General features: G+C 65.3%; 214 protein-coding genes and 1 pseudogene (2 of these 215 only partly in view). 79 read left to right on the top strand and 136 right to left on the bottom strand.

Annotated features, from left to right (window positions below; translation table 11 throughout):
* The 5 genes from KXR83_RS18545 to KXR83_RS18525 form a co-directional block, all read left to right on the top strand.
* On the top strand, positions 1–1037 hold the 3' portion of the coding sequence (locus KXR83_RS18545) for a primary-amine oxidase (protein WP_437426057.1). The gene continues 958 nt to the left of window position 1, outside the view; 1037 of the gene's 1995 nt are visible here — the last part of the coding sequence; the start codon falls outside the window, past its left edge; it ends in the stop codon at positions 1035–1037.
* A complete protein-coding gene (locus KXR83_RS18540) occupies positions 1030–2547 on the top strand; it encodes an NAD-dependent succinate-semialdehyde dehydrogenase (protein WP_437426056.1) in 1518 nt (505 codons plus the stop codon). The genes KXR83_RS18545 and KXR83_RS18540 overlap by 8 nt, the downstream gene beginning before the upstream one ends.
* A 59-nt stretch (positions 2548–2606) precedes the next feature.
* Complete coding sequence (locus KXR83_RS18535) at positions 2607–3593, top strand: nitrilase-related carbon-nitrogen hydrolase (RefSeq protein ID WP_437426055.1); 987 nt, start codon at positions 2607–2609, stop codon at positions 3591–3593.
* The gene (locus tag KXR83_RS18530) at positions 3593–4612 is read left to right on the top strand and encodes an agmatine deiminase family protein (protein ID WP_437426054.1); all 1020 of its coding nucleotides are present in this window, start codon (positions 3593–3595) and stop codon (positions 4610–4612) included. Before KXR83_RS18535 ends, KXR83_RS18530 begins: the two co-directional genes overlap by 1 nt.
* Before the next feature lie 114 nt (positions 4613–4726).
* Positions 4727–6136, top strand: coding sequence for a purine-cytosine permease family protein (locus KXR83_RS18525; RefSeq protein WP_437426053.1), 1410 nt, complete (start codon positions 4727–4729; stop codon positions 6134–6136).
* On the opposite strand, the gene KXR83_RS18520 is transcribed toward KXR83_RS18525, so the two are convergent.
* Complete coding sequence (locus KXR83_RS18520) at positions 6124–7659, bottom strand: PucR family transcriptional regulator (RefSeq protein WP_437426052.1); 1536 nt, start codon at positions 7657–7659, stop codon at positions 6124–6126. The two genes, KXR83_RS18525 and KXR83_RS18520, sit on opposite strands and share 13 nt — an antisense overlap.
* 104 nt (positions 7660–7763) lie before the next feature.
* On the opposite strand from KXR83_RS18520, the gene KXR83_RS18515 reads away from it, so the two are divergent.
* From KXR83_RS18515 to KXR83_RS18505, 3 genes are all read left to right on the top strand, one after another.
* Positions 7764–8240 (top strand): nucleoside deaminase, encoded by a 477-nt coding sequence (locus KXR83_RS18515; protein WP_099383712.1) that lies wholly within the window; start codon positions 7764–7766, stop codon positions 8238–8240.
* Positions 8237–9208 (top strand): isopenicillin N synthase family dioxygenase, encoded by a 972-nt coding sequence (locus tag KXR83_RS18510; RefSeq protein ID WP_437426051.1) that lies wholly within the window; start codon positions 8237–8239, stop codon positions 9206–9208. Before KXR83_RS18515 ends, KXR83_RS18510 begins: the two co-directional genes overlap by 4 nt.
* A 79-nt stretch (positions 9209–9287) precedes the next feature.
* Positions 9288–11312 carry an acyl-CoA dehydrogenase family protein gene (locus KXR83_RS18505; RefSeq protein WP_437426050.1) on the top strand — a complete coding sequence of 675 codons (2025 nt, stop codon included), beginning with the start codon at positions 9288–9290 and terminating at the stop codon, positions 11310–11312.
* A gap of 8 nt (positions 11313–11320) precedes the next feature.
* Here the strand turns inward: KXR83_RS18505 and KXR83_RS18500 are convergent, their stop codons facing one another.
* The 9 genes from KXR83_RS18500 to KXR83_RS18460 form a co-directional block, all read right to left on the bottom strand.
* On the bottom strand, positions 11321–11914 hold the full coding sequence (locus KXR83_RS18500; RefSeq protein WP_437426049.1) for a hypothetical protein: 594 nt from the start codon (positions 11912–11914) through the stop codon (positions 11321–11323).
* Between the two features lie 12 nt (positions 11915–11926).
* Positions 11927–12313: a hypothetical protein gene (locus KXR83_RS18495; protein ID WP_437426048.1), complete on the bottom strand. Its 387-nt coding sequence runs from the start codon at positions 12311–12313 to the stop codon at positions 11927–11929.
* A complete protein-coding gene (locus tag KXR83_RS18490; protein WP_437426047.1) occupies positions 12310–13071 on the bottom strand; it encodes a hypothetical protein in 762 nt (253 codons plus the stop codon). Before KXR83_RS18490 ends, KXR83_RS18495 begins: the two co-directional genes overlap by 4 nt.
* 133 nt (positions 13072–13204) lie before the next feature.
* Positions 13205–14200 (bottom strand): porphobilinogen synthase, encoded by a 996-nt coding sequence (gene hemB, locus KXR83_RS18485; protein ID WP_437426046.1) that lies wholly within the window; start codon positions 14198–14200, stop codon positions 13205–13207.
* A 10-nt stretch (positions 14201–14210) separates the two neighbouring features.
* Positions 14211–15914 (bottom strand): uroporphyrinogen-III synthase, encoded by a 1704-nt coding sequence (locus tag KXR83_RS18480; protein WP_437426045.1) that lies wholly within the window; start codon positions 15912–15914, stop codon positions 14211–14213.
* 45 nt (positions 15915–15959) lie between these two features.
* Positions 15960–16895 (bottom strand): hydroxymethylbilane synthase, encoded by a 936-nt coding sequence (gene hemC / locus KXR83_RS18475; protein ID WP_437426044.1) that lies wholly within the window; start codon positions 16893–16895, stop codon positions 15960–15962.
* 3 nt (positions 16896–16898) lie between these two features.
* Positions 16899–18239, bottom strand: coding sequence for a glutamyl-tRNA reductase (locus KXR83_RS18470; RefSeq protein ID WP_437426043.1), 1341 nt, complete (start codon positions 18237–18239; stop codon positions 16899–16901).
* Complete coding sequence (locus KXR83_RS18465; RefSeq protein WP_245968922.1) at positions 18236–19066, bottom strand: redox-sensing transcriptional repressor Rex; 831 nt, start codon at positions 19064–19066, stop codon at positions 18236–18238. The genes KXR83_RS18470 and KXR83_RS18465 overlap by 4 nt, the downstream gene beginning before the upstream one ends.
* A 98-nt stretch (positions 19067–19164) precedes the next feature.
* Positions 19165–19422 (bottom strand): glutaredoxin family protein, encoded by a 258-nt coding sequence (locus KXR83_RS18460; RefSeq protein ID WP_437426042.1) that lies wholly within the window; start codon positions 19420–19422, stop codon positions 19165–19167.
* Between the two features lie 60 nt (positions 19423–19482).
* On the opposite strand from KXR83_RS18460, the gene KXR83_RS18455 reads away from it, so the two are divergent.
* Positions 19483–20715, top strand: a complete 1233-nt coding sequence (locus tag KXR83_RS18455) for an HAD family hydrolase (protein ID WP_437426041.1) — start codon at positions 19483–19485, stop codon at positions 20713–20715.
* A 92-nt stretch (positions 20716–20807) separates the two neighbouring features.
* Here the strand turns inward: KXR83_RS18455 and KXR83_RS18450 are convergent, their stop codons facing one another.
* The 9 genes from KXR83_RS18450 to KXR83_RS18410 form a co-directional block, all read right to left on the bottom strand.
* A complete protein-coding gene (locus KXR83_RS18450; RefSeq protein ID WP_062797641.1) occupies positions 20808–21953 on the bottom strand; it encodes a lysophospholipid acyltransferase family protein in 1146 nt (381 codons plus the stop codon).
* A 127-nt stretch (positions 21954–22080) separates the two neighbouring features.
* The gene (locus KXR83_RS18445) at positions 22081–23142 is read right to left on the bottom strand and encodes an NAD-dependent epimerase/dehydratase family protein (RefSeq protein WP_437426040.1); all 1062 of its coding nucleotides are present in this window, start codon (positions 23140–23142) and stop codon (positions 22081–22083) included.
* 143 nt (positions 23143–23285) lie between these two features.
* Complete coding sequence (locus KXR83_RS18440; protein WP_003402602.1) at positions 23286–23387, bottom strand: 30S ribosomal protein bS22; 102 nt, start codon at positions 23385–23387, stop codon at positions 23286–23288.
* A gap of 225 nt (positions 23388–23612) precedes the next feature.
* Positions 23613–23828 (bottom strand): helix-turn-helix domain-containing protein, encoded by a 216-nt coding sequence (locus KXR83_RS18435; RefSeq protein WP_023961329.1) that lies wholly within the window; start codon positions 23826–23828, stop codon positions 23613–23615.
* Positions 23829–24005: 177 nt separating this feature from the next.
* Positions 24006–24842, bottom strand: a complete 837-nt coding sequence (gene proC, locus KXR83_RS18430; protein ID WP_437426039.1) for a pyrroline-5-carboxylate reductase — start codon at positions 24840–24842, stop codon at positions 24006–24008.
* Between the two features lie 84 nt (positions 24843–24926).
* Positions 24927–25775, bottom strand: coding sequence for a thioesterase family protein (locus KXR83_RS18425; RefSeq protein ID WP_437426038.1), 849 nt, complete (start codon positions 25773–25775; stop codon positions 24927–24929).
* A gap of 82 nt (positions 25776–25857) precedes the next feature.
* Positions 25858–26706 (bottom strand): sugar phosphate isomerase/epimerase family protein, encoded by an 849-nt coding sequence (locus KXR83_RS18420; protein ID WP_437426122.1) that lies wholly within the window; start codon positions 26704–26706, stop codon positions 25858–25860.
* A gap of 50 nt (positions 26707–26756) precedes the next feature.
* The gene (locus KXR83_RS18415; RefSeq protein WP_437426037.1) at positions 26757–28331 is read right to left on the bottom strand and encodes a hypothetical protein; all 1575 of its coding nucleotides are present in this window, start codon (positions 28329–28331) and stop codon (positions 26757–26759) included.
* 17 nt (positions 28332–28348) lie between these two features.
* The gene (locus KXR83_RS18410) at positions 28349–29305 is read right to left on the bottom strand and encodes a Ppx/GppA phosphatase family protein (RefSeq protein WP_437426036.1); all 957 of its coding nucleotides are present in this window, start codon (positions 29303–29305) and stop codon (positions 28349–28351) included.
* Positions 29306–29357: 52 nt separating this feature from the next.
* On the opposite strand from KXR83_RS18410, the gene KXR83_RS18405 reads away from it, so the two are divergent.
* Complete coding sequence (locus KXR83_RS18405; RefSeq protein WP_437426121.1) at positions 29358–30224, top strand: hypothetical protein; 867 nt, start codon at positions 29358–29360, stop codon at positions 30222–30224.
* A 4-nt stretch (positions 30225–30228) separates the two neighbouring features.
* Here KXR83_RS18405 and KXR83_RS18400 read toward each other — a convergent pair whose 3' ends face one another.
* The 4 genes from KXR83_RS18400 to KXR83_RS18385 all read right to left on the bottom strand — a co-directional run bounded on the left by KXR83_RS18400 (position 30229) and on the right by KXR83_RS18385 (position 33591).
* Positions 30229–30918, bottom strand: coding sequence for a response regulator transcription factor (locus KXR83_RS18400; RefSeq protein ID WP_023961315.1), 690 nt, complete (start codon positions 30916–30918; stop codon positions 30229–30231).
* Entirely contained in the window at positions 30915–32234 is a 1320-nt protein-coding gene (locus KXR83_RS18395) for a sensor histidine kinase (RefSeq protein ID WP_437426035.1), read from the bottom strand. Before KXR83_RS18395 ends, KXR83_RS18400 begins: the two co-directional genes overlap by 4 nt.
* 167 nt (positions 32235–32401) lie before the next feature.
* Entirely contained in the window at positions 32402–32695 is a 294-nt protein-coding gene (locus KXR83_RS18390; protein WP_023961312.1) for a GNAT family N-acetyltransferase, read from the bottom strand.
* A gap of 149 nt (positions 32696–32844) precedes the next feature.
* Positions 32845–33591, bottom strand: coding sequence for a phosphoglyceromutase (locus KXR83_RS18385; RefSeq protein WP_437426034.1), 747 nt, complete (start codon positions 33589–33591; stop codon positions 32845–32847).
* A 109-nt stretch (positions 33592–33700) separates the two neighbouring features.
* On the opposite strand from KXR83_RS18385, the gene KXR83_RS18380 reads away from it, so the two are divergent.
* A complete protein-coding gene (locus tag KXR83_RS18380) occupies positions 33701–34444 on the top strand; it encodes a tyrosine-protein phosphatase (RefSeq protein WP_437426033.1) in 744 nt (247 codons plus the stop codon).
* 90 nt (positions 34445–34534) lie between these two features.
* Complete coding sequence (locus KXR83_RS18375; protein ID WP_437426032.1) at positions 34535–36007, top strand: MFS transporter; 1473 nt, start codon at positions 34535–34537, stop codon at positions 36005–36007.
* Between the two features lie 99 nt (positions 36008–36106).
* On the opposite strand, the gene KXR83_RS18370 is transcribed toward KXR83_RS18375, so the two are convergent.
* The 4 genes and pseudogenes from KXR83_RS18370 to KXR83_RS18355 form a co-directional block, all read right to left on the bottom strand.
* Complete coding sequence (locus KXR83_RS18370; protein WP_437426031.1) at positions 36107–37711, bottom strand: AMP-binding protein; 1605 nt, start codon at positions 37709–37711, stop codon at positions 36107–36109.
* Between the two features lie 237 nt (positions 37712–37948).
* A pseudogene (locus tag KXR83_RS18365) lies at positions 37949–38551 on the bottom strand (YbjN domain-containing protein); the annotation flags it as partial.
* Positions 38548–39978 carry a D-inositol-3-phosphate glycosyltransferase gene (mshA, locus tag KXR83_RS18360; protein WP_437426030.1) on the bottom strand — a complete coding sequence of 477 codons (1431 nt, stop codon included), beginning with the start codon at positions 39976–39978 and terminating at the stop codon, positions 38548–38550. The gene mshA and the pseudogene KXR83_RS18365, both read right to left, overlap by 4 nt.
* Positions 39975–40865 carry an alpha/beta fold hydrolase gene (locus KXR83_RS18355; RefSeq protein WP_437426029.1) on the bottom strand — a complete coding sequence of 297 codons (891 nt, stop codon included), beginning with the start codon at positions 40863–40865 and terminating at the stop codon, positions 39975–39977. Before KXR83_RS18355 ends, mshA begins: the two co-directional genes overlap by 4 nt.
* 119 nt (positions 40866–40984) lie before the next feature.
* Between KXR83_RS18355 and KXR83_RS18350 the strand changes: the two genes are divergently transcribed.
* From KXR83_RS18350 to KXR83_RS18315, 8 genes are all read left to right on the top strand, one after another.
* Positions 40985–41959 (top strand): pirin family protein, encoded by a 975-nt coding sequence (locus tag KXR83_RS18350; protein WP_400720381.1) that lies wholly within the window; start codon positions 40985–40987, stop codon positions 41957–41959.
* A gap of 52 nt (positions 41960–42011) precedes the next feature.
* Positions 42012–43250: a cytochrome P450 gene (locus KXR83_RS18345; RefSeq protein ID WP_437426028.1), complete on the top strand. Its 1239-nt coding sequence runs from the start codon at positions 42012–42014 to the stop codon at positions 43248–43250.
* A complete protein-coding gene (locus KXR83_RS18340; RefSeq protein ID WP_437426027.1) occupies positions 43247–43831 on the top strand; it encodes a TetR/AcrR family transcriptional regulator in 585 nt (194 codons plus the stop codon). The genes KXR83_RS18345 and KXR83_RS18340 overlap by 4 nt, the downstream gene beginning before the upstream one ends.
* 100 nt (positions 43832–43931) lie before the next feature.
* Positions 43932–44918 carry a metal ABC transporter solute-binding protein, Zn/Mn family gene (locus KXR83_RS18335; protein ID WP_437426026.1) on the top strand — a complete coding sequence of 329 codons (987 nt, stop codon included), beginning with the start codon at positions 43932–43934 and terminating at the stop codon, positions 44916–44918.
* A 47-nt stretch (positions 44919–44965) separates the two neighbouring features.
* Entirely contained in the window at positions 44966–45838 is an 873-nt protein-coding gene (locus tag KXR83_RS18330) for a metal ABC transporter ATP-binding protein (protein WP_437426025.1), read from the top strand.
* A complete protein-coding gene (locus KXR83_RS18325; RefSeq protein WP_247210159.1) occupies positions 45835–46734 on the top strand; it encodes a metal ABC transporter permease in 900 nt (299 codons plus the stop codon). The genes KXR83_RS18330 and KXR83_RS18325 overlap by 4 nt, the downstream gene beginning before the upstream one ends.
* 118 nt (positions 46735–46852) lie before the next feature.
* On the top strand, positions 46853–50314 hold the full coding sequence (locus KXR83_RS18320; RefSeq protein ID WP_437426024.1) for a BTAD domain-containing putative transcriptional regulator: 3462 nt from the start codon (positions 46853–46855) through the stop codon (positions 50312–50314).
* A gap of 140 nt (positions 50315–50454) precedes the next feature.
* Positions 50455–51852 (top strand): FAD-binding oxidoreductase, encoded by a 1398-nt coding sequence (locus KXR83_RS18315; protein WP_437426120.1) that lies wholly within the window; start codon positions 50455–50457, stop codon positions 51850–51852.
* On the opposite strand, the gene KXR83_RS18310 is transcribed toward KXR83_RS18315, so the two are convergent.
* The 3 genes from KXR83_RS18310 to KXR83_RS18300 are packed head-to-tail and all read right to left on the bottom strand — an operon-like array spanning position 51841 to position 54381.
* A complete protein-coding gene (locus KXR83_RS18310; RefSeq protein ID WP_437426023.1) occupies positions 51841–52284 on the bottom strand; it encodes a DUF2599 domain-containing protein in 444 nt (147 codons plus the stop codon). The two genes, KXR83_RS18315 and KXR83_RS18310, sit on opposite strands and share 12 nt — an antisense overlap.
* Before the next feature lie 35 nt (positions 52285–52319).
* A complete protein-coding gene (locus KXR83_RS18305; RefSeq protein WP_030172773.1) occupies positions 52320–52778 on the bottom strand; it encodes a MaoC family dehydratase in 459 nt (152 codons plus the stop codon).
* Between the two features lie 40 nt (positions 52779–52818).
* Positions 52819–54381: a carboxylesterase/lipase family protein gene (locus KXR83_RS18300; RefSeq protein WP_437426022.1), complete on the bottom strand. Its 1563-nt coding sequence runs from the start codon at positions 54379–54381 to the stop codon at positions 52819–52821.
* A 93-nt stretch (positions 54382–54474) separates the two neighbouring features.
* Between KXR83_RS18300 and KXR83_RS18295 the strand changes: the two genes are divergently transcribed.
* A complete protein-coding gene (locus KXR83_RS18295) occupies positions 54475–55245 on the top strand; it encodes an alpha/beta fold hydrolase (protein ID WP_437426021.1) in 771 nt (256 codons plus the stop codon).
* Positions 55246–55340: 95 nt separating this feature from the next.
* A complete protein-coding gene (locus KXR83_RS18290; RefSeq protein WP_437426020.1) occupies positions 55341–56192 on the top strand; it encodes a hypothetical protein in 852 nt (283 codons plus the stop codon).
* 99 nt (positions 56193–56291) lie between these two features.
* On the opposite strand, the gene rlmB is transcribed toward KXR83_RS18290, so the two are convergent.
* The 5 genes from rlmB to KXR83_RS18265 form a co-directional block, all read right to left on the bottom strand.
* The gene (gene rlmB / locus KXR83_RS18285; protein WP_437426019.1) at positions 56292–57251 is read right to left on the bottom strand and encodes a 23S rRNA (guanosine(2251)-2'-O)-methyltransferase RlmB; all 960 of its coding nucleotides are present in this window, start codon (positions 57249–57251) and stop codon (positions 56292–56294) included.
* Positions 57252–57348: 97 nt separating this feature from the next.
* Positions 57349–58737 (bottom strand): cysteine--tRNA ligase, encoded by a 1389-nt coding sequence (gene cysS / locus KXR83_RS18280; protein ID WP_437426018.1) that lies wholly within the window; start codon positions 58735–58737, stop codon positions 57349–57351.
* Positions 58738–58748: 11 nt separating this feature from the next.
* Entirely contained in the window at positions 58749–59213 is a 465-nt protein-coding gene (gene ispF, locus KXR83_RS18275) for a 2-C-methyl-D-erythritol 2,4-cyclodiphosphate synthase (RefSeq protein WP_437426017.1), read from the bottom strand.
* On the bottom strand, positions 59210–59878 hold the full coding sequence (gene ispD / locus KXR83_RS18270; protein WP_437426016.1) for a 2-C-methyl-D-erythritol 4-phosphate cytidylyltransferase: 669 nt from the start codon (positions 59876–59878) through the stop codon (positions 59210–59212). Before ispD ends, ispF begins: the two co-directional genes overlap by 4 nt.
* 18 nt (positions 59879–59896) lie before the next feature.
* Positions 59897–60385 carry a CarD family transcriptional regulator gene (locus KXR83_RS18265; RefSeq protein WP_020107769.1) on the bottom strand — a complete coding sequence of 163 codons (489 nt, stop codon included), beginning with the start codon at positions 60383–60385 and terminating at the stop codon, positions 59897–59899.
* Between the two features lie 358 nt (positions 60386–60743).
* Between KXR83_RS18265 and KXR83_RS18260 the strand changes: the two genes are divergently transcribed.
* On the top strand, positions 60744–61373 hold the full coding sequence (locus tag KXR83_RS18260; protein WP_437426015.1) for a hypothetical protein: 630 nt from the start codon (positions 60744–60746) through the stop codon (positions 61371–61373).
* Positions 61374–61419: 46 nt separating this feature from the next.
* Positions 61420–62817 carry a DNA repair protein RadA gene (gene radA, locus KXR83_RS18255; protein WP_437426014.1) on the top strand — a complete coding sequence of 466 codons (1398 nt, stop codon included), beginning with the start codon at positions 61420–61422 and terminating at the stop codon, positions 62815–62817.
* Here the strand turns inward: radA and KXR83_RS18250 are convergent.
* A complete protein-coding gene (locus KXR83_RS18250; protein ID WP_099383678.1) occupies positions 62814–63383 on the bottom strand; it encodes a PaaI family thioesterase in 570 nt (189 codons plus the stop codon). The two genes, radA and KXR83_RS18250, sit on opposite strands and share 4 nt — an antisense overlap.
* Before the next feature lie 47 nt (positions 63384–63430).
* Here KXR83_RS18250 and disA point away from each other — a divergent pair, with 47 nt between their 5' ends.
* Positions 63431–64513: a DNA integrity scanning diadenylate cyclase DisA gene (gene disA, locus KXR83_RS18245; protein WP_023961255.1), complete on the top strand. Its 1083-nt coding sequence runs from the start codon at positions 63431–63433 to the stop codon at positions 64511–64513.
* 258 nt (positions 64514–64771) lie between these two features.
* On the opposite strand, the gene KXR83_RS18240 is transcribed toward disA, so the two are convergent.
* Positions 64772–65539 carry a hypothetical protein gene (locus KXR83_RS18240; RefSeq protein WP_437426013.1) on the bottom strand — a complete coding sequence of 256 codons (768 nt, stop codon included), beginning with the start codon at positions 65537–65539 and terminating at the stop codon, positions 64772–64774.
* A gap of 94 nt (positions 65540–65633) precedes the next feature.
* The gene (locus KXR83_RS18235) at positions 65634–66278 is read right to left on the bottom strand and encodes a carbonic anhydrase (protein WP_062797235.1); all 645 of its coding nucleotides are present in this window, start codon (positions 66276–66278) and stop codon (positions 65634–65636) included.
* Between KXR83_RS18235 and KXR83_RS18230 the strand changes: the two genes are divergently transcribed.
* Complete coding sequence (locus KXR83_RS18230) at positions 66277–67170, top strand: A/G-specific adenine glycosylase (protein ID WP_437426012.1); 894 nt, start codon at positions 66277–66279, stop codon at positions 67168–67170. The genes KXR83_RS18235 and KXR83_RS18230 overlap by 2 nt on opposite strands.
* Positions 67171–67182: 12 nt before the next feature.
* On the opposite strand, the gene KXR83_RS18225 is transcribed toward KXR83_RS18230, so the two are convergent.
* On the bottom strand, positions 67183–67917 hold the full coding sequence (locus tag KXR83_RS18225) for an alpha/beta fold hydrolase (protein WP_437426119.1): 735 nt from the start codon (positions 67915–67917) through the stop codon (positions 67183–67185).
* Between the two features lie 161 nt (positions 67918–68078).
* Here KXR83_RS18225 and mhuD point away from each other — a divergent pair, with 161 nt between their 5' ends.
* Positions 68079–68384, top strand: a complete 306-nt coding sequence (gene mhuD, locus KXR83_RS18220; protein ID WP_062797229.1) for a mycobilin-forming heme oxygenase MhuD — start codon at positions 68079–68081, stop codon at positions 68382–68384.
* Here mhuD and KXR83_RS18215 read toward each other — a convergent pair.
* Entirely contained in the window at positions 68371–69153 is a 783-nt protein-coding gene (locus KXR83_RS18215; RefSeq protein WP_437426011.1) for a putative protein N(5)-glutamine methyltransferase, read from the bottom strand. The genes mhuD and KXR83_RS18215 overlap by 14 nt on opposite strands.
* 292 nt (positions 69154–69445) lie before the next feature.
* On the opposite strand from KXR83_RS18215, the gene KXR83_RS18210 reads away from it, so the two are divergent.
* The gene (locus tag KXR83_RS18210; protein ID WP_437426010.1) at positions 69446–70933 is read left to right on the top strand and encodes an aldehyde dehydrogenase; all 1488 of its coding nucleotides are present in this window, start codon (positions 69446–69448) and stop codon (positions 70931–70933) included.
* A gap of 266 nt (positions 70934–71199) precedes the next feature.
* On the opposite strand, the gene KXR83_RS18205 is transcribed toward KXR83_RS18210, so the two are convergent.
* From KXR83_RS18205 to KXR83_RS18150, 12 genes are all read right to left on the bottom strand, one after another.
* On the bottom strand, positions 71200–71829 hold the full coding sequence (locus tag KXR83_RS18205; protein ID WP_437426009.1) for a hypothetical protein: 630 nt from the start codon (positions 71827–71829) through the stop codon (positions 71200–71202).
* Positions 71830–72600 (bottom strand): hypothetical protein, encoded by a 771-nt coding sequence (locus tag KXR83_RS18200; protein ID WP_437426008.1) that lies wholly within the window; start codon positions 72598–72600, stop codon positions 71830–71832.
* A 290-nt stretch (positions 72601–72890) separates the two neighbouring features.
* Positions 72891–74363 carry an MCE family protein gene (locus tag KXR83_RS18195; RefSeq protein ID WP_437426007.1) on the bottom strand — a complete coding sequence of 491 codons (1473 nt, stop codon included), beginning with the start codon at positions 74361–74363 and terminating at the stop codon, positions 72891–72893.
* Positions 74360–75655 carry an MCE family protein gene (locus KXR83_RS18190; protein ID WP_437426006.1) on the bottom strand — a complete coding sequence of 432 codons (1296 nt, stop codon included), beginning with the start codon at positions 75653–75655 and terminating at the stop codon, positions 74360–74362. Before KXR83_RS18190 ends, KXR83_RS18195 begins: the two co-directional genes overlap by 4 nt.
* On the bottom strand, positions 75655–76920 hold the full coding sequence (locus KXR83_RS18185) for an MCE family protein (protein ID WP_437426005.1): 1266 nt from the start codon (positions 76918–76920) through the stop codon (positions 75655–75657). Before KXR83_RS18185 ends, KXR83_RS18190 begins: the two co-directional genes overlap by 1 nt.
* Positions 76920–78113 carry an MCE family protein gene (locus tag KXR83_RS18180; RefSeq protein ID WP_437426118.1) on the bottom strand — a complete coding sequence of 398 codons (1194 nt, stop codon included), beginning with the start codon at positions 78111–78113 and terminating at the stop codon, positions 76920–76922. Before KXR83_RS18180 ends, KXR83_RS18185 begins: the two co-directional genes overlap by 1 nt.
* Positions 78113–79174: an MCE family protein gene (locus KXR83_RS18175; RefSeq protein WP_437426004.1), complete on the bottom strand. Its 1062-nt coding sequence runs from the start codon at positions 79172–79174 to the stop codon at positions 78113–78115. Before KXR83_RS18175 ends, KXR83_RS18180 begins: the two co-directional genes overlap by 1 nt.
* A 47-nt stretch (positions 79175–79221) precedes the next feature.
* The gene (locus tag KXR83_RS18170) at positions 79222–80400 is read right to left on the bottom strand and encodes an MCE family protein (RefSeq protein WP_437426003.1); all 1179 of its coding nucleotides are present in this window, start codon (positions 80398–80400) and stop codon (positions 79222–79224) included.
* 2 nt (positions 80401–80402) lie between these two features.
* A complete protein-coding gene (locus tag KXR83_RS18165) occupies positions 80403–81254 on the bottom strand; it encodes an MlaE family ABC transporter permease (RefSeq protein WP_030172703.1) in 852 nt (283 codons plus the stop codon).
* Positions 81255–81259: 5 nt separating this feature from the next.
* On the bottom strand, positions 81260–82024 hold the full coding sequence (locus tag KXR83_RS18160) for an MlaE family ABC transporter permease (RefSeq protein WP_437426002.1): 765 nt from the start codon (positions 82022–82024) through the stop codon (positions 81260–81262).
* Positions 82025–82315: 291 nt separating this feature from the next.
* Entirely contained in the window at positions 82316–83206 is an 891-nt protein-coding gene (locus KXR83_RS18155; protein WP_437426001.1) for a 3-oxoacyl-ACP reductase, read from the bottom strand.
* A 160-nt stretch (positions 83207–83366) separates the two neighbouring features.
* Positions 83367–83558: a ferredoxin gene (locus tag KXR83_RS18150; protein ID WP_030172694.1), complete on the bottom strand. Its 192-nt coding sequence runs from the start codon at positions 83556–83558 to the stop codon at positions 83367–83369.
* Between the two features lie 141 nt (positions 83559–83699).
* Here KXR83_RS18150 and KXR83_RS18145 point away from each other — a divergent pair, with 141 nt between their 5' ends.
* The 3 genes from KXR83_RS18145 to KXR83_RS18135 all read left to right on the top strand — a co-directional run bounded on the left by KXR83_RS18145 (position 83700) and on the right by KXR83_RS18135 (position 87684).
* A complete protein-coding gene (locus KXR83_RS18145; protein WP_437426000.1) occupies positions 83700–84887 on the top strand; it encodes an acyl-CoA dehydrogenase family protein in 1188 nt (395 codons plus the stop codon).
* 84 nt (positions 84888–84971) lie between these two features.
* Positions 84972–86105 (top strand): acyl-CoA dehydrogenase family protein, encoded by a 1134-nt coding sequence (locus KXR83_RS18140; protein WP_437425999.1) that lies wholly within the window; start codon positions 84972–84974, stop codon positions 86103–86105.
* Between the two features lie 4 nt (positions 86106–86109).
* On the top strand, positions 86110–87684 hold the full coding sequence (locus KXR83_RS18135) for a long-chain-fatty-acid--CoA ligase (RefSeq protein ID WP_437425998.1): 1575 nt from the start codon (positions 86110–86112) through the stop codon (positions 87682–87684).
* A 58-nt stretch (positions 87685–87742) separates the two neighbouring features.
* Here the strand turns inward: KXR83_RS18135 and KXR83_RS18130 are convergent, their stop codons facing one another.
* From KXR83_RS18130 to KXR83_RS18110, 5 genes are all read right to left on the bottom strand, one after another.
* Positions 87743–88612 carry an SDR family oxidoreductase gene (locus KXR83_RS18130; protein ID WP_437425997.1) on the bottom strand — a complete coding sequence of 290 codons (870 nt, stop codon included), beginning with the start codon at positions 88610–88612 and terminating at the stop codon, positions 87743–87745.
* Positions 88613–88619: 7 nt separating this feature from the next.
* A complete protein-coding gene (locus KXR83_RS18125; protein WP_437425996.1) occupies positions 88620–89417 on the bottom strand; it encodes an enoyl-CoA hydratase in 798 nt (265 codons plus the stop codon).
* A 93-nt stretch (positions 89418–89510) separates the two neighbouring features.
* Positions 89511–89933 (bottom strand): DUF1810 domain-containing protein, encoded by a 423-nt coding sequence (locus KXR83_RS18120; protein ID WP_437425995.1) that lies wholly within the window; start codon positions 89931–89933, stop codon positions 89511–89513.
* Between the two features lie 91 nt (positions 89934–90024).
* Complete coding sequence (locus tag KXR83_RS18115; protein WP_437425994.1) at positions 90025–91155, bottom strand: NAD(P)H-dependent flavin oxidoreductase; 1131 nt, start codon at positions 91153–91155, stop codon at positions 90025–90027.
* A 3-nt stretch (positions 91156–91158) separates the two neighbouring features.
* Positions 91159–92796 (bottom strand): acyl-CoA synthetase, encoded by a 1638-nt coding sequence (locus KXR83_RS18110; RefSeq protein ID WP_437425993.1) that lies wholly within the window; start codon positions 92794–92796, stop codon positions 91159–91161.
* Positions 92797–92898: 102 nt separating this feature from the next.
* On the opposite strand from KXR83_RS18110, the gene KXR83_RS18105 reads away from it, so the two are divergent.
* Positions 92899–93693, top strand: a complete 795-nt coding sequence (locus KXR83_RS18105; protein WP_437425992.1) for a crotonase/enoyl-CoA hydratase family protein — start codon at positions 92899–92901, stop codon at positions 93691–93693.
* On the opposite strand, the gene KXR83_RS18100 is transcribed toward KXR83_RS18105, so the two are convergent.
* The 4 genes from KXR83_RS18100 to KXR83_RS18085 form a co-directional block, all read right to left on the bottom strand.
* Complete coding sequence (locus KXR83_RS18100; RefSeq protein ID WP_437425991.1) at positions 93680–94339, bottom strand: TetR/AcrR family transcriptional regulator; 660 nt, start codon at positions 94337–94339, stop codon at positions 93680–93682. The two genes, KXR83_RS18105 and KXR83_RS18100, sit on opposite strands and share 14 nt — an antisense overlap.
* 17 nt (positions 94340–94356) lie before the next feature.
* Complete coding sequence (locus KXR83_RS18095; protein WP_437425990.1) at positions 94357–95013, bottom strand: TetR/AcrR family transcriptional regulator; 657 nt, start codon at positions 95011–95013, stop codon at positions 94357–94359.
* A gap of 9 nt (positions 95014–95022) precedes the next feature.
* Entirely contained in the window at positions 95023–95397 is a 375-nt protein-coding gene (locus tag KXR83_RS18090) for a hypothetical protein (RefSeq protein WP_399509944.1), read from the bottom strand.
* 227 nt (positions 95398–95624) lie between these two features.
* Positions 95625–96254 (bottom strand): TetR/AcrR family transcriptional regulator, encoded by a 630-nt coding sequence (locus KXR83_RS18085; protein ID WP_437425989.1) that lies wholly within the window; start codon positions 96252–96254, stop codon positions 95625–95627.
* A gap of 77 nt (positions 96255–96331) precedes the next feature.
* Here KXR83_RS18085 and KXR83_RS18080 point away from each other — a divergent pair, with 77 nt between their 5' ends.
* Positions 96332–97759 (top strand): cytochrome P450, encoded by a 1428-nt coding sequence (locus tag KXR83_RS18080; RefSeq protein WP_437425988.1) that lies wholly within the window; start codon positions 96332–96334, stop codon positions 97757–97759.
* A 164-nt stretch (positions 97760–97923) separates the two neighbouring features.
* A complete protein-coding gene (locus KXR83_RS18075; RefSeq protein ID WP_437425987.1) occupies positions 97924–98844 on the top strand; it encodes a type IV toxin-antitoxin system AbiEi family antitoxin in 921 nt (306 codons plus the stop codon).
* A gap of 105 nt (positions 98845–98949) precedes the next feature.
* Here the strand turns inward: KXR83_RS18075 and KXR83_RS18070 are convergent, their stop codons facing one another.
* A complete protein-coding gene (locus KXR83_RS18070; RefSeq protein ID WP_437426117.1) occupies positions 98950–99987 on the bottom strand; it encodes an LLM class F420-dependent oxidoreductase in 1038 nt (345 codons plus the stop codon).
* A 64-nt stretch (positions 99988–100051) separates the two neighbouring features.
* Here KXR83_RS18070 and KXR83_RS18065 point away from each other — a divergent pair, with 64 nt between their 5' ends.
* From KXR83_RS18065 to KXR83_RS18045, 5 genes are all read left to right on the top strand, one after another.
* Positions 100052–101068, top strand: coding sequence for a Zn-ribbon domain-containing OB-fold protein (locus tag KXR83_RS18065; protein ID WP_116917145.1), 1017 nt, complete (start codon positions 100052–100054; stop codon positions 101066–101068).
* 17 nt (positions 101069–101085) lie between these two features.
* A complete protein-coding gene (locus KXR83_RS18060) occupies positions 101086–102108 on the top strand; it encodes a thiolase domain-containing protein (protein WP_437426116.1) in 1023 nt (340 codons plus the stop codon).
* Positions 102108–103283 (top strand): thiolase domain-containing protein, encoded by a 1176-nt coding sequence (locus KXR83_RS18055; RefSeq protein ID WP_062797183.1) that lies wholly within the window; start codon positions 102108–102110, stop codon positions 103281–103283. The genes KXR83_RS18060 and KXR83_RS18055 overlap by 1 nt, the downstream gene beginning before the upstream one ends.
* Before the next feature lie 35 nt (positions 103284–103318).
* On the top strand, positions 103319–103762 hold the full coding sequence (locus tag KXR83_RS18050) for a nuclear transport factor 2 family protein (protein WP_023961186.1): 444 nt from the start codon (positions 103319–103321) through the stop codon (positions 103760–103762).
* Between the two features lie 71 nt (positions 103763–103833).
* Positions 103834–104664: a TylF/MycF/NovP-related O-methyltransferase gene (locus KXR83_RS18045; protein WP_437425986.1), complete on the top strand. Its 831-nt coding sequence runs from the start codon at positions 103834–103836 to the stop codon at positions 104662–104664.
* Between the two features lie 69 nt (positions 104665–104733).
* Here the strand turns inward: KXR83_RS18045 and KXR83_RS18040 are convergent, their stop codons facing one another.
* Positions 104734–106005: a cytochrome P450 gene (locus tag KXR83_RS18040; protein WP_317712082.1), complete on the bottom strand. Its 1272-nt coding sequence runs from the start codon at positions 106003–106005 to the stop codon at positions 104734–104736.
* A 153-nt stretch (positions 106006–106158) separates the two neighbouring features.
* On the opposite strand from KXR83_RS18040, the gene KXR83_RS18035 reads away from it, so the two are divergent.
* The 5 genes from KXR83_RS18035 (at position 106159) to KXR83_RS18015 (ending at position 111474) form a co-directional block, all read left to right on the top strand.
* Positions 106159–107325, top strand: a complete 1167-nt coding sequence (locus KXR83_RS18035) for a steroid 3-ketoacyl-CoA thiolase (protein WP_437425985.1) — start codon at positions 106159–106161, stop codon at positions 107323–107325.
* Between the two features lie 6 nt (positions 107326–107331).
* Positions 107332–107811 carry a nitroreductase family deazaflavin-dependent oxidoreductase gene (locus KXR83_RS18030; protein WP_062797177.1) on the top strand — a complete coding sequence of 160 codons (480 nt, stop codon included), beginning with the start codon at positions 107332–107334 and terminating at the stop codon, positions 107809–107811.
* A 135-nt stretch (positions 107812–107946) separates the two neighbouring features.
* The gene (locus KXR83_RS18025; RefSeq protein ID WP_437425984.1) at positions 107947–109683 is read left to right on the top strand and encodes an alkaline phosphatase D family protein; all 1737 of its coding nucleotides are present in this window, start codon (positions 107947–107949) and stop codon (positions 109681–109683) included.
* Positions 109684–109708: 25 nt separating this feature from the next.
* The gene (locus KXR83_RS18020) at positions 109709–110788 is read left to right on the top strand and encodes a metallophosphoesterase (protein ID WP_437425983.1); all 1080 of its coding nucleotides are present in this window, start codon (positions 109709–109711) and stop codon (positions 110786–110788) included.
* A gap of 32 nt (positions 110789–110820) precedes the next feature.
* Positions 110821–111474: a GNAT family N-acetyltransferase gene (locus tag KXR83_RS18015; RefSeq protein WP_437425982.1), complete on the top strand. Its 654-nt coding sequence runs from the start codon at positions 110821–110823 to the stop codon at positions 111472–111474.
* A 71-nt stretch (positions 111475–111545) separates the two neighbouring features.
* Here the strand turns inward: KXR83_RS18015 and KXR83_RS18010 are convergent, their stop codons facing one another.
* The 3 genes from KXR83_RS18010 to KXR83_RS18000 are packed head-to-tail and all read right to left on the bottom strand — an operon-like array spanning position 111546 to position 113669.
* Positions 111546–111905 (bottom strand): nuclear transport factor 2 family protein, encoded by a 360-nt coding sequence (locus tag KXR83_RS18010; protein ID WP_437425981.1) that lies wholly within the window; start codon positions 111903–111905, stop codon positions 111546–111548.
* 16 nt (positions 111906–111921) lie between these two features.
* Positions 111922–112842 carry an SDR family oxidoreductase gene (locus KXR83_RS18005; RefSeq protein ID WP_437425980.1) on the bottom strand — a complete coding sequence of 307 codons (921 nt, stop codon included), beginning with the start codon at positions 112840–112842 and terminating at the stop codon, positions 111922–111924.
* A gap of 41 nt (positions 112843–112883) precedes the next feature.
* A complete protein-coding gene (locus tag KXR83_RS18000) occupies positions 112884–113669 on the bottom strand; it encodes an SDR family oxidoreductase (RefSeq protein ID WP_437425979.1) in 786 nt (261 codons plus the stop codon).
* Positions 113670–113760: 91 nt separating this feature from the next.
* On the opposite strand from KXR83_RS18000, the gene echA20 reads away from it, so the two are divergent.
* From echA20 to KXR83_RS17980, 4 genes are read left to right on the top strand one after another with little or no spacing between them, the layout of a single operon-like run.
* Positions 113761–114534, top strand: coding sequence for a (7aS)-7a-methyl-1,5-dioxo-2,3,5,6,7,7a-hexahydro-1H-indene-carboxyl-CoA hydrolase (gene echA20, locus KXR83_RS17995; protein ID WP_437425978.1), 774 nt, complete (start codon positions 113761–113763; stop codon positions 114532–114534).
* Positions 114535–114539: 5 nt separating this feature from the next.
* The gene (locus KXR83_RS17990; protein ID WP_247210207.1) at positions 114540–115430 is read left to right on the top strand and encodes a CoA transferase subunit A; all 891 of its coding nucleotides are present in this window, start codon (positions 114540–114542) and stop codon (positions 115428–115430) included.
* The gene (locus tag KXR83_RS17985; protein WP_437425977.1) at positions 115427–116215 is read left to right on the top strand and encodes a CoA-transferase; all 789 of its coding nucleotides are present in this window, start codon (positions 115427–115429) and stop codon (positions 116213–116215) included. Before KXR83_RS17990 ends, KXR83_RS17985 begins: the two co-directional genes overlap by 4 nt.
* Complete coding sequence (locus KXR83_RS17980; RefSeq protein WP_437425976.1) at positions 116212–117306, top strand: NAD(P)H-dependent flavin oxidoreductase; 1095 nt, start codon at positions 116212–116214, stop codon at positions 117304–117306. Before KXR83_RS17985 ends, KXR83_RS17980 begins: the two co-directional genes overlap by 4 nt.
* A gap of 141 nt (positions 117307–117447) precedes the next feature.
* Here the strand turns inward: KXR83_RS17980 and KXR83_RS17975 are convergent, their stop codons facing one another.
* A complete protein-coding gene (locus KXR83_RS17975) occupies positions 117448–118116 on the bottom strand; it encodes a hypothetical protein (RefSeq protein ID WP_437425975.1) in 669 nt (222 codons plus the stop codon).
* Positions 118117–118364: 248 nt separating this feature from the next.
* Here KXR83_RS17975 and KXR83_RS17970 point away from each other — a divergent pair, with 248 nt between their 5' ends.
* Complete coding sequence (locus KXR83_RS17970) at positions 118365–119720, top strand: DUF222 domain-containing protein (protein WP_437425974.1); 1356 nt, start codon at positions 118365–118367, stop codon at positions 119718–119720.
* Here KXR83_RS17970 and KXR83_RS17965 read toward each other — a convergent pair.
* From KXR83_RS17965 to KXR83_RS17940, 6 genes are all read right to left on the bottom strand, one after another.
* A complete protein-coding gene (locus KXR83_RS17965) occupies positions 119692–120672 on the bottom strand; it encodes a DUF389 domain-containing protein (RefSeq protein WP_437425973.1) in 981 nt (326 codons plus the stop codon). The two genes, KXR83_RS17970 and KXR83_RS17965, sit on opposite strands and share 29 nt — an antisense overlap.
* An 18-nt stretch (positions 120673–120690) precedes the next feature.
* Positions 120691–121323: a TetR/AcrR family transcriptional regulator gene (locus KXR83_RS17960; protein ID WP_437425972.1), complete on the bottom strand. Its 633-nt coding sequence runs from the start codon at positions 121321–121323 to the stop codon at positions 120691–120693.
* 94 nt (positions 121324–121417) lie between these two features.
* Positions 121418–122926 carry an aldehyde dehydrogenase family protein gene (locus tag KXR83_RS17955; RefSeq protein WP_437425971.1) on the bottom strand — a complete coding sequence of 503 codons (1509 nt, stop codon included), beginning with the start codon at positions 122924–122926 and terminating at the stop codon, positions 121418–121420.
* Positions 122927–123118: 192 nt separating this feature from the next.
* Complete coding sequence (locus KXR83_RS17950; protein ID WP_437425970.1) at positions 123119–124273, bottom strand: acetyl-CoA C-acetyltransferase; 1155 nt, start codon at positions 124271–124273, stop codon at positions 123119–123121.
* A gap of 45 nt (positions 124274–124318) precedes the next feature.
* A complete protein-coding gene (locus KXR83_RS17945; protein WP_023961152.1) occupies positions 124319–125131 on the bottom strand; it encodes an SDR family oxidoreductase in 813 nt (270 codons plus the stop codon).
* Complete coding sequence (locus KXR83_RS17940; protein WP_099383636.1) at positions 125128–126381, bottom strand: acyl-CoA dehydrogenase family protein; 1254 nt, start codon at positions 126379–126381, stop codon at positions 125128–125130. The genes KXR83_RS17945 and KXR83_RS17940 overlap by 4 nt, the downstream gene beginning before the upstream one ends.
* Positions 126382–126512: 131 nt before the next feature.
* Between KXR83_RS17940 and KXR83_RS17935 the strand changes: the two genes are divergently transcribed.
* Complete coding sequence (locus KXR83_RS17935; protein ID WP_437425969.1) at positions 126513–128117, top strand: FadD3 family acyl-CoA ligase; 1605 nt, start codon at positions 126513–126515, stop codon at positions 128115–128117.
* A gap of 257 nt (positions 128118–128374) precedes the next feature.
* Here KXR83_RS17935 and KXR83_RS17930 read toward each other — a convergent pair whose 3' ends face one another.
* From KXR83_RS17930 to hpt, 16 genes are all read right to left on the bottom strand, one after another.
* Positions 128375–128707: a histone-like nucleoid-structuring protein Lsr2 gene (locus KXR83_RS17930; protein WP_023961146.1), complete on the bottom strand. Its 333-nt coding sequence runs from the start codon at positions 128705–128707 to the stop codon at positions 128375–128377.
* Positions 128708–128856: 149 nt separating this feature from the next.
* A complete protein-coding gene (lysS, locus tag KXR83_RS17925) occupies positions 128857–130428 on the bottom strand; it encodes a lysine--tRNA ligase (RefSeq protein ID WP_437425968.1) in 1572 nt (523 codons plus the stop codon).
* A gap of 29 nt (positions 130429–130457) precedes the next feature.
* Positions 130458–130898 (bottom strand): hypothetical protein, encoded by a 441-nt coding sequence (locus tag KXR83_RS17920; RefSeq protein ID WP_437425967.1) that lies wholly within the window; start codon positions 130896–130898, stop codon positions 130458–130460.
* A 167-nt stretch (positions 130899–131065) separates the two neighbouring features.
* Positions 131066–131890 (bottom strand): type III pantothenate kinase, encoded by an 825-nt coding sequence (locus KXR83_RS17915; RefSeq protein WP_099383633.1) that lies wholly within the window; start codon positions 131888–131890, stop codon positions 131066–131068.
* Between the two features lies 1 nt (position 131891).
* Positions 131892–132323 (bottom strand): aspartate 1-decarboxylase, encoded by a 432-nt coding sequence (panD, locus tag KXR83_RS17910; protein ID WP_437425966.1) that lies wholly within the window; start codon positions 132321–132323, stop codon positions 131892–131894.
* Positions 132320–133237, bottom strand: coding sequence for a pantoate--beta-alanine ligase (panC, locus tag KXR83_RS17905; protein ID WP_437425965.1), 918 nt, complete (start codon positions 133235–133237; stop codon positions 132320–132322). Before panC ends, panD begins: the two co-directional genes overlap by 4 nt.
* A complete protein-coding gene (locus KXR83_RS17900) occupies positions 133234–134202 on the bottom strand; it encodes a Rossmann-like and DUF2520 domain-containing protein (protein ID WP_437425964.1) in 969 nt (322 codons plus the stop codon). Before KXR83_RS17900 ends, panC begins: the two co-directional genes overlap by 4 nt.
* Positions 134203–134372: 170 nt before the next feature.
* A complete protein-coding gene (locus KXR83_RS17895; protein ID WP_437425963.1) occupies positions 134373–135548 on the bottom strand; it encodes a DUF6779 domain-containing protein in 1176 nt (391 codons plus the stop codon).
* 113 nt (positions 135549–135661) lie between these two features.
* Entirely contained in the window at positions 135662–136129 is a 468-nt protein-coding gene (locus KXR83_RS17890) for a DUF3180 domain-containing protein (protein ID WP_437426115.1), read from the bottom strand.
* A 35-nt stretch (positions 136130–136164) separates the two neighbouring features.
* A complete protein-coding gene (folK, locus tag KXR83_RS17885; protein ID WP_437425962.1) occupies positions 136165–136707 on the bottom strand; it encodes a 2-amino-4-hydroxy-6-hydroxymethyldihydropteridine diphosphokinase in 543 nt (180 codons plus the stop codon).
* Entirely contained in the window at positions 136704–137078 is a 375-nt protein-coding gene (gene folB, locus KXR83_RS17880; protein ID WP_099383627.1) for a dihydroneopterin aldolase, read from the bottom strand. The genes folK and folB overlap by 4 nt, the downstream gene beginning before the upstream one ends.
* Positions 137071–137949: a dihydropteroate synthase gene (gene folP / locus KXR83_RS17875; RefSeq protein WP_437426114.1), complete on the bottom strand. Its 879-nt coding sequence runs from the start codon at positions 137947–137949 to the stop codon at positions 137071–137073. Before folP ends, folB begins: the two co-directional genes overlap by 8 nt.
* A gap of 108 nt (positions 137950–138057) precedes the next feature.
* Positions 138058–138669, bottom strand: a complete 612-nt coding sequence (gene folE, locus KXR83_RS17870; RefSeq protein WP_437425961.1) for a GTP cyclohydrolase I FolE — start codon at positions 138667–138669, stop codon at positions 138058–138060.
* A complete protein-coding gene (gene ftsH / locus KXR83_RS17865) occupies positions 138666–141080 on the bottom strand; it encodes an ATP-dependent zinc metalloprotease FtsH (protein ID WP_437425960.1) in 2415 nt (804 codons plus the stop codon). Before ftsH ends, folE begins: the two co-directional genes overlap by 4 nt.
* A 642-nt stretch (positions 141081–141722) precedes the next feature.
* On the bottom strand, positions 141723–143084 hold the full coding sequence (locus KXR83_RS17860; RefSeq protein WP_437425959.1) for an amidase: 1362 nt from the start codon (positions 143082–143084) through the stop codon (positions 141723–141725).
* Between the two features lie 12 nt (positions 143085–143096).
* Complete coding sequence (gene hpt / locus KXR83_RS17855; protein WP_030172532.1) at positions 143097–143669, bottom strand: hypoxanthine phosphoribosyltransferase; 573 nt, start codon at positions 143667–143669, stop codon at positions 143097–143099.
* A gap of 317 nt (positions 143670–143986) precedes the next feature.
* On the opposite strand from hpt, the gene KXR83_RS17850 reads away from it, so the two are divergent.
* The gene (locus KXR83_RS17850) at positions 143987–144643 is read left to right on the top strand and encodes a hypothetical protein (protein WP_437425958.1); all 657 of its coding nucleotides are present in this window, start codon (positions 143987–143989) and stop codon (positions 144641–144643) included.
* Between the two features lie 17 nt (positions 144644–144660).
* On the opposite strand, the gene tilS is transcribed toward KXR83_RS17850, so the two are convergent.
* Genes tilS through dacB form a run of 3 tightly spaced genes read right to left on the bottom strand, consistent with a single transcriptional unit; the run spans position 144661 to position 148006 of the window.
* On the bottom strand, positions 144661–145623 hold the full coding sequence (gene tilS / locus KXR83_RS17845; RefSeq protein ID WP_437425957.1) for a tRNA lysidine(34) synthetase TilS: 963 nt from the start codon (positions 145621–145623) through the stop codon (positions 144661–144663).
* Positions 145620–146636: a zinc-dependent metalloprotease gene (locus tag KXR83_RS17840; protein ID WP_437425956.1), complete on the bottom strand. Its 1017-nt coding sequence runs from the start codon at positions 146634–146636 to the stop codon at positions 145620–145622. The genes tilS and KXR83_RS17840 overlap by 4 nt, the downstream gene beginning before the upstream one ends.
* On the bottom strand, positions 146633–148006 hold the full coding sequence (gene dacB, locus KXR83_RS17835; RefSeq protein WP_437425955.1) for a D-alanyl-D-alanine carboxypeptidase/D-alanyl-D-alanine endopeptidase: 1374 nt from the start codon (positions 148004–148006) through the stop codon (positions 146633–146635). Before dacB ends, KXR83_RS17840 begins: the two co-directional genes overlap by 4 nt.
* A gap of 105 nt (positions 148007–148111) precedes the next feature.
* Here dacB and KXR83_RS17830 point away from each other — a divergent pair, with 105 nt between their 5' ends.
* A complete protein-coding gene (locus KXR83_RS17830; RefSeq protein ID WP_023955670.1) occupies positions 148112–148624 on the top strand; it encodes an inorganic diphosphatase in 513 nt (170 codons plus the stop codon).
* Between the two features lie 67 nt (positions 148625–148691).
* On the opposite strand, the gene KXR83_RS17825 is transcribed toward KXR83_RS17830, so the two are convergent.
* Positions 148692–150374, bottom strand: a complete 1683-nt coding sequence (locus tag KXR83_RS17825; RefSeq protein ID WP_437425954.1) for an MDR family MFS transporter — start codon at positions 150372–150374, stop codon at positions 148692–148694.
* Positions 150371–150841 carry a MarR family winged helix-turn-helix transcriptional regulator gene (locus KXR83_RS17820; RefSeq protein ID WP_437425953.1) on the bottom strand — a complete coding sequence of 157 codons (471 nt, stop codon included), beginning with the start codon at positions 150839–150841 and terminating at the stop codon, positions 150371–150373. Before KXR83_RS17820 ends, KXR83_RS17825 begins: the two co-directional genes overlap by 4 nt.
* A 168-nt stretch (positions 150842–151009) precedes the next feature.
* On the opposite strand from KXR83_RS17820, the gene alc reads away from it, so the two are divergent.
* A complete protein-coding gene (gene alc, locus KXR83_RS17815; RefSeq protein ID WP_437425952.1) occupies positions 151010–152035 on the top strand; it encodes an allantoicase in 1026 nt (341 codons plus the stop codon).
* Positions 152036–152072: 37 nt separating this feature from the next.
* On the opposite strand, the gene KXR83_RS17810 is transcribed toward alc, so the two are convergent.
* The 6 genes from KXR83_RS17810 to KXR83_RS17785 form a co-directional block, all read right to left on the bottom strand.
* Positions 152073–152591, bottom strand: a complete 519-nt coding sequence (locus tag KXR83_RS17810) for a hypothetical protein (RefSeq protein ID WP_437425951.1) — start codon at positions 152589–152591, stop codon at positions 152073–152075.
* On the bottom strand, positions 152588–153415 hold the full coding sequence (locus KXR83_RS17805; protein ID WP_437425950.1) for an aminotransferase class V-fold PLP-dependent enzyme: 828 nt from the start codon (positions 153413–153415) through the stop codon (positions 152588–152590). Before KXR83_RS17805 ends, KXR83_RS17810 begins: the two co-directional genes overlap by 4 nt.
* A gap of 122 nt (positions 153416–153537) precedes the next feature.
* Positions 153538–154161 (bottom strand): DedA family protein, encoded by a 624-nt coding sequence (locus tag KXR83_RS17800; RefSeq protein WP_437425949.1) that lies wholly within the window; start codon positions 154159–154161, stop codon positions 153538–153540.
* 68 nt (positions 154162–154229) lie between these two features.
* Positions 154230–155438: an O-succinylhomoserine sulfhydrylase gene (locus tag KXR83_RS17795; protein WP_062797121.1), complete on the bottom strand. Its 1209-nt coding sequence runs from the start codon at positions 155436–155438 to the stop codon at positions 154230–154232.
* Between the two features lie 34 nt (positions 155439–155472).
* Positions 155473–155886, bottom strand: coding sequence for a rhodanese-like domain-containing protein (locus tag KXR83_RS17790; RefSeq protein WP_437425948.1), 414 nt, complete (start codon positions 155884–155886; stop codon positions 155473–155475).
* Entirely contained in the window at positions 155883–156371 is a 489-nt protein-coding gene (locus KXR83_RS17785) for an Rv0361 family membrane protein (RefSeq protein WP_437425947.1), read from the bottom strand. Before KXR83_RS17785 ends, KXR83_RS17790 begins: the two co-directional genes overlap by 4 nt.
* 144 nt (positions 156372–156515) lie before the next feature.
* On the opposite strand from KXR83_RS17785, the gene KXR83_RS17780 reads away from it, so the two are divergent.
* Positions 156516–157547, top strand: a complete 1032-nt coding sequence (locus KXR83_RS17780) for an ABC transporter substrate-binding protein (protein WP_437425946.1) — start codon at positions 156516–156518, stop codon at positions 157545–157547.
* 216 nt (positions 157548–157763) lie between these two features.
* Positions 157764–159152 carry an FAD-dependent oxidoreductase gene (locus tag KXR83_RS17775; RefSeq protein ID WP_437425945.1) on the top strand — a complete coding sequence of 463 codons (1389 nt, stop codon included), beginning with the start codon at positions 157764–157766 and terminating at the stop codon, positions 159150–159152.
* A 477-nt stretch (positions 159153–159629) separates the two neighbouring features.
* Here the strand turns inward: KXR83_RS17775 and KXR83_RS17770 are convergent, their stop codons facing one another.
* Positions 159630–160373 carry a MerR family transcriptional regulator gene (locus tag KXR83_RS17770; protein WP_437425944.1) on the bottom strand — a complete coding sequence of 248 codons (744 nt, stop codon included), beginning with the start codon at positions 160371–160373 and terminating at the stop codon, positions 159630–159632.
* 178 nt (positions 160374–160551) lie between these two features.
* Positions 160552–160974, bottom strand: a complete 423-nt coding sequence (locus KXR83_RS17765) for a hypothetical protein (protein ID WP_030172470.1) — start codon at positions 160972–160974, stop codon at positions 160552–160554.
* 274 nt (positions 160975–161248) lie between these two features.
* Between KXR83_RS17765 and KXR83_RS17760 the strand changes: the two genes are divergently transcribed.
* Genes KXR83_RS17760 through KXR83_RS17750 form a run of 3 tightly spaced genes read left to right on the top strand, consistent with a single transcriptional unit; the run spans position 161249 to position 164185 of the window.
* The gene (locus KXR83_RS17760; RefSeq protein ID WP_437425943.1) at positions 161249–162256 is read left to right on the top strand and encodes a FecCD family ABC transporter permease; all 1008 of its coding nucleotides are present in this window, start codon (positions 161249–161251) and stop codon (positions 162254–162256) included.
* 19 nt (positions 162257–162275) lie between these two features.
* Positions 162276–163376: a FecCD family ABC transporter permease gene (locus KXR83_RS17755; protein ID WP_437425942.1), complete on the top strand. Its 1101-nt coding sequence runs from the start codon at positions 162276–162278 to the stop codon at positions 163374–163376.
* Positions 163373–164185: an ABC transporter ATP-binding protein gene (locus tag KXR83_RS17750; protein WP_437425941.1), complete on the top strand. Its 813-nt coding sequence runs from the start codon at positions 163373–163375 to the stop codon at positions 164183–164185. Before KXR83_RS17755 ends, KXR83_RS17750 begins: the two co-directional genes overlap by 4 nt.
* 16 nt (positions 164186–164201) lie before the next feature.
* On the opposite strand, the gene KXR83_RS17745 is transcribed toward KXR83_RS17750, so the two are convergent.
* From KXR83_RS17745 to KXR83_RS17735, 3 genes are all read right to left on the bottom strand, one after another.
* Entirely contained in the window at positions 164202–164681 is a 480-nt protein-coding gene (locus KXR83_RS17745; protein ID WP_437425940.1) for a DUF456 domain-containing protein, read from the bottom strand.
* Between the two features lie 12 nt (positions 164682–164693).
* Positions 164694–166073 carry a formate-dependent phosphoribosylglycinamide formyltransferase gene (gene purT, locus KXR83_RS17740; protein ID WP_437426113.1) on the bottom strand — a complete coding sequence of 460 codons (1380 nt, stop codon included), beginning with the start codon at positions 166071–166073 and terminating at the stop codon, positions 164694–164696.
* A 163-nt stretch (positions 166074–166236) separates the two neighbouring features.
* A complete protein-coding gene (locus KXR83_RS17735; protein ID WP_437426112.1) occupies positions 166237–166557 on the bottom strand; it encodes a UBP-type zinc finger domain-containing protein in 321 nt (106 codons plus the stop codon).
* Between the two features lie 164 nt (positions 166558–166721).
* Here KXR83_RS17735 and KXR83_RS17730 point away from each other — a divergent pair, with 164 nt between their 5' ends.
* The gene (locus tag KXR83_RS17730) at positions 166722–168317 is read left to right on the top strand and encodes a Na+/H+ antiporter (RefSeq protein WP_317712109.1); all 1596 of its coding nucleotides are present in this window, start codon (positions 166722–166724) and stop codon (positions 168315–168317) included.
* Between the two features lie 37 nt (positions 168318–168354).
* Here KXR83_RS17730 and KXR83_RS17725 read toward each other — a convergent pair whose 3' ends face one another.
* The 7 genes from KXR83_RS17725 to KXR83_RS17695 all read right to left on the bottom strand — a co-directional run bounded on the left by KXR83_RS17725 (position 168355) and on the right by KXR83_RS17695 (position 177984).
* Positions 168355–169908, bottom strand: coding sequence for an adenylate/guanylate cyclase domain-containing protein (locus tag KXR83_RS17725; RefSeq protein ID WP_437425939.1), 1554 nt, complete (start codon positions 169906–169908; stop codon positions 168355–168357).
* Positions 169909–169945: 37 nt separating this feature from the next.
* The gene (locus KXR83_RS17720) at positions 169946–170635 is read right to left on the bottom strand and encodes a response regulator (protein WP_437425938.1); all 690 of its coding nucleotides are present in this window, start codon (positions 170633–170635) and stop codon (positions 169946–169948) included.
* Positions 170632–172347, bottom strand: a complete 1716-nt coding sequence (locus KXR83_RS17715; RefSeq protein ID WP_437425937.1) for an ATP-binding protein — start codon at positions 172345–172347, stop codon at positions 170632–170634. Before KXR83_RS17715 ends, KXR83_RS17720 begins: the two co-directional genes overlap by 4 nt.
* 74 nt (positions 172348–172421) lie before the next feature.
* On the bottom strand, positions 172422–173900 hold the full coding sequence (locus KXR83_RS17710; protein ID WP_437425936.1) for a CitMHS family transporter: 1479 nt from the start codon (positions 173898–173900) through the stop codon (positions 172422–172424).
* A gap of 173 nt (positions 173901–174073) precedes the next feature.
* Positions 174074–174706, bottom strand: a complete 633-nt coding sequence (locus tag KXR83_RS17705; RefSeq protein ID WP_437425935.1) for a TetR/AcrR family transcriptional regulator — start codon at positions 174704–174706, stop codon at positions 174074–174076.
* A gap of 19 nt (positions 174707–174725) precedes the next feature.
* Positions 174726–176558 carry a hydroxysqualene dehydroxylase gene (locus KXR83_RS17700; protein ID WP_437425934.1) on the bottom strand — a complete coding sequence of 611 codons (1833 nt, stop codon included), beginning with the start codon at positions 176556–176558 and terminating at the stop codon, positions 174726–174728.
* A 139-nt stretch (positions 176559–176697) separates the two neighbouring features.
* A complete protein-coding gene (locus tag KXR83_RS17695; protein WP_099383603.1) occupies positions 176698–177984 on the bottom strand; it encodes an adenylosuccinate synthase in 1287 nt (428 codons plus the stop codon).
* 205 nt (positions 177985–178189) lie between these two features.
* Here KXR83_RS17695 and KXR83_RS17690 point away from each other — a divergent pair, with 205 nt between their 5' ends.
* The 3 genes from KXR83_RS17690 (at position 178190) to glgX (ending at position 181839) form a co-directional block, all read left to right on the top strand.
* Positions 178190–178864 carry a hypothetical protein gene (locus tag KXR83_RS17690; protein WP_437425933.1) on the top strand — a complete coding sequence of 225 codons (675 nt, stop codon included), beginning with the start codon at positions 178190–178192 and terminating at the stop codon, positions 178862–178864.
* Positions 178861–179646: a site-2 protease family protein gene (locus KXR83_RS17685; RefSeq protein WP_437425932.1), complete on the top strand. Its 786-nt coding sequence runs from the start codon at positions 178861–178863 to the stop codon at positions 179644–179646. Before KXR83_RS17690 ends, KXR83_RS17685 begins: the two co-directional genes overlap by 4 nt.
* Before the next feature lie 78 nt (positions 179647–179724).
* On the top strand, positions 179725–181839 hold the full coding sequence (gene glgX / locus KXR83_RS17680; RefSeq protein WP_437425931.1) for a glycogen debranching protein GlgX: 2115 nt from the start codon (positions 179725–179727) through the stop codon (positions 181837–181839).
* A 37-nt stretch (positions 181840–181876) separates the two neighbouring features.
* Here glgX and KXR83_RS17675 read toward each other — a convergent pair whose 3' ends face one another.
* From KXR83_RS17675 to KXR83_RS17665, 3 genes are all read right to left on the bottom strand, one after another.
* On the bottom strand, positions 181877–182797 hold the full coding sequence (locus KXR83_RS17675) for a cation diffusion facilitator family transporter (RefSeq protein WP_437425930.1): 921 nt from the start codon (positions 182795–182797) through the stop codon (positions 181877–181879).
* Between the two features lie 61 nt (positions 182798–182858).
* Positions 182859–183962, bottom strand: coding sequence for an FUSC family protein (locus KXR83_RS17670; protein WP_437426111.1), 1104 nt, complete (start codon positions 183960–183962; stop codon positions 182859–182861).
* 25 nt (positions 183963–183987) lie between these two features.
* Positions 183988–184404, bottom strand: a complete 417-nt coding sequence (locus tag KXR83_RS17665; RefSeq protein WP_023955555.1) for a DUF3151 domain-containing protein — start codon at positions 184402–184404, stop codon at positions 183988–183990.
* A gap of 360 nt (positions 184405–184764) precedes the next feature.
* Between KXR83_RS17665 and KXR83_RS17660 the strand changes: the two genes are divergently transcribed.
* Entirely contained in the window at positions 184765–186243 is a 1479-nt protein-coding gene (locus tag KXR83_RS17660) for an Rv0361 family membrane protein (RefSeq protein ID WP_437425929.1), read from the top strand.
* A gap of 292 nt (positions 186244–186535) precedes the next feature.
* Positions 186536–186700 (top strand): hypothetical protein, encoded by a 165-nt coding sequence (locus tag KXR83_RS17655; RefSeq protein ID WP_317712121.1) that lies wholly within the window; start codon positions 186536–186538, stop codon positions 186698–186700.
* A 37-nt stretch (positions 186701–186737) separates the two neighbouring features.
* Here KXR83_RS17655 and fbaA read toward each other — a convergent pair whose 3' ends face one another.
* Entirely contained in the window at positions 186738–187775 is a 1038-nt protein-coding gene (fbaA, locus tag KXR83_RS17650) for a class II fructose-bisphosphate aldolase (RefSeq protein WP_317712122.1), read from the bottom strand.
* 140 nt (positions 187776–187915) lie between these two features.
* Here fbaA and KXR83_RS17645 point away from each other — a divergent pair, with 140 nt between their 5' ends.
* The gene (locus KXR83_RS17645; RefSeq protein ID WP_437426110.1) at positions 187916–188635 is read left to right on the top strand and encodes a VTT domain-containing protein; all 720 of its coding nucleotides are present in this window, start codon (positions 187916–187918) and stop codon (positions 188633–188635) included.
* A gap of 84 nt (positions 188636–188719) precedes the next feature.
* Here KXR83_RS17645 and KXR83_RS17640 read toward each other — a convergent pair whose 3' ends face one another.
* The 6 genes from KXR83_RS17640 to KXR83_RS17615 form a co-directional block, all read right to left on the bottom strand.
* Positions 188720–189631, bottom strand: a complete 912-nt coding sequence (locus tag KXR83_RS17640; protein ID WP_437425928.1) for a type IV toxin-antitoxin system AbiEi family antitoxin domain-containing protein — start codon at positions 189629–189631, stop codon at positions 188720–188722.
* Between the two features lie 184 nt (positions 189632–189815).
* A complete protein-coding gene (locus KXR83_RS17635) occupies positions 189816–190490 on the bottom strand; it encodes a TrmH family RNA methyltransferase (protein ID WP_437425927.1) in 675 nt (224 codons plus the stop codon).
* On the bottom strand, positions 190491–191054 hold the full coding sequence (gene pyrE, locus KXR83_RS17630; RefSeq protein WP_223249282.1) for an orotate phosphoribosyltransferase: 564 nt from the start codon (positions 191052–191054) through the stop codon (positions 190491–190493). It abuts the gene before it with no gap.
* A gap of 2 nt (positions 191055–191056) precedes the next feature.
* A complete protein-coding gene (locus KXR83_RS17625; protein WP_437425926.1) occupies positions 191057–191980 on the bottom strand; it encodes a hypothetical protein in 924 nt (307 codons plus the stop codon).
* Between the two features lie 88 nt (positions 191981–192068).
* A complete protein-coding gene (locus tag KXR83_RS17620; protein WP_437425925.1) occupies positions 192069–192551 on the bottom strand; it encodes a hypothetical protein in 483 nt (160 codons plus the stop codon).
* 73 nt (positions 192552–192624) lie between these two features.
* Positions 192625–193617: a D-2-hydroxyacid dehydrogenase gene (locus tag KXR83_RS17615; RefSeq protein ID WP_437425924.1), complete on the bottom strand. Its 993-nt coding sequence runs from the start codon at positions 193615–193617 to the stop codon at positions 192625–192627.
* Between the two features lie 88 nt (positions 193618–193705).
* Here KXR83_RS17615 and KXR83_RS17610 point away from each other — a divergent pair, with 88 nt between their 5' ends.
* The 6 genes from KXR83_RS17610 to KXR83_RS17585 are packed head-to-tail and all read left to right on the top strand — an operon-like array spanning position 193706 to position 203127.
* The gene (locus tag KXR83_RS17610) at positions 193706–194968 is read left to right on the top strand and encodes an aspartate aminotransferase family protein (RefSeq protein WP_437425923.1); all 1263 of its coding nucleotides are present in this window, start codon (positions 193706–193708) and stop codon (positions 194966–194968) included.
* An 8-nt stretch (positions 194969–194976) separates the two neighbouring features.
* Positions 194977–197955 (top strand): FAD-binding and (Fe-S)-binding domain-containing protein, encoded by a 2979-nt coding sequence (locus tag KXR83_RS17605; protein WP_437425922.1) that lies wholly within the window; start codon positions 194977–194979, stop codon positions 197953–197955.
* Positions 197952–199457 (top strand): NAD-dependent succinate-semialdehyde dehydrogenase, encoded by a 1506-nt coding sequence (locus KXR83_RS17600; RefSeq protein ID WP_437425921.1) that lies wholly within the window; start codon positions 197952–197954, stop codon positions 199455–199457. Before KXR83_RS17605 ends, KXR83_RS17600 begins: the two co-directional genes overlap by 4 nt.
* Positions 199458–199505: 48 nt before the next feature.
* On the top strand, positions 199506–200699 hold the full coding sequence (locus KXR83_RS17595; protein ID WP_030172377.1) for a M24 family metallopeptidase: 1194 nt from the start codon (positions 199506–199508) through the stop codon (positions 200697–200699).
* 26 nt (positions 200700–200725) lie between these two features.
* Positions 200726–201955 (top strand): PLP-dependent aminotransferase family protein, encoded by a 1230-nt coding sequence (locus KXR83_RS17590; protein ID WP_030172374.1) that lies wholly within the window; start codon positions 200726–200728, stop codon positions 201953–201955.
* Complete coding sequence (locus KXR83_RS17585) at positions 201952–203127, top strand: M20 family metallopeptidase (RefSeq protein WP_437425920.1); 1176 nt, start codon at positions 201952–201954, stop codon at positions 203125–203127. Before KXR83_RS17590 ends, KXR83_RS17585 begins: the two co-directional genes overlap by 4 nt.
* Positions 203128–203213: 86 nt before the next feature.
* Here the strand turns inward: KXR83_RS17585 and KXR83_RS17580 are convergent, their stop codons facing one another.
* The 3 genes from KXR83_RS17580 to KXR83_RS17570 form a co-directional block, all read right to left on the bottom strand.
* Positions 203214–204602, bottom strand: coding sequence for an MFS transporter (locus KXR83_RS17580; RefSeq protein ID WP_437425919.1), 1389 nt, complete (start codon positions 204600–204602; stop codon positions 203214–203216).
* 151 nt (positions 204603–204753) lie between these two features.
* Positions 204754–205536, bottom strand: a complete 783-nt coding sequence (locus KXR83_RS17575; protein WP_023955585.1) for a GntR family transcriptional regulator — start codon at positions 205534–205536, stop codon at positions 204754–204756.
* A gap of 121 nt (positions 205537–205657) precedes the next feature.
* The gene (locus KXR83_RS17570; protein WP_437425918.1) at positions 205658–206044 is read right to left on the bottom strand and encodes a PPOX class F420-dependent oxidoreductase; all 387 of its coding nucleotides are present in this window, start codon (positions 206042–206044) and stop codon (positions 205658–205660) included.
* Positions 206045–206681: 637 nt separating this feature from the next.
* Between KXR83_RS17570 and KXR83_RS17565 the strand changes: the two genes are divergently transcribed.
* The 3 genes from KXR83_RS17565 to KXR83_RS17555 all read left to right on the top strand — a co-directional run bounded on the left by KXR83_RS17565 (position 206682) and on the right by KXR83_RS17555 (position 210553).
* Positions 206682–207941: a DUF222 domain-containing protein gene (locus KXR83_RS17565; protein WP_437425917.1), complete on the top strand. Its 1260-nt coding sequence runs from the start codon at positions 206682–206684 to the stop codon at positions 207939–207941.
* Positions 207942–208150: 209 nt separating this feature from the next.
* Positions 208151–209506 carry an amino acid permease gene (locus tag KXR83_RS17560; RefSeq protein WP_437426109.1) on the top strand — a complete coding sequence of 452 codons (1356 nt, stop codon included), beginning with the start codon at positions 208151–208153 and terminating at the stop codon, positions 209504–209506.
* Between the two features lie 66 nt (positions 209507–209572).
* The gene (locus KXR83_RS17555; protein WP_437425916.1) at positions 209573–210553 is read left to right on the top strand and encodes an ABC transporter substrate-binding protein; all 981 of its coding nucleotides are present in this window, start codon (positions 209573–209575) and stop codon (positions 210551–210553) included.
* Here the strand turns inward: KXR83_RS17555 and KXR83_RS17550 are convergent, their stop codons facing one another.
* The 6 genes from KXR83_RS17550 to KXR83_RS17525 are packed head-to-tail and all read right to left on the bottom strand — an operon-like array spanning position 210554 to position 218727.
* A complete protein-coding gene (locus KXR83_RS17550) occupies positions 210554–211726 on the bottom strand; it encodes a VWA domain-containing protein (protein ID WP_437425915.1) in 1173 nt (390 codons plus the stop codon).
* Positions 211716–214106 carry a DUF5682 family protein gene (locus KXR83_RS17545; protein WP_437425914.1) on the bottom strand — a complete coding sequence of 797 codons (2391 nt, stop codon included), beginning with the start codon at positions 214104–214106 and terminating at the stop codon, positions 211716–211718. The genes KXR83_RS17550 and KXR83_RS17545 overlap by 11 nt, the downstream gene beginning before the upstream one ends.
* Before the next feature lie 5 nt (positions 214107–214111).
* Positions 214112–215221, bottom strand: a complete 1110-nt coding sequence (locus tag KXR83_RS17540; RefSeq protein ID WP_437425913.1) for an ATP-binding protein — start codon at positions 215219–215221, stop codon at positions 214112–214114.
* Positions 215218–216705 carry a DUF5691 domain-containing protein gene (locus tag KXR83_RS17535; RefSeq protein ID WP_437425912.1) on the bottom strand — a complete coding sequence of 496 codons (1488 nt, stop codon included), beginning with the start codon at positions 216703–216705 and terminating at the stop codon, positions 215218–215220. The genes KXR83_RS17540 and KXR83_RS17535 overlap by 4 nt, the downstream gene beginning before the upstream one ends.
* On the bottom strand, positions 216702–218033 hold the full coding sequence (locus KXR83_RS17530; RefSeq protein WP_437425911.1) for an SWIM zinc finger family protein: 1332 nt from the start codon (positions 218031–218033) through the stop codon (positions 216702–216704). Before KXR83_RS17530 ends, KXR83_RS17535 begins: the two co-directional genes overlap by 4 nt.
* Before the next feature lie 46 nt (positions 218034–218079).
* Entirely contained in the window at positions 218080–218727 is a 648-nt protein-coding gene (locus tag KXR83_RS17525; protein ID WP_317712140.1) for a TetR family transcriptional regulator, read from the bottom strand.
* Between the two features lie 144 nt (positions 218728–218871).
* Here KXR83_RS17525 and KXR83_RS17520 point away from each other — a divergent pair, with 144 nt between their 5' ends.
* Together KXR83_RS17520 and KXR83_RS17515 are read left to right on the top strand one after the other, a co-directional pair.
* Positions 218872–220431 carry an MFS transporter gene (locus KXR83_RS17520; RefSeq protein WP_317712141.1) on the top strand — a complete coding sequence of 520 codons (1560 nt, stop codon included), beginning with the start codon at positions 218872–218874 and terminating at the stop codon, positions 220429–220431.
* Between the two features lie 200 nt (positions 220432–220631).
* Positions 220632–221447 (top strand): MerR family transcriptional regulator, encoded by an 816-nt coding sequence (locus tag KXR83_RS17515; protein ID WP_437425910.1) that lies wholly within the window; start codon positions 220632–220634, stop codon positions 221445–221447.
* Positions 221448–221525: 78 nt separating this feature from the next.
* Here the strand turns inward: KXR83_RS17515 and clpB are convergent, their stop codons facing one another.
* Positions 221526–224075, bottom strand: a complete 2550-nt coding sequence (clpB, locus tag KXR83_RS17510) for an ATP-dependent chaperone ClpB (protein WP_437425909.1) — start codon at positions 224073–224075, stop codon at positions 221526–221528.
* A 133-nt stretch (positions 224076–224208) separates the two neighbouring features.
* The gene (locus KXR83_RS17505; RefSeq protein ID WP_437425908.1) at positions 224209–224850 is read right to left on the bottom strand and encodes a maleylpyruvate isomerase family mycothiol-dependent enzyme; all 642 of its coding nucleotides are present in this window, start codon (positions 224848–224850) and stop codon (positions 224209–224211) included.
* Positions 224851–225473: 623 nt separating this feature from the next.
* Between KXR83_RS17505 and KXR83_RS17500 the strand changes: the two genes are divergently transcribed.
* On the top strand, positions 225474–226706 hold the full coding sequence (locus KXR83_RS17500) for an MFS transporter (protein WP_437425907.1): 1233 nt from the start codon (positions 225474–225476) through the stop codon (positions 226704–226706).
* On the opposite strand, the gene KXR83_RS17495 is transcribed toward KXR83_RS17500, so the two are convergent.
* The 3 genes from KXR83_RS17495 to KXR83_RS17485 all read right to left on the bottom strand — a co-directional run bounded on the left by KXR83_RS17495 (position 226703) and on the right by KXR83_RS17485 (position 229672).
* Positions 226703–227716, bottom strand: a complete 1014-nt coding sequence (locus KXR83_RS17495) for an ABC transporter substrate-binding protein (RefSeq protein WP_437425906.1) — start codon at positions 227714–227716, stop codon at positions 226703–226705. The genes KXR83_RS17500 and KXR83_RS17495 overlap by 4 nt on opposite strands.
* 73 nt (positions 227717–227789) lie before the next feature.
* A complete protein-coding gene (locus KXR83_RS17490) occupies positions 227790–228434 on the bottom strand; it encodes a response regulator transcription factor (RefSeq protein WP_062797047.1) in 645 nt (214 codons plus the stop codon).
* A complete protein-coding gene (locus KXR83_RS17485; protein WP_437425905.1) occupies positions 228422–229672 on the bottom strand; it encodes a sensor histidine kinase in 1251 nt (416 codons plus the stop codon). Before KXR83_RS17485 ends, KXR83_RS17490 begins: the two co-directional genes overlap by 13 nt.
* Before the next feature lie 109 nt (positions 229673–229781).
* Between KXR83_RS17485 and KXR83_RS17480 the strand changes: the two genes are divergently transcribed.
* Both KXR83_RS17480 and KXR83_RS17475 read left to right on the top strand, forming a co-directional pair.
* On the top strand, positions 229782–230552 hold the full coding sequence (locus KXR83_RS17480; protein WP_437425904.1) for an ABC transporter ATP-binding protein: 771 nt from the start codon (positions 229782–229784) through the stop codon (positions 230550–230552).
* A 17-nt stretch (positions 230553–230569) separates the two neighbouring features.
* Positions 230570–230686 carry the 5' end (the start) of an ABC transporter permease gene (locus KXR83_RS17475; protein WP_437425903.1) on the top strand. Its footprint extends 2370 nt past the window's final position, so only the first 117 of its 2487 coding nucleotides appear in the window; it begins with the start codon at positions 230570–230572; its stop codon lies off the right edge, out of view.

The following is a 230686-nucleotide window of genomic DNA, read 5'->3' as shown; positions in this document are numbered from 1 at the left end:
TCATGACGACCTCCCTGGAGCTCGGCTGCGACTGCCTCGGCGAGATCCGTTACCTGGATGCCGTGCTGCACAACAGCAAAGGTGAGCCGTACACGATCACCAATGCGATCTGCATCCACGAAGAGGACAATGCGGTTCTCTGGAAGCATGTCGATCACGACGCCGGCGCCGAGGTTCGCCGGATGCGCCGGCTCACGGTGTCGTTCCACGTGACCGTGGCCAACTACGAGTACCTCGTCTACTGGCGCTTCTACCAGGACGGCAACATCGAGTGCGAGGTGCGCGCCACCGGCATCATGGTGACCACGCCGATCGCACCCGGGGCCACGCACCCGCACGGCACCCTGGTGGACGAACGCACCTACGCACCGTTCCATCAGCATTTCCTGGTCGCCCGCCTCGACCTCGACGTGGACGGGACCCAGAACACCGTCTACGCCAGCGAAACCGAGATCGAGCCGATGGGACCGGCCAATCCGTACGGCCTGTCCCTGGTACAGCGCAACACCCCCCTGCGGACCGAAGAAGAGGGCAAGCAGGACATGAACTGGTCCACCCAGCGAGCGTGGAAGGTGGTGAACACCAACACCACCATCGGACTGGGCACCCATCCTGCCTACAAACTGGTCCCCGGCGACGCCATCCCTGCCATGTTCGATCCGGCCTCACCGGTGTTCGCGCGCGCCGAGGTCATCGGCCACACCGTGTGGGTCACCCCGAACAGTCCCGACGAACGTTGGCCGGCAGGTGAATTCGTGAATCAGTCGGCCACCGACAAGGGGCTGGGCGAATGGACGAAGGCCAACCGCAGCATCGACAACACCGACGTGGTGCTCTGGTACACCTTCGGCATCCACCACATCACCCGGCCCGAGGACTGGCCGATCATGCCGGCCGACACGGTCTCGTTCTGGCTCAAGCCATTCGGCTTCTTCGACCGCAACCCATCCCTCGATGTCGCACCGAGCCCGAGCGCGCATTGTCACCCCACATCATCCACATCGCCCGAATCATCTGGAGGACACTGTCATGACTGATTCCCCGGCCACTGATCCAATCGCCGACTTCCGCGAGCTCCTCGACCAGGTCCCCACGGGTCTGTGGATCGGAGGGGCCTCGGTGGACGCATCCGACGGTTCCACGTTCTCGGTGGACGACCCGGCCACCGGCACGTCCCTGGTCCACGTGGCCGACGCCACGCCCGACGACGCGAACACCGCACTCGAGAGCGCGCTCGCAGTGGCGGACGAGTGGGCTGCCACCGCGCCGCGCAAACGATCGGAGATCCTGCGCGCCACCTACGATCTGGTCCAGGACCACGCCGACGACATGGCCACGATCATGACCCTCGAGATGGGCAAAGCACTGCCCGATTCGAAGTCCGAGATCACCTACGGCGGCGAGTTCCTGCGGTGGTTCGCCGAAGAGGCCGTTCGGGTTTCGGGTCGGTTCACCCCGTCGCCAGGGGGCACCGGACGGATCATGGTGACCCACGCCCCCGTCGGGGTGGCACTGGCGATCACGCCGTGGAACTTCCCACTCGCCATGGGCACCAGGAAGATCGGTCCGGCGTTGGCCGCGGGCTGCACGATGATCGTCAAGCCCGCCCAGGAGACCCCGCTGACCGTGCTCTACCTCGCCAAGCTGCTCGGCGAGGCAGGACTGCCCGGCGGCGTGCTCTCGATTCTCCCGACCAGCAAGGCAGCCGACGTCACCGAGCCGTTGATCGCCGATCCCCGCGTACGCAAGATCAGCTTCACCGGGTCGACCCCGGTGGGCCGGAGCCTGCTCGGACAGGCAGCCGAGAACGTTCAGCGGACGTCCATGGAGCTCGGTGGCAACGCACCCTTCCTCGTGTTCGACGACGCCGATCTGGACAAGGCGGTGGAAGGTGCGTTCGCAGCGAAGACCCGCAACGGCGGCGAAGCCTGCACGGCAGCCAATCGTTTCCTCGTCCAGGAAGGTATCGCCGAACATTTCACCGCGGCGCTGACGGCAAAGATGGAGGCCATGGTTCTGGGGCCCGGCTACCACCCGAAGACCACACTGGGCCCGATGGTCAACACCAAGCAGCAGACGTCCATCGCGAAGGCTGTCGCCGCCGCGGTCGCCGATGGGGCCAGGGTGCGGCTGGGCGCCGACCCGGAGAACTTGCCGAGCTCCGTCAACGGCGATACGTCGACCGACGACGCGGGGTGCTACTACCCCGCAACGGTTCTCGACCAGGTGCCGGCAGACGCGGACATCGTGCGAAACGAGATCTTTGGCCCCGTCGCCGTCATCAGTACGTTCACCACCGAGGACGAAGCCATCGAGGCCGCGAACTCCACCGAATACGGTTTGGCGGCTTACCTTTACACCCAAGACCTCGACCGGGCACTGAGGGTGGCCGACAAGATCGAGTCGGGGATGGTCGGGGTCAACCGAGGCGTGATCTCCGATGTCGCTGCACCGTTCGGCGGCGTGAAGCAATCCGGGATCGGGCGCGAAGGTGGATCAGAGGGCATCTACGAATACCTGACCACCAAATACATCGCACTGACGTAGCCCGGCAAACACGCTTTGGCCACACACCGGATCGGCGACGCCGTCCGGGAAAGGACATCATGCAGCTCATCACTGCCCTGACGGCGCCGCCGTCACTGTGCCGGGACACCGAGTCAGGGCGCGCCCCGATTCGGGTGGGTCTCGTGCAGCATCGCTGGCAGCCCGACACCGATGCCCTGCTGGCCGATCTCGCCGAGGGCGTCGAGATGGCCGCCGGGGCCGGGGCGGGCCTGGTGTGCCTGCCCGAGATCACCCTGCTGCGGTATCCCGCGTTCGTTCGAGGTGGCGCGAACCCGGGCGAATCCGCCGAGGACCTCGACACCGGGCCCACGTTTGCCTTCGCCTCGGCAATGGCAAAGCAGCACAACATCTTCGTGCACGCGTCGCTGTACGAGAAGAACTCGGCGGAGAACGGCAGCACCTACGACGACGGCCTCGGCTTCAACACCGCCATCCTGGTCTCACCGAACGGCGAGCTGGTGGCCAAGACACGCAAGATCCACATCCCCATCACGGCCGGCTATTACGAGGACACCTACTTCCGGGCAGGACCCGCCGAACCCGACCCGTATCCCGTGCACTCGCCGGCCGGACTCGACGCCACCCTGGGGATGCCGACCTGCTGGGACGAATGGTTCCCCGAAGCCGCACGCGCATATTCGCTGGCCGGGGCCGAGATCATCGTCTACCCCACCGCCATCGGCTCCGAGCCCGACTTCCCCGACTTCGACACCCAGCCGCTGTGGCAACAGGTGATCGTCGGAAACGGGATCGCCAACGGCACCTTCATGGTGGTACCCAACCGCACCGGGAACGAAGGCGAGATCACCTTCTACGGTTCGTCTTTCATCTCCGACCCCTACGGCCGCATCCTTGTCCAGGCGCCGCGCGACGAACCTGCCGTGCTGGTCGCCGAACTCGACCTCGCCCAGCGTCGTGACTGGCTCACACTGTTCCCGTTCCTGAAGACCCGACGACCCGACACCTATGGTCGCCTTGTCGATCCGGTTGCCGCACACGGCCACTACGGCGCCGGAGACGTCTGATGTCGCAGTGGCGCATGCCCGCCGAAACAGCGCCGCAGGAAATGGTGTGGATGGCATTCCCGGCACCAGGCTATTCGCTCGGCGATACTGACGCCGCACGCGACGAAGCCCGCCGGACATGGGCCGCGGTGGCACACAGCATCTGTGAGTTCGAACCGGTCACGATGCTCGTCGACCCGGATGAGTTGCCCGCGGCCCGGAAATACCTCTCCCGCGACGTCGAGATCGTCGCAGCGCCGCTCAACGACGCCTGGGCGCGCGACATCGGGCCCACATTCGTGCTCGGCGAGGACGGCACCCTCGGAGCCGTCGACTGGGTGTTCAACGGATGGGGCGCTGCCTCGTGGGCGCGATGGGACAAAGACCAACACATCGGCGCGCTGATCGCTGAGCTGTCGGGGGCGCAGCGCATCGACTCGCCGATGGTCAACGAGGGCGGCGGAATCGCGGTCGACGGTGACGGCACGGTGCTGCTGACCGAATCGGTGCAGTTGGGCGAGGGCCGCAACGACACGTGGTCTCGTGAAGACGTCGAGGACGAGCTGCAGCGGACGATCGGCGCCGAGAAGGCGATCTGGTTGCCGTACGGCCTCACTCGCGACAACCAGAAGTTCGGCACCCGTGGACACGTCGACATCGTCGCGGCCATCCCGTCGCCGGGTGTGGTGCTGGTGCACGACCAGCAAAACCCCGACCACCCCGATCACGCGGTGAGTGCTCGGATCAGAGAGGTGATCGCCGCGGCGGAACCCGCGTGGCAGATCATCGACGTCCCCGCCCCCACGGTCCTGACCGACGACGAGGGACCGGTGGACTACAGCTACATCAACCACCTCGTCATCAACAACGCCGTGATCGCCTGCAGCTTTGACGACCCGAACGACGCACGGGCTGCGGCAATCCTGTCCGAGGTGTATCCGGGGCGTGAGATCCGGACGGTGGACGCGCGGCCATTGTTCGAGCGCGGCGGGGGCATCCACTGCATCACGCAGCACCAGCCAACCGACCGTCGGGCATGAACCAACGGTCGATGTGCCCCGCCCGGCGGGCCGACAGTTCGCCCGCCCTGGACACCACGCCAGCGGACGTTCTGTAGGTTGCCGCGGTACCCGCGGGTGAGGGACTGTGACGCAATGACATCGACCACTCCCCGAACAGAGCCCGTCGCCGACGCGGCGCCCAGCTCCTATGGCAGCAAAGTGCTTGCGGTCGAACCAGGCGGCAACGAGTTCATCCCGCTCGAGGCCCGGCACGGCAAACCGCGCAGCATGTTCTGGACGTGGACCGCGCCCAATCTCGAGTTCGCGACGATCTTCGTCGGGGTCCTGTCGGTGCTGTACTTCGGTCTCAGCTTCTGGCAGGCCCTCGCCGCAGTGGCGTTGGGCAACCTCCTCGGCGCCCTCGCCCACTACGCTCTCTCCGCTCGAGGCCCGCTCCACGGAGTGCCGCAGATGGTTCTGGGCCGCCTCGGCTTCGGCTACCGCGGCAACATCGTGCCCGCCGCGTTCATGACCGTCATGTGCGGCATCGGCTGGTTCGCGACCAACAGTGTCAGCGGCGCGCTGGCCCTCAACACGCTGTTCGGTCTCCCGTCCGTGCTGGCGCTCCTGATCGTCGTATTGGCGCAGACAGCTTTTGCGTTCTTCGGACACAACCTCGTCCAAGGGTTCGAACGGATTGCCGCACCTCTTCTCGCCATCGTGTTCGTGATCGCCGGCGTCATCATCTTCAGCAAGGCCGATCTCGGCGCACCCGCCAGCGACGGTGGCGCCGGCCTCGGCGGATTCCTGCTGACCGTGGGTACGGCGTTCGGATACACCGCCGGCTGGACCCCCTACGCGGCCGACTTCACCCGCTACCTTCCCGCGACCGTGTCCCGGTTCAAGACCGGATTCTTCGCCTCGTCAGGGCTGTTCGTGTCCACCACGGCCCTGATGGCCGTCGGCGCCGCGTCGGTGACGATCGGCTCGGATGCGGAGAGCCCCACCGACGCATTCACCGGGCACCTGCCGTCGGTCGTGGCGGATCTGACGTTGCTGGCCATCGCGGTCGGGGCGGTCGCGGCCAATGCGATCAACCTCTATTCCGGCGGAATGGCTTTTGTCACCATGGGATTCAAGATGTCGCTCGGCCTCCAGCGGGCGCTGGTCACCGTGGTGTTCGGCGTTGTGGGATTCCTGGTTGCCTGGTGGGCACTGGCCGACGCGGCCGAGTCCTATGAGACCTTCCTGTTGATCGTCGCCTACTGGATCGGCCCGTGGCTCGGCATCGTGTTCGCAGACCAGATCCTTCGCCGGAACCGCCCCGTGGCTGCGATGCTGTACGACCCGAAGTACACGAACTGGGGCGGACTGTCGGCCTTCTTGATCGCCCTCGTCGCCTCGGTGTTGCTCTTCAGCAACCAGGAACGATATGTCGGTTTTGTCGCCGAGGCCGTTCCCGAATTGGGAGACATCACGTTCTTCGCCGGATTTGTCATCGCATTCGCCGGATACTTCGTGCTGTCGCGCAGCAAGATTCGTCGCGACTATCAGTCCGTCTGACCTGAGGCCGATCGCACCGCACTGCGGTGAGCGCAGAGGGCCAGCAACACAGACGGGTACGTCTCGGGCGCCGCGAAGTCGAATCCCAGCAGCTCCCGGATCCGTTCGAGACGCTGATACAGACTCTGTCTGCCAAGATGCAGGGCAACAGCGGATCGTGTTGCGCTGCAACCATGTCGAAGATGCACCTCGAGGGTGTGGGTGAGTTCTGACCCGTGGGTCCTATCCCATTCGACCAGCGGTCCGACGGAGGTCACCAGGTCGTCGCGGACCGCGGCATCAAGAGTCTCCACCGCGAGTTCCGCCGCGAGCGCGCGAACCGAGGAGACCGCATCGGTGTGGCGAGCCATCGCACGCCGGGACCCGGACGCGATTGCCAGTGCTCGCCGTGCGGTCAGCAAGGCGTCGGACAGATCACGGGCATCAACACGCGCAGCATTTCCGACCACAACCGTTGCCTCCCCGACGATTCCGGCGAACGCTGCACACACCTGGGTGATCTGGTCGCGGCCTTGATCGGTCATGGCGAACAGCGCGTAGGAGGTCGCATGTACGTCAGCGTGCAGCGACTGCACCGCCAGCTTCTTCGTGACGGCTGCCGTCAGCTGCGCGGCCATCCGGGGCGCCGGGGCAGAGATCGCCACCGGAACGATGCAGACAGCGCCCGCCGGATCGAAACTTGCGGCCCGAGAACGCATCATGAGGTCGGCGCGGCGATCGACCCGCCGATCGAGCAGGTCGGACAGCAGAGTGGCCGCGGCCCGATGTCGCAGCCCTCCGAGCTCGCGCGACATCGACAGCGCCACACCCAGCGGTCCAGCACCGAGGTCCAGCAGTGACATCATGGTGTCCGCATCGAGCGACGACGGACCGGCGACCAAGGTCGCGATGACCTGGCCGCGTGACTGCACCGGCACCGACGCGGACTGCGCGTCCACCACCTGCCACGCCGAATGGTCGTCGTCCACACCCTCGGCGGCCATCAGCGCGTTGTTCTTCCCCAACACCACCAATGGGCAACCGATGGCGGCCGCAATGGCCTTGACGATCGCAGGGGCACCGGCTCCGGCCACCATCAGCGCGTGTAGCGCCGCGTCGAGTTCACCTCGTCGGCGGAGCACCCCGACTTCCCGCGAGACGATGTCGGTGTTGGCGGCGCGGCACAGGTCGATGAACGGGACCACGGTGTGCAGCGCGATCAGCGGGAGTTGCACCGACGAGGCCTCACGGATCATCTCGTCGGGAACCTCGTCGAAGGTTCTGCCCAATTCCACTGCCACACCGGCGACGTCGCGCGTGGCCAGCTCGCGAATGTAGTGGCGGCGCGTACCGGCGTCGGTGCCCGCCAGTCCGAGCCCCGTGGTGAGCAGGAGTTCACCACCTGACAGCAGCGGACCGATCTCGAAGATCTCGCTCGAATGCACCCAGCGGACCTCGTTGCCGAGCCGCCCGTGCCCACTGAGCACCTGCGGATCGGTTGCCGCCAGGTGTCGGTCGAGGACCTCGTGTAGTGCCAGAACCATAGTCGCTTGCCTCTCGTCACCGACGAATTGCACGTCCGTAGCCCCCGGTGCCGCGACACTATGTCAGTTGCCCCGACCGCGCACGACGGGCAGCGTTGGTTCCCATGAGCACCTCCATCGACGTCTCGCCCGCAACGCTGCTCGAGACCGCATACGCCGAAGCCCAGCAGAGTCTGATCGAGGGTGGGATCCCGATCGGGGCGGCACTGTTCGCCGCCGACGGAACACTGCTCGGACGTGGACACAACATGCGCGTGCAGAACGATGACCCGTCGGTGCACGGCGAGACCGCCGCCTTCCGCAATGCTGGACGGCAACGGGACTACCGGTCGACCATCATGGTGACCACGCTGGCACCGTGCTGGTACTGCAGCGGCCTCATCCGTCAGTTCGACATCGGCTCGGTGGTCATCGGTGAGACCCGGAACTTCCAGGGCGGCGAGGACTGGCTTGCCGACCTGGGTGTGTCGGTCACCGTGGTTGACGACCCTCGGTGCGTGGCCATGATGGCCGACTTCATCGACGGCAACCCGGGGCTGTGGAACGAAGACATCGGCGTTGCCGAGGAGACCGACCGATGAGCAGCCCGATTCTCACCGTCGACATCTCACAGTGGCGCCGGGGCGGCGACGCAGCCGAGGCACTGTGCCGGGCCGTCGACGAGAGCCTGCAGACAGCAGGTTTCCTGCTGGTCACCGGCCACGGCATCGATCCGGCACTTCCCGCAGACCTCCGAGCGGCCGCGCGCCGGTTCTTCGCCCTTCCGGCCGACGTCAAGAGCCGGTACGCGGTGGCCGTCGGTGGTCGCGGATGGATCGGACCGGGCATGGAGGCCAACGGTTCTGCCGACGGGAGCGAGACGCCGCCCGATCTCAAGGAGACCTACAACTGCGGCGCGCAGACCCCGACCGGTGACCCCGTGGTGGATGCCGCATGGTTCCCGCCGAACGTCTGGCCGGCGGAGGTGCCCGAGCTCGACGAGTTGTTCACCGAGTACTGCCGTCAGATGAAGCTGCTGTCCGACGACCTGCTCGCGCTGATGAGTGCGTCACTCGGGCTCGACGCCGGACATGACTTTCTCGGCCGGGCCGAACGAGCCACGTGGACGTCCAACATCAACCACTACCCCGCACTGACCGAGGTGGGTCGTCCCGAGGAAGGGCAGTTCCGGATCGGGGCGCACACCGACTTCGGCACCGTCACCGTTCTCGACCGCGAACCGGGGTCCGGCGGTCTTCAGGTCTACACCGAGGAAGGCGGCTGGGCGGATGCCCCCTACGACCCCGAAGCCCTCACGATCAACATCGGAGACCTCCTCGAATACTGGACGGGCGGACGCTGGCCGGCAGGCCGCCACCGCGTGTTGCCTCCGCAGGCCGACGCTCCCGACGAAGACCTGATGTCGCTCATCTTCTTTTATGAACTCGATCACGATGCGGTGGTCACCCCACTGGGTCCACCCGTCGGTGCGGCAAACGGCCAACAGCCGGTTGTCGCAGGTGAGTTCATCATGGAGCGGCTCGAAGCGATCACCGTCACAGCGTCCTGAGGCCCGGCCCGACGGGTGCCCCCCGGGGGTTTGCGGAACTGCCGGTTCAAAGTCCTTACTCGTGGGTAACCTCGGATCCATGACGGCGAACGAAGCGGACACCTTCACGGCAACGGACATCGATCCCGAGGTCCGAACCGCAGATCTACCCGAGAAGCAGACCCCCGAAGAAGACAACGAGCTTCTGGTCGACAACCTGCGTATCGCACTCGACGGACGCTGGCGGACCACCCGTGAAGCGGTGCGAGAGCAGCTGAACCGTTCCGAGTTGCTACCCGACCCGTCGCTCCCGTTGGACCAGGCCCGCGCTCGCATCCTCGACATCATGCGTGAACTGGCCGGTCACGGCTTCCCCCGCGCCGGATTCCTGGAGAAGCACGGAGGCACCGGCGACATCGGTGCCTCGATCAGCGCGATCGAACTGCTCGGCTACGCCGATCTGTCGCTGATGGTGAAAGCGGGAGTCCAGTGGGGACTGTTCGGCGGCGCCGTGGAGAACCTCGGCACCGACGTCCACCACCAGAAGTACGTACCCGGCCTGATCAACCTCGATGTGCTCGGCTGCTTCGCCATGACCGAGACCGGACACGGCTCCAATGTGCAGGCCATCCAGACCACGGCCACCTACGACACCGCCACCGGCGAGTTCGTCGTCAACTCCGACACCCAACTGGCACGTAAGGACTACATCGGCGGCGCGGCAGAGCATGCCAAGGTCGCGGCGGTGTTCGCCCAGCTGGTGACCGGTGGTCCCGACGAGGAACCGACCGGCCGAGGCGTGCATTGTTTTGTGGTCCCGCTCCGCGACGACGACGGCAACGATCTCCCCGGGATCACCACCAGCGACTGCGGATACAAGGGCGGCCTGGCGGGAGTCGACAACGGCCGCATCGTCTTCGACCGCGTGCGCATCCCCCGCGAGAACTTGCTCAACCGCTACGCCGACGTCGCCGAGGACGGCACCTACAGTTCGCCCATCGAGAACGAGAACCGCCGGTTCTTCACGATGCTCGGCACCCTCATCCGGGGCCGGGTGAGTGTCGCGGCCACGGCCGGGGCCGCCGGCCGCAAAGCGCTGACCATCGCGACCCGGTATGCCTTGGTGCGTAGGCAGTTCGAACAGCCGGACTCCGACGACGAGATCGTCATCATGGACTACCTCGCACATCAGCGAAAGCTGTTGCCCCTCATCGCGAAGTCGTACGCACTGGCGTTTGCACAGAACGAGATCATCGAGGAACTGCACGAACTGCAGTCCGCCGAAGACCTCGACGAGGACCGTCAGCGTCAACTCGAAGGCGCCGCCGCCGGCCTGAAGGCGATGACCACGTGGCATGCCTCACACACCATCAACGTCTGCCGCGAAGCCGCCGGTGGCGCGGGCTACCTCGACGAGAACCAGCTGTCGATCATGCGCGGCGACATCGACGTGTTCACCACCTTCGAAGGTGACAACACAGTCCTCACGCAGCTCGTCGCCAAAGAACTGCTGTCGGCGTACGCGCAAGATGTCCGCGGACTCAACACCGTCGGCTGGGCACGGTTCATCGCAGGCATGGCCCGCGACGTGTTCCTGGAGAAGTCCGCTGCGCGCCAAGTGGTCCAGACCCTGATGGACACCTCGGGCGAAGATCCCGAAGAGTCCGAGCTCACCAACCGCGGCACCCAGATCCGGTTGTTCCGCAACCGCGAAGACCATCTCCTGCGGACCTGCGCCAACCGGTTGCGTCGGGCGACCGACGACGACGCCGACCCGTTCGAGGTGTTCAACGGGGCTCAGGACCATCTGTTGAAAGTCGGTACGGCGCACATCGAACGGGTGGTGCTCGAGTCGTTCATCGAGGCCATCGACAAGTGCGACAGCAAGGCCGGAACCGAACTGCTCGGCAAGGTCTGCGACCTGTACGTCTACTCGGCTCTCGAGGCAGACCTCGAATGGTTCCTGATGCACCGGCACATCTCGGTGGAACGCGCCAAGGCGATCCGCCGCGGCGTCAACGACCTGTGTGCGGCACTGCGTCCGCATGCGCGCACCCTCGTCGACGGGTTCGCGGTGCCAGAGGAACTGCTCAAGACAGCGATGGTCGAAGACCAGCTGAGCTAGAACCGTAGCTACGAAGAGTCCTCGTCACCACGAACCGGTGGCGGGGACTTCTTCGGTTTCGGCTTCGGTTTGTCGAGCGAAGTGGACTTCTTCGGACCGAGCCCGAGGACGATGGCCTGGTGCGCCTGGGTCAGTTCCGACCGGAAATGGTCGACGTCACGGGCCCACGCCTGCGCCAGCCTGCCGCTACGCAATTGGATGCCCACACCCTTGCGTCGCCGCGGCACGGCAGTCAGTTCACCCAGGGCAGGAGCGCTCTCCCACTTCTGATGTTCGGGGCTGTTGTTCTGCGGAAAGATCTCGTCGATCTCATCGAGGGTGATGGTCTGCGCACCCTGACGCAGGGTGGTCTCGGTGAGCCGGACCGTGACGTGTGACCGAGCCGCGTACACCTGGATGAGCGAGAATCCGCCGATCACGGCGGCGAAGATCAGGAGCGCGAGCCAGTGCACCTTGCCTTCGCCGAAGATCTCGACGATGAGCAGGGCGAGACACAGGAGCGGGCCGATGGTGACCACCCACCAGCTGCCGCCGGGTTCGTAGAACAAGACCTCGCCTTCGGCCTCCGGCGTCTCGGGCTCGTGGTCGGGTCCCTCACTCATGGGCGCAGTCCCTCACCGGCGAGCGAACCAGGGCTCGGACGTGGGGCGGTTGGCGGTCAGCGAACCGGACAGTCCGATCAGCGCGAAGAGCAGTGCGGGGACCATCGGCAGCGAGTAGAGCATCGAGGCGAAGATCCCGATGGCGACCAGCATCAGCGTCAGGACGGACACCGCCGACCGCCAGCGTGGGTCACCGGCGTACGCCTGCCGGCCCGCCCACACCAGGGCAACCCCTACAAGAATGAAGAACACCCCGAAGACCACGCTGGTCCCGGTTCGCACCAGGGCGATCTGGAACAGACCCCACAGGGCGAGCAGGACGCCGGACGCAAGCCACAACCGATACGCCCACACAACGGTGTTCGGGGGCACGCCCGGATTCACGGCCTCGGTGCTCACTTGCTTTCTCCTGTATCTGATCCGGAGTCGTCAGACCTTCTCGGATCGGTGTTGCCGGGCTCCGAGGGCGTGTTGCTGTCCGGGCCGGCGGGTTGCTGGTACCCACCCTGCTGGTATCCCGGCGCGCCGTAATACTGCTGCTGATATGGCTGCTGCGGGTACTGCTGGTAGGGGTTCGGGTAGGTGGGGTTTGGCGGATACTGACTCGGCGGGCCTTGCGACCACGGCGTCTGCCCGCCCTTGTGCGACTGACTCTTTCGCCATGCCGCCATGTCTTTGCAGTACTTGTCCGAGTCGCGATGCATCAGCAGGACACCCGCGCCCAGTGCGGCGACTCCGCCGATGACGGTCGGGATCATCGTCCAATGGTCGGCCTCTTCGATGAAGAACGCCGACACGGTCTGCACAACAAGATAAAAACTGACAAAACCGAGCACCAGGCGGGCCCAGTTGCGCCCGGACCGGGCGAGCCACGCGAGTACCCCGAACACCGCGGCGAGGGTCAGCCCCACGATGACGTACACCACCCAGATGGCGCCATCGGGGAGTTCGCCCTCAGGCATGTCCCGGGACACCTCGTCGGCGGCGTCGAAGGCCACCTGGTACTGCCCACCGAAAACCACGCACTGCGCCAAGATGATCAGCGCCCACAGTTCGGTGGCGATGGCCATCGGGCTGGCCAGAGCCGGCTTGTTCGGTGACTCGGGCGAGGAGCCGCCGTACGGGCCCTGGCTGTAGGACGGTGGAGTCACGGACATGGGCACCAGCCTAGAGGTCGGGCGGGCGGCTGCGCGCGGGCGTCGGACCGGGGTGCTGATGCTGCCGCCCGGAAGGACAACAGGGGCCTGCACGACGGCGACAAGGGCCGGCTCGATGCGGCCAGACGCGCGGTCACCTGAGTTTGTCGGCGACCTCGTGCGCCCAGTACGTCAGCACGATGTCGGCACCGGCGCGGCGGATGGAGGTGAGTGACTCGAGGATGGCGGCATCGCGGTCGATCCAGCCGCGTTCGGCCGCCGCGGTGATCATCGCGTACTCCCCCGAGATCTGGTAGGCCGCGACCGGGACATCGGCCACGTCGGCCACCCGACGCAACACGTCCAGGTACGACATGGCCGGTTTCACCATCACGATGTCGGCGCCCTCGGACAGGTCGAGTTCGAGTTCGCGCATCGCCTCGCGCAGGTTGGCGGGATCTTGCTGGTAGGACTTGCGGTCGCCACGCAGCGACGAGCCGACGGCCTCCCGGAACGGGCCGTAGAAGGCCGATGAGTACTTGGCGGTGTAGGCCAGGATCCCCGTGTCGGTGTGTCCCGCATCGTCGAGTGCCGAACGGATCGCGGCCACCTGGCCGTCCATCATCCCGCTCGGCCCCACCAGATGGGCGCCCGACTGGGCCTGCACGACTGCCATCTCGGCGTAGCGCAGCAGGGTGGCGTCGTTGTCGACGGTGCCGTCGCCGGCGAGCACACCGCAGTGCCCATGGTCGGTGAACTCGTCGAGGCAGGTGTCGGCCATCAGGACAGTCGAGTCGCCGAGCTCGGACTCGAGAAGTCGCAGAGCCGAATTGAGCACACCATCCGGATCGGTCCCGACGCTACCGACGGCATCCTTGTCGCCCTCGGCAGGAACACCGAAGAGCATGAGACCACCCACACCGGATTCCACTGCCGCGACCGCGGCCTTGCGGAGTGAATCCGGTGTGTGCTGGACGACCCCGGGCATGCTGCTGATGGGCCGCGGCTCGTCGATCCCGTCGGCCACGAACATCGGCAACACCAGATGCCTTGGCTCCAAGGAGGTTTCAGCGACCATCCGGCGCATGGCCGGAGTGGTACGAAGACGCCTGGGACGAACCACAGGAGAACGATCGGTCGGTGAGGTCATGTCCTCCAGCCTACGAGCGTGAGCGGCGAGCCTTCTTGCGCGGCGGAGGCAGCGCACCCTCGGCACGCAGGCGAGCGGCGTGCTCGGCGAGCGCGTCCACCAACTCGTGCACCGATGCGTTCTCCGGCCGCACGTCGACCCGCAGGCCGAACTCGGTGGCGGTCTCGGCCGTCTTCGGGCCGATGCACGCAACGATGGTGCGGGCGTGCGGTTTACCCGCGATACCCACCAGGTTGCGCACCGTGGAACTCGAGGTGAAGCAGACCGCGTCGAACCCACCGGTCTTGATCATCTCGCGGGTCTCGGCGGGCGGCGGCGCGGCGCGGACCGTGCGGTACGCGGTGACGTCGTCGATCTCCCAGCCACGGCCACGCAGGCCCTCCGAGAGTGTCTCGGTGGCGATGTCGGCACGGGGCAGCAGGATCCGGTTCACCGGATCGAAGACGTCGTCGTACGGCGGGAAGTCCTCGAGCAGTCCCAGCGAGGACTGCTCGCCCGAGGGGAGCAGTTCGGGGTTGATGCCGAAGCCGCGCACCTTCTCCGCGGTCGCCTCGCCCACACAGGCGATCTTCACGCCGCTGAAAGCTCGTGCGTCCAAACCGAACTCGGCGAACTTGTCCCACACGGCCCGAACAGCATTGGTGGAGGTGAACACCACCCACTGGTAACGCCCGTCGACCAGACCCTTGACGGCACGTTCCATCTGGGCGGGACTACGCGGCGGTTCCACCGCGATCGTCGGGACCTCCATCGGGATGGCGCCGTGCGTGACCAGCCGATCCGACATGTCGCCGGCCTGATCCTTGGTACGCGGCACCAGAACGGTCCAGCCGTACAGCGCGCGCGATTCCCACCAGCTCAACTTGCCGCGCTGGGTGACCACCTTGCCGATGGTGACGATCAGCGGTCCGGTGAGGGCGCTTCCACTCTCGTTGAGAGTGGCCAGCGTCGCCTCGATGGTGCGCTGCTGGCAGGTGGTGCCGTTGACGGTGATGGCGGCAGGGGTCTGCGCGGCCAGGCCGTGCTCGGTGAGTGCGCTGGCGGTCTCGGCGAGATGACCCGACGTCGCGTGGAGCACAAGAGGTCCTGGAGCGGCAGCGAGTGCCGCCCAGTCGACCTCTCCGCGGACATCGGCCTCGGTGTGTCCCGAACCCAGCGGCATACCCGCGTAGCTCGGCACAGCGGCCGTCGCGGGCAGTCCCGGGATGACCTCGAACTGCACCTGGGTACGGGCGACGGCATTCACCTCGGCCAGCACCGCATCGGTGGTCAGAGGGTCGCCTGCCACCAGCCGGACCACGTCGTGGCCGTCCTTGGCCGTGGCGACGAGAGTCTTGGCGACCTCGGCGGGATCACCCAGCGCGGGACGCACATTGCCCATCGAGTCGTCTGCCGAATCGGCACCGGACACGGATGCGGCAGTGCCGTCGGCGTCCTGGGGATCACCCCCCTGCGAATCGCGTTGCTCGCCGCCGCTAATGTCTTGTTTGCCCGAGCGGGTCACACCGGTCGACGAACTCTTCGATGAGGCCTGCTCACCCCAGCCGACGCCGATCTGTTCGACGACCGCGGACGGCACGTCGGGATCGATGAACACCGTGACGGCGTTCTCGATCGCGGTCCGGGCGCGGACGGTCAGCAGTCCGGGATCGCCCGGGCCTGCCCCGACAAAGAGAATGCGACCGGGGGTGGTGGCCTTTTTGTTACGGCTCATGCTCAGCACTCCTGCCCCGTGGGGCTGTAGCTCGGCCCACTGTTTCTAGAGAAGCTGTCTTGCTCCCTGATCCAGTAGTTCTGCGGCGAGTTCTCGGCCCAGTTCGGCTGCCCGTTCCACCGGACCCACCACCGAGGCCTTGACCGCGTCCGATCCGTCTTCGGCCACGACCGTCGCCCTCAGCGACAGTTCGGTGAAAATGCGTCCGTCCTCGTCAATCGACTCGACCACCTCGGCCATCGCACCGACCGGCGCGGTGCATCCGGCCTCGAGGGCCCCCAGCACTGCACGTTCGGCGTCAATCGCCGCACGGGTGGACGGATCGTCCAACTCGGCGAGAATGCTCACCAGTCGGGCATCGTCTGCGCGGCACTCCACGGCCAAGGCGCCCTGTGCGGGCGCCGGCAGCATCTGAACCGGATCCAGCGCTTCGGTGACCTCGTCGGCCCGTCCGATGCGTACCAGTCCTGCTCGAGCCACTACCACCGCGTCGAGTTCGCCGCTCGCGACTTTGCCCAACCGAGAATCAAGGTTGCCTCGTAGGGGGCGGATTTCCAAACCGAGACCCAATGCTCTAAGCTGCGCCGCCCGGCGTGGCGCGGAGGTGCCGACAGTGGCTCCCGGCAGTAGCTCGCCGAGCACCTTGCCACCCGCTGCGACCAGCGCATCTCGCGGATCTTCGCGCAGCGGGGTGGCGGCGATGTGCAGCCCGGGTTCAGGGGCCGTCGGGAGGTCCTTGTAGGAGTGCACGGCGACGTCCACCTCGCCCGCGGTCAACGCCAGCCGGATCGCCGTGGTGAACACCCCGACGCCGATCTGCTGGACCGGGGCGGCCGACAGGTCGCCTGCGGTCTTGATGATCACCAGTTCGGCAGGGTGGCCGGCCTTGATCAGTGCGTCGCGGATGTCGCCGGCCTGGGTGGTGGCCAGCAGCGAACCACGAGTTCCGATACGGATCGGACTCGTCTCGTCGGTGCTCAAGTCCTACCGGGCCTTTCCGTCTGTGTCGCCGAGCCCGACCTCCGGTGCCGACACCGATTCGGCCGCACCGGGCTTGAGTTCGAAGAGCTCGCGAAGAGCTTCGGCGTAGGTGTCGCCCTGCGGTGTGCTCGCGAGTTGTTTCACCCGCACCGTCGGCGCGTGCAGCAACTTGTCGACCACTCGCCGGACGGTCTTGGCGACCTCGTCGCGCTGCGGGTCGTCCAGACCCGGCAACCGGCTCTCGAGTCGGAGGATCTCTGCCTGGACCACCTCGGCGGCGCGCTGCCGCAGCGCGGTGACCGTGGGGGTGACCTCGGCCTGACGCTGATGCATCAGGTAGTCGGCCAGCTCACCCAGGACGATCTCGCGGGCGGCGAACTCGTCGGCATCGGCGGCCTTGGTGGCCTCATCGCCACGCAGACCCTCGATATCGATGATGTGGACACCCGGTAGCCGACCGGCCGCAGGATCGACGTTACGAGGCAATCCCAGGTCGCAGATCACCAGCGGGTTGTTGTTCTCGCGACGGGCGAGCGCCGAGTGGACCTCACCGACACCGACGACCGCGCCGATGGTGCCGGTACAGGTCACCAGCACGTCGGCGCCGATCAGCGCGTCGGTCATGTCGTCGAAACGCACCGCCCGCGCGGGGATGCCGTGGTTCTTGGTGACGTTGGCCGCGAGATGCTGCGCCTTCTCGAACGTGCGGTTGACGACCACCAGCTCCGACACCCCTGATCGGGCCAGGTGGGCGGCGGCCAGGCCACCCATCGCGCCGGCGCCGAGCACAACGGCAGAGGTGATGTCGCCGTCGAGAATGCTCCGTGCGCGTTCGAGCGACACCGAGACCACCGATGCCCCGGCGCGGTCGAGCCCGGTTTCGCTGTGGACGCGTTTGCCCACCCGCAACGCCTGCTGCGCCAGCTCGTGCAGCACTCGCCCGGCCGAGCGGTTCGCGTCGGCGCTGGCATAGGACGACCGGATCTGGCCGAGGATCTGCTGCTCGCCCACCACCATGGAGTCCAGGCCGGCGGCCACCGAGAACAGGTGCTCGACAACGGCTTCGGAGTACCGCACGTAGGCGTACTTGGTCATCTCGTTGACCGTCATGCCCGAGTGTTTGCCCATGACCTCACCCACGGCCTCGAGGGCCGGGTGGAAGGCGTCGACCACGGCGTAGACCTCGACGCGGTTGCACGTCGAGACGATCATCGCCTCACTGATCTGCGGGCTGGCCAGCAGATCGTCGATGATCTTCGGACGGTCGTCGTCGGTGACGGCGAGTCGCTCGAGGATCGGTACCGGCGCGCTGCGATGCGATACGCCGAACAGGAAAATACTCACACGCCCACCGATCTCTGATCTGATCGTGCTCTCGTCTTCGCCCCACTCCTCGGGGCACGTCCACTACTGCGCTGCTCACGTGGCACCACCGCGGAGTCCGCGTTGTGCCGTCGGGCAGCGTTGAAGGCCATCACCTGCAGCTCCAGCGCGAAGTCCACCGGCCGCACGTACACGTGCTCGGGGACGCTCGGCGCGAGCGCGGTGAAGTTCAGGATCTGGTGCACCCCGGCCTCGACGAATGCGTCGCACGTGGCCTGGGCGTCGGCGTCTGAGGTCGCGAGGACCGCGATCTCCACCCCGTGCTCTTGGCAGATGTCACCGATCTCGTCGAGCGCCCGCACGGCCAACTCACCCTCGGCCGCGGTGATCGTCGTCCCGACCAGCTCGGGATCGGCATCGAACATGGCAACGATCTTGATCCCGCGTCGCTCGAACCCCACCCGGCCCAACAGTGCCTTGCCGAGGTGGCCGGCGCCGGCCAGCACCACGTTGTGGTTGTGCTCGACCCCGAGGGCCAGCGCGATCCGGGCGATCAGCCGGCCGACGTCGTAACCGACGCCGCGGACTCCGCCCGACCCGACATGGGACAGGTCTTTGCGCAGGATCGCCGGATTGACCCCCGCTGCGGTGGCCAGCTGACCGGACGACACCACCATCGCGCCGCTCTCGCTCAGCGAACGCAGAACGTGGAGGTAGGTGGCCAGCCGGGCGACCGAGGCGCTGGGAATCTCGGACTGGGCGTTGAACCCCGCCGAACTCTTGGCCATGCGTCCGTCTTTCTTCTGGGCTGCATCGTCCGCGGCTTTGCGGACTCCGGTGCGCTTCACCTGCTCATGGCAGGTTCAACACCAACTCGAGGCATTACGGTACCGCTTGTGAATCGATTCACAAACTCGGCTGCGGTTCTTCTGGCCATGCGTCTGGACTAGTGTCCGGCGGCGGCCCGCAAATCGGCCCTCAACCTGGGAATATCGACATCCCAGTAGCTATGCTCACGATCGTCGAGCAAGATCACCGGCAACCGGTCTCCGAACTCGGCGCGCAGGGATGGATCGGTGGCCGCGACGGCATCGACGTCGACCTCGTCGAACTCCACGTCGAACTCGTCGACAACCGGCCGTAGATCGGCCCTGGCACGGGCGCAGGCGGCACAACCCGCCCGGGACAGCAACGTGATCCTCACCCTGCCAGTGTTGCAGGGATCGGCGACTAGGCTTGGCACCGACCGACAGGAGGCGATGGAGTGAGCACAACTCCGGGCAGTGGGGACGCCGACGGCGAGGACGATGCCGCCACCGGTTCACACGCCGAGCACGGCGACGACCACGGGCCTGATGACCGACGGCGCGAGCTGCCCGGGGACGGTCCGGACGACGACGCCTCTGACGACGCCCGCGACGACGACTCCCCCGAAGACGATTTCAGGGACGACGACCTCGATGACGACTCCGGGGACGACGATCTCGACGACCGGCCCGCCGGCGACCACGGGCAGCGCCTGCGCCCCACATCCACGGCCGGCCCGCTCTCCCCGTTGACGAGCCGGGTCGGGCGTTTCCGTCAGTCGGCAGCCGAACTGCGCCAGTCGCTCGCCGGTGAGGCCAGTGCTCGGGCCGCGTCGTCGAAGCTGCGCGAACGGGGACTCGACGAGAGCGATCCGTCGACCTTCCTGGAATCCGACGAGCCCGGAACGCCGACCGACGTCCCGCCGGACCTCACCGCCGCGGCATTCTTCGACGTCGACAACACACTCGTCCAAGGCGCGTCGATCGTTCATTTCGCCCGCGGTCTCGCCGCGCGTGACTACTTCAGCTACCGCGACGTGATGGAATTCGTCTGGGCGCAAGCGAAATTCCGGATGACCGGCCGGGAGAACTCCGAGGACGTCGCGCAGGGGCGGGAAAAGGCGCTGTCGTTCATCGCCGGCCGCGAGACCGACGAACTCGTTCGACTCGGCGAGGAGATCTTCGACGAGTTCATCGCCGACAAGATCTGGCCCGGCACCCGCACCCTTGCGCAGATGCACCTCGATGCCGGACAGCAGGTGTGGCTGGTGACCGCGACGCCGGTGGAGCTGGCCCAGACCATCGCCGACCGACTCGGATTGACCGGGGCACTGGGCACGGTGGCCGAGAGCGTCGACGGGGTGTTCACCGGGCGGCTGGTCGGCGACATCCTGCACGGGCTCGGCAAGGCGCATGCCGTGCGCACGCTCGCGATCCGCGAGGGTCTGAACCTCAAGCGCTGCACGGCGTACTCCGATTCGCACAATGACGTCCCCATGCTGTCGCTGGTCGGCACCGCCGTGGCCATCAATCCCGATGCCGACCTGCGTGAGGTCGCCCGGGTGCGTGGCTGGGAGATCCGCGACTATCGCACGGCCCGCAAGGCCGCGAAGATCGGCGTACCGACGGCCGTGCTGCTCGGTGCCGCCGGCGGTGGCGCTGCCGCCGCAGTCCGTCACCTGCGCCGCTGACTCCCCGATTTCCCGATGATGTGCCCTTATGGCGGAGCCCACCTGGCGTTCTGTTCGCCATAACAGCACATCATCGGGGGTGGGGGCGGGCGTCAACCGAAGTAGATGCTCGATCGACGGCTGAGCATGCGGAAGAGTGTCTGCTGGATGTCTTCGCGCACGTTGTCGGTGAGGTCGAACACGACCATGGGGTCGTCGGCTGCCTGATCGTCAAAGTGGCCGGTCTCGATCGGGGTACCGAAGTGGATCTGCCACTTGGACGGCAACGGCACCAGACCGAGCGGTCCGAGCAACGGGAACGTCGGCGTGATCGGAATGTAGGGCAGACCGAGCAGGCGGGCGATCGGCTTCAGGTCGTTGAGCATCGGATAGATCTCTTCGGAACCGACGATCGACACCGGGATGATCGGGACCTTGGCACGCAACGCCGTGGTGACAAAGCCGCCCCGACCGAAGCGCTGCAACTTGTAGCGATCCTTGTAGAGCTTGCCGATGCCCTTGAAGCCCTCCGGCCACACTGCAGTCAGCTCGCCGCCCCGCAGCAGCTTCTGCGCGTCGGCGGTGCAGGCGAGGGTGGACCCCGTGCGGCGCGCTATGTCACCGATGACCGGGGTGTCGAAGGCGAGGTCCGCGGCGAGCACACGCAGGTGCCGATTCCTCGGGTGGTAGTCGTGCACGGCAACCGACGTCATCAAGGCATCGATGGGGATGGTGCCGGCGTGATTGGCCACCAGCAGTCCCCCACCGTCGAGCGGCAGGTTCTCGATACCGCTCACGTCGACCCGGAACCACTTGTCGAACAAGACCCGCAAGGCGGGGAGCCACACCGACTCGGTGAAGTGGGCATCGAAGCCGAAGTCGTCCACCTCGTAGTCACCGGTCACGCGCTGACGGACGTACCCGGCGGCACCGGTGATCGTGTCGGCGATCGTCTGCCGGACACCGTCGAGATTCAGGAAATTCGACGACATCTCGGCGGCCTGCTCGAACCGTCCGGCCTCAAGCTGTGCGCGCACATCCTCGCTGATCGGGGTGACCGGCGCCTGCACGAACTCGTCGGTGTTCGGATGTCCGCGGTGATTCGGGTGTTGTTGTGGCGCAGCAGGTTTGGCCGGATGCCCGTTGGTCTGGGACGGATGTCGGCGGCGCGGCTGTCCACCGGGACCCGGCGAACTGGAGTACAGCTGGATCACCTTGGCCGTTCGCGCGTCGGACGTACGATTCCGGTTCTGCACGATCACCCACCTCCCTCAAGCATGATGCCCGCCGCCCCTACGTGGTCGTGTCGAACATTTGTCAATTGTCCCCGCCGTGGTCGCCCCCGCGCCAGGCATCGGATGAACTTACCTTCTCCAGTCGCCAGGCTCACGTCAGCTGCTTCGCGGCCTGGGCTATCCACTGCTCCAAGCGCCGCCAGGCCGCCGGTGAGATCACCGGCTCCAACGGTTTTCGGGACAAGAAGTCGTCGAACGTCTCCAAGCTGGTGTACTTCGGCTCGAAGCCGAGTTCGGTGCGCATCCGGGTGGTGTCGAGCACTCGGCCGAACGTCAGGTAGTCGGCCTGATCGCCATGGAAGGGGGCAACGCGCATGCCGCGGTACACCCCGGCGACCGTTCCCAGCATCCGGCCCGGAACCGGCAGGGCAACGCGGCCCGCCCGTCGCACCGCCTGGCTGAGGGTCACCACGCCGTCGGCGGCAATGTTGAACGTGCCGGCGCGACCGGCAAGAGTCGCGTGCTCGAGCGCCGACAGGGCGTCTTCTTCATGGAGGAATTGCAGTCGCGGTTCGTGCCCGATCACAACCGGGATGACCGTGGCCGAGAAGTACTTGCTCATGCGGGTGGAGATCTGCGGTCCGAGCATCGCCGACAACCGCAGGATGGTGACGGACATGTCGGGACGCCGGCGGCCGAGGCCACGGGCATAGCCCTCGACGTCGAGCAGGTCACGGGCATATCCATGTGTCGGCTCACGCCGGGCATGGGTGTCCTCGGAAAAATGCGCAGGGTCGGCCGAACTGGCGCCGTAGATCATGCCGGACGAGCGGACGACAAAACGCTTGACCGTCGGGCTGCGCTGACAGGCGGCGCACAGCTGCATCGTGCCGATGACGTTGAACTCTTTGATGGCAGGCGAATGACCGACGGTGTCCATCACCGAGGTCGCGGCATGCACCACGGTGTCCACACCGGCCTTGTCGATCACCTTCGCGATCGCCGAACGCCGGATGTCCACCCGGACGAACTCGGCGCGACCAAAACGTCGCAACATGTCTTTGGAAGGGGCCCGCGAGTCGACGGCGATCACCCGGTCGATCTCGGGGTTCTGCGCTAGACGAGTGGTCAGATATCCACCGAGAAAAGTCGATGCGCCGGTCACCAACACAACGCGCGGCGTTGTATCCGCCACATCCCCACCCTCGACCATGTGCCCAGCGTACGGAACTTTGCCCGTCTTCATCCAGTCAGTGGCTCAGTAATTTTCCGACGCGCACATCAGGCGAGAAAGCCCTTATCAGGGCAAAACAAAACCCGCCGAAATATCGGCGGGTTCTGAACGAAAAAGAAAACTCACTTACCGAGTTTTCTGCGCTGCACCCGGGTGCGACGCAGCAACTTGCGGTGCTTCTTCTTCGACATGCGCTTGCGGCGCTTCTTGATCACTGAACCCATGTGGGAACTTCCTCACGATCTGACCGATGGTCCTTCAAGGTTTTGCCGTCCAACGAGGCTGGCTCACATAACGTCGTACGCCAGAACACAGGCGAACGGGTCGACTACCGACCTTACCGCGCCACCGTACTCGTCACGAAATCCACCGCGGCGGTCTTCGATCCAATGTCCGACGCGGACCGGGCCACCGTGGTGGCCCGGCCCGTCGGGAATGCCTCGTGAGGCCTAACCGGCGTCGAAATACGACGTTTCGAGGTAATCGTGGACTGCCTTGGCGTGCACTCGGAAGGAACGACCCACGCGTACTGCGGGCAACTCTCCGTTGTGCACCAGGCGGTACACGGTCATCTTCGAGACGCGCATCAGTGATGCGACCTCCGCGACGGTCAGGAACTGAGTTCCACCACCGGCGTTGTCACCTGACTTGCTTGCAGATGCCATGAAATTTTCATACCTCCGGGGCACGCGTCGCGGCCGCTCGGCTTCCCCTCCGGCGGACTCCAGACACGCACGTGCTCCCCGAAGCTTAGCGTGGCGGGTGGGGTTAATGCGACGTGAGTAGGTAACTGGGTCGATTTTGTCGCATGAGATCGCCCCCGGGCAGTGCCCGACGACGATTCAAGACGTCTCGATGTTGGCCAGCACGGCGCGGCCCGTCGCCTCGCTCTTGGCCGCATTCGCCCGCATCGCCTCGGACACCGCGTGCCGCATGCCGTAGCGCTCGAGTTCACGCAGGGCCTCGGCGGTGGTTCCTGCCGGTGACGTCACGGCCGCGCGCAGATCCACCGGCGAGACCCCCGAGTCGGTCAGCAACACCCCGGCACCGCGCACGGTCTGCGCGGCGAGTTCGGTGGCCATCGACCGCGTCAGCCCCATCGACACCCCGGCGTCGATCATCGCCTCGGCGAGCAGGAAGACGTAGGCAGGCCCCGATCCGGACAACGCGGTGATGGCATCCATCTGCCGCTCCGGGACCACCACCACCTTGCCGACGGTCTCGAGCAGTGTCACCACGGTGGCCACGTGCTCGTCGGTGGCATACCGACCCGCCGCGATCCCGCACATGGCCTCGCCGACCAGCATCGGGGTGTTGGGCATCACCCGCACCACCGGCGCGCCGGCAGGCAGAGCGTTCTCGTACTTCAGCATCGGCAGACCACCGACGAGAGTGACGGTGAGCCGCTCGACCTCACCGAGATCTTCGACGTCGGCGATGATCGACAAGACGGCGTCGACATCGCCCGGCTTGACCGCCAGGACAACGATGTTGGCGCCTTCGACCGCATCGGGGATGTCGGTGACACGCACCCCGTAATCCTCGGTGATCTCTTTGCCCCGGCGCGCCGACTTCTCGGCCACCACCAGATCCTTGGTCGGCTTGCCGGTCTTGATCAAGCCGGCCAGCAGCGCCTCACCGATCTTGCCGCCGCCGATGATTGCGATTCGCTGAGTCATGCTGCTCACTTTCTCACGCTGATGTTGGTGGGTTCTGGTGACCCCCACCTGCAGTTTCTTGCGCCGGAACCCACCAAAATCGGGTCAGCCCGCGGCCGGGATCATCGCGAGTTGCCGCGATTGCACAACAACCTGGCCTGTGGAGTCGAGGACCACGTGGTCCTCTTCGAACCAGCCGTGCCCGACCTCGGTGCTCGAGGCCTGGATACGCAGCCATCCGGGCGCGGGCCGACGTCGCAGATACGTCGTCAACTGCATGGTGGGTGCCCAGCCGAACAGATTCAGGTTCATCACCACCGGCGCACTCAGGTCGCCGCAGAGGATCGCGAACAGGGCATCGGGGTCGGATTCCTTCGGCCGCGCCCACATCCGGAACACCGGATCGGCCTTCTCCCCGCGGGTGAACGCGAGCGATCGCTCCTCGATGGCGATGTCGAGCACTGCGGACAGGTGCATGACCTCGCCGACCGGGCTCTTCTCGACCCAGATGACGCCCTCGGTGGGTGAGGCCGGAACCGCGGCGAGCGGGGTGGGGGCCGAGTAGTGGGTGTCGACGTCGGGCGTTCCGACCGTCACGGTGGAATGGACGAGATTGCGGCCGTTCTGATGGATCTCGACGTCGACCAGCGAGACGCGGCGACCGCGCTTGCGTACCCAGACGTGCAACGTGATCTCGGCCGGATCGGGCGCGCCGAGGTAATTGGTGGAGATGGCCATCGCGGCGAGATCGTCGGACGCGGGCTTGTCGGCCGGCGCCGTCGCCCGGAAACCGGCGAGGGCCGCATTGGCGCTGAGCATCTGCAGTGTGCCGCCGTGCACCTTGGGCCCGATGGTGAAGACGGGGTCGATCTGGGCCGAGTACTCGACTCGGTCACCGCTGGGAGCGGTGATCTCTTGGAGAATGTTCAGGCGGGCAAGGCTGGGCTCGGACACAGTGCTCAGTACTCCTTCAACGGTTCTACATTCATCCCGGCCACGGCCATCGGAAGATTCGGTGGCGGCCCGGATGGGTCGGCTACGGCCGCTCGAGGTGCGTTCTCGCGAAATCCAGTGAGCGGGACAAGATCTCACGACGCTCGGCCTTGGTGTTCACCGAACTCGTGGTGACCTCCAGAATGGCCGAACCGGAGAAGTCCCCGGCGGCCAGACTTTTACACACTTGCACACAGGGTTGCGAGCCGTCGCCGGGGACCAGGTGTTCGTCCACGGCCGCCCCCGAACCATCTGTCAGGTGCAGGTGACGTAGGCCACCGCCCATCCGATTGAGCATCTCGATCGCATCCGCGCCCGCGGTCGCCGCGTGGGAAAGGTCGAGTGTGTAGTGCGCGAAGCCGTCGTCGGTGGGGTCGATCGATGTCGCGAAAGCAGAGACCGCAGCGCCCGGTCCCCCACCGCGCCTTCGCATCCGCCCGGCGGCCTCCTCGTACTTGCCGAAGAACCTGTCGGTGCGGACGGGGAACATGTTCTCCACCGCGATGTCGATCCCCGAGTCATCCTCGAGCGCGTCGATCAGATCGCGAAATCCACCCGCGTACTTTCGCTGCCACCGAAACGGTGGATGCACCACGACGGTCTCGGCGCCGAGGTCCTCGGCCGCGGCCACCGACCGGGCCAGCTTGGCGGCCGGGTCGCGGCCCCAGACCCGTTGCGAGATCAGCAGACACGGTGCATGCACCGACAGCACCGGCAGGTGGTAGCGGTCGGACAGAAACGCGACCCTGTCGATGTCCTGGCTGACCGGTTCGGCCCACACCATCAGCTCGATGCCGTCGTACCCCAGATCGTTCGCGTACTGGAAAGCGGCTTCGGTGTTCTGCGGATACACGGACGCGGTCGACAGACCGATCGCGATGTCTTCTCTCATCGACTCTTTCGGAGAACCCTGCGCGGACACGGCGATCTCCTCGGGCACTCTCAGTCTCCGGCGACGAGCAAGAGAACCAACGGGCCGATGGTCACAAGGAGACCGACCCCCAACGCCAAGAGTGTACTGATCAGGTCCTGGCTGCGACGGACCACATGGACCAGGGTGACCATGCCGAAGATGACCGCGACCGCCAGGACGAGCGCGAAATACACGTTCCAGCGCCACAGTTCGGTGAAGCCCCAGAAGAGGGCGACGCCGACTGCCAATCCGGCGAGGACCTGACCGATCAGGATCAGCCACTGGACGGTCGGCGAGTGTCGTGAATCACCGTCGGCGGTCTGAGCGCTGCCGTCGTCGCGGGTTGCTTGTGCGTCCGTCGCGCCGGCCTGTGTGTCGGCAGAGGATCCGGTGAGCCGTGCCTTGACGGCCTCGGTCTCTTCGGCACTCGGGTGCACCTGCGGATGGATCAGCGGTCCGTGTTCTTCCGTGGCCCCGACCTCACGCAGGCCCGACGGCATGCCGGATGCCACCGGGTCGGTGCCCGTGAGGTCGACCTCCCGCGGATCAGGTTGCCGCACATCGCGTTTGGTCAGATCTGGACTCGACCCCTGTGTCTGCTCGTCGTCATCGACATCAAACCGGAGATAACGACCCGCAGCTGCGCCCGACGTCGCCGAGGCGGCCTGCGAGCTTGCGGCCTCCGTGGCAGGTTGCGGGGCGGCCTGTTCCGGCTCGGCCTGCTTCGATCCGTCTGCGGTGGGCATCGATCGAGTGGACGCGTCTGGCTGGGCCGGCGGGTGGCCGGAGTCATCGACGGCGGGGATGAGCTGGGTGACCTGATGGTCGGTGTTGCCACCGGCGGGGTCGTCGGACCGCTCGGGCGCCGACGGCGCAGGTGCCGATTCGTCCACCTTGCGCCCGAAGCCGAACAGACCACGTTTGCGTTTGGCCGGCTTGGGGGCGGCAGAGGAGTCGACGTCCTCGAAGTTGCGGTACCGCTGGAAGTCGGCCTCGCGCTCGGCGGCGGTACGGAAGTCGTGCTGACCGTTTTCCCTGTTGTGGTCGGGGTCGTTCTCGTCGACCTGCGAATAGGCCTGAACCGATGCGATGACGCCGGTGGTCTCCTCGTCGGAGTGCCCGCCTGACTGCTGGGCCTCTCCCGACCCGGTCTGCGAGTCCTCGCGCTCGCCACGGTCGGCCGCCGGCATGGCTGCGGTCTCGTCGCCGCTTTTCGCCGACTCGGTGTCCGGCCCCTCCGATGATTCATCGGCCCGCTGCTCATCCGCAGGCGTCTCGACATCACGGGGGCGCGACAGAACAGGACGGTCAGGCTCCCCCGGCGTCGGCGTGACGGCATCGTCGGTGTCCTGCGCGCGCTTGGACACGTCTGCCGAGTTGAAGTCCCGGGTGGGCGGCGGGGCAGAATCGGTCACCCGAGGGATCTCGCCCGTGAGTTCGGCAACCGACACCGCGCCCTTGCCTCCACGGTGGCGACGGCCGGTCGGCGGGTTGGCTGCAGGTTGAGACCCGGTTGCCGCGTTCTCCGCGTCCTGCTCCTTGGCCCGCGCCAACAACTCGGCAACCGAGATGGGGCGTGAATCGGGATCGGATCCTCTAGCCATGAGTTAGTTCACCATCCTTAGCGTCCACCAGCCGGCAACTCGGTATCGCTGGACTCGAGGTCCAGTCTGCGCAGAATGACACCTTCGCGCAGGGCCCACGGGCATATCTCCAAAGTATCGATCGACAGTGCTCGCATGCTCGCCTCGGCCACCAGTGCGCCTGCCACGAGCTGTCCCGCGCGGTTCACACTCACTCCCTCCAGCTCGGCCCGGTCCGCAGTGGTCATCCTGGAGATGAAGGCGATCAACTGCCGCAGACCATTGCTGGTCAGTGTCCTCTTCACCCGGGGTCCAGCGCTGGAAGGCGCCGCGCCGGTGAGTCGCGCCAGCGAGCGGAACGTCTTGGAACTGCCGACGGCGAGGTCGGGGGTGCCCGCTGCGAGGAGTTCTTTGGCCGCCGGTGCCAGTTCGGCGTCGAGCCAGTCACGCAGCACCGCGACCTTGCGGCGGCCGGGCGGATCGTCCGACAACCACTCGCGGGTCAACCGGCCTGCGCCCAGGGGCAACGACAACGCGACGTCGGGTTCCTCGTCGACGCCGTTGGACAACTCGAGTGATCCACCGCCGATGTCGAGGGCGACGATGCGGCCCGAGCCCCAGCCGTACCAGCGGCGCACCGCCAGCGACGTCAGTCGTGCTTCGTCGACGCCGGAGAGCACAACCACGCGCACACCGGTCTCGTCGGCGACCCGGTTGAGTACGTCATCGCAGTTGGTGGCATCACGGACGGCAGATGTGGCGAACGCCATCACCTGTTTGCAGCCCGAGGTGTAGGCGATCTTGGTGAACTCGTCGACGGCCTCCACCAGGCTGTCCGCACCTGGATCGGACAGCCGCCCATCGGTGTCGATCTGCTCGGCGAGCCGCAAAGTGGACTTGGTCGAGCTCATCGGGGTCGGGTGACCGCCACGGTGAGCATCGACCACCAACAGGTGGACAGTGTTGCTGCCGACATCGAGGACTCCTAAACGCACGGCTTACAACCTAGTGCGTCTACCGTTGATACTTGTGCAGCCAGCCTCCAAAATGGTGCCCACCCCCGAGGTCCCGTTGGACTTTCCGAGGGAATGGTACGAATTCGCAGACCCAGCCGACCCCGAACGCATCATCAACGCCGACCTCACCTGGTTGTTGTCGCATTGGACATGCGTATTCGGCACCCCGGCATGCCAGGGCATCATCGAGGGCCGCGAGAGCGATGGGTGCTGCAGCCACGGCGCCTATCTGTCCGACAAGGGCGACCGCAAGAACCTCGCCAAGGCCGCCGCCATGCTGACACCCGACGACTGGCAGTTCTACGAAAAGGGTTCGGGCAAAGACCCCTTGGGCAAGCGGGGATACCTCGAAGAGGATGAGCTGGACGACGAGCCCGCCATCAAGACGCGCAAGTACAAGGGCGCCTGCATATTCCTGAACCGGCCGGGGTTCGCCGGTGGGCAGGGTTGCGCCCTGCACTCGATGGCACTGCGCAAGGGCATCGAGCCACTCGAGGTCAAGCCGGAGGTCTGCTGGCAGCTGCCGGTGCGCCGCGAGGAACAGTGGGTGGAACGCCCCGACGGCGAACAGGTGCTCAAGACCACCATCACCGAGTTCGACCGCAGGGGCTGGGGTTCAGGTGGCGCCGACCTGAAGTGGTACTGCTCGGGGTCGCCGGACGCACACGTCGGCGAAAAGCAGGTGTGGCAATCGTATGGACCCGAGCTGATCGCCCTGATCGGCAAACCGGCCTACGACGAACTGGCCACCGTCTGCCGTCGTCGCAGCGCACTGGGCCTCGTCGCGGTGCACCCGGCCACGGCAAAGGCCACCCAACGTCAAGAAGGCGACCGCAAGTACGCCCAGCATCCCGAGGCCGAAGACATCGCCGACCCCGGTCTGCCGGACGTCACCTGAGAACTCAGGGTTCGAACTTGTAGCCCAGACCGCGCACCGTCACAAGGTGTTTCGGGTTGCCGGGGTCGGATTCGATCTTCGACCGCAACCGCTTGACGTGGACGTCGAGGGTCTTGGTGTCGCCCACGTAGTCGGCACCCCAGACCCTGTCGATGAGCTGTCCGCGGGTGAGCACCCGCCCGGCGTTGCGGAGCAGGTACTCGAGCAGGTCGAACTCCTTGAGCGGCAACGTCACCGACTGGCCGCTGGCCGAGACCGTGTGGCGTTCGACGTCCATCGAGACCGGGCCGGCCTCGATGAGTCCGCCGTCGAGGTCGTCGGTCTCGGCCGAATCGCCGCCGCGGCGCAGGACAGCCCTGATCCGCGCGATCAGCTCACGGGCCGAATAGGGTTTGGTCACATAGTCATCGGCGCCCAACTCGAGACCGACAACCTTGTCGATCTCGCTGTCGCGGGCAGTAACCATGATCACCGGCACCGACGACTTGGCGCGGATCGCCTTGCACACCTCGGTACCCGAGGCACCCGGCAGCATGAGGTCCAGGAGGACGATGTCGGGACCGACGCGTTCGAAGACGGGCAACGCGGAGTTGCCGTCGGTGACGATGGTGGCCTCGAATCCCTCCTTACGAAGCAGGAACGCAAGCGGGTCGGCCAAGGACTCCTCGTCCTCGACGATCAGCACATGTGTCAACGGCTCAGTTCTCTCTCTTCGGTGACCACGGTCTGCGTGGTCGGTTCTGCGCTTGTGGCAGTGGACAACTCGGGGGCTCGCGACGTGGTGCGTGTCGCCAGCGGGATGGTGAGGGTGAAGGTTGATCCGGTGCCGGGTTTGCTCCACAGGTCGATGGATCCGCCGTGGTTCACCGCAACGTGTTTGACGATGGCCAGCCCCAGGCCTGTTCCCCCGGTGGCCCGCGACCTCGCCTTGTCGACCCGGAAGAAGCGTTCGAACACCCGCTGCTGATGTTGCGGGGCGATCCCGATGCCGCGGTCGGTGACGGCGATGGCCACCATCTGACGGTTGTCGATGGTCACCACACGCCTGCTCACCGACACCGCGGTACCGCTGGGCGAGTACGCGATTGCGTTGGCCACGAGGTTGTTCAGGGCGGTGAGCAACAGGGTGTGGTCGCCGTCGACGTGCAGATCGGAATCCTCGTCGGTGGTGAGTTTGATCCCGGCGGCCTCGGCGTTGATCTGGGCGCGGTCGATGACCTCGTCGATGAGCACGTCCACCTCCACGTCCTCGAGGTCGGGCAGTTTCTCGGCGCCCTGCAACCGCGACAGCGCGATCAACTCGGAGACCATGTTGCCCATGCGCAGCGCCTCGACGCGGACCCGCTCACCGAAATGCTCCACCGAGTACGGGTCGTCGGCCGATTCCATCAGCGCTTCGGCCAGCAGACCGATGGCGGCGACGGGCGTCTTGAGTTCGTGCGAGACGTTGGCCACGAAGTCGCGGCGTGTCTGCTCGACCCGCATGTGTTCGGAGTCGTCCTGGCCGTAGATGACGGTGTAGCGCTCATCTCCGTCCGAGATCCGTTCGGTGACACACGAGACCGACTGGATCTTGCGGCCCGGCCCCCGGCCGGTGGACACGAAGGCACCGATGCCTTGCGGCGGCACGAAGGTGAACCTGCTGGTGTCCCCGCTCTCGAGTGTGTAGCGGGCGTAGTCCCACACGTCATCGTCGAGGAGATGGTCGCGGACCATGCCGAGGGCGTTGGCGCGATCGTTGAAGAACACGACGTCGCGGACGTCGTCGACCACCGCAACACCGGTCTCACCACCGTCGATGATCAGGTCGAGCAGGGTGGCCCGGGTCATCCGGGGAACCCGAGCGGAGGACGGGTGCAGGAGTGGTGCGACATCGGACTCGACCGGTGTTGCCGATCGGGTGAGGTCGGAGAATGCGGAGGCGGCGCGCCTGCGGCCCAGATACCATCCGGCCGCCACGCCGATAAGAAGTGCCAGCACGCCCACTGCCGCGATGAAAATTGCGGTCACAAGCAAATCTTACGGGCAGGGCAACAGGACACCACAGCAGAATGCTGGGCAGTGATGGTCGGTAACAAGTCAGCGCGCAAGTGTTCGGACGTTGTTCATCCGATGGTCGCCGAAAGAGCCCCGCACGCGCGATCCGCAGGGATCGGGCTCATCGAACCCGAGGTGGATCAGCGGGTGACCTCGGTGGCCATCGGCGCATATTGCGGATGTTGTTCGATGAAGTAGCCGACGTACGAACACAGCGGTACGACTTTCTTCCCGGAGCGCTCGATATCGTCGAGGACGTATTTCACCAGGTGTCCGGCATAACCTTTGCCGCTGAATTGATCGAGCACGACGGTGTGGGTCAGCACCACCTGCTCGGGCTCGCTGACGTAGTCGAGATATCCGACGTATTGCTCGCCGTCGAAGATCTCATACCGCTCCTGGGCCTGAGAATGTGTCACGCGGATATTTGCCATGCAATGCTCCCCCGCCTCAGCTGGATTCGCCGGTCAGATGCGCAAGCGCCATCATGAGACCAGGGTAGACCTGATCACGGCGTACGAGAGCGGGATGCGTCAATCACTTGATTGCGAATTCTCGATCGAAAAGAAAGAGCGATTGCTCGCTATTTACTACCCTGCGCCGCCACCGCCGCAGCGCCTTCAGCGGCAGCCTCTGGGTCCAAATATGCGCCGCCTTTGACGACCGGCTGGAGATTGTCGTCGAGGTCATAGCGCAGCGGATTACCCGTCGGAATGTTCAGCCCCGCGATGTCGTCGTCCGAAATCCCGTCGAGGTGCTTCACCAGGGCTCGCAGCGAATTGCCGTGCGCAGCCACCAGCACCGTCTTGCCCGCCTTGAGGTCGGCGACAATGGTCTCGTTGTAGTACGGGATCAAACGGTCGACAACATCCTTGAGGCATTCGGTCTGCGGAACTGCCGGCAGATCCGCATACCGGGGATCTGCGTCCTGGCTGTACTCGCTGCCCTTCTCCAGGACCGGCGGCGGGGTGTCGTAGCTACGGCGCCACAACATGAACTGGTCGTTGCCGAACTTCTCTTTGGTCTCGGCCTTGTTTAGACCCTGCAGAGCGCCGTAGTGCCGCTCGTTCAGTCGCCAGTCGCGCACCACCGGGATCCAGTGGCGGTCGGCCCTGTCCAGGGCGATCTGAGCGGTCGAGATCGCGCGGCGGAGCAGCGAGGTGTACAGGACGTCGGGGAGCAGATCGTGCTCGACGAGCAGCTCGCCTGCGCGTACCGCTTCGGCCTCGCCCTTCTCGGTGAGGGCAACGTCGACCCAACCGGTGAACTGGTTGGACGCATTCCACACGCTTTCACCGTGACGCATCAAGATCAGGGTTCCGTTGCTCATAAGGCAGTAGTTTTCCACAGGCCCACCGCCACGGCATTCGACACCTATCGGTCGATCGAGGCCACACAACAACGACACACCGCGCGGATCGACCCCCTACACTGACGCCATGCTCTCAGGCGCGTGGAATTTCCGTGACGTATCCGGCCTCAAGACCAGCGAAGGACGTTGTGTCGCTTCGGGTTTGCTGTTCCGCAGTTCGGAACTGAGCAACCTCGACGACACCGGCGGGCAAGATCTCATCAACCTCGGCGTCACCGATGTGTTCGACCTGCGCGACTACGCGGAGATCGAGAAGAGCGGGTCGGACCGCGTTCCGGACTCGATCGAGGTGCACATCGTCCCGTTCGATCTGCGGCCGGACGGCAAGGCACCCCACGAGATGTCGGGCGACGACTACATCGCCAACCGCACCCGCTACATGTACGACGTCTACGCACAGATGCCCGCGCTCCCCGGCGCCATGAGCACGGTGGACCAGGTGATCAAGTTGCTCGGCGACCCCGATCGGCGGGTACTGGTGCATTGCGCAGCCGGCAAGGACCGCACCGGCTGGGTGGTTGCTGCCGTGCTCACCGCGCTCGCGGTGGATCCCGACGAGATCATGGCCGACTACCTGGAGAGCAACGGCGACATCGACGCCCTTCGCGCGCACCTGCAGCGCATCTACGGCCCACCGGAGGGCGGCGAACCGATCGAGATCTCCGATGACCTCCTCGGGGTGAAGGCCGACTACCTGCAGAGTGCCCGCGAGGCCGCCTTGGAGAAGTTCGGCACGTTCGACGACTATCTGGCGGCCTGCCGGGTGACCGCGGGTGACCTGGATCGCTTGCGCGACCGAATGCTGACGTAGTCACAAAGGGGTCGGATTTCGGCCTCGAGTGCAGGTCAGCACTCGTGTCCGATTTGTTTGGCGAACTCATTTGCATGCATGATGCAAGTAATGAAACGTGAGTCGAACACCAATCCCAACCCGAACCTGCTGATCGCGGTGTTGTGCTTCGGGGGGTTGCTGGCATCGTTCATGCAGACGCTGGTGGTGCCCATCGTCGGCAAGCTGCCCGGCTATCTGAACACCAGCTCCGACAACGCCTCATGGGTCATCACCGCCACCTTGCTGACGGCCGCGATCGCGATGCCGATCTCGGGCCGCCTCGCCGACATGTTCGGTAAGCGCGTGGTGATCCTGTCGTGTATCGCCGCCATGGTTCTCGGATCGGTCATCTGTGCGCTCACCTCGATGGTCCTCCCGATGATCATCGGACGTGGCATCCAGGGACTGGCGATGGGCCTCATCCCGTGCGGCATCAGCCTGTTGCGAGACAAGCTCGAACCGGCCCGTGTACCCGGTGCGATCGCAACGATGTCGGCGACCCTTGGCGTGGGTGGCGCCATCGGACTGCCGGTCGCCGCCTACATCACGCAGACCTTCGACTGGCACGTCCTGTTCTGGACCTCGGGCGCACTGGCCACGTTCACCTTCTTCCTGGTGCTGATCCTGGTCAGCGAGTCGCCGGTCCGCTCCCCCGGCTCCTTCGACGTAGTCGGGGCCATCGGGATCACCGCCGCCCTCGTCGCCCTGCTACTCGCCGTGTCGAAGGGCAACACCTGGGGATGGACCAGCGCGTTGACGCTGGGGCTGGCCGGAGCCGGCCTGGTGGTCCTGGTCCTCTGGGGCTGGTTCGAGCTGCGCATCAAGACGCCCCTGGTGGACCTGCGCACGTCGGCGCAGCCGATCATCGTGCTGACAAACGCGGCGTCGGTGCTGATCGGATTCGCCCTCATGGCCATGAGCCTTGCGGCACCGCAGCTGCTGCAGATCCCGCACATCCCAGGCGTCGTGGAGTACGGGATGGGACAGACCATCCTCGCGACCGGCCTGCTGCTGGCCCCGGGTGGGCTGATGATGATGTTCCTTTCGCCGGTCTCGGCCCGGCTCAACATCCACATCGGTCCGAGATTCACGCTGCTGATCGGTTCGGTGATCATCGCCCTGGGCTACCTGTTCTCGATCTTCCTGATGGCCGAGCCATGGCAGATCTGCGTGGCCATGGTGATCGCCAGCGCAGGCGTCGGAATCGGCTACTCGGCCATGCCTGCGTTGATCATGTCGGCCGCACCACTGCACCAGATGGCCGCCGCCAACAGTCTCAACTCGCTGATGCGATCCATCGGCACGGCGATCGCGTCGGCGCTGATGGCCACCATCCTCGCCAGCTCCGTCATCGACCTCAGCCCGACCACCTCTGTACCCGCCGAGTCCAGCTTCCAGCTGGTGTTCATCGTCGGCGGCCTCGCTGCTCTCGCTGCCGCGCTGCTGGCGCTTGTCATTCCCAGCAAGCACGTCCGACATGCCGGCGCAGGCGCGATGGAGGCGAATCGTTCGAGCGAAAAGGTCTCCACCACAACCGATTGACGCCTGACTTTCACCGGATACACAAAAGACGCTCCACCGGCCGGTGGAGCGTCTTTCGTGTTGGTCATGCCTGTTCGGCGACGCCGGGAACTGACGGACTCAGGCGGGCTTGCGCAGATCCTTACGCAGGATCTTGCCTGCCGCGCTCTTCGGGATGGCGTCGATGAACTCCACCTCGCGAACCTTCTTGTGCGGCGCGACCTGCGAGGCGACGAACTCGATCACCTGCTCACCGGTGAGGTCGGAGCCTTCACGCTTGACCACAAACGCCTTGGGAATCTCCTCGCCGGTATCCGCTTCGATGACACCGATCACCGCGACGTCGGTGACATCGTCGTGGGTGAGCAGCAACGCCTCGAGTTCTGCGGGCGGCACCTGGTAACCCTTGTACTTGATGAGCTCTTTGAGCCGATCGACGATGTAGACGCAACCGTTCGCATCGACCCGCGCCATGTCACCGGTGTGCAGGAACCCATCGTCGTCGATGGTCTCCTTGGTGGCCTTGTCGTTGTTCAGGTAGCCCGCCATCACGTTCGGGCCCGCCACCCACAGCTCCCCCGGCTCGCTGAGTCCTTCGGCCGGGATGTCGATCTCGTCGCCGGTGGCCGGATCGACGATCTTGTTGACCGTGTTCGGGATCGGCCAACCGCACGACGACAGCGGCGCCTCCGGGCCGTCGCCGGGCTTGCTGGGCATTGCGTGACTGACCGGACTCAGCTCGCTCATGCCGTAACCCTGGATGACCCGGGTGTTGAGGCGCTTGGCGACTGCATTGCCCAGCACCTCGTCCAATGGCGCGGCACCGGACATGATGGTGTTGACCGACGACAGGTCGTAGTCGTCGATCAGCGGGTGCTTGGCCAGCGCAACCGCCACGGGCGGCGCGATGAACACGTAGCTGCACTTGTAGTTCTGGATGGATTCGAGGAACTGCACCAGATCGAAACGCGGCATCACCACAAGCCTCGCGCGGTTGTACAGCGCAAGGTTGAGCAGCACCGTCATCCCATAGATGTGGAAGAACGGCAGCACCGCGAGGACCGAGTCGTCATGGGACATGTTCAGCAGCGGCTGGCTCTGCGCCACATTGGCGACCAGGTTGCGATGGGTCAACATCACGCCCTTGGGGTTGCCGGTGGTGCCCGAGCTGTACGGCAGGACCGCCAGATGGGTGGCCGGGTCGAAGCTGACGTCCGGCGCAGCAAGGCCGGCGCCCAGCAGATCGAGTGCGTTCGGGTGAGGGCTCTCGGCCTCACCGGGCCCGTTCAGCAAGATCACCGCGCTCTCGGGCAGACCGACCTGCGCTGCCGCCGCCTTGGCCTGGTCACCGAGCTGGGTGATCGTGATGAGCATCTTGGCGCCCGAGTCGGTGAGCTGCTTGGCGATCTCGGGCGCGGTGAACAGCGCGTTGACGGTGGTCGCAGTGGCGCCCGCCCGCAGGATGCCGTGGAACACGAACGCGAACGCAGAGGTGTTCGGCGACAGCAGTGCAACCTTGTCGCCCACCTCGACGCCGCGCGCCGCCAGGGCTCCGGCGAAGGCGTTGATCCGGCCGATCAGCTCGCGGTAGGTGGTGCCCTCGGTGGCGCCGGCGTCGATCAGCGCGGTCCGGTCCAGGTCCTCCTCGCTGATCGACCCGAACAACGTCTCGTAGATCGAATCCTCGGAGATCTCCACAGGGGGAAAGGGACTCTTGAAACTCATGATTCTTCGGCCTCCGGCGTTGTTGTTGACGATCAGTCAACAACAGTAGCAATGCCGGTTGTCAGGGTCTGCCGAATCGGACAGTTAGTCGTCCAGACCGACGTCCGACGACGGGGTGGCCGCGTCGAATGCCTGCGGCCTACCGTTGTCACCCTCTTCGCGACCCTTCTCCACGCCCCCGGTCTGTGCACCACCGGCAGAGGGCGTCCCATCGCCCCCGGAAAGGTGTGCACCGCCTTCACCGCGAGCACGCTCACCGTGCGACCGAGGCGCACCGCCGTTGCCGTTGTGCGACGGCACCGATCGACCAGGTGCCCCGTCTGACCCGTCACCGTCGATGAGGTGCTCGAACGCCTTGAGGTTGTTCAGCGACTCACCGCGCGAGACGCGCCATGCCCATTCGCGCCGGATCGAGGTGATGAACCCGATCTCCAGGAGCACGTTGAAGTCGCCGTCGGCCGCTTCGAGGACCTGCCCGAGCAGCCGGTCCAGCTCTGCGTCGGTGATCGACTCCGCCGAATGCCTGCCCACCAGGTAGATGTCGCCCGAGTTGTCGAGCGTGTAGGCGACGCCGTAGAGCCGTCGGTTGCGCTTGAGCATCCAGCGGTAGACGCCCTCGTGGTTCTCGTCGGGTTTGCGGCAGACAAACGCCTCGATCCGCAATCCGTGTGGGGCCACGGTCAGCAGCACCGTGGTCTTGAGCTTCTTCTCACCCGGTAGATCCACCACGAAGTAGTCGGCGTCCTTGCCGCCGGAATCCTTACGGCTGAAGGTCATCTCGCGCTGAGTGAGGAATTGGTCGATCTTCGAACCGAGCTCTGAGGTGATCTGTGATGTCATGTTCGTGCCCCATTTCTTCGTCCGGCGAACCGGCGTGCCATCCGGGCCAGAGGTCGGGCTTCGGGTTCGGCCACGACTCCGTGCGGAGTGCTTTCTTCTGAGAGGTCGCTCTGCGGCTGGGTTGTACCCGGATCGGGCGCATTCGATACCTGTGCGCGATTTCGTCGGAAGCTGTCGATGGCCCTGCCGTAACTGGCCAACAGCTGATCCGCGGTGTGATCCCACGAGAAGTTCTGAGCGTGCCGGTGCGCGGCCTCTCCCATTGCCGCGAGGGCGGTTTCGTCTCCCAGCAAGCGGTCGAGTTCCCCGGTCCAGCGGTCGATACCGTGCCCGTCCACCAGGACTCCGCTCACCCCGTTGTCGACAGCCACCCCCAGTCCGCCCACGTCCGCGGCGAGCACGGGGATCCCGGCCGCCTGCGCTTCGATGGCAACCAATCCGAAGCTCTCCGAATAACTGGGCACCGCAACCACATTCGAAGCCCGATACACCTTGGCCAGCGACTCGGGCGACTGCGGCGGGATGAACGTGACGGACGACTCGATGCCGAGGTCACGGCTGAGCTCGATCAGCGACGTGGGGCGTTCCAACCCGGAGCCGGACGGCCCACCGGCCACAAGTACCCGTAGTTTTCGTCCGTTCGAGAGTCCGCGACGGATCAGCGGCGCAGCGGCTCGGAGCAATACGTCCGGAGCCTTGAGTGGCTGGATCCGGCCGACGAACGTCACCACCACCTCGTCCGGGTCCAGGCCGAGGTCGAGCCTGGCGTCGATCCGAGGCCCCGGCGTGTAACACTCGAGATCAGCGCCGGGGGTGACCACGTCAATTCGCGACGGGTCCGCGTGGTGAATCGAGATCAGTTGCTGCGCTTCGGTTTCGGTGTTGACGATCAGACGGTCCGCCTCATCGACGACCTGCTGCTCACCCACCTGCCGCATCGGCGGTTCCGGGGTGTCGCCCTCGGCGAGCGAGGCGTTCTTGACCGCGGCAAGAGTGTGCGCGGTGTGCACGAGAGGCACTGCCCACCGGTCGCGGGCCAGCCAGCCGACCTGCCCGGACAGCCAGTAGTGCGAGTGGACGAGGTCGTAGTAGCCCACCGGCCGTCCCGCCTCGGCCCGCAGGACACCCGCCGTGAACGCACACAACTGCGTGGGCAGGTCCCGCTTGTCCAGCCCTTCGAACGGACCGGCCACCACGTTCCGCACGGTCACCCCAGGGGCCGCCTCGACCACGGGTTCATCTGCCGATGATGTTGCGCGCGTGAAGATCTCGACCTCCACACCACGTTGCGCCAGACGTTTGGCGGTCTGCCACACGTAGACGTTCAACCCGCCGGCATCTCCGACCCCGGGCTGGGCCAGCGGGGAGGTGTGCACGGAGATCAGCGCCACCCGCCGGGGAACCGCGGGACCGCCGGCCGGACTCACGACCGGACTCCCCTGCCCTGCTCGGAGCTCCGGATGGTTTCGGCCACGAAGCCCCCCACCTGGCGCGCGAAGGTGTCGGGATCGTCGACGAACGGTGCGTGACCGCCGCCTTCCCAGAACTCCGCGGTGGCTGCCGGGATGAGCGACGTGGCGTGCTCGGCGCACGAGATGTCGGCCACCGCGTCGGCGGTGCCGTGGATGACCAGTGCGGGTACATCGAGAGCCGCGAGAACATCGTCGTGGTCGGCGCCGCGGCCGAACAGCGCGCTGCGCACCGCGGGCGCCGTGGCCAGCGATGTGCCGAGGAATCGCTGGATGGTGGAACCGTCGCCGAGCGGTGTCACGGCGGCGACGAAGTCGGACAGCGCCGCCACCGCCACCTTCGGATCGTCGGACAACGCATCGGGCAGTGCGGCGCGCATCGCAGGGCCGATCCGGCCACCGGGTTTGCCCCGCCCCATCGAGGTGGTCGCTCCCACCAGGACAACACCTGCGACTGTGTCCGAGGCCCGCCCCAGGGTCGCGAGGTGGTCGCACACGACCAGCCCGCCGTACGACCAGCCGAGCAGGAACACCGGCTGCCCCGGCCCGACCTCGGCGGCGAGCACCGCAGCGACATCACCTGCGAAGTGCGCCGGTCCGAAGCTCTCGACGGTTGTCGCACCCGGGGGCACGCCGGACTCGCCGTGCCCGCGCAGATCCATCGCGATGACCCGATGCCCGCGCCCGAGGAGGTCGAGTAGGTGATCGCCCCAACACGTGGAGGACTGTGCCCAACCGTGGATGAGCAGCAGTGCCGGGCTGTCGGCGTCGGCGGCGCGCCCGGCGACCCGATAGCTGATTCGCGTGCCGTCGGGTGCCTCGACCTGGCCCATGGTGGTGCCCATGAGTCCACACTAATGGTGTGGCTCAGGGGGCACGGACCAGCGACCGTGGTCGCGGAATGAATCGGACCGCGGTCCGGTTACACTGGCTGTACGAATCACCTCCATCTAAGGAGCACGTCATGCCCGCCGTCACAGCCGATACCTTGACCCTGCCCCGCATCGCAGGCCCCGTCGCCGCGGACACCGAGCGGCCCGTCAGGTCGGTGACCACCGGCCCGCGTGGGTACGAGGGTGAGGGTTTCCCTGTTGTCCGGGCCTTTGCCGGCGTCTCCAAGACCGACCTCGACCCCTTTGTCCACATGGACCAGATGGGCGAGGTCGAATACGAGCCCGGCGAACCGCGTGGGACCAGTTGGCACCCGCACCGCGGATTCGAAACCGTGACCTACATGATCGACGGCCGGTTCGCCCACCAGGATTCTCATGGCGGTGGCGGCCTGATCGAAGACGGCGCCACCCAATGGATGACGGCCGGGTCAGGCATCTTGCACATCGAGACACCGCCGGCGGAGCTGGTCGAGAGTGGTGGACTGTTCCACGGGGTCCAGCTGTGGGTGAACCTGCCCAAGAAGGCGAAGTTCGCCACCCCGGCCTACCAGTCCATCGAAGGCAACCAGGCCACTCTGTTGAGTTCGCCCGACGGAGGTTCGCTGGTGCGGATCATCGCAGGCGGCATCGACGGCCACACCGGCCCGGGGTCGACCCACACACCGATCACGTTGGCTCACGCCACCATCGAGCCCGGCGCGGCCCTGAACCTGCCGTGGAACCGCGACTTCAACGCCCTCGTCTACGTCCTGTCCGGGCGCGGCACCGTGGGACCCGTGGGCAATCCCATCCAGCAGGGTCAGCTCGCAGTCCTCGGACCCGGCGATCGGATCTCCATCTCGGCTGCGCAGCAACAGGACTCGAACCGTCCCGCGCTCGAGGTGCTGCTGCTCGGCGGACGCCCGATCCGTGAGCCGGTGTTCCAGTACGGGCCGTTCGTGATGAACTCCCGCGCCGAACTCATCGAGGCGATGGACGACTTCAACGCCGGCAAGTTCGGTCACATCCCGCCGGGTGCGCTCATGCCGCACACCTCGGGAGCCTGACACCACACCACAAAGGGTTGACACATTGGTTCATGTGTCTCATTGTTGAGACATGCGGGCCAATATGTCATATCCAGCCGAGTTCACTCTGCGCTCTGGGCAGACGTGGCGTGAACCCTGGGCGATGTACACGGCGCTGCGTGACCACGACCCGGTCCATCGCGTCCGTACCGACCGCCCCGACCGCGACTTCTGGGTGCTCACCCGACACGCGGACGTCACCCGCGCCGCCGACGACTGGCGCACTTTCACCTCCACCGCAGGCCTCACCGTCACCTATGGCGAACTCGAGAGCCTCGGCCTCGCCGACAATCCGCCCATGGTGATGCAGGACCCGCCTGCACACACCGACTTTCGCAAGCTGGTGTCCCGCGGGTTCACCCCGAAGCAGGTCACCGACGTCGAGCCCGCGGTGCGGCGTTTCGTCACCGACCGGCTCGATGTTCTCCTCGATGCCGGAGAAGGCGACGTGGTCGCGGACCTGTTCAAACCCCTGCCGTCGATGGTTGTCGCGCACTACCTGGGTGTGCCGGAGTCGGACCGGCGCGCGTTCGACGGCTGGACCGAGGCGATCGTCGGCGCCGACAGCTCAGATCTGGCACGAGCGGGCGAGGCCGCGTCGGCGGCGGTCGTGGAGCTGATGGGGTATTTCAGCACGCTGATCGCCTATCGGCGAGAACATCCCGGCGACGACACCGTGTCGCATCTGGTGAGGGCGGGAGTCGGCGAGGACGGCAACACTGAGGGGTTGCTGTCGATCCTCGCCTTCGCCTTCACCATGGTCACCGGGGGTAACGACACCACCACCGGGGTGTTGGGCGGTGCCACCGCGCTACTCGGCGAACACCACCGACAACGTCGCGAACTGGCAGACGATCCCGGGCTCATCGTCGGGGCGATCGAAGAGTTCCTCCGCCTCACCTCACCGGTCCAGGGCCTGGCCCGGACCACCACCGTCGACACCGAGTTCGACACGGATGCCGGGCCTGTGACCATTCCGGCGGGCCGCAAGGTCTTGCTCTGTTACGGCGCGGCCAATCGCGATCCGCGGGTCTACGGCGACGACGCGGATCAACTCGACATCCATCGGCGCCCCCGCCAGATACTCACGTTCAGTCGGGGCGGTCACCACTGCCTCGGGGCGGCGGCTGCGCGGATGCAGGTCCGGGTGACTCTGGAAGAGCTGTTGAGGCGCTGCCCCGACTTCGAGGTCGACGCCGACTCGATCACCTACGCCAAGGGCAACTACGTACGCCGTCCGACCAGACTGCTCGTGCGGACCAACCGGTGACGGCCGCCTCCTGGCTGGGCGAGAGCCGATCGGCCATCGCTGCCGGCCGCATACTCGACGTCGCGGCCGAGCTGTTCGCCGAGCACGGGGTGGATGCGGTCAACATGAACCAGATCTCCGCCGCCGCCGGATGCTCGCGGGCCACGCTCTACCGCTACTTCCCGTCGCGCGCCGAACTGCAGATGGCCTTCGTCGAACGCGAGGCCCGCGCGCTCTCCCGGCAGCTCGCCGAGCGTGTGACCGACGTCGCCGACCCGGCACGGCGGACCACCGACGCGATCGTCGCCGCGGTCGAGGCAGTGCGCGCCGACCCGGTGTTGCACTCCTGGTTCCGACCCGGTTCGGCAAGCGTGGCGGCCGAACTCGGATCGTCGTCCCAGCTGATCAAGAAGATCGTCACGGGGTTTGTCTCCGACGACCCGACAGGCGGCTCCGCAGGCCCGAGCGCAGATGAAGCGTTGCGCGCACAGTTCATCGTACGAATGATCCTGTCGCTGTTGACAACTCCCGGAACCGACGCCGCCGAGGAGCGCGCGGTCATCGCACGGTTCGTGACGCCGGCCGTGGTGGCGCCGGGCTGATTTCGCTCGGCTGTCGGTAACGGTTATCATTAGCGTCTACCCGATGGAGCCCCCGCTTTGATGAGGCGGCCATCGTCTCGACGTGAAAGGTCACCTCCCGATGCGCACCTGGTCCCGACCCCTGGCGGTTGCCGCCGCCGTCTCCCTCACCGCCGCCCTGGCGGCCGGATGCTCTTCGGACGACGGGGGCACCACCGCCGACGGCAAGGTGTCCATCGTGGCTTCCACCGACGTCTGGGGTTCGGTCGCCGCCGCGGTCGCCGGCGACAAGGCCGAGGTGACGTCGCTGTACAACTCCCCCACCGGAGACCCGCACGAGTTCGAACCGAACGCGCAGGACACCGCCAAGGTCTCCGAAGCGGGTGTGGTGGTGCTCAACGGCGGCCACTACGACACCTATATGGAGTACGCGCCCAAGAGTTCCGGTGCGGTCGTGATCAACGCCTTCGAGCTCGCCGAGGGTGGGCACGAAGAAGCCGGTCACGAAGAACCGGGCCACGAAGAAAGCGGCACCGAGGAGTCCGGCCACGATCACGGAGCGGGCGAGGCCAACGAGCACGTCTTCTACGACCTCGCGGTCGCCGGGCTCGTCGCCGACGAGGTCGCCCAGGCCCTGTCGGAGAAAGACAGCGCCAACGCGCAGACCTACCGCGACAACGTCGCCGAGTTCAACAAGCGGCTCGACGAACTGACTGCCCAGGTCGCCGCCATCAAGACCGCGAACCCCGACGCCCCGGTGGCCCAGACCGAACCGCTCGCCTACTACCTGTTGCTCGACGCCGGACTCAAAGATGTCACCCCCGCCGGTCTGCAGGACGCGGTGGAGGCCGGGCAGTCGCCGTCGGCCCGCGACATCGCGGCCACCCAGGATCTGCTGCGGGGACGCCAGGTGCGCGCCCTGATCTACAACACCCAGGCAGTCGACGAGGGCACCAAGGCACTTCTCGACATCGCGAACAGTTCGGGCGTGCCGGTGGTCGACTTCACCGAGACCCTGCCCGCCGGAACCGCCGACTACATCGAATGGCAGAAGGCTAATGTTGAGGCCCTGACGTCCGCCCTGGCGTCCGATACAACGACTCCCTGATCGACCTCGTGTTCGACCAGACCGACACCAAGCAGTTAGCGCAATTCATGACCCAGTCCGACCCGGCCCCACTCCTGGACAACAGAGGTGCCGCCGTCACGATCAGCGGCGCGCGCCTGAAGTTCGGGCAGCGGGTGCTGTGGGACGAGTTCGACCTGACCGTGGCCCCCGGCGAATTCATCGCGATCCTCGGGCCCAACGGGTCGGGCAAGACGTCTCTGCTCAAGACACTGCTGGGCCAATACCAGCTGAACGCGGGAACGGTTGCGGTGCAAGGCCGCAGCCTGCGCGCCGGCGACAGCACCATCGGGTACATCCCGCAGCAGCAGACCCACGACGAGGGTGTGCCGCTACGTGGCCGGGATCTCGTCGGTCTCGGCGTGGACGGGCAGGCGTGGGGCATCGGGTGGCGAAACCGCAAGCGCCGCAACACTCTTGTCGACGATGCGATCGCCCAGGTGGACGCACGCGAGTTCGCCGACGCCCCGTTGGGGCTGCTCAGCGGCGGCGAACAACAGCGGCTTCGGGTTGCACAGGCACTGTCGGGCGATCCTTCGGTGTTGCTCTGCGACGAGCCGCTGCTCAGTCTCGACCCCGCCAACCAGAGCCGGGTTGCCGCGCTGATCGACCGCCGTCGCCGCGACCACGGAACCGCTGTCCTGTTCGTCACCCACGAGATCAACCCGATCCTGCCGTACGTCGATCGCGTCGTCTACCTCGTCGACGGCCGGTTCCGCATCGGGACACCGGCACAGGTGATGACGTCGGAAACCCTCAGCGAGCTGTACCAAACCCGTGTTGATGTCCTGGAGGTGCAGGGCCGACTGATCGTCGTCGGCGCCGACGAATCCGCGTGCCACGGTGACCACGGATCCGACCTCGACCACCTGTCCACCCGCGACGTCGAGGTGAAGGAATGAAGGCCCAGTGGTCGGACTTCTTCGACTTCGACGCCACGATGAACCTGCTCTCCTACGACTTCGTCCAGCAGGCGCTGGTGGCAACCGCGCTGCTCGGCATCCTCGGCGGCGTCCTCGGCCCGATGGTCGTGAGCCGTCAGATGTCGTTTGCCGTGCACGGCACCAGTGAGTTGTCGTTCACCGGAGCCGCTGCTGCTCTGCTGTTCGGCTTCAGCGTCAACCTCGGCGGCGTGATCGGGGCGATCGTCGCGGCTGTCATCTTCGGTTTGCTGGGTAACCGCGTGCGCGAACGTGATTCGGTGATCGGCGTCGTGATGGCGTTCGGTCTCGGACTGGCGGTGCTGTTCATCGCGCTCAACCCGGGACGCATCGGAACCGGATTCAACCTCCTCGCAGGGCAGGCCATCAATGCGGGCACCCAGGGCGCCGAGGCCGTCGTCATCACCACGGTCGTGGTGATCGCAGCGATGGCTGTCATCTACCGGCCGCTGCTGTTCGCCAGCACCGACCCCCGCGTGGCCGAGGCCCGCGGAGTGCCGATGCGGCTGCTCTCGGTGGTGTTCGCGGTGCTGCTCGGCGCGGCTGTGGCCCAGAGCGTGCAGATCATCGGCGCCCTCCTGGTGATGTCGTTGCTGATCACCCCGGCCGCGGCCGCCATGCGGGTGTCCTCGAACCCCACGGTGGTGCTCGGGTTGTCCATCTTGTTCGCCGAGATCGCCGCGGTCGGCGGCATCGTCTTGTCACTGGCACCAGGTCTGCCGGTCTCCGCCTTTGTCACCACCATCTCGTTTGTCATCTACCTGGTATGCCGTGTGGTCGGCTCCAAACGGTCCGCCGGCTCCGGACGCCGACGGGTGCCCACCTCCAGCAAACCGCTGCTCGGCACCAGTTTCTGAGACTTACTGTCCCGCTGGTCCGAACCTGCTCGGCAACGGCACGCCCGAGCGGCTGATCGCCTAAGCTCTCAATTCGGGCGACGCTGCACGAGAAGCGGCCCGGACCGGAAGGCAGGCCATGCGGTATCAGTTGCTCGGACCGCTGTCTGTGGTCCGTCGCGCCGACCACTCGCAGGTCGTGGAGCTCGGGTCGCCCAAGCAACGGATGGTGCTGGCGCTGTTGCTCCTCAATCGCGGCACCGTCGTCTCCATCGACCGGCTGTCCGACGCGATCTGGGGAGAAGACGCTCCCCCGAGTGCCACGTCAAGCCTGCAGGCCTACATCTCGAACCTGCGCCGGGCGCTGCGTAACGACGCGGTCGGCACCTCACCCATCCGGCGGCAGTCGAACGGGTACATCTTCGAGATCTACGATTCCGAACTCGACATCGACGAGTTCCTGGAACTGGCGAATTCGGCCCGCCAGGCCTCCGACCGCGAAGACTGGGCACCGGCCCTCGAGACCTCCGATCGTGCTCTCGGCATGTGGCGCGGACGGCTGCTCGACGGTTTCGGTGACGAGGGCTGGGTTCAGACCGAGGCGGCCGGGCTCGAAGAACTCCGCAGCGGGTGCCGGGAGAATCGGATCACCGCGCTCCTGGCGCTGGGGCGCGTTCCTCAGGCACTGGCCGATGTGGTGGCACTGCAGACCGAGCAGCCCTATCGCGATCGCAGTTGCTGGCTGCACATGATGGCGCTGCACCGGGCGGGCCGCTCCGCCGAAGCCCTCGATGTTTTCACCGAACACGCGCGCAGACTCGACGAGGACCTCGGACTCGAACCGAGCGCCGAACTGCGCGAGCTGCAAGGCGCGATCCTGCGCCACGACCCGGAGTTGGCTGCGTGGCCCCGGAAACCCAGCTGGTCCGGGGCCAGCGAGATCCGTTCACCCGAGCCCGAGGCGGTCCCGGATCAGCCGGCCCCGGCCTCGATTGCCGCATCGAACGGCAAACTCGTGGGTCGCGCACGCGAGATCGACCACATCGGAAGACTGCTCGGTGAGGTGGTCGCGGGGAACACACGCTGGCTCATCCTGATCGGCCCGCCGGGCATCGGAAAGACACGACTCGCCGACGAGGCCGCCCAACGGATGCAGGCCCTGGGTGGCCGCGCTGTATGGGCGAGAAATCCCGAGGAGGGCGCGCCCGCCTGGTGGCCCGCCCGCCAACTCGTGGAGGCACTGGGCTGCGACCCCGCCGAAATTCTCACCACCCAGGACGGTGTGGACGCCGACACCGCCCGCTTCACCACGTACGACCGCGTACAGCGTGTCATCGAACAGAGTTCGGCCACAACACCTCTGGCGGTCGTGATCGATGATGCCCAATGGGCCGACGCGATGTCGGTGGGCGCGCTCGCGTCCATGGCGACCGCTGTGCACGGGCACCCGGTGGGCTTCATCATCACTCTGCGCGAGGGCGAGCACGGGACCGCGCTCGGCCGGCTTCTCAGCGCGGTCGCCCGCGGGGGTGGCAATCGTCAGATCGTCGTGTCGGCGCTGGCCGATGACGATGCCGCGACGCTGGCCAATGAGATCGCCGACGAGGCCCTGTCCGACACGGAGGTCTCCCGACTGATCAGGCGCACGGGCGGCAATCCGCTGTTCGTCTCCGAATACGCACGCCTGTCCAAGGACGAACGCGACGCCGGTGAACTGCCGCAAGCAGTTCGGTCCGTGCTCGGCCTGAGGTTGGCCGGCCTCGATCCTGCTGTGTTGCAGGTGCTCCGGATGGCAGCGGTCATCGGGGACGCGATCGACGTGGCGCTGCTCTCGGCCACCACCCGCCTCGACATCGACTCGCTCGCCGACCATCTCGACGAGGCTGCCGACGCCCGCATCATCGCCGCGGCCCCGGGCACGGACGGTTATGCGTTCGCCCACGGATTGCTGCGCGAGGAAGTGCTGGCCCAGATGCCGACGCTGCGTCGTAAACGCGCGCATGCCAAAGTCGGCGAGGTGCTCGAAGGCGCATCGGGCTCGGACGTGTTGGGCAGGCGTGCACAACATCTGATGGCCGCGCTACCTCTGGTGGAGGCCCGCACTGCAGTTGCCGCGTGCATCGCGGCCGCCACCGCTGCCGCCGAGCGATGGAACTCCGAGTCCGCGGCCAACTGGTGGCATCAGGCACTGGTGGCCTACGACCTGTTGCCCGCAGCCGATCAGGACGACGCAGAGCGGGACGGCCTCACCGTGTCCTACCTCGAGGCGCTGTCACGTTCGGGCCGTGGCCAGACCGTACTCGACACGGTCGAAACGGAACTCGCCATGGCCATCCGCACCGAGAAGACCGCGACCATCGGAAAACTGGCCGGATCACTGCTGCGTTCGGGCGGCGGGTGGCCGTGGGTGACCCCGGGCAAGGACCCGGCGCCGTTGCTGGCCCTGCTGTTTCGCGCCGAACAGATCGTCGCAGACGAATCTGCCGCGCGTGCACAGGTTCTCGGGGCTCTGTGTGTCGGTCACAGCTATCATCCCGACCCCACGCTTGCGCCCGAATTGATCGTCCGCGCAGAACATTTCGCGGCCATCGCGGACGACCCCGAGATCACAGCCGAGGTGATGATGGCCCGGTTGATCACTTTCTCCGGTGTGGCCACCCATGCCGCCGAAGCCATCGCCACGATCGGCAACCTACTGACCTTCGCCCACAGTCAGGCCCGATTCGACACCGTGATCGCACACTCGATCGCGACCATGGCCGCGTTCACCCTTGGCGACGTGCACGCGGTGCGGGGCCATCTGCTCCAGGCGATCAACGGCAGCGAGGAGCTGAACCTGCCGATCTTGCGCGCACAACTCCGCTGGATGGAGGTGGTGGTGGCGGTCTGGGACGGCGACTTCGAACGGGCCACCCGTCACCGGGCCATCGCCAAACGTGTTCACGAACAGACCGAGTTGTACGTGACCGGGCAGTCCAACATGTCCTTGATGGGCTTGCGCCGCGAGCAGGGCCATCTGTCCGAAGACGAGGCGTCGATGGCCCGCGAGCTGATCGAGGGTGTCGCAGCCAGCGCCGAGGACACCGACATGATCGGCGTCATCGCGGCCGGATTGGCCACCGTCCCCGGTGCTCCGGTCGACCGGAACCTGGCCGAGAAGCTTGTCCGGCAGAGGCAGGACACTCGCGGCGCCCATGTGTGGCACACACTCGGCCACGCGACGGCTCTCGCCCATCTGGTGGCGCAGTTCGATCTGACCAAGTTCGCCGCAGACTTCATCGCCGAACTCGAACCCTTCACCGGGTGCATCGGCGTGATCGGTCAACTCAGTTCGGTCGGCCCGGTGGACCTCGCGATCGCCAGACTTCACATGTTGCTGGGCGACACCGCCGCCGCAACCGAGGCAGTGGCGCTCGCGGCCGAGGTTGCCGACCGCAACGGCGGGCAACCGACCGTCCTTCGTTGCCGGCTCCTCCAGTGGCAACTGCGTCCACCGGCCGAACGACACCTCGACGAACTCGATGGCATCGGTGCCCGGGCGGCCGAGTTCGGGATGGCGGGCCTCCTCGAGGACGTGCGCACAGTGCGTGAGCAGGCCTGACGCCGACCTGCGCCGGGTTCCCTGAATGGATCCGGTCCATTTCTTGACGTTTCCTTGGACTCGTCACCAAGCAGATGCCAAGTGATGTGACGCAACCTGTTGCCATCGACTTCCCCGATGACGAGAGGCGTCCGCACACGATGACCACGACCACCGAGAGCACCCACGCCGACCCGGCCACCGAACTGCGTGCCGCCGTGTCCGGTGTGGTTGCCGGGCCTGCTGATCCCGACTACACGCGCGCGACGCCCTGGAACGTCTCGGTGCCGTCCGAGCCGTGCGCAGTTGTGTTCGCCACCTCGGCCGCCGACGTCGCGGCCACGTTGCGCGTGGCCGCGCGTCGCGGGCTGACGGTTGCCGTGCAGGCCACGGGGCACGGCGCTCTGCCGATCGATTCGGGCACGATCCTGGTGCACACCGCCGAGTTGAACGGCTGCGTGGTGGAACCGCAGACACGTACGGCCAAGCTCGGCGCCGGCGTGCGGTGGCAGCAGGTCGTCGATGCGGCTGCCGCGCACGGCCTCGCCGCGCTGGCCGGCTCAGCGCCCCACGTGGGCGTGATCGGCTTCCTGACCGGCGGTGGTATCGGCCCACTGGTGCGCAGTGTGGGCCTGTCGTCCGACCATGTCCGATCGTTCGAACTGGTCACCGGGCGCGGCGAGATCCTGCAGGTCACCCCCGACAACCATGCCGAGCTGTTCTGGGGGCTGCGCGGCGGGAAAGGCACTCTGGGGATCGTCACCTCGGTCGAGATCGAGCTGCTGCCCATATCGGAGATCTACGGTGGCGCCGTCTACTTCGATGGTTCCGACGCTGCCGACGTACTGCGGGTCTGGCGCGACTGGAGTGCGGCTCTTCCCGAGGACACGAACACCTCGATCGCCCTGCTGCAGTTGCCGCCGCTGCCAGGCGTTCCGCCGCAGCTGGCCGGCAGGTTGACGCTCGCGGTCCGCTACGCATCGCTCGCAGAGCCGACCGCCGCCGAAGCCCTGTTTGCGCCGATCCGCACCGCCGCGACACCACTGATCGACGCGGTGGCGCCCATGCCGTACGCGGCGATGGGGGCGATCCACGCCGATCCCGTCGACCCCATGCCGACGCACGAGCGCAGCACACTGCTCGGCGAGCTGAGCGACGACGCGATCGATTCCCTCATCGCTCTCACCGGCCCCGAGTCGGGGTCGCCGCAGGTGGTCGTCGAATTACGGCTGCTCGGGGGTGCGATGTCGCGGCCGGCAGCCCAGCGCAGCGCTTTCTGCCATCGCAGCGCGTCGTTCAACTTGATGGTGGTCGGTGCACTCGTGCCGCCGATCGCCGAGCACGTGCCCGCCCATGCGAGCGCCGTACTGGACGCCGTGGCGCCCTGGTCGGTGGGTGAGCTACCCAACTTCGCTCCGGGTACTGGTCCGGCCCGGTTGGCGCGGTGCTACGACGAGGACACCCTGGTGTGGCTCGGAGCCCTTGCCGAGCAACATGATCCACACGGACTGCTCCGTGTCGGTCAGGTGGTCCGGTCGGCGACGACGTCAGGGAATTGATTCCTCGGCGCCGCCGGGATTGCAGCGCGTGGAGATCATCTCCGACTCGGTGACCACGGGGCGCCACGGTTCCAGGTTCCAGCTCGTCTTGTCCGGGTCCACGATTCGGGCGAACCGCCAGTGGCAGGCGTACTGATCGCGCATCCCCGGGGTGTCGGCCGTGGGGTCGAGCCCCACCACCTCGGCCCAGCTGGCATCCAGATCGCCGGTGCCCTGCGTGTTGCGTCCGGACTCGGTTGGAAACACCTGCAGACTCGGGCCCTGCTCGGTCTGCGTCCAGGCGACGTGGTCGATGAACGGTGGCAGATACACAGGGGTGGACGGGGTGGCCGCGGTCGTCGCCGCTGAGGTTGTCGGGGCCGACTCACTGACAACCGGTTCGGTGGTCACCGCCGGATCGGGATCAGACCCGCCGCATCCGGCGACGATCATCGCCGCCGCGACTGTACTCAGCCAAGCAGCACGCCTCAAAACACAACCCGGACAACCATCTCCGCGACCACCGCGGGTTTGGCCGTGCCCTCCACGGCAAGCGTGTGACCGAACACGATCTGGATCGCACCGTCGCCGAGGTCGGTCGCCTCGGCGAGGGTGGTGGTGAGCCGGACCTTCGATCCCACCAGGACCGGGGACGGAAAACGCACCTTGTTGCTGCCGTAGTTCAGGGCCATCTTCACACCCTCGAACCCGTAGATCTGCGCGCCCAGCATCGGAAGGAGAGACAGGCTCAGGAACCCGTGGGCGATGGTGCCGCCGTACGGGCTCTCCGCTTTTGCGCGCTCGACGTCCACGTGGATCCACTGGTGATCACCGGTCGCCTCGGCGAACTGGTCAACCCGCTCCTGGGTCACCGTGATCCATTCGCTGCTGCCCAACTCGCTTCCGACAGCAGTCAAAACCTCGGTCGCGGAGCCAAATACACGCATTCGCATCTCCCAGCTTCAGATGTTCACCGACGTGCGGCCGTCACACGTTCTCAAGGGTTTCCTCGGCGGCTTCGGCGCCGGGGACCTTCGCAGCGTAGTCGCCGAACCCGTCCCATGCCTCGCGCCGTGCCCGCATCGGGTCCACCTCCACATAGGAGTGCTTGTCGAAGATCCTGGTGGCGCGCACCTTCGGCGTGTACCGGGGCCAACTGGGTAGCGGCTCGCCGGTTTTGGCGAACGCCAGCCACTGATCCTGCACCTCACCGGTGACGCGGAGGGCATCTCGCCGATCGCCGAGCTGGGTCAGCAGCCGGCCGGCCTTACCGCGGTAGATGCCGAACACCGCAAGCAGTTCGGACGCGTGGGTGGCTCCGAGACCCATCCACCTCATCACCTTCGGTGAGTAGTCATATCGGTACGCGTAGGTGGGCGCGTGCTCGGAATGCGCTTGTGTCACAGCCACACTGCCCACCCAGAAGATGTAGTCGCCGCCGAACTGCACCATCGATCGCGGGCTGGGGTAACCGTTGTAGGCAGACGTGATGCGATCCTGCGCGTCGGGTTCGGTGTTGGCGAACATCTCCGTGATGACCTCTTCGGTGGACAGCATGCCTTGCGGCAGCCGCTTGAAGAGCGTTCCCTCGTTCTTGTTGGTGCCGATGATCATCGGCACCTGGTGCGCCGATCCATCGGCAAAGGCCTCCACAGGCGCCACGGGCAGGTAGTCGCCGTCGACGACGGGCCCGAACGGCAGCAGACCGGGGGTGTCCCTGGTCACCCACCTGGCCAACCGGTGCCCGGCGCGGCCGATCTCGGCCAGCGACGCCGAGGCCAGGGCTTCGGCGACGTCCGAGATACCGGTGTCGGCGGTCAGCAGTTCGCCCATCTTGTCGGCGAATCGCTGGGCGTAGTGCTGGTGCAGGGTCAGCATCGGCGCAGAACTCTCGGCGATGGCGCGGTGGAACAGGCCGCCGGCCGCAGGCGTGGCCATCAGCGTCGTGACGGCGTTGCCGCCGGCGCTCTCCCCGAAGATCGTGACGTTGTCTGGGTCGCCTCCGAAGTCGGCGATGTTGTCTTTCACCCACTGCAGCGCGGCCACCTGGTCACGCAATCCGAGATTGGTCTCGAAGGGGCGGTCCGGGGTCGAGTACCTGGTGAAGTCGCCGTAGCCCAGTGGACCGAGCCGGTAGTTCATCGACACGAAGATCACGTCGCCGCGCCGGACGAGGTCGTGGCCGTAGTAGAGCGGCGTGGCGGTGGATCCGAGGATGTACGCGCCGCCGTGGATGAAAACCATCACCGCCCGCGGCTTGTTCGACGTGCGTGCCGGTGCCACCACGTTGACCGTCAGGCAGTCTTCGCTGACGGGTTGCTTGCGCCCGCGCTCGACCAGCGCGTACTTCGGATTCTGCGGCGCAGCGTTCCTGAAGCTGTCGGCCTTGAGCACACCTTCCCATCCGATTGCCGGCTGAGGCGCCCGCAGTCGCAGGTCACCGACCGGGGGTGCGGCAAAAGGAATGCCGCGCCAGCGGACGATGTCGCCGTCGCGGACACCCTCGACGACCCCGTCGGACAGGGTCACCCTCGTACTAGTACTCACCATGTTTTCGACCCTATCGGTCCAATAGCGGTCACTCGCCCGCTATCGCGCTCATTCGCAACACGACACGGCCGGTGATCTGAAAAACTCGAACGCATGACCACCGAGTACACCGGATACGTCAAAATAAACCACCCGTCTGCCGACACGCCGGTGTGGCATCAGGTGGCCGGCGAGGGCGACGCAGTGGTTCTGCTGCACGGCGCGTTCTCCTCGGCCGCGGACTGGGGCGGACAGTTCCAGCCCTTGGTCGACGCCGGGTACACGGTCTACGCCCCCGAGCGCCATGGTCACGGACACAGCGCCGACGTCACCGATGAGTTCCACTACGAGGACATGGCCGAAGAGACCATCGCCTATCTCGACGGGATTGTCGGCGGGCCGGCGCACCTGGTCGGCTGGAGCGACGGCGCCGTCATCGCATTCCTTGTCGCCCTCAAACGTCCCGATCTGGTGAACCGGATGATTGTCCTGGGGCAATATCTGAACTCGTCCGGACGGACCAGCGGCGGACTACTCGATTCCCTCGACGACATCAATTCGGAGATCGTGCAATTCTTGCGGTCCGACTACGCAGAGACCTCGCCGGACGGCGATGAGCATTTCCCGGTTGTATTCGAGAAAACCACCACGATGATTGCGAACGAACCCGAGATGGCGCTTTCCGACTTGAGTGGAATCACCGCCCCGACTCTGGTGATGCAAGGCGATCACGACGAGGTGACACTCGAACACAGCGCGGACATCGTGAAGGTACTGCCCAACGCACGTCTTGCGGTTCTTCCTGGCACACATCTGATCCCGATCGAGACCCCGGGTGTTGTCAATCCGGTCATCATCAATTTCCTTCGCGGCGATCCGGCTTGACGATTTCGTGCGGTGACCCGACCTGACTACCGTTACGATCGTCAAGAATCACCCCAAACTCCCTGTGCTCCAATGCGAGATAAGGCCACGTAGCCGTGACAGATAATTCCGATCAGAACAAGACGGTCTCGCCGGTCGTCACCCAATCGAAGTTCGGACGCGTTCTGTCGGCCTTCCTGAATTCGCCTTTCGCCGGCATGACCCCATGGATCGTGATGGGTTTCATCAATGGTCCGGGACGGTTCGAGGAAGCGGCAGCCGTCGCGTTCGGCCTCTCGCTACTCATTGTCATCGGCGGCCACAAGCGCGGTAGCAAGATCAAGTTCCTCGAGATCTTCGACCTGGTCTACTTCTCTTCGATGGTGCTGCTCGCCCAGTTCGCTGCGGCCGGCGTGGTCGATTGGCTGGAGATGTGGGGCGGGGAGATGACCAACGTCGCTCTGGTCTCCTTTGCTCTGGGCTCGATTCTGATTCGCCAGCCCTTCACGATGCAGTACGCGAAAGAGTCTGAGCCGGAAGAGATGTGGGACAACCCGCTGTTCATCCACATCAACTACATGATCACCTGGTCCTGGGTCATCGGATTCGGGGTCGGAGCGGTTGCCGGGTTCTACGGCGACGCCGTCCTGCAAGACAACAACAACTTCTGGACAGGCTGGATCATCGGCTTGGCCGGTACCATCTTCGCGATCTCGTTCACCGAGTTCTACCCCGAGTACGCCGTTGCCAAAGAGATGGCGAAGGGCGGAGAAGACGTGGTGCCGCAGTCACTGGCGCGGCTGTGGGATTGGGTGCCGATCTTTGTCATCGTCACCGGCGTCGCCGGTCTGGTCACCGATTCCACCAGCACCGTGGTCGGCATCGTCATCATCGTCGTGGGCATCGTGATCAAGGTCGCGATGAACGCACTGGTGCCTGACAAGAAGAAAACGGAGAGCCGGACCTAGGACTCGAGCCCGGAACACCGATAGCTCTCAACACAATGGCGTAGTCGACCGACAGGTCGACTACGCCATTGTTGTATCGAAGCTACGAACGGTTGCTGATCAAGAACGGCGCTGGCGCGCGAACTCCGCGAGTACCACTCCGGCGGCGACCGACGCGTTGAGACTTTCGACGTCGCCGGCCATCGGGATGGACAGGATCGAGTCGCACGACTCGCGGACCAGCCGCGACAGACCCTTGCCCTCGGACCCGACCACGATCACGGTGGGACCCGAACCGTCGTAGTCGTCGAGGGTGACGTCGCCGTCGGCGTCGAGACCGACCAGCTGCACACCCGACTGAGCCCACTCCTTGAGTGTTCTGGTGAGGTTGGTGGCCTGGGCGACGGGCAGCCGTGCGGCGGCACCCGCACTGGTGCGCCATGCGACGGCGGTGACCGAGGCGCTGCGGCGAGCCGGGATCACCACACCGTGTCCGCCGAATGCGGCGACCGAACGGATCACGGCGCCGAGGTTTCGCGGGTCGGTGATGTTGTCGAGGGCCACCAGCAAGGGAGGCTGGCCGCTGTCGATGGCCAGCTGCATCAGATCGGTGGGATGGGCGTAGCGGTACGGCGGGACCTGCAGGGCGATGCCCTGGTGCATGCCGTTCGAGCTCATCCGGTCGAGTTCGGGCCGTTGCACCTCAAGGATCGAGATGCCTTTGTTGCCGGCGATCTGGACGGCCTCGGTGACCCGCTCGTCGGCGTCGGCGCCCAGCACCACGTACAGCGCGGTGGCGGGGACACCAGCGCGCAGGCATTCGACCACCGGGTTACGTCCGAGGACGTATTCGGGCCCTTCGTCGGCGGCCTTGCGCTGCGGACGACCGGCACCTGCAGACGAGGCCTTCGTTGCGGCCTTGGCTCGCTTGTGTGCCGAATGGTAAGGCCGGTCAACGGCTTTCGGGGTCGCCCCCCTGCCTTCGAGACCGCGCCGACGCTGACCGCCGGATCCGACGGTCTGCCCCTTCTTGGTGCCACCCTTGCGGATGGCGCCCTTGCGTTTGGAATTGCCGGCCATCAGTTACCAGCCCCTTCGATAGGTCGGGCCGATGGACCCGTGGATCGGGCCGTTGCCTCGTGGTTCACCGGTCGGACTCCATGTTCTGTGTCGTTTCCTACTTGTCCGTCAACGACCACTGCGGTCCATCCGGTGTATCTGTCACGTCGATCCCGGCCTTGGCCAGCCGGTCGCGCACCTCGTCTGCCACGGCCCAGTTCTTCTCCGCCCGAGCGGCGGTGCGGCGGTCGAGTTCTGCCCGGACGAGAACGTCGAGCGCAGCGGTGAGCGAAGTGTCGTCGCGGCTGTCCGCCCAGTTCTCTGCCAACGGGTCGACGCCCAGCACGTCGAGCATGGCTCGCACTGCCGATGCCGACTCCAGCGCGGTCTTGTGGTCACCGCTCTCAAGCGCAGTGTTGCCCACCTTGACCGTTCCGTGGACCTGCGCGATTGCCGCCGGCACTCCGAGGTCGTCGTTCAGAGCGGCTGCGAACTCAGCGGTCACCTCGCCGACGGGAACATCGCCGACGCGCGAAACCGTCCGGTGGACAAAGGATTCGAGCCTCTTGTACGCCTCAGCGGCATCTTCGAGAGCACGTGGCGAGTATTCGAGCATCGACCGGTAGTGCGCGCTGCCGAGGTAGTATCGCAATTCCACAGCCCGGACCTGCTGGAGCATCGCCGGGATGGAGACCACGTTGCCGAGAGACTTCGACATCTTCTCGCCACCCATGGTGACCCAGCCGTTGTGCAACCAGTAGCGCGCGAACGGATCTCCCGCCCCATGGCTCTGGGCCACTTCGTTCTCGTGATGCGGGAACACCAGATCCATTCCACCGCAATGGATGTCGAATTCCGGACCGAGAAGGGTGGTGGCCATCGCCGAGCATTCGAGATGCCATCCCGGGCGCCCGCGGCCCCACGGCGTCGGCCATGAGGGTTCGCCTGGCTTCACGCTCTTCCACAGGGTGAAGTCGCGTGGATCGCGTTTCCCGGTCCCTGCACTCTCGCCCTGATGGACATCGTCGAGGCGATGACCGGACAGCGAGCCGTACTCGGGAAGACTCTGGACGTCGAAGTAGACGTTGCCATCGGAAGCGTAGGCGTGACCGCGGTCGATGAGGCGTTCCATGTACTCGACCATCTGGGTGATGAACCCGGTCGCCCGCGGTTCGGCAGACGGCGGCAGCACGCCCAGCTGGTCGTAGGCCCAGCTGAACTCGCGCTCGTGAGTGGCAGCCCATTCCCACCACGGCCTTCCCGCGTCGGCGGCCTTCGTCAGGATCTTGTCCTCGATGTCGGTCACATTGCGCACAAACGCGACGTCGTAGCCTTCGTGGGTGAGCCAGCGGCGCAGGACGTCGAACGCGATGCCACTGCGCACGTGACCGATGTGAGGAATTCCCTGCACGGTGGCGCCACACAGATAGACCGACGCATGGCCGGGACGCAGTGGCGTGAAGTCACGTACATCTCGGGCGGCGGTGTCGTAGAGGCGCAGGGTCACGATCGGCAATCCTACTGGTCAAGCAGCAAGGCTGTGGCCACGGCGGCGATGCCCTCACCGCGGCCGGTCAGTCCGAGACCATCAGTGGTGGTCGCAGACACCGACACCGGTCCGCCTACGAGCTCGGTGAGCACCTGCTGGGCCTCCGCGCGGCGGGGCCCGATCTTGGGCCTGTTGCCGATCACCTGCACTGCCGCGTTCCCGACGCGCCAACCCTGCGATTCGATGAGTTCGCGGACGTGGCCGAGCATGCGGGCGCCGCTGACGCCGTCCCACTCCGGACGTCCGGTTCCGAACACCGAGCCCAGATCGCCGAGCCCGGCGGCCGAGAGCAGGGCGTCGCACAGGGCGTGCGCGGCGACATCCCCGTCGGAGTGACCGGCGCAGCCATCCGCGTCGACAAAGAGCAGCCCGGCCATCCAGCACGGCCGGCCCTGCTCGACGGGGTGGACGTCGGTACCGATTCCCACCCTCACGTTCGTGCCTCATCGGCCAGCAACCAGGAGGCGAGCCGGAGGTCCCACGGGGTGGTGATCTTGAAGGCCAAGGGATCTCCCGCGATGGTGTGAACGGCGACGCCATGAGATTCGACGAGTCCGGCGTCGTCGGTGAAGTCGGCGTCAGCGTTGGCATATGCCGAGCTCAAGACGTCAAAATCGAAGCCTTGAGGAGTTTGGATCGCACGCAGAGTCGTGCGGTCGACGGTTCCGGTGACCACACCGGCAGGATCAACAGACTTGATGGTGTCCGTGACGGGAGCCCCCGGGACCACGGCCCGAGCTCCGCCGAGCACGGCCTCGACGACGGAGACGAACAACGTCGGCGGGGTGAGGCACCGGGCCGCATCGTGGACCAAGACCACGTCTGCGGCGGGGGCGGCGGCGAGAGCCGCTCGCACCGAGTCGCCTCGTTGAGCGCCACCTGCCACCACGGTCACCTCGGGGAAGTCCGCCCGGACCTGGTCTACGAGACCGGTCGGGACGGACAACACGACATGCTCGACGACCCCGCTGGCCTGCACACCGCGCACAGCGCGATGCAGCATGGAGTGGCCTGCGAGGTCGACAAAAGCCTTGGGCAATCCGGCACCGAGCCGCTCTCCGCGACCGGCAGCCGGGATCAACGCGACAGTAGATGCCAAGACGACCAGATGCCCGGTCTACGAAGCGGCGGCGAGAACCTCGTCGAGAATGATGGAGGCCTTCTCGTCGTTGGTGTTCTGCGCGAGCGAGAGTTCATCGACGAGGACGCGGCGTGCCCGGGTGAGCATCCGCTTCTCGCCGGCGGACAGTCCACGGTCCTGCTCACGACGCCAGAGGTCACGCACGATCTCGGCGACCTTGATGATGTCGCCGGAGATCAGCTTCTCCTGGTTCGCCTTGAAACGGCGGGCCCAGTTCGTGGGCTCCTCGGTGTGCGGTGCGCGAAGCACATCGAACACCTTGCCGAGACCCTCTTCTCCGACCACATCACGCACACCCACATATTCGAGCTTTGTGGAAGGTATCTGGACCGTCATGTCGCCATCCGCCACCTTGAGGACGAGGTATTCGACGGCCTCTCCCTTGATGGTTCGGGTCACGATGTCTTCGACCAAGGCAGCACCGTGATGGGGGTAGACAACGGTGTCACCAACTTTGAAATTCAATGTTCCATGCCCCTTTCCATTACCCGAGTCTAGCACGGCGGCTCCCGCGACATCAGACAACGGTGCAGGTCAGCGACGTAGAGGTGCTTTCGCGAGCCTTGACGATGCCTGAAAAGTGTGCTGGGACACTGCCCGAACTCCATCGTCGAGCAACTCTGAGGGACCTCGTCCGCGAGCTCGTTCTGCAGCGATTTCGGCACCCCATCGCGATTTCTCGCGACCGGCCCACTACGCTCCGTAGTGCACGCACTGCGCAGTCGATCTGAGCGGGTTCTCGGGCCACCTGAGCCGACTGACGAGCGGGCGCAGCATCAGGACCTACCTCGGAGGAAAACCGGTGTCAGTGGAGAGAGTTTCGGTGGAACGAGAGTTTGGGCCGACCCGTAATGTCCGGCGACGCCGGGTGGCTTCGGCCATCGCCGTCGGGGCGATCGCGACCGGTCTGGCACTCGGCACCACCGCGTGCAGTGCGGGCCAGACCTCGCAGACTGCCAACCAGGCCTCCGCCGTCAACGGCAACTCGGCCACCGTCGGCCCGCTCGCCCTGCGCGACGTCGCGGTTGTCTTCCCCGAGTCCGGAGATGTGGCCTTCGCCAACGGCGGGCCGCTCGAGATGTCGTTCCTGATCTCCAACACCAGCCCGGACGTCGCCGACAAGCTCGAGTCCATCGAGTTCGCCAACGGCGAAGGCAAGGTGACCATCGACGGTCCCACCGAGATCCCGGCCACCAAGTCGCTGCGGGCCGGCACCCCGGGACTGCTGCTCACCACCAGCGCAGAACCGGAAGACCCCAGCGAGAAGCGCATCACCGTCACCATCACGGGCACCGCGAAGACCATCACCCCGGGCCTCACGGTCCCGCTGACCTTCGACTTCCAGCAGGCCGGCGAGACCACCCTCAACGTGCCGGTCGACGCCGGGCCACTGCTGCCCCGCCAGGACAAGGCACGCGGCGTGGTCGAAGAAGACCATGGCGGAGGCCACTAGTCCGCTCCGGCGGTTCGGTGTCGGTCACCGTGGCTAGAGTTGCGCGGTGGCCAAACCCAAATCGACATATCGATGTAGCGCCTGCGGATACCAGGTCGCCAAATGGGTGGGCCGCTGCCCGGAATGCGGCGAATGGGGTTCTGTCGACGCAGTCGCCATGGCCACCGGCGGTGGCGCGGGCATAGGCGGCGGCAAGTCCGCCACGGTCGCGACCATCCCGAGCGCACCCGCCCGGCCGATGAGTCAGATCGACGTCAGCCACACCGCAGCTTTTCCCACCGGCATCGGCGAACTCGACCGCGTCCTCGGCACCGGCGTGGTCCCCGGTTCGGTCATACTGCTCGCCGGTGAACCCGGCGTGGGCAAATCCACCCTCCTGCTCGAAACCGTCAAACGTTGGGCGCTGCAAGGCAAACGCGCGCTGTACGTCACCGGTGAGGAGTCCGCGGGCCAGGTGCGCCTGCGCGCCGAACGCACGGGGGCGGTACACGACGAGATCTTCCTCGCCGCCGAGTCCGACCTCGGCGCGGTGCTCGGTCACGCGGAGGCGGTCATGCCATCGCTGATGATCGTCGACTCGGTGCAGACGATGGTGGCCCAGAACGTCGATGGCGTGAACGGCGGTGTCACCCAGATCCGTGCGGTGACAACAGCTTTGACCTCACTGGCAAAGAACTCGGGCATCGCGGTGATCCTGGTCGGGCACGTCACCAAGGACGGCACCGTCGCCGGCCCCCGCTCTCTCGAGCACCTCGTGGACGTGGTCCTCTCGTTCGAGGGCGACAAGCATTCGACCCTGCGGATGGTCCGCGGCATCAAGAACCGGTTCGGCGCGGCCGATGAGGTCGGCTGCTTCGAACAGCGTGAAGACGGCATCCACGAGGTCACCGACCCCTCGGGACTGTTCCTGCATCACCGCGACATCGGAGTCGCCGGAACCGCGATCACCGTTGCCATGGACGGCAAACGTCCGCTGGTCGGCGAAGTGCAGGCCCTGGTCTCGAAATCGAGTCTGGCCAACCCGCGGCGTGCGGTTGTCGGCCTCGATTCGGCAAGGGTCGCAATGATTTTGGCGGTCTGCTCGGCTCGCGCCCATCTGCCCACCCACGACCAGGACGTCTACGTGGCCACCGTCGGCGGGATGAAACTCAGCGAACCTGCGGCCGACCTCTCGGTCGCGTTGGCACTCAGCTCCATCCTGGCCGACCGCTCATTGCCCGGGTCCATGGTCGCCATCGGCGAGATCGGCCTCGCGGGCGAGGTGCGCCGCGTGGCCGGCGTCGGCAAACGGGTGGCCGAGGCCAAGCGACTCGGCTTCAAACACGCGATCGTCCCGGCCGGTTCGCTCGATCTGCCGTCGGGCATGAAGATCACCCAGGTGGCCGATCTGCAGACCGCCATGCGAACGGCACTGAAAGGTCCCGCCAGCCCCTACCGGTTCTAAACGCTGCTGCTTCCCCGATCGTGGCGGGCGATGCGCTCGCCGTAGAACTCGGCCGCACCACTCGCCTCGAAGCTGTCCTTGAAGTGCTCCAGAGGCTTGATCTGGACGAAGATCGCGTGTGCGGCACCCACGGGCTCGGTGTCGTCGCCCAGGTAGGCAACGGCGCGCGAATACAGCTTGCGCCGAACGGTGCCGACCGTCTCGGCCTCGAGCCGTAGTTCACTGCCCACCGGGATGGGCTTGGCGAAGTCGATCTCCAGGTGCGCTGTCACCGCGATAGCGCCCACCATCCAGTGCGTCAGACCCATCACCTCGTCGAACGCGGTGGAGAGGATGCCCCCGTGGATGACGCCGGGGCCGCCTTCGAATCGGGGCTCCACCTGCATCCGGGCGGTGACGTCGGTGCCCTCGCCCGCGATCGCCTTCATGTGCAGACCGGCCTCCGAGCGATCACCGCAGCCGAAGCACATGGGGTTGTGCGCCCGCACCACTTCACCGGGTGCCGGGGCCTTGGCCGAACGGCTTGCCGGGACCAGCTCATCGGGCAGCACGAAAGTTGTTTTCACAGACAGCTAATCTAGTCTCCATCTCATGGACAACAGAAAGGCGCCTCATGGCTGAGGTTCCGGCCTCGGACCTGCTCCGCACCACGATTGCCCGGCTGGCACCGGGCACTCCGCTGCGAGACGGCCTTGAACGCATCCTGCGTGGCCGCACAGGCGCTTTGATCGTCATCGGGCACGATCCCGAGGTCGAACGGATCTGTGCCGGTGGCTTCCATCTGGACGTCGCGTTCGCTCCCACCCGCCTGCGCGAGCTGTCGAAGATGGACGGCGCGGTGGTGCTGTCCACCGACGGCGCCAGAATCGTGCGTGCCAACGTGCAATTGGTGCCCGACCCGTCCATCCCGACCGAAGAATCGGGCACCCGGCATCGTTCTGCCGAACGCACCGCCATCCAGACCGGCTACCCGGTGATCTCGGTCAGCGCCTCGATGTCCATCGTGAGTGCCTACGTGGCCGGAATCCGGTATGTCGTCGAAGGATCGGACGCGATCCTTTCGCGCGCCAATCTCGCTGTTGCCACTCTCGAGCGATACAAGACTCGACTCGACGAGGTCAGCACCGCGCTTTCACGATCGGAGATCGAAGATTACGTAACGCTGCGCGATGCGATGACCGTTGTGCAGCGCCTCGAGATGGTCCGCCGGGTGTCCGAGGAGATCGAGCACTACGTTCTCGAACTCGGCGTCAACGGCCGTCAGCTGCGGCTGCAGCTCGAAGAGCTGGTGGGCGACAACGACTCTCAACGCGAACTGGTGGTGCGCGACTACTTCGCCAGTCCCGAGCCCGCCAGCACGATGGAGGTCGAGCAGGCCCTCACCGCCATCGAAAACCTCACGGACACCGATCTTTTGGATCTCACTGCACTGGCCCGGGCTTTCGGCTACCCGAATACGATCGATGCCCAGGACACCGCGATGAGCCCGCGGGGTTACCGATTGCTGGCCCGGATCCCGCGTCTGCAGTTCGCGCACATCGACCGACTCGTCCGCAGCTACGGCACGCTGCAAGCGCTACTGGCAGCCACCGCTGCGGACCTGCAGGCGGTCGAGGGCATCGGCAGCATCTGGGCCCGGCACATCCGCGAGGGACTGTCCCGGCTGGCCGAGTCCAGCATCGAACGTTTTGATTAGGAACTGCCCCGCCCACCACGATTCTTCGGGAGGTGTGGCCCGCGTGCTCTGGACGGAGGAGCGAGGGAGCGCAGCGACTAAGTCGACGTAGGAAGAGCTCGCGAGTGACTGCCACACCGACAGGCGCGGCAGCGAGCAGATGTTACTGAGGTGTGGCCCGGTTGTTCTGGACTGCCGACGAACGAGCGCAGCGATGTGAGGAGAAGGGAAGAACAACCGACCGAGGCCACACCGACAAGCGAGCGGAGCGAGCAGATGTTACTGCGCGTTCGGTCGATTCACGTTGAAAGTGATTGGGGCGCTCGGCTTCTCACCGATCTTCGCGACGGCCTGGTAGGCGCCGGGGGCAACGGGTTGGCGCGGTGTCTCGCAACCGGGACTGCTGGTGGTACCCGACCAGTCGATGGTGTCCTTGACCTGCTGCCCCGGCTTGAGGAGCTGGTTGTTGACGCCTTCGACCGGCGCGCAGTCGCCGGACGACCAGATACGGCGGTCGCCTGCGAGGTTCAGCACGGTCACGTTCTGCATGCCCTTGCCGACGTCGCGGGTGCAATCGGAGAGACCCGCATTGGTGATGGCGATGGTGAAGATCGGCTGCTCGCCCTCGACGTATGCCGGCTTGTCGGTGTAGAGCACCACGGAGATGTTCTGGTCGGGGCACAGCCCGCTGGCCGGGACAGGTTGCGGCGTCTCCCCGACCGGGGTTCCGCCTGGGATACCGGGAGCACCTGAGGCACCGGGCTGATCGGGGTTCGCACCGGCGACGTTTCCTCCGCCGGTACCACCCGAACCGCCACCGGGAACCGCGGACTGCGATGCCGACGGATCCTGGTAGGCCGACGGCAGCGCGTAGCTCGACGACGCATTCAGCTCGGTGCTGTTGGCCGTGTTCTTCCCGTTGTCGTCACCGGTCACCCAGAAGACGAGTCCGATGATCACAGCAAGCACCACCACCAGAACGCCGACCGCGAGTGCGCGTCGGCGCCAGTAAATTTCCGGCGGCAGGGGGCCCTGAGGATCTAGCACACCCCGACGCTAGTGGCACCGCGGTGGCCACCGGCTCACCTCGCGCGGCGTGTCGCATTTAACCTCTGTGCGAGACATCTCAAAGGCGCTGGATTTACGACGCCAGGCTGGGCATCTCCGGATCCTCACCGATCTCGCCGAGCGTCCCGTTCAGACGAACCACACCTTCGGCCAGTTCGTACGTGAGTCCGACGATTCCCAGTTCGCCACGCTCGATCTTGTCGGAGATGATCCGGCTGCGCTGGACCATCAGGCGGCCGGTTTCCTTCACATGCCTGGCTTCGAACTCGTCGACGCGGGTGAGACCTTCGCTGCGTCCGGCAAGGATGCTCGGCGTGACGCGTTCGACGACGTCGCGGATGAACCCTCCGGGGATCTGCAGGTCGTCGAGTGCGTCCAGTGTCGCGCGGACGGCACCGCAACTGTCGTGCCCGAGAACGGCGATCAGCGGCACGTCGAGAACTTCCACGGCGTACTCGATCGAGCCCAGCACCGCCGAATCGATGACGTGGCCGGCCGTGCGGATCACGAACATCTCGCCGAGCCCCTGATCGAAGATGATCTCCGCCGCCACACGCGAGTCGGCGCACCCGAAGAGCACCGCCCGCGGATGCTGCCCGGCGGCGAGCCGGGCGCGGTCCTCGATACCCTGACTGGGATGAAGCGACTTGCCTGCCACGAAGCGTTCATTGCCTTCACGCAGCGATTTCCATGCCTGAGCGGGGGTTGTTTGAGCCATGGCTGACATTCTGCACTCCCCGTCTCCGGTCCCGCCCACCAACTTGCTCAGTTGGTTCGATCAGGCCGAACGCGACCTTCCCTGGCGACGTCGCGGCGTCACGGCCTGGCACATCCTGATCAGCGAGATCATGCTCCAGCAGACGCCGGTGTCACGGGTGGCGCCGATCTGGGAGCAGTGGATCGAACGTTGGCCGGTCCCGTCGGCAATGGCCGCGAGCCCGGTGGGTGAGGTGGTGCGGGCCTGGGGCAAGCTCGGCTATCCGCGACGCGCGATGCGTCTGCACGCATGCTCGGCCGTACTCGCCGCCGAGCACGGCGACGTGGTCCCCAGCGACGTCGACGTCTTGCTCACGCTTCCCGGCATCGGCGACTACACGGCCCGCGCCATCGCGTGCTTTGCCTACGGTCAGTCGGTGCCGGTGGTCGACACCAATGTCCGGCGAGTCGTCGCCCGAGCCGTCCACGGCAGGGCCGAACCCGGCAATCCCGCACGGGCCGACCTCGTTGATGTCGCGGGCCTCTTGCCCGCCGACTCGTGCGCGCCCCGCTTCTCCGCGGCCCTGATGGAGTTGGGCGCGCTGGTCTGCGTCGCCAAGAACCCCCGCTGCCAGATCTGCCCCCTCACCGGGTGCCGGTGGGTCGAGGCCGGTCGGCCCGCACACGATGGGCCGGCCCGCAAGGTACAGAAGTTCGCCGGAACCGACCGTCAGGTGCGCGGACTGCTGCTGGATGTGTTGCGGGGCAGCAACATCCCCGTCGAGCGGGCGCGACTCGATCTGGTGTGGACCACCGACACAGCACAACGCGATCGTGCGCTCGACTCGCTGCTCGTCGACGGATTGGCGGAGATCACCGACGACGGGCGGTTCGCGCTGGCGGGCGAAGGATGATCGCCGGACCGATCAGGTCAGTCCGGACAGGAATGCCTCGACTGCACCGCGGTACTCGTCGGGCGCGGAGTCATGGATCAAATGGTCAGATCCTCTGACCCGCAACAGGATTGCGTTCTCGTGAGCCTGCGACATGGTGTGCATCTGACCTGGCGGGGTGACACTGTTCTCGGCCTCGAGCAGCAGGCTCGGTACCGCCACCGCATCCCACTGCTTCCAGAAGTCTCGGCGACCCCACTCTTCGGCGATCTGCGCCCAGACATCGAGACGACCGTGTAGCGCCCCGTCGTCGAATGCCTCGTAGAAGTAGCGGCCGGCCACTTCACCGAACATCTGCTGCGCGTGCGCAAGTGTCTCGAAGCGGTCCGGCCACGACTCGAACCATGGGCGCCACCCCGCGGTGGTGCGACCACGAAAATCCGGTGCCATGTCCTCGATCACCAGAGCAGACACCAGCTCGGGGTAGTCCGCAGCGGCACACCATGCGTGTAGGCCGCCCATGGAATGCCCCACCAGAACAGCCGGACCCATGTCGATCCACGTCAGCACTTCGGCCAGGTCACCGACAAACCGCTCGGTGCAGAGGTTTTCGGGTGACGGCTCTTCGGCGGTCTCGGCTCCGCGATGCCACGCCGCGTCGTAGGCGAACACTCGTCCGTATTTGCGGAGCCAAGGGACCTGGCGCTGCCAGGTCCGGCCTCGGCCCATCAACCCGTGCAACAGCACGATCGGCGGACACCCGGGCATCCCGCCGTAGTCGATGAAGCCCACATCCGCACTCACGGGGTAGAACCTTATCGGCTGTGTCGGGGCAGGACTCCGACCAGAGTCACCGCCGGCCGGAGGAGGCTCGCACGGCAGCCGAAGGGAAGAGTTGAGGGACACCCTCCGCCGGTAGGGTGATCGCCATGGCTGTTGTGAAGATCAATGCGATTTCCGTTCCCGAAGGCGCCGGACCCGAACTCGAGAAGCGTTTTGCCCATCGCGCCCACAGTGTCGATGGCTCGAAGGGTTTCCTCGGTTTCCAGTTGCTGCGACCGGTCAAGGGCGATGACCGCTATTTCGTGGTGACCCAGTGGGAGTCCGAGGAGGACTTCCAGGCGTGGGCGGCGGGGCCCGCACGGGAAGCGCATGCCGGCGAGCGCGCCAAGCCTGTCGCCTCGGGCGCGGACCTGCTCGAGTTCGAAGTGGTCCTGGACGTCACACCGTCCTGACGCCTGCCACCACGGTGGCACCGCGTTCGGCATCGGCATGGACGGACGATGAGAGTCCGGCCTGAGTGAACACTGCTCGGGCCGAATCGACCTGTGTCGCACTCACTTCCATCACCAGCCGGCCGCCTGGCGCCAACCATCCCGGCGCCTGCGCGGCGACCTCACGCATCAGGTCGAGCCCGTCGGGGCCGCCGTCGAGAGTCGCTACCGGCTCGAAGTCTCGCGCTTCGGGAGGCATGGTCGCGATGGCAGCCGTGGGAACGTAAGGCACGTTGCACATCAGCACATTCACGTGTCCCCGGAGGTGCGCGGGGAGCGGTTCGAAGAGGTCGCCGCAGAACACCTCACCGCGACCCGCCAGATTGATCCGGGCGCATTCGGCCGCCACGGGGTCGATGTCGGCGGCCACGATTTCCGCATCCGGATGTCGCGCCGCGTACAGCGCGGCCAGTGCCCCCGAGCCGCAGCACAGATCCACCACCGCGCTGTCGGGCGGCGCTCCGTCGGCCGCGACGTCGACCAGCAACAAAGACCTTTGGCGCGGAACGAAGACACCTGGCAGCACTGTCACCATCAGTCCACCGAACTCCGCCGCACCGACGATGTACTCCAACGGCTCGCCGCCCACCCGGCGTCGCACCAGCTTGTCGAGCGTGCCGGCGTCGGCGGCTGCGCCAACCAAGATCCGGGCTTCGTCTTCGGCGAAGACGCAACCCCCCGCCCGCAACCGCGCCGCCACCTGAGCCAGCAGTGCGTCGGATTCCTCCACCCGTGTGACGGTAGTGGAGTGGTGCACGGGGGCGCGCTCACAGAAACCGGCCACGCTCGCTCTGCGGGGTGAGCAACCCCCAAAATCCCGAGCCGACCGAACGGTGCGCTCGCAAAACTCGCCCACGCTCGCTCTGCAGACCCAGCAACTCCCAGTATCCCGAGCCGACCGGACGCTTCCCTCGTCCCGCAGACAGCCCCTCATCCGGCACGAAAGTGAAAGATCAGACCCGTATCGCGAAACTGGAACGTGTTCTAACATTGGGCTGAAGTGATAACCAACTGGAGGACCAATGACGGACACCGTTGACGCGGCACCCACCACCTCGCGTGACTACGCAGAGCTCTACATCGGCGGCAAGTGGACCAGCGCCCACTCCACCGATGTCCTCGAGGTCTACTCGCCGGCCACCGGCCAACGTGTCGGTAGCACTCCCCTTGCCGACGAGACCGACGTCGACACCGCAGTTCGGACAGCCCGAGCGGCGTTCGACTCCGGCGTCTGGCGCAACAAGACCCCCGAAGAGCGGGCCGCTGTGGTCGCCAAGGTGGCCGACCTCATCGACGAACGCGGCGGCGAGATCGCCGAACTGGTTTCGTCGGAGATGGGGGCGCCCCCGTCGGCTGTCGCCACCTTGCAGCAGCTCCCGGCAACCGGCGTGCTCCGCGAATATGCCAAGGCCGCAATCAATTACACGTGGCACGAGTACCGCGACGGCCTGTTCGGGAAGACGCAGATCACCCGTGAGCCAGTCGGGGTCGTCGGCGCGATCACCGCTTGGAATGTGCCGCTGTTCCTGATCTGCAACAAACTCGGACCCGCATTGTCGGCCGGTTGTTCGGTGGTTCTCAAGCCCGCCCCGGAAACACCGTTGTCGGCCAACGTGATCGCGGAACTGTTCACCGAGGCCGGTCTGCCCGAAGGCGTGCTCTCCGTGGTTCCCGGCGGACCCGACACGGGCAAAGCGCTTGTCGCACACCCCGATGTCGACAAGATCACCTTCACCGGCTCCACCGCCGCAGGTAAAGCAATCGGCGCAGCATGCGGCGAGCAGCTCAAGCGCTGTTCGCTGGAACTGGGTGGCAAGTCGGCGGCCATCGTGCTCGCCGATGCCGATCCTGCCGAGATCGCCGGCATGCTCACCTTCACCGGTCTGATGAACACGGGGCAGGCGTGTGTCGCGCAGACCCGCGTTCTGGTTCCGAGCAGCAAGCGTGACGAGATCGTCGACGCCATGGTCGAAGCGGCGAAGCTGCTCAAGCCGGGCCTCCCCGACGATCCAGAGGCCCAGCTCGGACCACTGATCACCGAGAAGCAGCGCAGCAAGGTCGAGGACTACATCCGTCAGGGCAAAGAGGCTGGTGCCACAGCAGTTCTCGACAGCACCCGCCCCGAAGGCCTCGAGTCCGGCTACTACCTGAGCCCGACCATCTTCACCGGTGTCACCAACGACATGACGATCGCCCGTGAGGAGATCTTCGGTCCGGTGATCTCTGTGATCGACTACGACACCGAAGAAGAAGCCGTCGCCATCGCCAACGACTCCGACTACGGCCTCGCCGGCACGGTGTGGACCGCCGACATCGAGCACGGTCTGGAGATCGCCGCACAGATCCGCACCGGCACGTACGGCGTCAACTGGTACGCCATCGACCCGGGGTCGCCGTTCGGTGGTTACAAGAACTCGGGCATCGGACGCGAAAACGGTCCAGAGGGGCTCGAGTCGTACCTCGAACACAAGTCGGTCATCCTCCCGATGGGTTACGACCCGACCGCCTGAGTTCGCACTTCCTCCGACTGCAGTCAGTTCCTCCGGTTGCAGTCGGAGGAACTAACCCAAGTCGGAGGAACTGTCAGAACCTCCGACTTCGGCCGACTCGACCTCCGACACCACACAAAGCAACAAACCCTCCGACTGCAGTCAGAACCTCCGGTTGCAGCCGGAGGAACTAACCGAAGTCGGAGGAACTGTCAGAACCTCCGACATCAGTCAGGCCCCCCGATTCACGATCGGGGGGCCTGACTGCTGAGTAGGGCGAATACCGCTCAGGGGGTGGGCGCCGGCGTCTCGGCAGGCGCCGGGCTCTCGACAGGCGCAGGTTCCGATGGCACCGGAACCGGCACCGACGACGCACCGGGCTTGTCGCCCTCTTCCGCCAGTCGAGCCTTCACCGAATCGTCGGTGAGGATGTCGATGTTGGTCACCAGCCATTTGTCGCCGGACCGTTCCATCGAGTACTGCAGCCGGCTGGCATTGACCGACACCAGGTCCTTGCCGCCTTTGGTGACCGACTGGTTCATGAAGATCAGCAGCAACGCCTTGTCGCGGCTCGACGTGACAACACCGGCGTCCTGAATGGACACCTCAGACTTGACCTGCTGCTTCTGCACTTCCGCAACGAGGTTCGCCTCTTTGATGATCTCGTCGTACTGCTTCTCAGCCGGGCCCGACAACGACTTTCGTGTATCTGCCACGTGCTGCTCGACGTTGTCGGGTTGGTAGCCGAACATCAACGTCGCAGTCTGCTTGCCTGCCTCCAGCGCCTCGCCGCGGGCGTCCTCGGCGAGTTTGGTGTCTCGATAGTGCAGACCCACGATCGTCGTGATGATGGCACCGGCCACCAGCAGACAGACGGTCAGCACTGACACCGTCCACAACAAGAATCGACGCGACATCTAGGTCACCCACTCGACGTTGGTGAGTTTGAGTTCACCGTTGATACGCGTGATCTCCAACTTCCATCTGAACACCTGCAACACCGTTTGCTGATCAGTCACGTTGGGCTGGTTCATCTCCCAGCTGAAGACCATGATCACCGACGCTGTATTGCTGTCACTCGCAGTGACGGCTTCGGAGATCACCGCGCCCTTGGTCGACACGTCCTCGGATTTGATCATGTTGACGGTCTGCTGGACGGATTGGCCGACCTGCTCCATCGCCTTGCCACTCGTGTCGTCCTGGAATGACTTGATCGCGCCATCGATGTTCTGCGGATTCAAGGTTGTCAGATTGGTGACCATCTGCCGCGCGAAAGCCGAGTACTCAGCCCTCAGCTCATTGCGGTCATCGATCTTCTTGGTGCCCAACACGAACAGGGTGGACGCCACAGCCATTGCAGCGATGAGACCGACGGCGGTGATGGCCGCCAGGACCACACCCATCCCGCGCAGACCCACACGCTTTTTCGCAGCCGTGGAAGGCCGATCCCCTTTTCGAACCCGCCCCTTGGTCTTCTGTGGCCCGCCCGAGCGCCCGCGAGCCGCCGATCGACGTTCGCGGTAGGAAACCCCCGTCGAGACGACGGCTTCGTCGTCTTCCGTGGACGATTCCGCAGACTTGCCGACATCGTCGGACGTGGCCGCGGCCTTGGCCGCCGGCGGAGTGGGAGCTGACTTACGCTTGCGTCCCACCGGTGCGGACTTGACCGGTTTTCCGGTCGGCTTCACCTTGCCCGGTTTGTCCCCGGGTGAAGGCGCATCCTGCCCGTCCGCTACACCTGGATTCGTGGCCGACTCAGCCTGTCCGACCTCTTGCGGAGGCCCGGCAGCCCGGCTCGCTCGCCGACGCTTCCGCTTTGCCTCGTCGCCAGAAACGGTCGAGCTCCGCTCCGCTTCGTCTCCTGGAGTATCGGTCGAGCTCCGCTCCGCTTCGTCTCCGGGAGTATCGGTCGAGCTCCGCTCCGCTTCGTCTCCGGACCCGTTGGTCGAGCTCCGCTCCGCTTCGTCTCCGGGTCCCGTCACCTCACGGTTCCCGTGATCAGGCTCTGCCATTGGCTGTCGTCTTCCTGCGGTTGCGCCCCGGTACCCGTTGTACCGGTTCCACCACTCGTACCAGAATTGCCCGGGGTCGTCGCAGACCCGGTTCCGGCATTGTAGGTTTTTCCGTCGGGACCGATGTAGTCGCCGCTGACCGGATCGTAGGTCGTGGCGTAGACGGACGGACTACCGTCGTCGGTGCCCGGTCCGGCACTGGTCAGGAACCCTTGCGGCACATCGATGCCCGGCAATCCGTTCGGAAGGGGCACATTCTCACCGATGGGAACGTAGCCGGTCCGGCACTCCGCCGGCGTCGACGCCCGACGGCCGGGGATCTCCATGCACGGGAAGTTACGGGTACCGCGCACACCGAGGTTGGAATCCTGCGGCACCCGGCACAACATCCCGGGTGGCAGTTCACGAGGTGTCTGAGCCGAAGCGTTACGGTCCGGGGTCATCGGCAGGTAACCCACCGTGCAGGTACCCGGATCCTGGAATCCCAGCGCGAAGTCGACGTTGGCGCCGTTACGGGCGTCTTCGGTGTTCAGTGCGGTGATGAGTGCGGCGATCAACCGAGGGTAGATCACCACGATCTGACGGAGGTTGGGGTGGTAGATCGCAAGGGTGCGAGCTGTGGTGTTCAGGTTCGAGAACATCAGGGGCAGGGTCTGATTCATCGACGCAAACAGTTCCTGGGTCTGCTTCGCGACCCCAGGGCCCTTCTGCAGGATGTCCCTGAGTTGAGGGTCGTTGGCCCGCAGCTGGTCTGTCACCTTTGCGAAGTTCGCAGTCCAGGCGCGGATATCGTCCACCGTTGCCGTCTGCGTCTCCAACAACGGCGCCGCCTGCTCGATGAGCTTGACGATGGCATCGGAGTTCTTGTTCGCGTCACCCACGAGCAGGGCCATCGAGTCCAGCAGTCGCTGCAGGTCCTCGCCGGTGCCGTTGAATGCGTTGAATGCTTCGTCCATCACCCGGCGCAGCTGCGTGTCCTCGACACGTTCCAGTAGGTCATTGGCCTGGTCGAGCAGCGTACCGACCTCAACAGGGACCGTCCCGCCCTCGATCACGGCACCGTCCTGCAGATTACCGGTCGACTCGACGCCTGGTTTCGGCATGAACTCGAGGTACTGCTCGCCGACCGCCGAGACACTGTGCACCGATGCGGTGGAGTTGTCCGGGATCTTGGTGTCCGAGTTGATCGAGAGTTTTGCTGTCACACCCTCTTCGGTCAAGGTCACCGACTGCACCTTGCCCACGTCGACACCGCGGTAGCTGACGTTGCCGTTCTGGTAGAGACCGCCGGTACTCGGCAGTTCCACCTCGACGTTGTATTCGCCGACGCCGACCATGCTGGGCACCCGGATGTAGAACACGGCGACGGCGATGATGGCCAAAGTCGTCACGATCGAGAAGATGATCAGCTGCATGCGGACGAACGGTGTGATCCTCATGGGCCCTCCTCCCCGGTTGGTGACTGATCGGCGGCAGGTGTTTCCGGTTGGGGCGCAACCGGAAGTGTCGGGCTCGCCTGAGGTGGGGCGTCGGAGAGAGGCCCGGTGAAGGGATCGTCACCTCTGCCCGCGGCGCCGGCCGGCTTACCGAACATTCCTTCGGGACCGTAGAACTGGCTCGCGACACCAACACTCGCGAGGGCGCCACGCTGCAACCTGCCGAATGTGAGGTCGAGGTTGATCACGGCATTGAGGTAGTCGCCACGGACCACTTGCGGAATCGCCGACTCGGCAAACGGGAAGGTGAGCAGGATTCCCAGCGATTGAGTCAACGAGGGACCGGTGGACTGCAGTTGATCGAGCACCGGAACGAGGTTGCTGACAACCACCTGGATGTCCTCGGAGTTCGCCTTCAAGATGTCGTCGGTGGTGCGGCTCATCCGGCTCAGGGCCCCCAGCGCATCGGTGAAGTTCACCCGTTGATCGACGAGCAGCTTCAGGATCCGTGGACCGTCGGCCAGCGCACGTTCGACCACCGGGGTCTGCTCGTTGATCTGGCCGGTGAGTCGATCCAGGCCTTCCATCGCCCGGATGATGTTCTCGCGCTGCACGTTCAGTTCGCCGACCAGCGTGTTCAGACGTGGCACAAGATCGTGCAGCACGTCCTGCCGTCCGGCCATGGCGGTGTTGAGTTCGTGGACGATGTCACCGACCTGCGCAAGTCCGCCGCCGTTCAGGACCACCGACAGCGAGCTGAGAACCTGCTCGGTGGTCGGGTACGTACACGCGGACACCTGCTGCGCCGAGTTGATGTCGGGGATGGGCTCAGCGTTGGTCGGCTGGGCGATGTTGGACTGCTCGGGGCAGTCCGCCGCGGGGATCTCGCCGCCGGGCGGGATGGTCCCTTCGCCGGCGTCTTCGGGCTGCACGATCTGCAGGTTCAACGAGCCGAGAACGCTGGTGAGACCGACCATGACGTACGAGCCGACCGGGACCTGCGTGCCCTTGTTCAGGCGAAGCGTCAACTCGGCCTGCCAGTTCTTCACCTCGATCTTGCCGACACTGCCGACCGTCGCGTCGTTGATGAGCACCGGTGCGTTCTGAACCAGGTTGGCGGCGTTGGGGATCAGCGCTTTCAGCTCATAGGAGCCCGCGCCGGTTCCCTCGGCACCGGGCACCGGCAACGAGTTCAGCCCGTCGAACGAACACCCCGACGCCACCAGCGTCGAACTGACCACGGCGGCCGCGAAAGCGCTGCGCAGAGCCGTCTTTCGTGACGATCCGGCGCGCATCAGCCCTCACCCCCGAACGGGACGAGGAGTTGCGCGAGCCCGGGGTTGTTGTACTTCTTGCGGGTCTCGGCATCCTGATCGCGGATACTCTGCTGCGCCCGGGCTTTCACACTGGCGTTCTGGTACTGGATCTGGTCGGGCCTGGCATTGATGCCGGTGACCGGATTGATCAGCACGGGAGGGTAGTTGATGGAGATCGACCCGAGAACCGGGGCCAGCACGTCGACGCATTTCTCGACGTCGCCTTCCTGGCCGGGACGGTCGTTCGCCTCGATCGAGCCGCACAGCAAGTTGATCAGGTTGCCGCCCATTCCGAGACCGAAGATGCCGGAGAGGGATCCCTGCAACGGGTTGTAGATGTTGTAGAAGTTCGACAGCTGGGTCGGTCCCGAGTGGAGCAACCCTCTGACTTCTTCGTCCTTCTGCGCGAGCACGTTGGTGGCGTCACCAAGCCGGGCGACCGAATCGCTCAGGGTGGCGCCGTTGGTGTCGATGAAGGTCTTCACGTCACTGAGTGCGGTGTCGAGGTTGGTCAGCGCACCGTTCAGACTATCGGTGTTGTCGGCCAGCACCTGGCTGACAGATGCGATACGGCCGTTGAACTGCACCAGCTGTTCATGGCTCTGGGACAGTGCCTCGGTCAACGCCTGCAGGTTGCGAATCGTGTTGAACAGGTCGTCGCGGCCGTCGGCCAGCGTGCTGGTCACGTCCGAGAGCTGTTGCAGCGACTGACGAATGGCGGTGCCGTTGCCGTCGAGGTTCGCGTCCGCGACGTCGACTGCCCTGGCCACGGAGCCCGGATCTGCACCGTCCGGGCCCACGGCCTCGGTCAGTTTGGTCAATTCGGACTTGATGTCGTCCCACTCGACAGGTACGGCGGTGCGTTCCATCGGGATCGCTCCCCCGTCCTTCAACGCCGGACCGCCCTCGTACACCGGGGTCAGCTGGACGAAACGGCCCGACACCAGTGATTGCGCGACCACCAGCGCTTCGGCGTCGGCCGGGATCGTCTGGTCGCGGTCCACTTTCAGCTCCACCTTCACGTCGCCGTCGCGGGGCGTGATCTTGCTGACCGACCCGACGGTGACGCCTAGGATCTTCACGGCGTCGCCCTCGTACATCGAGTTCACGCTTGCGAAATAGGCGGTGTAGGTCTTGTACGTCACCTTCTGGAAGCCCACATAGACCATCACCAGCACGATCACCACGGCCACGACGACCGCGGTCGCCTGCCAGAACCTCTTACTCAACCGTCCCATGCCCATCACCCGTTCGGTCCGGGGTAGCGAGGCGGCGGAGCCGGCGCGATCGTCGAGTTCGGGTCGTTGGCCGCATCCGGTCGGGTGGAGATGACCGGCGGGATCGGGAACGCGTACTGGAAGGCACGGTAGGCCTCAGGGTACTTCTGCTGCATGATGTTCAAGAACACCTCGGTGTAGTCGCCGAAGGTCGGGATGCCGACGAGCGATGAGAAATACGGACCGCTCGCCACCGCTTCGCCGAGTGTGTTGGCGTAGGGGCCGAGTTCGTCGAGGGTCTGAGCCAGCGTCTCCTGGTTGTCCTGCAAAATTGCCAGAACACCGTTCAGCTTCTCGAGTACCGGCTTGAGCTGAGCATTGTTGTCGTTGATGAATCCGCTGATCTGGGCGGTCACGTTCTCGGTGCCGGAGATCAGTTGTCCGAGCGCATACCGTCGGGCCTGCAGCTCGCCCAGCAACGCGTTGGCATCGGTCAGCAGCGTGTTGATCTGGCCACTGCGCTTGGCGATGACGTCGGTGACAGACGATGCGCGACTGAGCAATTGGTCCAGCGACTCATCGCGGTCGGCGATCGCCTTGGACAGGCGCGCCACGCCGTCTACAGCGGAACGGACCGATTCAGGGGTGTCGGAGAAGGTGTCGGTCAGCGTGTTCAGTGCGTCATTGAGTTGATCGGTGTCGGTCTCGGCGATCGTGTCGGTTGCACCCTCGAGCGCATCGGTCAGCGAGTAGGGCGCCACCGTGTTGCGACTGCTGATCTCGTCACCCGGCTTGAGTTGCCCGGTGCCGTGTGGGATCAACGTGAGATTGCGCCGGCCCAAGACGGTTTCGGTCTTGATGGCGGCCTGGCTGTTCGCCCCCACCCGGACCGTGTCCCTCATGTTGAAGGTGACCTTGGCCTTTTTGCCGTCATCGGTGTCCGCCAGCGTGATGCCCTGGACTGCGCCGACGTCGACACCGGAGACCACCACGATGTCGCCGCTGGCAAGGCCGCCTGCGTCGTCGAAGTACGCCGTGTACACGCTGCCGTTCGACAGGAAGGGCAACTTGTCCATCTGCAGGGCGACGATCACGACGAGCGCGGCGACGAGCACGCCGATGAACCCGACGCGTGCGCGATCGGGCTCGCCGCGCTTCTTGCGGCGGGCCTCCTCCGCTTCATCCGCGGTGGTCCGTTGACCTTTGAACAGTGCTGCCATCATCGGGGATCACACCTCCCACCCGGGTTCTGCTTCACACCGGTGGTGTCGATGTTGTTCCAGACGATCTCCTGGCCGCCGGGCGCCGTGAAGATGATGTTGACCTGGCACAGCCAGATCTGCAGCCACGCACCGTAACTGCCCAGATTCGACAGCGCCTTGAAGTCTCCAGGCAACCGACTGATCAGCCCACGAACGTAGGGCTCACCTTTGAGCACCTCGTCCGAGACCTCGCCGGTGGCCGTGATCAGAGACTTGAGGTCGGCGCGATTGGTGGCCAACACGTCGTTGAGGTCGTTGGTGACCTCGGAGGCGTTTGTCACCGCCTCACCGATCACGTTTCGCTGTGAGTCGAGACCGGAGATCAGCAACTGGAGTTGATTCAGCGAACTGTCGAAACCGGCGTTGTCGGCATCGATCGTGCCGAGCGTCGTGTTCAAGTTGTCGATCACCTGCCCGATCAATTGATCGCGATCGGCCAGCGAGTCGGTGAATGTTGCTGTGTTGCGCAGCAACTCACTCAACGCGGGTCCCTGGCCCTGGAACACCTGGATGAGTGACGCGGAGAGCTCGTTCACCTCTTCCGGATTCAGGGTGCGGAAGAGGGGCTTGAAGCCGCCGAGCAGTTTGTCGAGGTCGAGCGCCGGCTCGGTCTGACCGATGGGGATGGAACCGCCGTCGCTGATCAATGCCGAGGGATCCCCGGTGCCTTCCTGTATCTCCAGGAATCGGTCACCGGTCAGGTTCTCGTAACGGATCAGCGCTCGGGCCGACTCCGGCAGGCGGTACTTCTCGTTCACATCGAACTCGACGACAGCCTCGTTGTCGGGGTTGAGACCGACAGAACCCACCTTGCCCACCTCGACGCCGGCGATGCGGACCTTGCTGCCTGATTTGAGCTGTGAGGCACTGGTGAAGGTGGCCTTGTACCCGAAGGCGGATCCGCTCCGATACTGGCTGAACACCACGACCAGAACAATGAAGATGAGCACCATCACCACGGCGAAGCTGCCCAGCTTGATGACGGTGGCGCGAAACGCGCGCTCTCTCGAGACCGCCACCTCACACCTTCCTGTTCTGCTGGGTCATCGATGGAACCTCATATGTCTCAACCACGGGGCACCGGTCCGAACATGACCTGAAAGAGCTTGGTGGGATCAGCTTTTGGCGTCGTTCGTGGCTGATAAGGGTAGGCCGCGTTGTCGCCGACGTAGAAGTCGGTGTGCGCCGCGGAATCCGGGTCACTGAGACCGTCCTGGCAAGTCGGCGGGCCGTCCACGTTCACGATCGGAAGGTCCTCCGGATACCGGTACGGTTCTTTGCCCGGCAACAGTCCGGCGTTCAAGGCCACATAGCCGGTTTCGATACCGAACACCGGGAGGGCCTTCTGCCCCGCCGCCGCGGTGGAGGTGATGAAGCAGGCCAAGCCGGGTGCCTGGTAGCCGAGCAGAGCCGCGGTGGGGTTCAGGTTCGACAGGGTGGAGATGATCGTCGCCTTCGACGGTGCGATCACCCCGTTGATCGTGTCGGCCATTCCGGTGACGTTCATCAGGAGTGCGTCGAGGTCGGACGACTTATCCAGCAACGTGTTTCCGGTGAACGTGAAGTTCTCGACAACCTTGAGCAGATCAGGCATCACATCGGCGTACACGTTGGTGAACTCGGCGCCGGCTTCGATGTCGCGGCTGAGGGCATCGATGTGCGGGTTGGTCTTGCGGAGCAGATCGGAGAGGTCGGCGAACCCTTGGCCGATTTCTTCACCCCGGCCGGACAGCGCAGTGTCGATGGCCCCGATGGTGGCGTTCAGTTTCTCCGGCTGCACCTCGGCGAGCACGTCGACCAGTCGCTGGTAGATGGTGTTCAGTTCCACCACGACGTGGTCGGTCTCGATCGTCGAACCACCGGAGAGCCGCGCCTTGGACGGGTCCTCGGGGATCTCGAGGTTGACCGACTTCGCACCGAAGACCGTGTTGGACTTGATGTCCGCGTAAACGTTCGCCGGGATGTACTTCAGCTGGTCGGGGTTCATGTTCAGCTTCAGCGTCACGCCGTCGGCTGATTCGCTGATGTCGCCCACCCGGCCGACCACCACGCCACGAAGCCGCACCTTGGCGTCGGGGTTCATGACGAGGCCGGCGCGATCAGAGGTCAACGTCACCGGAACTGTCGAGGAAAAACTGCCCAAGAACTGGAGACCGGCCAGCGCGCAAACGGCGATCAGCGCCACCACCATGAAGGTGGCCGCAAGCTTCTTGGCCCATTGGGGTCGTTCGATTCTCTGTGACATGGCTACCCCGAAAGGTTGAACTTTCCGTCGATGCCGTAGATCGCCAGTGACGTCAGCAACGTGATGACCACGACGACCACGAGTGAGGCGCGCACCGCGTTACCGACCGCGATGCCGACCCCAACCGGTCCGCCGGAGGCGTTGAAGCCGTAGTAGGTGTGAATCATCATGACAGCCACGGCCATACAGATCGCCTGCACAAACGACCACAGGATGTCGGTGGATATGAGGAATGTCGAGAAGTAGTGGTCGTAGACGCCCGAGGACTGCCCGTACAGGAAGACCGTCGCGAATCGGCTTGCCAGGAACGAGGCCACCGACGCCAGTGAGTACAGCGGGATGATCGCGATCAGTCCGGCGACGATGCGCGTGCTGACCAGGTACGGAATGGATGCGATGGACATCGCCTCGAGGGCATCGATCTCTTCGCTGACGCGCATGGCGCCGAGTTGAGCCGTGGCACCGGCCCCGATCGTGGCGGCCAGACCGATGCCGGCGATGACCGGGACGGCGATACGGACGTTGATGAACGCCGAGAAGAATCCGGTCAGGGCTTCGACACCGATGTTCGACAGCGAGCTGTAGCCCTGCACCGCGATGGTTCCGCCAGTGAACAGGGTGAGAAACCCGACGACAACAACGGTGCCGCCGATCATCGCGAGAGCGCCTGAACCCATGCTGATCTCGGCGATCAGCCGGAGCGTCTCCTTCTTGTAGCCGCGGACGGCACGGGGGATGCTGATCAGGCTGTCCCAGTAGAAGAACGCCTGGTCGCCGATCCGGTCCCAACCACCGCTGGCTCGTTTGAACGCCACGCGAGTTGAGCGTAGTCGGACGGTTTCCGGAAGAATCATCGCTGCTACCCTGCCGTCGCTTTGAGGCCCACGGCGGTGACGACCACGTTCACCACGAACAACGCCATGAATGAATAGACCACGGTTTCGTTGACCGCGTCACCGACTCCCTTGGCTCCGCCGGCAACGTGCAGACCGCGGTAACAGCCGACGAGTCCGGCCGCGAGTCCGAAGAGCGCCGCCTTCACCATCGAGATCATCAGTTCCGCAAAACCGGTGAGCAGAGTGAGGTTGGCGATGAACGCGCCCGGGTTCACATCCTGGAGGTACACCGAGAAGACGAATCCACCGCCGATGCCGATGGTGCACACCAGGCTGTTGAGCAGGATGGCCACCATCGTGGAGGCGATCACGCGGGGAACGACGAGGCGGTGGATCGGGTCGATGCCCAGAACCTTCAGCGCGTCGATCTCTTCGCGGATCGTGCGGGCTCCGAGGTCGGCGCAGATGGCCGTGGCGCCGGCGCCTGCCACGATCAGCACGGTGACGATCGGGCCGATCTGGGTGATGGTGCCGAGTGCCGCGCCCGCGCCGGAGAGGTCCTGTGCGCCGAGCTCGCGAAGCAAGATGTTGAGGGTGAAACTCACCAGAACGGTGAACGGGATCGCCACGAGGACAGTGGGGACCATCGACACCCGGGCGATCGCCCACGACTGTTCGATTGTCTCGCGCCACTGGAACGGCGGGCGGAAGAGTTCACGTGCCGCGCTGACGCTCATCGCCACGAAATCGCCCACGCTCTCGAACGGGACAGCCAGTCTACGGTTCACCAACTCTCCTTTAACTGCGGCAAAGACCCGGATCGAACGAGGCTGCTCGATCATAACGTGTTCTAGTTCTGATGTGGAGGAATCGTCAGACTGTCAATTAGGAAGTTTTCCCCTTCGAAGCCATCCCCGACGCCTTCGTTTTATAACACGTTCCACCGGTCCGATCCGTGAGGGATTACTGCAGTTCCGGGTGGTTCGTCGCGAACTTATCACATGTCCAGTTGCTCGAATCGGCTTATTCGAAGCGTTCACAGGGAGTGTCGAAACCCCCGGTCAAGAAGGTTTGCGGCGCTAACCGAACAGCGCTTTGCCGGCCGAGAACGTGGCGTCCGGATCGCGTCCGACGAAGTACTCGGACATCGTCTTGGAGAGATCGGATCGGTCCCAGGCGTCGCCGCCCGCCTCGAACGTTTGCTCCACCGTGGGCGCCGCCATCAGGGTGACCTTCGGGCCGTAGACGACAAACACCTGACCGTTGACCCCATCGGAGTCCGGACCGGCAAGGTATTGCACGAGGGTGACCACATGGTCGGTGGACAGAGGATCGACGGTGCCGTCTGGCGCCTCGCCGAAAGTGCCCTCGGTCATGGCCGTGCGGGCACGGGGGCAGATGGCGTTGGAACGCACACCATAGGCGGAGAGTCCTCGTGCGGCCGTCAAGGTCAGCGAGGTGATACCGGCTTTTGCCGCACCGTAATTGGCTTGTCCGACAGGGCCGGTCAGTCCGGCTTCGCTCGAGGTGTTGATCAGCCGGCCGAACACCGGCTCGCCGGCTTTCTTGGACTGACCGCGCCAGTACGCGCCTGCGTTGCGGCTCATCAGGAAGTGACCACGCAGGTGCACGCGGATCACGAGATCCCAGTCGTCGTCGGTCATGTTGAACAACATCTTGTCCCGTACGAGACCGGCATTGTTCATCACGACGTGCAGGCCACCGTGTTCCTCGGTGGCGACCCGCATGATCTCGGTGGTCGTCGCAGAATCCGAGATGTCGCCGGTGACAGGCACTCCCACCCCGCCGGCGGCCTTGATCTCGTCGAGCACGTCGCTCTTGTCCAGGGCGCCGGCGAGGTCGTTCACGATCACCGTGGCGCCGAGTGCACCGAGGCCGATCGCCTCGGCGCGACCCAGGCCCGCACCAGCTCCGGTCACAACGGCTACGCGACCATCAAGATCACTCACGAACGTCCTCCATCTCGGCGTTGCTGCGCAGGACCGCACTCACAGGCCGCGGTTCCCGGCTACGTCTGCTCGCAAATGTAGAACGTGTTCTCACTCTGTGCCAAATGTTTGAAGATATTCACAGGTTGCGAGCGATCCGACACACGCCCGCAACCACCGGTCATTCCTCGATCGACAGGGCCGACTTGGGGCAGCTGCCGACCACCTGGCGCATCTCCTCGCGCCGCTCTTCGGGGACGTCTTCCTGAAGAATCACCAGGTAGTCGTCGTCGTCGAGATCGAAAACGTCCGGCGCCATCCCCACGCACACACCGTTGGACTCGCAGAGATCGAAATCGGCTTTGATCTTCATGAGATGAGTTTCCTTCCATCGCCTGGCCACGGTGGCCACTTGTTGACGGGCAGCCAACTTACAGGTTAGAACGTGTTATAGAAGAGTGCGACCGGATTGGTCCGGTCGGCTCCCACGCGCACCCGAAACCTTGGAGCACCGATGCGTATTGCCTACACCGACCAGCAACAGGAACTTCGGCGCGAACTCCGGGCGTACTTCTCCAAGTTGATCACGCCGGAGCGGCGAGCGGCACTCTCATCGACATCTGGCGAGTTCGGCGAGGGCAACGTCTATCGCGAGGTCGTCAGCGAGATGGGGCGCGACGGCTGGCTGGCATTGGGCTGGCCCAAAGAGTACGGCGGCCAGGATCGTTCGATGATGGATCAGCTGATCTTCACCGACGAGGCGGCGATCGCCGGAGCACCGGTGCCGTTCCTGACCATCAACTCCGTGGCGCCGACGATCATGCACTTCGGCACAGAAGAGCAGAAAGCCAAGTACCTGCCGCCGATCGCGTCCGGCGACGTGCACTTCTCCATCGGCTACTCCGAACCGGGCGCAGGCACCGACCTCGCGTCGCTGCGCACCACCGCTGTTCGCGACGGCGATGACTTTGTCATCAACGGCCAGAAGATGTGGACCAGCCTCATCCAGTACGCCGACTACATCTGGCTGGCCTGCCGTACCGACCCGGAGGCGAAGAAGCACAAGGGCATCTCGATGCTCATCGTCCCGACCGACGTCGGGGGCTTCTCCTACACGCCTGTGCACACCATGTCCGGTGTGGACACCAGCGCCACCTACTACGAGAACGTCCGGGTACCCGCCGACGCCCTGGTGGGTGAACTCAACGGCGGTTGGCCGCTGGTCACCAACCAGCTCAACAACGAACGGGTGTCACTCTGTAGCGCCGCACCGATCCAGACCGCCTTGCGCGAGACGGTCGAATGGGCGCAGAACACCAAAGATGCTCGCGGCCAGCGGGTCATCGACAACGAGTGGGTGCAGATGAATCTCGCCAAGGTGCACGCCAAGGTGGAGTTCCTCAAGCTGATCAACTGGAACATCGCCTCCGAGGCCACCGGGGGCGGATCACCTTCGCCCGCAGACGCCTCGGCCACCAAGGTCTTCGGCACCGAGTTCGCAACCGAGGCCTACCGTTTGCTGATGGAGGTCCTGGGGCCTTCGGCGACACTGCGTCAGGGCAGCGCAGGCACACATCTGCGTGGTCGACTCGAACGTTTCCACCGCTCATCGCTGATCCTGACCTTCGGTGGCGGCACCAACGAGATCCAGCGCGACATCATCGCGATGCTCGCCCTCGGCCAGCCCCCCGCCCGCCGCTGATCGGTCCGGATCGCACCGAACCGACCCCGGCAGGCACCCCTTCCGGCGGCGCCACCGTCTCACCGAGGAATCAGGAAGCACACCATGGATTTTCATCGCACTGAACAGACCTCCGATCTCGCCGGGCTCACCCGCGACATCGCCAAGAAGCTGGTGACCACCGACCGCCTCGTCCAACTGCAGGGTGACACCTCGGCTGGGGCCACCACGGTCGCCTTCGACCGAGAGTTGTGGTCGCAGCTGGCGTCCTCCGGACTGCTCGGCGTCGAACTCGCCGAAGAGGTCGGTGGCGCGGGGCTCACCATCGTCGACAACGTGGCAGTTGCCGAGGAACTCGGCAGAGTTCTGGCCCCGGTTCCCTTTGGTCCGGTTGCCATCGCCGCGATCCCCGCCATCGCCGAGTTCGGGACCGACGCCCTCAAGCAGCAGTGGCTGTCGGATCTGGTGTCGGGTCAGAAGCTGATCACGGTGGCGCTCGACGAGGATCTCGCCGACGACCCACTCGAGCCGGTCGCCACGGCGACCGCCGAGGGCGACGACTGGAATCTTCGAGGCCTCAAGGTGAACGTGCCGTACGCCGAGGTCGCCGATGCCGTGGTGATCAACGCGCAGGGCCCCGAGGGAGTTTTGGTGTTCGTGGTGGATGCCACGACCCCGGGTGTCACCATGACACCCACCCCGTCCACCGGGTTGACACCCAGCGCTGCAGTGGAACTCGACGGGGTCCGGGTCGACCGCTCCCGCGTGCTCGGATCCGCCGGTGCCGCTTCGGTTGCCTTTCTCCGCGACCGGATGACCCTGGCCCTGTGTGCCGAACAAACCGGGGTGCTCGAACGGGCTCTGGAACTCACGGCGGACTACGGTCGCGAGCGGGAACAGTTCGGCCGGGCCATCGGGTCGTTCCAGGCTGTCGCACAGCGGCTCGCCGACGCCTACATCGACGTCCGTGGACTCAAGCTGACCACCCTGCAAGCCGCCTGGATGGTGTCCGAACACCTCGAAGCGGGCAAAGAGCTTGCGACGGCCAAGTTCTGGGCCGCCGATGCCGGCCACCGGGTGGCACACACCGCTGTCCACGTGCACGGTGGCGTCGGGATCGATGTCGACCACCCGCTGCACCGATACTTCCTGCACGCCAAGCAGAACGAGTTCGCGCTCGGATCGGCGCCTGTCCAATTGCGGCGCATCGGCGCGGCTCTGGCCGCCGAACCAGCCTGAGACGATGGCAGATGGTCCCAGCACGGTAGGGGAAATGCTGGCGCCGCTCGCGAATGTCGACGATGCGGGGCTGTACTTCGAGAACGAATTCGTCAGTTGGCGTGACCATCTGCGCCTGTCTGCGGCAAGGGTGGCCGCGCTCGACGGGTTGCTCGAACCGGGTAGGCCACGGCATGTTGCGCTTCTGCTCGAGAACATCCCCGAGTTCAGCTACCTGCTCGCGGCAGCCGTGATGGGCGAGATCGTGATCGTGGGCCTCAACCCCACTCGGCGCGGCGCCGCGCTGGCCGGGGACATCGACACAGCGGACTGTCAGGTTGTCATCGTCGAGGCCGCGACCGCGGGCCTGCTGGCCGATGTCGATCTCGACGGAGTTCAGGTTCTGGACGTGGACTCCCCGCAGTGGTCCCGGCTGCTCGAGTCCCACGTGGATGCACCCGTGACGTTCAGGGACTGCGCCCCCGACACATTGCTCATGCTCATCTTCACCTCGGGGACCAGCGGGGACCCCAAAGCGGTGCAATGCAGTCACCGCAAGTTCGCCGTCGGTGGCTCCATGTTGTCCGCCAGGTTCGGATTGGGACCGAAAGACGTTGCCTATCTGTCCATGCCGATGTTTCACTCGAACGCGATCATCGCCGGGTGGATGGTCGCGGTGGCGGGCGGATCGTCGGTTGCCCTGCGCCGACGGTTCTCGGCCAGTGCGTTCCTGGATGACATCCGCCGCTTCGGCGCGACCTACGCAAACTACGTCGGCAAACCGCTGTCGTACGTCCTGGCGACCGAACCGCGTCCGGACGACAAAGAGAACCCGCTCCGAATCCTGTACGGCAACGAGGCGTCGCCTGCTGACATCACTGCGGTGACAAAGCGTTTCGACGTCACGGTGATCGATGGGTTCGGTTCCACCGAGGGTGGGGTCTCGATCACCCGCACCCCCGACACTCCGCCCGAAGCCCTCGGTCCCCTGGTCCCGCCCACCGAGGTTCGTCACCCGGACACTGGCAGGGTATGCGAGACAGCACGATTCGGTGAGCACGGTGAACTGCTGAACCCGGATGAAGCCGTCGGGGAGATCGTCAACAGCTCAGGTGGCGGACTGTTCACCGGCTACTACCGAAATCCCGACGCTGACGCCGAACGCATGCGCGACGGCATCTATCACACCGGCGACCTCGGCTACGTCGACGACCGGGGGTACGTGTATTTCGCAGGGCGACTGGGTGATTGGGTCCGCGTGGACGGCGAGAACATGGGTACCGGCCCGATCGAACGGGTGCTGCTACGCCACGAATCGATCGCCATGGCGGCCGTGTACGGCGTACGGGCCGACGTCGGTGACGAACTCGCGGCGGCGCTGGTGGCGCCGGGACTCACTGCCGACCAGTTGACCGGTTTTCTGGCCACACAGTCAGACCTCGGCCCCAAGCAGTGGCCCACCCGCGTTCGGTTGGTGGACGACCTTCCCCGCACCGACACGTTCAAGATCCTCAAGCGCACGTTGGCCTCCGACGATGCGCCGCCCACCTGGGTGCGCGACGGTCGTGATCTCAAGTACGTCGCCGCCAACCCCCGATAGTGGTGGGTTCGGGTGAGCATTCGCCCAGGTGGGCCTCACCCGAAGCCACCGTCATCGGCTAGCTGCGGGTGACCCGCTCGAGGTACTTGGATCGCTTGTCCTGGTCGTAGGCCATGAACATGGAATCGAAGCCGAAGCGTCGTCCGTAGATGTTCTTGAGGAAGCGCGGGGTCACCATCCACCCCAGGGTGGCCATGCTCTGCCTCGGGATCACCACGCGGTCGCGGTTGGTCTCGATGCTCTGGACGATCTGGCGCGCAACATCATCGGGCTCGATGGGCGGCATCAATGCGGTGGTCTGCAATCCGTCGATGAGGCCGGTCTTGGTGAAGTTCGGTATCACCGCGAGCACCCGGACGCCCTGCATGCTCAGTTCCCCGTCGAGGGCCTCGGAGAACGCGATGACGCCGGCCTTGGCGGCGCTGTAGATGCTGAGTCCGGGCAGCGGCACCAGTCCGGCAACCGACGCAACGTTGACGATCTGGCCGTCTCCGCGCTCGACCATCCGGCGCGCCGCGAGTCGGCAACCGCGAACCACGGCGAGTAGATCGATCTCGAAGTTGCGCTTGATCAGTGAGTCGGAGAACTCCAGAAACGGGCCGGTGGGCATGATGCCGGCGTTGTTGATCAGCACGTCGAACCGGCCGAACTCCTTGTCGACCCGGTCGAGGAATGCGGCAAACGACTCGTCGCTGGTGACGTCGAGCGGGTAACCCTCGCAGCCGAGGTTTGCCGCCGCCTTGCCGACGACCTCCTCGTCGATGTCACCCAGGACGACCTTGGCCCCGCGTTCCTGCAGCAGTTCTGCCGTGGCGAGACCGATCCCCCGGCCACCGCCCGTGATCACGACAACCTTGTCGCGCAACGTGATCGCGTGACCGGTGCGACCGCGCTTCACCGACACCATTCGCTGGATGGGACTGCCCATGATCTCCTCAATTCATCTGCTGACGGCCGCGACTCATCACCTGGTCGCGTGCCGCGGCCACCTGGGCCGGGTCGAAACTTGCCATCCACGCCGCCGAGTTGCGTTCCTCGGTGACCAGCTGGGGGTCGAGTTCGTGTTGCTGCGCTTCGCGATACGACGAGAGAAGCGCCGACACCGCACGCTGGTTGTTGTTACCGATGTCCGCCGCGAGCGACAACGCGGACGACAACAGGTCTTCGTGCGGGACCACCTCGGTGACCAGACCGACCCGCAGGGCCGTCGGTGCGTCGACGAAGTTGCCGCTCAGGCTCATTCGGCGGGCGAAGCCCCAGCCCACCGCGGCGGGCAGCCGGGCAGTCAGGCCCCAGGCGGGCATCATGCCGACTCGGGCATGCGTGTCGGCAAACCTGGCGCGCTCGGAGGCGACGAGGATGTCGCACGCAAGTGCGAGTTCGAGTCCCCCGGTGACGGTGGCACCGTTGATCGCGCCGATGACTGGTTTGCGTAGCGGTATCCACGGAAATCCCAGTGGCACGCCAGGAACGTTGACCTCGTCCCAGCCGCCCTCGGTACCGAGCATCCGGAGATCGACACCGGCACAGAACGCCGGGTCGGCTCCGGTGAGCACAACGGCGTGCACGGAATCGTCGGCGTCTGCGTCGGCCAGTGCTTCACGAAGTGCGACGATCAACGTCCCGGTCAGCGCATTACGCGCGTCAGGCCGGTTGAGCGTGATCAGAACCGTGGCGCCGGACTCGGTGTCGACGCGCTCGGAGAGCACCAGCGGTGAATCCTGTGCAGCCATGGTTGTACCTCCTGCGCCGACGACTCCCGGAACTCGGTGGGCCGATGGCTGGAACCATATCTGATCACACCCGTCCCCAGAAATGGGGCGCAGTCAGCGCAGCAATTCCAGCGTGCGGTCGTCGGGTTCTCCACCGAAGTACTTGTGCAGGACAGCTGTGAAGACGTCGTTGGTACCGCTGGCCTGAGCGAACAGGGTCATGGACGAACGCAGTTTCAGGTTGTCCGGGTGGCCGAAGATCTCCTCGGCAGACCGCCCGTCGATGTCGGCGACCAACTGGGTGCACTCGTACAGACGCGGTCCGAGCACCTCGTCCGCGAGATATGCCCGCGCCTCGCGCAGATCGGCGATGGCGTAGTGCTTTGCCGTTGCACTGTGCGCGAGCCCGTCGATCTGCGGGAAGACGAACCACATCCAGTGCGTACGTTTTCGCCCCGACCGCAATTCCTCGACCACCTGGTCGTAGACGGGCTCCTGGGCTTCGATGAAACGGCTCAGATCGGCGTCACGGGTCATGGACTCACCTCACGTCGGATGTCGAAGGGGCGACTCTCGCTCCATGAGATGGATGCGCGAATCGCCCCTGCGGCAAACGTCTGCGGTTCGGTCAGTGGCGGGCCTTCTCCAGACGATCGACGGCGGCGTCGTACTCGTCGACGAGGCCCTTGATCAGTTCTTCGGTCGGGGTGATGGCATTCATCCGGCCGACGATCTGACCCGCGGGCATGGCGACGACGCCGGGGTCGTCGGCACCCGAGATCCGGGCGTGCGCCTCGGCCACCAAGATGTTCTGCAACGGCATGGGCAGCGGCTCGGGCGCGTTCTCGGCATCCCAGGCGTCGGTCCACTTCGTCTTGAGCAGTCGAGCGGGCTTGCCCGAGTAGATGCGGCGGCGCACGGTGTCGCGCGACGTCGCGTTCAGGATCGCCTGCTGGATCACCGACGGCCCGGCGCCCCGCACGCCGAGCTGGTACTCCGCGGCAGTCAACCAGTAGGTGCCCATCCACACCCCGGTGGCGCCCATGGCCAGCGCGGCAGCGATCTGACGACCGCTGCCGACCCCTCCGGCTGCCAACACGTGCGCCGCATCCCCTACGGCGTCAACGATTTCTGGCCACAACACCATGGACGTCACCTCACCGGTGTGACCGCCCGCCTCGTGCCCTTGCGCGATCACCAGGTCGACCCCGGCCGAAACATGGCGCAGGGCATGCTCTTTGGCGCCGGCGAGCGCGGCGACCTTCACCCCGTGGGAGTGCACATTCGAGATGACATCCTCGGGCGGCGAGCCCAGGGCATTGGCGATGAGCTTGATCTGCCCGTACTTGTCGGCATGCGTCATCGAGACATCGACGTGCGAACGCGCCACCGAATGCAGCCAGCCCAGCACGCCAGCACTCACCCGGTCACCGTCCGGCAACGGGGGCACTCCCAGATCGTCCAGAGTGCGCTCGACGAATGCACGATGCTCCGGCGGGATCATGGAATCGAGGTCGACTTGCGACCCCTCGGTCGGGATCTTCGCCGGCATCACCACATCGACGCCGAACGGTTTGCCGTCGGTGTTCTCGCGCATCCAGTCCAGGGTGGCGTCGAGTTCTTCCGCCTCGTTGAACCGGACGCAACCGAGCACGCCCATTCCGCCGGCCCGGCTGATCGCAGCGGCTACGTGCTCCGACGGTGTGAAACCGAAGATCGGGTATTCGATCCCGAACTCGTCTGACAGGGAGGTACGCACCGGTTAGGCCTTTCGTGAAGAAGTGGAGAGGGTTTCGTCGGCAGGTCGCGACTCGGTGATCTCGGTACCCCACCGGTAGTTCGGCTTTCCGGCGGGCGACCGCTTGATCTCGTCGACGAACCACACCGAGCGCGGGCACTTGTACCCGGCGATGTCCTGGCGGGCGATCTTGTTGATGTCTTCGAGCGACGGGCGGACTCCGTCGCGGGTGGCCACCACCGCGGCGACCCGCTGCCCGTATCGCTCGTCGGGCACACCCACCACCACGGTGTCGAAGACGTCGGGGTGGGCCTTGAGGGCCGATTCGACCTCTTCTGGATGGATCTTCTCGCCACCGGAGTTGATGCACACCGACCCGCGGCCGAGCATCGTCACGGTGCCGTCGTCCTCCACGCGGGCCTGGTCACCCGGAATGGAGTACCGGACACCGTTGTAGACCTTGAACGTCTTGTCCGACTTGACCGGATCGTTGTAGTACCGCAGCGGGATGTGCCCGGTTCGGGCCAGGATGCCGATCTCGCCGCTGCCGGGTTCGATGATCGAACCATCCTCGCGCAGAACAACTGTCGACAGGTCGGCCTTGACGCGCGGACCGCCGCCGCTGTGCGAGGTCTCCTTGGAGATGATCCCCATCCCCGAGAACCCGGTCTCCGACGATCCGATCGCGTCGATGATGATCGCATTCGGGAACTTGTCGATGAACTGATCCTTGACCGATGCCGAGAACAACGCGGCCGACGATGCCACCGACACCACCGAGCTGAGGTCGTAGTCCTTCTCACCGAGAGCGTCGATCATGGGGCGTCCCATGGCATCTCCGGTGATGAAGATGACGTTCACCTTGTGGCGTTCGACGATCTCCCAGGTCTGGTGCGCACCGAACTCCGGATACACGATGGCCTTGCCGCCACCGAACAGCGCCTGGAACACGGCCCATTGGGAACCGCCGTGGATGAAGGGCGGGATCGGGAATCGGACGAGCTGCCCGCCTTCGGCACCCGTCTTCGCGAAGTGCCACTCGTCGTTGATGGGTTCACCGGTGTACCAGTCGATCCCACCACCGAGCACCCGGAACACATCCTCCTGGCGCCAGACGACGCCTTTGGGGTTGCCGGTGGTTCCGCCGGTGTAGAGCATGTAGATGTCGTCGTCCGACCGCGCCTCGAAGTCGCGCTCGGTTCCGCCGTCGGCAACCGCCTTCTCATAGGGCAGCCCGTCGACGGCGGAGATGCCGAGATCTGACCCGTCTTCGATGACGATGACGGCACCCAGCTTCGGCGCCTTCGACAACACGTTCGCCACCTTGTCGACGTACTGGCGCTCGACGATGAGCACCTTGGTGTCGGAGTCGGTGAGGATGTGTTCGAGTTCGCTCTCGACGTACCGGAAGTTGACGTTGACCATCACGGCCCTCGCCTTGAAGATCGCGACCATCGACTCGACGGCCTCGATACCGTTTCTGCTGTACAGACCCACCGAATCGCCGGGTGCCACCCCGAGCGCCCGAAGGGTGTGTGCCAGCCCGTTGGCCCGCTGTTCCAGTTCTGTGTAGGTCTCGCTGCGGCCGTCGGTCTCGAGAGCCACGCGGTCGCCCATCAGGTCGACGGCATGCTCGATCAGGTCGGCGATGTTGTAAGCCATACCCCCAAAACTAGAACGTGTTACCGTTCGGTGGCAAGGCCGGGGCGAGATCCGCATCACACGGCCTTCGTCACGTCGTCATGCCATCGTTCAGGAGCCCAGATGTCTGATTCCGCCCCCCACTGTCTCGTCGAGAAGCGCGATCACACGTTGATCGTCACGATGAACAGGCCCGAAGTCCGCAACGCCCTGTCGGGCGACATGTTGGCCATCATGGGAGAGGCCTGGGACCAGGTCGATGAGGACAACGAGATCCGCACCGTGATCCTGACCGGCGCGGGTGGCTACTTCTGTGCCGGCGCCGACCTGAAGAACATGAACAAGTCCGCTCCCGGCGACTCCTTCAAGAGCGGCGGCTTCAATCCGAACATGCTCGACTCCCTCCTCAAGGGCCGCAGGGTGACCAAGCCCGTCATCGCAGCCGTCGAGGGCCCCGCGATCGCCGGCGGCACCGAGATCCTGCAGGGCACCGACATCCGGATCGCCGGCGAGAGCGCGAAATTCGGTGTGTCCGAGGCCAAATGGGGCCTGTATCCCCTCGGCGGTAGTGCAGTCCGCCTGGTCCGGCAGATCCCGTACACCGTAGCCGCCGAAATACTGCTCACCGGCCGGCACATCACCGCCCAGGAAGCGCTGGACTACGGGCTGATCGGCCACGTGGTGCCCGATGGCACCGCGCTCGACAAAGCCCTCGACATCGCCGCGCAGATCGCCGCGAACGGGCCGCTCGCCGTGCAGGCGATCCTCAAGGCCATCCGCGACACCGAAGGCATGCACGAGAAGGACGCGTTCAAGATCGACGCCGAACTCGGCGTCAAGGTGTTCATGAGCAAGGACGCCAAGATCGGACCGAAAGCGTTCGCCGAGAAGAGAACCCCCGAGTTCACCGGCCAGTAGCGATACCTGCCGCGGTGGTCGCGTCCAGTCCGTTGAGCCCGTAACAGACGAACTCGACCACCGTCTCGGCGGTGGCATCGATGTCGATCACCGCACTGTTGTCCAAGATGATCGGCAGGACCGCCCCCATCAGGCACGACAGCACCGCTTCACCTGCGATGTCTATGTCCAGTCCGTCCCGGAGGTAACCGTCCTCGATGCCGTGGCGGATGTACTGTCCACACAGATGCCCCAATTGGGAGTAGCTGCCTGCCAACGTCTCCATCGCGGCCGCGTCGATTCCCGGGGCCTCCATCGCGAGGAACGTCAAGACGTGCGGGCGCTCGAGCGCATATTCGAGCAGGCGTCCGACGAGCTCACCGAGCCCGGTGATGAACTCTTCGCGCGTGCGCGGACGCGGACGGTGCAACTCGGCCACCGCGACCATCTCGGCGAGTTCGCGTGACAGCAACGCGTCGAGAGCGTCGCGTTTGTTGTCGAAGTAGTTGTAGAAAGTGCCGTGGCTGCAGCCGATCCGGGCAACTATCTCGGCGACCCCGACATCGCTGTATCCCCGCTCGACAAACGTCTCGAGTGCCGCGTCCAGCAGTTGGATCCGACGCTTCCGGGTGCGTCGGGTATCCGACCGCACCGTAGGCTGCACCACTGTTTCATCCAGCCTTTCTATCGTTTCAGTATTCCGTGCAGAGCAATTTCGGCTGCGCCGTCGACGTACCGGCCACGTTTTGCCACATCCATGCCGCGCCGCAACGACATCACGACGCCGGGAAGCGACATCATCATCAACATCCGGGCGACCACCGGTTTCTGAGCCGTGGACAACACCAGCCATCCATGCTCGATCGCCTGTGTGAGCGATTGCAGTACAACGGCATTCAGCATTCCCTCGAGGCCGACGACCCTGGCCTTGAGTTCTTTGTCGATGGCGCTGGCCTGCACCCCGATCAGTCTCAACATCGCGGGATCTTCGTCGATGAGGTCGTACAGCCGGTCGGCGATGATCTGGAACCGTCGGAGCAACTCGGTCGGAGAGGTCGGCTCGTCCTGGAGCATCGAGTACGGATCCACCGCGTGGAACAACCGCTCGACCGCCCAATCGAACACGTGGTCCAGCAGTTCGCGTTTGCTGCTCACGTACCGATAGACGGTGCCCTGACCGATACCCGCTTCCTGCGCGATCTCGGCGATACTCGTGCCCTCGTAGCCGCGCTCGGTCAGCACCCGGAAAGCAGCTTCGATGATCTGGGTACGCCGCTGATCGGCCAGACCTTCGACCTTGGGGCGCCCTCTGGATCTACGAACTGGAGCGTCAGCGTTCATGGACGTGGTTCAGGCCCGCACAACTCGACTGCCGAGGAATCCGACATATGCGGCCAACCCGACCAAACCGTAAACGCGGGACCGGCTGTCGGAGATGGCGAGGCCGATCAGCGTCTCGCTTGCACCATTCGCGTAAATCCATTCACGCGTGTTCTCGGGAAATGCAGGCTTTGTGATCGATTCGAAAGCCTGCGGAACTACAAAGTGCGCCAACCCGGTACCGGCGATTCCGAAACCGATCAACTTCGGCAACACCGACGTCGTCGTTTTTCCGGTCTTGTAGGCGGTTTTCGCCGTCACCACCGCCGGGCTCTTAGACGCAACGGCCGCAACCACATGCGCCGCCTTCGACTTCTTGCTCCGCTGCTTTTCAACAATTTTCAATTGCCGCACCTTTCGTCGCGATCACAGTATCTAAGCCTCTCTATCGCTCACCGGAGACGTGGCGCTACACACATGTACTTTTGTCTCTCAAATACGCCGCCGTCGATCGGCAACCTGGCGTCGGGCCGCAAAATGCCCGGTCAGAAAAATACGCGATGTCGCATTGTGACGCCGATTTCGATTGGCCGGCATTCAGCCCTGTGACAACCAGTGCGAGACCGCCCGGCTCACGCCCCGTTGATGTCGAGCAACTGTGCCATCGCGCCCGCCCGAGCATGCTCGGGCAGACCGGCCAAGGCACCGAGGAGGGCGTGCTCGGCCATCTGCCGGACGTCGCTTGCGGCGATGTCCTCACTCGCCAGCCAGGCGTGACACGCGGTCCTCAGCATCACCAGCCAGCTGTGCACGGCGATGCGCAGGAGCTCCGGGTGGTCGCGGCCGGGATCGATCACGGCCAGTATCCGGTCTTCCTGTCCCCTGGTCGCTTGCTCGATCAGCGCGATCACCGCGGGATCCGAACTCGCTGCCCCCGAATAGATGGCCTGAGAGCCATGCCGATTGGCTCGGCAACTCGCCAGATAGGCGTCGATCCCGTGGCGGAGTTGCTCCAGGAGTGGCAGCCGCGGGTCCGGCGCAGTGTCGGCAAGCATCCGCTCGGTGGCGCGTTGCACCAGCTCGGCGAAGAAGGCGCGCTTGGTCGGAAAGTAGTGGTAGAGCAACCCGCGGGAAACACCCGCCAGCTCCGCGACCCGTTCGATGTGGACATCGTCGTAGTGCTGCTCGGCAAACAACTCGGCGCCGAGGTCGAGTAGTTGGGCACGTCGCTGTTGCGGCGTCATCCGCGTTCTCACACCCATGCGGCCGAATACTACTTGACACGGGTTCAATAGCCGACCACCATGGCTATTGGATTTCGATTCAATAGGGGGCGGACATGGTGACCAGCACCGATCTCGGCACGCTGAGCGATTTGGTGGGGCCCAACACGTGGGCAGATCAATTCCCGCATCCCCCGGGCCGGCTGCCCGTGGTCGGCGATCTTCGTTCGGTCGACCCCGAAGGTCCCGTCGTGAGCATGCTCGACTGGCCCGCCGACGTGTGGCCGATCGCGCAGTTCCGGGTTTTCCGCCACCGCTTCGTCATGGTCGGGTCCGCCGAACTCACCAAAGAGCTGTGCGACGAGTCCCGGTTCGAGAAGGTACTCACGCCGGCGATCGCAGCCCTCCGAGATTTCGCCGGCGACGGGTTGTTCACGGCGGCAACCGATGAGCCCAGCTGGCGTCTGGCGCACGACCTCCTGATGCCCGCATTCAGCAAGACCGCCATGCAGAACTACCACCCGCTCATGGTGTCGGCCATCGACGAACTCTTCGACTTCTGGGAAGGTCGGGGCGACATCATCGACGTCGCCCCGGACATGACCCGTCTGACGCTCGAAACGATCAGCCGCGCCGCGTTCGGCAAAGACCTCGGCTCATTCGAACGCGAAACCCCTCACGACTTCGTGCTGGCGATGGTCGCCGGCCTCAAGACCGGCAGGCGCACGGGCGGGTTGTCGGGGCTGCCAGGATCCAAACCGATTGTCTCGCTTCTCCATCGGGCGAACGCTCGGCACAAGCGCTATGTCGACTCCATGCTCGACGATCTCATCGCCGAACGCCGCAACCGTGCCGACGACGGCGAGGTGGATCTTCTGGCGATCATGTTGCGTGCCAACCGCGATCGAGGCGAAACCGCACTCGACGACGAGAACATCCGCCACCAGATCGTCACGTTCTTGGTGGCGGGTCACGAGACCACCTCGGGAACACTCTCTTTCGCGCTTCACTATCTCGCCCGGAATCGCGAGCTCCTCGAGCGCGCACAGGCCGAGGTCGACGAGATCCTCGGTGACACTGAAGCCGTTCCCGAGTTCCAGCAGGTCGCCAAGTTCCGTTTCGTCCGGCGGGTCATCGACGAAGCCCTGCGATTGTGGCCGACGGCGCCTGGGTTCACCCGCGGGCCGATCGAGCCGACGGTTGTCGGCGGCCGATACGAGATGTCGCCTGGGGACTGGGCCGTGGTCCACCTGCCCAAGGTGCACCGCGACCCCGAGGTCTGGACCGACCCACTGGCTTTCGACCCCGACAGGTTCGCGGCCTCCGAGGTCAAGAAGCGTCCCGCCCACTCCTACAAGCCGTTCGGCACCGGCGAACGTGCCTGCATCGGAAGGCAATTCGCCCTCCACGAGTCGGTTCTGATGCTCGCGCGATTCATCGCACGCTACGACTTCGAACCCGCCGACCCCGACTACGAGTTGTCCATCACCGAACGCCTCACCCTCATGCCCGACGGTCTGCGCCTGCGTATCCGTCGTCGCTGACGCCCCATTTCATCCTCGCGCACCGTCTCAATCCTCGCGCACCGGTTCAAACCAGTGCGCGGTACACAAGACCGCGCGACAGCAATCTCCACAGCCATCGGGTTATCCACAGATGGTGGCATCGAGGAGCACCCCGGTCCACTACGGCACGTCACGCTGATGTCATGGACACAACTCGATGGCATGGGGCGGTCACCCGCGGTGAGCTGATGGGGCTCGGGTACACGCCGAGCGAGATACGAAGTGCCTTACGAGCAGGCGTCGTCTATGCGCTCGCGCCAGGGATCTTCGCGCTTCCGACGCTGCGGGCACTGCCGCGCGAAGACCAACACCGTGAATTTTCGTGCGCCATGGCCCGCCGACTCGATCACCGGTATGTCCTCGGTGCGCACTCGGCCGCCGTGCTGCACGGGCTCCCGCTATGGGACGTGGACACGAGTATTGTCCATCTATCGTTGCCTACGGGTGATTCGCATTCAGGCTCGCGCACGTCCAAACACGTTCGTGTGCAACGGGATGCGCGCCCGCCTGCGGTGATGCACGTCAACGGAATACCGGTGGCGACGCCCGCACGCGCTGTTGTCGATCTCGCCCGCCGGGCGTCGTTTGCCTCTGCTGTCGTCACCGGGGACGCGGCGCTGCATCGCGGTTTGTGCACGAAGGCTGACCTTGAGGCCGAGCTTGATCTCATCGTCGGATCTCCTGGGTACCCGCAAGCCCGCCGGGCGGTGGCGATGATGGACGGTCTCGCCGAATCCCCACTGGAGAGTCGTAGCCGTGTCGACATCTTCGACGGCGGACTGCCGAATCCGGCACTGCAGCTGGAGATCGTCGACGCCAGGGGCGGCTTTGTCGCGCGCGTCGACTTCGCCTGGCCCGAGCAGCGAGTTGTCGGCGAGGCCGACGGGCTGATCAAGTACAACCGCGACGACCTCAAGGCGGTACTACGGCGCGAGAAGTACCGAACCGACAGGATCACCGAGCAAGGCTGGCGGGTGGTCAGGTGGTCGTCAGCCGATCTGGCGACACCCGGCCTTGTGGTGGGACGGCTTCGAGCGGCACTCAGCCGACCGCGCGCAGCGTAGTCATGGCCGGCGCACCGCCGTGAGCCTCGCGCACCGGAATGAACCAGTGCGCGAGACTCGAACCGGTGCGCCACCCCGGCGCGGCGAAATTTAGAACATGTTCACTCAGACAAGCGTGCCCAATCGGGTGATCTGGTCAACGTCGCGGGTGGTGACCATCAGCATGCTGACGCCGGCTTGTTCCCACCGTTTGATCTGCGAGCGCACCTCGTCTTCATCGCCGACGATCAGCGTCTCGAGGACCATCTCGTCGGGAACCGCGGCGATGGCCTCTTCCTTGGCTCCGGACAGGAACTTCTCCCCGATCTCCCGGACCACGTCTTCGTAGCCCATTCGCCTGTAGACCTCGGCGTGGAAGTTCTGTTCTTTGGCGCCCATACCGCCGACGTACAGCGCCGTCGATGGCCGATAGGCGTCGATCACCGCGGCCGGGTTGTCGGTGATCTCGACCTGCACGGTGGCCGCGACCTCGAAGGTGTCGCGGGTGCGCCGCGCCCCCGCCCGTGCGAAGCCCTCGGCCAGCCACTGTTCGTACATGTCCGACAGCCGCGGGGTGTAGTAGATGGCCAGCCATCCGTCGGCTATTTCCGCCGACAACGCGACGTTCTTGGGCCCCTCGGCCCCGAGCCAGATCGGCAGGTCACTGCGCAAAGGATGGGTGATCGGCTTGAGCGATTTGCCGAGCCCTGTCGAGCCCGGCGCATCGGACGGGTACGGCAGCGGGTAGTGCGGCCCGGCGTTGGTGACGCGGTCTTCACGAGCGAGGACGTCACGAATCACCTGTACGTACTCGCGGGTGCGTGCGAGCGGCTTGGCGAACGGTTCGCCGTACCACCCCTCGACCACCTGCGGACCCGACACACCCAGTCCGAGGATGTGCCTGCCACCCGAGAGATGGTCGAGCGTCAGCGCGTGCATGGCGGCCGATGTCGGTGGCCGCGCCGACAGCTGCGCGATGCCGGTACCGAGCTTGATGGTGGACGTCTGCGACCCCCACCACGCCAGCGGTGTGTAGGCGTCCGAACCCCACGATTCGGCGGTGAACACCGCCTCGTATCCGGCGGCCTCCGCCGCTGCGATGAGAGCCGGCGCGTCCGGGATCGGCGCGGCCCCCCAGTACCCCAATTGCAGACCGAGCTTCATGGCCGCGACCTCCTGTTCGGTCAACTCCTTGCGAGAATAACTAGAACCTGTTCTACTCGATTCCGTGAGCGTGAACCAGATATCTGCCGGATTCGCAGCCCTAGTCGCCCCGATCGAAGATCCAAGCGATCCAGTTCTGTCCGCACCGTTGAGCAACTCCTTTGATTACACCCGGTCCCTCGGGCCGGTACTCGGGCGGTTCGCCCAGGGGTTGCTCGACGGCAAGGTCATCGGCGGTCGAGCCGCCGACGGAACCGTCTACGTGCCCCCGGTCGAGTTCGACCCCGGTACGTACAAACGGATCGAAGACTTCGTCGAGGTGTCGCCCACCGGAACCGTGAAGTCATGGACCTGGATGGCCGAACCATTTGAGGGACAACCTCTTTCCAAGCCATTCGGATGGGCTCTGATCCAGCTCGACGGGGCGGACACCAGCCTGCTCCACGCGGTCGCCGTCGATTCCCCCGACGAACTGAGCACCGGCATGCGGGTGCACGCCGTCTGGAACACCGAGCGCACCGGCCGCATCGACGACATCGCACACTTCGCCCCCGGCGACGAGGTGGCATCGGTACCGGACAACACCGCCGAGGTGCCGCATCCCGGCGTGATGATCACGACGCCGATCGCCCTGACCATGAACCACACCGCCTCGATCGAGGAGACCTGGTACCTGCAGGGACTCAAAGAAGGCAAGCTGTACGGCGGCCGCACCGGCCCCGACGCGCCGGTCTACTTCCCGCCACGCGGCGCCGACCCCACCGACGGCAACCCGACCGGTGAGGTCGTCGAGGTGTCGGACAAGGGCACCGTCACCACGTTCTGCATCGTCAACGTGCCGTTCCTCGGTCAGCAGATCAAGCCGCCGTACGTTGCCGCCTACGTTCTCCTCGACGGTTCGGACATCCCGTTCCTGCACCTGATCCTCGACATCGAGGCCAGTGAGGTGCACATGGGTCTTCGGGTGGAAGCCGTGTGGCGACCACGCGAGGAATGGGACTACACGTTGCGAAACATCAGCCACTTCCGGCCGACGGGCGAACCCGACGCCGACTACGACTCGTACAAGGACCACCTGTGAGCAGCACATACCGCGACATGCCGCCGATCGCAGTGATCGGATTCGCGCACAGTCCACACGTCGACGAGACATTCGGCACCACCAACGGCGTCGAGATGCTGGTGCCCTGTTTCCAGAAGCTCTACGCCGAGCTGGGCATCACCCGCACCGACATCGACTTCTGGTGCTCGGGGTCCTCGGATTACCTTGCCGGGCGCGCTTTCTCGTTCATCTCCGCGATCGACTCGATCGGGGCCGTTCCGCCGATCAACGAATCGCACGTCGAGATGGACGCCGCGTGGGCGCTGTACGAGGCGTGGGTGAAGATCGCCACCGGCGAGGTGGACGTGGCCCTGGCCTATGGATTCGGCAAGCCTTCGGCGTCGCACACCGACCAGGTGCTGGCGTTGCAGACCGATCCGCACACCGTCGCCCCGCTGTGGCCGGACGCCCGTTCGCTCGCAGCTCTGCAGGCCCGTGCGGGCCTCGACTCGGGAGCATGGACCGAAGCGGACATGGCCGCCGTGGCCGCGCGTGGCACCGACCGCTCGGTGGAAGACTTGCTGGCATCCGACTACGTCTCCGATCCCCTTCGGGCACATGATGCCTGCCGCTACACCGACGGCGCCGCGGCGATCATCCTCGCCAGCGAACACCGCGCCAAGCAGCTCGTGGCCCGTCCCGCATGGATTTCCGGCTGGGACCACCGGATCGACACACCGAACTTCGGTGCGCGGGATCTCACCAAGTCACCGTCGACCAAGCTCGCCGGCGATGCCGTCCTCGGCGACAACCGCAAGGTCGACGTCGCCGAGCTCCACGCGTCGTACACACACCAGGAACTGATTCTCAAGAATGAGCTGGGACTCGATGATTCGACGATCATCAACCCCTCGGGCGGCGCGCTGGCAGCCAACCCGCTGTTCTCTGCGGGCCTCGAACGCATCGGCTTCGCCGCGAGCGCGATTCTCGCCGGCAACGCCGACACCGCACTGGCCCACGCAAGCAGCGGACCGCTGCTGCAGCAGAACATGGTCGTCAAGATGGAAGGCAAGAACTGATGGGCCGGTATCGGGCTGCGGTGCAGGGCACCGGGCAGACCAAATACGTGGCCAAGCGCCACGACGTGTCGATGGCCGGCATGTGCCGCGAAGCGATCGACAAGGCCCTGGCCGATGCGCAGGTGACGATGGACGACATCGACGCCGTTGTCGTCGGTAAGGCCCCCGACCTCTTCGAGGGCACGATGATGCCCGAACTCGCCATGGCCCAGGCGCTCGGCGCCGAGGGCAAACGGCTGATCCGCGTGCACACCGCCGGATCGGTGGGCGGCTCGACGGCGAATGTCGCAGCCAGCCTGGTCACCTCGGGTGTTCACCGGCGGGTGCTCGCCATCGCGTGGGAGAAGCAATCCGAGTCGAATGCCATGTGGGCGTTGTCGATTCCGGTTCCGTTCACCATGCCTGTCGGCGCAGGCGCAGGTGGGTTCTTTGCCCCGCACGTACGCTCATACATCCGCCGCTCCGGTGCACCCGAGCACATCGGCGCGATCGTCGCCGCCAAGGACCGCCAGAACGGCGCGCTCAATCCGCTGGCCCACCTGCATCAGCCCGACCTCACCGTGGAGAAGGTGATGAGCTCGCAGATGCTGTGGGATCCCATCCGCTACGACGAGACGTGTCCGTCGTCGGACGGTGCCTGTGCCGTGGTGATCGGCGACGAGGAGACCTCCGACGCCAAGGCGGCCGACGGTATCCCGGTGGCGTGGATCCACGCGTCGGCGATGCGCACCGAACCGCTGTCCTACTCGCACCGCGACACCGTCAGTCCGCAGGCAGGCCGCGACGCCGCCGCCGCACTGTGGAAGGCCGGCGGCATCTCCAACCCGCTCGAGGAGATCGACGCCGCCGAAATCTACGTGCCCTTTTCCTGGTTCGAGCCGATGTGGCTGGAGAACCTCGGGTTCATGCCCGAGAACGAAGGCTGGAAGCTCACCGAGGCAGGCGAGACCGCGATCGGCGGCAAACTGCCGGTGAACCCGTCCGGCGGAGTGCTCTCGTCCAATCCGATCGGCGCCTCGGGCATGATCCGCTTCGCCGAGGCGGCCATCCAGGTGCAGGGCAAGGGCGGCGACCATCAGGTGGTGGGCGCGCGTAAGGCACTCGGCCACGCGTACGGCGGTGGCTCGCAGTACTTCTCGATGTGGCTCGTGGGCGCGGACAAGCCCACCCACTGACCCGACCGCCTGCTGGACCAACCTACGGAGATCTCGTGACCAAAGCAGAACCGGCGTACCTCAACATCGATCGGGAGAACAACCCGGCGGTTGTCGCCGGGCGACGCTCCCGCGAATACGTCGCCTCACGGGACAAGGACGCCTGGGTGAAGCTCTTTGCGCCCGACGGCATCGTGCAAGACCCGGTGGGTCCCTCGATGTTCGACGAAGAGGGCATCGGCTTCACCGGCCACGACCGGATCAGTCACTTCTGGGATCTGTCGATCGGCACCACCGAGAGCATCGAGTTCGTCTTCGACGAAGAGATCATCTGTGGCAACGAGGTCGCCTACATCGGCAAGATCGTCACCCACATCCACGGCCACATCTCCGAGGCACGCGGGGTGTTCACCTACCGAGCCAACCCGGACGGCTCGCTGGCCGCTCTGCGCGCGTTCTGGGAAGTGGAGAAGACGATCAATTCGGTGCGCAAGGCCTGAGGTCCCGCTTCGGGAAACGCCCGAAGGTCCAGGGGTGCGAACCGGCGCGTGATGGCTGGCACCATGGGCTCATGTTCGAACGTGTGCGGCGTGGTGCCAGGCAAAAACTCCAGCGTGCTGTGTCCGAGGTGGTCGACGACTCGAGCCGGGAGACCAATACACTCGTCGAACAGCTTCACAGGCAGACAATGGACGCGCTCTCGGAGACCCGAGAGGAAGTCGTTGCACTGCATCGCCGGGTGAATCATCTCGAACAGCAGGTCCGCCGCGACCTCACCCACGTGATGGACACAGATGCCGCTCGCCAATCAGGTGACTTCGTCCTCGCGCACATGCCCAAAGCTCCGCAGTTCTGGCATCCTCACGACACACTGCGGTACGCGCTCTCCCAGGTTCACATTCCTGGCATGGCACTGGAATTCGGGGTCGCGACCGGTACCACCCTGAACATCATTGCCGCAGAACTAGAAACAGAGCACCGCGTCTTTGGCTTCGATGTCTTCTCAGGACTGCCGGACACGTGGCGGAGTGGCTTTGATGCCGGCGAGTTCGCGCAGGACACGTTGCCGGACGTTCCCGGGGCCGAGTTGGTACCGGGATTGTTCGAGGACACGCTGCCCGGTTTTCTCACTGAACACAGCGAGCCGGTGTCGTTCCTACACCTCGACGCAGACCTGTATTCATCCACCGCAACGGTGCTCGGTCTCGTCGGACAGCGGCTCGTAGCAGGCACGATCATCGTGTTCGACGAGTTCTTCAACTACCCGGGCTGGCAGCAGCACGAGTATCGGGCATGGCACGAGTTCGTGAGTCGCACCGGCATCGAGTTCGAATACCTCGGCTACACAGCCAGTCACGAACAGGTCATCGCACGGGTGACCGCGCCGGGCGTTCGTCCGTGAATGTCGCTGTGCCAGAACACAAGAAGCCCCGGACGTGTCGTCCGGGGCTTCTCGTAGATGTCGTGCGACTCAGGCGTTGCCGTAGTTGACCGACAATTCCTTCACACCGTTGATCCAGCCGTGGCGCAGACGGCGCGGCTCGGCGAGCTTGGTGATGTCGGGCATGTGGTCGGCGATCGCGTTGAAGATCAGGTTGATCTCCATGCGGGCCAGGTTCGCGCCCACGCAGTAGTGCGCGCCGTGGCCACCGAATCCGACGTGCGGGTTCGGGTCACGAAGGATGTTGAACTCGAAGGGGTTCTCGAACACATCCTCGTCGTAGTTGGCCGAGCCGTAGAACATGCCGACGCGCTGACCCTTCTTGACGGTCACACCACCGAGTTCGACGTCGTGGCGGGCCGTGCGCTGGAACGCGTTGACCGGCGTGGCCCAACGGACGATCTCGTCTGCGGCGGTCGCGGGGCGATCGCGCTTGAAGATCTCCCACTGCTCCGGGTTGTCGAGGAACGCGTTCATGCCATGGCTGATGGCGTTACGGGTGGTCTCGTTACCCGCGACGGTCAGCAGGATGACGAAGTAGCCGAACTCGATCTCGTCGAGTGACTGGCCGTCGATGTCGGCGTTGACGAGTGCGGTGACGATGTCATCGGCCGGACACTTCTTGCGATCTTCGGCCATCGTGTACGCGTAGCCGAGGATCTCGGCCGAAGAGAGCTGAGCCGGGGTGAGCCCTGACTCAGGGTCCACCTCGTTGAACTCCGGGTCGTCGGCGTTCATCATGTTGTTCGACCAGTGGAAGAGCTTCTCGCGGTCGTCCTCGGGGACGCCGAGCAGATCTGCGATCGCCATCAGCGGCAGGTTGACCGCGACGTCGTCGACGAAATCGCCGGTTCCCTTGGCTGCGGCGTCCTTGACGATCTTCTGCGACGCATCCTCGAGCTTCTCCTCGAGCGCGTGCACCGCCTTCGGGGTGAACATCTTCGCCACCAGCTTGCGCAGGCGGGTGTGCTCGGGCGGATCGTGGTTGATCAGCAGCGCCTTGGTGACGTCGAGCTGCTCCTGCGTCATCGAATCCTCGAAACGCATGATCACGCCGTTCTCGGCGGTAGACCAGTTCTCGTTGTTCTTCGAGATCGCGCGCACATCTTCGTGCTTGCTGACGACCCAGTACCCACCGTCGTGGAAACCGCCGCCCTTTCCTTCTTCCTGGGCGTTCCACCACACCGGCGCTGTCTTACGCAGCTCAGCGAATTCCTTGACCGGGATGCCTTGTTCCAACAGGTCTGGGCTGGTGAAGTCGAACCCTTCCGCGAAAGGGCAAACCTTCTCGGCCTGCGTCATTGCAACCACCTAAATGCTAGACATGAACGTGTTCTAGTCGATGGTAGAGCAAGATGCGTCACAGTGGCTACTACCTGGTGAAATAGGACTTGTGTCCAGTTGGCAACTTGTTCTAGTTTTGGAATCAGACATCTGCATTCGAAGGGATTTGACATGGGAAAACCGGTGATTGTCGAGGCTACTCGCAGCCCGATCGGGAAGAGGGCCGGTTGGCTGTCCGGATTGCATCCGGCCGAACTCCTGGGCCTCACCCAACGGGCCGTCATCGAACGGGCCGGAATTGACCCGTCGGAGATCGAGCAGGTCATCGGCGGATGTGTGATGCAGGTGGGCGCGCAGTCCAACAACGTCACGCGCACGGCCTGGCTGCATGCCGGGCTGCCGTGGCAGGTGGGCGCAACCACCATCGACTGCCAGTGCGGATCGGCTCAGCAGGCCAATCACCTGATCGCCGGCCTCATCGCCACCGACACCATCGACGCCGGCATCGCGTGTGGTGTCGAATCGATGACCACGGTGCCGCTGGGCGCGAACGTCATGCTCGAAGGCGCAGGCGAACGACGCCCGGAGTCCTGGGACATCGACATGCCCAACCAGTTCGAGGCGGCCGAACGCATCGCCACCCGGCGGGGCATCACCCGCGCCGACGTCGACGCCCTCGGTGAGCGGAGCCAGCGTCTTGCCAAGCAGGCCTGGGACGAGGGCCGGTTCGACCGCGAGGTGTTCGGCGTCAAAGCTCCCGAACGGACCAAGGAGGGCGAGTTCACCGGCAACATCCTGGACGTGAACCGCGATCAGGGCATGCGCGACACCACGCTCGAGTCGCTCGGCAAGCTCCGCCCGGTCATCGAAGGCGGAATCCACACGGCAGGCACGTCATCGCAGGTCTCCGACGGCGCCGCCGCGGTCCTGATCATGGACGAGGACAAGGCGAAGGCGCTCGGCCTCAAGCCACGCGCGCGTTTTGTCGCCCAGGCCCTGGTAGGTGCCGAGCCGTATTACCACCTCGACGGGCCCGTGCAGTCCACCGAAAAGGTGCTGGCGAAAGCCGGGATGAGCATCAACGACATCGACCGCTTCGAGGTCAACGAGGCGTTTGCATCCGTCCTGCTCTCGTGGGCTGCGGTCCACGGACCCGACATGGACAAGGTCAACGTCAACGGCGGCGCGATCGCGCTGGGCCATCCCGTCGGATCCACCGGGTCGCGACTGATCACCACTGCACTGCACGAGCTGGAGCGGTCCGACACCTCGACGGCTCTGATTACGATGTGCGCGGGTGGGGCGCTCTCCACCGGAACCATCATCGAGCGGATCTGAGGTCGCGTGCCACAACAAGAAGCTCCAAAAGCGCTCAACAGCAAGGCCGTCAGCACCATCGTCAAACTCGGGTCACGGGCGAACACCAAGATCTACAAGCTGACCGGTGGACGTATCGGGTCCAAGTGGCGGGTGGGCGCCGGGTTCAAGGAACCTGCGCCGGTCATCCTGCTGACCGCGATGGGCCGCAAATCGGGCAAACCGCGCACGGTGCCGCTCCTCTATCTGCGTGACGGCGCCAATGTGGTGGTCGTTGCCTCGCAGGGTGGGATGGCGTCGAACCCGGCCTGGTACCACAACGTCAAGGCCAATCCCGATGTGAGCGTTCAGGAGGGACGCAAGACGGTCGCCATGCGTGCGCGTGAGGCCGACGACCAGGAACGGGCGCGCCTCTGGCCCAAGCTCGTCGAGGTGTACGCCGACTTCGACAACTACGCGGCCTGGACCGAACGCAAGATTCCCGTGATCATCTGCGAACCACGGTGATCATCCGCGAACAACAATGAGCCCGGTGTCGCGCAGCGGCGCGGCACAACGGACAAGAATTCATCCCCGGGGCGCCTGAAATTCTCGAAGAAGCGCGATGGTGGGTGGAACTGGTGTGTCAGGATTCGAGGCGACATGTCTGCGATTCCAGAGTCTTCACGCGCCAGTGCCCCCGCCTCATCGGCTGATCACCTGACCTCAGGTCCACCCGTCAGCGGCCCCTCCCGACGAACGTTCTTGGGCGGAGCCGCGATCGGCGCGGTCGGCGTCCTGAGCACGGTCTACGCCGGCAGTGCAGCCGCCGACGGAACGAAGGCCCCGAGCGGCAACGTCTTTCGTCACGGTGTGGCATCCGGCGATCCACTGCCCGACCGGGTTATCCTCTGGACCCGCGTCACCCCCACACCCGATGCCGTCCCCGGATCGGGCAAAGGGGCTTCCACCACCGTCCGCTGGGAAGTCTCCACCTCACCCGACTTCGGATCCGTGGTCTCGTCCGGCGTCACCACCACCGGCCCCGAGCAAGACCTCACCGTGAAGGTCGATGCCGGCGGTCTGTCTCCGAACACCAACTATCACTTCCGTTTCCACGTCACCGGCGGGCCGGCCGCCGGTTCGACGTCGCCGGTGGGTCAGACGAAGACCGCTCCCGCCACTGCCGCGGACGTGGCGAAGGTCCGCTTCGGTGTGGTGTCGTGCTCCAACTGGGAAGCCGGCTACTTCAGTGCCTACCGGCACCTCGCGGCTCAGCCGGGGCTCGACGCCATCGTGCACCTGGGCGACTACATCTACGAATACGGAACCGCAGAATTCGGTGGGGGCACCGGCGTCGTGCGCCCCCACGACCCTCTGCACGAGATCGTGTCGCTGGCCGACTACCGGACCCGGCACGGCCAGTACAAGTCCGATCCTGACCTGCAGGCCGCACATCTCAGCCTGCCGTGGATCTGCACCTGGGACGACCACGAGTCGGCCAACGACGCCTACGCCGGAGGCGCGGAGAACCACGACGCCAGTGAAGGCGACTGGCCCGCGCGCAAGGCAGCCTCCGAGCAGGCCTACTTCGAGTGGATGCCGGTGCGTCCGGAGGTCGACGCCGGTGGTCGCCACCTGTACCGGCGCCTGCGCTACGGCAATCTGCTCGAGATCTCGATGCTGGATCTGCGCACCTATCGCACCGAACAGCAGTCGATGCTGTCCAACAAGGTCGACAGCACCTCGGCAAGCATCACCGGTTCGGCACAGATGTCTTGGCTCACCAACGGCGTGGTGTCGTCCCCCACCCAGTGGAAGATCGTCGGCAACCCGGTCATGATCAGTCCTATCCTGATCCCCCCGCTGGAGCCGGCCACCACGGCAGCGCTGACCGACCTGCTCGGCGTGCCCAAGGGTGGCATCCCACTGAACTCCGACGCGTGGGACGGCTACACCGCCGACCGCGATCGTCTGCACAAAGCGTTGCGCGACAACAACGTCGAGAACACCGTGTTCATCACCGGCGACATCCACATGTCGTTTGCCTGCGACGTGCCCGTGGACGCCGCGAACTACCCCGGGGCCGGTACGGTCGGCACCGAACTCGTGGTGACCTCGGTGACGTCGAACAACATCGACGACATCGTCGGCGCACCCGAGTACACGGTGGGAGCCGCCGCGGCCGTGGCGATGACCAACATCAACCGGCACATCCGCTGGGTCGACACCGACGCACACGGTTACGCGGTCCTGACGGTGACTCCGGCTGCCACACAGATGGATTGGTTTTTCGTGAACAACCGCGCCGACCCGCGGTCCGGGCAGCGCTACGGCCAGTCGTGGCGGGTGCCGAGCGGCACGCAGCGAGTGCAGCCCTCCGGTTCACCAGCCCAGTAGTACCGGCCCGACCTAGGATTCCCTGATGACCAACACCCCGTCCTCGCCGAACAACGGCATCCGTCGGCGTACATTCCTCGCCGGATCGGCCGCCGCCGCAGGCGCAGGCCTGGTCCTGTCCGGACCTGCGCGAGCCGGTGGCCTCCCGTCGGGTCGGCCCGGTTTTCCCCAGACCGGTTCGTCGGTGCGGGTGCTGATCACCGGCGATGCCGGGACCGGAGAAGCCCCGCAGTACGCGGTCACCAAAGCCGCTCGCGCGCTGCACGCGCAAAGTCCGTTCGGACTGGCAATCGGACTGGGCGACAACATCTACGAGTCGGGCCCGAACGGACCCGACGACCATCAGTTCGAGGAGAAGTTCGAGAAGCCGAACACCGGCCTCGACTTCCCGTGGGTGATGGCGCTGGGCAATCACGACACCACCGCGGTCTTCCCGGGTGACGGTGGCTGGCTGCTGCGCGGCGATGCCGAGGTCGCCTACCACTCACGGTCGAGCCGCTGGTACATGCCGCGACGCTACTACTCGGTGGCCGTTCCCGAGCAGGCGCCGGTTGTCGAGTTCTTTGTCCTCGACCTCAATCCGATCGCCGCGTACATCCCGCCGTTCTTGGCGCCCTACTGGGAACCGAACGGCACCTACATGACGGCGCAACGCAAGTGGCTCCGCGAGGCTGTCGCGGCATCGACGGCCACGTGGAAGATCGCGTGCACCCACCACCCGTACATCAACAACGGGCCACACGGCAGTGCCGGTGGATACGACGGGATCCCCATACCTCCCATCAACGGCGTGCTGGTCAAGGAGTTCTTCGAGCAGGAGATCGCCGGGCGGTTCCACTTCTTCATGTCCGGTCACGACCATTCGTTGCAGGTCTTCGACCCCACCATCGCCTCCAAGGGAACACGACAGTTGGTGTCGGGTGCGGCGGCCAAAACAGTCGAAGACCGCTCGTCGAAAGAGCATCCGGCACTGTACGAGAACTTCCGTGACCGCGGCTTCATGACGATGGACATCACTGCCTCGGGTGTGGATCTGCGGGTGTTCACGGTGGACCTGGCCACGGGAACTCCCACTCAGGTGTTCACGAAGTCGTACTCCGGCTGACCGCACCGGCCGATCCCTAATAGGATCGGGGCATGACTGATCCAGACCGTGCCGCCACCCGCCGTGACATCACCGCCGCCCTCGAGGCCGCCTTCGAACGCCGCCACGAAGTGCTTGATGCCATCGTGGAGGCGGAGGACCGGTCCGCTGCCGTCTCCGCCATCGCGAACCTCCTCTCCGTGCCTGCCATCGGCGCCGAAGCAGTGCTGGGGATGTCGTTCGACCGCCTCACCGTGTCGGCCCGGCGGGCCAACGCCGCCGAGCTCGAAGACCTAAACAGCCAGCTCACGTTCACGCAGACCGAACGGCCAGCGGCCACCGCAGAAACGTTGACGCTGCGGCCTTTTGATGACAGCGATGCTGACCTCTTCGCCGCACGCACCTCCGATGTCGGGGCCGCCGGCGACGGAAGCGGCACTCCCGCATCGGGCATCGACGACGAGATCGCCGCCGCGCACAGTCGCATGAAGGCCGAAGAGGCCGTGTGGCTCGTGGCCGTCGAAGGCGACGACAAGGTGGGCATCGTGTTCGGTGAGCTGTCGGGCGGCGAGGTGGATGTCCGGATCTGGATTGCACCCGAGCACCGCAAGCGCGGATTCGGCACGGCAGCCCTGCGTCGTTCACGCTCCGAGCTGGCCGCGTACTTCCCCGGCGTCCCCATGGTCGTCCGGGCTCCGAGCTCTTAGTCTTACCCGTCAGACCACAAAGACGCTCCCCCAAGTTCTGGGTGGAGCGTCTTTGTCATGTCGGGCACTGCTCAGCGGTGCGGGACGCCGAACTTGGCAACTATCTTCGTGATCTGTCCGGACTCGTCGAACTCGAAGCTCTCGATGACCTTGGAGCGCAGGCCGAGCGGTTTGGGCTGGACGTTCACGTAGAACGTGACGTGAACGGTCCGGCCCTCCACCCGAGCCTGGAACTCGGTGATCGCGTGAATGACCTTGTACTGCGGTCCCCGACTGAGGCTGCGGCGCAGATGATCACCGCTGCGCCCCGTCTTCACGCCCATCTCGATGCGAACGCAGTCGGGGTGGAACGGTACGGCCGACGGGTCGTGGCTTGCCAGCGCGTCCACATAGGCTTTCGCGCCGGCGATCAGGTCGGCGTCGGAGCTCATCGTTTCTGCCCCAGGATCATCGGGCACCGTAGACCGGCATCGGGGTCGGCGCCTCGGCCAGGATGTCGGAGACAACCGGTCCGAGTTCCGCCGGATCCCATCGAGCGCCCTTGTCCCGCTTGATGCTGCGCTGCCAGCCGTCGGTCACGGAGACTGTCCCACCCTCGACCTCGAACACCCGACCGCTGACACTGCCGGCCTCCTCGGAACCGAGCCATACCACCAGCGGAGACACGTTGGCCGGGTCCATCGTGTCGAAGGAGCCGTCCTCGGGCGGCGCCATCTGCGCGGCCATCGCGTCACCTGCGCTGGTGGTCATACGGGTGCGGGCCGACGGCGCGATGGCGTTCACCGTCACGCCGTATGCCTTCATCTCGGCGGCGGCCTGGATCGTCAGTTCGGCGATGGCGGCCTTTGCGGCTGCGTAATTCCCCTGTCCCACAGAGCCGTACAGACCGGCGCCCGACGACGTGTTGATCACACGTGCGGCCCGCGGATTGCCGGCTTTCGACTCGGCGCGCCAGTACGCGGCGGCATGACGCAACATCGCGAAGTGCCCTTTGAGGTGCACTCGGATGACGTTGTCCCAGTCTTCTTCGCTCATGGAGACCAGCATCTTGTCGCGCAGGAAACCGGCGTTGTTGACCAGGATGTCCAGCGCCCCGAAGGTTTCGATCGCCGTGTTCACCAGGTTTTGCGCACCGACCCAGTCGGCAACGTCGTCACCGTTGACAACCGCCTCGCCGCCCAACGATTTGATCTCTGCGACAACCTGTTCGGCTGGGCTCTCGCCGGTGGTCGAGCCGTCGAGCCCCGCACCGATGTCGTTGACCACAACCTTGGCGCCTTCGCGCGCATAGGCGAGCGCATGTTCGCGACCGATCCCCCGTCCGGCACCGGTCACGATGACCACTCGGCCGGCCACGATTCCACTCATTAATTCGCTCCTCGAAGTTTCTTGTTGTATCGGTGAATAAGTCAGGACGTCGGCGCGTGGACAGAGTTGTCCGCGGTCGCGGCGTCCAGGAAAGCCAGCCTTTCGCCGCCACCGTGCACGGCCACCGCCGACCCGGTGACGTACTCGGCCAGCGGGGAGATGAGGAATGCCACCGCGTTACCCACATCGACGGGTAATGCCATGCGCCCCATGGGGATTGTGCGTCCCACTGCGGCGATACCTTCCTCGTCTCCGTAATGCAGCTCTGCCAGTTCGGTCTGGACAGCGCCCACCACAACCGAGTTCACCCGTACCCGCGGTGCCCATTCCACGGCGAGCGAACCGGTCAGCGAATCGAGTCCGGCTTTGGCCGCACCGTATGCCGCGGTGCCCGGTGAGGGGCGGTGGCCGCTGAGACTCGAGACGTTGACGATCGACCCGCCGTGTTCCTGACCGAGCATGATCCGGTGGGCCGCCTGCGCGACAACAAGCGGCGCGAGCAGATTCAGCTCGACGATCTTGGAGTGGAAACGTGGGGATGCGTCGGCCGCGAGGGCGAACGGTGACCCGCCGGCGTTGTTGACCACGGCATCGAGTGCGCCGTGCCGGGAGACGATGTCGTCGAGCATCGCTGCCACCGCCTCGGCATCGCGGATGTCACAGCTCGCGAACTCGGTGTACGGGGTGGAATCGGGGTCGTCGGCAGGTCGCCTCGCGCACGCGATCACCGTGGCACCCAGCCCGGTGAGCACCGAACTGATGCCGGCGCCCACTCCCCGGACACCACCGGTGACCAGCACAACCTTCCCGGACAGCTCCAGGTCCATTCAGTCTCCCGCTTCGCTTGGTTAGTTGGGTGTTAAAGTACCAAGCAATTGCTTGGTTGGTCTACAGCTCGACGGTACGCGAGGAGCCTCAATGCCCATCACCACCACCACGGTCGAACCGGGGATAGTCACGGTCACGGTCGACTTTCCCCCGGTCAACGCCTTGCCGTCCGCCGCGTGGTTCGAACTCGGCGAGGCCATCACGGCCGCGGGCCGCGACCACAACACCCATGTGGTGATCCTGCGGGCCGAGGGTCGCGGCTTCAACGCCGGAGTCGACATCAAGGAGATGCAGGCCACCGAGGGATACGACGCCCTCATCGCCGCCAACCGGGGATGTGCGGTCGCCTTCGCCGCGGTCTACGACTGCGAGGTGCCGGTCATCGTCGCCGTCAACGGCTTCTGTGTCGGCGGCGGCATCGGCCTGGTCGGCAATGCCGACGTGATCGTCGCTTCGGACGACGCCGTTTTCGGACTTCCGGAGGTGGACCGCGGTGCGCTCGGCGCGGCAACCCATCTCGCGCGCCTCGTCCCGCAGCACACCATGCGAACCCTCTACTTCACGGCGCAGAACGTCACCGCGCAACAGCTCGAGCACTTCGGCTCGGTGCAGAGAGTGGTGCCGCGTGCCGAGCTCGACGAAGCCGCACTGGAGATCGCCCGCAAGATCGCTGCCAAGGACACCCGCGTGATCCGCGCGGCGAAGGAAGCGATCAACGGCATCGACCCGGTCGACGTGAAGACGAGTTACCGCCTGGAACAGGGATTCACGTTCGAGTTGAACCTCGCCGGTGTCGCCGACGAACACCGCGACGCCTTCGTGGAGACCGGGAAGCCCAAAAGCGCAACGAGTAAAGGGGCCTGAACACAGTGGCAACCGACAAGACCAGCAGTCTCGACGACATCGTCGGCGAGATCGAGAGCGGCATGACCATCGGGATCGGTGGCTGGGGTTCGCGCCGCAAGCCGATGGCACTCGTGCGAGCCCTGGCCCGATCGAACGTCAAGGACCTCACCGTGGTCACCTACGGCGGCCCCGACCTCGGGTTGCTCTGTGCAGCAGGCAAAGTGACCAAGGCGTACTACGGCTTCGTCTCGCTGGACTCGCCGCCGTTCTACGACCCCTGGTTCGCCCACGCCCGCACCACCGGGGCCATCACCGTGCGTGAGATGGATGAGGGCATGGTGAAGTGCGGACTCGAAGCCGCCGCATCGCGCCTTCCGTTCCTGCCCATCCGCGCCGGACTCGGGTCCGACGTGCTGAAGTTCTGGGAAGGTGAACTCGAAACCGTCACCTCGCCATACCCGGACGCCGACGGACGCAGCGAGACCCTCGTCGCGATGCCGGCGCTGAAACTGGATGCGGCGTTTGTGCATCTCGACATCGCCGACAAGCACGGCAATGCCGCCTACACCGGCGTCGACCCCTACTTCGACGACCTGTACTGCGGTGCCGCCAAGCGCCGCTACCTCGAGACCGACAAGCTGGTGAGCACCGAGGAGCTGGTGGCAGCCGTTCCCGTGCAACGACTTCTGCTCAACCGGCTGAATGTCGACCGGGTGGTGCACACCCCGAACGGTGCTCACTTCACCTTCGCCGGGGACTACAAACGCGACGAGGCGTTCCAGCGTTTCTACGCCGAGTCCGCCAAAGACCCTGCCAGTTGGCAAGAGTTCTCCGACCGCTTCCTCGCCGTCGACGAAGAGCAGTACCAAAAAGAGGTCGAGGCATGGAACGCCGAACGAAAGGCCGCACAGTGACATCACCCGCGAGTTCCACCGAATCGAACGTCACCCGGGCCGAAGTCTGTGTGATCGCCTGTGCCGAAATCTTTTCCGGCGCCGGCGAGACGATGGCCTCCCCGATGGCCACCACCCCGCTCATCGGCGCCCGCCTCGCCCGCCTGACGAGTGAGCCCGACCTGCTCATCACCGACGGCGAGGCGTTGATCTTCGCCGACACCCCCGCTGTGGGTGCCAGTGGCCCGATCGAGGGCTGGATGCCGTTCCGCAAGGTCTTCGACGTGGTCTCGTCGGGTCGCCGCCATGTTGTGATGGGCGCCAACCAGATCGACCGCTACGGCAATCAGAACCTGTCGGCGTTCGGTCCACTGCAGCAGCCCACCCGCCAGATGTTCGGTGTGCGCGGAGCGCCTGGCAACACCATCAACCACCCGACGAGTTACTGGGTTGCCAAGCATTCGGCCAGAGTGTTCGGCGGAGTTGTCGACGTGGTGTCGGGTGTCGGATACGACAAGATCGACCCGGCGAACCCGGCGTACCGGTTCCTCGACATCCATCGCGTGGTCACCAACCTCGGCGTCTTCGACTTCAACGGTCCCGACCACACGATGCGTGCGTTGAGCCTGCACCCCGGGGTGAGTGCCGATGAGGTAGCCGAGAACACCGGTTTCGAGGTCGCGGGTCTCTCCGAGGCCGGCATCACCCGCACCCCGTCCGACGAGGAACTGCGTCTGATCCGCGAAGTTCTCGACCCGAAGGGGCTGCGGGAGAAAGAAGTCAAGCCTGTGGAGGCCGCGAAGTGAGCAGTCCGACGCCCGCGCCAGGGCTTGCGACCCGGTTCACCGAACTGGTCGGGATCAAGTACCCGATCGTGCAGACCGGGATGGGCTGGGTGTCGGGGCCGTCGTTGACGTCGGCGACATCAAACGCCGGCGGATTGGGCATCCTGGCATCGGCGACGATGACGTACGAGGAACTCGAGACCGCTGTCGCGAAGACAAAGGCTTTGACCGACAAGCCTTTTGGCGTCAACATCCGCGCCGACGCCACCGACGCGCCCGAGCGGATCGACCTGCTGATCCGCGAGAAGGTGAAGGTTGCGTCGTTCGCGTTGGCACCCAAGCCTGATCTCATCGCCAAGCTCAAAGACAACGGTGTTGTGGTCATCCCGTCCATCGGTGCGGCCAAGCACGCTGTGAAGGTGGCGTCCTGGGGCGCCGACGCGGTCATCGTGCAAGGCGGCGAAGGTGGCGGACACACCGGACCCGTGGCCACCACACTGCTCCTGCCCAGCGTTCTCGATGCGCTTGGACCCGAGGGTATTCCGGTGGTCGCAGCCGGCGGCTTCTTTGATGGCCGAGGCCTGGTGGCTGCGTTGTCGTACGGTGCCGAAGGCGTGGCCATGGGAACCCGATTCCTACTCACCTCGGATTCCGCTGTGCCGGATGCGGTGAAGAAGGAGTACCTGGCCCGCGGGCTCAGCGACACGGTGGTGTCGAAGAAGGTCGACGGAATGCCGCACCGGGTTCTGCGGACAGAGTTGGTCGACAAGCTCGAATCGGGCAGCGCTCCCACCGCCCTGGCTGCCGCAGCCAAGAACGCCAACAAGTTCAAGCAGATGACCGGTATGAAGTGGTCGGTGATGCTCAAAGACGGGCGCACCATGCGCAAGTCGGGCGAACGCACCTGGCAGCAGATCATCATGGCCGGCAACACCCCGATGTTGTTGCGCGCCGGGCTCGTCGAGGGCAACACCGAAGCCGGTGTGCTGGCGTCGGGCCAGGTGGTCGGGATGATCGATGACCTCCCCAGCTGCGACGAGCTGGTTCAGTCGATCATGTTGTCGGCGTGGACGAATCTCGAACGACTGGGGAAGTTCAGTCCTGGAGTCTGAGTAAGGCACCTTTCATCCTGAAAACTGTCGGAGAGCGGGCCGCCGAGGGACATGTTCCCTCGGCGGCTTTGTATTTGGCGGTTTTCAGGGCGCGAGGGCAACTGGCTGCTTTGCACCTCGTGCGCGGATGCCGTTGTCGCGCTATGGCGTCGCCACCCATTGCATATCGACTCGCCTGTACCGGGTAACAACAGCCGCAGACCCCCACGCTACGGTGCGGAAAAATCCAGATTCAGGCACTCGGTAGGTTTTCGTGCGTCCGTTTACGATCAGATCGAACTCGATAGCCCAGCGAGACGAACGCTCCCGCGCACTGGCAGTTATTGTGAACAGGACTGGAGTCTCCGGAGTCGCCTGAAAGTACTCAACGCGAGCGTCGCTGGGAATACGATCGCCGTTCACCAAGTGGCAATCGCCGGCATCAAGATCCACGACGAGGTGGTTGCCTGCGAACGGCCCACCCGAAGGCGGCGGGACTATTGCGATTCCGGCGGACGGTTCACGGTTGTCTTTGACGATCAGTCGCCCAACACTAACAAGGGCGTTTGAGTTAACCACCTGAACAACAACGTCAACCTCGGTTTTGCCGAAATCAAGACCCTGGTTGGCTTCGATCCAACTGTGCGGCTTCGAGAACTCGTTTTGCTCCGCAGTGCGAGACAGCCGCGTCAGCTGATCCGGTGACGACAGCGGGAAGTAGTAGCTTCGGGGTGAGTGTGTGGACTTATCGCGGTCGACGACATGCTTCACGTACTGTCGGGGCCTGCTGGAGAAGACATTGAAGATGCCGAGCACTGAGCTGATGTCCATGTGTAAGACTAACCTCCACCATGAGTGATGCTCCATCGCCGTCACACAACTCGTACGACAGGTTCTGTCTAGTGTCTGAGAATCGGTGCCCGCAGGAGTGGTGGCTGTGCCGATCCACTACGGCTGAAACATGTTCCGCGACCGGCCTGATCGCGGATACTGCCGCCTAGGTGACCAAGATGCGCCTTGCATACAAACAAAAATGATGCCTTCCGAAACTTGTCAGACCTCGTCGCTAGAATGGTCGTATGTTGTTGGTCGAGGGGGGAACTCGAGTCACACAGTTGGCCGAGGGATTGAGAACTGTTCCGCGCGAGGAGAACCGGCGGTTCGCGCAGACGATCGCCGATGTCGTAGAGCTGGCGACACTGCGGGTGAATGAAGAACTGGCCGTGTCCGGCGACCTGGACAAAGCCGCACGCATCCCAGTCGTCGAAGTGTCGATGCTGCTTGATGTTTCACGCACCATGGCCGGCGTCTACATCGACAACGGCCTACAACTGCGCGACCGATTCCATCAGACACGTGCAGCGTTCGAAGCTGGCGACATCGGATTCACCCATGTACGCGAGATCGTCACAGCGCTCCAGGCGCTGAGCGATGAACTGGTGTCGCAACTCGAAGATGAAGCCATACTGATTGCGCAACAGGGACTCTCACGCTCCGTCCTGCGCAACGAACTCGACCGGATGGTCATCGCTGCCGACCCCAACGGGGCAGCAGAACGACGCAAAGCAATGGAACCACACCGCGACTACCGATCCTCCCGCGACCTCAACGGCCTCGCCCACATCTCCGCGACCATCACTGCAGCCGAAGCCGCCGAACTCGACGCCCGGATCACCGCAGTCGCCGGCGCCGTATGCACCCGCGACCGCCGCCAACCCAACCAGCAGCGCGCCGACGCATTTGTTGCCGTCATGCGCGGACACCAACACCTCGACTGCACCTGCGAACGCGACAACTGCCCAGAGAAACACCGCGAACCCCTACCCGCACCACCCAAGACGATAGTCAAAATCCACACCGACGCAGCCACATTGGCCGGGCTGACCGGTCACGTACCCACCATCGACGGATACGGCGTCATCGACCCCGAACTGGCACGCGAGCTCGCCGCCGACGCTACTTGGCAAGGCCTCTACAAAGAAGCAGACCAATTCGCCCGGGGCCGACATCGAAAGCCAGGCACAACAGCCCCACCCCCAGGACTTCTCCCACCCGACGGTCACGCCGGACTTCCCGAACCACCACCAGGCGCACTCACCTACCAACCATCACAAGCAATGCGCGAAGCGATCATCGCGCGCGACGGCACCTGCCGCACCCCAGGATGCACCACGCCCGCATCAGACTGCGAGATCGACCACATCATCCCGTTCAACCATGCCGACCCCCGATCAGGTGGCTGGACGATCGAAGAGAATCTCGCCCCCATCTGCCGCCCCGACCACAAACGCAAAACACTCGGCTATTGGATCGCCCGAATGCACTCAGACCGAACCATCACGTGGACAACCCAATACGGACAGACGTTCACAACTCAGCCGCACGGATTCGACACCGCAGGAACGGTCACAACTCCGGCGGACCAGGCCGCCTGAGCGACCGGGTCTTCAACACCCTCGCGCGGTACGCGGACAGCCTCTGCCAACTCGCTTGCTGCAGAGTCAGAGTCAGCCAACCCGCCACCGCCATACCGACAAGGTTGATCAGCAACTGCGCCAGACTGCCCAACACGGTGCCACCCAACCCGAACGCAATACCCAGAGCCATGTTGCCGGCCGCCGGGATGGTTGTGACCGAGATGAACACTCCGGACAGACCACCGACCCGCGCCGACGTCACCGACAACACACCAGCGGCACCCGCGAGCATCGCGACTATGAACGACCACTTGTCCGGTGAGTAGATGAACTCGGTGTCCGGCCGTGCCTCCACCACGTCGATCACCGTGATCCACCCCAGTGCGCGAGCGATCAACGCGAAAACGGTGGTGGCAACAATGGCGAGAACAAAGCCGCCGCTCAAAGTGGCCACCGCGCGCCGCAACAGCCCGAACCGACGGCGGACCAACGCAACTCCCAGGGCAGCAACCGCGCCGAACTCGGGTCCGAGCACCATCGCGCCGATCAGGAGGATCGTCGAGTTCAGCAGAATCGCAATCGCGCACAGCAGGGTCGCGAGAAACATGAACATCGAGAACGTCCAGTTGAACTCGGAATCCTCGTACGCCTGCTGGGTGACCTCGCTCCACACCACAGCGTCCGCACTCGCGCCAGGAGTGACGCGTTCCGCGTCGAAAGCCTTCTGCGACATCCACGTCGGCACCCGAGCGATCTGCACCGACCCGAAGCGGTGCACACCCAGATCCCGCAGTTCGTTGATGATCTCGTTCACACCCTCGCGGGCGACCTCGACCTCGAGAACATCGCCCGCCGGTTTGACCGACGAACCGGCGAACACGGCGACGTTGCTGACCGCCGAGTCGTGGATCAACATCTCCACGATCTGTTCGGTCAGCTCGGTCGGCGTGACCACCCGCATGTGCAACATCGAAACAAGAGTGCCACGTCAGCGGGGGACGATGCCGTCTAGCACCACACTGAGGTACTGCTCGGCCACCTGATGCGCGGTCAGCTCACCACCGGGCCGATACCAGCGCACCGCAACCCACACGGTGTCACGCATGAACCGGTAGACCAGCTCGACGTCGAGATCGCGGCGGAAACTACCGTCGGCGACACCACGATTGAGCACGTCTTTCCAGAGGGTGCGGAACTCGACATTACGGTCACGGATGTACGCGAAACGGTCCTGCGTGGACAAACGCTTGGCTTCGTCCTGATAGATCGCGACGGCGTAATGGTCGCGGTCGATGCTCTCGAATGAGGCAACAACCAATGCGCGCAACGTCTCTCGCGCGGGAGTACCCGCCGCCACAACCTCGTGGTACGTGTCGAAGAGCGAGTCCAGGAAACTACGCAGGATCTCGTCCACCATCGATTCCTTGGAATCGAAGTGGTGGTACAGACTGCCGGAGAGGATGCCCGCACTGTCGGCGATGTCGCGCACGGTGGTGGTGCGCAGCCCGCGCTCGGCGAACAATGAACTCGCCACCGTCAGCAACTCGTCGCGCCGCGACGTTCTGGTACGGCTGTCCGCCAGGCCTGACTCTGTTTCGATCCGCTTTCGGGTCGCCGCCACCCGCCTCACCTCCAAGAGCTCAAGCCTAGCAAGCGCTTGGTTGTTCAGGCGTCCCACCTGCACGAAGCGGGTGGCGTGCGATCCGTCGGTAGAGCTAGTGTCCCAGCTTCTTACGAGCCCGCGCGTTGAAGAACTTCCACAACTTCAACTGCGTGTTGGCGTTCTTGGTGTCCTTGGCCGTGAACGGCGCCGACATCATCTCGGACACCGCGATCTTCAACGTCGAGAACGCCACCGCCCGGGTGTGGGAGAAGGTGTCGAAACCATACTTGCCGTGGTAGCTGCCCATGCCACTCTGGCCGGAGCCGCCGAACGGCAGGTCGGGCCCGAACATGTTGATGGCGAAGTCGTTCCCGTTGATCGAACCCGACCGGGTGGCGTCGGCGATCTTGGCGAATCGCTCGTTGCGGTCACCGTGCCAGTACATGGTCAACGGATTCGGATGACTCGTGACGTGGGCGATGACCTCGCCGAGATCGCGGTAGGGGTAGACGGTGAGCACGGGGCCGAACACCTCGTCCTCTTCGATCTTCATTCCGGCCTTCACTCCGGTCAGCAGAGTGGGCGGGATCTTCCGAGTTTCGGCGTCCGGAAGACTTTCGCCTGCCGGGATCACCTGATGCTTGGTGGCACCGAGTGACACGGCATCGTCGATGAGGTCGACGATCCGGTTGAAGTTCTTCTCGTTGATGGTCGAGGTGTACTGCGGATTGTCCTTGATCGACGGGAGGTTGCTGCGCCAGCGCGCCAACACCTTGTCGGTGAACTCCCCCAGCTTTGCTTCGGGCACCCACACGTAGTCGGGGCACAGGCACACCTGACCACCGTTGACCAGCCGCGCATCGGCGATGCGTTTGGCAGCCTGATCGATGTCGGCGTCGATGTCGACGATCACCGGGTTCTTGCCACCGAGCTCGAGCGTGACGGGCACAAGGTTCTTGCCGGCCTCCGCGGCCACCGAACGACCCACATCCGGCGAGCCGGTGAAGAACATATGGTCGACCTCGAGCTTGGCAAAGTCTGAACCGCCGCCGTGAGCGCTGGTCAGCACGGCGAATTCCTCGAGGCTGAAGTACTTCGGTGCGTGCTTGGCGAGGACCGCGGTGGTCTTGGCGGTCACGGACGACGGACGCACCAGAACCCGGTTGCCCGCAGCGAACGCCGAGCCAGCCGGCACAATCGTCAGGTTGAGGGGGAAGTTCCAGGGGCCCATGATGCCGACAACACCTTTGGGGTCGTGGCGGACCTCCTGACGGAATCCCGCCCGGGCCATCAACTTGCCCGGAGTGGAGGTCTCCATCCACTTGGTGACGTGCCGCTTCTGATGCGAGAGGTCGATCATGCATCCGGCGATGTCGGCAGCCATCGACAACTCGCGTGGTCGAGTCCCGAAGTCGGCATTCAACGCCTCGGCGAGCTCTTCGGCGTTGTCGAGCAACAGGGCCTGGAGGCGGACGATCCGGTCGATGCGAGTCTGCGCATCGGGGATTCCGTCACGCAGGAACGCGGCCCGCTGCAGCTCGAGCAACTCCTGCAGCGACAGCGTGTCGGCTGATTTTTGCTCTGTGACCTGCTTTTTAGCTACGTCTGCCGGTTTGGTCATAACGCGGACCTCCAAATTGCCCTTGGTTACACACGAAACGTTGGAACGATTTTCCAAGTATGTCGCAAACCAGTATGCGCCAACTCACACCGGAGGCGCCAGTGACCGGGGGCCGGTGAACTACAGCCGCTCGATGATCGTGACGTTGGCGGTGCCGCCACCCTCACACCGTGGCTCACCGCCGAACATGACCTACAGCCGCTCGATGATCGTGACGTTGGCGGTGCCGCCACCCTCACACATCGTTTGCAGGCCGTAGCGGCCTCCGGTGCGTTCGAGTTCGTGCAGCAACGTCGCGAACAACTTGGCGCCGGTGGCACCGAGCGGATGTCCGAGGGCGATGCCGCCACCGTTCGGGTTGACCCGGGCCGGGTCGGCCCCGGTCTCCTTGAGCCACGCGAGCACCACCGGGGCGAAGGCTTCGTTGATCTCGATGACGTCGATGTCATCGATGCTCAGGCCGCTCTTCTCCAGTGCGTACTTGGTGGCAGGAATGGGCGCAGACAGCATCATCACGGGGTCGTCGCCGCGCACCGAGATGTGATGGATGCGCGCGCGGGGCGTGAGGTTGTACTGCTTGAGCGCATCCTCGGACACCACCAGTGCAGCCGACGCGCCGTCGCAGATCTGAGAGGCGACAGCAGCCGTCAGCGACGAGCCCTCGGCCAATACCGGAAGTCCGGCCATCTTCTCCAGCGATGTCTCGCGGGGGCATTCGTCGACGACACAGTCGCCGAGCGCCACGGTCTCCGCGGCGAAGTGGCCCTCATCGATGGCGCGGCGCGCACGCTGATGCGACTGTAGCGCCCACTGCTCCATGTCTTCGCGGCTGATGTCCCACTTCTTGGCCATCATGTCGGCGCCGGCGAACTGGGAGATCTCGGCATCGCCGAACCGCTCGTCCCAGCCGATCGATCCCTTGAACGGGCCTTCGAATCCGTACTGGACGCCGGCCAGCATGGCCGCCGAGATGGGGATGGCGCTCATGTTCTGGACCCCGCCGGCGAGCACCACGTCCTGCGTGCCACTCATCACGGCCTGCGCGGCGAAGTGGATGGCCTGCTGCGACGACCCGCACTGGCGGTCGATGGTGGTGCCGGGGATGTCGAGGGGCAAACCGGCTGTGAGCCAGGCGGTTCGGGCGATGTTGCCGGCCTGCGGCCCGATGGTGTCCACACAACCGAAGATGACGTCGTCGACAACCATCGGGTCGATGCCGGTGCGCTCGAGCGTCGCCTTGATGACGTGCGCGCCGAGATCGGCAGGGTGCACCTTGGCCAGTGAGCCGTTGCGCTTGCCGACCGGCGTGCGTACGGCATCGACGATGTACGCCTGGGGTTTGGACATTGTGTACTCCTTCGATCAAAAAACGTGGCGGTTCGATCCGGTGGGTCAGGCCCGCTGGCTGGAGATGGAGACCACTTCACCGGTGAGGTAGGTGGTGTAGTCGCTGGCGAGCATCGCGATGGTCGCCGCGATCTCCCAGACCTCGGCGGCGCGTCCGTAGGCTTCGCGCGAGGCGAGGTCGGCGAGCAGCTCTTCGCTGGTGACCTTCGCGAGGAAGGGATGGCGGGCGATGGAGGGAGCCACCGCGTTGATGCGCACGCCGTACTCGGCGGCCTCGATCGCCGCACACCGGGTCAGGGCCATCACCCCGGCTTTTGCTGCGGCGTAATGGGATTGACTGTGCTGTGCACGCCAGCCGAGAACCGACGCGTTGTTCACGATCACGCCGCCGTGGGGTGCGTCGCGAAAGTAACGCAACGCCGCGCGGGTCGCGCGGAAGGTGCCGTTCAGCGTGATGTCGATGACGCGGTCCCACTCATCGTCGTCCATGTCGACAACCGGGGTCTCACCACCGAGTCCGGCATTGTTGATCAGCACGTCGATACGGCCGAGTTCAGAGGCCGCGGACTCGATCAGGGCATTGACCTCCGAGGTCTTTTGCACGTTGCACACCACGGACGCCACGGTCTGGTCGGCGAACTCACCCTTGAGTTTGTCCACGGTCTCGCCGAGCCTGCGCTCGTGCCAATCGCTGACCAGAACATCGGCGCCTTCGGCCAAAGCCCTGCGCGCGGAGGCGAATCCGATCCCGGTGCCCGCGGCGGCCGTCACCACGACCTTGCGGCCGGCGAGCAGGCCGTGGCCTGGGATCTCTTCTGGCGGCGTCGCCAGCGGACTGGAACCTTGCTGAACTGTCACGGTCGTGCCTCTCGAGGTAGTCCGAGCACCCGCTCGGCAATGATGTTGCGCTGCACTTCATTCGAGCCGCCGTAGATCGTGTCGGCGCGGGTGAACAGGAACAGCCGCTGCCACTGATCGAGTTCCACCTGGTCCGGCTCGAAGATGTTGTTGGGTTCACCTTCGCTGGTGCGATCGGGTGCGATGAGCGACGGGGCCCCCTGGACGGCCATTGCGAGCTCGCCGAGGTCACGATGCCAGTTGGCCCACAACAACTTCGACACCGAGGCCGCTCCCCCGGCGCCGCCGGTGTCGACCACGGCCAGAGTGCGTTGTGCATGGGCCCGCATCACGCGGAGCTCAAGCCATGCCCGGGCGATCCGCTCCCGGATCACCGGGCTGTTCGCCGAGCCGTTGGCCTTTGCCATCTCCACGATGTGTTCGAGTTCGCGCGAGAAGCCGACCTGCTGGCCGAGCGTGGACACACCCCGCTCGAACTCGAGCAGACCCATCGCCACTTTCCAGCCTTCACCGGGTTCGCCGACAACAAGGCCGGCCTCGGTGGTGGCGTCGTCGAAGAACACCTCGTTGAACTCGGAGGTGCCGGTGAGCTGCTGGATCGGCCGGACCGTGACGCCGGGTTGATCGAGCGGCACGAGGAGAAAACTCAGACCCTTGTGCCGCGAGGACCCCGGCTCGGTGCGGCACAGCACAAAGGCCCACTGGGCGACGTGTGCCAGCGACGTCCAGATCTTCTGCCCGTTGATGACCCACTTGTCGCCGTCGAGTGTGGCGGTGGTGGAGATGTTCGCCAGGTCCGACCCCGCGCCCGGTTCGGAATAACCCTGCGCCCACAACTCGTCGACCGTGGTGATGCCCGGCAGGAAACGCTTCTTCTGTTCCTCGGTCCCGAACGCGATCAGCGTCGGGCCCAGCAGTTCCTCGCCCACATGGCTGACCCGGGCCGGCGCGCCCGCCCGCGCGTACTCCTGATGAAAGATGATGCGCTGCTCGATGGACGCGTTGCGGCCGCCGTGTTCCACAGGCCAGCCGAGGCACGTCCATCCCGAGGCGGCCAGCAGCCGGTCCCACGCGAGCCGCGGCCCATAGAATTCGTGTTCGCTGCCCGGGCCGCCGCGTGACTTCAGATTCGCGAACTCGCCGGTCAGATTGTCGTCGAGCCACTGTCGTACGGCAGCCGCGAAATCGGCCGCCGAACCATCCCATTCACCCAGGTCCACGCCTCGGTCAGCGAGGTTGATCGCCGTCATGTGAACCAGCGTAACCGACCAAGCACTTGCTCGGTTAGCGCACCCAAGCAAGTGCTAGGTTTTGGCTTCGGAACCTGCGCTGTACCAGGTGGTACTAGCCTTTTACGCAGGTGTGAGCTCCGGGAGGAATCGTGTCCATTTCAACAGATCAGCCCACCCCAGACCGGCTCGATGTCGACGCCGTCACCACCACACCGCAGGCCTTGCGCCGAGCCGCGCAATTGTGGCCGGACGGTCTGGCGATCATCGACGACCAGTGGGGCGAGACGGTCGAACTGACCTGGTCCGACCTCCTCGGCGCCGTGCGCACGTTCGCGGCCGGCCTGATCGCGGAGGGCATCGAGGCCGGCGACCGGGTCGCCATCTGGGCACCGAACAGCTTCCACTGGCCCATCGCCGCGCTCGGTGCCCATTTCGCCGGCGCCACCCTCGTCCCGCTCAACACCCGTTACACCGCGGCGGAGGCGCTGGAGATCATTCAGCGCACCAAGGCCAGGGCGATCGTCGTGGTCGGCCAGTTCCTCGGCACGGACCGGGTCGAGCAACTGTGCGCCGAGGCGGGCGGTGACCTCGCCGCCGCGTCGAACCTGGCGGTGGCCATCCGCGTACGGCTCGAGGCCGATGACCATCGGGGTGCGGTCGCTGTCGACTGGAACGACTTCCTCTGTGCAGCAACCGACGAGGGCAGGGCTGAAGCCGACGCACGTGCATCCGCCGTCGCTCCCACCGACATCTCCGACGTGCTGTTCACCTCGGGGACCACCGGCAGGTCCAAGGGCGCCCTCGCCGAGCATCAGCAGACGGTTGCCGGCGCTCGCGCATGGGCCACCAACGGGAACCTGGGGGCCGACGATCGATACCTGATGGTGAATCCCTACTTCCACACCTTCGGCTACAAGGCAGGAATCCTCGTGTGCACCCTGATGGGCACCACGATGATCCCGCTGGCGGTGTACTCCACCGATGCCGCGATGCGGCTGATCGAGCAACGCAAGGCCACCGTGTTCCCCGGCGCCCCGACCATCTTCCAGACGATCCTCGACGCCCCCCGACGCCCCGAGTTCGACCTCTCGTCACTGCGGCTGGCAGTCACCGGCGCCGCGATCGTGCCCGTGGTGCTCGTCGAGCGCATGCAACGCGACCTCGGCATCGAGACCGTCATCACGGCCTACGGCCTGACCGAGGCGAGCGGCTTTGTCACCACCTGCACGCCCGACGACGACGATCAGACCGTGGCCAACACGTGCGGCCGCCCGTTCACGGGCATGGAGATCAAGCTCTCGGAGAACGGCGAGGTGCTGGCCCGCGGCAAGATGGTCATGCGCGGCTACCTCGATGACCCCGAGGCCACCGCAGAGGCGATCGACGCCGACGGCTGGCTGCACACCGGCGACATCGGAACAATCGACGAGCACGGAAATCTCTCCATCACGGACCGCCTGAAAGACATGTACATCAGCGGTGGATTCAATGTGTACCCCGCAGAAGTCGAGCAGGTTCTCGCCAGAATCGACGGGGTGGCCGAGGCTGCCGTCGTCGGGATACCTGATGAGCGCCTGGGAGAAGTGGGGCGCGCTTACCTCACGTTGTCACCGGGCGCAGCCGTTGACGAAAAGTCGGTCATCGAGCACTGCCGTCAGAAACTCGCGAACTTCAAGACTCCGCGTTCGGTCATCATCATCGATGAGTTCCCGCGCAATGCCGCCGGCAAGATCCTCAAGCGCGAACTGCACTGAACCGGGCTTTGGCTGTCTTCGCGAGCTTTGTTCAGCTGATGAACAGTTTGTCTCACTTCGATCTATCCGTAACTCGAAAGGGACAACGGATTGTCACACAAGTTCACAAATGATCGCGACGGTCATAAATGTTTTCGATTCTTTTCTGAATGCGCACTAATACAATTCGAAGACAACCACAGGAGAAACAAATGACGGGCGGCCCGATTCCTCGGGCCGCCCGTCATTTTGACTACAGTTGTGGTCAGTTCAAAGCGTCAGTGCGCCTCGTTGTAAGCCTCGACGACATCTGCGGCAATACGCCCGCGCGATGACACCTGATGGCCGTTACGACGGGCCCAGTCACGGATTGCCGCTGTCTGCTCGCGATCCACAGACGCCTTGGTGGCGATCCCTTTCGCGCGCTTACGGCCACTCACACGTCGGGCGTGCTCCGCCCATTTCGCCACGTCGTCACGCAGCTTGTCAGCGTTCTTGCTGGACAGATCGATCTCGTAGGTGACGCCATCGACGCCGAACTCCACGGTCTCATCCGCTGTCTTGCTGTCATCAACATCATCTACGAGTGTGACGGTTACCTTCTTAGCCATAATGCTCCATTCTGATGGCTCCCGGATCCAACTTTGACAGTTCCGGCACACAACGCAAACGAACAATATTCATGGTGGCCGCCTATCGGCCGCCAGCATAGCGCGAATGAACCGTCAACGCTAATAAGAGGAAGTGTTTTCCAGTAACGTCATTGCTGCGGCTTGACGAGTGGAAAGAGGATGGTTTCGCGAATGCCGAGACCCGTCAGAGCCATCAGAAGTCGGTCAATGCCCATTCCGGTACCGGTCGTCGGCGGCATGCCCTGCTCCATGGCCGCAAGAAACTCTTCATCGAGCACCATTGCCTCATCATCACCGGCACGAGCCAAACGGGCCTGGTCGACGAACCGCTCCCGCTGAATCACCGGATCGACCAATTCGGAATAACCGGTTGCCAATTCGAACCCGCGGACATAGAGATCCCACTTTTCACTCACACCCGGCTTGTCGCGGTGCTCGCGTACCAGGGGTGATGTCTCCACCGGGAAATCGCGGACGAATACCGGCCCCGACAACCCGTCGCCCACCTGGTGCTCCCAGAGTTCCTCGATGAGCTTGCCATGGCCGTAGCCCTTGCCTGCCGGGATCTCCAGCCCCACATCGGCGCTGATGGAGAGCAGTTTCTCGACCGTCGTGGCCGGGGTGATCTCGATCCCGAGCGACTCGGAGAGCGAGGGATACATCTCCACCGACTTCCATTCCCCGCTCAGATCGTTGATCGATCCGTCGGCCATCTCCGGGGTGAGGGTGCCGAGGGCGGCCATCGCCACTTCCTGGATCACCTCACGGGTCATCGTCGCCGAGTCGTCGTAGGTGCCGTACGCCTGGTACGTCTCGAGCATCGCGAACTCGGGCGAATGCGTGCTGTCGGCGCCCTCGTTGCGGAAGTTGCGGTTGATCTCGAAGACCCGCTCGATACCGCCGACCACGGCCCGCTTGAGGAACAGCTCCGGGGCGATGCGCAGGTAGAGGTCGATGTCGAGCGCGTTGGAATGGGTGACGAACGGCCTGGCGGCTGCACCACCGTGCAGCGTCTGCAGCATGGGTGTCTCGATCTCCAGGAATCCCCGGCGCTCCAGCGCCGCGCGCAGTTCCCGCAGGACCGCGACGCGTGTTCGTGCCATCTCGCGGGCCTGGGGCCGCACGATGAGGTCGACGTACCGCTGGCGGACACGCGTTTCCTCGTTCATCTCCTTGTGCGCCACCGGAAGTGGGCGCAGCGCCTTGCTCGCCATCTGCCACGTGTCGGCGAGCACGCTCAGTTCCCCGCGACGCGAGCTGATCACCTCGCCGTGTACGAAGACGAAGTCACCGAGGTCGACGTCGGACTTCCAGGCGGCCAGCGACTCCTCGCCCACGCCGTTCAGGCTGATCATGGCCTGCAGCTGCGTGCCATCGCCTTCTTGCAGTGTTGCGAAGCACAGCTTTCCGGTGTTGCGGATGAAGATCACCCGGCCGGCGATGCCGACAACCTCACCTGTCTGGGTGTCGGGCTCGAGGTCCGGGTATTTCGCCCGGAGCTCGGCCAGTGAATGGGTGCGCGGAACCGACACGGGATAGGCCTGACCACCCTCGGCGATGATGCGATCGCGCTTCTCGCGCCGAACTCGCAACTGCTCCGGGGTCTGGTCTTCGGTGTTGTCGACTGCTGCATTTTTCCGGCCTTGGCCACGGGCTTCATTCACGCCAACGACCCTAGCGGCCGAACCTGGGTTGGCCATATTCGACGGGTCGCCAGGTCGGCGCGTGATCAGTGCGCGGAGAACATGCTCCACTCGCGCTCGGTGTGATCGGCGACCGGCCGCCGGTCGGCCGAACGGGCGAGCGCGATCTGGCCACCGGCAACAAACCGGGTGCCGGGCACTCCCGCGGCCTGCAGGTGCCAGGTGAGCCTCTCGGCGTCGTGACCATCTACCCCGATGAGAAGCCAACGGCTGGAGGCGTCAGCGCAACGAAGTGTCTCCCGCGAGCCCGGGATCAGGCGGTCGAGAATCTGATCGGCGGGAATTGCCAACGCGCCGAGGACGATTCCGTCCCGATCACGTTCCTGCTGGCTACGGATGTCGATGGCCACGGCACCGCTGCGGAGCAGAGAATCGACGTCGTGCGCCGCCACGGACAGCGGCGCAACGGGATATGCCGACGTGGGCCGGCTGGACAGAGAAGGTGCGGGTGCGGTGAGCACAGACATGGCTGGTGCTTTCGTGAATGATCGGCAGCAGATCGGCCGAAGAACGGGCGTAGGGGTCATCAAGAGGCGTTTCAGCCCCGACAACACTCCTGACAGCTCCGCGTGATCACGGTGAAGATTGTGCCACAGCGATCACGATCGCACCACCGTCGCCCGCCGCAGACGCCTCAGTCCGGACGCGAGCCCGCCGAACGCCCCTTTGCCCGGGCATCGCGCTGCCGCTCATACACCAGCCGCAACCCGTCGAGCGTCAACGTGGGCTCGTGGTGCTGCAACGTCACACACTCATCGAAAACCAGCGGGGCGAGGTAGCCGGTGGCGATCACCGCGATGTCGTCGCCGTCGAAACCCGGCACTTCACGCCGCACTCGGGACACGAGCCCGTCCACCTGACCTGCGAATCCGTAGAGGATGCCCGACTGCAGTGCTTCGACGGTGTTCTTTCCCACCACCGAGCGCGGTGGCAACAGCTCGACCTTGCGTAGCGTCACCGTCCGGACGGCGAGAGCCTCGACCGCCAGATCGATACCCGGGGCGATCGCCCCACCGAGGAACTCGCCCTTTGCCGACACCACGTCGACGAGGGTCGTGGTCCCGAAATCGACGACGATGCAGCCGCGACCGTAGGCCGAGTAAGCGGCGAGCGCATTGGCGACACGGTCGGTCCCGACCTCCTTCGGGTTGTCGACCAACAGCGGAACCCCGGTTCGCACACCGGGTTCGAGCAGCACGTGCGGTCCGGCCCCGAAGTACTTCCCGACCATCACCCGCATCTCGCGCAGCAGCGACGGCACCGTCGACAGGCCGACAACGGCCGTGACCTGTTCCACGTCAGGGCCCAACAGGCCACGAATGGTCAGCGCCAGCTCGTCGGCAGTCATGCGCGACTCGGTCCTCATCCGCCAGTCGCGCACCAGTCGGGAATTGGCCCCGATGCCCGCATAGACACCCAGGTGGATGTTCGTGTTGCCGACGTCCAGCGCGAGCAACATGTCAGGCGGGGGTGCTCGACAGCACCGGGTGGCGGGGATCGAGCAGATCCGAGCCTTCCGGCGCGTGTGCCGGGTCGGCACCCTGTTCGACGATGCGGTTCGATTCGTCGACGAACACCACCTTGGGCTGATACTCGAGGACCTCGCGTTCATCGAGTCCGCCGTAGGCGATCAGGATGACGAGGTCGCCCGGGTGCACCAGATGTGCTGCGGCGCCGTTGATACCGATGATCCCGGACCCCCGGGGACCCGAGATCGCGTAGGTGACCAGCCGGGCGCCGTTGTCGATGTCGACGATGGTCACCTGTTCACCCTCGAGCAGACCGGCCGCGTCGAGCAGGTCCTGGTCGACCGTGACCGATCCGACGTAGTGCAGATCGGCCTGGGTCACTGTGGCGCGGTGGATCTTCGAGGTCATCATGGTGCGGATCATGCTGGGTTCTCTCCTCTTTCGACGAAACCGGTGCCGATCGCGACACCCACGTTGTCAATGAGCCGGGTGGAGCCGATTCGCGCGGCGACGAGCAGCCTGCCGTCGCCGCGCGCCGGCGGTTCCTCGAGGTTGGGGCCGCGAAGTTCGAGGTAGTCGACCGCGACGTCCGGGTGGAGGTCGAAGACGCCGCGGGCCGCGTCGAGGATGGCCCGCTCTCCACCGGCGGCCGCGTAGGCACCCGCGATCAGCGCGGCCGACAGGGTTGTCGCCAGCTCACGCTGAGCGGGATCGAGGTACCGATTGCGCGACGACATGGCCAATCCGTCTGCTTCGCGCACGGTGGGAACGCCGACGATCTGCACGTCGAGGTTCAGGTCGGTGACCATCTGCCGGATCAACACCAACTGCTGATAGTCCTTCTCGCCGAAGTAGGCCTCCATCGGCGCGGCAATGTTCAGCAACTTGAGCACCACGGTAAGCATGCCTGCGAAATGCGTTGGCCGCGAAGCACCTTCGAGTTCACCACCGAGAGGTCCCGGGTGCACGGTGGTGCGCGGTCCCGTCGGGTACATGTCGGAGACCTTCGGGGCGAAGACCAATTCGACGCCGGCCGCCCGCAGGAGATCGCAGTCCTCATCGAATGTCCGGGGGTAGGCGTCGAGGTCTTCGCCCGCGGCGAACTGCAACGGGTTGACGAAGATGGAGGCGATCACCACCGCGTCGCCCTTGCGTTTGGCGGCACGGACCAGTTCGAGATGGCCCGCGTGCAGCGCGCCCATGGTGGGAACCAGCACCACCCGCTTACCCGTCGAACGCAGGGCACGGCTGACCTTGTTCAGCAGCGCAGGATCACGATGGACCGTCAATTGCCCAGCGGTGAAAGGTTTCTGGCCCGTCAGGTCACCAGTGGTCATCGATGTTCGTCCCGTCTGTCGTCATTCCCCAAGTCGTCATTCCCCAAGTCGTCGTACCCCGAGCTGTCGTGCCCCACGTGGTTGTCCCCGAGTAACTCGACCAGGTCCGGTGGTGGATCGGTGTACGTGGCGGCGCGGCGGGCGAGCGCACGATATCCCTCGGCGATGCCCGGATCAGCGGCCGTCAGCGCCTGCAGATGCCGGGCCACCGCCGCCACGTCGCCGCGAGCCACCGGGCCGGTCAACGCCTTCGGGCCGATCTGCAGACTGTTGTCGAGCGCCGCGGTGAGCAGCGGCCCCAGAATGCGTTCCGGCCGCACGTCTTGGCCGTCGGCCACCTTGCGCAGCGCCGCCACGGCGTCACACACAAGCGCGACAAGATGATTCGCGCCATGAGCCAGTGCAGCGTGATAGAGGGTGCGGTCCTTCTCGTCGATGCGCACCGGTTCGGCGCCCATCTCCAGAACCAGGGATTGTCCGATGGCCAGACCCACCTCGTCTGCGGCCGTGACACCGAAGCAGCAATTGCGGATCCGGTCCGTGTCCTCTTCCGTCCCGATGAACGTCATGGCCGGATGCAACGCCAGTGGGAGGGCTCCGATGTCGGTGAGCGGATCGAGCACGCGTACACCGTGTGCGCCCGCGGTGTGGGCGACGATGGTTCCCGGCCGCACCGATCCCGACTGCGCCAGATCGGAGATGACCGACGTCAATCGATCGTCCGGGACCGCGATGACAAGAAGCTCGCAGTGTGAGGCGACGTCGGCCACGGCGCGGATCTCAGATTCGGGGAGGCGCTGTGCCGCGCGTGCGCGTGAGGCCGGAGACGATGCGGACACGGCGCCGACCACGTGTTCGGCACGTTCGAGGGCCTGACCGATGGTGGTTCCCACTCGACCCGCCGACACGATACCCACCGTCAGGCGGGCAGGCGCGGGCCAATTGGTAATCCCCGTCGAGGTCACCGTCGTCCTCCATTCGTTCCAGTCCCTCTGACTTCTCCCCTGGCCGATGAGTCGAACTCGGCTGAGGATGTGTCAGGCACGGGTACCAGACGTCTCGCTGCGAGAATAGAACCAGGCGGACACATATTGCCAATGCCTGTGATCGGGCTCACCCGATCGGACGCGCGCGATCAGCTACGACGGCGGCGGCGTCCACCGGCAGGTGCCGAAGATTCGAATCGGGTGAGCAGCTCCGAGACCGAGCGTCCGGATGCATGTGCGCCCGGATGGTCGGCTGCCTGCTCATCGTCATCGGCCAGCAACGCGTTGGGGATGCCACCTTCCACGGGTGCAGCCACCTCCCACTCGTCGGTGGGGGTTTCGTCCACGAACGGCCCGGGAGCCGACGACTCGACCTGCGCCTCAGACGTCTCGTCCGCCTCGTCAGCAGGCTTTTCGTGTGCGCCTGCCACCTGAGGTTCAGCGGTATCGGTCTCGGCCGCGACGACCTCCGGTGCTGCGTCATCGGCGCGACGCCGACTACCCGCATGGCGGCCGGACGGTGTCTGAGCGTTGGTGGTGTCGCCGGGGTGGTCCGACGTCACCGCATCCTGCTCACCGGCATCGGACGACTCATCGGTCTCGGCCACGTCGTCTGCCGGTGTTTCGGCAGGCTCCACGGGGACCGGGTCCTCGTCGGACACCACCGGGATGACCTGGGTGCTCTCGTTCGGGTTGTCGTCGCGCCGGCGATCAGCGGGGGGCGCCGTAGACGCGAAGTCGCGTTCGGCCACGGTTCCGTCATCCGGGACCAGTGGCGCCGGCGGGAAATGCTGATCGGCGAAGCCGGCCGGGGCGTACGGATTGCCCGACCCCTCATGGCGGTTCGCGCGGTTCTCCAGTTCCGGCAGACGTTCACGGACCAGGGCGATCCGTTCGTCCGGGAGCTCGCCCAGCAACTGCTCGAGGCTCGACCGCAAGGACTGCAGCTCCGCCTTGAGCGCGGACAGTTCCTCGCCCGACTGTTCGCCGATCTCCTTGCGAACCTGCGTCTCGACGCCCAGTTCGTACTGACGGCGAGCGGAGATCTCACGCTCGAGCTGCAATTCGTAGACCAGTCGGAGGTCACGGGCCTTGGCGTCCGCGGAATCGGCCTGCCGGCGATACTTCGTCACCAGGATGGCGCCGATGACTGCGGCCCACAACGCGGTGATGACGGCCAGCGAGGCGGCGATGCTCATCTCCGAGGTGAAGATCATGAAGATGCTGGAGCCGAGCGCAAACAACAGCAGCACACCGAGCAACCACTGACCAGGACCACGGCGGGCTCTTCTGGCATCAGCCGATCGGCCGGCAGAGGTGGTCATGGTGGCAAACTTACCTGCCCGACTGTGTCGCGTTTGCCATCTGGTGCGGCAAGTCCAGTTATCGATTGTGTTTGTCGAGAGATCCGCACATCTCGCGCGAGATGCCGCGGCTCTCAGGTGGCCAGGTCGTCCGAGGGATCGTCCGGCGTACGACAGCAGTATTCGAGCCAGAGCGCCGCACCGACAAGCAGCACTCCACCGATCAGTCCGACGATCGTGCCCGGTCGATCATGATCAGCCGCCGCGAGATCGTCTTGCCGGGTGAGCAGATACGCCAGCGTTCCGGTCCACACGCCGACGGCGAGAGCACCGAGGATGGCCGACGCCTTGGCCAGCGCCAGCACGCGCGCCGCCGTGATCGGATGCAATTGGCCGCTGTGCGAGCCGATTTCCCGGTCATTCACGCGGGCACGCACCACAAAGGCGATGACAACTTCAAGTGCGGCAAGCACATACAACACGATGCCGGCCAACAGGGGCAGCGGCGGCAACGATCCGTAACTGACCCGGACCACCAGGAACACCACAACCGCCACCACAACGGCGAGCATGGCGAGATCCCGGATACGGGTCGGCCCCATCGCATTGTCGCTGCCCGGATCAGGCTTGCGGCTCGTCACTGTTGTTCCCCTGCGTCGGCACCGGTGGTGGTCAGCGTGTGTTCGGTGAGTCGAACCCCGTCGCGGTCGGCCGGTGTCAGGGCGGCCAGCAGATCCGTCACCGGGACGTCGGAACCGTGATGGCGGAGTACCGCGCCGGGGTCGGCGTCCAGCCAGGGAATCAGGACAAATGCCCGCTCAGCGGCACGCGGGTGGGGCAAGGTCAGCACCGGATCCGTCGACTCGACAACTGCCCCGTCGTCCGACACCGAGATCACGTCGACGTCGAGAGTTCGTGGCCCCCACCTCTGATCGCGCACCCGCCTCGCCTCGTTCTCGAGATGCTGACCCACGTCCAGCCAATCGCGTGCGCTCCGGGCATCGTCGTCGACCAGCAGGGTCGCATTCAGGAAATCCTGCTGCTCCACCCCGCCCCACGGTTCGGTGGCGTAGACCCGCGAGGCCGCCACCACCCGGTCACCGAGGCCGTCGCAGACCGACTGCAGATGGGCGAGCCGGTCCCCGATGTTGGAGCCTATCGAGAGCACCGCACTGCTCACTGCATCCCCTTGCGGGATCGGCGAGCGACGACCGCCACGTCGTCGAACGTGAGATCGATTGGCGCAGAGGGCTTGTGCAACGTCACCTCGCACGCCAAGACAGCGTCGAGATCGAGCAAGATCTTGTCGGCTATCTCGGCCGACACCGTCTCGATGAGATTGCGCGGTGTACCGGCGATGATGTCGTGGGCGGTGTGGGCCAGTCCCCCGTAGTCGATGGTGTCGGCGAGGTCGTCCGTCGCCGCGGCCACCCGCAGGTCGGCCCACAGGATGATGTCGACGATGAAGTCCTGGCCGTCCTGCCGTTCGTGGTCGAACACCCCGTGATTGCCCCGAACCTTCAGTCCGCGCAACTCGATTCGATCAGCCATCGTGCCCTTTCGCTACAGCGCCTCCAGCGGAGAACGTGGTCGGACCGGTGTCGGCGCCGCGCGGTCCGCCCGCCTGCCAGGCATCGGCGACCAGCACCGCATCGCGGCTGGCGCGCACATCGTGTACCCGCACACCCCACGCACCTCCCGCGGCGGCGAGCGCGGTGAGTGCGGCGGTGGCGATCTCGCGGCCATCCGGCGGACGTGGATTTCCGTCTTGGTCGGCGAGCAGGGTGCCGAGGAAACGCTTGCGTGATGCCCCGATCAGTACGGGAAAGCCGAGCCCCACCAAGGTCGGCAATGCGTGCAGCAGGGCCCAATTGTGCTCGGCAGTCTTCGCGAATCCGAGACCAGGATCGAGGATCAACGCACTGGCATCAACACCGGCAGAGGTGGCTGCATCGACCTGCGCCAGCAGTTCACCGCTGACCTCGGCCACCACGTCGCGATACACGCCGGGTTCGCCGGTCCGATGGACAAACGAGGGGTCGGAAGGGCGCCAGTGCATCAGGATCCACGGAACACCCGCCTCGGCGACAACCCGCGCCATGTCTGGATCGGCACGTCCCCCGGACACATCGTTGACCACAGTTGCGCCCGCGGCGATCGCCTTGTCGGCGACTTCGGCGCGCATGGTGTCCACGGATGTCCGAACACCTTGCGCCGCCAGGCCTTTGATGACGGGGGTGACCCTGGCGATCTCGAGACCGGTGTCGACGCGGTGCGCACCGGGCCTGGTGGACTCCCCGCCCACGTCGATGATGTCGGCCCCCTGCGCGGCCAGCGACAACCCATGGGCGATGGCGGCATCGGTATCGAGGTACCGGCCACCGTCGGAGAAGGAATCGGCCGTCACGTTGACGACGCCCATGATGATGGTGCTCACGCCGTCCACCCCATCACGACGCCGACCACGTCAGTTCGCCGGGGCTTTCGGTGATGCCGGCCCCTCACGATGCTCCTGGTGTGGTCGCGCAGGTCAGCGAGAGATGAGGTCGAGGGCTTCGCCCCGCGAGACCGCGCTGGTCTTGAACTGACCGCGAACCGCAGAGGTGGTGGTGGTGGCGCCCGGCTTGCGAATTCCACGCATCGCCATGCACAGGTGCTCGGCTTCGATCACCACGATGACGCCGCGCGGATCGAGTTTGCGGACGATCGCGTCCGCGATCTGGGTGGTCAACCGTTCCTGGACCTGCGGTCGTTTCGCGTAGAGGTCGACCAGACGCGCCAACTTGGACAAGCCGGTCACCTGACCGGTGGGACCAGGAATGTAACCGACATGCGCGACCCCGTGGAACGACACCAGGTGGTGCTCGCAGGTCGAATACATCGGGATGTCCTTCACCAGCACGAGCTCGTCGTGTCCGACGTCGAAGGTGGTGGCCAGCACGTCGTCGGGGTTGACGTGCAGGCCCCCGAACATCTCGACGTAAGCGCGCGCCACCCGGGCCGGCGTCTCCTTCAGACCGTCGCGGTCCGGATCCTCGCCGACCGCGATCAGCAGTTCACGTACGGCTCGCTCGGCACGCTCGGCGTCAAAGGGAGCAATCGCACCGTTCTTGGCGGGTGTCCCACTGGTCTGTTGTGTCATTGTCCATTCTGTCCATTCGGGGAATGCCCATTCTGGCCGTGACCGTCGTTGCCGCCGTCAGCCTGGTTGTTCCCGTTGTGCCCGCCATGGCCGTTCTGACCATTCGGTGGCCGGCCATAAGAACCGGGCTGGCCGTAGGGGTTACCCGGCTGGCCGTAGGAATTGCCTGGTTGCCCGTATGGGTTGCCTGCCGGGTAGGAACCGTTGTGGCCCGGTGCGCCGTTCTGCCCCGTGGCGCCGTTCTGGCCCTGTCCGCCGTTCGGCCCACCGTTGGGGGGCCAGCCCGGAGCCGACCAACCTGCGGGGGCACCGTAATCGGGACGGGTGCCTCCTGGGACAGCACCTGCCTGCCCACCTTGCTGCGGGTAGGGGTTGCCCGGGGACTGCGGCGGATACTGCTGCTGCGGGAGCTCACCCGGACCGGGCTGCATGTGCGACGGTCCGACCTTCGCCAGCTCCGGCGACTTCGGGGGTTCGGGCGGCCAGGGCTCACCGCGCTCCTTGGCGAGCTCACCCGGCGTCTTCACCGGCGGCTTGTCGCTCGGGGTGCGTTCGCCGAAGTCGTTGAAGGCGGTGATACGCGGGCGCTTGACCACCTTGTCGAAGATCTTCTCGAGATCCTTGCGGGTCAGGGTCTCGCGTTCGAGGAGTTGCGTGGCGAGCTCGTCGAGGGTGTCGCGGTACTCGGTGAGGATGGCCCACGCCTCGGTGTGAGCGGCCTCGATGAGACGTCGCACCTCGTCGTCGATCTCGCTGGCGACCTCGGGTGAGTAGTCGGCGTGCGAACCCATCGAGCGGCCGAGGAACGGGTCACCCTGCTCCTGCCCATAACGCACGGCTCCGAGCCTCGCGCTCATGCCGTACTCCGTGACCATGGCGCGAGCGATCTTGGTGGCTTGGTCGATGTCGGAGGACGCACCGGTGGTCGGCTCGTGGAACACCAGCTCCTCGGCAGCACGACCACCCATTGCCATCACCAGACGGGCGATCATCTCCGAACGTGTCATCAGGTCTTTGTCCTGCTCGGGCACGGCAAGGGCGTGGCCGCCCGTGCGACCGCGGGCCAGGATGGTGACCTTGTAAATCGGGTCCAGATCGGGCATCGCCCACGCGGCGAGTGTGTGCCCGCCCTCGTGGTAGGCCACGATCTTCTTCTCGTGCTCACTGATGATGCGGTTCTTACGGCGCGGACCACCCACCACCCGGTCGACGGACTCTTCGAGCAGTTCGGCGGTGATGGTGGTGCGGTTCTCGCGGGCGGCCAGCAGCGCGGCCTCGTTGATGACGTTCGCCAGATCGGCACCCGACATACCCGGGGTGCGTTTGGCCAGACCGTCGAGGTCGGCGTCGGCATCGATCGGCTTGCCCTGTGCGTGGACGTTGAGGATTGCCTTGCGGCCTGCCATGTCGGGGTTGCCGACCGGGATCTGCCGGTCGAAGCGTCCCGGACGCAGAAGTGCAGGGTCGAGGATGTCGGGCCGGTTGGTGGCCGCGATCAGGATCACGCCCGAACGCTCACCGAATCCGTCCATCTCGACGAGCAACTGGTTGAGGGTCTGCTCGCGCTCGTCGTGTCCGCCGCCCAAGCCGGCGCCGCGCTGGCGTCCGACGGCGTCGATCTCATCGACGAAGATGATGCAAGGGCTGTTGTTCTTGGCCTGCTCGAACATGTCGCGCACACGTGAGGCACCGACACCGACGAACATCTCGACGAAGTCCGAACCCGAGATGGTGAAGAACGGCACACCGGCCTCACCTGCGACCGCGCGGGCGAGAAGCGTCTTACCGGTTCCGGGAGGACCGAACAGCAACACGCCCTTGGGGATCTTGGCTCCCAGGGCCTGGTAGCGAGCCGGGTTCTGCAGGAAGTCCTTGATCTCGAAGAGCTCTTCGACCGCCTCGTCTGCACCTGCCACATCGGCGAACGTAGTGGTCGGCATGTCTTTGTTCAGCTGTTTGGCCTTGGACTTGCCGAAGCCCATCACGCCACCCTTGCCGCCACCCTGCATCCGGTTCATCACGAAGAAGAACAGGCCGAACAGCAGGACAAGCGGAAGGATGAAGATCAGCATCTGCATCAGGAACGACTCTTGGTTGACGTTCGTCTGATACTTCGCACCCGAGGCGTCGACGCGGTCGAAGACCTCTTCGGTGGTGCGGGCGGGGTATTTGGCAGAGATCTTCTTGTCGCCGCCTGCCTGCGCCGGGTCCTTGAGCGTCATCCGTAGCGTCTGCTCGCGGTCGTCCATCTGCACCTCGGACACGTTCTTCGTGTTGAGCTGCGTCATCGCTACAGAGGTATCGACACTCTTGTAGTCGCGATTGTTGTCGCGGAGCACGGTCCAGCCCCAGATGGCCAGCACGATGATGGCAACGATCGCCAGGTTGCGAAAGACAGTCTTGCGGTTCATTGAGGTGTGTCAGCCGACCCCGACGGCCACTATCGGCCCTCTGTGATTTCGGCGCGTCCTTCCAGTCGGGATGTCTGAATCATCAGGCTACCCGTCAACGATTCATCGTGGTCGCGCGTTCCCCGTGGGCGAAACCAGTCGCGGGTCTGCTGAGCGTGCGGGCGGGGGTGCGGGTGGGGGCCGGTTAGGGAGCTCGTGAAACGAGGGAAAGCGCGCTCTGCAGACCGCGCAAACTCAAGTTTTGCGCGCTGGGCGTGGGGCAGGCTCGCAAAACTTGGGGAAGCTCGGACTAGAGACAGCGCAACGACGAGTTTCGCGCACTAGACGTCAGCGACGCTCGTGAAACCTGGGGAAGCTCGGTCTGCGGGAGACGCGAAGGCCGGTTTCCCGCGCCGGGCGGTCCCGCCGCTCGCAAAACCTGGCGACGCTCGTTCTGCGGGGATCGCAAACGCGAGTTTTGCGCGCTGGGCGGTTCCGCCGCTCGTGAAACTTGGGGAAGCTCGGTCTGCAGAACGAGCAAAGGCGAGTTTCGCGCGCTCGCTGATCGCGCCGCTCGCGAAACTTAAGGAAGCTCGGACTACAGACAGCGCAACGACGAGTTTCGCGCGCTGGCCGGCCGCGACCCCTCGCAGTGCTGAGCCGTCAGTACCCGGGAGCTACTCGTTGCCAGGGGCGGGCGGCCTCGATTTGGGCGGCGAGCTTGAGCAACGTTGCCTCGGATCCCGGGCGGCCGGCGAAATGGACGGCCACCGGGGTCTTGGACACCGGGTGCACACCGAACGGCACCGACATCGCAGGCCATCCGAGGAGATTGAACAGTCCCTGGAACGGCGCGTAGTTGATGTTCGCCCACATGTTGGCCGCCCAGCTCTTGCTGCTCCATGCCTTCGCCTCCAGGGGTGGGGCTGCGAGGGCGGGGGTCATCAAGACGTCGGCCTTGTTGCGGTCGAGGTAGGCGAGCACCTTCTGCTCGATGGTGCTGGCCTGGACGTCGTGTACCAGATCAAAGCGTTGCACCACCCTGCCGAGTGACGTGTGAATCTTGCTGCGCGACTGCAACTTCGACAGATCGCCACCGGCCTTGGCGAAGTCGTCCGCGTCAGCGGCAGCTCCTGCCAGCCATCGCAGCAACAGAGGAGCCGGATTGCTCGGGTACGGGAGTTTTGACTGGGGCACCCTGTGGCCGTGATCGGCGAGCAATGCACTGCAGCTGGACACCGCCTGCGCGAAGTGTTTGTCCGTGCGACCCACGGCCAGCGGAAAGTTTTGTGCCACAGCGACTCTGAGACTTCCAGGGTTGGTGTCCGCTCCGGCGGCGGCAAGGGCCATGTTGTCGGCCATCACCCCGAGCATCAGTGCGCCGTCGGCAACCGTGGTGGCAAGCGGCCCGTTTTCACTCATCTTGAACCAGCCGTTGCCGCCGAACTCGCTGGGCACCACTCCGAGGCCGGGTTTGAAACCGAACAATCCACAATCGGCGGCCGGGATGCGGATCGAGCCGAGGCCGTCGTTCCCGTGCGCCAACTCGACCTGCCCGCTGGCCACCGCCGCGGCCGCGCCACCGGACGAGCCGCCTGGGGTTCGCGCCGGATTCCACGGATTTCGTGTCACGGTCTGCTCGTTGTCGGTGGTCCCCCACAGGCACAGCTCGGGTACAGCGGTGAGGCCGATGACCACTGCGCCCGCGTTGCGAAGCCTGCGGACCACGGTGTGGTCACTGAGCGCAGGTGCTCGACTTGTTGCGGCCGACCCCACGGTCATCGGCTCGCCAGCGACGGACACGTTGTCCTTGATGGCAACCGGCACGCCGGCCAAGGGCAGTTTCGCCAGATCCGGATGGGCCGTCAGCAGTTCCGCCTCGGCGACGGCCTTGCCGGCACGGACCTTGACGAATGCGCCGATGGAACCGTCGCGATCAGCTATCCGTGACAGCGCATCCCGGGTCACCTGCACCGGATCGAGTCGACCGGTCCGGACACCTTCTGCCGTCTGTACCGCACTCACCGAAACGAACCTCTAATCGGAGTAGACGTTCGGGTTCAACCGACCGACGTACGGCAGATCCCGGTACCTCTCGGCGTAGTCGAGCCCGTACCCGACCACGAATTCGTTCGGGATGTCGAAGCCGACATCCTCGACGTGCACGTCCACCCGCACTGCGTCGGGTTTACGCAGCAGCGTGCAGACCTCCAGCGACCGGGGGTGGCGGGTGCGCAAGTTCTTCACCAGCCACGAGAGCGTCAGGCCTGAGTCGATGATGTCTTCGACGATCACGACGTCGCGGTCGTGGATGTCGCGATCGAGGTCTTTGAGAATGCGCACCACACCCGACGACGACGTCGAGGACCCGTAGGAACTCACCGCCATGAACTCGAGCTGCGACGGGATCGGCAGCGCCCGCGCGAAATCGGTCATGAACATCACCGCCCCCTTGAGGACACCGATGAGGACCAGGTCATCCGGAGTGTCCCGGTACCGGTTCGCCACTGTCTCGGCGAGCTCGGCGATGCGCCGCTGGATCTGCTCCTCGGTGACCACAACTGCTTCGATGTCGTCCCCATATGGATCGCGCTGTTCGCTCACGGACATCATCATGCCTCAACGGCCGCAGCCCGGGTCGCGCAGCCGTCGGCCGGCAGCTGTGTAGACCCAACGAATGACACCAATTCGCGACAGCCATATGGCTTTTCGTGGCGACTTCTCGTTTGTTTTGCGAATTGTCCCCATTTCGGCCAAACTCCCATTTGGCGACCGTTAGCATTGCGTTGCCTGAGAACACATGGTCATTACACAGCGTCACCATCCCCTCTGCCCAGGGGCCGGTCACGTCGCCTCTGCTTGTTTCGATGTGGGGATCGAAATCGGTTCGGGCGGACATTCAAGCAATCAGAGGGGATTTGTAGTCAATGAGGTTTCGGAAATCAGTGGTCTCGGCCATGCTGGTACTGGCCACCACCGCCAGCGTGGTGACGGCCACGCAGGCGAATGCGGCCCCGCCCGCGAAAGACATCGGCTATTCGGCGAATATCGTCGGTGATCACGTTGTGTTGAAGACCGACATCGGTTCGCTGCGCACCTCGGACGGTCAATTCCAGATCGTCGACAACAAAGGCAATGTCGCTGCGAGCATTCCCCTCGCCTACAACCTCAACGACAAGCAATTCCCCATCAACGCCGACATCAACGGCCGGACCGCGACCTTGACCCCCGTCCGCGACGCTGCGGCTGCTCAACCCGTGAAGGTCAGTGACGCCGTTCGCAAGCAGGCTGCTGCCCCGGCCACCCGCGAGCAGCGCGACATGCAGGCGATGCAGACCCTCAGCCAGAGCATCAACACCGCGTCGGCGGTGGGCGGCCTCATCGGGACCATCGTCGGCGGCGTCATCGGATGTGTGGTTGGCGCCGTAGCTGCCGCAGGTGTCGGTTGTCTGCCAGGCATCGTGACGGGAGCCGGTATCGGAGGCGTCGTCGGAACCATCGTCGTGGGTGGTCCGGTCCTCATCGGTGCCGCCATCCAGTTCTTCAACACCATCAACTCCCCGTTCGTCCCCCCGGCCAACTGAGGCTGCCGGAACACAGCTCAACGCACGCGGCGTTCGACCACGAGTCGGGCGCCGCGTCGCGCTATCTCCAGCCTGTGCTCGGGATTCCCACCGACAGCGACCGGCCCCTGCCCACGCCACCGCACCAACAGGGCGTCCACTGCGTTCACCACCGAGCCGGTCGGTTCCGTCGCCCCCTGCGCGACAAGCCAGCGCCGCAGCAGTCGCCGCCGAATCGCTGCCGGTATGGGTGTCAACTCCGCGCACACGATCTCGTCTCCGGTGATGACGCCGGCAGCGGCGTCGGCCATGTCCTCGAGTACGTCGATGTCGTCCTGCAACTGTGATGCCGTGCGGCCCAACGATTCGACGACCCCGCCCTGCAACACCTGCTCCACCAAGGGCAGCACCTCGGTGCGCAACCGAACCCGCGTGAACCGCGGGTCGGTGTTGTGCGGGTCGTGATGCGGCGACAACCCCAGGTCGGTGCACGCGGCCACCGTGCACGCGCGCCGCAGACCGAGCAACGGGCGACCGAACGGCGGAGCCCACGCGCGCATCCCGGCGATGGACCGCGGCCCAGACCCTCTGGCGAGGCCGAGGAGAACGGTCTCCGCCTGATCGTCGAGGGTGTGCGCGAGTAAGACGGGCCTGCCCGCGCGCGCCTCGTCGAGTGCGGCGTAGCGAGCACGGCGTGCTGCCGCCTCGAGACCACCGCGACCCACCACGTCCACGGGGAGCACCGTGGCCTGCGCGCCCATCGTCCGGGCCGACTGGGCCGCCTCGTCGGCAACCGCGGCCGAGCCTTCCTGGAGTCGGTGGTCGACCACCAAGGCGTGCACCTGCAGGCCGGCGTGTACGGCAGCTGCGGTCAGTGCCAGCGAGTCAGCGCCGCCCGACAGCCCCACGCAGACGGCGGTCCCGTCGAGATGATCCTGGGCGAACGACGCCACGGCGCCGGTGACCTCGGCGATGGCGCCCGAGTTCACCCCGGGGTTCACAACACCCGGTCGATCCACAATCGTGGCTTTTCGATCTCGGCGGGCAGAGGCATGGTTTCCGGCCCCGTCCAGATCGCATTGAAACGGGTCATGCCCACGGTCCCGACGACTTCATCGACAAACGCTTTGCCGCGAATGTACTGAGCGAGTTTGGCGTCCATTCCGAGGAGCACACGCAGCAACCGTTGCACGGGATTCTGTGGCCGGCCCCGGCGTTTGTCGAATGCCGCGCGAATCGTGTCGACCGTCGGGACGTGCTGCGGTCCGACGGCATCCATGACGTGATCGGCATGGCCCTCGAGAAGGGTTCCCAGCATCATCATCCGGGTGAATGCCTCGTATTGCTCAGGGCTCTGCAACAACTGCATCGCACCGACGATGCCTTTTTCCCGGGGTTGGTCGCTGCGCATCGCCGCACTGATCCGCGTGACCAATTCACCCGCTGATTCCGCGGTCTCGGCGGTGAGGGCTTCGACATTGGACGACATGTAATCGCGCAACCACGGATTCGCGGAGAACTGCACCCGGTGCGTCACCTCGTGCAGGCACACCCACAACCGAAAGTCCGAAGGGACAACCCGCAACGACCGTTCGACGGCGATGATGTTGGGCGTCACCAGCATCAAGACCCCGTCCGAGCCGGTATCCGGGTTGGCGGTGAACGGATCGTATTGCCCGAGGATCGCGCCGGACAGCAGTGCCAGCAGTCCGCCGGCCTGGACTCCGGCGACCCGTCCGGATATCCCCGGCTTGCCGTCGGGCTCAGGTCCCTCGAGCATCGCCGACATCGAGAGCGCAGCGGCCTCGATCCAGCCACTGCGGTCCAGGATCTGGGCTGCGGGTACGGCCAGACCGTCGGCCAATCCGGTGACGTCACGAACGGGACCTTCGGCAGCGGCCGACGACCGCGCGAGTTCCTGTTGCGCTGCGGTGATCGTGTACTCGGTGGTGACAGGCCCCGGACGGGCGACCTTCTTGCCCACCGTCGCGGCGAGTTGCCAGTCGATACTCATCGGCATCCACATTCCCGCAGTGCCACTGCGATTGCATCGAGCGCCGGGCGGGCCGCATCTGGCGAACTCCCGTTGGACATCAGCGCGAAACTCAGGACCCGGCCTTCTCTCGTCTGCACCACACCCACCAACGCGCTCGCCCCGGTCAGTGTTCCCGTCTTGGCCCTCACCCAGCCGGCACCGGACTTGTTCTGGGTGTCGAATCGTTCGGCAAGGGTGCCGGTGGCACCTGCGACGGGGAGCATGTCGAGCAGGGGCCGCAGCTTGGGCTGTGCGTCTCCGGCACCGGCATTGACCACCTGATCGAGCAGGGCCGCCGAGACCCGATTGTCCTCGGACAGCCCGCTGACGTCGGCGAACACGGTTCCGTTCATGTTGAAGCCGTAGTCGCTCAGCGTCTTACGCACGGCCTCGATGCCACCTGCCATCGTCGGGCGACCACCGGTGGCCTTCGCGATCTCGATGGAGATTGTCTCGGCCAATACGTTGTCGCTGGCTCGCATCATGTCCCCGAGGCGCGTCACGAGAGGCGCCGACTGCACCTGCGCGATCACCCGGGCATTGGCCGGGGCGGTCGCCTCGGTGGGCGCGGTGTCCACTCCGAGCGCGTCGGCAAGAGCGGCGCCGGCGGTCAGGGCCGGAGTCGAGGTGCGCGGCGAATCGATGAAGAGCGGGTCGTTGCGGCCAGAGTCGGCGATCAGCGATTCGATCGGGGTGATGTTCCCTGCCGCGATGTCGGCCGGATCCCAACTGGGCGCCAGTGTCGGACCGCTGAACGCGTTGGTGTCCACGGCCACCGAGGTCACATTGACGCCGGCCTTCTTGATCTGATCGGCCAGCGCGCTGATCCGCGGAGCATCGGTGAAGAAGGTGTCCTGCCCCTCCGGTTGCACCGACAGCGTCGGGTCGCCCGCACCCACCAGGATCACCTGTCCGTCGGCGCCTGCGACCACCGTGGTGGTGACCCTCTGCTCGTGCGGCAGTGCCAACAGGGCGGCCGATGCGGTGAGGACCTTGATCGTCGATGCCGGGATCAAAGGGCGACCCGGATTCGTCGACCACAATTCGGCGCCGGTCAGGGCGTCGGAGATCTCGCCACTCAATTCACCGAGATCCGGGTTCGCCAACGCCTGCGTGAGTTCGGTTCGCACCCCTGCGGGTGTCGGCGCAGGCGCGTCCGCACGCACCGGATTGATCCTCGGTGTCAGCGACGCCGGCGATGGCTGGGGCGAGGCACCGGCGGGGAGGGCATCGGAGCCGTCGTCCACGCGGAAGGCGATGACCAGCGCAATGGCTGCCACAGCGATGAGAGCCACCACGGGAACGAGCGTCCACCACAGTCCTTTGCGGCCCAGCGAAGTGCCTGCCACCGATACCTCCGGTCAATTGTGCCGCCGAGCGCGGCGGATGGTTGTGTCCACAGTATCGTTGAGTCGATTTTCGGACCGGATTCGCTGAATGCATCAGGAGGAAGCGTGGACTTCGACGTCACGATCGAGATCCCCAAAGGACAACGCAACAAATACGAGGTCGATCACGAGTCCGGGAAGGTTTATCTCGACCGTTATCTGTACACGTCGATGGGCTATCCGGCGGACTACGGATTCATCGACAACACCCTCGGCGAAGACGGCGATCCACTGGACGCCATGGTCCTGCTGCCCGAGTCGGTCTTCCCGGGCGTCATCGTCCGGGCCCGGGTCGTCGGCATGTTCCGGATGACCGATGAGGCAGGCGGCGACGACAAGTTGCTGGCCGTTCCGGCGAAGGACGTGCGCTGGGATCACATCCAGGACATCGACGATGTGCCCGAGTTCGAGCTCAAGGCCATCGCGCACTTCTTCGAGCACTACAAGGACCTCGAGCCGGGCAAAGAGGTCACGGCGGGCGGCTGGACCGGCAAGGCCGACGCCGAGAAGGTGGCGCAGGAAGCCATCGAGCGACTCAAGACTCAGCCACACGAGGCGAACGAACCCTCCCGCGGCTGATCTGCACTCACGCCCGCAGCACAGCAGGGCCCGACTCCACGGAGTCGGGCCCTGCTCGCGTTCGGGCTCAGGCTTCGGCCTCGGCCTCGTCCTTGGCCGCCTGCATCCCTGATTTGGTGCGCAGCGGAACCTCTTTCCAGAAGAACACCAGTACAAGCGAGATCAGCGAGACGATCGACACGGTCAAGAACACCGTGTCCATCGCTTCGGCGAACCCGACGCGAATCGGTCGTGAGATCGGTTCGGGGAGTTTAAAGATCACCGACGTGTCGTCCATGACGCTGCCCGTCTGGGCATCCGGGTCGGCGGCCGCGGCGATCAGGCCCTTCCCGAACGCGGCGACCTGCGCGTCCGGACTCTGCGCGGCGGCAGCGACGGCCTGCCTGAACTGCGGGGTGTTCGCACTGTCCTCGAGCCCATCGGTGATGTTGGGTCCCATCAACGAGAACAGGACCGAGAAGAACACCGCGACGCCGAGCGTTCCACCTATCTGACGGAAAAAGGTGGCCGAGGCGGTGGACACGCCCATGTCCTTGGGCGGCAACACATTCTGTAAGGCCAGCGTCATCGGCTGGAGTAGGTTGCCCAGTCCGAAGCCGAGGAAGAAGGCCAGGGTCATCACCAGCGAAACCGGGGTGTCCACGCTCAACAGGTGCAGCAGGAACGTCGAGACGGTGATGAGGATCGATCCGATGATCGGGTAGAGCCGGTAGTGGCCGGTGCGGGAGATGAGCTGTCCGGACGCCACCGAAGCGATCATCAAACCGAGGACCATGGGCAACATCTGCAGACCGGCGACCGTGGGGCTCGAACCTCGCAGCACCTGGAAGTACTGCGGCAGCATCGAGATCGAGCCGAACATCACCATGCCGACCACCACGGAGATGACGATGCCCTGCGCGAAGATCCGGTTACGGAAGATGCGCAACGGGATGATGGCGGCTTCGCCCATCCGGTGCTCGACGTAGACAAACCCTGCCGTGCCCACCACACCCGCGGTGTAACAGGCGATGGCCCACCCACTGCCCCAGCCCCATTCGCGACCTTGTTCGGCAACGATAAGCAACGGGACCACACCCAGGGCCAAGAGCCCGGCTCCCGACCAGTCCACCCGCCGGCGGGCGCCTCTGATCTGGTCGTAGTCCAGTACGCGGTAGACCACCACCAGGGCGACGAGACCGATCGGCACGTTGACGAGGAACACCCAACGCCAGCCGGACACGAACAGGATCGACTCCTGACCGGCAAGCAGGCCACCGAGCACGGGGCCCACCACGCTCGAGGTGCCGAAGACGGCGAGGAAATATCCCTGGTACTTCGCCCGCTCGCGCGGGGGCACGATGTCACCGACGATGGTGAGCGCCAACGACATCAGGCCGCCGGCACCAAGTCCTTGCAACGCGCGGTACCCCGCGAGCTGATACATCGAGGTCGCGGTGGTGCAGAGCAGCGAACCGATGATGAAGATCGTGATGGCCGTCATGAACAGCTTCTTGCGGCCGTACATGTCCGACAACTTGCCGTAGAGCGGCGTCACGATGGTGGCCGTGACGAGATACGCGGTGGTCACCCACGCCTGTAGCGAATAGCCCTGCAGGTCATCGGCAATGGTGCGGATGGCAGTGGAGACGATGGTCTGGTCGAGTGCGGCCAGGAACATCCCCAGCATCAGTCCGCCGAGGATCGTCAGGATCTTCTTGTGCGACAGCTCAGCGCTCCCGGCCGGAGCGGAAGCGGGCGTGTCGGTCAATTCGGTTGCCTCTCCGCTGGAGCACAGGTCAATGCATCTTCGGCACTGTCGACGAACCGGCCCATCAACCGGATCAGGGTGTCGATGTCGTCGTCGGGCCAATCCGACATCAACGACTTGAGCTCCTCACCGCGTCGTTGACGCAGCGCGGCCACCCGTTCGCGGCCGGAATCGGTGGCCACCAGGATCGTGGCGCGCCCGTCCAGCGGGTCGGCCTCGCGACGTACATAGCCGAGGCGTACCAGGTGAGCGACGTGACGGCTGATGGTGGACGGATCGGCGAACAGGGCCTCGGCCAGTTCGCCCGAGCGCGACGGCTTGTCCGTCAGCCGAAAAAGGCACTGGTAGGCGGCCGTTTCGACGATGCCGTCCGGGGTGCGCAGGCGGGTGGCCGCCAGTCGTTCGCGGATGCGTGCGTATCGGGCGAGTACCTCGATGAAATCCTCAACCTGGTCCGAGCGGGACATCTTCTGCAACGAGCCTTCCCACGAAACGCATCAATCTAGCCGGCAGCACGAGTTTCACACAGCAACTACTTGTGCGTTGCAAGTATGCTCTGGGCCGGTTGCCATCTGCAACCATCGGGCGCCCGCCCGGTTCGCCCCGCAGACCCCGGCACACTAACCTCAGATGTCGTGACACCCTCTCCGCCCGCCTCCCGCCCGCACTTCACCTCCATGCCGGACCTGGCGTTGCGTGCCCTCGGCGGAGCAGTGATCTGGGCCAACGACGACCTGTTCGCCGAAGCCCAGAACCTGATCAAGACCCCAGCGGCCGAGTACCAGCCCGCAACATTCGGTCACAAAGGTCAGGTCTACGACGGTTGGGAGACCCGCCGCCGCCGCGAAGACGGCGTCGACCAGGCCATCGTCCGGCTCGGTGTTCCCGGCGTGATCTACGGCGTTGTGGTGGACACATCGTGGTTCGTGGGAAATTACCCGCCCTACATCTCCGTGGAAGCTGCTGCGGTGGAAGGCATCCCGACCGCACTGGAGCTCGTCGAAGAGACCGAGTGGACAACGATCGTCGACCGCGTCGAGGTCAACGGCGACACCCGCAACCCGTTCCGCGTCGACGCCAAAGAACGGTTCACCCACGTACGGCTCTCGATCTATCCCGACGGAGGAGTTGCCCGTTTCCGCGTACACGGACGCGGTATCCCCGATCCGAAGTTCTTGTCGTACGGCCACTTCGACCTCGCGGCGCTGGAGAACGGCGGCATGATCACCTCGTGCTCCAACATGTTCTACGGATCGCCGAACAACCTGCTGATGCCCGGGCGCGCCCGCACCATGGGTGAAGGATGGGAGACCTCACGTCGCCGCGATTCCGGAAACGACTGGGTGCAGGTGAAATTGGCGGGTGAGGCCACCGTCGGGCTGGCCGAACTCGACACCAGCTACTTCCTCGGCAACGCCCCGGGGTCGGCGATGATCCGTGGTCGCGACGGCGAGAACGGCGAGTGGTTCGAACTCGTTCCGCGGACGCCACTACAGCCCGACACCCGGCACCGCTTCCTCGTCGACGTGGACCGACCGCTCACCGAAGCGCGCATGGACATCTACCCCGACGGCGGGATGGCCAGGCTTCGACTGTTCGGTCAACTGACGGACGGTGCTCGAGAACAAATCGTCAACCGCTGGGAACGCGGCGAAAGCTGACGCACCCGTACGACTTTCGCGGTTGCGGACGGCCAGGTCAGGCCGCGACAGACCTCTTGGTCAGTTGCGGCAACACCTGGTCGGCGATCAATGCGGCGCTGCTCCGGCCGGCGTCCACCGAGTCGTCGGCCGATTCAGCGGCGGAATCGATGGGCCGGAGGATCACCGCATCGGCGACCTCGGCGGTGTAGATGTCCAGGATCAGCGTCAACAGGCCATTGGCCGTTCCGACGTAGCGCACTGTGTCCCCGAACCTCGACTCACCGAGTCGTAACAGTTTTGCCCGTGCCGTCGCGGCATCGTCGGCGATCAGCACATCGAGCTCGAGAGCGACCACCAGATCGGCGGGCTCGTTGCCCAGACTGGTCCACGCCGCTCGCATCTGAGTTCTCTCCCGAATCCCACCACGCAGTTCTGGCTGGCGGATCCGGCGGATCACCCCCGCGTGCGCATCGCGCGGACGAGGGCCACTCCAAGCGATGGGATTGTCGTCGCCGTCGATGGCGACGAGCAGTTCTGGCCGGTTGCGTGGTGCACCGACGGCTTCGTATGTCATGACTTCTCCTGCTCGAACACCACATCTGCCAGTGAATCCAATTGCTGCGCAACGTCGTACCGACCGGTCTCGAAACCCCAGCCAAGTGCGAACGGAGCCTCGCGGCCTGCCACCGCGATCGAAGCGATGCCCACACGATCGGCAACGTCGGCCCACAGCCGGAGCCGGCGGGCACCGGGCAACCGTTGCAGCGCCTCGTCGAGAGTGTCCGACAACGCCTGTTCGTGCAGCCCGATCCACTCGAAACCGAGGCCCGCGACCGTGTCACAAGCCTGTACGAAGTCGCTCAGCGCCGACGGATCTGCGTCGACACCGATGACATCGCCCAACCAATCCGGCCGGCCGACAACGGCGGCCGGCCCGTGGCCGGCCAGTTGCCGTCCGCCGAACACGACGTAGTCGATGCCGTGGCTGGTCATGTTGATCACCCGCCGGGCCGCCAGTTCGCTTCCGTCCACGAGGAGTCGAGCCCCATGGCGGTGGGCGACCGCGGCGAGCTTCGACAGCGGCAGCACCTCACCGGTGGACGGGGCGACACCCGGCACGATCAGCAGTGCCGCAGGCCGGGCGGACAGCTCGCGATCCAGGGCCGCAAGGGTGGTGGTGAGATCCACCTGCGCGGCAACGAGTCTGTCGCCGGCGTGGTCCCCGGTCGCACGGTCTCCGAGACCGGCCGTCAGGTCGAGCACCACGGACTGTCCGGGTGCCGCGTCGACCACCTTCCGCACCGCGTCATCCGCGTCGAAGGCGAGCACGACGGTGTCGCCGGACCGGGCGTGGACGAACTCGGCCAGAACCGTGTGCGGATCGCGAATCGAGGCCATGGCCGGGCACGTTTCCCTTCTGGGCGAGAGGTGAGAACTGGTGGCCGCAACGGGTCGGCACTCCATGTCAACAACGATGTCGCCGGATTAATTGCCGTGTCAAATAAAACCCCGGGTGAATGTTATTCGGCGCTGGTGGAGCCTATTTCGGACTTGTCGCGGTGACGCCACCAGCGGAAGGCAAAGTACCCGAGGACCACCACGGCCGCGGCGAACCCCAGGTACAGCAGCAAGGTGGCCCCGATGGTCTCGCCGACCGCGTATCCGGTCACCCCGACCACCACGACCCAGACGACACCGCCCAAGACGTTCGCGAAGAGGTACTGCTTTGTGGGCATCTGACTCATACCGGCCACAAACGGCGTGACCGTACGGACGTAACCGATCCAGCGTGCCCCGATCACCGCCACCACACCGCCGTTGCGGATCAGATCTTCGGCGCGGTTCCAGCGCTCCTCACCGATCCACGAGCCCAGTCTGGAGTGGGTTATCCGGTCCCCTGATCGTCGACCCAGCATGTAACCGGTCCAGTCGCCGAGCACCGCAGCGAAACAGGCACCGGTGATCAGCCAGCCGATGTTCGTCGGACCGATGGCGGCGGCGACAGCACCCGCGAGCAAAACGGTCTCACCCGGGAGGATCAGGCCGATCAGCGCGGCGGCCTCCCCGTAGATGACCCCCCACACAACGAGGTACACAGCCCAGGGCGGAGTGGACTCGACAATCGAGATGACCCAGTCGACCAATGAGGAAAGGATGTCTCCACCCTCCGATCCGAAGAAGGCACCGGGGCCGGCGCCGTGCAGTGACGCCGCTAGAGCGCCTGGTCCATGTCGTGTAGCAGGTCGTCGATACCTTCGAGTCCCACCGACAGTCTGACCACGGAGTCCGACAACCCGATCGCGGCGCGACCTTCGGGGCCCATCGCCCGGTGAGTTGTGGTGGCGGGATGGGTGATCAGCGACTTCGAGTCGCCGAGATTGTTCGAGATGTCGATGATCTTGAGTCCGTCGAGTACCTCGAACGCCCTTGCCTTGCCCGATACCGACCCGCGGTCGGCCAACTCGAAGGTGAGGACCGTACCGCCGCCGGACATCTGCCGGGTGGCCAGGTCGTACTGCGGATGCGACTGCAGGAACGGGTATTTGACCCACGCGACACGCGGATCCTCTTGCAGGAACTCGGCGATCCGGAGCGCAGAGGCCACCGAGTGGTCGACCCTCAGCCGCATCGTCTCGAGACCCTTGAGCAAGGTCCACGCGTTGAACGGGCTGAGCGCCGGCCCGGTGTGCCGCATCAGGGTCTGCACCGGACCGTCGATGTACTCGGCGTCACCGAGGACGGCTCCGCCCATCACCCGGCCCTGACCGTCGATGTGTTTGGTGCCCGAATAGACGATCACGTCGGCGCCGAGATCGAGCCCCTTCTGCAGCAGCGGCGTCGCGAAGACGTTGTCCAGCACCACCTTTGCTCCGGCCGCGTGGGCGAGCTCGCACACCTTCTCGACGTCGACGAGCGTCTGCATCGGGTTGGACGGGGTCTCGAAGAACACGGCAGTGGTCGGTGTCGAGAGTGCTTGTTCCCACTGCTCGAGGTCTTCGCCGTCGACGAAGACGGTTTCCACACCCCAGCGCGGCAAGATCTCGTTGCAGACCACGAAGCAGGACCCGAACAGACTCCGCGCTGCCACCAGGCGGTCCCCGGCCTTGAGCAGGGCACCGAGGGCGACGAACACCGCAGCCATCCCGCTGGCGGTGGCAAAACATGCTTCGGCGCCTTCGAGCAGACGGAGGCGTTCCTGGAACATCGCGACGGTGGGATTTCCGTAGCGCGAGTACACGAACCGCTTGTCCTCGCCGGTGAAGGCGCGCTCAGCGGCCGCAGCCGACGAGTAGACGTAGCCCGAGGTGAGGTACATCGCCTCGGATGTCTCCTCGAACCCCGAGCGGTCGAGACCACCGCGAACCGCGAGCGTATCCGGCGACACCCCGTCGGGCAGTTCGCTGATCACATGTTCCTCCATGGCAGATGAGCACTCCGGCCGGTGAGCCGGTTCCTCAGGATTGGCGCCAGGGCAGCCCCAGCGCCTTCCAACCTACGGCCCCGCGATGACCGGCCGAATCGAGGCCGCCCTCGAATCCGTCGGACACGTTGTACGCCTCGGAGATCCCATCAGCAGTTGCGGCCTCTGCGGCACCGATCGACCGCTGACCGGAACGGCAGAGGAACACCACCGGTTGGTCGTCGGCGATGCCGGCCTCGCGCAGCTGGCCGACAAAATCCGGATTGCGTTGTCCGTCAGGAAATGTGACCCACTCGATCAGTACGGTCTGCTTGCCCAGCTCGGTGAGGTCGGGAATGCCGACGTAACTCCATTCGGCCTTGGTTCGCACATCCACCAGCACGGCGTCGGGCTTCTCCGAGAGAATCGTCCACGCCTGCTCCGGCGTGATGTCTCCTGCGTAGCTCACGAGCACACCTTCCAGTCGCCTTCTTCGTTCACCAGCACCACCCCGATGATCTGGGTCTCGGTTCTCTCCTTGCGAGACCAGTGCACATTCGCGGTTGCGCGGTTGCCGTTCACAACGGTCTCGGAGATGTCATCGATCTCGATGGCGCCGTCTGCTTCGCGGGCGTCGGTGTTCTCGATGGTGAACTCGTCCTCGGTCGGGAAGTCGACCGACGAGACGTCCGCGGTACAGGTGGCCGAGCGGAAGTTCGAATAGTTGACGGCGTTCTTCGCGGTGTAGTGGTCGTTGATGGCGCGGGCCACCTTGGCCTCCTCGGTGAGCCGTTCGTCCGCCGGGCGCACCACGTAGGTGACGGCGATGGTGCCGAGCGTCAGTACGACGATCACCACCGCGATGAGAAACGGCCACATGGTCCGGCGTTCGTCATCGCTCGGCGGCCCCGACTTACCACCTTCACCGGACGTCCCGGAGTTCCTTGATGCCATGGTCGCGAGCTTATAACCCGCATTTGCCGGATGCCGCGCCGCCGTGAGACGCTGATCCAGATATTGGTGAGCCAATCCTAACTTGATCGACGCCGTCGGGGGCGAACTCGACCTCTGGATTGCCGGACGTAAGGACAAGACAAAGTGCGTATCAAGACAACCCGGTTGTCGCGCGGATTCACCCGCACGGCCGTCGCCACGGTGGCCGTCGCCGCCCTGGTGGGAACAGCAGCATGCTCGGCTCCCGACGAAGACAGTGACAGCTCAGGTGCTTCGGTCTCCGCGGAAGCCGGCGCCCTGCCCGTCACCATCGCTCACAACCTCGGCGAGACCACCATCGAGACCGAGCCCAAGCGCATCGCGACGCTCGGCCCCGGCGATTCGGACATCCTGCTGGCTCTCGGCATCAGACCCACGACCATCGTTCCTTTCGGTGACCCGACCGGTAAGACCGCGATCGCGCCGTGGAACGAGAAGTACATCGCCGAGAACACCCCCGAGGTGCTCGGACTGGCCGCCCAGGATCTGAACGGTGAGATCCCCAAGGCGCTGGCCACCAACCCCGACATGATTGTCGCGGTGAACAACGCGGTCACCCAAGAGCAGTACGACAACCTCAAGAAGGTCGCGCCGACCCTCGTACGCGAAGCGCAGTACCAGGACTGGTTGATCCCCTGGGCCGCATCCACCGCCGAGATCGGCAAGGCGGTCGGCATGCCCGAGAAGACCCAGGAACTGATCGACCAGACCAACGAGAAGTTCGAGGACGCCAAGGCGCAGTACCCGAACATGGTCGGCAAGAAGTCGGCCGTGATCATCGCCGGCACCGACGGCTCCATCTCCATCTACGGCCCCGGCGACGGTCGCGGACAGATGCTGACCAATCTCGGCCAGGTGTTCCCCAAGGAACTCGAACCGCTCGTGACCAGCGGCTTCTACGGCACCATCTCGAACGAGAACCTCAACCTGCTCAACAACCTCGACCAGGTTGTGGCCATCGACTGGGAGGGCTCCAACGAGCGGATGAAGACCAACCCGGTCTTCAACAACCTCGACATCGTCAAGCGCGGGGGCGTCATCTACCTCGACCAGCAGACCGGAACCGCCATGTCGGTGCCGACCGTGCTGACCATCCCCTGGGCCGTCGACCAGATCGCCCCGCAGCTCGGCAAATAGGCACTGCCGGCCTCGGCACAACCCGAGGTCACAGCTCCGCTGGACCCAGCACAACACGAGGTCACAGCTCCGCTGGGCCTGGTCTGGGATGAGGTTTTTTGTTCCGGCCAGGTCCAGCGCCTACCGTGGTGGGCAGACTGTCCACAACGCCAGCACCAGGCAGGTCGCCCGGCTTTCGGCAGCGACCCCAACAGAACGAGAAAGACACTCCGACTCATGAGCGATCAGAACCGTCCGCTTCGCGTGGCCATCGTCGGTGCCGGTCCGGCCGGCATCTATGCCGCTGATGCCCTGATGAAGTCGGAGAAGGCCAAAGACCGTGGTGTCTCGATCGATCTGTTCGAGCGGATGCCGGCGCCGTTCGGCCTGATCCGTTACGGCGTGGCACCGGATCATCCGCGTATCAAGGGCATCATCAACGCGCTGCACAAGGTGCTGGACAAGCCGCAGATCCGGTTGATCGGCAACGTCAACTACGGCAGCGACATCGCCCTCGAAGACCTGCAGCAGATGTACGACGCTGTCATCTTCTCCACCGGTGCCACCGACGACCGGGCGATGAATCTGCCCGGCATCGACCTCGACGGCTCCTACGGTGCCGCGCAGTTCGTGGCCTGGTACGACGGACATCCTGACTTCCCACGCACCTGGCCGCTCGAGGCCGAGAAGGTCGCGGTCATCGGCGTCGGCAACGTCGCCCTAGACGTGGCGCGTGTGCTGGCCAAGACCGGTGACGAACTCCTGCCCACCGAGATCCCCGCCAACGTCTACGAGGGCCTCAAGAACAACAAGGCCACCGAGGTCCATGTGTTCGGACGCCGCGGACCGGCTCAGGCCAAGTTCACCCCGCTCGAGCTCAAGGAGCTCGACCACTCGCCCACCATCGACGTGATCGTCAATCCCGAAGACATCGACTACGACGAGGGCTCCACCGTCGCCCGCCGGTCGTCGAAGATCACCGATCAGGTCGCGACCATCATTGAGCAGTACGCGATCCGCGACCCCAAGGGCCGCCCGCACAAGCTGTTCCTGCACTTCTTCGAGTCGCCCGTGGAAATCCTGGGCGACGACGGCAAGGTCGTCGGTCTGCGCACCGAACGGACCGAACTGGACGGCACCGGCAACGTCAAGGGCACCGGCAACTTCACCGACTGGGAACTGGGTGCGGTCTACCGCGCCGTGGGCTACCTCTCGGACAACCTGCCGCAGATCCCGTTCGACGACCAGGCCGGCGTCATCCCCAACGAAGCGGGCCGCATCTTCAACGACGGCGCCCACATGACCGGCATGTACACCACCGGCTGGATCAAGCGCGGACCCGTCGGCCTCATCGGCCACACCAAGGGTGACGCCAACGAGACCGTCGACTGCCTCCTCGACGACATGCACGAGGGCAAGCTCCTCGAACCGGCCGAGCCCGGCGAAGACACGATCATCAAGTACCTCGAGGACAAGAACGTCGCCTTCACCACCTGGGACGGCTGGTACCGGCTCGATGAGCACGAACGCGCACTCGGAGCCGCCGAAGGCCGCGAACGCGTGAAGGTTGTCGAGCGCGAAGACATGCTCGCAGCCTCTGAGCCCGACAAGGTCAACAAGGCCTGACGCTCGGTTGGGTTGTAGGTCGGTCTACGGAGCGCGCAACCGCCGTAAACCGAGCTGCCGAAACAGTTAGAGCACCAACCTCGCAGAAGCTCGGTCTACAGACCGCGCATCTTCCAGTTCACCGAGCGGCCGAAACCGCCAGCTCGCGAAACTCGCCAACGCTCGGTCTAAGGAGCGCGCATCTGCCAGTTAACCGAGCGGCCACATCCGCCAGCTCGCGAAACTCGTCGAAGCTCGGTCTACAGAGCGAGCGGCTGCCAGTTCGATGCGCGACCGAAACTGCCGGCGCACGATCCTCGCAGAAGCTCGGTCTACGGAGCGCGCGTTTGCCAGTTCGGTGATCGGCCGTAACTGCCAGCGCACGTTCCTGGTCGTAGCTCGGTCTGTAGACCGAGCTTCTGCCAGTTAGCCGAGCGGCCAGATCTGCCAGCGCACCAACCTCGTCGTAGCTCGGTCTGTAGAGCGCGCATCTGCCGGTTAGCCGACAGCAAACTCCAACGCATCCCGCACGAACTCGGCGTATCGGCGATGGTCGACGCCGGTGGGTGCGTAGTTCTTGCCGAACCGTTCGTCGTCGACGTACATCTGGCCGAGGCCACGCACGTAGTCGGCCGACGTTGTCGCACCGCTCTGCGCGAGCCAGTCCAGATGACGGGCCGCGAGGTGGCGGGCTCGCTCCCCCGTCGGATCGTCCCCGGCATCAACCAGCTCGATCCACTGTGCAGCGATGTCCCGATGTTCCGCGGCGAAGTCTGCACGCTGCTGATCGGTGAGTGAGCGATACCAGCGGTCAGACGTTGCGTAGGCATCAGCGCCCCAACGACTTTCGACCTCCTCGCGATGAACGGTGTGGTCGAATCCGGCGAAAGCGTCTGTGGGCATGATGTCGAGTCCCTTCTCCAAATGGGTGATGGTGTGTTCGATCGACGACATCTGGGCATCGATGGTGTCGCGTCGAGACCGCAGTGTCGTGAGGAGTTCCCCGAGCGCTGTTCGTGGATCTTGTTGTCCGGCAAGCACGTCAGCGATTCGCGGCAGCGACAGCCCCAACTCGCGCAGAATCAGGATGCGCTGCAATCGGACCACTGCTGCCGAGTCGTAGTACCGGATGCCGCCGGCGCCAGTCCGTGACGGCAACAGCAGCCCGATCTGCTCGTAGTGCCGCAACGTGCGCGGCGTGACGCCCGAACTACGGGCGATCTCCCCGATCGGATGATCCATCTCGGCCTCCTCAGGCGGTCGAGAACCACTGTGCCCGTTGACGCTGCGTCAACCGCAAGTCCTTCTGCAAAACCCGCGCCTGGAGACGCAAAGATCCCTCCCCCAGACAGATCGTGTCCGGGAGAGGGATCGTGTGGTGGTGCTGTTCACCCGCCGTGGTGGGTGCTGGGTGCAAGCGTCAGTTCGGGATGCTCTGAACGCTGAACCAGTAGCCGATGTTGTTCTGCAGCGGGTCGATCTCGCTGGAGATCGTGTAGCCGGAGATGGACGTCGGGAAGCAGCCGAACCACTTGGTCTCGATGGTCAGGGACTGACCCTTCTTGAGGACCGGGGCGAACTTCTGCGCGCCGTTGAACTCCTGGAGCGTGACGTTGGGCCAGTCGCGACCGTAAGCGGTGACCTTCATCCAACGCTTGGTGTGCCAGGCGTTGACCCAGGGATCACCGGGCTTGCCCCACTCGCAGCTGACGCCGCCGGTGAGGTCGAGGTCGAATGGGCCCACGGGGGCAGCCTGTGCGGGCGCGGCGGCAACAACGCTGCCTGCGGCAATACCCACAGTCGCTGCGACGGCTGCGGCGGCGCGAATCAACTTCTGTTTCATTCTTCACTCCTCCAGGTCTGGCCACGGATGTGACTCATGAGGTTATCGCCTGATGACAGCCTGAGTGTTAGCCAAGAAACAGATAAGAAACACGGCGTCTGCGATTCGTTACCGTTCCGTTATTTAAAGCCGTGGACCGCAGGAACATTTCGCAGTAGCGGAGAAGGTTAGGGTAACCTGCCTACCGTCGACGTCGACATTGCCGACACCGAACACCCGCACGCAGATACCGCATACACATGCATTGAACTACACAAGACAGGTCCCGTAGATCTTGGTCAACAAATCGCGACGCATACCCGGGGTGGTACTGCTACTGGTCCTCCTGGCCATCGTCTGCGCGGCCTCGATCGCGATCGGGTCCCGCGTCATCCCCCTGCCCGAGGTCTGGGACGCGCTGTGGGCGGACAACGTTCCGGGAGCGCCCGACGCCGTCGGCATCGTGCACGACCTGCGCATCCCACGCACCGTATTGGGCCTGGTGGTCGGTCTTGCGGTCGGCGCCGCAGGTGCGCTCACACAGGGCCACACGCGCAACCCGCTGGCCGACCCCGGCATCCTCGGGGTCAACGCGGGCGCTGCATTTGCGGTGGTCACAGGCGTCTACGTCCTCGGAATCACCACACCTATCCAGTACATGGGTTTCGGGTTGCTCGGCGCGATGGTGGCCTCGTCGCTGGTGTTCTTCCTCGCGTCGGTCGGCAAGGGCGCCAGCCCACTGACGCTGATCCTCGCCGGCACCGGACTCTCCGCGATGCTGGTGGCACTGACGTCCGCGATCGTCCTGATCGACACCGCATCGCTCGAAGCCTGGCGCTTCTGGCAGGTGGGGTCGGTGGCCGGACGCGGATTCGACGTCATCCTCGCCACTCTGCCGTTCATCATCCCGGGGCTCATCCTGGCCATCGCCAGCGGCTTCTTCCTCAACATCCTGTCCCTGGGCGACGAGATGACCAAGGCCCTCGGGTCGCGGATCGTGCAGGTGCGGATCGTCGGCATCCTCGCGATCACCTTGCTCGTCGGGTCGGCGACCGCAGCATGTGGGCCGATCGTGTTCCTCGGCCTGGTGGCTCCGCACGTGGCCCGGTTCTTCACCGGCCCCGACTACCGCTGGGTGGTGCCCTACTCGGCCCTCATCGGTGCCGTCGCCCTCGTCGGCTGCGACGTGCTGGGCCGGATGATCGCCCGCCCCGGCGAGATCCAGGCCGGCATCGTCCTGGCTGCCGTCGGCGCCCCGTTCTTCATCGCCCTGGTACGCGCAAAGAAGTTGGTGGCGGTATGACCGTGAAGTCGGTGGCGGCATGACCGCAGTGGCCGATCCCCCCGAGCACAAGCCGGCACCGCTGCCGGCCCGGCACCTGCGCCGCACGACGCTGCGGGTGGCCGGCGGCTCGTTCGTCGTGCGGCCGTGGGCAACGGGCGTCGGGCTGGTGCTGGCCGCGCTGGCCGTTGTCCTGTTCGCGGTCAGCATCGGCACCAGCGACTTCCCGATGTCCCCCATCGATGTCGGACGAATCCTGCTCGGTGGCGGAACCCGGGCCGAGAATGTGGTCGTCTTCGACACCCAGTTGCCGATCGGCCTGGTGAGTCTGCTGGTCGGGATGGGTCTGGGCATGTCCGGCGCACTCACCCAGGTGATCGCGCGCAACCCCTTGGCGACGCCCGACATGCTCGGCATCACCTCCGGGGCGAGTGCGGCCGCGGTGGCCGTGATCGCCTTCGGATCCACGTGGGCCTCGTGGCTGGCCGACCTCGGGCTCGCCGTGGCTGCCATGCTCGGCGGACTGCTCACCGCCACCGCGATGTACGTCCTCACCTGGCGAAAAGGCATCGACCCCATCCGTCTGGTGCTCGTCGGCGTTGCACTGACGTGGGGTCTGCAGGCTGTGATCGCCTATCTGCTCACCCGCGCCAATGTGGACCAGGTGCAGCGAGCACAGCTGTGGATCGTCGGATCGGTGTCCGGTGCGGGCTGGAAAGCGGTGTGGCCCCCGTTGATCGTGCTGATCCCGGCCATCCTGATCGTTCTCACCCAGTCACGAAATCTCTCGATCCTCAGTCTGGGCGAGGACGTATGCCGTGGGCTGGGCATCCGTGCCAACCCGGTGTCGGCGCTCATCCTCATCGTCGCGGTGATCGTGGCGGCGGTCTGCGTCTCCTCGGCCGGACCGATCGCGTTTGTCGCCTTGCTCGCACCCCAGATCGCCATGCGGCTCACCCGGGCGGAAGTCCCGGGACCGATCACCGCCGGGTTGACCGGAGCGTGTCTCGTATTGGGTGGAGACCTGTTGTGCCGCACGGTGTTGCCGGCCGGACTCCCCGTCGGGGTCGTCACCGCAGGCATCGGCGGCCCCGCCCTCATCTACCTCATGGTCCAGATCAACCGGAAGGCCTCGGTATGAGTGCCCTGTACTCGGAACAGTCCGCGGGACGCATCGCGGCCACCGGCCTCCAGGTCGGCTACGGCGACCGACCCATCATCGACGGTCTCGACATCTCCATCCCCGACGGTAAGGTCACCACCATCGTCGGCCCCAACGGGTGCGGCAAGTCCACGCTGTTGCGCTCGCTGGTACGCCTGCTCAAGCCGACCGCGGGGCAGGTGCTGCTCGACGGCCGCGACATCGCGACGCTGCGCACCAAAGAGGTGGCCAAGATCCTCGGGCTGCTGCCACAGAACCCCGTTGCCCCAGAGGGTTTGACGGTTGTCGACCTGGTCTCGAGAGGTCGTCACCCCCACCAATCTTGGTACAAGCAGTGGTCGCCGGAGGACGAGGTCGCCGTCGCGCAGGCGCTGGAACTGACCGACTGCACCGACCTTGCCGAGCGGACCATCGACGCACTGTCCGGTGGTCAGCGACAACGGGTCTGGATCGCTCTGACGCTGGCACAGCAGACCGACGTGGTGATGCTGGACGAGCCGACCACCTACCTCGACCTGTCACATTCGATCGATGTGCTCGACCTCGTCGACGACCTGTGCCGCTTGCACGGCAAGACCGTGGTGATGGTGCTCCACGACCTCAATCTGGCTGTGCGCTACAGCGATTGGCTGGTGGTGATGAGGGAGGGAGAGATCATCCGAGAGGGAACGCCCGCCGACGTCATCACAACCGATCTGTTGCAGGAGGCCTTCGGGTTGTCGTCACAGGTGCTCGTCGATCCGGTGTCGGGTGGGCCGATGATCGTTCCCATCGGCCGCAAACGCTGACACACCCACCCGCGGACTAGAAGGCGAACGCCGCTCCGAGCCAGAGCGACGCGGCGAGCAGAGCGCCGGTCAGCTCGATCACGATGGCCAGTCCCGCGGCCTTGGTCGCGGCGATGGCCCCACACCAACCGGCTTCGATGTTGCCGAGCCGCGCCCACTCGGCGAGGAATGCACCGAGCACGAACCCGATCGGCAGGCCCACCACGGGGATCACGAAGAACCCGACGATCCCGAGCAGACCGCCCAGGACCACCGTCCGTCCGGGCACCCCCGAGTTCTTCATCGATTTGTTCGCGAAGACGTACTTGACGATGGCCGAGACGCCCAGCAACACGGCAGCGCCCGCGAACACCAGCCAGCCCGCGCCACCGACGACAAACGCCCACACGCCGATGGCAACAAAGATCAGGCTCAGGCCGGGCAGTACGGGCACGACAACACCGCACAACCCGAGAAAGATCACCAGGGCAACGATGATCTCGCCGACAAATGGCACGTGTTCTCCCCGCTACCGGTTCTCGTCGCCCGAGCCGGCGGGTTTGTTCAGGCGGGGGCCGGCCGGCGGTCCGGCCTGTGCCGGGGCAGGAGATCTTGGCGGGGAGGGCTGCGCTCCCGGCGGACGTCGGGTGACGCGGGTCATCCCGGGATCGGGAGGGGTCAACTCGCGCGGCGCTTCCTCACGGATCGCGGGTGTCGCACGGGTGTCGGCCTGCGGTGATGTGCTGATCGGCCGCACCAGCCGGGCCGCTTCACCGGCGCGGGCGCGGGCGGTCTGGATGTCGTCGGCGGTCGCGATCACCACGCCCATCCGGCGACGGGCGAAGCTTTCGGGCTTGCCGAACAGCCGGATGTCCGTCTCCGGGACAGCCAGCGCGGCAGCGACGTTCTCGAAGGCGATCGCCGGCTCGTCCAGGCCGCCGTAGATCACCGCTGATGCTCCCGGAGAGGCCAGCGTGACGTCTACCGGCAGTCCCAGGATCGCGCGCGCATGCATGTCGAACTCGGAGAGCCGCTGGGTTCCGAGGGTGACCAGACCGGTGTCGTGCGGTCGAGGGCTGACCTCGGAGAAGTACACGTCGTCGTCTTTGACGAACATCTCGACACCGAAGATGCCGCGGCCACCGAGCCGGCCGTCGCCGAGCGCTGCGGCGATGCGTGCGGCCACCGACGTGGCCCCACCCAGCGCGGTCTCGCTCATCGGCTGCGGCTGCCACGACTCGACGTAGTCGCCCTGCTGCTGACGGTGACCGATCGGTGCGCAGAAGTACGTACCGAGGCGGCCGGTGTTCGGATCGACGGCGCGCACGGTCAGCAAGGTGATCTCGTAGTCGAAGTCGATGAAACCTTCGACGATGACCCGCCCACCCTGGACGCGACCGCCGGCGACGGCGTGGTCCCAGGCCCGGTCGACCTCGTCCGGCCCGCGCACCACACTCTGGCCCTTGCCCGACGACGACATCACCGGTTTGACCACGCACGGGAACCCGACCCGGTTGGTCGCGGCGCGGACCTCGTCGGCCGAATCGGCGAACGCGTACGGCGACGTCGGAAGGCCGAGCCTCTCGTCGGCCAGCCGACGGATGCCCTCGCGGTTCATCGTCAGGGCCGTGGCACGCGCGGTGGGGATCACCTCGGTCAGACCGTCCTCGTGGACCTCGACGAGGACCTCGGTGGCGATGGCCTCGATCTCGGGGACCACGAAGTCGGGTTGCTCGGCCTCGATGACGGCACGCAGTGCGCGCGGGTCGGTCATGTTCACCACATGTGAGCGGTGGGCGACCTGATGGCCCGGAGCGTTCGGATAACGATCGACCGCAACCACTTCGACACCGAGCCGCTGGAAGGCGATGATCACTTCTTTGCCGAGTTCCCCGGCGCCGAGCAACATCACCTTGGTGGCGCCCGGGGTCAGTGGAGTGCCGATACGGTCGGGCACGGCAGAGATGACAACGCCGCTTCCCGAGGTATTGGTAGTCACAGAGCTAAGGCTAGCGCCTTCGGTCGGCCGTTTTACACCTGACGATCACCGGGCGCGAAGTGCCGGGGCCGGGTCAGCCCATCTGGGCATGCCGATAGCACCAGCGCCACGTCTCGCCGGGCTCGGCCGAACGCATCACCGGGTGCCCGGTGGACTTGAAATGTGCGGTGGCGTGCTTCCGGGGGCTCGAATCACAGCAGGCGACGTGTCCGCAGGTCAGGCATTTACGAAGGTGCGCCCAGTGATCGACGCCCTCGGCAACGCAGTCCTGGCATGCACCTTGGGAGTCGACCGTTGGGTCCGTCGATGGGTCCTCGCTGGTCTCGACGAGTTCGGGGCACAATTCATCGGCCACGTCGGCGAGCAATGTGGACGGTTTGATGTTGCGGTGCATGACCGACCGGATGGGGTTGCGCATCAGGTCCTTCCTCATCTGGTTCGCGAGCGGGCTCAGGCCGCAGACCTCGGCAGCGCGAGACGCCTGCGGCGAGAACAGTTCCATTCTCCCGTATCTTTGGCTGGTTCGGTCGGGTGTGCGCTGAGGGAGGAATTCGGGCGGTGGACGAAGGACTGTTGATCGTCGCCGTGGTCGCGGTGATCCTGGCCGCCATCTGTCGCCGATTCGGTCTCTCTGCCCCGTTGGTGCTGGTGGTGGTGGGACTGGGACTCGGCTGGATCCCCGGTCTTCCCGAGTTCACCCTGGAACCGGAGCTGGTCCTGTTTGCGGTGTTGCCGCCGCTGCTCTACTCGGCGGCCCTGGACAGTTCCTATGTGGCGCTGCGCAAGAACGTCCGCGCGGTTGGACTGCTGGCGGTGGGACTGCCGCTCGCGACCACCGCGGGGGTGGGAGTGGTCGCGTACTACGCCGTCCCCGACCTCCCGTGGGCCGCGGCTTTTGTCCTCGGTGCGGTGATCGCGCCGCCTGATGCTGTGTCTGCGCAGGCCGTCGGTCGTCGCCTGGGTCTGCCCCGGCGCGTGATGACGCTGCTGGGTGGGGAGAGCCTGCTCAACGACGCCACCGCTTTGACGGCCTACCGCTTGGCGCTGGCCGCCGCGGTGGGCGCGACCACCACCGTGTGGGACGGCATCCTGGCCTTCCTGATCGCTGCCGTCGGCGGCCTGATCGTGGGACTTGCTGCCGGGCTGGCTGTCGCCTTCATGCGCCACTTCCTCACCGATCCCCCGATGGAGACGGCGCTGGGGATCATCGCGCCGTTCGCGATCTATTTCGTCGCCGAGGAGATCCACGCATCTGGTGTGATCGCGGTTGTCGCGGCGGGCCTTTATCTGGGCCAGCGGTCGGTGCGTGAGGGATACGCCACCCGCCTGCAGGACACCGCCGTCTGGCGTTCGATCGACGCCATCCTCGAATCTTTTGTGTTCCTGCTCATCGGACTCCAGCTCCCGCAGGTCATCGAAGGGCTGGGAGACCGCTCGACTGCCGCGATCTGCTGGGCCGCGGCGGCGGTGTTCGCCGCGACCATCGCGATCCGCATCGTCTGGGTGTTCGGGGCGACATACGGGGCCCGGTTGTTCCCGCGAATACGCCAGCGTGAACCGTATCCGCAGCCCGGCGCGGTGTTCGTGGTGTCGTGGGCGGGCATGCGCGGAGTGGTCAGTCTTGCTGCGGCCTTTGCCATTCCACTGACCGTCGACGACGGTTCCCAGTTCCCGGCACGCGACGCGATCTTGTTCCTCACCTTTGTGGTGGTGGTCGGGACCTTGTTGTTGCAGGGGACCACACTGCCGCTGCTCATCAGGTGGCTCGGTGTCCAGGGTGATGACAGGCAGGCGGATCTGGTGGGCCTGGCCCGTGCCCAGGACCGCGCCGGCCGGACCGCGTTCGCGCGGCTCGAGCAGATCAAGGCCGAGATACCCGAGGGTGACGCCCGCCTGGAGCAGGTGAAGATCTTGGAGCACTGGATCCGGGCCCGCAAGAACCTCGCGTGGGAAGGGTTGGGGCGGGACTCCGACGAGATCGGTGAGAGTCCGACGGAGGCGTACAACCGGATCCGCAACGAGCTCATCCAGATTCAGCGTGAGGTGTTCATCGACGAACGCGACCGCGGGCGGATCGACGACGAGGTGCTTCGGAGCGCGTTGCGGCAGCTCGATCTCGCCGAAGGTCTCGGCGACAGCCGAAAGCAGTTGTGACAGGCGACAGCCGAAAGCAGTTGTGACGGGCGGTCTGTCAGTCGCCAGAGGCCTGGGTCGCGTACACCTCGGTGGCTTCGGAGCGGCCACGTAGCACCGTCGAGTCCTGGCGGTGCCATTGTGACGCTTCGTCTTTCGACGCCGCCTCCACCGCGCGGCCCGACGACAGAGGGCGGCCCGGGTCCTTTTTCGCGAGTTCACTGAGCCGGGCTGCCTCGTTCACGGCGTCGCCGATGACGGTGTACTCGAAACGCTGGATGGCGCCCACGTTGCCCGCGACCACCGGACCGTAGGCGACCCCGATGCCCGCTTGCAGTTGCGGCACCTTGATGGCCAGTTCCTCGCTGATCTCACGAGCGGCGACGAGGGCCGATGCGGCGGAATCGGAAAGGCCGATCGGGGCCCCGAAGACGGCGAGCACCGCGTCGCCCTGGAACTTGTTGACCAGTCCGTCGTGCTTCTCGACGGTAGACACCACCACGGCGAAGAACTGGTTCAGGATGTTCACCACGTCGGCGGGCGGGCGGGTGACGGCCAAGGTGGTGGAGCCGATGACGTCGATGAACAGCACCGCGACGGTCTGTTCGCTGCCGCCGAGTTCGGGGTCCTGCGCCAACGCGGCCTCGGCGACCTCCTTGCCGACGTGACGTCCGAAGAGGTCGCGCAGGCGTTCGCGTTCGCCGAGCCCGGCGACCATCGAGTTGAAACCGGCCTGCAGGTCGCCGAGTTCGGTGCCGTCGAAGACCACCACCCGTACGTCGTTGTCGCCGCTGCGAACCCGACTCATGCCCTGCCGGACGGTGCGGATGGGCGCGACGATGCTGTCCATGCTCAGGAAGTTGAGGATCGACCCGGTGAACAGTGCGGTGGCGCTCAGGACCGTGACGGCGATGAAGATGTCGACCTTGGTGGTGTCGTCGCGGAACAGCCCGAAGATGACCACGAGCATCACCCCGACGATGGGGATGCCCGATCCCACCGACCAGGTCAGCATTCCGCGTGTGCGCAGGCTGCCGCGGCGGGCGGCGCGAACGTGCCCGGCTTCGAGAGCCTGAGCCGCCACCGGCCGGAGAGAGAACTCGGTCAGCAGATACGCGATGGAACACACCACAGCTGCCGAAAGCCCGACCACGAATGCGATCTTGGGGATCAAAGCAGCGTCGTATACCCCGTACGCGGTGGTGAACAGGATGCCTGCGACCACCCACAACGCGGCTTGCAGCCTGGTGAGCAGTGCGGGCGCCTTCAGTGCTGCGCGCGCCTGGGCCGCCGTCGGCGGTTCGTCGCGTAACGCCCACCGAAGTCGTCGCAGTACCCGGGTGGTGCCCACCCACAGTCCGATCAGGAACGCCAGCGAGACATAGACCGGCACCACGATGAAGTTGACCCACCACAGACCGGACTGCAACACGCTCGGCTCCGGGATGCCGATGGTCACCAGCAGGATCACCATGCCGGCACCGATGGCGTTGGCGGTGAGGACACCGACAGAGATCAGGAGCTGGATCCGGATCCGCTTCTTGTGGATGGAGTCCTGCGTGGACCCCAGGAGGATGGATCCGTAGTCGGACTCGCGCCGCCAGAGCCTCATCGGCGCTCCGGTGTGGTGCGAGTGGGTTTCACGCCGGTCAATCTACTGCGGATCGGCGCTCACCAGGCAGGCGGTACTCCTGTTTGGGCCTGCCGGTGGCGCCGTAGCGCAGGCGCATCGCCAGCTTTCCCGATGCCACCATGTGGGCGAGATGCCGCCGGGCGGTGGGCGGCGAGATGCCGACCGCCGCGGACACCTCGTCGGCGAACATCACCTGGCCCGATGCCGCGAACGCCTCCAGGATCAGTTGCTCTGTGTGCGAGCCACTTTCGTGGCTCTCACGCGTGACGCGGCCGAACCGCAATGCGCTGACCGCGGCGTCGACCGTGCTCTGGTCGATCGCCGGTGCATCCAGGATGCGCCGGTACTGCGCGTAAGCGGACAGTCGACGCGCGAGTTCGGTGTTCTCGAACGGTTTGATCAGGTAGGTCAGCGCCCCACCGCGGAACGCGCGCCGGATGGCGGCGCTGTCGGTCTCGGCGCTGACGACAAACGTGTCGCAGCCGATCTGGGCCGCCAGTTCGAGCCCGGAACCGTCGGGCAGGTGGACGTCGATGAGGGCGAGGTCGATGTCGGGTTGTTCGGCGAGGACGGACAGGGCCTGCTCGCGACCACCCGCTGTGCCTGCCACCGAGAACCCACCGACGGCCTCGACGATGGACGCGTGCAGACCGGCGACCCGGAAGTCGTCGTCCACGATGAGCACCCTGAACTCCCGGGCTGTCATCGCACCGGCTCCTCGTCCAGCGGTTCGGCTGGTTCGTGCGGGCTCAGCATCCTGGGCAGCCGCGCGACGAAGACGGCGCCACCGAGGACGTTGTCGGGTTGTCTGGCCGCGCCGCCCGCGTCGACGAGTGTCAGGTCCCCGCCGCGGGTTCGGGCCAGCTGACGCGAGAGCGCCAGACCCATCCCACGCCCGCCGGGCACGGAGTCGTCCTTGTGGGTGGTGACGCCTTCGGTGAAGACCTGCTGCGGATCGGCGAGCCCCACACCGGGTCCAGAATCCGACACGACCACCAGCAAGGTGTCGTCTGCGACGATCAGTTCCACCTCGACCTGCGCGGGCGCCCCGCCGGAGGCGGCCTGTGTTGTCCCGCCAGAGGCGGCCTCTAGTGTCCCGCCGGAGGCAGCCTCCAATGCGTTGTCGATGAGGTTGCCCACGATGGTCGTTGCCGCCACCGGGTCCTGCAATGTGCCGGAGACCAACGTCTGCGGCCCCAGCGTGAGCAGTACGCCGCGCTCGCGGGCCGAGGCTGCCTTGGCGTCGAGGAATGCCCGCAGGTGCGGCTCGTTGATGTTCTCGCTGCCGGGCAGGTCGATGCCGTACGGCCCTGTGCCCATCACCTCGTCCAGATAGTCGAGCGCGGCGCCGGCATCGCCTTGCCGCAGCAGGCCGGCGGTGACGTGCATCCGGTTGGCCGATTCGTGCCTCTGAGCGCGGAGCGCATCGGTCATCGACTTGATCGAATCGAGTTGTCGGGTAAGGGCTTCCACGTCGGTGCGGTCCACCACCGACAGCACGATGCCGAGATCTGTGCCGTCGCGCCGCACCCGGTGGGAACTGACCAGCACCACACGGTCACCCACTGCGGCCGACCGCGGCGTCTGCACCGGAGTGGTCGCGACCTCGAGCACGCGTGCGGTCAGACCCACCTCGGCGACCGGCGTACCGATGTCGGCGGTCACGCCCAACAGGGTGCGCGCCTTGTCGTTGATCACCCGGACCACACCGGACGGGTCGATGGCAACCACACCTTCGCCAATCGAGTGCAGCACCGCCCCTTGCTCACGTACCAGCTCGGCCAGTTGGTCCGGCTCGAGGCCGAGGGTGAGGCGACGCCATCGGCGCGCGAGCAGCGCCGAGCCGACAACACCGGTGAGGAGCGCGGCGAGTGCGATGAGGACAAGGGCGATCACATCACCGCGCAGGTCGTCGCTGATCTTCTCCGTGGAGATCCCCACGCTCACGAGCCCGACCACCTCGGTGGAGTCCGGGGCGAGGACCGGGACCTTGGCGCGCACCGATTCGCCCAGCGTTCCACGGTCGGTGGCCAGGTCCTCACGACCGCCGAGTGCCCGGCCCGGATCGGTACTGAGCGGGCGGGTCAGTTCGGTTGTGTCGGGGTGCGCAAGCCTCAGTCCACGATTGTTGGCGATCACCACGAAGAGGGCACCGGTGCGGTCGGCGACGGCGACTGCCTGGGCTTGGAGCGGTCCGCCGGCCAGGGCGTTCTGGTCGAGCGAGTCGCCGCTGCCCGCGGCCACCTCGGCGCGCACCTGGTCGTCGGTCGCCACCGATCTGGCGATGGCGAGTGCGCGCTGGCCGTATTCCTCACGGAGTTTGTCGTCGCTACCGGAGATCACGATGCCGAAGCCGACACCGAGACTGACCAGGATCACCACCACCTGCAGGAGCAGGACCTGGTTTCGCAACCGCATGAACACAGCGTAGGCACCCGCCATCCGACGGGTGCCCACGTTGCCTGCCAACAGTTCGGCGATCGAGTTGTCGATCAGATGGGGATGGCTCCCACGAGGGTGCCGACCACGAGCATCGCGACCGAGACCGCCGCAGCCCGCCACAGCACCTTCTTGTGGTGATCGGCCAGCGACACCCCGGCGAGCGACACCAGCAACAAGATCGCGGGAACCAGCGGGCTCTGCATGTGCACGGTCTGGCCCGTGATGGATGCCCGCGCCATCTCGGCGGGGGTGATCCCGTAGGTGGCGGCGGTTTCCGAGAGCACCGGCAGCACACCGAAGTAGAAGGCGTCGTTGCTCATCAGGAACGTGAACGGCATCGACAGTAGGCCGGTGATCACGGCCAGGTGGGGTCCCATCGAATCAGGGAGCACGGAGGTCAGCCACTGCGCGATCGCCTCCACCATGCCGGTGCCTGCGAAGACCCCGGTGAGGACTGCCGCCGCGAGGACCATGGCCACCACGGAAACGATGCTCGACGAGTGCCTGGTGATCGCCTGCTGCTGATCCTTGATGTGCGGGAAGTTGATCACCAGCGCTATGCCTGCGGCCGCCATGAACAGCACCGGGATGGCGATGACATCCATTCCGAGCACAGCGAGCAAGGCGACGGTCAGCGCCGCGTTGATCCAGAAGAGCTTGGGCCGCAACGTTGCGCGATCAGGGTCGAGCGCGCCTGCAACGATGCCGGCGTCTGCGGTGTCACCCGAATCGGTGTTCCGGGCGTCCTCGCCGGAGCCTGCACCGAATGCGCCTGTGCCCGAAGCACCCGTACCCGAACCACCGACGCCTCGACGGGGTCCGCGACCACGCCCACGGCCGCCTCCGTTGCCCCCGCCGCTGCCGACCAGGACGTCGGCGGATTCACGGGCCAACACCGATTCCTTGATGGTGATCGAACCGATCCTGCGACGTTCCATCAGGCCGAGGTGGTAGGAGAACAGGAGCACGATGACAAGACCGACAACCAGCGACGGGATCATCGGGATGAACACCTCGGACGGTGAGATGCCCAGTGCCGCAGCGGCACGCGCGGTCGGCCCACCCCACGGGAGGATGTTCAGGGTGCCGTTGGCCAGGCCCGCGGTGACCGTCAAGACCACCGGGCTGACACCCAGCTTGAGGTAGAGGGGCAGCAGAGCCGAGGTGACGATGATGAATGTGGTGGAGCCGTCACCGTCGAGGGAGACCACCATCGCCAGCAACGCCGTTCCCACCACCAGACGCGCCGGGTCGGCCTTCACCGCCCGGACGACTCCGCGCACGATCGGGTCGAACAGGCCGACATCGATCATGATGCCGAAGTAGATGATGGCGAAGAAGAGCATCGCCGCTGTCGGGGCCAGATCCTCGATGCCGTCGGTGATCATGTCGCTGATCCCCAGGCCCGCGCCGGCGAACAGACCGAAGGCGATCGGGACCAGGATGAGGCCCACCACCGGGGTGGTCCTCTTGGTCATGATGAGGAACATGAAGGTGGCCACCATCAGGAGGCCCAAGGCTACTAACATGACAACGCTGCTCTCGGTTGGCGACTGTGGACTCGGGGAGTGATCTCCGCTACATCCGAAGTCTTGAGGTAGCGCACGTCACAGTCACGCTTGAGCGCGTAAGTCGCGTTTTGCGCGTTTTGCTCACCGTTCGAAATACCGCGCGAAACGGCGCTACCTGCAGATTTTGCCCGTCACCCCGGCAGCAGATACTGAGCTGTGAGCGTTTTCCACAGCGGAAGATGGGGATCGTTACGGGGGTCGCGCCTGTCGATCAGGTAGGGCATGGCCGCCCCGCGCATGCCCGAGAGCAGGATCGGATACAGCTCGTCGTAGCGCGGCGCCGACGTCAGAACCGGCCCGAGAAATGATGCGACAGCGGCACGAACGGTCGGGCCCAGTTCACGTTCGGCGGGCAGCAGTGCACTGCGCAGGTTGGCGTTGGTACGCGCAGCGGTCCAGAGTTCGATGGACGCCACGAAGTACGGCTGATGAAATGTCGACCATCCCGTGTCGATGCCGAGGGAGATCCGCTCGATCGGATCCTCGGGCCAGTCGACCTGGCGGGCCAGGTCCTCGATGCGCACCTTTGCCAGGTGGTGCACGGCCGCCATCAGCAGATCATCGCGAGATGGGAAGTGATGCAACAGCTTTCCACGCGACACCCCTGCGGCTTCCTGGATGGCGAGGGTGCTCGCCTGTGCGTACCCCTTGTCGATCAGCACCTCGAGCGCCGCGTCGAGTATCTCGTTGCGACTGCGCGCGCCTTTGGACTCCCGTGGTCCGAGATCGACTGCGACAGGATCAGATTCGGGCCCGGTGGTCATCCAGTGATGCTACCGCGGCTCACACGTCCATGATGTGCGGCAGACCCGCCCGGTAGCGGTCGCGGTCGGTCTGTTTGAACGGGTCGAGCAGTGGGAGTTCCCATAGCGGGTGCACCGCCACCCGAGCGGCGTTGCTGCCTGCCGCGTCGAGGATTGCGTTGGCAACCCGCCGACCCGATTCGTTGGCACCCTCCATCGTCGCGAGGTCGATGTTTGTGCGCACGTGGTCGCCGCCGACGAAGAAATTCGAGATGGTGGTGTCGGCGGTGGGCCGGTGCCGGTAGGAATCGGCAGTGTTCACCATCAACGGTGTCGCGTTGGCGATGCCGGGTTCCCAGTTGATACCCGGGTCGAGATGCCAGCTCACCAGTTCCTCGTCGCGCAGGATCGGCTTCGAGCCGCGGTTGAGCGCGCGGCTCATCTGCGCCCAGACCTCCTTGGCGACCTCGTCTTTGGTGCATTGTTTGGCGGTCTTGCCGTAGAGGATTCCAGGAGTGTCCCAGTCGGAGATGTCCACCGACAGGCAGTCGTGCACCCGCCCGTCGCCGTAGACGCGACCGAAGTCGACCTCCCACGGCGCCGCCTGGAACAGGCCGGTCAGGGCCCACGGCGTGCCCAGCGCCGCAATGTGACTCGGCACCACATCGGACCGCCGCGACAGGAAGTACTGGATCCCCACCATCCAGTCGTCGACCAGGTGGTTGATGCCCTCGAGTGCCGGTGCGGCCGCAAGCAGATCCGGCCGGAGGAGTGGCTTGAGCCGGTCCAGCGGCATGGCCGCGACGTACCAGTCAGCAGTCACGGTCGACGCCGCACCGGCGTCGCCGGCCACCCGGGCGCCGGTGATCCGCCCGCCCTGCACGTCGAAGCCGGTTGCGGCCTGACCCATCACGAACCGCACGCCCCGACCACGCAGGTACGCCACCCACGGGTCTATCCACGCGTGATTGGTGGGAGCGTTGAGGATTCGGTCCACCCCACCCCCGACGATGGTCCCGGCGTACTGCGAGATCAGACCGGTGGCCGAGGTGACCAGCGCGAGTCCGATCTGCCCGATGGTGCGCGCCGACCCCATGTCGGGTTTGGCCGCAACCGTCGCCCGGGTCAGGGCACTCACCAGATACTTCTGGTAGGCAGCAGATTTGCCTTCGGCCTTGACGAACTCCATCCAGGATTGCTTCTCCCACTGGCCGATTCGCCGTTCCTCGCAGCTGGTCGCGATGACGAGTTCGCGCTGCACGAAGAATGCGAGTTCGTGGGCGGGTACGTCTCCGGCGATCTTCAGCGACGTCATCAAGGTGTTGCGGAGATTGTCCAGATCAGCGATGGCGCCGGCATGCTGCACGAGCCCGTCGATCGACTGCGGTGCGGTGATCGGTGCGTAACCCGGTTCGTCGAGGGCAACCACCGCACCCTCGACATTGATGAGGTGTCGGTCCCTGACGTTCCCCCCGCCGGGCAACGGGATTCGCGTCATGGTGTCCGGAACGTGTTGATAACAACCGGGGAAGAAGCGAAAACCGTGCTCCCCCGGCAGCGCCATCCGTCCGCCGGCGGCGCTGCCGGGCACGTCCATGCTCCGTGCCTTACCCCCTAGGAAGGCAGGTTCATAGACGGTCACCGAGAAACCACGCTCGATGAGTTCTTGGGCCACGGCCAGTCCCGACATCCCGCCGCCGAAGACCGCGACCTCGCGACCGCCGCCGGCTCCCGTCGGTGGGACCGCACGGGCGCGCGGTCCGACCAATGACGGCACCACAAAGCTGGTGCCGATTGCGCCAGTCGCCGCCGCGGCGCCCTTGAGCAGGGTGCGCCGAGACACCCCTCGATCGCCCGTTGTCGCACCCACCATGATCGAGACCCTCCCAACAGTCAGTACTGACTGTTCCCTGAGGGATGTCTATCACAGCGTTCGCCGCCGTTGGGACGGTTCGGCAGATCAGTCCCGGGGACGGAACCCGGGCGAGCGCAGGGACCGGCCCTGCCGTCGGCTAGAGGATGTCGCGCCGCACGATGGTCTGCTCGCGGCCGGGCCCCACGCCGATGCACGAGATGTGCGCGCCGGACAGCTCTTCGAGTCGGAGCACGTAGTCCTGGGCATTCTTCGGCAGATCGTCGAAGGTACGGCATTGTGAGATGTCCTCCCACCAGCCGGGCATCTCCTCGTAGATCGGCTTGGCGTGGTGGAACCCGGTCTGCGTCATCGGCATCTCGTCCACCCGCTCCCCGTCCACCTCGTAGGCGACGCAGATCGGCACGGTGTCGAGGCTGGAGAGCACATCGAGCTTGGTCAGGAAGTAGTCGGTGATGCCGTTCACCCGGGTGGCGTACCGAGCGATCACGGCATCGAACCAGCCGCAGCGACGCGCGCGCCCGGTGGTGACGCCCACCTCGCCGCCGGTCTTGGCCAGGTAGGCACCCCACTCGTCGAACAGCTCGGTGGGGAACGGCCCCGACCCCACCCGCGTGGTGTAGGCCTTGAGGATTCCCAGCACCGTGGTGATCCGGGTCGGGCCGATGCCCGAGCCCACTGCCGCGCCACCCGACGTCGGGTTGGACGAGGTCACAAAGGGATAGGTGCCGTGATCGACGTCCAGCAGGGTGCCCTGCGAGCCTTCGAGCAGCACTGTCTCGCCGGCCTCGAGCGCTTGGTTGAGCAGCAGCCTGGTGTCGGCGATGCGGTGTTTGAAACCGTCGGCCTGACCCAGCACCTCCTCGACGACGCGCGCCGGTTCGAGAGCACGGCGGTTGTAGATCTTGGTGAGGATCTGGTTCTTGATCTCGAGTGCAGCCTCGACCTTCTGGGTCAGGATGCTCTCGTCGAGCACATCGGCGACCCGCACGCCGACCCGGGCGATCTTGTCCTGGTAGCAGGGACCGATGCCGCGGCCGGTGGTGCCGATCTTCTTGTTCCCGAGGAATCTCTCGGTGACCTTGTCGATGGCGACGTGGTACGGCATCAGCAGATGCGCGTCGGCCGAGATCATCAGACCCGTGGTGTCGACGTCACGATCCTCGAGGCCGCTGAGCTCGGTGAGCAGCACCCCCGGGTCGACGACCACACCGTTGCCGATGACGTTGTTGACTCCCGGAGTCAAGATGCCTGACGGGATCAGATGCAGAGCGAAGGTCTCCCCGTTGGGCAGAACCACGGTGTGACCGGCATTGTTGCCGCCCTGGTATCGCACCACCCATTGCAGTCGACCACCGAGTAGATCTGTGGCTTTGCCCTTACCTTCATCGCCCCATTGGGCGCCGATCAGCACGATCGCAGGCATTTATGCGCTCCTTCCGGTTCGAGCGTGACGTAGACACACCGAACCGTGGGACAACCCTACTTGCTCGGACCGACGATTACCTGATCCCGGTGGCCCAAGCCCCTGTCGGCGCCGTGCCGGGCCCATCCGCGGTGCCCGCCAGTACGATCGCGGACGGGCGTCACGAAGATGATCGCCGCAGGTGAAGAGATGAGTGAGGTGACCGGTGGCGCCACAGGGTCTACGCGTGATCGCCGAGCAGGACGCGGCCGACGATCTCGTCCCGCCGGGCATCGCCGCGGTGCGGGCGGCGCGCGAACGCGCCTCGATCATCGGTGCCGTCACCGCCACACTGGCCGATCCGGATGTGCGACGAGTTGTCGTGGTCGCCGGGCCCGAGTTGCCGGACGCGTTCTGCGCTGCCGTGGTGGCACGACTCATGCTCGTCGAACGCCTCGACGTCGAGGTCGCCCTCGTCCTGCCCGCCCCCACGCTCGCCACCAAGAATTACGAGCTGCCGTTCGGGGCGCCGGCCGTTGAACTGGCCCAGAGTGGCGCCGCAGTCGAACTACCACTGGTCCGAGACGATGCGGCCGTCGTGCTGCTCGGCCGCGCCCACCAGCGCGGCGTCGACGGCGACCTCGGCGGCGAGAGTTACGTCGACAACGACCTGCTCTACCGCGGGCGCACCAAGGGCGTTGTCATCGAACCGCTGATGACGATGCCCGGGGTCAGGGCCAAGCTCGACCGTCGCTGGCTTTCGTCCTGGCTCACCGGCAGGGCCGTCCAGACCGGCGCACCACAGTTGGTCGTCGACCGCGACGGGGTCCCCGGTCCCCGGCCAGTCAAGAGGTCGACCTTCTACCGCCATCACGTCAACTGGAAGTTGGTCCGCCCTTGAGCACCACCACCACCGAGATCATCCGCTCGGTGCGTCCTGGTCCGGTGTTCCTCGCCGTGGTCGCGGCCACCGCGCTGGGCGGGGCGCTGCTCTGGACGTCGGGCCGGGACAACGACCCCGTCGCGGTGATCGGGGCGCTCCTGCTCGTCGTGGGCGGCTGGGTGATCTCGCTGTCGCTGCACGAGTTCGGGCACGCCGTCACCGCGTTCAAGTTCGGCGACCGCGGCGCCGAGCTCCGCGGCTACCTCACACTCAACCCTCTGAAGTACGCCCATCCGGGCCTGTCGATCGGGTTGCCGCTCGTCATCATCCTGTTGGGCGGCATCGGTTTTCCCGGTGGCGCCGTCTACGTGAACAAGTCCGGATTCACGCGCGCCCAGCGCAGCCTGGTCTCCGCTGCCGGTCCGTTGGCCAACATCCTCATCGCCATCGTCCTGCTCGTGATCATCTCCGGCCGCGACAACGCGGCGCTGATCGGTGAACTGAACTTCTGGTCGTCGCTGGCGATGTTGGCTCTGCTGCAGATCACCGCCGCGGTGCTCAACCTCCTGCCGATCCCCGGACTCGACGGCTACGGGATCATCGAGCCGTATCTGTCCGACAACACGCGGCGATCGGTGGCGCCGGTCGCACCGTTCGGGATCCTGCTGATCTTTGTCATCCTGCTGGTGCCCCAGCTCAACCGCGCGTTCTTCGACCTCGTGTACTGGTTGTTCGAATTGTCCGGGGTCAGCAGCTTTCTGGCGTCGTGGGGCTGGGACTTGTTTGTCTTCTGGAAGTAGGGGGTAGTCGCCCCCCAAGCACGGCGCCGGAACCTGTCGTAGTGTGAAAAATCCGTGTGCTGATGCGAGGAGGACCAGTTGCAGATCCGTCCAGGTGCGGCGTACCCGCTTGGAGCAAACTACAGCGGAGCCGGGACGAATTTCGCGGTGTTCAGTGAGGTTGCCGAACGTGTGCAGCTGTGTCTGATCGGCGACGACGGCGAGGAAACACAGATCGACCTGCTGGAGCAGGACGGCTTCATCTGGCACGGCTTCCTGCCTGACGTGGAGCCCGGGCAACGTTATGGCTACCGCATCCACGGGCCGAACGACCCGGCGCAGGGTCTGCGGTGCAACCCGGCCAAACTCCTCCTCGATCCCTACGCCAAGGCGATCGACGGCAAATTCGACTGGGCGCAACCAGTTTTCAGCTACATGTTCGACGACCCGTCGACACCCAACAACGAGGACTCCGGCCCTTACATGCCTGCGTCCGTGGTGATCAACCCCTTCTTCGACTGGGGTGTCGACCGTCCGCCTCACCACTCATACGCCGACACCGTCATCTACGAGGCCCACGTGAAGGGCCTCACCCAAACCCATCCCGCGATCCCCGAGGAGCTGCGCGGGACCTACGCCGCGATCGCCCACCCCGCGATCCTCGAACATCTGACGAACCTTGGTGTGACCACTCTCGAACTGATGCCGGTCCACCACTTCGCGGACGACTCGGTGCTGCAGGACCGCGGTCTCTCGAATTACTGGGGCTACAACACCATCGGGTTCTTCGCCCCCGATTCCAAGTACTCGCGGGGCGACTCGCGGGTTGCGCCCGTCCAAGAGTTCAAGTCGATGGTCAAGGCCGTGCACGAGGCGGGTATCGAGATCATCCTCGACGTGGTCTACAACCACACCGCCGAGGGCAACCACATGGGTCCGACCCTGTCGTTCCGCGGAATCGACAATGCTGCGTATTACCGTCTGGTCGAAGATGATCCGCAGTACTACATGGACTACACGGGCACCGGGAACACCCTCAACGTCCGACATCCCCATGCCCTGCAGCTGATGATGGATTCGCTCCGCTACTGGGTCACCGAGATGCATGTCGACGGCTTCCGCTTCGACCTCGCTTCCGCTCTGGCCCGCGAGTTCTACGACGTCGACCGACTTTCCAGCTTCTTCGACCTCGTCCAGCAGGACCCGGTGGTCAGTCAGGTCAAGTTGATCGCCGAGCCGTGGGACGTGGGACCTGGCGGATACCAGGTGGGCAACTTCCCCCCACAGTGGACCGAATGGAACGGCAAGTACCGCGACACCGTCCGCGACTTCTGGCGCGGTGAGCCGGGGACGCTGGGCGAATTCGCCGCTCGCATAACGGGTTCGGCCGATCTCTATGAGCACACCGGACGGCGGCCCGCCGCGTCCATCAACTTCATCACCGCGCATGACGGCTTCACATTGCGAGACCTCGTCTCCTACAACGAGAAACACAACGAGGCCAACGGTGAAGACAACAACGACGGCGAGAGCCACAACCGCTCGTGGAACTGCGGTGTGGAGGGCGAGACCGACGATCCCGAGATCCTCGCGCTGCGTGCCCAGCAGAGTCGCAACATGATCGCCACCCTGCTGCTGTCGCAGGGTGTGCCGATGATCAGTCACGGTGACGAACTGGGACGGACGCAGGGCGGCAACAACAATGCGTACTGTCAGGACAGCGAGCTGGCCTGGGTCGACTGGGAAAACATCGACGAGGACCTCATCGATTTCACCCGTCGTGTCGCCGAACTGCGGTCGAACCACCCGGTGTTCCGTCGCCGCCGCTTCTTCGAGGGCCGGCCGATGCAACGATCGGCCGACAAGCTGCCCGACATCGCCTGGCTACGGCCCGACGGCAGCGAGATGACCGAGGACGACTGGAACGCCGATTTCGGTCGTGCGGTCGGATTGTTCCTCAACGGCAGCGCCATCCCCGAGGTCGACGATTTCGGCGACCGCATCATGGACGCCTCGTTCATGGTGTTCCTGAGCGCCCACTACGAACCCATCGAGTTCCCGCTGGACACCAAGTACGGCGAGCAGTGGGAAGTGGTGCTCGACACCACCGTCGCGGGCGACGAGTCCGAGAAGCCGCTGACGGCGCCGACCACGGTCACCGTCGGTGCACGGGCGTTCTTGGTGCTGCGCCGCATCGAGCCCGAAGACGACTGACCCCGCCGGCCGGGCTCTTGGCGGAGTTGGGCCGCTGCTACCAGGTGATCTTCTTGTGGCAGTCGCCTTGAGTCCCGGCGGGATCCACTTGGATGGTGGCGTGGTCGAGGCCATGGCGTTCCAGGACTTCCCTGGCGGCGGCGAGCACATCGGCGTTGTCGGCCGTGGCGGTCACGTGCACCGTTGCCACATCCATACCGGTGGTCAGCGTCCAGACGTGGAGGTCGTGCACTTCGGTCACGCCGGCCAGTTCGCCGAGTTCGCGCTGGATCTTGTCCACATCAACGTGAACCGGGGCCTGCTGCGCCAGGATCCGAAGTGCGTCGACGGCAAGGCGGATGGCGCGCGGAGCGACCCACAGCGCAATCAGTACCGCCACCACCAGGTCGGCGTACGGCCAACTGGTTGTCATCGTCACCACGCCTGCCACCAGCACGCCGATCGACCCGACGGCGTCGGCGAGCACCTCCATGTACGCGCCGCGCACCGCGATGCTCCCCTTGGCGTCCGCGCGTAGCAGCAGCATCACCACCAGGTTGGCCGCAAGGCCGATGAGCGCCACCACCACCAGGGTCCCACCCGGTACGTGGGGATCGGTACCGATCCGTTCGACGGCCTCGTAGAGGACAAACACCGCCACGCCGATGAGCAGCACAGCGTTGGCCACGGCGGTGAACACCTCGGCGCGGTGCCAGCCGAAGGTCTTGACCCCGCTCGAACTCCCGTGCCGAGCGAGCAGCAACGCGCCTAGCCCCATCACCATGGCCACCACATCGGTGAGCATGTGGCCGGCATCGGCGATCAGAGCCAGCGAGTTGACGGCGATGCCGACGGTCAGTTCGACCGCGAAGAACACGGAGATGATGACTGCCCCGGCCACCATCGGCCATAGTCGCCGCTGGGTTCCGTCGTCAGAGGCGGCGTGCCCGGCGTGACCGTGGCTGTGCGTGTGGCCCATCGTGTCCCTTCGCGATCAGTGGACCCCAAATATATGCATGACTACGCATGCATCGCAACTGTCAGCGCAGTGTGGCGATCGCCGAGACGCGGGAAAGTCCGCACACCATCAGCAGATCAACGATTGTGGAACGGATCTGCGCCAAGATCACCGTCTCCGACAGCGCGCTGCCCTCGACCAGTTCTGGCTTGGAGCGACGGGCGATACTCCGCAACACCCTGGCCGCGGACGCCGGGTCGGGTTGCTGGCCGGGGTCGGCCAGGATCATGTCGTTGACCACCTCGAATGCGTGCCCGAGGCTGACGATGAGTTCGACGATCTCGGGTTTGATCGGCTCGTTCTTGTCCACCGCGCTTGCCGCCCGACGTGCCAGCACCCGCACGTTGCGCACCGCATTGTCGATCGGATCGGCGACGGCGGTGATGCGTTCGAGGCGCGATCGACTGTTCCAGTAGAGCGGGGAGATGACACTGATCTCACGCCCACCTGAGATGTCCGACCGCATCGCATCGATCTCCGACTGGGTTCCGCGCGCCTCTTCGAGCGCCTCGAGCAGCAGGTCGCGGTCCATTCGGCGCAGCCCTTCGGCCACATCTGCGAGCACATCGGACACCGTGGTGAGCACTCCGGCGGCGTCGCGGCGGGCCCGCAGCACCGGATGGGTGGGTACCACCGCGACCACCACGATCGCCACCACACCGCCGATGAAGGCGTCGATGACGCGATGAAACCCGTCGGCTCCTCCTGGCGGCAGCAGCGTTGCCACCAACACGGCCGAGCTCGCGGCCTGAATCGGCACCAGCGGACCCCGGTCGAGCACGATCGCCACCACCATCGCAATGGCAACGACCACCATGATCTGCCAGGTGCCCGATCCGATCGCCGCAATGATCAGGTCACCGACGGCCACCCCGACGGTCACGCCGATCGCCACCTCGAGGGCGCGGCGCCACCGCTGTCCGAGTGACAGACCCAGGGAGATGACCGCGGCGATGGGAGCGAAGAACGGGCGCTCATGGGCGAACACCTCGGTGGCGAGGTACCAGGCGAGCCCGGCAGCCAGGGAACACTGGAGAATCGGCAGGATCGCCACGCGCAGCCGATGCAGAGGGGCGCGGACGCGGGCCGGCAACCGTTCGCGGGCGAACACCGCGCGAACGGTCAGCAGACGGCCGCCCGAGCCGCCGGTATCAGGCGAGTCCGAGCTCGCCGGCGGCTGCCGGGTCACTTTCGTTCAGCAGATCGAGGCAGCGCCTGTATTCGTCTTCCTCACCGATGGTCTGCGCGGCCCGGGCGAGCACGGCGACGCAACGCAGGAACCCGCGATTGGGCTCGTGGCTCCATGGCACGGGGCCGAACCCTTTCCAGCCATGCCGCCGCAGCTGGTCGAGCCCGCGGTGGTAGCCGGTACGCGCGTAGGCGTAGGCGGTGATGGTCGCGCCTTCGTTCATGGCGGCTTCGGCCAGATAGGCCCAGGCGATCGAGGCGGTCGGGTGCTGGGCGGCGACCGCAGCCGGGTCGGAACCGTTCAACAGGTCCGATTCGGCTTCGTCGTCTCCGGTCAAGAGGGTGGGCTGAGGGCCGAGAAGATCTCCGAACGACGTCATCGGACCATTGTCGCAGCTCTCGATCGGGTGCGGGCGACCCCTCCGGCCGCCAGTTCATTCGATAGGGTGGGCGCGACGCTGCGCGGGGGTGACTGTCCGAAGGTCGGCCTGGTTCCCGCGCACTGTGAACAGTGTCGGTCGAGGAACAGGGCTGGGTGGATGTCACATCCTGACGATGAAGGCAATTCTGTTGTACGGAGGGCCTTTTCGGCAGTTCGTAAGCTTCGCGAAGGAAAATCGGGTAGCGGGGCCGAAGCAGCACGACGCCCCGGTGCATCCACAACATCTCCTGCGGGGCAGCAAGAACCGGGGGGTCTGGTGCCGCAAGGAAAGTCCGACGGCGAATCAACACAGGGGGCTGTGAACGATTCGACCGACAGTCCGGTGACCGAACCGACGAGCGCAACACCGGAGCCGGCATCGGACACCGGCGCCGTTCCTGTCGAGCGCGCGACATCCCCTGCCGAATCCGCTGCCGGGCCGGACACTGACACCGCGGCGGACGACCGTGCCGACGCCGCAGGTGAAGACTCCCCCACCCCGGACACCGCCGAAACAGCAAGCCAGGATCCGGTGGTCGACGCCGTGGTCAACGAGGCACCGGCCGCCGAGGGCACCGAGAGCTCCGACCCGGCCGTCGAATCGGCAGAGGCCGAGGACGACGTCGAAGTCCCGGCCCCCGCAGAGGACCAGCCCACCGCTGAAGACCCGACCACCGCATCGGACGAGCCCGCCGATACGTCCGGTGACGACGAGCAGTCTGCCGATGCGAAGGACATCAGCGCACCGGCGGTCGATCCGCACACCGATGAACCGGTTGTCGATGAGCCGGTTGCCGATCAGACAGCTGACAGTCAGACGGCCGAACCTCCCGTTGAACCGGAGGCGGCGACGCCTGATCACGCCGAAGCCGAAGCCGAAGCCGAAGCCGAAGCCGAGGCCGTGTCGGCAGACGAGCAGACCGACACAGATGAGAAGTCGGTAGCGGACGAGAAGGCACCGCCTCAGGACACTGCTGGGGAACAACCCGGCGGCGACCCCGCCCCAGCGCCCAGCGAGGCCGTGACCGCCCAATTTGCCGCTGTCCCGGCCGTTTCCACGTCGAAATCACCGGCGTCACAATCCGACTCGACGGCGAAGGACGAGCCCGTCGGATCACCCGCCGACGAGAACGAGACGGAGGTGATGGCTGCAGCTGCGGCCCCTGCCGGGGTCACCGACGAACCGACGGAACGGATCATCACCACGAAGGCGGCGCCGACGACGCCGTCGTCGTTGACCAATTCGAACACGGGCTCGCCAGCCGCGAAGGTGCCCGACTGGAAAGCGGAACCGGCTGCGCCGCAGTACATCCCGCCAGCCGGTGGCGCCCAGCAGAATCGGACCGGCGGCGGACCCAAGAAGTCGCGCAAAGGCCTGTGGTTCGCTCTCGCCGCACTGGTCCTGATCGCAGCGGTGGTCGCGGCGGTCATCGCCGTTGTCGCCTCCGGAGACGAAACTAGCGAGGTCCCCGCCGACGTCGCGGCTGCGCGGGCGCTCGAATACACCACCGCGCTACGCGACGGCGACATCATCACTCTTCGACAGATCACGTGCGGCGAAGCGCAGCAACGCTTTACGAGCATGTCCGACCAGGAGTTCGCCGAGGATCACCGGATCCAAGAAGAGAACAACGAACTGGTCGGCGTCGACGGTGTGAAAGCGTCGAAGATCGTCAACGACGGCAACGGAGCCGTCGTAGAGGTGATCGCCTACAAGACGCTCACCCCTGACGAGAAGCTCGACGTGGCGCTGACACTGAGCAAGATCGACGGGGAGTGGAAGGTCTGCAAGGCCTGATCGGACTGTGACAACCGCACCTTCGCGGTCGTTCGGGCGTTAGGCTTGGTCGGTGCCCTCACCGCAGGACCGGCCGTCACCACCTCCCCATCACCGTGTAATCGACGCGGCGACCATCCCTTTGCGTTCGCAGCGACCCCCGGGCCCCGTTCGACGTAGCGGATTCGAGGCGCCGCCTCGACCAAACGACACCGCGGCCCCACCGCCGCAGCCGCCTCGCGGTCCGTGGCAGCCGCCACCGCCATACGGCGTCCACGCGCCGGCTGACGTTCCTTTTCGGGAGCGTCCTCAGATGCCGGTGGAGCAAAACCAAGCCGCTCCGAGGCCCGTGATCGTCGCCCCGGCCCGGATGACAACAACGCAGCGACCGCACCGCCGGGTGGATACCTCGGTCTTGTGTGCGGCCGCTGCGTTGATATTGCTCGGAGTGGCGGTCCTGGTGGGTATCGCGCTCTGACCCACCGGGACCGTTTACCCGGTCTTCGTCTCGGCTGTCAGGCGCTGATGGACTTGCCGACCGACTTGAGGTCGGTGCAGGCCTCCACCACACGCTCGCTCATCGAGGTCTCTGCCTTCTTCATGTAGCTGCGCGGGTCGTAGAACTTCTTGTTGCCCACGTCGCCGTCGACCTTGAGGACGCCGTCGTAGTTCGAGAACATGTGGCCGACGATCGGACGGGTGAACGCGTACTGGGTGTCGGTGTCGACGTTCATCTTGATGACGCCGTAGCTCAGGGCTTCCTCGATCTCGCTCTTGAGCGAGCCCGAGCCGCCGTGGAAGACGAAGTCGAACGGCTTGGAGCCCTCGGCCAGACCCAGCTTCTTGACCGCCACGTCCTGGCCGGTCTTGAGCACTTCGGGGCGCAGCTTGACGTTGCCCGGTTTGTAGACGCCGTGCACGTTTCCGAAGGTCGCGGCCAGCAGGTAGCGGCTTCCGGAGTCGCCCGCACCGAGTGCCTCGATGGTGGCCTCGAAGTCTTCGGCGGTGGTGAAGAGCTTGTCGTTGATCTCGTTCTCCACGCCGTCTTCCTCGCCGCCGACAACACCGATCTCGACCTCGAGGATGATCTTCGCGGACGCGGCCTTGGCCAGCAGATCCTTGGCGATCTCCAGGTTCTCGTCCAGCGGCACCGCGCTGCCGTCCCACATGTGCGACTGGAACAGCGGGTTCTGGCCTGCGTCGACGCGCTCCTGGGAGATGGCGAGCAGCGGACGCACGTAGGTGTCCAGCTTGTCCTTGGGGCAGTGGTCGGTGTGCAGGGCCACCGTGATGCCGTACTTGGCGGCCACCACGTGCGCGAACTCGGCCAGCGCCACCGCACCGGTGACCATGTCCTTCACACCGAGACCCGAACCGAACTCGGCGCCACCTGTGGAGAACTGGATGATGCCGTCGCTGCCCGCCTCCGCGAATCCTTTGAGGGCTGCGTTGATGGTCTCCGACGAGGTGCAGTTGATCGCGGGGAAGGCGAAACCGCCCTCTTTCGCCGCGTTGAGCATCTGTGCGTATTGTTCGGGCGTTGCGATGGGCATGTGGCCTCCAGCCGAGGTTCGGTGATCTTCGCTGACCAGTATTGCAAGGACCGTCTGCGCCGGTGAGCACCCTCCCGCCGTACGGCACAGCGCCGCCTGGCGGGACCGGCCGGCAACAACCGGTACCCTTGGGTCCCGTGATGGAGACTGTCCTTGCCCAAACGACCGACGTGGCGTTGATGCCTGGGTTCTTGGACCCGATCAATCTCCTCAATTCCTTCGGGACCTGGATGCTCGGTGGGCTGCTGCTCATCGTGTTCATCGAGTCGGGTCTGCTGTTCCCGCTGCTGCCCGGCGACTCCCTCTTGTTCACGGCCGGCTTGATCGTGGCCGCCAAGTCGAGCGAGATCGAACCGTTCGCGCCGCTGTGGGTGCTGCTGCTCACCATCCCGATCGCCGCTTTCCTCGGCGATCAGGTCGGCTATTTCCTCGGCAACCGGTTCGGATATTCGCTGTTCAAGCCCGATGCGCGGGTGTTGAAGAAGAAGTACATCGACGAGGCGCACGAGTTCTTCGAGAAGCACGGCCCCATCACCATCTTCTTGGCGCGATTTGTGCCCATCGTCCGTACCTATGCGCCGCTCGTCGCGGGTGCAGCCCGGATGAAGTACTCGACGTTCCTCGCCTACAACTTGGTCGGAGCCATCGCCTGGGGTGCGGGCGTCACCCTGCTCGGCTACTTCCTCGGCCAGATTTCGTTCATCCAGAAGAACATCGACATCATCTTCCTGATCATCGTGTTCGTCTCGGTCCTCCCGATCATCACCGAGCTGTACAAGCGCTGGCGCGGTCGCGATTCCCAGAACTCAGACGATGCTGTGGCAAATCCCACCACCGCACCTTCCGATACCCCGAGCTGACCCCGAACTCACAAACGCAGGCTTTGTGTCCCTAGGCAGGCGCTGCAGCGCCTGCGTGTGGTGACAAACCCTGCCTGTGTTGGATCAGATGATCCCGCCCGTTCGAAGGCCGTCGCGGAGTAGTGCCCGGAACCGTCTCCGGTCCTGAAGGATCTTCCAGTCCCAGCGGACGACAACAAAGCCGTGACGGAGCAGACGATTGTGGCGTTCGCGTTCGGCGTGCCAGGACGCGCCGGCTTCCTGGCCGTCAGCCGTGTACTTGCCTCTCCCGTCGAACTCGCCGATGACCTTTCCGTCCCAGTCGAAGTCGCTACGGGCAAGGAACCTTCCGGCCGGCGAGAAGAACTCGTGCTGGAGTCGCGGTAGCGGGATGTCGCCCATCTCAATCATTCGCGCCCTGCTCAAGGACTCTCCGGCGGTCTCGGCTTTCTCGTCGGCATGACCGAGCGCGTTACGGAAGTTGGCGATGCCTCTGCTCCCGGCGAGACGATCCGCGAGACCTTCCAACTGGGCTCGCGGTACCCCGCGACGGAGTCCGCAATCCACCACCGTCAGTGCACCGGCAAAGTCGGAAGCGCACGCCACGTCCGCGACCGTTCGAGCCATCGACGTGACCCGGAACGAACCCACCTCCACGATGTCCTCGTCGAGTAGCTGTCCGCGGTGCAGGTAGACAGATCTTCCGCGTTCAGCACCCCGGTCCACGATGAAGTGGACCTGCCCGTAGTCGCGGCCGAGCGTGTCCACCTCGTGCAGGACGGCGGCAGATTGATGGCTCAGCACTCTCTGGCCCCTGGTCCGCCCGGCCACGGCCACTACCCGCCGCAAGTAGCTCTGCTCAGGGGTGAGATCCGACTGGGGTTCGCAGTAAGCGCCTCGGACCACACGCTCGAGTTCGCCGCGGCTCGTAGCCGTCCGCAATGCGCGATCTGTGCTCGCCCCACTACCAATCTGCACGGACCGCAGGATCAGGTTCACGTCGTCGATGCTCTCCACACCGCAATGGTCAGACATCGTTCGGTACCTGCTGAGCCCATCACCTGCCCGCGAACTGTTGCTGGGGATGACTGCTTCACTGTGGAGAACTCGACCTGTTCACACGTACGCAGGCTTTTCAGCAGAACGCAGGCACTGCAACGCCGGCATCTGAACACAAAGCCGGCAGATTTGAGGCCGGCGACTACCAGGCCTGTTTCAGGTCGGCATGTTGCCTGACCCAGGCATGCATGGCGATACCGGCAGCGACACCGGCGTTGATCGAACGGGTGGAACCGAATTGAGCGATGGAGACGGTGAGGTCGGCGTGGGCCTGGGCGTCGGCGCTCACGCCGGGTCCCTCTTGACCGAACAGCAGCACACATTCTCGCGGAAGGTCCGCGGTCTCGAGCGGCACCGACCCCGGGGTGTTGTCCACGGCCACCACGGCCAGCGACCGCGAGCGAGCCCATTCCATCAGGGCACTCACCGAATCATGATGCAGTACATGCTGATAGCGGTCAGTGACCATGGCGCCTCGCCGGTTCCAGCGTTTGCGTCCGACGATGTGGACCGCGGCGGCCGTGAAAGCGTTGGCGGTGCGCACCACGGTGCCGATGTTGCCGTCGTGCCCGAAGTTCTCGATGGCCACGTGGAAGGGGTGGCGGCGCGTGTCGAGGTCGGCGATGATGGCCTCGCGCGTCCAATACCGGTATGCGTCAACAACATTGCGCCGGTCACCCTCGGCGAGAAGGGTCGGGTCGTACCGGGGGTCCGCCGGCGGTTCGGTGCCGTACTCCTCGGACCAGGGACCCTTGCCGACCACGGGTTCGCCCCACTCGGTGGGCCCGGGCTCGGCGGTGGACTCGTCCTGGCTCACTCAGGCCAGGCCGATGTCACTCAACCCGAGCAGCGACCGGTATTCCACACCTTCGGCGGCGATGATCGCGTCGGCTCCGGTGGCCCGGTCCACCACTGTCGCCACCCCGACCACAGTGGCGCCGGCGTCGCGGAGGGCGCGCACCGCGGTGAGCGGTGAATTGCCCGTGGTGGTGGTGTCCTCGACCACCAGAACGCGCTTGCCCACGATGTCGGGCCCTTCGATCTGCCGTTGCATCCCATGGGCTTTCGCGGCTTTGCGCACCACAAACGAGTTGATCGGCCGTCCGGGCGCGTGCATGATCGCGGTGGCCACCGGGTCGGCGCCGAGGGTGAGTCCACCCGCCGCTTCGAAGTCCCAGTCGGCGGTCAGTTCCCGCAAAAGCATCCCGATCAGCGCGGAGGCCTCGTGGTGCAAGGTCGCGCGCCGGAGGTCGACGTAGTAGTCGGCCTCGGCGCCCGACGACAACGTGACCTTGCCGTGGACCACGGCGATTTCCTTGACGAGTTCAGCCAATCGCTCACGCGCCACCGGCGTCGCGTCGGCGCCGTCACGATCGGTCACGGTCACTGTGGTCCTCCGGGTCGGGGGCTCCCCGGCGGACCGGGCTGGCGCGGTATCGGTCCTGACGTTCGAACGGGCGGAACAGGTCCGCGTGTGACAGGCCCGGCACTTCGGGTCATCGGGCCTGATCCCTCAGTGCGACGGGTCGGGCCGGCCTCGCGGGCGTGGGCCCCCGATTCGGTTCGCGGCCCCGGATTGCGCTGCGGTCGCGGCAGATCCTCGCGGCGGATGTTCTCGGTACGGGGGTCGGCAAGGCCGCGACGCGCGCGCCCGGTGGGACTCGACGGGTCCCGCGGATCCGGCGTGCTCTGCGGATCGACGACGGGCGGCAGCACCCGCAACAGGTCGGTGAAGCGGCGAACGGTCTCCAGGGCGACGTCGAGACGTTCGGGGTCGTTGGTGATCGGCATCGACCCGAGCGACCACGCGCCCTCGTTCCAGAGGATCTGGATGTAGTCGGGAGCGTTGGTGGCCAAGGCGACCATGCGGCGATCGCACACGCGGCGGGCGACATCGAGGTGACTGGAGAACATCACCCTCTTGCCCATCGCGCCGAGCAGTTCGACATCGTCCTCGGCCGGCGCAAGAGTCTTCTCGTGCCGCAGATCGATTGTCACGTTTGATTCGGTGGTCCGGCGGATGGCCACGATGGTGGCGGTCTCGGCGAGGTCGAAGACGACGGTCTCTTCGCCGTAGTAGCTGCCGTAGGCCAGATCCTGGACCTCGATGTGGTCGGGCACATCCATCGCCGCCCGCCCGAACTCCGATTTCAGGGCCGGGTCGGAGTCGCGGTATTTGAACCCGTGCTGATCGCCCCACACTGCTCGTTCACGGCGCACCCCGGTGGTCCGCTTGCGGTCGAGCCACAGCAGAGCCAGGGCGCCGGCCAGCGCGAGGGCGGCGATCAGGAAGTAGACGGCAGTCATCACCGGTCAGCTTACCGTGGGGCGTCCGATTCGATACGCAGGCGAGGTTGCCGAGACCCGCACTCGCCCAGCGGGCCCCGCGAGGACGTCAGTTCTCGGGGATCGAACCGGAGACCCGGCCGTCCACGATGAGGTCGGCGGTCATCGTGCCATCGACCTTCACCACTCGGACGACAACCAGGTCACCGACGTCGAGGACGTCCAGCGAGCTGCCCTCGGTGGACTGCACGTGGGTGTCCGGACTGAGGATGAAGTGCTGTTTGCGGCCGTCGGCGGTGTGGACGTCGAGGGAGTCGGAGTTGATCTTGTCGATGGTGCAGAGCACCACCTTCGACCGTTCGGTGCTGAGGGCCTCGGGGATCTCTTCGGCGGTGGTCTCGCCCGAGAGCACTCCGGCCTGACTCGGCGGTTCGCTCGGGGTGACGTACTTGATCTGTGTCGACGCCTGACCCTGGTCGCTGCGCTCGGCGCCGAGATGGATGCAGTAACCGAGGGCCACGCCGGCAACCGCCAGGCCGGCGATGCACAACAGCGTCACGACCCTTGTCGAACGCGGCGTGGAATCAGTCACGTGTCCGAACATAGAAGCCGAGTCTGAGATCCGTCTGTGAATAGCGACAGCGGGGCCTGACTTGTTACCTCTGTCAGGGGTTTTCGCGCGCCCTGACGTAGCCGGCCTGCTTGTCGACCACGTTCATCAGCGGTTCGCCGGCGATGTAGCGCTGCAGGTTCAGCAGGAACTGACCGGCCAGTTCGTCGCCCCACCCGACCACGTCCCCGCTCATGTGCGCCGAGATGTGCACGTTCTCCATCTCCCACAGCGGGTTCTCGGCGGGCAGCGGCTCGGTTTCGAACACGTCGAGCGAGGCGGCTCCGATCGATCCCGTGCGCAACGCGTCGATGAGCGCCGTCTCGTCGACCAACTCCCCTCTTCCCACGTTGACCAGGTGCGCGGTCGGTTTCATCGCGGCCAGTACCGCGGCGTCGATCATGCGGGCGGTCTGAGCGGTGAGTGGGGCGATGGCGACCACCACGTCGAAGTCGCCGACATAGGAAGTCAGGTCTGCGGTGGCCCGCACCACACCGAAGTCCGGGTCGTGCGCACGTTCAGTGCGACCTGCGCCGGTGACCTGGAGGCCGGCGGCCTGCAGCAGGCGAGCGGTGGCGCGTCCGATCCCGCCGGTACCGATGACAAGCACCGAACGTCCGGCGGTCCGGGTGGTGTCACGGCGGATCCACCGCTTCTCCCGCTGGAGGGTTTTCGACAGGTGCAGCTGCTTGTCCTCGGCGAGGATCGAGCCGAGGACAAACTCGGCGATGGGTCCGTCGAAGACCCCGTGGGCGTTGGTGACGGTCACGTCCGACCGGCGCACGTCATCGAACAGCATTGCGTCGACGCCTGCTGCACAGACATGTACCCACCGGAGGTGCTCTGCGGCCGACCAGTTGTCGCGCAGAGCGGCAGAGAAGAAGTCCCACAACAGCAGAACGTCCGCACCGTCGAGCGCCTCACCCAGATCCGCCGTGGTGCATTGACGCACCGTCGCGATGTCGCGAATCGGCTCCAGGTTGCTGGGCGGGGCGAGTCCCTCGCGACCCAGTAGTGCGAGCACCGGCGGTGTGTTCGGCGTTGCCATGTGGCCCAGATTAGGGCAGCCCGGCGGAGCGTCCGTCGGCGACTGTCCAATTGTTGACAATCCATCAATCTGCCGTCACCGTGTACCCATGAGCCGCGCCACCCTCAGTCCTGCCCTCAAACAAGCCACGCCGGTTGTCGTCGATCACGCGAAGGGGTCGTGGATCCACGGCACGGACGGCCTCGACTATCTGGACTTCACCACCGGCATCGGCGTCACCAGCACCGGGCACTGCCATCCGAAAGTCGTTGCCGCAGCACAGGAACAATGCGGCAAGATCATTCACGCGCAGTACACCACCGTGATGCACAAGCCGCTGCTCGAGTTGACCGACAAACTCGGCGACCATCTGCCCACCGGGCTCGACTCGGTGTTCTACGCCAACTCCGGATCCGAGGCCGTGGAGGCCGCGGTCCGGCTGGCGCGGATGGCCACATCACGACCGAACATCGTTGTCTTTCAAGGCGGTTTCCACGGCCGCACCGTCGCTGCCGCGACCCTGACCACCGCCGGAACCCGGTTCTCCGCAGGCTTCTCCCCCTTGATGGGCGGCGTGCACATGGCGCCCTTCCCGTACGCCTACCGGTACGGCTGGGACGAGCAGACAGCAGTCGACTTCGCTCTCCGGGAACTCGACTACCTGTTCGCCTCACGCGTCGCGCCCAATGACACCGCCGCCTTCCTCATCGAACCGGTGCTGGGTGACGGCGGATACCTGCCCACGCCACCGGCATTCCTCGAGGGACTCCGCGAGCGCGCCGATCGATACGGCATCGTCCTCATCCTCGACGAGGTCCAGGCAGGCGTCGGGCGCACCGGCAAGTTCTGGGGACATCAGCACACCGACGGCCTGATTCCCGACATCCTCATCACAGCCAAGGGCATCGCCTCCGGTTTCCCGATCTCGGCCATCGCCGCACCCCGCGACCTGATGGCGGAGGCGTGGCCGGGTTCGCAGGGCGGTACATATGGCGGCAATGCGGTTGCCGCGGCCGCAGGCGTCGCGACGCTCGAGGTGATCGCCGAGGAGAACCTCGTCGACAACGCGCGCATCCGGGGCGACCAGATGCTCCGCGGACTTGCCGAGCTGGCTCCGAAGTTCCCGCAGATCGGCAACGTCCGCGGGATCGGCCTCATGGCCGGCATCGAGTTCGTCGACGATGCGGGCACACCTGACAGTGTTACTGCAGCCGCCGTGCAGCAGGCGTGCATACCCGAGCAACTGCTGACGCTGACGTGTGGACCGATGGGCAACGTTGTTCGCCTCATCCCCGCCCTGGTGATCTCAGAAGACGAAATGGCCACGGGTCTGAACAGATTCGAGGCCGCCTTGACCGCGGCACTGGGATAGCGGGGGTGATGGACCCCGAACTGTCCGGCTCCCGTGTCGCCACTGATCTACAAGCGCTCGGGCTGAGCGCCGACGCCTCGTCCCGCCGTCTCACCGAATACTCCTACGACGCCTCGAACTACCGGCTCAGGCCCCTCACGGTGGTCTTTCCGCGAGACGATCACGAGGTGGCCGCCGCGGCCGCCTACTGTCACCGACATCACCTGACGCTCACCGCTCGCGGTGGCGGAACGGGTATGGGCGGCAACGCGATCGGAACCGGCGTGGTGCTGGACTTCTCCCGGCACATGAACAGACTCATCTCTGTTGATCCGCACGGGAGGACGGCGGTGGCGCAGGCCGGCATGGTTCTCACCACCCTGCAGCACCAGGTCGCGGCCCAGACCGACGGTGAACTGACCTTCGCCCCGGACCCCTCGAGCCAGTCCCGGGCAACCCTCGGCGGGGCCATCGGCAACGACGCCTGCGGCAACCACTCGGTGCGCCATGGGCGCACCACCGACCACGTCGAGGCCCTGAATCTCGTCACGGCCGATGGACTGCGCCTCACCGCATCCCGTGACGGGTTGAGCGCAACCGATCCCTCCGACACCGAAGCGGTGGCCCGGGCGGCCCAACTGGGTGCGGCGATGCGCGAGCTGACGGCGACGAACATGGCAATCCTGCGCACCGAGATGGACCGGATCCCACGCCAGGTGTCCGGCTACCACCTCGGTAAGTTGCTGCCCGAAAACGGCTTTGATGTAGCCCGCGCCCTGGTCGGCACCGAAGGCACCTGCGCGATCGTGGTCTCGGCCACCGTTCGTCTCGTGCCCGCGCCCACCAGTGCGCTTCTGCTCTGTCTCGGCTACCGCAACGTGGTGGACGCCGCCCGCGACGTACCGACCCTGCTCGAGTTCAAGCCCTCGGCCATCGAAGGTATCGACGAGCGCATCGTCGAGACGATGCGAGCGCGTCGAGGCGACGACTCCGTGGTGGGCCTGCCACAGGGAAATGCCTGGCTGTACGTGGATCTCGACGAAGAGAGCAGCTCGAACGTGCCCCAGGCGGCGCAGGACCTTCTCGACAAGCTCTACACCAACGGCCGACTGGTGGACGGCCGGACGGTGCCCGACCGGCAGCAACGGGTCTCGCTGTGGCGTATCCGGGAGGACGGCGCCGGATTGTCTTCGCGGCTGGTGGCACCGCAGCAGGTGAACCCAGAAGACGGCGGCGACGGCGGTAGCTACGAATCCTGGCCCGGCTGGGAGGATTCGGCCGTTGCCCCCGAAAGGCTGGCCGACTATCTGGAAGGGTTCACCGCACTGCTCGACCACCACGGCCTGACCGGTGTCATGTACGGACACTTCGGCGCCGGGTGCATGCATGTCCGGATCACCTTCGACCTCCGCAGTGCGCAAGGCCGGGCCGTGATGAGAGAGTTCTGTCATGACGCCGCCGAACTCGTTGTGCGTCACGGGGGTTCGCTGTCGGGTGAACACGGCGATGGCCGGGCCCGCTCGGAGCTGTTGCCCCTGATGTACTCGCCTCAGATGATCAAGGCCTTCGGTGCCTTCAAGCGGATCTGGGATCCGGCAGCCATCCTCAACCCCGGCAGCATCGTCGATCCGGACCCCATCGATGCGAATCTTGTGCTCGCCGATGTGCCCAACCGCGTATGGCGCACCAGTTTCGATCTCGGCACGCCCAGGACCCGGGACGATGGGCAGCCGGGCCTCGACCCCTTCGTGCACGCCGTCCAGGGGTGTATCGGTGTCGGCCGCTGCCGATCCGATTCCGGTGGCGTGATGTGCCCCAGCTATCGCGCCACCCGCGACGAGAAGGACTCCACGCGCGGCCGGGCCCGCGTGCTGCAGGAGATGGTTCGCACCGCACCCGACATCGAATCAGGATGGCGCGACGAGGATTCCCGCGAAGCGCTCGATTTGTGTCTGTCATGCAAGGCGTGTTCAACCGATTGCCCGGTGGGCGTCGACATGGCCACGTACAAGTCCGAGTTCTTCTCCAACTACTACCGGCGGCGCCTGCGACCGCTGTCGCACTATTCGCTCGGCTGGATGCCTGCCTGGCTGGGAGCCGCAACGGCTCTGGCCCCCGTCATCAACAGGATGCTGGCGGGCCGCCTCGCCGGTCTCGCATCCCGCGCCGGTGGGCTCGATCCGCGACGCACCATGCCCGCCTTCGCCACCCGCAAACAGGTGCACACCGCGATGGCCGATCTACGCACCGACCCGACGTCCGATGTGGTGCTGTTCGTCGACTCGTTCACCAAGGCGTTCCGGCCACACGTCGCCGCTGCGGCGGCGCGGGTCCTGGAGTCGGGAGGCCAGACCGTGAGCTGCTCGGCTGACCAATGTTGCGCGCTCACCTGGATCTCCACCGGGCAACTCGATCACGCGCGAAAGGTGCTGACCCGTACCGCCGCTTCTCTCGACGACGGGACCGACCGGCCGATCGTGGTGCCCGAACCGAGCTGCGCCGCCGCACTGCGCAAGGACCTCCCGGAGTTGGTGCACAGCGAGGTCGCCCGCCGGGTTGCTTCACGGGTCCGGAGTTTCGCCGACGAGGTCGGCCATCTGCTCGACGATGGGTGGGAACCACCCGTGCCGTTGCCCGCGGACGTCGTTGTACAGACCCATTGCCACGAGTACTCGGCGTTCGGGCCCACCGTGCAGCAAGGGGTCCTGCGCAGACTCGGAGCGGCCAAGGTCGAGCAGGCCGACGGATGCTGCGGTGTGGCAGGCAATTTCGGCTTCGAGAAAGGTCACTACGACGTCAGCATGGGCGTCGCCGAACAGGCGCTCGCCCCAGCTCTGCGGACCCGGGACCAGTCCACACCGGTCCTCACCGACGGATTCAGTTGTGCGATGGCTGTCTCACACCTCTCAGCCACCGACGACACCGTGCCGGCCGTCGAGTCGGTCCACCTGGCCGAACTACTCGACCCGGCCAATTCATCCGAGACCACCGAGGAGGTTCGACCATGACGACATCCACCGTCACGCCCGCCGCCCAGAACGCCGAACGGCGTACCAGGGCAGCCGAGCTGATCGCTTCACTGCCCACCGGCCTGTACATCGGTGGCGAGTGGGTGCCAGCAGCGGACGGCGCCACCTTCGCGGTGGAGAACCCCGCCACCGGTGAGGTCATCGCCCACGTCGCCAAGGGTGCACAGGCCGATGCCGCTGCGGCCATCGAGTCGGCCGCGGCCACCCAGAAGAGCTGGGCCGCAACACCGCCGCGCGCACGCAGTGACATCCTCCGCCGGGCATACGAGCTGATCCTGGAACGACAGGAGGATCTGGCGCTCATCATGACCACCGAGATGGGCAAGCCGCTGGCCGAGGCGCGAGGCGAAGTGGCCTATGGCGCAGAGTTCTTCCGGTGGTTCTCCGAAGAGGCGGTCCGGATCGACGGTGGCCACACCACCACCGGCGACGGCGCAAACCGCATCCTGGTGACGAAGGAGCCGGTGGGACCGTGCATCCTCATCACCCCGTGGAACTTCCCATTGGCGATGGGCACCCGCAAGATCGGGCCTGCGATCGCAGCCGGCTGCACCATGGTGTTCAAGCCTGCCGAACTCACCCCGCTCACAACACTTGCCCTCACCGAGATCCTCACGCTCGCCGGCTTGCCTGCCGGTGTGCTGAACGTGGTCACCACCGACGACCCCGGTTCCGTGGTGGAGACCTGGATGGACAGCGGCCTGGCCCGCAAGGTCAGCTTCACCGGTTCCACCCAGGTCGGAAAGCTGCTGCTGGAGCAGGCATCTCGGACCGTGATGCGCACGTCGATGGAACTGGGCGGCAACGCACCGTTCATCGTCTGCCCCGACGCCGACCTCGACAAGGCCGTCGGCGGCGCGATGGTCGCCAAGATGCGCAACATGGGTGAGGCCTGCACGGCAGCCAACCGGATGTTCGTGCACCGCAGCGTGGCCGACGAGTTCGCCAGGAAGCTGGCCGAACGGATGGGCGCGTTGAACGTCGGCAACGGCGTGGACCAGGGCACCCAGGTGGGGCCGCTCGTCGAGCGCAAGGCCGTCGACAAGGTCCGCACCCTGGTGTCGGACGCCGTCGAACGAGGGGCCACCGTGGTGGTGGGCGGTGAGGAGGGTGCTGATGCCGGCTACTTCTATCAGCCGACGGTGCTCTCTGGTGTCGACCCGCGCTCAGACCTGATGGGTACCGAGATCTTCGGGCCGGTGGCACCGGTCATCCCCTATGACACCGAAGAGGAGGTGATCGAGATGGCCAACAACACACCGTGGGGCCTGGTCGGCTATCTGTTCACCCAGGACATCGATCGTGGGCTGCGGATGTCGTCGGCACTTGAAGTCGGAATGGTGGGTCTCAACACAGGTTTGGTCTCCAACCCTGCAGCACCCTTCGGTGGGGTGAAACAATCCGGATTGGGCCGCGAAGGCGGCCGGGTCGGGATCGAGGAGTTCCTCGAGATCAAGTATCTCGCCATACCCAGGACCTGATCAGACCTGCAAACCGCGAACATTCACCGAAAGGTGTGAGGACACAGTATGTATCTCGGATCGCAGCTGTTCACCGACGCCGAATACGAGCAGCGGCTGGCGGCTGTCCGCAAGTTGATGGACCGCCAGGGGCTGTCGGCGATCATCGTCACGGACCCGGCCAACATCTTCTATCTCATCGGATACAACGCGTGGTCGTTCTACACCCCGCAGATGTTGTTCGTCCCGATGGATGGCGACATGGTGTTCTTCGCGCGCGACATGGACGCTCGCGGTGCGCATCGCACCACCTGGCTGCCCGACGAGCAGATCGTCGGCTATCCCGAGAGCTACATCCACAGGCCCCACGTGCATCCGTTCGACTGGGTGGCATTCGCCTTGCGGCAGCGCCATCTGATCGCGCCGGCGTCGCGTGGCGGCTCCGTCGGCTTGGAGATGGACTCTCACTTCTTCTCTCCCAAGGCGTATCGGGCGCTGTTCAACGCGATTCCGGAGTGGAAGCTGGTGGACTGCTTCGAGCTCGTGAACTGGGTGCGGTCCGTCAAGTCGGATGCCGAGGTGCAGCTCATGCGTCAGGCGGGCATGGTGTGCTCAGAGGCAATGCGCGCGGCCATCGACACCATCGACATCGGAGTGCGACAGTGTGATGCGGCAGCGGCGATCTCGCAGGCCCAGATCACCGGTACCGATCAATTCGGCGGCGACTATCCGGCCATCGTGCCGATGATGCCGACGGGCGAAGCAGCCGACACGCCCCATCTCACCTGGCACCAAGGCACTTTCGTCGGTGGTGAGGCAGTTGTGGTCGAACTGACGGGCGCCCACAACCGGTACCACTGCCCTCTCGCCCGCACCGTGTCACTCGGCCCGGTGAACAAGGATGTCGACTACGTTGCCGGGGCCACCGCAGAGGGCCTCAACAACGTTCTCGACGCCATCGCACCGGGGGTGCCGACGCGGGAGCTCGCTTCCACGTGGAACTGGACCCTGGCCAAGTACGGACTCGAAAAGCCTTCTCGACTGGGCTATTCGATCGGTATCGGCTACCCACCCGACTGGGGTGAGCGCACCATCAGCATCCGGACCGAGGACGAGACGATCCTCGAGGAGAACATGACATTCCACATCGTGTGTGGAATGTGGATGGACGGCTACGGATTCGAGTTGTCCGAGTCGGTGCGGGTGAGCGCGACCGGGGTCGAGACGTTCACCAGCTTTCCGCGAGACCTGATCCGCAAGTGACCTGATGAGAAGTGAGAGGTGACCGCATGACCGCAACCGATCTGTCCCACTCCAGCCGCACGTTCCCGCTGGCCGGCCGGGCCAAAGATCTGGTCGGGTCGATGATCGACTCGTCGACGTCGCTGCTCGCGGCGCAGAAGCACGACATCGTCCGATTCGCCATGGGTTCGCCCGCCGACGAGGCAGTACCCGCCGACGAGTTCCGCGAGATAGCCGGCAGCATCCTCGACCACACGTCGTTCACCTACGGCGCTTCCGAAGGCGAGCCGCGCCTGCTCGACCTACTGGTCAAATACCTTGCCGGTACCCCTGATCCGGCATCCGAGGACCGACTGGTCATCACCACCGGCGGCATGCAGGGACTCGATCTGGCCTGCAAGTTGTTCGTCGACCCCGGCGACCTGGTGATCGTCGAGTCGCCCACGTACACCAACGGAAGCGCCACCGCCCTGTCATACGGGGCTCAGCTACTCGAGGTGCCGGTGGACGACGAGGGACTCATGGTGGACCAGCTGCCGGATCTGGTCGCGCGAACTCACCGGACCCCCAAGGCCATCTACACGATCCCCAACTTCCAGAACCCGAGTGGCGTCACGTTGTCGCTGGAACGGCGAATCGCGTTGCTGGAGTTGGCCCACAAGTGGGGCGCGGTCATCATCGACGACGATCCGTACGCGCTGCTGCGGTTCTCGGGCGAGGACATCCCCACATTCCGGACCCTGAGTCCCGATGACCCACTGCTGTTCTCGGTCCGCACGTTCTCGAAGATCCTCGCTCCGGGATGGCGCGTCGGATGGGTGGACGCCGACCCCGCGCTGCGGCAACTGCTGATCAACGGCAAGCAGGCGATGGACACTTGTACCAACGTGCCCAACCAGCACATCGTGGCCGAGTACATCTCGCGTGGTGGTTTGGAAGACCATCTGGTGATGCTGCGCGACCTGTACCGAATTCGTCGCGACGCGATGATCGCCTCTCTGCACACACATCTGGGCGATGAGGTGGCCACCACACATCCCGAGGGTGGCTTCTTCCTCTGGGTGACGTTGCAAGGGAAGTATGCCGGTATCGACACCCGCGAGCTGTTCGAGATCGCACTGGCAGAAGGTGTTGCGTTCATTCCGGGCCCGGCATTGTCGCCCGGTGGCCACTACCGGAACGCGCTGCGGCTGTGTTTCGCATCCAGCACACCCGACCGCATCGACGAGGGTGTGAAGCGGCTGCGGACCGCACTGGATCTGGCACTGGCGGCATGACCGAACGGTCTGTTCTCGAGCTGATCGACGAGCCGGAGTTGGTGGCACTGACGTGCTCGCTCATCGACGCGGGCGGCGAGAATCCCGGCGGCACCGAGCAACAGACAGTCCAGGTACTCCAAAAAGCCTGTCACGAACTCGGTTTCATCGTCGACAGCTGGGAGGTGGCCCCGGGCCGACCGAATCTGACTGCGACACTCCCCGGCACCGGCAACGCACCCGGTCTCATGGTCCTCGGCCATTCGGACGTGGTACCTGCCGGTGACGGATGGACACGCGATCCGTTCGAATCCACGGTCGACGCGGGGCGGATCTACGGTCGCGGCGCCACCGACATGAAGGGTGGTCTCGCGGCGGCGGTCATCGCGATGGCGGCCTTGTCGCGGTCGGGGGTGGAGCTACCCGGGCCCGTCCAATTGGCCTGCACCGTCGACGAGGAAGACCTCGGCATCGGCATCCGCGATTTTGTGACCCGGAGCGATGGATCGTATCGATTCGCCGGTTGCGTCGTCGCCGAACCGACCGACCTCGAAACCGTGATCGCTTGTCGCGGAGCCTCTTATCTCGAGGCCCGGGTCACGGGGAGGGCCGCACATTCGGGTCGCCCGGCAGATGGCCGCAACGCCATCGACGCTGCCGCCGCGATCATCGACCTCGTCCGCGCCGACGCCCGACGACTTGGGCGCTCACTTGACCCGCTCCTGGGCTCGGGAACCTGGAACACCGGGCTGATCGAAGGCGGGCAGGGCATCTCGGTGGTCGCGCCGCATGCCACCGTCAGCTTCGACCGCCGGCTGATGCCAGGGGAAGACGCCTACGCAGTGGCCTCCTGGCTACGCGGCGCCATCACCGAAGCGGGCATCGACAGCGACGGCATCACGGTGGATGTGGAGGTGACGATGTATATGCCGGGTTTTCAGACCGCCACCGACCACCCGCTGGTCACCGAGGCCGCTCGTGCCGTCGGCGACGCCGGCGGCCATACCGAGATCACCGGCTGGACCGCCGCGTGCGACGGAGGTTTCATCAGCCGGGACCTCGGGATCCCCGCGATCGTGCTGGGCCCTGGTGGCCTCAACGATCAGGCACACCGCCCGGATGAATCGGTCTCGATTCACGAATTGGTGACCGCTGCAAAGGCATACGCACTGCTGGCGCTGCGCCTTCTCTGACCGGCAACCGGTCACGATCGTCCCCGTGGACGCCGCCGAAAGGCGAATTGCCCTCGACGACGTCCCACGGGGACGATCGTGGTGCGTCAGCTGTTGTGCACCAACTTCTTCTCGGCGTCGGTTTCCTCACCTGGGATCTCGGTGCCCCGAATCGAGAAGCCTGCCGTCTCGCGCAGGAAGGGCAGCGCGATCATGCCGATCGCGCAGGCGAGCATCATGTAGCCGGCCGGGAACAACTCCCAACCCTCGTTCTCGGTGACCGCGTCGTTGATCAGCGGCGCCGTGCCTCCGAACGCCGCCGTGGCCACGTTGTAGGAGATGGCGAACCCGGCGTACCGCACCTGCGTGGGGAACATGGCCGGGAACGTTGCCGAGATGGTCGACAGCTGCGGGATGTACAGCAGCCCCAGCACCAGGAATCCGACGATGGCCCAACCGAAGCCCTGCCCCATCAGCCAGTACATCGGCAGGGCGAACACGAACAAACCGATCAGCGAGCCCCACCACATCGGTTTGCGGCCGATCTTGTCCGACCAGGCACCGAAGAACGGGATACACGCCATCATCGCCAGTTCTCCGATGAGGATGACAACGGTGCCGGTGGTCTCGCTCATGCCGATGGTGGTCTTGAGGTAGGTCGGCTGGTACGCCAGCAACGTGTAGTTGGCCACGTTGAGGGCGATCACCAGGCCGAACATCACCAGGATGGGCTGCCAGTAGTTGGTGAGCAGATCCTTGAACCGCGTCCACGCGGTGCCCTCGATCTCATCCTTCTGCTCGAGTTCCTTGAAGACCGGTGTGTCTTCCATCTGATTTCGGAGATACAGACCCACCAGGCCCAGTGGCAAAGCGAGCAGGAACGGGATCCGCCAGCCCCAGGTCTCCATCTGTTGGTCGCTGAGCGCCAGTTCGAGCAGCAGCACGATGGCGGTGCCCATCACGAACCCGGCCAGTGTGCCGAACTCGAGGAAGCTCCCGTAGCGGCCGCGCTTCTTGTCCGGCGCGTATTCGGCCATGAACGTTGCCGCTCCGCCGTATTCGCCTCCGGTGGAGAATCCCTGGACCACCCGGAGCGCGATCAACAGGATGGGCGCCCACACACCGGCGACTGCGTGCGTGGGCAGCAGTCCGATGAGGGCGGTGGCGCCCGAGATGAGCAGAATTGTCATGGCCAGCACGGCTTTTCGGCCGATGCGGTCGCCGATCGGACCCCAGATCATGCCGCCGAGCGGTCGGAGCACAAATGAGATCGCAAAACCCAGCATCGTGCCGATGGTCCCGAGGTCGCCGGGGAAGAAAGCTTGCGTGAGATAGGTCGTGGTGGCGGCGTAGACGCCGTAGTCGTACCACTCGGTCGCGTTGCCGATGGCGGATGCGCCGATGGCCTTGCGTAAGAGCTTCTTGCCTTCCGGTGAATCCGGATCCGGAAATCCTGGTGCAACGTCTGAATTCGATTTCGCGATGTTCGGGCTCATTGATACCCCCTTCAACTGAAGACGTCGGGCTCTGGTGTCTTCGAGGCCCACAGATTCCTGCTACTTCCGCGTTTTGAAAGCAGGTGACTAGGCGTTTGTCGGTGCAGGCCTCCTCGAGGGTGGTGGCCCCGGCAGGTTGCCGAAGCCCGATCTATCTTCCCGATACCGGTCGGTTGACGGGCACGTTCGGACTCGACGTTATCGCTGCGCCACCGAACTGAGATACGGCACCCGGTTCGGCGATGATTCGCCGCAACCCGTCCCGCATGTGGTCGACCATCAGTTCGTCGGCCGATTTTGTGTCCCGCTGCGCGATTGCCGAAACGATGCGGCGGTGTTCGGAGATACGCTCTTCGGCGGATACGTAGGTGCCTCGCATGGCCCCCAGACACATCCGTGTCTCGACGAGAATGGTCTCGTGAAGTCGCGAGAGCCGGGGGCTGCCTGCGAGTTCTACGAGTTCGTGGTGAAATGCCATGTCCGCGTCCGCAATCTGCGGGCCGTTGGGGTCGTCCGCGTGCCGCTCCATCTCCTCAACTGCGGCGGTGAGGACGTCGACGGCGTCGTCGGGGCGGCGCAGGATCACCTGTTCGAGTGCGGCGCGCTCGACCGCGGCGCGGGCGACGTACATGTCCCTGATGTCGTCGTCGTCCATCGTGATCACGAACAGTCCGCGGTTCCGGTAGCTGACCAGCAGCCCTTCCTGCGTCAACCGCTGCATGGCCTCCCGCAGAGGTCCGCGGCTGACACCCAGATCGGCCGCCAGGCCCGATTCGGTCAGTTGCGAGCCGGGAGGAAAGTCGCCTTTGGCGATGGCTGCACGCAGTTGACGGGCGATGATGGCCGGGGTCGACTCCTGGACCAGGGGTTCGAGTACCCGAGGCCTGGCCACCCGACCGCGGGCACCGCCGGACTTCTTGATCTCATCGGACATGAGTCACCGCACCCAAACCCCCTCGCGTTCCGTCTTCGTAGATTGTTGACAATCTACCGCAACGGTTGGCTCACACAACATACCTGCCGGTTTTTGGCGGCGACGGGAACACTCGGGCCAGTCAGTTGTCTGCGGTGATCGCCAACCCCACGGTGCCCTTCTTGCCCCTGCGCAGCAGGCTGCCCTTGACCGTGACCCATCCGAGGAGTCCGTACTTCTTCTGCACCACATCCCTGGCGTGGTCGCTGCCCGGCGTATCGAGGATCTGGGCTGTGCCGGACACGGGATCGCCATACGTCTGCTTACCCCGCACGTCGCACGCCTGGACCACAACGGCCGGGTTACGACGGAGCCGCTTCACCTTCCACGAATCGGTCACCGTCCACATCAACAACTTGTCGCCGTCGAGCGCCGCCCACAACGGCGAGGACACCGGCGTCCCGTCTTTACGGAACGTGGTCAGCTGCACGTATTTTGCGGTTCCTGCCTGCCCAAACGGTGTTGTCATCACATGCCCTTCGTCGTCAGCCCTTGTCCGCAGATGCTACGCACCCGGTGGGGTACGCCTTTCAACGTCGACAACACCTCGACATGACGTCGGCGATGATCGCGTACCCGATGAGAGGCACGGCAGTTGGTTGGCTGGCGAATACCGTGCCGCGGCAGAATGATTCGTGCTATCGAGGCCACCCACAATTGTCGGCACTCGAACATGTGTTCGACAAATGGCCCGGCATCGAGGTAGCCTGGGAACCAGTTGATCGAGGCCCGGGGGGGGACCAACCGATGACCGATACCACTTCTCTTGATCCGCCGGTGACGCCGGCGCTGGTGAGCCTGTATCGAGACCTGAGTTCTGTCCTGGACCACATAGCGGGTGCGTCTTCGTCGGATCTTGACGACGCGTCGGTGTGCGAGCTGGCACGAATGAACGAGAAAGCTGTTCGCGCCCTTGGTTTTCAAGGTTTACAACGGCTACTCGAAGTGTCAGATCGGGGTGCATTCCGCAAGGCCGGACACCCGACGTTGCACCGCTTCGTGATGAGTGAGTTGCGGGTGACCCGCGGCGATGCGTCATCGCGGCTGAAGGCATTGGATGCCGTCGCCCGCCTTCACTCCCTGCAGGGTGAGGTTCTTCCGCCAAAGTGCCCTGCAGCAGCAAAGCACTGGCAGAGGGAACAATTGGTCTCGCGCACATGGATGTCATGCTCGATGTGCGCAAACACATCCCCAGCAAAGCCTCGCCCGAGGTACTCGACGTTGTCGATACATGGATGGTCGAGAACGCGCGCACGATGAATCCGACTGACCTGATCCAGTGTGGGCGCGAGGTGCTGGCGCGGGTCGACCCCGACGGCGCACTGACCGATGAGCAGGACCGCAAACGCAATCGCGGGTTGAGTGTTGGCGACCAGGGCACTGACCTGATGGCCAAGATCACCGACACCCTCGATCCCCAGACGCTGGCTCTGTTCAAGACCGTCCTCGATGTGTGGGCTGCCCCAGGCATGAACAACCCTGATGACCCCGATTCCCCGGCCGGAGCCGTCGACGATCCGGGCCACCACAAAGCACTGATCGAGTCGGCCGCCCACCGCGACACCCGCACCACCGCCCAGCGCCAACACGACGCGTTCAAAGCGATCTTGCGCACCGTCCTGGAATACAAACTTCTGGGCACGTCCCATCGTGGGTTGCCGGCCCAGGTGATCATCACGATGACTAAGCAGCAACTCGACGACGTGGCAGGCATCGCAACCACCGCGTCGGGGGTGGATCTCCCAGTCAAAGACGCTCTCGAACTCGCCGCTCGCTCAGACAAGTCGTTGGCTGTATTCGCACATCACTCGGCCGAAGTCCTGTACTTCGCGCGGGCGAAACGCGTTGCCCAGCAGGGCCAGCGGTTGGCGTTGTTCGCTGCCTACCGCGGCTGTTCACACCCGGGCTGTCGCCAACCGGTCACCTGGGCCGAGATCCATCACGTGAATGCGTGGATTCTGGGTGGCCTCACCAATGTCGATGAGTTGGTGCCGGCCTGCCCCGCCCATCACGCCATGATCGGCGACGGCCCTGACCAGTGGCAGACCGTCATACTCACCGAAGGCGCCGACACGGGCCGGGTCGCCTGGATCCCGCCGGCATGTGTTGATCCCGATCAAGTCCCGCGGGTCAACCGGGCCAACCACGTGGGCGAAACCGTTGATGCCGAATGGGCCGAGGTCATCGCCGCACGCGACGAACCGCTCAGAGAGCACGAACATCGGTTGATGCGGCAGAGCCAGTCGCGGCCGCCAGACCTCCCGCCGAACCTACCGCCAGACGACCCGGCCGGCGGGAACGAAAGGGATGATCAGCCACAACAGATGGCCGGTGCCCGGCGGTTTGCGCGGGAAGCGAAGGGGTAGTCTGCGCAACAAGTTTCTCGCAGCGCAACGAGAGGGCAGATCATCATGCCGACAACAACCCCACTGCCTGCTGTGTCGTCGCCCGGCGTCATCCTGCGGTCCGGCAACGTCTGCACGGGCGCTCAGCCGTGAGCACCACGGAGAAAAACACGGGCGGATCGGCCACGTCGGCGACGTTGGGCACCAGCCTCAAACCCAGACACATCACGATGATCTCGATCGCCGGCGTCATCGGTGCCGGGTTGTTCGTCGGATCAGCGAATGCGATCGAGAAGGCCGGGCCGGCAGTCATCATCTCGTACGCGCTTGCCGGGACGCTTGTGGTGCTGGTGATGCGCATGCTCGGCGAGATGGCCACCGCCAACCCCAACACGGGTTCCTTCTCGGTGTATTCGCACCGCGCATTGGGGCGCTGGGCGGGCTTCTCTGTCGGATGGCTCTACTGGTGGTTCTGGGTGCTGGTGATTCCTGTGGAGGCCACCGCGGCTGCGGAGATCTTCAGCAAACTCATCGGCGGTGAACAGTGGATCTGGGCCCTCGCCGTCACACTGTTGCTCACCGCCACCAACCTCATCAGTGTCGGGAACTACGGCGAGTTCGAGTTCTGGTTCGCCTTGATCAAAGTTGTTGCCATCATTGCGTTCATCGCGATCGGCGTGGTGGCGATACTCGGCTTGTTCCCGGGTTCGGAGACCAGCGGGGTCAGCCACCTCTGGGAGCCCGACGGCTTCCTTCCGAACGGATCCACCGCGATCATCTCGGCCATGCTGGTGACGATGTTCTCTTTCATGGGAACCGAGATCGTCACCATCGCCGCGGCCGAATCACCCGACCCGGAAAAGGGCATCACGCGCGCGGTGAACTCGGTGATCTGGCGCATCAGCATCTTCTACATCGGTTCGATCTTCGTGGTGGTGGCCCTTGTGCCCTACAACCAGCTCGATGACGGGTCATACCAAACAGTGCTCGAGGCAATAGGCATTCCCGCATCAGCGCAGATCATGGACGTCGTGGTGCTCACGGCAGTCGCATCGTGCCTCAACTCCGCGTTGTACACCGCATCACGGATGCTGTATTCGCTCGGCGAACGGCACGAGGCTCCCGCCGCGGTCAAGAAGCTGACGGCCAACGGGGTCCCGTGGGTGTCGGTACTCGCGTCGATGGTGCTCGGGTTCCTCGCAGTCATCGGCAATTACGTCCTCCCCGACAGGATCTTCGGCTACCTGCTGGCCACCAGCGGCGCAGTCGCACTGTTCGTGTACCTGTCCATCGCGGTGAGCCAGCTGGTACTCGGTAAGTCGATGCGAGCCCGCGATCAGGTTCCCGCCGTGAGGATGTGGCTGTTCCCGTACCTGACCGGACTGGTCATCGTATTCATCGTCGCCGTGCTGATACTCATGGCGTTCGACTCCGATCAACGCGACGCCATCACGTTGTCGACCATCTCGGCGGTCATCATCGTGGCCATCGGCGTGTGGATGCAAAAGCGGCACGGCGATCGCGGATACGACGCACCCGATGCGGCGAAGGCCGCTGCACCTGGTGCCCCCGAATCCAAGAAGTAGTTGCCTTTCAACCCGACACATGGTTAGGCTCTCCTAACTCAAGTTGGATTTGGTGAAGGGTGAAGCATGCGCCGGGCGTTCGATCACGGAAAAATCATCGGCAGCGTGCTGGTTGCCTTCTCGCTTCTGGCGGCAGGTTGCAGCTCCCCGGACGACGAATCCTCCGACAACGGGGCTTACGAGCCGGTGGTTGTCGAGCACCAGTTCGGTTCCACCACAATCGATTCTGACCCGACGACTGTGGTCACGTTGACGGGCAGCTGGACAGATTCCCTGCTCGCGCTCGACGAACCGATCAAAGCCCGGTACGTGACCGAGGGGTACGCCGGCGAGAACAACCGATTCGAGTGGACGCCGGAGAACGACGCCGAGGTGATCACCTATTTCGGCACGGAATCCATCAGCGTTCCTCAACTCGCTGCCCTCGAGCCAGATCTCATCCTCGCCGGCTATCTCGGCAGCGAGGACGAATACAAGCGGATCAGCCAGGTGGCCCCGACCATTCCGGTGATGGCCAAGGATGCGGTCATGGACTCCTGGCAAGACGTGACACTGACGGCGGGCCGGATCTTCGGCAAAGAAGACAAAGCCCAGTCACTGGTGGACGATGTGGAATCCCAGGTCGCCGACTTCAAGACGGATCATCCTGCAGCACAGGGCAAGACGTTCTCGTTCGGACAGCTGACCCAGGAAGGTCAGGTCGGTGTGGTCGCCGATGACACCGATCCGGTCAGCAAACTGATGTCGTCGATGGGCATGGTTCTAGACCCCAAGGTCAAAGAGGTCGCCGAAGGCCAAACACGCGTACTGATCTCGCGTGAACGCACCGATTTGTTGAACTCCGACTTGCTCATACTCTGGCCACTGGGCGGCGATCCGGCGGCGTTCGAATCGCTCCCGGGCTGGTCGAATCGGACGGCCGTCAAGAGCGGTGCGGTGGTGTATGTGAACAACAACAACGCGGCGGCACTGAGTGAACCGACGATCTACTCCGTTCCCTACGCCTTGAACCTCATCGGGGCGGCGGCGGACAAGATCCCGGCCTGATCACATCCCACGCGCCGCGAGCTCCTTCGACGTCGCCCAGGCCGCGATGTCGCCGCGGCCGATGGCCACCGCAAGAAGTTCCGGGAACGCGTCGGGTGTGCATGCAAAAGCCGGTATCCCCATGGCGGACAGAGCCGTTGCGATGTCCCGATCAAACGCCGGCGCACCCTCATCGGACAGCGCCAGCAGCACGATGACCTGCACCCCGGCCGCTGTCATGGCAGCGACCCGGGCCAGCATCTTCTCCCGGAGGCCACCCTCGTAGAGATCGGAGATGAGAACAAAGATCGACTCGGCAGGCCGGGTGATCAGGCCCTGACAGTAGGCGATCGCCTGGTTGATGTCGGTACCACCGCCGAGGGTCGCACCGAACAAGACGTCCACCGGGTCTTCCAGTTCGTCTGTGAGATCGACGATTTCGGTGTCGAACAGCACCAGGGACGTCTTCACCGACCGCATCGACGCCAGCACCGAACCGAAGATCGACGCGTACACAATCGACGAGGCCATCGATGCCGACTGGTCGATGGCCACGATGACGTCGCGACCCAGATGTTGGGCCCGCCGACCATGCCCCACCAGGTGCTCGGGGATCACCGTTCGGTAATCCGGTTGATAGTGCTTGAGATTCCTGGCGATCGTGCGATTCCAGTCGATGTCACCCGGTCGCGGGCGATGCGTGGTTGCCGCCCGGTTCAGCGCACCGGTGACGGCCGCACGCGTCTGGTCGGCCACTCGGCGCTCGACGTCGTCGACCACCTTGCGGACCAGAGCGCGCGCCGATGCCCTCGACGTCTCCGGGATGGCCTTGCCGAGCCCGATCAGTGTGCTCACCATCTCGATGTTCGCCTCGACGGTGTCCATCAGCTCCGGCTCGGCGAGCAGTTTGGTGATCCCCAGACGTTCGACGGCGTCCCGCTGCATCACCTGAACCACGTTCGAGGGGAAGTACTTTCGGATGTCACCGAGCCAGCGGGCCACGGACGGCGCGGACCCGCCCAAGCCGCCCCTGCGCGAACGGTCCGACTCATAGAGGGCGGCCAGCGATCGATCCATTCCCTGCATGTGTCCGGGATCGGGCGCCCCGAGCGGCTCATCCGCAGCAGTGCCCACCACCATTCGCCAGCGTCGGAGCCTGGTGTCTTCCGCCGGGTCTGATTCATCAGGAGACATCTGCGCCCTCCTTCGCCGCCGTCGGCGTGGACTGTTCAGCAGACAGCCCGAGCAGCGCAGCGACCACGGCGACAGCGGGCGCGGCACGCTCCGGGTCGACCGACGACGGCGCCGCCACCTGCACCACACCTCCGCCGATACCCTTCACCGACTCGGCGATGTTACGGCGGATTCCGGCCTCGAACACACTGAACGTTCGCCGCAGCAACGGAACCAGCTCGGTGAACTGCTCGTCGGGTAGTCCGGCCAGCCAGTGGTCGATGACGGCCAGCAGCGACCGATCGTGCACCAGCAGCAGGCCTCCCCCACCGATGAAACCGTCGATCCAGGCAGCCTTGTCCGCAGGCACCGCGCCCACCGAGAGCGCACGATGCAACCGCGTTGCCGCCTCATCGCCGTCGATCTCCCTGGAGTCGAGCAGGATTCGGACGATGCGACCGACCAGAGAACCGTGCAGATCCCGCCGATCGGCCAGGCCGCGGAGCACCTCACGCCAGTTCGCGGCTTCTTCTCTGGCCACCCCGCCCTGTTCGACCAGAGCAGTCACCTCGTGCACCTGATCGATCAACGTCCGGAACTCGGCGGCAGCGTCCGCGCCGAGTCCGGTGATCGCAGCGGGTAGTCCCGCAGAGACCCGGACCAGCAACGATGTGGTGACCTCGGCGAGGGCGCTGGTGTCGGTTCCTCGCACATCGCCGTAGCGCAAGGCCCGCGACAGGGCAGGCAAAGCGCTCATCAGATGTTCCACGTCGCGGTCGAGCGCAGCGCGGTCTCGTAAAGCGTTCAGCACCTGGTTCACCGCGCCCGGGAGGTCGGCGAGAAGCGCCTGTTCGAGTACAGCGGTGACCCCGGACAAGCGGGACGCCTTGACCGCACGCTCGATCAGCCTGTTGGTCGCGGCAGCCTCCACCGTTGTTCCCCACGCCGATGCGACCACGATGTCCACCGCAAAATCGGGCTTCCACGCCACGAGCCAGCCCTCCTTGAAGGTGCCCGAACCGCTCACGTCTTCCGGTACGCCCCAGTCGATCGACAGGGCTGCAAGCCGATGCAGCAGAACCGACTTCGCCAGATCAGGAGGTCTGCGTAGGTCCAACACGAGCTCACGCACCATGGGTTCGATCTTGAGCCGGGCCGAACGGGCAACAGCACGCAGATCCGCCTCCAGAGGTACCGTCGGGGCGTCCGTGGGCGTGGACCCCAACTGCTCCCCGATCACCAGCTCGTCGGTGATCAGTCGCATCACCGTGTCGTCGCCGTCGCACATCACCGCCTCGGTCGCCTCGCTGACCTCCGCAAGCCCCGGCAGTGGTCGCCGGCGCAGCGTCGACAGACTCTCGGCGAGCCGGGCGGCCTCGATGATGTGCGCAGACGAGATCGCGATGTCTTTGGCGCGCAGCAGGTGTGCGACCTTGACCAGCCACCGGGTGATCACGTCCTGATGCTGCGTGAACAGGTGGTGGTACCAGCCGGGCGACACCACGCCTGCGCCGTAGCCGGAGGCGAACGCCAGTCGCGAATGCGTCCACGGCACCCACGCCAGTTTCACCCGGACCTTGGGAGTGCCGCGGAGCACTTTGGCATCCGCGGTTGCGGGCGGCAACTTCCCCATCAACGCCGGGGCGTGCCACGCTCCGCAGATCACCGCAACCTTCTGCACACCTGGCTCTTTGAGCGCTTTGCGCAGCACCTGACGCATGTGTGCCTCGCGTCGTTCTTCGTGCAGTCGTTCATCAAGATCGCCCACCGGCGGAAGCTCCTCGCGCAACGCGGTCATGGCCTCGGCGATGGCATCAAAACCCGCACCATCTGAGCGTGTTTCGATGACGTCATCCCACCATCGTTCCGGATCGTCGTACCCGGCCGCGTCGGCGAGCACTCCGATGGGATCGGTCCGTACGGGGGCAGCCGCGTCCAGACCATCCGGTTCGGCCAGGTCGAGGGTGAGGTCATCGTCCGTCGGCTCGGTCTCGCTCCGGCCACCACCACCGCTGTGGGCCAACACCATCGAAGCCGGTAGGTCGCAGAATCGGACCGGCCGGGCATTGTCGACGGCCCAGCACATGGCCTGCCACTCGGGCGAGAACGCGGCGAAGGGCCAGAATGCCGCGACCGCAGGTTTGGTTGCCGCATACGCGAGGATGGCAACAGGCGGCGACATCTCGTCCGACCCGACGAAACCCACAAGAGGATCGGCATCAGCCGGTCCTTCGATGAGCACGATGTCCGGGTCGATGCGCCTCAACTCGGCCAGGACCCCGCGGGCCGAACCCGGCCCGTGGTGCCGTATCCCGAGCACGTAGGTGCCCGGGCCAACATCTTCGGGGCGCCCGGTGTCGAGCGCCTGCGGTGGCGTGGTGCCGGTACTCAGTTCGGACACCGCCGTCAAGATCCGGCCTCTCGGCACGCCCGGTAGAAGTCGGCCCAATCGTTGCGTTCGCGCACAACGGCTTCCAGGTACTCCGTCCACACCACCGCATCGGCGACCGGATCCTTGACCACGGCGCCCAGGATGCCCGCGGCAGTATCGGAGGGCCGGAGCACACCGTCACCGAAGTGGGCCGACATCACCGCACCGTGCGTGATCACCGAGATCGCCTCGGCCGTCGACAAGGTGCCGGACGGCTGCTTCACCCGGGTCCGGCCGTCAGCCGTCAGTCCCGACCGCAGTTCGCGGAACACCGTGACCACCCGGCGGATCTCATCGGAAGCACTCGGGATCTCCGGCAGTTCCAGCGTCTGCCCGAGGGCTTGGACGCGCTGCGTCACGATCGCGACCTCCTCGTCGGCGGTCGCCGGCAGCGGCAAGACCACCGTGTTGAAACGACGACGAAGAGCCGACGACAGATCGTTCACACCGCGGTCTCGGTTGTTCGCGGTGGCGATCACCGAGAAACCCTTGGCCGCTTGCACTTCGGTGTCGAGTTCGGGTATCGGGAGCGACTTCTCCGACAACACCGTGATGAGCGCATCCTGCACATCGGACGGGATGCGGGTGAGTTCCTCGATGCGTGCGATCTTCCCTTCACGCATCGCGGTCATGATCGGTGACGGAACCAGTGCCTGCTCACTCGGGCCCTCGGCCAGCAGTCGGGCATAGTTCCATCCGTAGCGAATAGCTTCCTCCGGAGTACCGGCGGTGCCCTGGATCAACAGGGTGGAACGGCCGCTGATGGCGGCCGTGAGGTGCTCGGACATCCACGTCTTGGCGGTACCGGGTACCCCGAGCAGCAGCAGCGCCCGGTCGGTCGCCAGTGTCGCGACCGCCACCTCGACCAGGCGCCGGGGCCCGATGTACTTGGGAGAGATGGTCGTTCCGTCGTCGAGTGTGCCGCCCAGCAGATAGGTCACCACCGCCGCTGGGGACAAGTTCCAGTGAGGTGGCCGGGGCCGGTCGTCGGTGCCGGCGAGCGCCGTCAGCTCGTGCGCATACAGTTGCTCTGCATGTGGTCGCAGGATGTCTGTGTTCACCGTGGACGCATCGTTGTCTGTCACTTCATCTCCTCGGTGATCGCGGCGCGCAGGATCAGCGCCCACTTGAGTGGTTCGAGCAGCTGGGGCCAGCCGCCCTTCATCCGGTCGGTGACCGCGTCGATCTGTTCGATCCACCGGTGGCCCGGCCCGACGGGGAGGCCGGTACGCAGGTGGTCGACCAGCCCACGCCAAAGCCAGAGTTGTGTTCCCGAACCCGTGATTGCTTCTCGGAGAACGAGGTTGAGAGCTGTTGCGGCCACCTCGTCCGGCCACGGCACCGGTAGGTGCGGCAGTACTGCTCCGGGCGGGCGTCGGTTGCGTAACCACCACACTGCCGCCTCACCCCTCTCTGCCTCGTCGAGCACTCCGACCAGGCCCGGTTCAGCGCCTTTCCATCGGTACAGAGCCCGAGCCCACGTCGCGCTGTGTTGCGCGACGGCGGCAGCACTCCACGCGCCGAGGACGATGTCGGCGTCGTCATCGGCGACCGCCTCGACCAATGACGCCGGGGTCTTACCGAAGATGCCCTCCCACAAAGCCAGTGGCGTTCTCTCGAGAACCTGACGGGCAAGCCATGCGCCTGCCCCTGTTCCCCGCGGAGGTGTGGGATCGATGCCGTCACGGCGAGCGGCCTGGTCGGCACCCTCGGGTAGCACCAGTGCGATACGCCACCGGCGGCCACCACCGGAACCCACCAGGACAGCCCGGGCCCGGTCGATCATCCGTTTCTGCAACACGGAATTGGGAATCTTGGTGAGCAGGCGGGCGGCACCGGCCCGCACCGAACCCTTGCGGTCGTCGAGGGCCATCTCGAGAAATGCCTCGTCGGTGGGCGACAGCCCGACGTCCAGCGCACCCAGCAACGCCGCCCTCACGTCACCGGGCTCCGATGCCCAGGTCTCCTGAAGCCGGCGCAAAGCTTCGGCCGAATCCGTTGTACGCCAACGACGCAACACCTCCACCCGTGCCGGCGTACTTCCGAGAGACCACACCTCCTCGACATCGACGTCACGCTCGGCAGTGAGATCACGGGCCGGGAGGGTGCCGGGGATGTCACTGACATCGCTGAGCCACCGTCCCCGTTCACCGACCAAGACCGCTACTGCAGGTCTGATGCGGACCTGTCTGGCAGTGCGTTGCAGCAGTGCCGGAATCATCCCCGGCGGCACTCGCAGGTCGCGGGCGGCCATGGATTCGATGGCCCAGGTGGCCAGCTCTTCACCGGAATCGAGTGCCTGACCGAGCAGTCCGGCAAGCCGCTCGTTCATCACCGGACGGTCCTCGTCCGGTGCGGGCGCCATCGCGTCAACCTGAGGTCCGGCAGGCATCCCGGCCCGGACGGCCACCGTGTGGAGTGCCGCGATCGAGTAGACCGCTGCCACGGCGTCTCTACGGTCGATCAGGCCCACCGGTTCGGCGATGGCCGGGTCGAACTCGGTCATCTCGAGCGCCTTGCCACCCACCCCCACCGTGGCCGCGGACACCAACTCGTCCCAGGCGTTCACGCCGCACCTATCTGCTGCACCGAAAGTGGTTCGGTTGCAATCGGATCAAGCCCTTCCGGCCCCAATTCGCCGAAGACCTGCACGGCGTGGCCGCCGGAGATGGCCAGCAGGGTGTACCAGCGGTCGTCGGAGGTGTCGAGGCTCACCGACGCGCCGTCATCGTCTACGAGCAACCTGACGCCGTCAGCGACGGCCGGGCGCCCGACAATGGCCACCGGAAACGTCTGCAGCCAAGGGTCTTTTGCTATCGCATCGGCCCGATCGGCGAGTGCGGCCGAGACGGTGTCCCCGAAGAGGGGTACCCCCGAGCCGGCCAGGTCCGGCGGCCTCATCCCGAGGTCGCCGTCGGCAACCAGCGCGCGCAGCGGCGGCGACCCCGGATAGAAGTACAGCGGGCCGTCGAACACCATGCCCGCCAGGAACCGCCCGTCGAGCCCGGCCGCGGTGGGCGCGAACGACAACACCACCGCGCGCCGTCCGGTGCCGCTGCCCCACAACCAGATCCGGCGGGTGACCAGCTGCTCATCATCCCGGTCACGGACGGCCACGATCTTCCAGGTGTCGCTCACGGGTGCGCTCGCCAACACGTCGGCCCGGGCTACCGGGTAGCCGACGTGCCTGCGTACGTTGGCGGCCATCGCCGGATCGAGATCACGCAAAGATCGATGTGCTTGCACCAACAGCCGAAGCATCGCCAGTTCTCTGAGCAGCCGCTCGGGCCAGCGGGTGCCCGTCACCATCGCGGGCAGCTCACGCACCCGACGGGCCAGGCCAGGCGCCTGCGCATCGACGAGTCGCGCCGCCACCGGGTCGAAACGCCGGTACGGATCGGCCTCCGCACCGGCCAGGCCACTGCGCACCTGGTCATCGAGCCACATCTCGAATTCGTCCAGGCCGCCGGCGACGCGGAATTCTCGCTGCTGTGCAGTGCGGGCCGCACGTTCGGGATCTTTCGGTTCCGCTCGGGCCGGACGGGCCGGCGCCGCGGCGGCTTTCGCCACCCGCTCGTCGATCCACGCTCTGGCAAAGTCTGCAACCTGCGGTTCTTCGGGCACACCGCCCGCAGCCCAGAGCAACATCAGCCCGAGCGCATGTTTGCAGGGGAACTTCCGCGAAGGGCAGGAGCACTTGTAGGCGGGACCGCTCAGATCGACGATCGTCTGGTACGGATTTCGGCCGCTGCCCCGGCACAGCCCCCACACCACCTGGTCGGTGCAACCCTGCGACGACCACGGCGCGGGTACGGAGAGTTTTCGGCCCGCCGCCTGCGAACCCGGGTCGGGAGCGAGCGCCAGTACCTGCTCGGCTCGCCATCGCTGTGTGCCCACACTTCCAACCAACCACAGAGCCCGGACAACTGCATCGACCGGGAGTTCAGAGGTTCTTGGCGACCTCACGGAACGTCTGGTACGTGGCCTTGAGCGTGTCCGCCGCCACGGTCGAATCGGCTATCGAGCCGGCCTGCCCGCACCGCCAGGTGTCGAGCGAGATGTGCATGAGCGACATGTACACCGAGACGATGACACGCACCCGCGCGTCGTCGGCCGGCACTTCCATGCGCTCGGCGACCTTGTCGCTGATGCTGCGGAACTTTCTGTCGCTGAGTTCCATGCCACGTGCGTTCACCGCCGGCGCGTTCTGGATGATCCGGTTCATCGTCTCGAACCGGGAGAGGTCCACCGAGCCGACGGGGCACTGTCCACCGAGGATCTGCACCTGCGCGTTGATCAGCGCCTCGATCTCGTTGCCGGTCCGCGGTTGCGCGTCGAGGGAGTCGGTCATGGCCACGATCATGTCCTCGACCGGCGCGAGCACAACGTCCTCTTTGGTCGCGAAGTACCGGTTGAACGTGCGGGGCGAGATGTCCGCAGCGTCCGAGATCTGGTCGACCGTGGTGGCCTCGAAGCCTTGTTCGTCACACAACTTCAGGGCAGCCGCGATCAGCCGATCACGGGTCTGCACCTTCTTACGTTCCCGAAGACCGGCTCTGACCTGGCCAGTTGCGGCTTCTGCGAGTGTCACGTCCACATGATAACTCGACATCTCAGAAAATGCTGCGGAGCGCGCCAATTGGCAATGTCCGTATTTTGTCGCTTGACGACTTATGTCTGACTCTGCCACTATTGCCGAGGACCCAATCACCCCCTCTTCAGATATGAGGATCTCGTGGCTTCACCCGACACCGTCATCTCACAGGATTCACCTGACAGCGGGCTCGCGAAAGACAGCGCGGCCGCACCGAAGTCGACCGGCGACTCGCGCCGATGGTGGGCGCTGGGAATCATCGCCCTCGCCCAGCTGATGGTGGTGCTCGACGCCAGCATCATCACGATCGCCTTGCCCTACGCGCAGGTCGATCTCGACATCTCCGATGCCAACAGACAGTGGGCGCTCACCGCCTACACCCTGATGTTCGGCGGTCTACTGCTACTGGGTGGCCGGATGGCCGACTACCTGGGCCGCCGCCGGATGTTCCTGATCGGCCTGGCCGGTTTCGCCGCATCGTCGGCCATGGCCGGATTCGCATGGGACGCAATGTCCTTCTTCGCCGGACGCGCGCTGCAGGGTGTGTTCGCAGCCATTCTCGCCCCCGCAGCCCTGTCCCTGATCACCGTCACATTCACCGAACACCGTGAACGTGCACGCGCTTTTGCCGTCTACGCAGCGGTGTCGGGCGGTGGCGCCGCAATCGGCCTCATCGCAGGTGGCGCGCTCACCGAGTACCTGTCGTGGCGCTGGACCATGCTGGTCAACACCCCGATCGCGATCATCGCGGCCATCGGTGGACTGTGGCTGGTGATCCGGGACATCCCCACCAAACGAACCGGTGGCTATGACCTCCCCGGCGCGATCACGGTGACCCTGGGCCTGATCAGCATCGTCTACGCGTTCACCAAGGCAGCTGAATCCGGCTGGGGCGCAGCATCGACCATCTTCTTCTTCGTCGCCGGCGCGGTGTTGCTCGCCGTGTTCGTGGCGATCGAGATGCGCACGTCCAATCCGCTGCTGCCGCTCCGTATTCCTGGCGAGCTCAACCGCGGTGGCGCCTACCTGGTCGCCTTCATCATCCCGACGGCGATGTTCGCGATGTTCCTCTTCCTCAGCTACTACTTCCAAAACACGCTCGGGGAGACACCGCTGCGGGCCGGGGTCCTGTTCCTTCCGTTCCCGATCGCTCTGATCGTGTCAGCGGGAGCAGCCAGCTCCCTGCTGCCGCGGTTCGGTCCGCGGCCGTTGATGATCGCCGGCACCGTCTCGGGTGTCCTGGGCTATCTCTACCTCGCCCAGCTGGACTCCGACTCGTCATGGCTCACCCACATCCTGCCCAGTGAGCTCCTGATCGCGCTCGGCATGGGCCTGGTGTTCGTGGCCATGCAGGCAGTGGCGCTGCACCGCATCGACGTCGAGGACTCGGGCGTCGCCAGCGCCCTGGTGAACACTGCGCAGCAGGTCGGCGGTTCGGTGGGCGTTGCGCTACTGAGTACCATTGTGGCGCAGGTGTTCTCGAACGATTCCGGCAGCGCAACGAGGATCGGCGAAGACGGAAAACCGGTTCCCGTCGATCCAGAGGCCTTCATCTCGGCCAGCATCCACAGCTACGACGTGGCGTTCTACTGGGGAGCCGGGTTCATGGCGCTGGCCCTTGCGGTCACCGTCTTCATGATCCGCATGAATCGGCACGCCCTCGGCGACGAAACCCAGAATGCCGCGGTGGTCGCCGCCTGATCTTCATCGGCCGGAGAACCGGGTCGTGCCCTCGCGGGCGCGGCCCGGTTTTTGCTGTCGGCGGCCCCGGCGCACCGTTCCGTGCGTCTCGCGCAAGTTCGAACAGGCGCGTGACGCACCGGAGCGTGCGTGAGCCGAACAACCTGTTGTGCGACACCCTTGACCCTGACACCGTGTCAGCCTGCAACGTGGGGACCGCCATGAAAACCATCGGAGATTTCGCCAAACTCGGCCGGGTGTCGGTACGGATGTTGCGGCACTACGACTCGATAGGCCTACTCACACCGCAGGTCATCGACCCCCACAGCGGATACCGGTTCTATGAGGTGTCCCAGCTGGAACGGCTCAACCGCATCGTCGCGCTCAAGGACCTCGGTCTACGACTCGAGCAGGTCCGCCGCATTCTCGACGGCGAGCTGACCGGCGCGGATCTGCGCGCGATGCTGCGGCTGCGTCAGGTCGAACTCGAGTCGCAGATCCGCCAGGATCAGCACCGGCTCGCCCGGGTGGAGGCGAGGCTTCGACTCATCGAATCGGAGGACAGCATGTCAGAACCCAACATCACCACCAAGACAGTTGAACCGGCCACCACCATCGGCCTTCGGGCCCTGGCCGACAGTGTCACCAGTGAAGACATCGGGCCGGTGATCCAGCCGCTGTACCCACGGATCATCGAAGCCCTGGGCGCCGCCGGGCAGACGCCCGTCGGACCGAGCATCGCGTATTACGCTCCGGCACCGGAACACTCGCCCGACGCGGTGTGGGTGCACGCTACCTTCCCGGTGGCCGCCGACTCCGTTGCCGGGCTGGAGACCTTCGACATCCCCGGTGGCGAGGTGGCCTCGATGATCCACCTCGGGTCGATGGATCAGATCGACAGCACCTACCAGACACTCAACCGGTGGGTCGGCGAGCAGGGTTACAGACTGACCGGTCAGGGCCGGGAGATCTACCTCGAGATGTCAGATGACCAGAGCCAGTGGGTCACCGAGGTGCAGGTCGACTTCGTTCGCTAGAAACACCAATTCGCTCCACCTGCTGCCGTTCGCTCTGGTTACAACCGGAGCGAACGCAGACAGGTGGAGCGAATTGGATCAGCCCAGGACCAACGTCTCGCCGTCGGCGCTGGTGTTCACGGGCACTACGTCGCCGTCGGTGATGTCGCCGGAGAGCAGCGCCCTCGCGAGCTGGTCGCCGATGGCCTGCTGAACCAGTCGACGCAGTGGCCGGGCCCCGTACAGGGGATCGAAACCGCGTGTGCCGAGCCACTTCTTGGCGTTGTCCGAGACCTCGAGATGTAGTCGACGCTGCGCGAGCCGCTTCTGCAACTGGCCCAACTGGATGTCGACGATGGACACCAGCTGCTCCTCGGTGAGCGAGTCGAACACCACCACGTCGTCGAGCCGGTTGATGAACTCGGGCTTGAACGCCGAGCGCACCGCCGCCATGACCTGGTCCTTGTTTCCGCCGGCACCGAGGTTCGACGTGAGGACCAAGATGGTGTTCCGGAAGTCGACCGTGCGGCCTTGACCGTCCGTCAACCGTCCCTCGTCGAGCACCTGCAACAGCACGTCGAACACGTCGGGGTGGGCCTTCTCGACCTCGTCGAACAGCACCACCGTGTACGGGCGACGCCGAACCGCTTCGGTCAACTGGCCGCCGGACTCGTAGCCGACATATCCCGGAGGCGCACCCACGAGCCGTGCGACACTGTGCTTTTCGCCGTACTCGCTCATGTCGATGCGCACCATGGCACGTTCGTCGTCGAACAGGAACTCTGCCAGCGCCTTGGCGAGCTCGGTCTTGCCGACACCCGTGGGGCCGAGGAACAGGAACGATCCGAGCGGACGGTTCGGGTCGGCCACACCGGCCCGCGCGCGACGAACCGCGTCCGACACCGCTTCGATGGCCTGCTTCTGGCCGACGACCCGCGATCCGAGTTCGTCTTCCATCCGCAGCAACTTGGCGGTCTCGCCTTCGAGCATGCGGCCGGCCGGAATACCTGTCCAGGATGAGACGACCTGCGCCACATCGTCGGGCCCGACCTCTTCCTGCAACATCACGTCGCCGTTGACCGCACCAGACTTGGCGGCAGCCGCGTCGAGTTCCTTTTCCAGGACGGGAATCTGGCCGTATCGCAGCTCTGCTGCACGTCCCAGATCTCCGTCTCGCTCGGCGCGCTCGGACTCACCACGGAGGTGCTCCAAACGTTCCTTGAGATCTCGCACCGCGTCGATCGCCTGCTTTTCGCCCTGCCAACGCGCGGAGAGTTCGTTCAGCTTTTCGCGGTGATCGGCGAGTTCCTGGCGCAGCTTGTCCAGGCGCACCTTGGAAGCCTCATCGGTTTCCTTGGCGAGCGCGACCTCCTCGACCTCGAGTCGACGGACCACACGCTCGACTTCGTCGATCTCGACCGGACGGGAGTCGATCTCCATCCGCAGACGCGATGCCGCTTCGTCCACGAGGTCGATTGCCTTGTCGGGCAGGAACCTTGCGGTGATGTATCGGTCGCTCAGGGTGGCGGCGGCAACAAGTGCGGAGTCCGTGATCCGGACACCGTGGTGCACCTCGTAGCGCTCTTTGAGCCCACGCAAGATACCGATGGCGTCTTCGACCGAGGGTTCTCCCACGTACACCTGCTGGAACCGGCGTTCGAGAGCGGCGTCCTTCTCGATGTACTGGCGGTATTCGCTCAGCGTGGTTGCGCCCACGAGCCGCAGTTCACCGCGTGCCAGCATCGGCTTGATCATGTTGCCCGCGTCCATGGCGCCCTCGCCGGTGGCACCGGCGCCGACGATGGTGTGCAGCTCATCGATGAAGGTGATGACCTGGCCCGCAGAACCTTTGATCTCTTCCAGAACGGCCTTCAGCCGCTCTTCGAACTCGCCGCGATACTTCGCACCGGCGACCATCGACCCCATGTCCAGGGAGACAACGGTTTTGCCGCGCAGGCTCTCGGGGACGTCGCCGGCGATGATGCGCTGGGCGAGTCCCTCGACGATGGCGGTCTTACCCACGCCGGGCTCGCCGATCAGAACAGGGTTGTTCTTGGTACGGCGACTGAGGACCTGCACCACACGACGGATCTCGGTGTCGCGGCCGATGACCGGATCGAGCTTGCCTTCGCGTGCGGCGGCGGTCAGGTCGGTGGAGTACTTCTCCAGCGCCTGGTACGTGCCTTCCGGATCGGCGGTGGTGACGCGGGCGTTGCCGCGCACGGCCACGAACGCATCACGCAACGACTGCGGAGTGGCGCCCAGGTTGGCGAGCAACTTCGCGACGTCGGAGTCGCCGGTCGCCAGCCCGACAACCAGGTGTTCGGTGGAGACGTACTCATCGCTCAATTCGCCGGCGAGCTGCTGGGCCGCCGAGACCGCCGCGATCGACTCGCGACTGAGTTGTGGGGTTGAACTGGCGCCGGATGCCGTCGGCAGTCGGTCGACCAGCTGTTGGGCGGCAGTGCGCGCCTGAGCGGGATCAACGCCGACCGCCTTGAGCAGCGGCGCAGCGATCCCGTCGGACTGATCGAGCAGCGCGACGAGCACGTGTGCCGGTCGGACATCGGGGTTGCCTGCGGCGGCTGCCGCCTGCACCGCGGCCGACAATGCGGCCTGCGTCTTGGTGGTGGGGTTGAAACTGTCCACTCGTGCACCTTCCTTCGGTAATAACAAGCAGGTACGGGCTCCTAGTGTGCCCGTTCAGAAGGTGTAACGCACCAAGAGTTGAGTCTGTTCCGCTCAACTAGAAGATTTTGTGCCGATCTTTGTCGGGGCCGACTTACGCGGCCGTCGCGAGTTTCGCCGCGCCCGGCCCCACCAACGCGCCGGGCGGAACCGGACGACCCGACACCGCCAGGAGCAGATCGATCGCCGGGCCACGCACCTCATCGGCGTCAGCACCCCCGAGCACGACGTCCGAGTCGGTGGCGGTCAGACGCAGCCCGACCACCCGTTCTCGTCCCCCACCGAACCCGACCGCGGTTTTCGCCTGATATCTGAGCGCCTCGACCACAGGATCCACCGGATAGTCCGCATCGATGCCCAACGGGCGCCGGATGTCCTCGCCGTGGACAAAGATCTCGGCGAACCTCGTCGACGAGTTGGCCGGCGGCGTCCTCGTCGATGTGATCACCTCGACCAACGCTTCGATCGTCTGTCCGGGATCAGCACGCTTTTGCCGGGCTATTCCGGCCGAGTTGTCGCGATCGAAGTCGAACCGGTTGGCCATCATCCGACGCACGAATCCGAGACGGGTGGTCAGCGCCCCGTCGATCAGGTGGGCCAGAACGTCGTGCACATCCCAACCCGGGCACAGTGATGGCGTCGCCCAAGCATCGGCAGGTATGTCGCTCAGATCTTTCACCAGACGCTCGCGCTCAGCGTGAACAACCGGCCAGACCGCAGAAAAATTGCTTCCCATGCTGAGACAGACCTGGCCGGGAGATGAAAGTCATCGTGCGAAAGTCGTCCACTTCGCGGTGAATTACCCAAGCCCTTGTGATAGCCGACACACTCGTGATATTCATGAAACAGGGATATCAATCTCGTTTCATTGCATCACAGGGCAACAAACAAATCAGGGTCGGGAAGGACCATAATGCTGTCTGCAATTTTTTACTTCATCGAATCCATCGACAATGCACTGTGGGATTTCGCGGAGGTCATCGTCACCGGTAGCGACGCTTAGACCGATCTTCGGTTCCGGTCAGTTCGTCGTTGACCAATTGATCCTGGCCGTGTGTAGCGAACGCTGCACGCGGCCGGGATTGTTCGGAAGAGCGCACCACCTGCGACAATGCGTCAATTCGTTGCACCACAACGTTTCCGCTCATCAAACGCACCCCGCGTGGCACCCCGATGCCGTAGACAGCCCCTGACCACAAGGGTATGGGGCCGACTGGCAGGATGAGTGCAGCGCGCGCCGCCCAACGCTGACGCGCGCCGCTGCAATGGCGTCATCGGAAGCGAGATACGGGTGCATTGGTGATCGGCGTGCCGGCGGGCCTGACGCGAATTGCTGCTCTGCCAGGTCCCGTGCGTTTGATGTTGGCATCAATGGTCCTGTTCAACATCGGCTTTTATCTCGTGGTGCCCTTTCTGGCCGTCCACCTTTCTGAGGGCCTCGGCTTTGCGGCATGGATCGTCGGACTGGTTCTCGGTCTGCGTATGGCTTCCCAGCAGGGGATGTTCTTCGTCGGTGGCAGCCTTGCCGACCGGTTCGGTGTCAGGCGGATCGTCCTCATCGGAATCGCAGTACGAATCGTCGGGTTCATCGCCGTCGGTTTCGCCGAATCCCTCGTCGGAGTTGTTGTCGGCGTGCTGCTCATCGGGTTGGCGGCCGCCCTGTTCGCGCCCGCGGTAGAAGCGGCCAATGCCAGCTATGGCGCGCTGCTGGAGCGGCAGAACATCATGCGCCGCACAGAACTGTTCGGCCTCGAACAGATGTGTAGCCGCACCGGAACCGTTCTCGGCCCGCTCCTGGGCGCAGCCTTGCTCGGCGTGCCATTCGCGTGGACAACGTGCTCGGCCGCGGCGCTCTTCGCCGCACTGTGGATTGCGTTCTTTCGGTGGTTCCCCGCAACTGTGACCACGTCGGCAATGTTGCCGGGATCGGTCACCCCAGCCGACCGCCGGATCTGGGCGGTGTGGCGTTCAGTGTTGTCGCACAGGGTGTTTCTTGCCTACGCCGCACTGTGCGCAGCGCAGCTGTCGGCGTACAGCCTGTTGTATCTGATGCTGCCGGCCGAACTAGAGAGCATCGCCGGCAACCAGAGCGCATTGGGCTGGTTCTATGCCGGCGCTGCGTTGATGGTCATCCTGTGGCAACGACCGGTGGTTCGGCTTGTCCATCGCATCGGCCATCGCGAGGCGGTCATCGGTGGACTCTCGGTGATGGCCGTGTCGTTCCTTGTGCCTGCCGCCGCAGACGGGCTCACCCACAACACCGCATGGCAATTCGCCGCGGTCGCCGGATGGGTTGCCCTGCTCCACATCGGCCAGATGCTGATGGTGCCCCCGATGCGCGACACCGTCGCATCCCTTGCGGGCGAACACAATCTGGGCGCGCACTTCGGAATGCTCAACAGTATCGCCGGACTCGGATGCCTGATCGCCTCCGTCGGAGTCGGGGGCCTGTATGACCTGACATCAGAGACCGACCTCGCGACGGCACTGGTGTGGTGCGCCGTGACGGCGGCGGTCGCGGGCGCTGTCGGCGGCCTCATGCTGTGGTACCGGCGTCACCCTGACGCCGGACCGGTAGCGATAGCCGTCTAGGTCCAGATCGGCGCCTCGTTGATCTGATCGACGAAGGCGTCGAGAACAAACGGGATGGTCAGCGGGTTCGGCATCGACACCGCATCGGAGACAATCGGATCCAGCTTGACGAGCCCTCCCGAACGCACCACATCCAGTCCCATGAACAGCGGCGACGCCTCCATCTGAACCCTCGCCCGCTCCCAGTTGTCGAACAACAGCAGGTCGCACTCGAGCAACGAGACGTTCTCCGCCGAGATGTCGACGTAGAGATTGTCACCGAACTTGTCGGCGATCCCGACGGGTGGCACAAACCCCAATCCCGTCAGCAACTGGGCACGCGCCGATGAAGGGCTGTAAGCACGAAGGTTGCCATCGGCCCATCGAGCGACCACAGTGGCGGTGCGGCCCACGAACTGCGGATTCTGTTCTCGCCGTTCGACGATGAGGTTCTGGGTGTCCTCGACAGCCTGCGCGGCGGCCCCAGGCAGCCCGACTGCGGCGCCGATCCGGTTGGTGACGTCTTGCCACGGCAACACCCAGTCGGTCTGGTCGGCCGCGTGCAACACCGTCGGAGCTATGCCGGACAATTGTCCGTAGGTCGATGCATCGATCGCATTGTTCACTGCCACAATGAGATCGGGTTGCGCCGCTGCCACTGCGGAGATACTGAAGTCAGAGGTCGCGTTCTCCAACGCTTCGGGATCTGCGCCAGCCACCCGCGGCTCGGCCCACCGCCCGATTCCGTCATCGGTGGATCCGGTCCACACCGGCACCAACACAGGAATGACACCCAGCGACAAGAGCACGTCCGCGTCGCCGATTCCCACCACCGCGATGCGTTTGGGTGCTTGTTCGATGGTCGTCGAGCCGTGGACGTGGTCGATCGTCACCGGGAATGCGCCGGGCTCGGCGGACACGGCGACGTCCGAATCGGTTGAGTCGCTGCTCGACGAACAGCCGGCGACCACAACGCCGGCTGCCGCGGTCAAGGTCAACGTCAACATCTGCCGACGATTCATCACATACATCCCAAAGCCACCTTCTCGAGCGCCAGTAAGTATGGTTACCCTAACTTATCGACCGATGGCGCGGTCAACGTCTCTATGACCGCAGGTGAGCCAGCACCGCAAGCACCCGCCGATGCCCCGTATCAGAGGTGGTCAGTCCGAGCTTGGCGAAGATGTTGCCGATGTGTTTGCTCACTGCGGTGTCGCTGACCACCAGCTTGCGAGCGATGTCGGCGTTACCGAGGCCTTCGGCCATCAACCGCAGCACCTCCGATTCGCGAGGTGTGAGCGATCGGATCGGGTCGTCGGCCCGACGACGGCTCATCAACTGCGACACCACTTCCGGGTCCATCACCGTTCCGCCCGCGACCACGCGTTCGAGCGCGTCGACGAATTCTTCGACTTTGCCGACCCGCTCCTTGAGCAGGTAGCCCACCCCCGATGCACTGCCCGCCAGCAGCTCTCCGGCGTATCTGTCCTCGACGTAGGCAGACAGAACCAGCACGGGAAAGTTGGGGACCCGGCGGCGTGCCTCGATGGCCGCCTTCAATCCCTCGTTGGTGAACGTCGGCGGCATCCGGACGTCGAGCACTGCGCCGTCGGGCGGGTCCGCGTCGAACGACTCGAGGAACTGCTCGGCATCTGCGACCGCGGCGGTCACCTCGATCCCGACGCTACGCAGCAGCAGCGCGAGCCCCTCCCGCAGCAGGGAGTCGTCCTCGGCGATCAAAATCCGCATGGCAGCTCCACTTCGAGTTCTGTCGGCCCGCCTGCAGGGCTGTTCAACGTCATCGTTCCCTCGAATGCTGCCACCCGACGGCGGATTCCCGACAGCCCACTACCCGCGGTCTCCTCGGCCCCGCCGCGACCGTCGTCGACAACGGTGATGACCATCGTGTTCCCGTTCTCGTCGCCGCGAGTACTGATGGTCAGGTACACGGTCTCCGCGCCGCTGTGCTTGGCCACGTTGGTCAGCGCTTCGGCCACCACGAAGTAGGCGGCAGCTTCCACAGCGGCTGGTGCACGCATCAAATTCCGCACATCCAGGACGCAGGTGATGGAGGAGCGCCCGGCAAGAGCTGCGACTGCTCCTTCGAGGCCGAGCTCGTCGAGGATCGGCGGATAAATGTCGTGCACCAGGGTCCGCAGCTCCGACAGTGCATCGGATGCGGCGTCTTGCGCCCGAAGCAGTTGCGGCAGAGCTTGTTCGGGGTCGACACGCAACGAACGTTCGGCCAGACCGAGCATCATCACCACCGCCACCAACCGATTCTGGGCACCGTCGTGCAGATCGCGTTCGATGCGCCGCAATTCGGCGGCGTGTGCATCGAGTGCCGCGGCCCGGCTTTCGGTCAGTGCCGTAACCCGTTGCGTCAGTTCGGTTTCACGTCTGGGTGCAAGAAGTTTGGTGGCCATGCCCGCGATGGCACGTGCCATCGCAGGGATCAGCCACCACGCGATCACCGCATAGGCGAGCGCAATGAACGGCATGGTGGCGGCCAGGAGCCACGACGTGACCAGATAGATGTTGCCCACCGGTTCGTCTGCGGGCATCGCCCACCAATACGCCGGTATCAACATCGAGTTGATCGCCGCCAGCGGCAGGACCACGGCAACAAATCCTGCGACGAGCGCAGCGAATGCGTGGCCGGTGACCCACGCCAGGTCGCGGCGAAACGGCGATGACCACAACATGGTTCGTAGATCGCTGAATCCCAGGCGGTCCTCCATCGGAGGGTATCGCTCCGGAATCACGACGCCGGTGTAACGCCCGGTACGACGGCGGGCCTCCCCGGCCCAGAAACGCAGCACCCGCACGTAAGCGGGTACCAGCAGCCATCCGACGAAGAGGATCAGCAACGGCGCGATGATCAGTGCGCCGAACACGAACACGAACGACACCAGCGCCGCGGCGCCCTCGACCATCAAGAAACGACATGCCCGCCACCACTTCGCGGCCTGTTCGCTTCGACTCATCGCTCCAGGATGCCGTAACCACCGCGCGAAAACGGTATAGCGGGCTACACCATTGGTTGGGTGGCCAGCGGGATGGTCCGACGGCTCGCCGATTCATAGCGTTGCTGACATGACTTCAACAGCACCCGTTCAACCCCTGAAATCGTTGTCGCCGACACCCGCGCTGCGCCTGGACAACGTCACCAAAAGCTATTCATCAGGCCGCAGCCAGGTCACCGCACTGGACTCCGTCAGTCTCACGTTGCCGCCGCAGGGATTCACCGCGATCATGGGCCCGTCCGGCTCAGGCAAGAGCACGTTCCTGCACTGTGCTGCCGGACTCGACCAACCCACCACTGGTTCGATCTGGCTGGGAGACACCGAGATCAGCGCCCTGAAGCAGAAGGCGCGCACCACATTCCGACGCGACCACATCGGCTTTGTATTCCAGGCCTACAACCTGCTGTCGTCGCTGACCGTGGAGCAGAACGTGACATTGCCGCTCTTGCTGGCCGGCCGGACCGCCGATCGCGCGCGCGTCGAGCACGCACTGGCGTCGGTGGGGCTGGCGAAGATGAGCCGACGTCGTCCAGCCGAACTCTCCGGCGGGCAGCAACAGCGGGTCGCCATCGCGCGTGCACTCATCACCCGACCGCGCGTCATTTTCGCCGACGAACCCACCGGAGCGCTCGACAGCCGGACCGGTCATCAGATCCTCGGGCTCTTGCGCGGAGCGTCGACCCAACTGGGACAGACGGTGGTGATGGTCACCCACGATCCGGTCGCGGCGGCACAAGCCGACCGCGTCTTGTTCCTCGCCGACGGCCGCCTGGCAGGCCACCTCGAAGGACCGACCGCCGAGGCCATCGCCCGGTCACTCACCGACCTCGGGCAGTGGTGACGATGCAACGTTCACGCATGGACAGCATCGCTGCCGCGAACCTGAGAGAACATCGCAACAGCTTCACGGCCGTATTCGTCACGGTCTTTTCCGCGGCCCTCTTGGTGTGCGCACTCGGAGTGCTGTTCGAGTCC

Origin of the sequence: Williamsia muralis (assembly GCF_051487485.1) — a bacterium.
Lineage (GTDB): Bacteria > Actinomycetota > Actinomycetes > Mycobacteriales > Mycobacteriaceae > Williamsia > Williamsia muralis_B.
Note: the sequence above shows the minus strand (reverse complement) of the source record. Positions and strands in the feature narration are given on the sequence as shown.

Coding starts and splice junctions, on each gene's coding strand:
- KXR83_RS18190 (WP_437426006.1), bottom strand. CDS start 75,655: ATGCGCGCCGGATCGTCACGAAAGACGGCTCTGCGCAGCGCTTTCGCG.
- KXR83_RS17705 (WP_437425935.1), bottom strand. CDS start 174,706: ATGACCACCGGGCCCGAATCTGATCCTGTCGCAGTCGATCTCGGACCA.
- KXR83_RS17700 (WP_437425934.1), bottom strand. CDS start 176,558: ATGGTGGGTGCGACAACGGGCGATCGAGGGGTGTCTCGGCGCACCCTG.
- KXR83_RS17505 (WP_437425908.1), bottom strand. CDS start 224,850: ATGGGAAGCAATTTTTCTGCGGTCTGGCCGGTTGTTCACGCTGAGCGC.
- KXR83_RS18480 (WP_437426045.1), bottom strand. CDS start 15,914: ATGAGCCGTAACAAAAAGGCCACCACCCCCGGTCGCATTCTCTTTGTC.
- KXR83_RS17605 (WP_437425922.1), top strand. CDS start 194,977: ATGGACCCCGAACTGTCCGGCTCCCGTGTCGCCACTGATCTACAAGCG.
- KXR83_RS18375 (WP_437426032.1), top strand. CDS start 34,535: ATGAAACGTGAGTCGAACACCAATCCCAACCCGAACCTGCTGATCGCG.
- KXR83_RS18345 (WP_437426028.1), top strand. CDS start 42,012: ATGCGGGCCAATATGTCATATCCAGCCGAGTTCACTCTGCGCTCTGGG.
- rlmB (WP_437426019.1), bottom strand. CDS start 57,251: ATGGCCGGCAATTCCAAACGCAAGGGCGCCATCCGCAAGGGTGGCACC.
- KXR83_RS17555 (WP_437425916.1), top strand. CDS start 209,573: ATGCGCCGGGCGTTCGATCACGGAAAAATCATCGGCAGCGTGCTGGTT.
- KXR83_RS17485 (WP_437425905.1), bottom strand. CDS start 229,672: ATGAGTCGAAGCGAACAGGCCGCGAAGTGGTGGCGGGCATGTCGTTTC.
- KXR83_RS17795 (WP_062797121.1), bottom strand. CDS start 155,438: ATGGAGGAACATGTGATCAGCGAACTGCCCGACGGGGTGTCGCCGGAT.
- KXR83_RS18140 (WP_437425999.1), top strand. CDS start 84,972: ATGGATTTTCATCGCACTGAACAGACCTCCGATCTCGCCGGGCTCACC.
- KXR83_RS17715 (WP_437425937.1), bottom strand. CDS start 172,347: ATGCGGTTGCGAAACCAGGTCCTGCTCCTGCAGGTGGTGGTGATCCTG.
- KXR83_RS17785 (WP_437425947.1), bottom strand. CDS start 156,371: ATGGCATCAAGGAACTCCGGGACGTCCGGTGAAGGTGGTAAGTCGGGG.
- KXR83_RS17940 (WP_099383636.1), bottom strand. CDS start 126,381: ATGACGGCGATCAACCTCGCTGACCGAGGCGTGGACCTGGGTGAATGG.
- KXR83_RS18235 (WP_062797235.1), bottom strand. CDS start 66,278: ATGGCTCAAACAACCCCCGCTCAGGCATGGAAATCGCTGCGTGAAGGC.
- mhuD (WP_062797229.1), top strand. CDS start 68,079: ATGGCTGTTGTGAAGATCAATGCGATTTCCGTTCCCGAAGGCGCCGGA.
- KXR83_RS17590 (WP_030172374.1), top strand. CDS start 200,726: ATGACCGCAACCGATCTGTCCCACTCCAGCCGCACGTTCCCGCTGGCC.
- KXR83_RS18540 (WP_437426056.1), top strand. CDS start 1,030: ATGACTGATTCCCCGGCCACTGATCCAATCGCCGACTTCCGCGAGCTC.
- echA20 (WP_437425978.1), top strand. CDS start 113,761: ATGCCCATCACCACCACCACGGTCGAACCGGGGATAGTCACGGTCACG.
- KXR83_RS18010 (WP_437425981.1), bottom strand. CDS start 111,905: ATGAGCTCCGACGCCGACCTGATCGCCGGCGCGAAAGCCTATGTGGAC.
- KXR83_RS18020 (WP_437425983.1), top strand. CDS start 109,709: ATGACCAACACCCCGTCCTCGCCGAACAACGGCATCCGTCGGCGTACA.
- KXR83_RS17820 (WP_437425953.1), bottom strand. CDS start 150,841: ATGTCCCGCTCGGACCAGGTTGAGGATTTCATCGAGGTACTCGCCCGA.
- KXR83_RS18060 (WP_437426116.1), top strand. CDS start 101,086: ATGCCGCCGATCGCAGTGATCGGATTCGCGCACAGTCCACACGTCGAC.
- KXR83_RS17725 (WP_437425939.1), bottom strand. CDS start 169,908: ATGAGGCTCTGGCGGCGCGAGTCCGACTACGGATCCATCCTCCTGGGG.
- KXR83_RS18125 (WP_437425996.1), bottom strand. CDS start 89,417: ATGGCTGCACAGGATTCACCGCTGGTGCTCTCCGAGCGCGTCGACACC.
- KXR83_RS18150 (WP_030172694.1), bottom strand. CDS start 83,558: ATGAAGATCAAAGCCGATTTCGATCTCTGCGAGTCCAACGGTGTGTGC.
- KXR83_RS18300 (WP_437426022.1), bottom strand. CDS start 54,381: ATGGTGAGTACTAGTACGAGGGTGACCCTGTCCGACGGGGTCGTCGAG.
- KXR83_RS18225 (WP_437426119.1), bottom strand. CDS start 67,917: ATGCCCGGGTGTCCGCCGATCGTGCTGTTGCACGGGTTGATGGGCCGA.
- KXR83_RS18070 (WP_437426117.1), bottom strand. CDS start 99,987: ATGAAGCTCGGTCTGCAATTGGGGTACTGGGGGGCCGCGCCGATCCCG.
- KXR83_RS18230 (WP_437426012.1), top strand. CDS start 66,277: ATGGCTGACATTCTGCACTCCCCGTCTCCGGTCCCGCCCACCAACTTG.
- purT (WP_437426113.1), bottom strand. CDS start 166,073: ATGTTGCTCGGCGCCGGGGAACTCGGCAAAGAAGTGATCATCGCCTTC.
- KXR83_RS17890 (WP_437426115.1), bottom strand. CDS start 136,129: ATGGGGCCGACCCGTATCCGGGATCTCGCCATGCTCGCCGTTGTGGTG.
- folP (WP_437426114.1), bottom strand. CDS start 137,949: ATGGGCGTCGTCAACGTGACGGCCGATTCCTTCTCCGACGGTGGCCGG.
- KXR83_RS18370 (WP_437426031.1), bottom strand. CDS start 37,711: ATGAGTTTCAAGAGTCCCTTTCCCCCTGTGGAGATCTCCGAGGATTCG.
- KXR83_RS18335 (WP_437426026.1), top strand. CDS start 43,932: ATGCGCACCTGGTCCCGACCCCTGGCGGTTGCCGCCGCCGTCTCCCTC.
- KXR83_RS17770 (WP_437425944.1), bottom strand. CDS start 160,373: ATGGATCATCCGATCGGGGAGATCGCCCGTAGTTCGGGCGTCACGCCG.
- ftsH (WP_437425960.1), bottom strand. CDS start 141,080: ATGAACCGCAAGACTGTCTTTCGCAACCTGGCGATCGTTGCCATCATC.
- KXR83_RS18015 (WP_437425982.1), top strand. CDS start 110,821: ATGACTGATCCAGACCGTGCCGCCACCCGCCGTGACATCACCGCCGCC.
- KXR83_RS17930 (WP_023961146.1), bottom strand. CDS start 128,707: ATGGCTAAGAAGGTAACCGTCACACTCGTAGATGATGTTGATGACAGC.
- KXR83_RS18025 (WP_437425984.1), top strand. CDS start 107,947: ATGTCTGCGATTCCAGAGTCTTCACGCGCCAGTGCCCCCGCCTCATCG.
- KXR83_RS17675 (WP_437425930.1), bottom strand. CDS start 182,797: ATGGGCCACACGCACAGCCACGGTCACGCCGGGCACGCCGCCTCTGAC.
- KXR83_RS18040 (WP_317712082.1), bottom strand. CDS start 106,005: ATGACGCAGGCCGAGAAGGTTTGCCCTTTCGCGGAAGGGTTCGACTTC.
- KXR83_RS17550 (WP_437425915.1), bottom strand. CDS start 211,726: ATGTCTCCTGATGAATCAGACCCGGCGGAAGACACCAGGCTCCGACGC.
- KXR83_RS17500 (WP_437425907.1), top strand. CDS start 225,474: ATGTTGGCATCAATGGTCCTGTTCAACATCGGCTTTTATCTCGTGGTG.
- fbaA (WP_317712122.1), bottom strand. CDS start 187,775: ATGCCCATCGCAACGCCCGAACAATACGCACAGATGCTCAACGCGGCG.
- KXR83_RS17490 (WP_062797047.1), bottom strand. CDS start 228,434: ATGCGGATTTTGATCGCCGAGGACGACTCCCTGCTGCGGGAGGGGCTC.
- KXR83_RS18180 (WP_437426118.1), bottom strand. CDS start 78,113: ATGGCAGCACTGTTCAAAGGTCAACGGACCACCGCGGATGAAGCGGAG.
- KXR83_RS17570 (WP_437425918.1), bottom strand. CDS start 206,044: ATGACAACACCGTTTGGGCAGGCAGGAACCGCAAAATACGTGCAGCTG.
- KXR83_RS18055 (WP_062797183.1), top strand. CDS start 102,108: ATGGGCCGGTATCGGGCTGCGGTGCAGGGCACCGGGCAGACCAAATAC.
- KXR83_RS17575 (WP_023955585.1), bottom strand. CDS start 205,536: ATGTCCGATGAGATCAAGAAGTCCGGCGGTGCCCGCGGTCGGGTGGCC.
- KXR83_RS17950 (WP_437425970.1), bottom strand. CDS start 124,273: ATGTCCAAACCCCAGGCGTACATCGTCGATGCCGTACGCACGCCGGTC.
- KXR83_RS18145 (WP_437426000.1), top strand. CDS start 83,700: ATGCGTATTGCCTACACCGACCAGCAACAGGAACTTCGGCGCGAACTC.
- KXR83_RS18310 (WP_437426023.1), bottom strand. CDS start 52,284: ATGATCGTCGCCGGATGCGGCGGGTCTGATCCCGATCCGGCGGTGACC.
- KXR83_RS18355 (WP_437426029.1), bottom strand. CDS start 40,865: ATGGGCACCACCATGGGCCAGGTCGAGGCACCCGACGGCACGCGAATC.
- KXR83_RS18435 (WP_023961329.1), bottom strand. CDS start 23,828: ATGGCATCTGCAAGCAAGTCAGGTGACAACGCCGGTGGTGGAACTCAG.
- KXR83_RS17480 (WP_437425904.1), top strand. CDS start 229,782: ATGACTTCAACAGCACCCGTTCAACCCCTGAAATCGTTGTCGCCGACA.
- KXR83_RS17595 (WP_030172377.1), top strand. CDS start 199,506: ATGTATCTCGGATCGCAGCTGTTCACCGACGCCGAATACGAGCAGCGG.
- KXR83_RS18120 (WP_437425995.1), bottom strand. CDS start 89,933: ATGACCCGTGACGCCGATCTGAGCCGTTTCATCGAAGCCCAGGAGCCC.
- KXR83_RS18170 (WP_437426003.1), bottom strand. CDS start 80,400: ATGTCACAGAGAATCGAACGACCCCAATGGGCCAAGAAGCTTGCGGCC.
- KXR83_RS17615 (WP_437425924.1), bottom strand. CDS start 193,617: ATGGCAACGCCGAACACACCGCCGGTGCTCGCACTACTGGGTCGCGAG.
- KXR83_RS17645 (WP_437426110.1), top strand. CDS start 187,916: ATGGAGACTGTCCTTGCCCAAACGACCGACGTGGCGTTGATGCCTGGG.
- KXR83_RS17920 (WP_437425967.1), bottom strand. CDS start 130,898: ATGTCTGTGCTCACCGCACCCGCACCTTCTCTGTCCAGCCGGCCCACG.
- KXR83_RS18210 (WP_437426010.1), top strand. CDS start 69,446: ATGACGGACACCGTTGACGCGGCACCCACCACCTCGCGTGACTACGCA.
- KXR83_RS17710 (WP_437425936.1), bottom strand. CDS start 173,900: ATGTTAGTAGCCTTGGGCCTCCTGATGGTGGCCACCTTCATGTTCCTC.
- KXR83_RS17610 (WP_437425923.1), top strand. CDS start 193,706: ATGAGCCGCGCCACCCTCAGTCCTGCCCTCAAACAAGCCACGCCGGTT.
- KXR83_RS18350 (WP_400720381.1), top strand. CDS start 40,985: ATGCCCGCCGTCACAGCCGATACCTTGACCCTGCCCCGCATCGCAGGC.
- KXR83_RS18005 (WP_437425980.1), bottom strand. CDS start 112,842: ATGAGTGGAATCGTGGCCGGCCGAGTGGTCATCGTGACCGGTGCCGGA.
- folB (WP_099383627.1), bottom strand. CDS start 137,078: ATGGCTGATCGAATCGAGTTGCGCGGACTGAAGGTTCGGGGCAATCAC.
- KXR83_RS17775 (WP_437425945.1), top strand. CDS start 157,764: ATGAGCGATCAGAACCGTCCGCTTCGCGTGGCCATCGTCGGTGCCGGT.
- KXR83_RS18380 (WP_437426033.1), top strand. CDS start 33,701: ATGCTCTCAGGCGCGTGGAATTTCCGTGACGTATCCGGCCTCAAGACC.
- KXR83_RS17915 (WP_099383633.1), bottom strand. CDS start 131,890: ATGTTGCTCGCGCTGGACGTCGGCAACACGAACATCCACCTGGGTGTC.
- KXR83_RS17585 (WP_437425920.1), top strand. CDS start 201,952: ATGACCGAACGGTCTGTTCTCGAGCTGATCGACGAGCCGGAGTTGGTG.
- KXR83_RS17695 (WP_099383603.1), bottom strand. CDS start 177,984: ATGCCTGCGATCGTGCTGATCGGCGCCCAATGGGGCGATGAAGGTAAG.
- hpt (WP_030172532.1), bottom strand. CDS start 143,669: ATGTCCGTGAGCGAACAGCGCGATCCATATGGGGACGACATCGAAGCA.
- KXR83_RS17750 (WP_437425941.1), top strand. CDS start 163,373: ATGAGTGCCCTGTACTCGGAACAGTCCGCGGGACGCATCGCGGCCACC.
- KXR83_RS18385 (WP_437426034.1), bottom strand. CDS start 33,591: ATGAGCAACGGAACCCTGATCTTGATGCGTCACGGTGAAAGCGTGTGG.
- KXR83_RS18075 (WP_437425987.1), top strand. CDS start 97,924: ATGGACACAACTCGATGGCATGGGGCGGTCACCCGCGGTGAGCTGATG.
- disA (WP_023961255.1), top strand. CDS start 63,431: ATGGCTGAGGTTCCGGCCTCGGACCTGCTCCGCACCACGATTGCCCGG.
- KXR83_RS17895 (WP_437425963.1), bottom strand. CDS start 135,548: ATGACCACCTCTGCCGGCCGATCGGCTGATGCCAGAAGAGCCCGCCGT.
- KXR83_RS18045 (WP_437425986.1), top strand. CDS start 103,834: ATGTTCGAACGTGTGCGGCGTGGTGCCAGGCAAAAACTCCAGCGTGCT.
- KXR83_RS17975 (WP_437425975.1), bottom strand. CDS start 118,116: ATGGACATCAGCTCAGTGCTCGGCATCTTCAATGTCTTCTCCAGCAGG.
- KXR83_RS17755 (WP_437425942.1), top strand. CDS start 162,276: ATGACCGCAGTGGCCGATCCCCCCGAGCACAAGCCGGCACCGCTGCCG.
- KXR83_RS17810 (WP_437425951.1), bottom strand. CDS start 152,591: ATGACATACGAAGCCGTCGGTGCACCACGCAACCGGCCAGAACTGCTC.
- KXR83_RS17665 (WP_023955555.1), bottom strand. CDS start 184,404: ATGACGTCGTTCGGAGATCTTCTCGGCCCTCAGCCCACCCTCTTGACC.
- panC (WP_437425965.1), bottom strand. CDS start 133,237: ATGACCACTGGTGACCTGACGGGCCAGAAACCTTTCACCGCTGGGCAA.
- KXR83_RS18080 (WP_437425988.1), top strand. CDS start 96,332: ATGGTGACCAGCACCGATCTCGGCACGCTGAGCGATTTGGTGGGGCCC.
- panD (WP_437425966.1), bottom strand. CDS start 132,323: ATGATCCGCACCATGATGACCTCGAAGATCCACCGCGCCACAGTGACC.
- KXR83_RS17970 (WP_437425974.1), top strand. CDS start 118,365: ATGTTGTTGGTCGAGGGGGGAACTCGAGTCACACAGTTGGCCGAGGGA.
- KXR83_RS18515 (WP_099383712.1), top strand. CDS start 7,764: ATGAGCACCTCCATCGACGTCTCGCCCGCAACGCTGCTCGAGACCGCA.
- folE (WP_437425961.1), bottom strand. CDS start 138,669: ATGACACAACAGACCAGTGGGACACCCGCCAAGAACGGTGCGATTGCT.
- KXR83_RS17655 (WP_317712121.1), top strand. CDS start 186,536: ATGCCGGTGGAGCAAAACCAAGCCGCTCCGAGGCCCGTGATCGTCGCC.
- KXR83_RS18105 (WP_437425992.1), top strand. CDS start 92,899: ATGTCTGATTCCGCCCCCCACTGTCTCGTCGAGAAGCGCGATCACACG.
- KXR83_RS18000 (WP_437425979.1), bottom strand. CDS start 113,669: ATGGACCTGGAGCTGTCCGGGAAGGTTGTGCTGGTCACCGGTGGTGTC.
- KXR83_RS17720 (WP_437425938.1), bottom strand. CDS start 170,635: ATGACAGCCCGGGAGTTCAGGGTGCTCATCGTGGACGACGACTTCCGG.
- KXR83_RS18195 (WP_437426007.1), bottom strand. CDS start 74,363: ATGAGGATCACACCGTTCGTCCGCATGCAGCTGATCATCTTCTCGATC.
- KXR83_RS18035 (WP_437425985.1), top strand. CDS start 106,159: ATGGGAAAACCGGTGATTGTCGAGGCTACTCGCAGCCCGATCGGGAAG.
- KXR83_RS18095 (WP_437425990.1), bottom strand. CDS start 95,013: ATGAACGCTGACGCTCCAGTTCGTAGATCCAGAGGGCGCCCCAAGGTC.
- KXR83_RS17840 (WP_437425956.1), bottom strand. CDS start 146,636: ATGAGTATCGACTGGCAACTCGCCGCGACGGTGGGCAAGAAGGTCGCC.
- KXR83_RS18295 (WP_437426021.1), top strand. CDS start 54,475: ATGACCACCGAGTACACCGGATACGTCAAAATAAACCACCCGTCTGCC.
- proC (WP_437426039.1), bottom strand. CDS start 24,842: ATGACTCAGCGAATCGCAATCATCGGCGGCGGCAAGATCGGTGAGGCG.
- KXR83_RS18510 (WP_437426051.1), top strand. CDS start 8,237: ATGAGCAGCCCGATTCTCACCGTCGACATCTCACAGTGGCGCCGGGGC.
- KXR83_RS17765 (WP_030172470.1), bottom strand. CDS start 160,974: ATGAAACAGAAGTTGATTCGCGCCGCCGCAGCCGTCGCAGCGACTGTG.
- KXR83_RS18440 (WP_003402602.1), bottom strand. CDS start 23,387: ATGGGTTCAGTGATCAAGAAGCGCCGCAAGCGCATGTCGAAGAAGAAG.
- KXR83_RS18490 (WP_437426047.1), bottom strand. CDS start 13,071: ATGTCCGTGACTCCACCGTCCTACAGCCAGGGCCCGTACGGCGGCTCC.
- KXR83_RS18530 (WP_437426054.1), top strand. CDS start 3,593: ATGTCGCAGTGGCGCATGCCCGCCGAAACAGCGCCGCAGGAAATGGTG.
- hemB (WP_437426046.1), bottom strand. CDS start 14,200: ATGACCTCACCGACCGATCGTTCTCCTGTGGTTCGTCCCAGGCGTCTT.
- KXR83_RS17965 (WP_437425973.1), bottom strand. CDS start 120,672: ATGTTGCACATGCGGGTGGTCACGCCGACCGAGCTGACCGAACAGATC.
- KXR83_RS17955 (WP_437425971.1), bottom strand. CDS start 122,926: ATGACCAAACCGGCAGACGTAGCTAAAAAGCAGGTCACAGAGCAAAAA.
- KXR83_RS17580 (WP_437425919.1), bottom strand. CDS start 204,602: ATGAGCCCGAACATCGCGAAATCGAATTCAGACGTTGCACCAGGATTT.
- KXR83_RS18420 (WP_437426122.1), bottom strand. CDS start 26,706: ATGAGAGAAGACATCGCGATCGGTCTGTCGACCGCGTCCGTGTATCCG.
- KXR83_RS18315 (WP_437426120.1), top strand. CDS start 50,455: ATGACCACGACCACCGAGAGCACCCACGCCGACCCGGCCACCGAACTG.
- KXR83_RS18185 (WP_437426005.1), bottom strand. CDS start 76,920: ATGGGCATGGGACGGTTGAGTAAGAGGTTCTGGCAGGCGACCGCGGTC.
- KXR83_RS17735 (WP_437426112.1), bottom strand. CDS start 166,557: ATGCACCGCAACATCAAACCGTCCACATTGCTCGCCGACGTGGCCGAT.
- KXR83_RS18320 (WP_437426024.1), top strand. CDS start 46,853: ATGCGGTATCAGTTGCTCGGACCGCTGTCTGTGGTCCGTCGCGCCGAC.
- lysS (WP_437425968.1), bottom strand. CDS start 130,428: ATGGCCAACCCAGGTTCGGCCGCTAGGGTCGTTGGCGTGAATGAAGCC.
- KXR83_RS18390 (WP_023961312.1), bottom strand. CDS start 32,695: ATGGCAAATATCCGCGTGACACATTCTCAGGCCCAGGAGCGGTATGAG.
- KXR83_RS17560 (WP_437426109.1), top strand. CDS start 208,151: ATGATCTCGATCGCCGGCGTCATCGGTGCCGGGTTGTTCGTCGGATCA.
- KXR83_RS18445 (WP_437426040.1), bottom strand. CDS start 23,142: ATGGTCGAGGGTGGGGATGTGGCGGATACAACGCCGCGCGTTGTGTTG.
- KXR83_RS18405 (WP_437426121.1), top strand. CDS start 29,358: ATGGTGCCCACCCCCGAGGTCCCGTTGGACTTTCCGAGGGAATGGTAC.
- KXR83_RS18085 (WP_437425989.1), bottom strand. CDS start 96,254: ATGGGTGTGAGAACGCGGATGACGCCGCAACAGCGACGTGCCCAACTA.
- KXR83_RS18525 (WP_437426053.1), top strand. CDS start 4,727: ATGACATCGACCACTCCCCGAACAGAGCCCGTCGCCGACGCGGCGCCC.
- KXR83_RS17625 (WP_437425926.1), bottom strand. CDS start 191,980: ATGACTGCCGTCTACTTCCTGATCGCCGCCCTCGCGCTGGCCGGCGCC.
- KXR83_RS18330 (WP_437426025.1), top strand. CDS start 44,966: ATGACCCAGTCCGACCCGGCCCCACTCCTGGACAACAGAGGTGCCGCC.
- KXR83_RS18535 (WP_437426055.1), top strand. CDS start 2,607: ATGCAGCTCATCACTGCCCTGACGGCGCCGCCGTCACTGTGCCGGGAC.
- KXR83_RS17495 (WP_437425906.1), bottom strand. CDS start 227,716: ATGTATGTGATGAATCGTCGGCAGATGTTGACGTTGACCTTGACCGCG.
- KXR83_RS18135 (WP_437425998.1), top strand. CDS start 86,110: ATGGCAGATGGTCCCAGCACGGTAGGGGAAATGCTGGCGCCGCTCGCG.
- KXR83_RS18500 (WP_437426049.1), bottom strand. CDS start 11,914: ATGAGTGAGGGACCCGACCACGAGCCCGAGACGCCGGAGGCCGAAGGC.
- KXR83_RS18110 (WP_437425993.1), bottom strand. CDS start 92,796: ATGGCTTACAACATCGCCGACCTGATCGAGCATGCCGTCGACCTGATG.
- KXR83_RS17805 (WP_437425950.1), bottom strand. CDS start 153,415: ATGGCCTCGATTCGCGATCCGCACACGGTTCTGGCCGAGTTCGTCCAC.
- KXR83_RS17515 (WP_437425910.1), top strand. CDS start 220,632: ATGAAAACCATCGGAGATTTCGCCAAACTCGGCCGGGTGTCGGTACGG.
- KXR83_RS18325 (WP_247210159.1), top strand. CDS start 45,835: ATGAAGGCCCAGTGGTCGGACTTCTTCGACTTCGACGCCACGATGAAC.
- KXR83_RS17850 (WP_437425958.1), top strand. CDS start 143,987: ATGAGGTTTCGGAAATCAGTGGTCTCGGCCATGCTGGTACTGGCCACC.
- KXR83_RS18130 (WP_437425997.1), bottom strand. CDS start 88,612: ATGGGCAGTCCCATCCAGCGAATGGTGTCGGTGAAGCGCGGTCGCACC.
- KXR83_RS18415 (WP_437426037.1), bottom strand. CDS start 28,331: ATGGCTAGAGGATCCGATCCCGATTCACGCCCCATCTCGGTTGCCGAG.
- KXR83_RS18520 (WP_437426052.1), bottom strand. CDS start 7,659: ATGGTTCTGGCACTACACGAGGTCCTCGACCGACACCTGGCGGCAACC.
- KXR83_RS18505 (WP_437426050.1), top strand. CDS start 9,288: ATGACGGCGAACGAAGCGGACACCTTCACGGCAACGGACATCGATCCC.
- KXR83_RS18165 (WP_030172703.1), bottom strand. CDS start 81,254: ATGATTCTTCCGGAAACCGTCCGACTACGCTCAACTCGCGTGGCGTTC.
- KXR83_RS18305 (WP_030172773.1), bottom strand. CDS start 52,778: ATGCGTGTATTTGGCTCCGCGACCGAGGTTTTGACTGCTGTCGGAAGC.
- KXR83_RS18205 (WP_437426009.1), bottom strand. CDS start 71,829: ATGTCGCGTCGATTCTTGTTGTGGACGGTGTCAGTGCTGACCGTCTGT.
- KXR83_RS17600 (WP_437425921.1), top strand. CDS start 197,952: ATGACGACATCCACCGTCACGCCCGCCGCCCAGAACGCCGAACGGCGT.